The 230,686-nt window shown below is 61.7% G+C and carries 180 protein-coding genes, 2 tRNA genes, 1 pseudogene and 1 CRISPR repeat array (2 of these 184 only partly in view); of the genes and pseudogenes, 96 read left to right on the top strand and 87 right to left on the bottom strand.

Translation table 11 applies throughout. The features are described from left to right. The 3 genes from ACLIRY_RS11900 to ACLIRY_RS11890 form a co-directional block, all read left to right on the top strand. Positions 1-491, top strand: the 3' end of a protein-coding gene (locus ACLIRY_RS11900) for a DUF294 nucleotidyltransferase-like domain-containing protein (RefSeq protein ID WP_413205605.1). It extends 1,366 nt beyond the left edge of the window; 491 of the gene's 1,857 nt are visible here — the last part of the coding sequence; the start codon falls outside the window, past its left edge; it ends in the stop codon at positions 489-491. 2 nt (positions 492-493) lie between these two features. Continuing rightward, positions 494-1,432 (top strand): exonuclease domain-containing protein, encoded by a 939-nt coding sequence (locus ACLIRY_RS11895; protein WP_413205604.1) that lies wholly within the window; start codon positions 494-496, stop codon positions 1,430-1,432. Between the two features lie 267 nt (positions 1,433-1,699). Further along, positions 1,700-2,218: a hypothetical protein gene (locus tag ACLIRY_RS11890; RefSeq protein ID WP_413205603.1), complete on the top strand. Its 519-nt coding sequence runs from the start codon at positions 1,700-1,702 to the stop codon at positions 2,216-2,218. 63 nt (positions 2,219-2,281) lie between these two features. Here the strand turns inward: ACLIRY_RS11890 and mltG are convergent, their stop codons facing one another. From mltG to ACLIRY_RS11860, 6 genes are all read right to left on the bottom strand, one after another. Then, positions 2,282-3,277 (bottom strand): endolytic transglycosylase MltG, encoded by a 996-nt coding sequence (mltG, locus tag ACLIRY_RS11885; protein ID WP_413205602.1) that lies wholly within the window; start codon positions 3,275-3,277, stop codon positions 2,282-2,284. A 224-nt stretch (positions 3,278-3,501) separates the two neighbouring features. Next, the gene (gene fabF, locus ACLIRY_RS11880) at positions 3,502-4,758 is read right to left on the bottom strand and encodes a beta-ketoacyl-ACP synthase II (protein WP_413205601.1); all 1,257 of its coding nucleotides are present in this window, start codon (positions 4,756-4,758) and stop codon (positions 3,502-3,504) included. Between the two features lie 482 nt (positions 4,759-5,240). Next, positions 5,241-5,477, bottom strand: coding sequence for an acyl carrier protein (locus ACLIRY_RS11875; RefSeq protein WP_413205600.1), 237 nt, complete (start codon positions 5,475-5,477; stop codon positions 5,241-5,243). Positions 5,478-5,689: 212 nt separating this feature from the next. Then, positions 5,690-6,427, bottom strand: coding sequence for a 3-oxoacyl-[acyl-carrier-protein] reductase (fabG, locus tag ACLIRY_RS11870; RefSeq protein ID WP_413205599.1), 738 nt, complete (start codon positions 6,425-6,427; stop codon positions 5,690-5,692). A gap of 74 nt (positions 6,428-6,501) precedes the next feature. Next, positions 6,502-7,440, bottom strand: coding sequence for an ACP S-malonyltransferase (gene fabD, locus ACLIRY_RS11865; protein ID WP_413205598.1), 939 nt, complete (start codon positions 7,438-7,440; stop codon positions 6,502-6,504). A 164-nt stretch (positions 7,441-7,604) separates the two neighbouring features. Beyond that, positions 7,605-8,111 (bottom strand): hypothetical protein, encoded by a 507-nt coding sequence (locus ACLIRY_RS11860; RefSeq protein ID WP_413205597.1) that lies wholly within the window; start codon positions 8,109-8,111, stop codon positions 7,605-7,607. Positions 8,112-8,334: 223 nt separating this feature from the next. Here ACLIRY_RS11860 and rpsF point away from each other — a divergent pair, with 223 nt between their 5' ends. From rpsF to ACLIRY_RS11790, 14 genes are all read left to right on the top strand, one after another. Next, positions 8,335-8,802 carry a 30S ribosomal protein S6 gene (gene rpsF / locus ACLIRY_RS11855; RefSeq protein ID WP_413205596.1) on the top strand — a complete coding sequence of 156 codons (468 nt, stop codon included), beginning with the start codon at positions 8,335-8,337 and terminating at the stop codon, positions 8,800-8,802. Then, a complete protein-coding gene (rpsR, locus tag ACLIRY_RS11850) occupies positions 8,799-9,035 on the top strand; it encodes a 30S ribosomal protein S18 (RefSeq protein WP_413205595.1) in 237 nt (78 codons plus the stop codon). Before rpsF ends, rpsR begins: the two co-directional genes overlap by 4 nt. A gap of 219 nt (positions 9,036-9,254) precedes the next feature. Further along, positions 9,255-10,256 (top strand): hypothetical protein, encoded by a 1,002-nt coding sequence (locus ACLIRY_RS11845; protein ID WP_413205594.1) that lies wholly within the window; start codon positions 9,255-9,257, stop codon positions 10,254-10,256. 77 nt (positions 10,257-10,333) lie between these two features. After that, complete coding sequence (rplI, locus tag ACLIRY_RS11840) at positions 10,334-10,930, top strand: 50S ribosomal protein L9 (RefSeq protein ID WP_413205773.1); 597 nt, start codon at positions 10,334-10,336, stop codon at positions 10,928-10,930. A gap of 372 nt (positions 10,931-11,302) precedes the next feature. Continuing rightward, complete coding sequence (locus ACLIRY_RS11835; protein WP_413205772.1) at positions 11,303-12,775, top strand: replicative DNA helicase; 1,473 nt, start codon at positions 11,303-11,305, stop codon at positions 12,773-12,775. After that, positions 12,775-13,929, top strand: a complete 1,155-nt coding sequence (alr, locus tag ACLIRY_RS11830) for an alanine racemase (RefSeq protein WP_413205593.1) — start codon at positions 12,775-12,777, stop codon at positions 13,927-13,929. Before ACLIRY_RS11835 ends, alr begins: the two co-directional genes overlap by 1 nt. Beyond that, entirely contained in the window at positions 13,929-14,702 is a 774-nt protein-coding gene (locus ACLIRY_RS11825; RefSeq protein ID WP_413205771.1) for an MlaE family ABC transporter permease, read from the top strand. Before alr ends, ACLIRY_RS11825 begins: the two co-directional genes overlap by 1 nt. Next, positions 14,699-15,472 carry an ABC transporter ATP-binding protein gene (locus ACLIRY_RS11820; RefSeq protein WP_413205592.1) on the top strand — a complete coding sequence of 258 codons (774 nt, stop codon included), beginning with the start codon at positions 14,699-14,701 and terminating at the stop codon, positions 15,470-15,472. Before ACLIRY_RS11825 ends, ACLIRY_RS11820 begins: the two co-directional genes overlap by 4 nt. 14 nt (positions 15,473-15,486) lie before the next feature. Continuing rightward, complete coding sequence (locus ACLIRY_RS11815; protein WP_413205591.1) at positions 15,487-16,272, top strand: hypothetical protein; 786 nt, start codon at positions 15,487-15,489, stop codon at positions 16,270-16,272. 8 nt (positions 16,273-16,280) lie between these two features. Further along, on the top strand, positions 16,281-17,690 hold the full coding sequence (gene radA, locus ACLIRY_RS11810) for a DNA repair protein RadA (protein ID WP_413205590.1): 1,410 nt from the start codon (positions 16,281-16,283) through the stop codon (positions 17,688-17,690). Next, positions 17,691-18,401: a CvpA family protein gene (locus ACLIRY_RS11805; RefSeq protein WP_413205589.1), complete on the top strand. Its 711-nt coding sequence runs from the start codon at positions 17,691-17,693 to the stop codon at positions 18,399-18,401. Positions 18,402-18,454: 53 nt separating this feature from the next. Further along, complete coding sequence (gene purF / locus ACLIRY_RS11800) at positions 18,455-19,918, top strand: amidophosphoribosyltransferase (RefSeq protein WP_413205588.1); 1,464 nt, start codon at positions 18,455-18,457, stop codon at positions 19,916-19,918. A gap of 83 nt (positions 19,919-20,001) precedes the next feature. After that, positions 20,002-20,715, top strand: a complete 714-nt coding sequence (locus ACLIRY_RS11795) for an SDR family NAD(P)-dependent oxidoreductase (RefSeq protein WP_413205587.1) — start codon at positions 20,002-20,004, stop codon at positions 20,713-20,715. Positions 20,716-20,998: 283 nt separating this feature from the next. Next, the gene (locus tag ACLIRY_RS11790) at positions 20,999-22,918 is read left to right on the top strand and encodes a PhoX family protein (RefSeq protein WP_413205586.1); all 1,920 of its coding nucleotides are present in this window, start codon (positions 20,999-21,001) and stop codon (positions 22,916-22,918) included. A 331-nt stretch (positions 22,919-23,249) separates the two neighbouring features. Here ACLIRY_RS11790 and ACLIRY_RS11785 read toward each other — a convergent pair whose 3' ends face one another. Both ACLIRY_RS11785 and ACLIRY_RS11780 read right to left on the bottom strand, forming a co-directional pair. Then, positions 23,250-23,402 carry a DUF3096 domain-containing protein gene (locus tag ACLIRY_RS11785; protein ID WP_413205585.1) on the bottom strand — a complete coding sequence of 51 codons (153 nt, stop codon included), beginning with the start codon at positions 23,400-23,402 and terminating at the stop codon, positions 23,250-23,252. Between the two features lie 69 nt (positions 23,403-23,471). After that, positions 23,472-24,236, bottom strand: coding sequence for an SDR family NAD(P)-dependent oxidoreductase (locus ACLIRY_RS11780; RefSeq protein ID WP_413205584.1), 765 nt, complete (start codon positions 24,234-24,236; stop codon positions 23,472-23,474). A 139-nt stretch (positions 24,237-24,375) separates the two neighbouring features. Here ACLIRY_RS11780 and ACLIRY_RS11775 point away from each other — a divergent pair, with 139 nt between their 5' ends. Next, positions 24,376-25,266: a YicC/YloC family endoribonuclease gene (locus ACLIRY_RS11775; RefSeq protein ID WP_413205583.1), complete on the top strand. Its 891-nt coding sequence runs from the start codon at positions 24,376-24,378 to the stop codon at positions 25,264-25,266. A 10-nt stretch (positions 25,267-25,276) separates the two neighbouring features. Continuing rightward, the gene (gmk, locus tag ACLIRY_RS11770; RefSeq protein ID WP_413205582.1) at positions 25,277-25,969 is read left to right on the top strand and encodes a guanylate kinase; all 693 of its coding nucleotides are present in this window, start codon (positions 25,277-25,279) and stop codon (positions 25,967-25,969) included. Between the two features lie 185 nt (positions 25,970-26,154). Here gmk and rsmA read toward each other — a convergent pair whose 3' ends face one another. From rsmA to ACLIRY_RS11745, 5 genes are all read right to left on the bottom strand, one after another. Next, entirely contained in the window at positions 26,155-27,006 is an 852-nt protein-coding gene (gene rsmA, locus ACLIRY_RS11765) for a 16S rRNA (adenine(1518)-N(6)/adenine(1519)-N(6))-dimethyltransferase RsmA (RefSeq protein ID WP_413205581.1), read from the bottom strand. Further along, positions 27,003-28,058 (bottom strand): 4-hydroxythreonine-4-phosphate dehydrogenase PdxA, encoded by a 1,056-nt coding sequence (gene pdxA, locus ACLIRY_RS11760; RefSeq protein WP_413205580.1) that lies wholly within the window; start codon positions 28,056-28,058, stop codon positions 27,003-27,005. The genes rsmA and pdxA overlap by 4 nt, the downstream gene beginning before the upstream one ends. 13 nt (positions 28,059-28,071) lie before the next feature. Continuing rightward, entirely contained in the window at positions 28,072-29,403 is a 1,332-nt protein-coding gene (locus ACLIRY_RS11755) for a peptidylprolyl isomerase (RefSeq protein WP_413205579.1), read from the bottom strand. A gap of 13 nt (positions 29,404-29,416) precedes the next feature. Then, positions 29,417-32,038: an LPS-assembly protein LptD gene (locus ACLIRY_RS11750; RefSeq protein ID WP_413205578.1), complete on the bottom strand. Its 2,622-nt coding sequence runs from the start codon at positions 32,036-32,038 to the stop codon at positions 29,417-29,419. 415 nt (positions 32,039-32,453) lie between these two features. Then, entirely contained in the window at positions 32,454-34,238 is a 1,785-nt protein-coding gene (locus ACLIRY_RS11745; protein ID WP_413205577.1) for an acyl-CoA dehydrogenase, read from the bottom strand. A 577-nt stretch (positions 34,239-34,815) separates the two neighbouring features. Between ACLIRY_RS11745 and ACLIRY_RS11740 the strand changes: the two genes are divergently transcribed. After that, positions 34,816-35,319: a hypothetical protein gene (locus tag ACLIRY_RS11740; protein WP_413205576.1), complete on the top strand. Its 504-nt coding sequence runs from the start codon at positions 34,816-34,818 to the stop codon at positions 35,317-35,319. 309 nt (positions 35,320-35,628) lie between these two features. Here ACLIRY_RS11740 and glpK read toward each other — a convergent pair whose 3' ends face one another. From glpK to ACLIRY_RS11685, 11 genes are all read right to left on the bottom strand, one after another. Next, positions 35,629-37,119, bottom strand: coding sequence for a glycerol kinase GlpK (gene glpK, locus ACLIRY_RS11735; protein ID WP_413205575.1), 1,491 nt, complete (start codon positions 37,117-37,119; stop codon positions 35,629-35,631). 98 nt (positions 37,120-37,217) lie between these two features. After that, positions 37,218-38,915, bottom strand: a complete 1,698-nt coding sequence (locus tag ACLIRY_RS11730; protein WP_413205770.1) for an ABC transporter substrate-binding protein — start codon at positions 38,913-38,915, stop codon at positions 37,218-37,220. A gap of 159 nt (positions 38,916-39,074) precedes the next feature. Continuing rightward, the gene (locus ACLIRY_RS11725) at positions 39,075-39,353 is read right to left on the bottom strand and encodes a DUF2160 domain-containing protein (RefSeq protein ID WP_413205574.1); all 279 of its coding nucleotides are present in this window, start codon (positions 39,351-39,353) and stop codon (positions 39,075-39,077) included. A 22-nt stretch (positions 39,354-39,375) separates the two neighbouring features. Then, complete coding sequence (locus ACLIRY_RS11720; RefSeq protein WP_413205573.1) at positions 39,376-40,254, bottom strand: carbohydrate ABC transporter permease; 879 nt, start codon at positions 40,252-40,254, stop codon at positions 39,376-39,378. A 99-nt stretch (positions 40,255-40,353) separates the two neighbouring features. Next, a complete protein-coding gene (locus ACLIRY_RS11715) occupies positions 40,354-41,247 on the bottom strand; it encodes a carbohydrate ABC transporter permease (RefSeq protein WP_413205572.1) in 894 nt (297 codons plus the stop codon). A 2-nt stretch (positions 41,248-41,249) separates the two neighbouring features. Next, positions 41,250-42,332 carry an ABC transporter ATP-binding protein gene (locus ACLIRY_RS11710; RefSeq protein WP_413205571.1) on the bottom strand — a complete coding sequence of 361 codons (1,083 nt, stop codon included), beginning with the start codon at positions 42,330-42,332 and terminating at the stop codon, positions 41,250-41,252. Positions 42,333-42,352: 20 nt separating this feature from the next. Beyond that, positions 42,353-43,444: an ABC transporter ATP-binding protein gene (locus tag ACLIRY_RS11705; RefSeq protein WP_413205570.1), complete on the bottom strand. Its 1,092-nt coding sequence runs from the start codon at positions 43,442-43,444 to the stop codon at positions 42,353-42,355. A 121-nt stretch (positions 43,445-43,565) separates the two neighbouring features. Continuing rightward, positions 43,566-45,119: a glycerol-3-phosphate dehydrogenase gene (gene glpD / locus ACLIRY_RS11700; RefSeq protein WP_413205569.1), complete on the bottom strand. Its 1,554-nt coding sequence runs from the start codon at positions 45,117-45,119 to the stop codon at positions 43,566-43,568. Continuing rightward, positions 45,112-45,903 (bottom strand): DeoR/GlpR family DNA-binding transcription regulator, encoded by a 792-nt coding sequence (locus ACLIRY_RS11695; RefSeq protein ID WP_413205568.1) that lies wholly within the window; start codon positions 45,901-45,903, stop codon positions 45,112-45,114. The genes glpD and ACLIRY_RS11695 overlap by 8 nt, the downstream gene beginning before the upstream one ends. Positions 45,904-46,295: 392 nt before the next feature. Next, positions 46,296-47,306, bottom strand: coding sequence for an OmpA family protein (locus ACLIRY_RS11690; protein WP_413205567.1), 1,011 nt, complete (start codon positions 47,304-47,306; stop codon positions 46,296-46,298). A 273-nt stretch (positions 47,307-47,579) separates the two neighbouring features. Further along, a complete protein-coding gene (locus ACLIRY_RS11685; RefSeq protein WP_413205566.1) occupies positions 47,580-50,411 on the bottom strand; it encodes an ATP-binding protein in 2,832 nt (943 codons plus the stop codon). Positions 50,412-50,631: 220 nt separating this feature from the next. Between ACLIRY_RS11685 and ACLIRY_RS11680 the strand changes: the two genes are divergently transcribed. Beyond that, positions 50,632-51,711 (top strand): amino acid ABC transporter substrate-binding protein, encoded by a 1,080-nt coding sequence (locus tag ACLIRY_RS11680; RefSeq protein ID WP_413205565.1) that lies wholly within the window; start codon positions 50,632-50,634, stop codon positions 51,709-51,711. 500 nt (positions 51,712-52,211) lie between these two features. Next, on the top strand, positions 52,212-53,714 hold the full coding sequence (locus ACLIRY_RS11675; protein ID WP_413205564.1) for a PAS domain-containing methyl-accepting chemotaxis protein: 1,503 nt from the start codon (positions 52,212-52,214) through the stop codon (positions 53,712-53,714). A gap of 250 nt (positions 53,715-53,964) precedes the next feature. Here the strand turns inward: ACLIRY_RS11675 and ACLIRY_RS11670 are convergent, their stop codons facing one another. From ACLIRY_RS11670 to amrB, 6 genes are all read right to left on the bottom strand, one after another. Continuing rightward, positions 53,965-55,383 (bottom strand): FAD-binding oxidoreductase, encoded by a 1,419-nt coding sequence (locus ACLIRY_RS11670; protein WP_413205563.1) that lies wholly within the window; start codon positions 55,381-55,383, stop codon positions 53,965-53,967. A gap of 18 nt (positions 55,384-55,401) precedes the next feature. Continuing rightward, positions 55,402-56,205: a 3'(2'),5'-bisphosphate nucleotidase CysQ gene (cysQ, locus tag ACLIRY_RS11665; RefSeq protein ID WP_413205562.1), complete on the bottom strand. Its 804-nt coding sequence runs from the start codon at positions 56,203-56,205 to the stop codon at positions 55,402-55,404. Between the two features lie 23 nt (positions 56,206-56,228). Next, on the bottom strand, positions 56,229-58,547 hold the full coding sequence (locus ACLIRY_RS11660; RefSeq protein WP_413205561.1) for a xanthine dehydrogenase family protein molybdopterin-binding subunit: 2,319 nt from the start codon (positions 58,545-58,547) through the stop codon (positions 56,229-56,231). 110 nt (positions 58,548-58,657) lie between these two features. Beyond that, entirely contained in the window at positions 58,658-59,056 is a 399-nt protein-coding gene (locus tag ACLIRY_RS11655) for a hypothetical protein (RefSeq protein ID WP_413205560.1), read from the bottom strand. Beyond that, positions 59,053-59,763: an AmmeMemoRadiSam system protein A gene (gene amrA, locus ACLIRY_RS11650; RefSeq protein ID WP_413205559.1), complete on the bottom strand. Its 711-nt coding sequence runs from the start codon at positions 59,761-59,763 to the stop codon at positions 59,053-59,055. The genes ACLIRY_RS11655 and amrA overlap by 4 nt, the downstream gene beginning before the upstream one ends. A gap of 10 nt (positions 59,764-59,773) precedes the next feature. Continuing rightward, positions 59,774-60,682 (bottom strand): AmmeMemoRadiSam system protein B, encoded by a 909-nt coding sequence (amrB, locus tag ACLIRY_RS11645; protein ID WP_413205558.1) that lies wholly within the window; start codon positions 60,680-60,682, stop codon positions 59,774-59,776. Positions 60,683-60,803: 121 nt separating this feature from the next. Between amrB and amrS the strand changes: the two genes are divergently transcribed. The 4 genes from amrS to ACLIRY_RS11625 all read left to right on the top strand — a co-directional run bounded on the left by amrS (position 60,804) and on the right by ACLIRY_RS11625 (position 64,953). Then, the gene (amrS, locus tag ACLIRY_RS11640) at positions 60,804-61,928 is read left to right on the top strand and encodes an AmmeMemoRadiSam system radical SAM enzyme (protein WP_413205557.1); all 1,125 of its coding nucleotides are present in this window, start codon (positions 60,804-60,806) and stop codon (positions 61,926-61,928) included. Between the two features lie 261 nt (positions 61,929-62,189). Beyond that, positions 62,190-63,143, top strand: coding sequence for a type II CRISPR-associated endonuclease Cas1 (cas1, locus tag ACLIRY_RS11635; protein WP_413205556.1), 954 nt, complete (start codon positions 62,190-62,192; stop codon positions 63,141-63,143). Then, positions 63,121-63,438, top strand: coding sequence for a CRISPR-associated endonuclease Cas2 (gene cas2 / locus ACLIRY_RS11630; RefSeq protein WP_413205555.1), 318 nt, complete (start codon positions 63,121-63,123; stop codon positions 63,436-63,438). Before cas1 ends, cas2 begins: the two co-directional genes overlap by 23 nt. A 68-nt stretch (positions 63,439-63,506) precedes the next feature. Continuing rightward, a CRISPR array of direct repeats spans positions 63,507-64,004; the repeat unit is 35 nt; unit sequence CTCTAGCATGACCGTGTGGGACGGGGCCATGGAAC. A 316-nt stretch (positions 64,005-64,320) separates the two neighbouring features. Continuing rightward, positions 64,321-64,953 (top strand): hypothetical protein, encoded by a 633-nt coding sequence (locus tag ACLIRY_RS11625; RefSeq protein ID WP_413205554.1) that lies wholly within the window; start codon positions 64,321-64,323, stop codon positions 64,951-64,953. A gap of 61 nt (positions 64,954-65,014) precedes the next feature. Here ACLIRY_RS11625 and ACLIRY_RS11620 read toward each other — a convergent pair whose 3' ends face one another. Next, complete coding sequence (locus tag ACLIRY_RS11620) at positions 65,015-65,227, bottom strand: hypothetical protein (protein ID WP_413205553.1); 213 nt, start codon at positions 65,225-65,227, stop codon at positions 65,015-65,017. 177 nt (positions 65,228-65,404) lie between these two features. Then, complete coding sequence (gene cas9 / locus ACLIRY_RS11615; protein ID WP_413205552.1) at positions 65,405-68,893, bottom strand: type II CRISPR RNA-guided endonuclease Cas9; 3,489 nt, start codon at positions 68,891-68,893, stop codon at positions 65,405-65,407. Positions 68,894-69,452: 559 nt separating this feature from the next. Between cas9 and ACLIRY_RS11610 the strand changes: the two genes are divergently transcribed. The 8 genes from ACLIRY_RS11610 to ftsY all read left to right on the top strand — a co-directional run bounded on the left by ACLIRY_RS11610 (position 69,453) and on the right by ftsY (position 77,368). Next, entirely contained in the window at positions 69,453-70,964 is a 1,512-nt protein-coding gene (locus ACLIRY_RS11610) for a leucyl aminopeptidase (protein ID WP_413205551.1), read from the top strand. 7 nt (positions 70,965-70,971) lie between these two features. Next, complete coding sequence (locus ACLIRY_RS11605) at positions 70,972-71,511, top strand: NUDIX hydrolase (RefSeq protein WP_413205550.1); 540 nt, start codon at positions 70,972-70,974, stop codon at positions 71,509-71,511. Between the two features lie 66 nt (positions 71,512-71,577). Further along, positions 71,578-72,399, top strand: a complete 822-nt coding sequence (locus ACLIRY_RS11600) for a hypothetical protein (RefSeq protein ID WP_413205549.1) — start codon at positions 71,578-71,580, stop codon at positions 72,397-72,399. Between the two features lie 76 nt (positions 72,400-72,475). Further along, positions 72,476-72,943, top strand: a complete 468-nt coding sequence (gene queF, locus ACLIRY_RS11595) for a preQ(1) synthase (protein ID WP_413205548.1) — start codon at positions 72,476-72,478, stop codon at positions 72,941-72,943. 409 nt (positions 72,944-73,352) lie between these two features. Beyond that, positions 73,353-73,754, top strand: a complete 402-nt coding sequence (locus ACLIRY_RS11590) for a hypothetical protein (RefSeq protein ID WP_413205547.1) — start codon at positions 73,353-73,355, stop codon at positions 73,752-73,754. An 85-nt stretch (positions 73,755-73,839) separates the two neighbouring features. Beyond that, entirely contained in the window at positions 73,840-74,694 is an 855-nt protein-coding gene (dapF, locus tag ACLIRY_RS11585) for a diaminopimelate epimerase (RefSeq protein ID WP_413205546.1), read from the top strand. Next, the gene (mtaB, locus tag ACLIRY_RS11580) at positions 74,691-76,022 is read left to right on the top strand and encodes a tRNA (N(6)-L-threonylcarbamoyladenosine(37)-C(2))-methylthiotransferase MtaB (protein WP_413205545.1); all 1,332 of its coding nucleotides are present in this window, start codon (positions 74,691-74,693) and stop codon (positions 76,020-76,022) included. The genes dapF and mtaB overlap by 4 nt, the downstream gene beginning before the upstream one ends. Then, positions 76,019-77,368, top strand: a complete 1,350-nt coding sequence (gene ftsY / locus ACLIRY_RS11575) for a signal recognition particle-docking protein FtsY (RefSeq protein ID WP_413205544.1) — start codon at positions 76,019-76,021, stop codon at positions 77,366-77,368. Before mtaB ends, ftsY begins: the two co-directional genes overlap by 4 nt. A 504-nt stretch (positions 77,369-77,872) precedes the next feature. Here the strand turns inward: ftsY and ACLIRY_RS11570 are convergent. The 5 genes from ACLIRY_RS11570 to ACLIRY_RS11550 are packed head-to-tail and all read right to left on the bottom strand — an operon-like array spanning position 77,873 to position 83,844. Further along, the gene (locus ACLIRY_RS11570) at positions 77,873-79,183 is read right to left on the bottom strand and encodes an amidohydrolase family protein (RefSeq protein ID WP_413205543.1); all 1,311 of its coding nucleotides are present in this window, start codon (positions 79,181-79,183) and stop codon (positions 77,873-77,875) included. After that, positions 79,180-80,121: an ABC transporter permease gene (locus ACLIRY_RS11565; RefSeq protein ID WP_413205542.1), complete on the bottom strand. Its 942-nt coding sequence runs from the start codon at positions 80,119-80,121 to the stop codon at positions 79,180-79,182. Before ACLIRY_RS11565 ends, ACLIRY_RS11570 begins: the two co-directional genes overlap by 4 nt. 4 nt (positions 80,122-80,125) lie before the next feature. Next, positions 80,126-81,175 (bottom strand): ABC transporter permease, encoded by a 1,050-nt coding sequence (locus tag ACLIRY_RS11560; RefSeq protein WP_413205541.1) that lies wholly within the window; start codon positions 81,173-81,175, stop codon positions 80,126-80,128. A 15-nt stretch (positions 81,176-81,190) separates the two neighbouring features. Further along, positions 81,191-82,810 (bottom strand): ABC transporter ATP-binding protein, encoded by a 1,620-nt coding sequence (locus ACLIRY_RS11555; protein ID WP_413205540.1) that lies wholly within the window; start codon positions 82,808-82,810, stop codon positions 81,191-81,193. After that, positions 82,810-83,844, bottom strand: a complete 1,035-nt coding sequence (locus ACLIRY_RS11550) for a BMP family protein (protein WP_413205539.1) — start codon at positions 83,842-83,844, stop codon at positions 82,810-82,812. The genes ACLIRY_RS11555 and ACLIRY_RS11550 overlap by 1 nt, the downstream gene beginning before the upstream one ends. Positions 83,845-84,232: 388 nt before the next feature. On the opposite strand from ACLIRY_RS11550, the gene ACLIRY_RS11545 reads away from it, so the two are divergent. Further along, positions 84,233-85,621 carry an AAA family ATPase gene (locus tag ACLIRY_RS11545; protein WP_413205538.1) on the top strand — a complete coding sequence of 463 codons (1,389 nt, stop codon included), beginning with the start codon at positions 84,233-84,235 and terminating at the stop codon, positions 85,619-85,621. A gap of 5 nt (positions 85,622-85,626) precedes the next feature. Next, entirely contained in the window at positions 85,627-86,328 is a 702-nt protein-coding gene (locus tag ACLIRY_RS11540; RefSeq protein ID WP_413205537.1) for a retron system putative HNH endonuclease, read from the top strand. A gap of 251 nt (positions 86,329-86,579) precedes the next feature. Here ACLIRY_RS11540 and ACLIRY_RS11535 read toward each other — a convergent pair whose 3' ends face one another. From ACLIRY_RS11535 to serB, 3 genes are all read right to left on the bottom strand, one after another. Then, positions 86,580-88,238 carry a hypothetical protein gene (locus ACLIRY_RS11535; protein WP_413205536.1) on the bottom strand — a complete coding sequence of 553 codons (1,659 nt, stop codon included), beginning with the start codon at positions 88,236-88,238 and terminating at the stop codon, positions 86,580-86,582. A gap of 111 nt (positions 88,239-88,349) precedes the next feature. Beyond that, the gene (locus ACLIRY_RS11530) at positions 88,350-90,155 is read right to left on the bottom strand and encodes a PhoX family protein (protein WP_413205535.1); all 1,806 of its coding nucleotides are present in this window, start codon (positions 90,153-90,155) and stop codon (positions 88,350-88,352) included. A gap of 292 nt (positions 90,156-90,447) precedes the next feature. After that, on the bottom strand, positions 90,448-91,338 hold the full coding sequence (gene serB, locus ACLIRY_RS11525; RefSeq protein WP_413205534.1) for a phosphoserine phosphatase SerB: 891 nt from the start codon (positions 91,336-91,338) through the stop codon (positions 90,448-90,450). Between the two features lie 106 nt (positions 91,339-91,444). Between serB and miaA the strand changes: the two genes are divergently transcribed. From miaA to ACLIRY_RS11470, 11 genes are all read left to right on the top strand, one after another. Next, positions 91,445-92,410: a tRNA (adenosine(37)-N6)-dimethylallyltransferase MiaA gene (gene miaA / locus ACLIRY_RS11520; protein WP_413205533.1), complete on the top strand. Its 966-nt coding sequence runs from the start codon at positions 91,445-91,447 to the stop codon at positions 92,408-92,410. A 185-nt stretch (positions 92,411-92,595) separates the two neighbouring features. Continuing rightward, positions 92,596-94,356, top strand: coding sequence for an acetolactate synthase 3 large subunit (locus ACLIRY_RS11515; protein ID WP_413205532.1), 1,761 nt, complete (start codon positions 92,596-92,598; stop codon positions 94,354-94,356). 128 nt (positions 94,357-94,484) lie between these two features. Beyond that, complete coding sequence (gene ilvN / locus ACLIRY_RS11510) at positions 94,485-95,012, top strand: acetolactate synthase small subunit (protein WP_413205531.1); 528 nt, start codon at positions 94,485-94,487, stop codon at positions 95,010-95,012. Between the two features lie 233 nt (positions 95,013-95,245). Further along, entirely contained in the window at positions 95,246-96,265 is a 1,020-nt protein-coding gene (gene ilvC / locus ACLIRY_RS11505; RefSeq protein ID WP_413205530.1) for a ketol-acid reductoisomerase, read from the top strand. Positions 96,266-96,916: 651 nt separating this feature from the next. Beyond that, complete coding sequence (locus ACLIRY_RS11500; RefSeq protein WP_413205529.1) at positions 96,917-97,957, top strand: rod shape-determining protein; 1,041 nt, start codon at positions 96,917-96,919, stop codon at positions 97,955-97,957. Between the two features lie 505 nt (positions 97,958-98,462). Then, positions 98,463-99,323 (top strand): rod shape-determining protein MreC, encoded by an 861-nt coding sequence (gene mreC / locus ACLIRY_RS11495; RefSeq protein ID WP_413205528.1) that lies wholly within the window; start codon positions 98,463-98,465, stop codon positions 99,321-99,323. A gap of 144 nt (positions 99,324-99,467) precedes the next feature. Next, complete coding sequence (gene mreD / locus ACLIRY_RS11490) at positions 99,468-100,022, top strand: rod shape-determining protein MreD (protein WP_413205527.1); 555 nt, start codon at positions 99,468-99,470, stop codon at positions 100,020-100,022. After that, complete coding sequence (gene mrdA, locus ACLIRY_RS11485) at positions 100,023-102,095, top strand: penicillin-binding protein 2 (RefSeq protein ID WP_413205526.1); 2,073 nt, start codon at positions 100,023-100,025, stop codon at positions 102,093-102,095. After that, positions 102,092-103,255 carry a rod shape-determining protein RodA gene (rodA, locus tag ACLIRY_RS11480; RefSeq protein ID WP_413205525.1) on the top strand — a complete coding sequence of 388 codons (1,164 nt, stop codon included), beginning with the start codon at positions 102,092-102,094 and terminating at the stop codon, positions 103,253-103,255. Before mrdA ends, rodA begins: the two co-directional genes overlap by 4 nt. A 212-nt stretch (positions 103,256-103,467) precedes the next feature. Further along, positions 103,468-103,543, top strand: a tRNA-Lys gene (locus tag ACLIRY_RS11475). A 263-nt stretch (positions 103,544-103,806) separates the two neighbouring features. After that, positions 103,807-105,882, top strand: a complete 2,076-nt coding sequence (locus ACLIRY_RS11470; RefSeq protein ID WP_413205524.1) for a DEAD/DEAH box helicase — start codon at positions 103,807-103,809, stop codon at positions 105,880-105,882. A gap of 111 nt (positions 105,883-105,993) precedes the next feature. On the opposite strand, the gene ACLIRY_RS11465 is transcribed toward ACLIRY_RS11470, so the two are convergent. Continuing rightward, positions 105,994-106,818: a sulfite exporter TauE/SafE family protein gene (locus ACLIRY_RS11465; RefSeq protein WP_413205523.1), complete on the bottom strand. Its 825-nt coding sequence runs from the start codon at positions 106,816-106,818 to the stop codon at positions 105,994-105,996. Positions 106,819-107,210: 392 nt separating this feature from the next. Continuing rightward, positions 107,211-107,903, bottom strand: a complete 693-nt coding sequence (locus tag ACLIRY_RS11460; protein WP_413205522.1) for a hypothetical protein — start codon at positions 107,901-107,903, stop codon at positions 107,211-107,213. A 212-nt stretch (positions 107,904-108,115) separates the two neighbouring features. Between ACLIRY_RS11460 and ACLIRY_RS11455 the strand changes: the two genes are divergently transcribed. Further along, positions 108,116-108,982: a transposase gene (locus ACLIRY_RS11455; RefSeq protein WP_413205769.1), complete on the top strand. Its 867-nt coding sequence runs from the start codon at positions 108,116-108,118 to the stop codon at positions 108,980-108,982. A gap of 233 nt (positions 108,983-109,215) precedes the next feature. On the opposite strand, the gene ACLIRY_RS11450 is transcribed toward ACLIRY_RS11455, so the two are convergent. The 8 genes from ACLIRY_RS11450 to ACLIRY_RS11415 form a co-directional block, all read right to left on the bottom strand. Next, entirely contained in the window at positions 109,216-110,364 is a 1,149-nt protein-coding gene (locus tag ACLIRY_RS11450) for an iron-containing alcohol dehydrogenase (protein WP_413205521.1), read from the bottom strand. Further along, entirely contained in the window at positions 110,361-111,749 is a 1,389-nt protein-coding gene (locus ACLIRY_RS11445; protein ID WP_413205520.1) for an aldehyde dehydrogenase family protein, read from the bottom strand. The genes ACLIRY_RS11450 and ACLIRY_RS11445 overlap by 4 nt, the downstream gene beginning before the upstream one ends. Before the next feature lie 5 nt (positions 111,750-111,754). Beyond that, positions 111,755-113,122 carry a glutamine synthetase family protein gene (locus ACLIRY_RS11440; protein ID WP_413205519.1) on the bottom strand — a complete coding sequence of 456 codons (1,368 nt, stop codon included), beginning with the start codon at positions 113,120-113,122 and terminating at the stop codon, positions 111,755-111,757. Positions 113,123-113,302: 180 nt separating this feature from the next. After that, positions 113,303-114,355, bottom strand: a complete 1,053-nt coding sequence (locus tag ACLIRY_RS11435; protein ID WP_413205518.1) for a TRAP transporter substrate-binding protein — start codon at positions 114,353-114,355, stop codon at positions 113,303-113,305. 114 nt (positions 114,356-114,469) lie between these two features. Beyond that, positions 114,470-115,792 (bottom strand): TRAP transporter large permease, encoded by a 1,323-nt coding sequence (locus tag ACLIRY_RS11430; protein ID WP_413205517.1) that lies wholly within the window; start codon positions 115,790-115,792, stop codon positions 114,470-114,472. Further along, complete coding sequence (locus ACLIRY_RS11425) at positions 115,789-116,328, bottom strand: TRAP transporter small permease subunit (protein ID WP_413205516.1); 540 nt, start codon at positions 116,326-116,328, stop codon at positions 115,789-115,791. Before ACLIRY_RS11425 ends, ACLIRY_RS11430 begins: the two co-directional genes overlap by 4 nt. Beyond that, positions 116,321-117,124, bottom strand: coding sequence for an N-formylglutamate amidohydrolase (locus ACLIRY_RS11420; RefSeq protein WP_413205515.1), 804 nt, complete (start codon positions 117,122-117,124; stop codon positions 116,321-116,323). Before ACLIRY_RS11420 ends, ACLIRY_RS11425 begins: the two co-directional genes overlap by 8 nt. 13 nt (positions 117,125-117,137) lie before the next feature. Further along, positions 117,138-117,332 (bottom strand): hypothetical protein, encoded by a 195-nt coding sequence (locus tag ACLIRY_RS11415; RefSeq protein ID WP_413205514.1) that lies wholly within the window; start codon positions 117,330-117,332, stop codon positions 117,138-117,140. A 74-nt stretch (positions 117,333-117,406) separates the two neighbouring features. Between ACLIRY_RS11415 and ACLIRY_RS11410 the strand changes: the two genes are divergently transcribed. The 3 genes from ACLIRY_RS11410 (at position 117,407) to ACLIRY_RS11400 (ending at position 120,390) form a co-directional block, all read left to right on the top strand. Beyond that, positions 117,407-118,282, top strand: coding sequence for a MurR/RpiR family transcriptional regulator (locus ACLIRY_RS11410; RefSeq protein ID WP_413205513.1), 876 nt, complete (start codon positions 117,407-117,409; stop codon positions 118,280-118,282). Between the two features lie 242 nt (positions 118,283-118,524). Beyond that, complete coding sequence (locus tag ACLIRY_RS11405) at positions 118,525-119,856, top strand: anaerobic C4-dicarboxylate transporter (protein ID WP_413205512.1); 1,332 nt, start codon at positions 118,525-118,527, stop codon at positions 119,854-119,856. Positions 119,857-119,997: 141 nt separating this feature from the next. After that, on the top strand, positions 119,998-120,390 hold the full coding sequence (locus tag ACLIRY_RS11400) for a DUF983 domain-containing protein (protein WP_413205511.1): 393 nt from the start codon (positions 119,998-120,000) through the stop codon (positions 120,388-120,390). Positions 120,391-120,462: 72 nt separating this feature from the next. Here ACLIRY_RS11400 and ACLIRY_RS11395 read toward each other — a convergent pair whose 3' ends face one another. Both ACLIRY_RS11395 and ACLIRY_RS11390 read right to left on the bottom strand, forming a co-directional pair. Continuing rightward, positions 120,463-121,344: a universal stress protein gene (locus ACLIRY_RS11395; RefSeq protein ID WP_413205510.1), complete on the bottom strand. Its 882-nt coding sequence runs from the start codon at positions 121,342-121,344 to the stop codon at positions 120,463-120,465. A gap of 215 nt (positions 121,345-121,559) precedes the next feature. Then, the gene (locus ACLIRY_RS11390; RefSeq protein WP_413205509.1) at positions 121,560-123,101 is read right to left on the bottom strand and encodes an AAA family ATPase; all 1,542 of its coding nucleotides are present in this window, start codon (positions 123,099-123,101) and stop codon (positions 121,560-121,562) included. A gap of 393 nt (positions 123,102-123,494) precedes the next feature. Here ACLIRY_RS11390 and ACLIRY_RS11385 point away from each other — a divergent pair, with 393 nt between their 5' ends. Beyond that, positions 123,495-124,847: a tetratricopeptide repeat protein gene (locus ACLIRY_RS11385; RefSeq protein WP_413205508.1), complete on the top strand. Its 1,353-nt coding sequence runs from the start codon at positions 123,495-123,497 to the stop codon at positions 124,845-124,847. 154 nt (positions 124,848-125,001) lie between these two features. Here the strand turns inward: ACLIRY_RS11385 and ACLIRY_RS11380 are convergent, their stop codons facing one another. Together ACLIRY_RS11380 and ACLIRY_RS11375 are read right to left on the bottom strand one after the other, a co-directional pair. Further along, positions 125,002-128,226, bottom strand: a complete 3,225-nt coding sequence (locus ACLIRY_RS11380) for an efflux RND transporter permease subunit (RefSeq protein ID WP_413205507.1) — start codon at positions 128,224-128,226, stop codon at positions 125,002-125,004. After that, positions 128,223-129,356, bottom strand: coding sequence for an efflux RND transporter periplasmic adaptor subunit (locus ACLIRY_RS11375; protein ID WP_413205506.1), 1,134 nt, complete (start codon positions 129,354-129,356; stop codon positions 128,223-128,225). The genes ACLIRY_RS11380 and ACLIRY_RS11375 overlap by 4 nt, the downstream gene beginning before the upstream one ends. Positions 129,357-129,451: 95 nt before the next feature. Here ACLIRY_RS11375 and ACLIRY_RS11370 point away from each other — a divergent pair, with 95 nt between their 5' ends. The 3 genes from ACLIRY_RS11370 to ACLIRY_RS11360 are packed head-to-tail and all read left to right on the top strand — an operon-like array spanning position 129,452 to position 131,424. Then, on the top strand, positions 129,452-129,853 hold the full coding sequence (locus tag ACLIRY_RS11370) for an ArsR/SmtB family transcription factor (RefSeq protein ID WP_413205505.1): 402 nt from the start codon (positions 129,452-129,454) through the stop codon (positions 129,851-129,853). 15 nt (positions 129,854-129,868) lie between these two features. After that, the gene (locus ACLIRY_RS11365) at positions 129,869-131,164 is read left to right on the top strand and encodes an NAD(P)/FAD-dependent oxidoreductase (protein WP_413205504.1); all 1,296 of its coding nucleotides are present in this window, start codon (positions 129,869-129,871) and stop codon (positions 131,162-131,164) included. Between the two features lie 53 nt (positions 131,165-131,217). After that, positions 131,218-131,424: a DUF2892 domain-containing protein gene (locus ACLIRY_RS11360; RefSeq protein ID WP_413205503.1), complete on the top strand. Its 207-nt coding sequence runs from the start codon at positions 131,218-131,220 to the stop codon at positions 131,422-131,424. Between the two features lie 200 nt (positions 131,425-131,624). Here ACLIRY_RS11360 and ACLIRY_RS11355 read toward each other — a convergent pair whose 3' ends face one another. Further along, complete coding sequence (locus tag ACLIRY_RS11355) at positions 131,625-132,689, bottom strand: GNAT family N-acetyltransferase (protein WP_413205502.1); 1,065 nt, start codon at positions 132,687-132,689, stop codon at positions 131,625-131,627. A gap of 180 nt (positions 132,690-132,869) precedes the next feature. On the opposite strand from ACLIRY_RS11355, the gene ACLIRY_RS11350 reads away from it, so the two are divergent. Next, positions 132,870-134,090, top strand: a complete 1,221-nt coding sequence (locus ACLIRY_RS11350) for an MFS transporter (protein ID WP_413205501.1) — start codon at positions 132,870-132,872, stop codon at positions 134,088-134,090. A gap of 43 nt (positions 134,091-134,133) precedes the next feature. Here the strand turns inward: ACLIRY_RS11350 and ACLIRY_RS11345 are convergent, their stop codons facing one another. After that, positions 134,134-134,724, bottom strand: a complete 591-nt coding sequence (locus ACLIRY_RS11345; protein ID WP_413205500.1) for an SOS response-associated peptidase — start codon at positions 134,722-134,724, stop codon at positions 134,134-134,136. A gap of 147 nt (positions 134,725-134,871) precedes the next feature. On the opposite strand from ACLIRY_RS11345, the gene ACLIRY_RS11340 reads away from it, so the two are divergent. The 5 genes from ACLIRY_RS11340 to ACLIRY_RS11320 all read left to right on the top strand — a co-directional run bounded on the left by ACLIRY_RS11340 (position 134,872) and on the right by ACLIRY_RS11320 (position 143,672). Continuing rightward, positions 134,872-135,600 (top strand): SDR family NAD(P)-dependent oxidoreductase, encoded by a 729-nt coding sequence (locus ACLIRY_RS11340; protein ID WP_413205499.1) that lies wholly within the window; start codon positions 134,872-134,874, stop codon positions 135,598-135,600. Between the two features lie 32 nt (positions 135,601-135,632). After that, the gene (locus tag ACLIRY_RS11335; protein WP_413205498.1) at positions 135,633-136,754 is read left to right on the top strand and encodes a saccharopine dehydrogenase NADP-binding domain-containing protein; all 1,122 of its coding nucleotides are present in this window, start codon (positions 135,633-135,635) and stop codon (positions 136,752-136,754) included. 172 nt (positions 136,755-136,926) lie between these two features. Beyond that, positions 136,927-137,985 carry a helix-turn-helix domain-containing protein gene (locus ACLIRY_RS11330; protein ID WP_413205497.1) on the top strand — a complete coding sequence of 353 codons (1,059 nt, stop codon included), beginning with the start codon at positions 136,927-136,929 and terminating at the stop codon, positions 137,983-137,985. 219 nt (positions 137,986-138,204) lie between these two features. After that, the gene (locus ACLIRY_RS11325) at positions 138,205-141,831 is read left to right on the top strand and encodes a GLUG motif-containing protein (RefSeq protein WP_413205496.1); all 3,627 of its coding nucleotides are present in this window, start codon (positions 138,205-138,207) and stop codon (positions 141,829-141,831) included. Then, on the top strand, positions 141,828-143,672 hold the full coding sequence (locus ACLIRY_RS11320) for a ShlB/FhaC/HecB family hemolysin secretion/activation protein (RefSeq protein WP_413205495.1): 1,845 nt from the start codon (positions 141,828-141,830) through the stop codon (positions 143,670-143,672). The genes ACLIRY_RS11325 and ACLIRY_RS11320 overlap by 4 nt, the downstream gene beginning before the upstream one ends. A 317-nt stretch (positions 143,673-143,989) precedes the next feature. Here the strand turns inward: ACLIRY_RS11320 and ACLIRY_RS11315 are convergent, their stop codons facing one another. Next, complete coding sequence (locus ACLIRY_RS11315) at positions 143,990-145,234, bottom strand: MFS transporter (RefSeq protein ID WP_413205494.1); 1,245 nt, start codon at positions 145,232-145,234, stop codon at positions 143,990-143,992. Positions 145,235-145,310: 76 nt separating this feature from the next. Here ACLIRY_RS11315 and ACLIRY_RS11310 point away from each other — a divergent pair, with 76 nt between their 5' ends. Continuing rightward, a complete protein-coding gene (locus ACLIRY_RS11310) occupies positions 145,311-146,150 on the top strand; it encodes an AraC family transcriptional regulator (protein ID WP_413205493.1) in 840 nt (279 codons plus the stop codon). A 3-nt stretch (positions 146,151-146,153) separates the two neighbouring features. Here the strand turns inward: ACLIRY_RS11310 and ACLIRY_RS11305 are convergent, their stop codons facing one another. The 3 genes from ACLIRY_RS11305 to adh all read right to left on the bottom strand — a co-directional run bounded on the left by ACLIRY_RS11305 (position 146,154) and on the right by adh (position 149,608). Next, positions 146,154-146,534 carry a DUF779 domain-containing protein gene (locus tag ACLIRY_RS11305; protein ID WP_413205492.1) on the bottom strand — a complete coding sequence of 127 codons (381 nt, stop codon included), beginning with the start codon at positions 146,532-146,534 and terminating at the stop codon, positions 146,154-146,156. Positions 146,535-146,820: 286 nt separating this feature from the next. Continuing rightward, positions 146,821-147,972 carry an L-threonine dehydrogenase gene (yiaY, locus tag ACLIRY_RS11300; RefSeq protein ID WP_413205491.1) on the bottom strand — a complete coding sequence of 384 codons (1,152 nt, stop codon included), beginning with the start codon at positions 147,970-147,972 and terminating at the stop codon, positions 146,821-146,823. Positions 147,973-148,087: 115 nt separating this feature from the next. After that, a complete protein-coding gene (gene adh, locus ACLIRY_RS11295) occupies positions 148,088-149,608 on the bottom strand; it encodes an aldehyde dehydrogenase (RefSeq protein ID WP_413205490.1) in 1,521 nt (506 codons plus the stop codon). Between the two features lie 352 nt (positions 149,609-149,960). Here adh and ACLIRY_RS11290 point away from each other — a divergent pair, with 352 nt between their 5' ends. Next, positions 149,961-151,946, top strand: a complete 1,986-nt coding sequence (locus ACLIRY_RS11290; RefSeq protein WP_413205489.1) for a sigma-54-dependent Fis family transcriptional regulator — start codon at positions 149,961-149,963, stop codon at positions 151,944-151,946. Positions 151,947-151,992: 46 nt separating this feature from the next. Here the strand turns inward: ACLIRY_RS11290 and ACLIRY_RS11285 are convergent, their stop codons facing one another. From ACLIRY_RS11285 to ACLIRY_RS11275, 3 genes are all read right to left on the bottom strand, one after another. Next, positions 151,993-153,564: a GMC family oxidoreductase gene (locus ACLIRY_RS11285; RefSeq protein ID WP_413205488.1), complete on the bottom strand. Its 1,572-nt coding sequence runs from the start codon at positions 153,562-153,564 to the stop codon at positions 151,993-151,995. 4 nt (positions 153,565-153,568) lie between these two features. Beyond that, positions 153,569-154,198 carry a twin-arginine translocation signal domain-containing protein gene (locus tag ACLIRY_RS11280; protein ID WP_413205487.1) on the bottom strand — a complete coding sequence of 210 codons (630 nt, stop codon included), beginning with the start codon at positions 154,196-154,198 and terminating at the stop codon, positions 153,569-153,571. A 103-nt stretch (positions 154,199-154,301) separates the two neighbouring features. Continuing rightward, positions 154,302-154,697, bottom strand: coding sequence for a VOC family protein (locus tag ACLIRY_RS11275; RefSeq protein WP_413205486.1), 396 nt, complete (start codon positions 154,695-154,697; stop codon positions 154,302-154,304). Between the two features lie 396 nt (positions 154,698-155,093). Between ACLIRY_RS11275 and ACLIRY_RS11270 the strand changes: the two genes are divergently transcribed. After that, positions 155,094-157,148 carry a methyl-accepting chemotaxis protein gene (locus ACLIRY_RS11270; RefSeq protein WP_413205485.1) on the top strand — a complete coding sequence of 685 codons (2,055 nt, stop codon included), beginning with the start codon at positions 155,094-155,096 and terminating at the stop codon, positions 157,146-157,148. A gap of 530 nt (positions 157,149-157,678) precedes the next feature. Continuing rightward, entirely contained in the window at positions 157,679-158,119 is a 441-nt protein-coding gene (locus ACLIRY_RS11265; protein ID WP_413205484.1) for a helix-turn-helix domain-containing protein, read from the top strand. 370 nt (positions 158,120-158,489) lie between these two features. Here the strand turns inward: ACLIRY_RS11265 and ACLIRY_RS11260 are convergent, their stop codons facing one another. Together ACLIRY_RS11260 and rnd are read right to left on the bottom strand one after the other, a co-directional pair. Beyond that, positions 158,490-158,849 carry a ribbon-helix-helix domain-containing protein gene (locus ACLIRY_RS11260; protein ID WP_413205483.1) on the bottom strand — a complete coding sequence of 120 codons (360 nt, stop codon included), beginning with the start codon at positions 158,847-158,849 and terminating at the stop codon, positions 158,490-158,492. A gap of 148 nt (positions 158,850-158,997) precedes the next feature. Further along, positions 158,998-160,158 carry a ribonuclease D gene (gene rnd, locus ACLIRY_RS11255; RefSeq protein ID WP_413205482.1) on the bottom strand — a complete coding sequence of 387 codons (1,161 nt, stop codon included), beginning with the start codon at positions 160,156-160,158 and terminating at the stop codon, positions 158,998-159,000. 145 nt (positions 160,159-160,303) lie between these two features. Here rnd and aspS point away from each other — a divergent pair, with 145 nt between their 5' ends. Continuing rightward, entirely contained in the window at positions 160,304-162,115 is a 1,812-nt protein-coding gene (gene aspS, locus ACLIRY_RS11250; RefSeq protein WP_413205768.1) for an aspartate--tRNA ligase, read from the top strand. A gap of 302 nt (positions 162,116-162,417) precedes the next feature. On the opposite strand, the gene ACLIRY_RS11245 is transcribed toward aspS, so the two are convergent. Beyond that, positions 162,418-163,158 carry a ribonuclease T2 family protein gene (locus ACLIRY_RS11245; protein ID WP_413205481.1) on the bottom strand — a complete coding sequence of 247 codons (741 nt, stop codon included), beginning with the start codon at positions 163,156-163,158 and terminating at the stop codon, positions 162,418-162,420. A 256-nt stretch (positions 163,159-163,414) separates the two neighbouring features. After that, complete coding sequence (locus ACLIRY_RS11240; RefSeq protein WP_413205767.1) at positions 163,415-167,089, bottom strand: vitamin B12-dependent ribonucleotide reductase; 3,675 nt, start codon at positions 167,087-167,089, stop codon at positions 163,415-163,417. 639 nt (positions 167,090-167,728) lie between these two features. Here ACLIRY_RS11240 and ACLIRY_RS11235 point away from each other — a divergent pair. The 4 genes from ACLIRY_RS11235 to ACLIRY_RS11220 are packed head-to-tail and all read left to right on the top strand — an operon-like array spanning position 167,729 to position 169,879. Then, positions 167,729-168,082, top strand: coding sequence for an NADH:ubiquinone oxidoreductase subunit NDUFA12 (locus tag ACLIRY_RS11235; protein WP_413205480.1), 354 nt, complete (start codon positions 167,729-167,731; stop codon positions 168,080-168,082). Between the two features lie 33 nt (positions 168,083-168,115). Further along, positions 168,116-168,898 (top strand): MlaD family protein, encoded by a 783-nt coding sequence (locus ACLIRY_RS11230; protein WP_413205479.1) that lies wholly within the window; start codon positions 168,116-168,118, stop codon positions 168,896-168,898. Between the two features lie 19 nt (positions 168,899-168,917). Next, positions 168,918-169,376, top strand: a complete 459-nt coding sequence (locus tag ACLIRY_RS11225) for an outer membrane lipid asymmetry maintenance protein MlaD (protein ID WP_413205478.1) — start codon at positions 168,918-168,920, stop codon at positions 169,374-169,376. A gap of 35 nt (positions 169,377-169,411) precedes the next feature. After that, positions 169,412-169,879 (top strand): DUF2155 domain-containing protein, encoded by a 468-nt coding sequence (locus ACLIRY_RS11220; RefSeq protein ID WP_413205477.1) that lies wholly within the window; start codon positions 169,412-169,414, stop codon positions 169,877-169,879. 105 nt (positions 169,880-169,984) lie between these two features. Here the strand turns inward: ACLIRY_RS11220 and aat are convergent, their stop codons facing one another. The 3 genes from aat to ACLIRY_RS11205 all read right to left on the bottom strand — a co-directional run bounded on the left by aat (position 169,985) and on the right by ACLIRY_RS11205 (position 172,544). Then, positions 169,985-170,626, bottom strand: a complete 642-nt coding sequence (aat, locus tag ACLIRY_RS11215) for a leucyl/phenylalanyl-tRNA--protein transferase (protein WP_413205766.1) — start codon at positions 170,624-170,626, stop codon at positions 169,985-169,987. Positions 170,627-170,741: 115 nt separating this feature from the next. Continuing rightward, entirely contained in the window at positions 170,742-172,079 is a 1,338-nt protein-coding gene (accC, locus tag ACLIRY_RS11210; protein ID WP_413205476.1) for an acetyl-CoA carboxylase biotin carboxylase subunit, read from the bottom strand. Positions 172,080-172,097: 18 nt separating this feature from the next. Next, positions 172,098-172,544 (bottom strand): acetyl-CoA carboxylase biotin carboxyl carrier protein, encoded by a 447-nt coding sequence (locus ACLIRY_RS11205; protein ID WP_413205475.1) that lies wholly within the window; start codon positions 172,542-172,544, stop codon positions 172,098-172,100. Between the two features lie 171 nt (positions 172,545-172,715). Between ACLIRY_RS11205 and thiS the strand changes: the two are divergent. The 3 genes and pseudogenes from thiS to ACLIRY_RS11190 all read left to right on the top strand — a co-directional run. Further along, positions 172,716-173,195, top strand: a pseudogene (gene thiS / locus ACLIRY_RS11200) (sulfur carrier protein ThiS); the annotation flags it as partial. Positions 173,196-173,225: 30 nt separating this feature from the next. Beyond that, the gene (locus ACLIRY_RS11195) at positions 173,226-174,005 is read left to right on the top strand and encodes a thiazole synthase (protein ID WP_413205765.1); all 780 of its coding nucleotides are present in this window, start codon (positions 173,226-173,228) and stop codon (positions 174,003-174,005) included. Positions 174,006-174,316: 311 nt separating this feature from the next. Next, entirely contained in the window at positions 174,317-175,624 is a 1,308-nt protein-coding gene (locus tag ACLIRY_RS11190) for a flagellar hook protein FlgE (protein WP_413205474.1), read from the top strand. Between the two features lie 294 nt (positions 175,625-175,918). On the opposite strand, the gene ACLIRY_RS11185 is transcribed toward ACLIRY_RS11190, so the two are convergent. From ACLIRY_RS11185 to ACLIRY_RS11170, 4 genes are all read right to left on the bottom strand, one after another. Continuing rightward, positions 175,919-176,713 carry a DsbA family protein gene (locus ACLIRY_RS11185; RefSeq protein ID WP_413205473.1) on the bottom strand — a complete coding sequence of 265 codons (795 nt, stop codon included), beginning with the start codon at positions 176,711-176,713 and terminating at the stop codon, positions 175,919-175,921. Positions 176,714-176,970: 257 nt separating this feature from the next. Further along, the gene (locus ACLIRY_RS11180; protein ID WP_413205472.1) at positions 176,971-177,696 is read right to left on the bottom strand and encodes an LrgB family protein; all 726 of its coding nucleotides are present in this window, start codon (positions 177,694-177,696) and stop codon (positions 176,971-176,973) included. After that, positions 177,693-178,085: a CidA/LrgA family protein gene (locus tag ACLIRY_RS11175; protein ID WP_413205471.1), complete on the bottom strand. Its 393-nt coding sequence runs from the start codon at positions 178,083-178,085 to the stop codon at positions 177,693-177,695. Before ACLIRY_RS11175 ends, ACLIRY_RS11180 begins: the two co-directional genes overlap by 4 nt. A 4-nt stretch (positions 178,086-178,089) precedes the next feature. Then, on the bottom strand, positions 178,090-179,490 hold the full coding sequence (locus ACLIRY_RS11170) for a M48 family metalloprotease (protein WP_413205470.1): 1,401 nt from the start codon (positions 179,488-179,490) through the stop codon (positions 178,090-178,092). A gap of 145 nt (positions 179,491-179,635) precedes the next feature. On the opposite strand from ACLIRY_RS11170, the gene ACLIRY_RS11165 reads away from it, so the two are divergent. Continuing rightward, entirely contained in the window at positions 179,636-180,856 is a 1,221-nt protein-coding gene (locus ACLIRY_RS11165) for a gamma-glutamyltransferase (RefSeq protein WP_413205469.1), read from the top strand. Between the two features lie 274 nt (positions 180,857-181,130). Further along, complete coding sequence (locus tag ACLIRY_RS11160) at positions 181,131-182,303, top strand: pyridoxal phosphate-dependent aminotransferase (RefSeq protein ID WP_413205468.1); 1,173 nt, start codon at positions 181,131-181,133, stop codon at positions 182,301-182,303. A 3-nt stretch (positions 182,304-182,306) separates the two neighbouring features. On the opposite strand, the gene ACLIRY_RS11155 is transcribed toward ACLIRY_RS11160, so the two are convergent. Continuing rightward, the gene (locus tag ACLIRY_RS11155; RefSeq protein WP_413205467.1) at positions 182,307-183,074 is read right to left on the bottom strand and encodes a response regulator transcription factor; all 768 of its coding nucleotides are present in this window, start codon (positions 183,072-183,074) and stop codon (positions 182,307-182,309) included. Positions 183,075-183,250: 176 nt separating this feature from the next. Here ACLIRY_RS11155 and ACLIRY_RS11150 point away from each other — a divergent pair, with 176 nt between their 5' ends. After that, the gene (locus ACLIRY_RS11150) at positions 183,251-185,149 is read left to right on the top strand and encodes an ATP-binding protein (protein ID WP_413205466.1); all 1,899 of its coding nucleotides are present in this window, start codon (positions 183,251-183,253) and stop codon (positions 185,147-185,149) included. A gap of 258 nt (positions 185,150-185,407) precedes the next feature. On the opposite strand, the gene ACLIRY_RS11145 is transcribed toward ACLIRY_RS11150, so the two are convergent. Then, on the bottom strand, positions 185,408-187,978 hold the full coding sequence (locus tag ACLIRY_RS11145; protein ID WP_413205465.1) for an Rne/Rng family ribonuclease: 2,571 nt from the start codon (positions 187,976-187,978) through the stop codon (positions 185,408-185,410). A gap of 811 nt (positions 187,979-188,789) precedes the next feature. Between ACLIRY_RS11145 and ACLIRY_RS11140 the strand changes: the two genes are divergently transcribed. The 5 genes from ACLIRY_RS11140 (at position 188,790) to ACLIRY_RS11120 (ending at position 196,033) form a co-directional block, all read left to right on the top strand. Continuing rightward, positions 188,790-190,334, top strand: coding sequence for an N-acetylmuramoyl-L-alanine amidase (locus ACLIRY_RS11140; RefSeq protein WP_413205464.1), 1,545 nt, complete (start codon positions 188,790-188,792; stop codon positions 190,332-190,334). Positions 190,335-190,748: 414 nt separating this feature from the next. Further along, complete coding sequence (locus ACLIRY_RS11135; protein WP_413205463.1) at positions 190,749-193,253, top strand: penicillin-binding protein 1A; 2,505 nt, start codon at positions 190,749-190,751, stop codon at positions 193,251-193,253. A 318-nt stretch (positions 193,254-193,571) separates the two neighbouring features. After that, positions 193,572-194,694 (top strand): peptide chain release factor 2 gene (prfB, locus tag ACLIRY_RS11130; protein ID WP_413205462.1). Its coding sequence is split into 2 segments (ribosomal slippage): positions 193,572-193,640 and positions 193,642-194,694, totalling 1,122 coding nucleotides; the frame shifts between segments, so codons are not numbered across the junction. A 40-nt stretch (positions 194,695-194,734) separates the two neighbouring features. Next, a complete protein-coding gene (locus ACLIRY_RS11125; RefSeq protein ID WP_413205461.1) occupies positions 194,735-195,580 on the top strand; it encodes an alpha/beta hydrolase in 846 nt (281 codons plus the stop codon). A gap of 15 nt (positions 195,581-195,595) precedes the next feature. Further along, positions 195,596-196,033, top strand: coding sequence for a hypothetical protein (locus tag ACLIRY_RS11120; protein ID WP_413205460.1), 438 nt, complete (start codon positions 195,596-195,598; stop codon positions 196,031-196,033). 27 nt (positions 196,034-196,060) lie between these two features. Here the strand turns inward: ACLIRY_RS11120 and ACLIRY_RS11115 are convergent, their stop codons facing one another. The 4 genes from ACLIRY_RS11115 to ACLIRY_RS11100 all read right to left on the bottom strand — a co-directional run bounded on the left by ACLIRY_RS11115 (position 196,061) and on the right by ACLIRY_RS11100 (position 200,712). Then, positions 196,061-196,237 (bottom strand): hypothetical protein, encoded by a 177-nt coding sequence (locus ACLIRY_RS11115; RefSeq protein WP_413205459.1) that lies wholly within the window; start codon positions 196,235-196,237, stop codon positions 196,061-196,063. A 70-nt stretch (positions 196,238-196,307) separates the two neighbouring features. Continuing rightward, positions 196,308-197,141 (bottom strand): ferritin-like domain-containing protein, encoded by an 834-nt coding sequence (locus ACLIRY_RS11110; RefSeq protein WP_413205458.1) that lies wholly within the window; start codon positions 197,139-197,141, stop codon positions 196,308-196,310. Then, positions 197,138-197,623 (bottom strand): thioredoxin-dependent thiol peroxidase, encoded by a 486-nt coding sequence (gene bcp / locus ACLIRY_RS11105; protein WP_413205457.1) that lies wholly within the window; start codon positions 197,621-197,623, stop codon positions 197,138-197,140. Before bcp ends, ACLIRY_RS11110 begins: the two co-directional genes overlap by 4 nt. 17 nt (positions 197,624-197,640) lie before the next feature. Beyond that, entirely contained in the window at positions 197,641-200,712 is a 3,072-nt protein-coding gene (locus ACLIRY_RS11100; protein WP_413205456.1) for a bifunctional [glutamine synthetase] adenylyltransferase/[glutamine synthetase]-adenylyl-L-tyrosine phosphorylase, read from the bottom strand. A 128-nt stretch (positions 200,713-200,840) separates the two neighbouring features. Between ACLIRY_RS11100 and ACLIRY_RS11095 the strand changes: the two genes are divergently transcribed. The 3 genes from ACLIRY_RS11095 (at position 200,841) to ACLIRY_RS11085 (ending at position 207,196) form a co-directional block, all read left to right on the top strand. Further along, positions 200,841-204,164 carry an AsmA-like C-terminal domain-containing protein gene (locus tag ACLIRY_RS11095; protein WP_413205455.1) on the top strand — a complete coding sequence of 1,108 codons (3,324 nt, stop codon included), beginning with the start codon at positions 200,841-200,843 and terminating at the stop codon, positions 204,162-204,164. A 130-nt stretch (positions 204,165-204,294) separates the two neighbouring features. Further along, the gene (locus ACLIRY_RS11090; RefSeq protein WP_413205454.1) at positions 204,295-204,687 is read left to right on the top strand and encodes a NifB/NifX family molybdenum-iron cluster-binding protein; all 393 of its coding nucleotides are present in this window, start codon (positions 204,295-204,297) and stop codon (positions 204,685-204,687) included. A gap of 238 nt (positions 204,688-204,925) precedes the next feature. After that, positions 204,926-207,196, top strand: a complete 2,271-nt coding sequence (locus tag ACLIRY_RS11085) for an NADP-dependent malic enzyme (protein WP_413205453.1) — start codon at positions 204,926-204,928, stop codon at positions 207,194-207,196. 413 nt (positions 207,197-207,609) lie between these two features. On the opposite strand, the gene ACLIRY_RS11080 is transcribed toward ACLIRY_RS11085, so the two are convergent. From ACLIRY_RS11080 to tyrS, 4 genes are all read right to left on the bottom strand, one after another. Further along, positions 207,610-208,611 carry a substrate-binding domain-containing protein gene (locus tag ACLIRY_RS11080; protein ID WP_413205452.1) on the bottom strand — a complete coding sequence of 334 codons (1,002 nt, stop codon included), beginning with the start codon at positions 208,609-208,611 and terminating at the stop codon, positions 207,610-207,612. A 10-nt stretch (positions 208,612-208,621) separates the two neighbouring features. Continuing rightward, the gene (locus ACLIRY_RS11075; protein WP_413205451.1) at positions 208,622-210,118 is read right to left on the bottom strand and encodes an inorganic phosphate transporter; all 1,497 of its coding nucleotides are present in this window, start codon (positions 210,116-210,118) and stop codon (positions 208,622-208,624) included. A 126-nt stretch (positions 210,119-210,244) separates the two neighbouring features. Continuing rightward, positions 210,245-212,935, bottom strand: a complete 2,691-nt coding sequence (locus tag ACLIRY_RS11070; protein WP_413205450.1) for an ATP-binding protein — start codon at positions 212,933-212,935, stop codon at positions 210,245-210,247. A 117-nt stretch (positions 212,936-213,052) separates the two neighbouring features. Next, positions 213,053-214,303: a tyrosine--tRNA ligase gene (gene tyrS / locus ACLIRY_RS11065; protein ID WP_413205449.1), complete on the bottom strand. Its 1,251-nt coding sequence runs from the start codon at positions 214,301-214,303 to the stop codon at positions 213,053-213,055. A gap of 288 nt (positions 214,304-214,591) precedes the next feature. On the opposite strand from tyrS, the gene ACLIRY_RS11060 reads away from it, so the two are divergent. Continuing rightward, complete coding sequence (locus ACLIRY_RS11060) at positions 214,592-215,821, top strand: anhydro-N-acetylmuramic acid kinase (RefSeq protein WP_413205448.1); 1,230 nt, start codon at positions 214,592-214,594, stop codon at positions 215,819-215,821. Positions 215,822-215,933: 112 nt separating this feature from the next. Here the strand turns inward: ACLIRY_RS11060 and ACLIRY_RS11055 are convergent, their stop codons facing one another. After that, positions 215,934-216,599 carry an alpha/beta hydrolase gene (locus ACLIRY_RS11055; protein ID WP_413205447.1) on the bottom strand — a complete coding sequence of 222 codons (666 nt, stop codon included), beginning with the start codon at positions 216,597-216,599 and terminating at the stop codon, positions 215,934-215,936. 578 nt (positions 216,600-217,177) lie between these two features. Here ACLIRY_RS11055 and cysE point away from each other — a divergent pair. From cysE to ACLIRY_RS11010, 9 genes are all read left to right on the top strand, one after another. Continuing rightward, positions 217,178-217,999: a serine O-acetyltransferase gene (gene cysE / locus ACLIRY_RS11050; RefSeq protein ID WP_413205764.1), complete on the top strand. Its 822-nt coding sequence runs from the start codon at positions 217,178-217,180 to the stop codon at positions 217,997-217,999. 14 nt (positions 218,000-218,013) lie between these two features. Then, positions 218,014-218,481 (top strand): Rrf2 family transcriptional regulator, encoded by a 468-nt coding sequence (locus tag ACLIRY_RS11045; RefSeq protein ID WP_413205446.1) that lies wholly within the window; start codon positions 218,014-218,016, stop codon positions 218,479-218,481. A 107-nt stretch (positions 218,482-218,588) separates the two neighbouring features. Next, positions 218,589-219,719 carry a cysteine desulfurase family protein gene (locus ACLIRY_RS11040; RefSeq protein ID WP_413205445.1) on the top strand — a complete coding sequence of 377 codons (1,131 nt, stop codon included), beginning with the start codon at positions 218,589-218,591 and terminating at the stop codon, positions 219,717-219,719. Positions 219,720-219,895: 176 nt separating this feature from the next. After that, on the top strand, positions 219,896-220,375 hold the full coding sequence (locus ACLIRY_RS11035) for a DUF2975 domain-containing protein (protein WP_413205444.1): 480 nt from the start codon (positions 219,896-219,898) through the stop codon (positions 220,373-220,375). Then, the gene (locus ACLIRY_RS11030) at positions 220,375-220,611 is read left to right on the top strand and encodes a helix-turn-helix domain-containing protein (RefSeq protein WP_413205443.1); all 237 of its coding nucleotides are present in this window, start codon (positions 220,375-220,377) and stop codon (positions 220,609-220,611) included. Before ACLIRY_RS11035 ends, ACLIRY_RS11030 begins: the two co-directional genes overlap by 1 nt. 112 nt (positions 220,612-220,723) lie before the next feature. Beyond that, a complete protein-coding gene (locus ACLIRY_RS11025; protein ID WP_413205442.1) occupies positions 220,724-221,053 on the top strand; it encodes a ferredoxin family 2Fe-2S iron-sulfur cluster binding protein in 330 nt (109 codons plus the stop codon). A gap of 114 nt (positions 221,054-221,167) precedes the next feature. Continuing rightward, positions 221,168-221,866, top strand: a complete 699-nt coding sequence (tenA, locus tag ACLIRY_RS11020) for a thiaminase II (protein ID WP_413205441.1) — start codon at positions 221,168-221,170, stop codon at positions 221,864-221,866. A gap of 115 nt (positions 221,867-221,981) precedes the next feature. Next, entirely contained in the window at positions 221,982-223,103 is a 1,122-nt protein-coding gene (gene mnmA, locus ACLIRY_RS11015; protein ID WP_413205440.1) for a tRNA 2-thiouridine(34) synthase MnmA, read from the top strand. Between the two features lie 100 nt (positions 223,104-223,203). Beyond that, a tRNA-Met gene (locus tag ACLIRY_RS11010) sits at positions 223,204-223,280 on the top strand. Positions 223,281-223,508: 228 nt separating this feature from the next. Here the strand turns inward: ACLIRY_RS11010 and pyc are convergent. Together pyc and ACLIRY_RS11000 are read right to left on the bottom strand one after the other, a co-directional pair. Continuing rightward, the gene (pyc, locus tag ACLIRY_RS11005; protein WP_413205439.1) at positions 223,509-226,973 is read right to left on the bottom strand and encodes a pyruvate carboxylase; all 3,465 of its coding nucleotides are present in this window, start codon (positions 226,971-226,973) and stop codon (positions 223,509-223,511) included. A 134-nt stretch (positions 226,974-227,107) separates the two neighbouring features. After that, positions 227,108-228,958 carry an ABCB family ABC transporter ATP-binding protein/permease gene (locus ACLIRY_RS11000; protein WP_413205763.1) on the bottom strand — a complete coding sequence of 617 codons (1,851 nt, stop codon included), beginning with the start codon at positions 228,956-228,958 and terminating at the stop codon, positions 227,108-227,110. Between the two features lie 363 nt (positions 228,959-229,321). Between ACLIRY_RS11000 and ACLIRY_RS10995 the strand changes: the two genes are divergently transcribed. Further along, the gene (locus tag ACLIRY_RS10995) at positions 229,322-230,527 is read left to right on the top strand and encodes an NnrS family protein (protein ID WP_413205438.1); all 1,206 of its coding nucleotides are present in this window, start codon (positions 229,322-229,324) and stop codon (positions 230,525-230,527) included. Between the two features lies 1 nt (position 230,528). After that, a protein-coding gene (locus ACLIRY_RS10990; RefSeq protein ID WP_413205437.1) for a GNAT family N-acetyltransferase crosses the window boundary here: on the top strand, positions 230,529-230,686 show its 5' portion. It continues 349 nt past the right edge of the window; only the first 158 of its 507 coding nucleotides appear in the window; its start codon is at positions 230,529-230,531; its stop codon lies off the right edge, out of view.

The raw sequence follows: 230,686 nt of genomic DNA, 5'->3' as shown, positions 1-230,686 counted from the left end.
CTCTTCAAGACCTGGTTTTGGAAAAATGTCAGCAGAACAAGATTTTCCTGGCCTATATGGCCGGTAATGCCCTGACCCACCAACCACCCGTGGGGTTCTTCCGTAACTTCGTGCTGATCAGGGGAGGGGATCACAATCGGACCCTGGACATGAAGCACACCGGTGTCGTCCCGATCATCGATCTTGCTCGGGTCTATGCCCTTTCGGCCGGAGTGAAGGCGGTCAATACCCATGAGCGGTTGATGTTGGCCATGGAACGCAAGGCCATCAGCCAGGACGGTGCCATGGATCTGCGCGACGCCCTGGAATTCATCAGCCTGACCCGTCTGCGTCATCAGGCGCGGAAGATCCGCCTGGGCGAGAAGGCAGACAACTACCTGGAACCGGAGGCCCTTTCCAGCTTCGAGCGGTCGCACCTGAAGGATGCCTTTGGCGTGGTCAAGACCATGCAGGCGGCCATGTCCAATACCTATCAGGCGGGGCGGTTCTGACCATGACCCAGGAAAAGCCGCCGGAAGGGAGCCCTGCTGATGCCCCTTTCCCCGATGAGGGCCCACCCCGTAAGGGCGCCCCACCCCGTAAGGGCGCCCCACCCCACGAGGATACCTCACCCCATGAGGATACCTCACCCCATGAGGGCGCCCCGCCCCGCGAGGACGACTGGGAGGGGATCGAGGAAACCCGTCTGCGCACCGGCATGGTGGACAAGGCCTATGACAAATATGTCCACACCATGGAGCCCCTGTGGCGCCATGTCTTCGGCATCGACCTGCGCCGCTGGTGGTTGGGTATGCGGGCGCCCCATGGGCCGTTGAAGGAATACTATCGCAAGGATTATGGCACCCATGATCTGCCCTGGGATCGGGTGGAATTCCTGGCCATCGACCTGGAAGCCACCGGCCTGGATCCGGACCATGACGAGATCCTGTCCATTGGCTATGTACCGGTGATCAAAGGGCGTGTGAAGCTGTCCGAGGCCGGGTATCACCTGATCCGGCCCCACCGCCCGGTGCCGGAGGAAACGGCGGTGATCCACGGGATCCTGGATGGGCATCTGGAGAATGCGCCCAGTCTGGGCGAGGTTATGCCCCATGTGCTGAAGGCCATGGCAGGGCGGGTGCCCATTGCCCACCACGCGCGACTGGAGCGGTTTTTCCTCAGTCGGGCTTGCCGCCAACTTTATGGCAATCCCCTCGATATTCCCTTTGTCGATACCATGGTGCTGGAGCGCAAGGCCTTCGCGCGGAGCAATCGGGAGATCAAGCAGGGGGACCTGCGGCTGGCCCGGATCCGGGACCGTTATGGTTTGCCCCGCTATCGCGCCCATGATGCCCTGGTTGACGCCATTGGCACCGCTGAATTGATGCTTGTCCAGGCTTCGGCCCTGGAAGGCCGGAAGAAGGCCGTCCGAATGGGCGATCTACTGAGCTAGAGCGCAACGGGATCAGCTTGAGTCAAACTGGGCCACGATACACGACAGGGGGTGTTTTCCCATCACGGGGCTTTGCCCCGTCCCCCACTGGGGCCAAAAGCCCCCAGGCGCCGAGCTCTTATTTGTAAAAGAAAAATGGGGGTTTGGGGGCATTTGCCACCAAATGGGTTTGGGCAATCGCCCAAAAAATATAAGACATTGGCGTGTACCGTACGCGAAGTGACCTAACTTGATCTCGGAATACTCTAATTGGAGTGAGACCTTTCCATGTTGTTTGATCTGATTGTCGTTGCCTGCGTGGGTCTGGCGGCGGCGGGACTGCTGATGCTTGTGTTCCGAATCACCGGACGTAAGGCGCCCAAAACCCTGCTTCTTGTGACCGTCGGAGTGACGGTCATCCTTTTCAATTCCTGGAACCGATACACATGGGCGGATCGCATTGCCGCAGCCTTGCCGAAGGACGTGGCGGTGATCCAGCGCATTCCCTCGGAAAGTCCCTTTGAACCTTGGACCTACATCTTTCCCCAGGACTCGGGGTTGGTGATTTTTGATAAGCCGGAAACGCGCACCAATCCGGACTATCCCCAAAAGGTCTGGGTTCAACTTCTGTTGATCGGACGGGATGAACCGGAGCCCCTGAAACTGCAACGGATAGTCGATTGCGCTTCAAAAAGCTGGGCGAGTGTGGGCGAGGGAAACACTTTGGGAGAGGATGGTCTGCCCCCGGCCAGGGCCTGGAACAAGGGAGGCCAACCGGCCTATTTATTCGATGCGGTGTGTCAATAGACGGAAGATGTGGTGGGGCCTGTTCCTCAATGAAAGGAAACGGCGCGAAGCGCTTGCCTGAATCTACTGGCGGGAAGGCTGGGACTTCTGAACTTTCCGCCAAGCCCGGACATTGCGGTTGTGCTCATCCAGGGTCCGGGCGAAGGCGTGTCCTCCTGTGCCATCGGCGACGAAGTACAGGGCATCGGTGTCCGCCGGGTGTAGAACAGCAGCGATGGCGTCGGTTCCGGGGTTGCAAATGGGGGTGGCGGGAAGGCCGCCAATCCGATAGGTGTTCCAGGGGTGCTCTTTCCCCAGGTCCTTGCGGGTCAAGCCCCGCCCGAGGAGGCCGGTGCCCTCTGACAGGCCGTAGATAACCGTAGGGTCAGACTGTAGCGGCATGCCCTTGCGCAAGCGGTTGATGAAGACACCGGCCACCATGGGCCGCTCCGTGGCGACTCCCGTCTCCTTCTCAACCACAGAAGCCAGGATGAGGGCTTGTTCTTTGGTGGAAATCGGCAACCCTTCGGCCCGCCCTTCCCACAGACGGTCCAGGGTTTCGGTCATGGCTCTTTCCATGCGTCGAATCACCGAGTCCCGGGTGTCACCTTTCTGGAAGTTATAGGTTTCGGGGAGGAGGGCGCCCTCTGCAGGGGCTAAGGTGATGGGACCCTTGAGGCCCTCGACTCCGCGAATGATATCCAGGATGGTCGCGGTGGTCAGCCCCTCGGCCACAGTGAAGCGGCGCTGGACAACCGCGCCGGCCACGAGAAGATCCATGACTTGTGCGGGGCTTACACCCGGTTCGAACTGATATTCACCGGCCTTGAGCTGGCGTCCGGTCTTAGACAAGCGGACCCCAATTTTGAACACCAGCGGCTCGGCGATGATCCCTTCCTGGGCAAGGGTCTGGGCAATGGCGTCAACCCCGCTGCCCGGGGGAATCACAACGGTCCGTTCTTCGGCCAGCGGACCCTTGGCCCGGAATTCACCGGTCACATAGGCATAACCCATGAACCCGGCAAGCCCCAGGGTCGCAATGAAGAGGAGGAGGGCAAGAAAGGCGCGCAAGGTCGTCATGCTCCCCGTTTCGGCTTGACGGGATGCTCCCGGGGCGAAGCGGGGAGGGGCGGGTACCAGCCAACAGCCGCTATCCGGCCACTCCCTCCAACGCTTCTTGTTTTAGAGTATTCCGCGGCCAAGTTGGATCGCTTTGTGACCAAACTTGGCCTCGAAGATACTCTAAAACTTATGGAATGAGAGTGGAATGGGGCCAGCTTGTCCCAAGGTGATCCCATTTCACTCTAGGGTGCTTCCGCAATAATCAGGGAGGCGTTGGTGCCGCCAAACCCGAAGGAGTTGGACAGGGCGCGTTTGATCGGGCGCTCCTTGGCCACTAACGGTGCCAGATCGATATCGCAGCCGTCATCCGGATCATGCAGGTTCAAGGTCGGCGGAGCGAGATTGTTCTGGATCGCCAGGATAGAATAGATGGCTTCCACCGCGCCCGCAGCGCCCAGCAGGTGCCCGATGGCCGACTTGGTCGAGGACATGGTCAGCTTATAGGCATGATCACCAAACACCCGCTTCACGGCGTTCAGTTCAATGACGTCGCCCATGGTCGCCGTCCCGTGGGCATTGACATAATCAATGTCCTCCACGTTCAACTTGGCGTTCTTTAGGGCGGCCCTCATGGCCCGGGCTCCCCCGTTCCCATCCTCGGCCGGCGCCGTGATATGGTAGGCGTCCCCTGACATGCCATAGCCGACGATTTCTGCGTAGATCTTTGCGCCCCGGGCTTTGGCGTGCTCGTATTCCTCAAGCACCACAACGCCGGCGCCTTCTCCCATGACGAAGCCGTCGCGGCTGCGGTCATAGGGTCGGGATGCGGTTTCCGGGGTGTCGTTGAATTTGGTCGCCAGTGCGCGCGCGGCGGCAAACCCGGCGACGCCGATCCGACAGACAGCCGCCTCAGCGCCCCCGGCCACCATCACATCGGCGTCTCCGAACATGATCAGGCGGGAGGCATCGCCAATGGCATGGGCGCCTGTCGAGCAAGCGGTGACCACGGCATGGTTCGGGCCCTTAAACCCATAGCGGATGGACACATGACCGGAAACCAGGTTGATCAGCGCCGACGGAATGAAGAAGGGGCTGATCTTGCGGGGGCCGTTTTTTTCCAGATGCAGGGCGGTGTCTGCGATGGAGGGGAGACCGCCAATGCCGGATCCGATCATCACGCCCGTGCGTTCGAGGGCCTCTTCGTCCTCGGGCATCCAACCGGAATCTTCGACGGCTTCTTTGGCTGCAGCGAGGCCATAGACGATAAAATCGTCCATGCGGCGCCGCTCTTTGGGCGTAACCAGGGCGTCTGGATCAAACCCATTGGGTTGGTCCTTGCCGGGGATCAGTCCGGCCACCTGTGCGGCCAAGTCTGAAACCTCGAAGCGGTCAATCTTACGAATGCCGGAGCGGCTCTGGGTCAGTCCTTCCCAGTTGGCCTTCACCCCCAGTCCCAGGGGCGAAACCATTCCCAGCCCGGTGACGACAACTCGTCTCATGGCGTGCCTATGTCCCATTAATAGCGGCGGTCAAGTTTAAAGTGCCCGGTGACCGGCGGCAAAGCTTTTCAGCCAGCCGACCACCAGACAGTTCGTCAGCGCATTGTGCGCTCGATACCCTCTTTGAAGATGGTTCCAGAGGAAAGCGTCTCCACAAGACTGCATCGTGACCAGTCCGGAGGGGTGACACGATGGCGGAGACTGCCTCCCCCCATCGCCAACCCGATAGACCCGCGCCCCAAGGCGGGGTAGTCGGAAAATGGCCCAAACGGAACAGAAGGGATTTCGGGGGACGGCGCCAGAGCGGCCATCTCCCGACTTCTCCTGATCCACTGCAAGGCCGTCAACCTATCGGGATCACTGTCCATATAGGTTGCGGTCAATCCAAAACCCGGGAAGGAACGCTGGCCGAAACGAAGGGGTCTCCTTCGGGTCGATGAGGCCTGAAGACCGCTCCACGTCTCCTTCCCAAAGGCTTGGGATTATCCGTTGTTCGACTGGATGAAGTCGATGGCATCCTTGACGGTGAGGATTTTTTCGGCCGCATCGTCGGGGATTTCGCAGCCGAATTCTTCCTCGAACGCCATGACCAATTCCACGGTGTCCAGGCTATCGGCGCCCAGATCGTCGATGAAGCTGGCGTTTTCCGTCACCTTCGCTTCTTCGACACCCAGGTGCTCGACAACGATCTTCTTAACGCGGTCGGCGACGTCGCTCATTTTCGTCTAATCCTTGGAAGTCACTGTTTTTTGATGGATGCGGCGGTCGGCATGATCGCCACCTTGAAGAAGGATCGGCCTCCGCACGGAGCGCCTTGCCTAACACACTTGTTCTGGGAAGACCAGTGCAAGGGCGAGAGTGGAAGCACAAACATCCTGTTTCCGGCCCTCGCTGTCAAATCTTCCAGGAAATCCTGTTGGATTTCCATTACCTAGATCATGGCCATTCCACCGTTTACGTGCAGGGTTTGGCCGGTGATATAGGCGGCTTCCGCGCTGGACAGGTAGGTAACGGCAGAGGCAATGTCCTCCGGCGTGCCCATCCGGCCTGCGGGAATATGGGGCAGAATTGCGCTCTTCTGCTTATCGCTCAACTTGTCGGTCATGGCTGTCGCAACGAAGCCTGGCGCCACGCAATTGATCGTGATCCCACGTGTGGCGACCTCGGAGGCCATGGACTTGCTCATCCCGATTATCCCCGCCTTGGAGGCGGCGTAGTTCGCTTGCCCTGGATTGCCGGTGACGCCGACGATGGAGGTGATGTTGACGATTCGTCCCCAGCGGCGTTTCATCATCCCCTTGAGGACAGCGCGGCAAAGGCGGAAGGTCGCGGTCAGGTTTACGTCGATGACCTGGGACCACTCCTCGTCTTTCATGCGCATGGACAGCATGTCGCGGGTCAGTCCTGCGTTGTTCACCAGAATGTCAAGACCGCCCAGAGCGCTCTCGGCGGCTGGGATCAAGCCTTCGACGGCGTCGGGGTCTGACAGATTGCAGGTCAGGATGGAAGACTCGCCCGAAATTGTGGCCGCTGTCGTCTCCAAAGCGTCCTGTCGGGTGCCCGAGAGCGCCACGGCGGCGCCTTGGTCGGCCAGGGCTTTGGCGATGGCAGCGCCGATCCCGCCGGAGGCGCCGGTCACCAGAGCCTTTTTGCCGGTCAAATCGAACATCTTAAGATCCTTAAGCTCTTAGTAGATGGGTATATGGGGAATTGGATGTCTGGACAAGGGCGGTCAGGGGACGACTATACGTCCTTGGCGAAGGCTTCGACATCTGCAGGGCCCTGGATCGAGCGGGCGGTGAGGTCTTTGTGGATCCGTTTGGCCAGCCCGGCGAGGACCTTGCCCGACCCCAGTTCCACCAGTTCAGTGACCCCGTTTTCGGCCATATGCAGCACGCCTTCGCGCCACCGCACCGATCCGGTAACCTGTTCTACCAACAATTGGCGAATTTCCTCGGGGTCGGTGACCCGGGCGGCCCGCACGTTGGCCACCAGGGGAACCGACGGCACGCGAATGGTGACCTTGGAGAGTGCCTCCGCCATGACCTCGGCTGCGGGGGCCATCAGGGCACAATGGAAGGGGGCACTGACTGGCAGAAGCATGGCCCGCTTGCACCCCTTTCCTTTGGCGATTTCAATGGCCCGGTCGATGGCGGTCTTGCTTCCGCTGATCACCACTTGGCCCGGCGCGTTATCGTTCGCGGCCTCGCAGACATCGCCCTGGGCGGCTTCTTTGGCCACGGCTTGGGCGTCTTCCAGGCTCAGGCCCAACAGGGCGGCCATGGCGCCCTCACCGACGGGGACGGCTTTCTGCATGGCCTCGCCGCGGATACGCAGCAGGCGGGCCGTGTCGGCCAGCCCAAGGGAGCCGACGGCGGCCAGAGCCGAATATTCTCCCAGGGAGTGGCCTGCCACCATAATGGCCGTGTCGGCGACCTTTATGCCCGCGTGGTCCAGCACCCGCGCCACCGCCATGGAAACGGCCATCAGTGCAGGCTGGGCGTTCTGCGTCAGGGTCAGCTCTTCAAGCGGGCCATCGAACATGAGGGCTGACAGCTTCTGCGACAGGGCATCGTCGACCTCCTCAAAGACTTCGCGGGCCAGGGGGAAGGCTTCGGCTAGGGCTTGGCCCATGCCGACGGCCTGGGATCCCTGTCCGGGGAAGACGAATGCGCGAGTCATGGTGTGCTCCCGAAAAGCTGTGTCAAAAAGCCGCTGATTATTCTGATGCGCTGTCATCGGAGCGATCCGAATTTTCGCGCGTGGGCGGCTAGAAAGACGGTAAGGGAGCGGAATGTCAAGCCGGAGGCACCTAATTCAGCTGCCTCTCGGCAAGATCTGCCCGGTTATGCAGATTTTTTCTGTTCGCTCGCCTTTTCGCGGTGTTGGTTTCCAAGCGCGGTCTGGTCGGCTTCCTGCAGGACGCGCAGGATATCCTGATTGGGCGCCAGGGTGCTGGATAGAAAGGAGCCGGTCTTGCCGTCGTTTTGGCTCTCTTTCCCGTCGGCCCCATTGTTCTGTTCGTTGATGACGGAGTTGGCGGTCATCCGGCGCTGGATTTCCTGGGAAATGAGGGTTTCTATGGCTTTCCGTTCTTCCGGTGACATCTTTTCTAGGGCATCCTCATCCAGCCCCATGGCTTCGAGGATTTTGTCGCGCATTTCCTGTCTTTTCTGCTCCTGTAATTCCGCGACATAGGTGGAGAAGCCTTTTTCCTTGATGGTGGCGATGTCCGCCTTGCGTGCGGCCTCCTTAGCGGCACTGCGCTGGGCCGCCAGTGTCGCGGGGTCGGTGGTCGGTGCCCCTAAGGCCATGCCACCCAAGACGGCGGCTTGGGTTGAATCAGTCGGCATATTCTTCCTCCTTCTGGATGACACTGGGGGATGGGAAGCAAGGTTCGGGCCAAGGGAGGGTCGCAGTGGATTTCGGATTCGCTTGCGTCAAGCCGTTGGGTGTGTATAGTCCGCCCCTTCCAGAACCCTTGCCATCGATGACCCCATCGATCGGCTATGCCTTAGTTTCGTGATCTTTCGGATGACGGAACGGGGGAAGAGAAAAGCCATAAGGGACCACAAAATGGCCTTGTACGAATGCACGCTTATTGCGCGCCAGGACATCTCCAACGCCCAGGTTGATACCTTGGGTGATGAAGTGTCCGCCATGATTTCCGAGGGGGCCGGTTCGGTCACCAAGCGGGAATACTGGGGTTTGCGCACGCTCCACTTCCGGATTCAGAAAAACCGGAAAGGGCATTACCTGTTCCTGAATATCGATGCGCCGGCGCCTGCCATCCACGAGATGGAGCGGCGTTTGCGTCTGAACGAGGACGTCATCCGCTATATGACCGTTAAGGTCGATGAGCTGGAGGAAGCCCCCTCGGCGATGATGCAGAAAAACGATCGACCCGAGCGCGGCCCCCGTCGGGGTGGCGAACGGGGGGATCGCCCCGACCGTGGTGATCGCGGAGACCGGGGAGATCGCGGTGACCGGGCCCCTCGCGGTGACCGTGGCGACCGTCGTCCACAGCGTGAAGGAGGCGAATGATGCCCGCTCCCCGTCGTCCATTCTTCCGTCGTCGGAAGACCTGTCCGTTCTCCGGTGCCAACGCCCCGAAGATTGACTATAAGGACATCAAGCTGCTGCAACGGTTCATCTCCGAGCGTGGCAAGATCGTTCCCAGCCGTATCACTGCGGTGTCCGCAAAGAAGCAGCGTGAGCTGGCCCGCGCGATCAAGCGCGCCCGGTTCCTGTCTCTGCTTCCTTACGTGATGAAGTAAGACCGGACCGTCGACCCTGCTCCGCCCGTGTTCAAGGCGGGGTGGGGTCGACATCCTGTCTATCCCTTCCCCGATTCTCCTCCGCCCTGAAGGGCTCCTTCCCCAGGTATGTTGCGGGAGGGGTCGAAGGGGGGCTGGTGGAAGGCACGTCTCAAGTCACCCTCTTGCATTTCGGAATTGGGTCCGTTCCAGACCGGACCTGGGGAGAGAGAAGGTCCCATGACCCGGATCCCGCACCAGGCGATCCTCGCTGGTTTGGCGAGTGCCATGTTGTTTGCCTCGGTGCTTTATGTTCCGGTGCTTGGCTTGATGTTGATGCAGGCCTCGGTGATCCCCATCATGGTCAGCGGTTTGCGCTTCGGGGCCGTGGGGGCCTTGGTCGCCGGTTTGGCCGCGGGCGCAGCCACCCTGATCGTTCTTCCCTCGGCGATGCTTCCGACCTACGCTTGTCTGCAGTTGCTGCCCGCTTTGGTCGTCGCCCTTTTGGCGATGCGCCCTGTTCCGGGGCTTGGGCGGCCGCTCACCCCCCAGGATGGGCCGGACGCTTGGTACCCGCCAGGACATATCCTGGCTTGGCTGTCCGCTTCCGGTGTGCCGTTCCTGATCCTGTTTGCCCTGGGGTTGCCCGCTTACGCTGCGGCGATCCTCCCGTCTGATAGTGGCTTGCATGAAGACGGCGCGTTGAGGGATTTGGTGACGGAGGTCATGGCTGCCATGATTTCCGAGTTTTCCGCCAGCGCCGATCCGACGGTTCAGGCGGAGTTGTTGAAAAGTATTCCTGCCAATGTGCCAGGGACCTTCCTCGCTTATTGGTTGACGCTGGTGGCCGTTGGGGGAGTGGTTGCTCAATGGTGGGCGGCGCGGCGCGGTGTGGCGCGGCGGCCAACGCCGAACTACCGGACCCTTGCCTTGCCTGGGTGGCAGCCGGTTCTGTTCCTTGTTTTGGGCGTCGCGGGGGTGGTTCTGCCCGGTGATGTGGGCTATTTGGCGGCCAATGCCGCGATCATGCTGTCTGTACCGCTGGTCTTTCTTGGTCTCGTGTTGGTGCACGCGGCTGCACGAACCCTTCCCCAGCCCAAGATGGCGCTGGTTGGGTTCTACATCCTGTTTATCCTGGGATCGTCGGTGTCGCTTATTGCCCTGACGGTCGCTGGATTTGTGGAATTCGCCATAAAACGGCGAATTGTCGTTCCCGGACCACCGCGTTCGGGAGGGGCTTGAATTCGTAAACGATCTAAACCCTTGGGCAACGCCCAAGACCGGATAGGGTCCATAGGGACCCGGGAGACATGACGATGATGGAAGTGATTCTTCTCGAGCGGATCGAGAACCTTGGGTTTATGGGCGATGTGGTGAAGGTGAAGGACGGCTATGCCCGGAACTTCCTGCTGCCCCAGAGCAAGGCTCTGCGGAAGAGCAAGGCCAACATGGAGTACTTCGACTCCAAGAAGGTCGAGCTGGAAGCCATCAATCTGAAGCGCAAGGAAGAGGCCCAGGCCGTTGCCGTCAAGATGGAAGGCCTGAATCTGGTCATGATCCGTCAAGCCGGCGAGAGCGGTCAGCTCTATGGGTCGGTGACCGCCCGCGATATCACCGATGCCCTGAAGGAAGATGGGTTCACCGTCAGCCGTCAGCAGGTGCTGCTGAATCAGCCCATCAAGGAACTGGGTCGGTTCGACACTCGGGTCTCCCTGCATCCGGAAGTGGTGATCACCATCACCTGCGTGATCGCCCGTTCCGCCGCTGAGGCCGAAGCTGCCGCCGCCGCGCTGCTGGCGAGCACCGAAGAGGCGACGGTCGCCGAAGCCGAAGGGGGCGAGGAGCAGGTTGACGGAGTCGTGCACGAGGATGAGGAGGACCTTCCCTCCTACGAAGGCGACATCGACCAGGCTTAAGGGCCTAACGGTCGCCCGCCTGGGGGCCGTTGAAGATCAAGGACGGCGCGGTCTCCCCGGAGGGCGCGCCGTTTCCCTTTTTTATGGGAAATGTCCCGATGTCTTCAGGGAGGTTTTCCAACACCCCTTTCTGACTGATACACTCCCGCCATGACCGATACTCCCACGGACCCCCCCATGGATGATGGTGCCCTTCCTCCGCCGGATCAGCCCATTCCGGATTCGGCTTATGCCGATATGCCCGACCACGACATGTCGGAGGCCGGTTTTTCAGGGTATGAGATGTCGGGTACTGTTGAGCCGAGCCCCGTTGCAGTCGGCCAGGGGGCGTTGGGCCATGCGGAGTTGGGCCAGGGGGAGGATGGCGAACTGATGAGCACGCGCCAACCACCGGCCAATCTGGAGGCGGAGCAAGCCTTGCTGGGGGCCATTCTGACCAACAATCGGGTGTTGGAGAAGGTCAGCGACTTTCTGCGGGCCGATCATTTCTCCCATCCGGCCCATTCGACGATTTACGATGCCTGCCAGACCCTCGTGGAGCGGGGGCATCTGGCCAATCCAGTGACCTTGAAGCCCTATCTGGAGCACAAGGAGGAGCTGGCGGAGGTGGGGGGCGCCCGCTATCTGGCCCAGTTGGTCGATTCGGTGGTGACCATCATCAACGCCGAGGATTACGGCACCCTCATTCACGACCTGCATCTGCGGCGCGAGCTGATTGCCATGGGGACGGATCTGGTCAACGAGGCCTTCCAGGCGGAATTGGATAGCTCGGCGGTCCTTCAGATTGAAAACGCGGAAAAACGCCTGTTCGAACTGGCGACCACGGGACAGCAGGACGGTGGGCCGAAAACCTTCAAGGAATCGCTCATTGGCGCCATTAATTTGGCGGAACTGGCCCATAAGCGAGACGGCGAACTCTCGGGTGTTCCGACCATGCTGGCCGACCTCGACAAAAAGCTGGGTGGTTTGCACGACAGTGACCTTTTGATCCTGGCCGGGCGTCCGTCGATGGGTAAGACAGCGCTGGCCACCAACATCGCTTTTAACGCGGCCTCTTTTTTCCGGGAGAGGGCCCAGGAGGGAGAGCCCGCGAAATCCGTCGTCTTCTTCTCCCTGGAAATGTCATCCGAACAGTTGGCCACCCGTATTCTGTCCGAACAAGCCGAGGTGAACTCCCACCGTCTGCGGACCGGCGATTTGGCGAACGAAGATTTCGACAGGGTGCTTCAGACGGCCACGAACCTGCATTCGGTGCCGCTTTATATTGATGATACGCCCGCCCTGTCGGTCGGTGCCATGCGAACCCGGTGCCGTCGCTTGGCCCGGACCCACGGGGGGCGGGAAAATGGTCTGGGGCTGATCGTCATCGATTACCTGCAACTCCTTCAGGGCAATCCCGGCGAGCGGAGCGATAGCCGTGTGAACGAAGTCTCGGCCATCACCCGGGGCATGAAGGCTCTGGCCAAGGAATTGAACGTTCCCGTTCTGGCGCTGTCCCAGTTGTCCCGTCAGGTGGAACAGCGAGAAGACAAACGCCCCCAACTGTCCGATCTGCGTGAATCTGGGTCGATCGAGCAGGACGCCGACGTGGTGATGTTTGTCTATCGCGAGCAGTATTACCTGGAGCGCGTTGAGCCGTCCCAAAGGCCGGAAGAAACCCGGGAACGGTTCGATGAAAGACATGCTGCCTGGGTGGAGCGAAGCGAAAGGGCCCATAATAAAGCTGAGGTGATCGTCGCCAAGCAGCGTCACGGTCCGATCGGTATTGTCAGCCTGTTCTTCGACGGCAATTACACCCGCTTTGGCAATCTGCAGGGCGGCGAACCCCCACCCGAGGAGTATTGATGATCCCGGAACGCGCGACGGCAGCCCTCACCATTGACCTTGACGCCCTGGTTGGCAACTGGCGCAAGCTTCGTGCACGTATGGCACCGGAGCGAGCCTCTGGAATAGACTGCGCAGCGGTGCTGAAGGCCGATGCTTATGGCACGGGCGCCCGCCAGGCTTTGCCTGCCCTGGTGGAGGCCGGATGCCGGACCTTTTTCGTGGCCCAGGTGGACGAGGCGCTGACTCTGCTGGACCTGTTACCCGAGTCGGTACGGATCTTCGTTCTGTCCGGGCCGCCCCCGGGTGGGGCTGCGGAGATGGTGGCTCATGGCGTGATTCCCGTGCTCAACAGCCCCGATCAGATTGCCACCTGGGGCGAGGCCTGCAGTAAGGTGGGGCGTCGCCTTCCCTGTGCCCTCCATGTGGACACGGGCATGACCCGGTTGGGGCTATCCTGGAGAGAAACCCAAACCCTGATCCATGACCGCAGTCCCCTTGCGGCCATGGAGCCGGTCCTTCTGATGAGCCATCTGGCCTGCGCTGATGAGCCAAACCATCCCCTGAATGCCCAGCAGTTGGCGACCTTTCAGCAGGTATCCCGGGCCTTCCCCCAGCTTCCGGCGAGTCTCGCCAATTCCTCGGGCCTGTTTCTGGATCCGGCATTCCGCTTTGAGCTGGGGCGGCCCGGGATCGCCCTCTACGGAGGGAATCCGACCGCTGGTGCACCCAACCCCATGGGGCAAGTGGTTCGTCTGCAAGGGAAAATCCTGCAAATCCGCCAGATTGACACCCCATGCCCCGTTGGATATGGTGCGACCCATCATGCCGGAGCCGGGCGACGCTTGGCGACCGTGGGTGTGGGCTACGCGGATGGGTATCCGCGGGCTGCGGGCAACCGGAGCATGGGTCGTCTGGGGGGATGGCCGGTGCCCCTCGTCGGACGGGTTTCCATGGATTTGATCACCTTCGACGTGACGGACGCGCCGGAACGTTTGGCGCATCCGGGAGGATGGATCGAGTTGATCGGTCCAGGACATGGCGTGGATGACCTGGCCGACGAATGCGATGCCGTCGGCTATGAGATCCTGACCCGCCTTGGGTCACGGTATCCCCGGACCTACCTTTTCAATGGCGGGACCCAATCCAGTGCAGGGCAGGGGAACGCCCCATGATGGCGTTTCTGGCGGTCATCGGTCGGTTCTTCCTGACTTTCCTGCGTCATGTGGGCCGACTGTCCATTTTCACCGGAGCTGCGGTCAGTCACTGTTTTCGTCCTCCGCTCTATCCCCGGTTGATCTTCAAGCAGATGGTCGAGATCGGCTATTACTCCCTGCCGGTGGTTGGTTTGACGGGACTGTTCTCGGGCATGGTGCTGGCCCTGCAGAGCCACACCGGGTTTGCCCGGTTCTCCGCCGAGGGGGCCATCGCCACCGTGGTTGTTCTGTCCATCACCCGGGAGTTGGGGCCGGTGCTCGCCGGTCTCATGGTTGCCGGGCGGATTGGCGCGGCCATGGCGGCGGAAATCGGGACCATGAAGGTGACCGAACAGGTCGATGCTTTGACGACCTTGTCCACCAACCCGTTCAAGTATCTGGTGACACCCCGTTTGATCGCGGGGGTGATGATGTTGCCTCTTTTGGTTGTTGTTGCCGATATTCTAGGGGTTTTCGGCGGGTATCTGATCGGGACCTACAAGCTGGGCTTCAATCCAGGGAACTACATTGCCCGGACTTGGGAATTCCTGGAGCCCTTGGATGTGATCAGCGGTCTGTGCAAGGCTGCGGTCTTCGGCTTCCTGATTGTGCTCATGGGCTGCTACCATGGCTACTATTCCAAGGGTGGGGCCCAGGGGGTGGGCAAGGCGACCACCAACGCTGTGGTCAGTGCCTCCATCCTCATCCTGGTCTTCAACTACATCATCACCGAACTGTTCTTCGCCCAATGAGCAAGACGCCGAAAATCGAACTGCGCGGCCTGAAAAAGGCCTTCGGGACCAAGCAGGTGCTCAACGGGGTGGATTTGTCCGTCCAGTCTGGGGAATCTGTGGTGATCATCGGCGGGTCGGGGACGGGCAAGTCGGTGATGCTGAAATCCATCCTCGGCCTGATGCGACCTGACGCTGGCTCCATCTGCATTGATGGTCGGGAGACGATTGGCCAATTGGGGCGGGAGAAGGAGGAGATGCTCGCTCGGTTCGGCATGCTCTTCCAGGGCGCGGCCCTGTTCGACAGCTTGCCCGTTTGGGAAAACGTGGCCTTTGGCTTGATCCAAAGCGGCAGGGCCAAGCGCAAGTATGCGCGGGATATCGCCATCGAGACCTTGGGTAAGGTGGGCCTGAGCCCCGATGTGGCGGACCTGTCTCCGTCCGAATTATCGGGGGGCATGCAGAAGCGGGTGGGTCTGGCCCGGGCCATCGCCACCAATCCGGATGTGATTTTCTTCGACGAGCCCACGACCGGTCTGGATCCGATCATGGCCGACGTGATCAACGATCTGATCGTCAAATGCGTGCGGGAATTGGGTGCTACGGCCCTTTCGATTACCCATGACATGGCCAGCGCCAGCAAGATTGCCGATCGTATCGCCATGCTATACCAGGGCAAGGTGATCTGGGTGGGGCCGTCCGACCAAGTCTACAATTCGGGCAATCCCTACGTGGATCAATTCGTTCATGGCCGGGCCGAGGGACCGATCCAAATGACAGTGCGTGCCTGACATGAGTCTCCACCATGCGTAAGGGACCTTCCCCCATCCCCGGCTGGACGGTTGACAAGCTTCTGAAGGCCGACCTGTTCAGCAAAATCGAATTGGGCCGGGCGCCGGAATTGGGTGACCGTCCCGTTGTGCGACGGGACATTGGCCATTCCCGCTGGTGGGTTCGCCCTCTAGCCCTCTGGCTTGGCCGCAACGAAGGCAAGGCCCTCAAGCGCTTGGGTATGGTGGATTGGGCACCGGCCCTGTTGTCCGACAGTGGGGGCGACCTCTACCGGGCATGGATTGACGGCCACCCCATGTGGGATGCGCAACCCCGGGATCCGGCCTATTACGCCCAAGCTTTCCGTCTGTTGCGTAAGATCCATCGCTTGAACATTGCCCACAACGACTTGGCGAAGGAGCCGAATTGGTTGGTGCGTCCCGATGGGTCCCCGGCTTTGATTGATTTCCAGATCGCGAGCACGCACAAGGCGCGGAGTTGGTGGTTTCGCACCCTGGCGCGGGAGGACCTGCGGCATCTGCTTAAGCACAAGCGCAAATATTGCCCTGAGGCAATGACTGCCCGCGAATGGGCCATCGTCAAAAGCCCCTCTCCGGCCTCCCGCTTGTGGCGCAAATACTACAAGGGGCCCTACCTGTTCATCACCCGGAAAATCCTGCATTGGTCCGATCGGGAGGGGGCCCATGATCGCTCCTTTGTGGAGGCGGAGGCGCAGGGCAAGGCGGCTCGACGCCAGTTTGATGATGGCGGGACCGCGTCCCAGACGCCGACTTCGCCCAAAACACCGGATAGGACCTGAACCCGGCTATGGCTAAGCTGTCCCCCCGCTTTGTCTGCCAGTCCTGCGGTTCGGTCACCTCCCGCTGGATGGGGAAGTGTGAGGCCTGTGGCGAGTGGAATTCCATCCAGGAAGAGGCCCCAGCCGAAGCTTTACCCAAGGGGCAAACCGGGGGCAGGGGCGGGCGCAAGATCGAATTCGTTCCCATGAAGGGGGCTGCGGCCCCACCACCCCGTCTGCCCACGGGGTTAGCGGAACTCGACCGGGTGGCCGGAGGAGGGCTGGTTCCCGGGTCCGCCCTGCTGGTGGGCGGTGACCCAGGCATTGGTAAATCGACCATTCTGTTGCAAGCCACAGCAGGTCTGGCCCGGGGTGGCGCGAAATGCGTTTATATCTCCGGGGAAGAGGCGATTGATCAGGTGCGCCTGCGCGCCCTGCGGCTGGGGTTGGAGGAGGCTCCCGTCGCTCTGGCTTCGGCCACCAACGTGCGGGATATCATCGCCAGCCTGGATACGGGCGCGCCACCGGATGTGGTGGTTATCGACTCCATCCAGACCATGTACCTGGACACCATGGATTCCGCCCCGGGCTCGGTTGCCCAGGTGCGTGCGGGATCCCATGAGTTCATTCGCTTGGCCAAAAGGCGCGGCTTTGTCCTGTTCCTGGTGGGCCATGTGACCAAGGAGGGCCAAATGGCTGGCCCCCGGGTCATGGAGCATATGGTCGACGCCGTTCTCTACTTCGAAGGGGAGAGGGGACACCAGTTCCGCATTCTGCGGGCGGTAAAGAACCGATTCGGTGCGACGGACGAAATTGGTGTGTTCGCCATGTCCGACGCGGGGCTGACGGAGGTTCCCAACCCCTCGGCGCTTTTCCTGGCGGAACGGCGGGGCAATGTCACCGGATCCTGCGTTTTTGCCGGGATCGAGGGCACTCGCCCCATGCTCGTGGAAATTCAAGCCCTTGTGGCCCAGTCCGGCCTGGGCACCCCGCGGCGCGCGGTGGTTGGCTGGGACAGCGGACGCCTGTCCATGATCATGGCCGTGCTTGAGGCCCGGTGCGGCCTTGCCATGGGCGGAAATGACGTTTATTTGAACGTGGCCGGAGGGCTCCGGATCTCTGAACCTGCTGCAGATTTGGCCGTAGCCTCGGCCTTGATTTCCTCTTTCACCGGCATTCCCGCGCCGCCGGATATGGTGATCTTTGGGGAAATCGGTCTGTCGGGCGAGGTGCGCGCCGTCTCGCAAGGGGATTTACGGCTGAAGGAAGCCGCCAAGCTGGGCTTCGAACAGGCCCTGGTTCCCAACCGCCCCCGTGAAACGAAGGGGCGCAAAGGGAACACCCAGAAAGATGGCCTGCGAATGCGGGAAATTGGTCATCTTCAAGATCTGCTTACCCTGTTTGATGTCCCGAATGCGCAACCCTCGGAGGGGGAATAGATGGAAAGCTGGCCGGTCAATCCCGTGGATGCCCTGGTGTTGTTGATCCTGGTGATCTCTGCGGTGCTGGCCTTCTTTCGCGGACTCGTGCACGAACTTCTGTCGGTGCTTGCCTTGGCGGGGGCGATTCTTGTTGCCTATTTCGGTCTTCCTCTTCTCGGTCCGGTGTTTACGGACTTCGTTCCCAGTGCCCCCATGGCTGCGGACATCGGGGCGGTTGTTGTCCTTTTCCTCGTTTCTCTGCTGGTTTTTTCCATTCTCGCAACCCAAATCTACAAGCACATCCAAATGGCAACGCGGAATTCCCTGGATCGAACCCTTGGGTTTGCCTTTGGGCTCTTCCGGGGTGGGATGATCGTTATTGGACTGTATGCGGTGCTGGCATGGTTGCTTCCGGTGCAAGATCATCCGGATTGGATGCGACAGGCCAAGAGCATGCCTATGATCGAACGGGGCACGGCGACTGTCATGGCCATGCTGCCAGCGGCGTGGCGGGCGCAGGGACAGCGGCTGGAAGGCGACGCCCAGGCCACCAGAAAAGACGCAGAAGATCTGTTGAAGACAGGTCGGACCCTGAATGAGGTCCAAAAGGAATTCGAGCGCATGAACACCCCCCGGCCCGAGGCGCCGGATGCCCCCGCGAACAAGGTGCCCGGTTACGGCCAGGGTCAGCGCGAGGACATGAACCGCCTTATCGAGAGCACCCAGTAACCCTAGCCGCCGGGCGTCGTCCCCTTTCGGGCGCCCCACGGGAAACCGAGACAATGGCCCTGAGCGAAACCGACATCTCCACCAATCCCTTCGACGATGATAAACTGCAGGAGGAATGCGGCGTGTTCGGCGTTTTTGCCGACGCGGACTCCGCAGCCCATGCGGCGCTGGGACTGCATGCCCTGCAGCACCGGGGTCAGGAAGCTGCGGGCATCGTCACCTACGACGGTGCCCAGTTCCACTCCGTGAAGGGACCCGGCCATGTGTCGGAGAACTTTACCTCCGAGACGGTCATGTCCCAGCTTACGGGCGCCTCGGCCATCGGGCATGTGCGCTATTCCACCAGCGGCGGCACCGTGATGCGTAACATTCAGCCGTTGTTCGCAGAATTCGCTTTCGGCGGGCTGGCGATTGCCCATAACGGCAATCTGACCAACGCCATGACCCTGCGGGATAAGCTGGTCCACCGGGGATGCCTGTTCCAGTCGACCAGCGACACCGAGGTGATCATCCACCTGATCGCCATTTCCATCTGTTCTTCGGTGGAAGACCGTATGATCGACGCTTTGCGTCAGGTCCAAGGCGCGTATTCGATCGTGGCGCTGACCAACGACGCCCTGATCGGGGTGCGTGACCCCATGGGGATTCGTCCCCTGGTGCTGGGGCAGTTGGATGGCGCTTATCTCTTCGCGTCGGAAACCTGTGCGTTGGATATCATCGGTGCCGAGTATATTCGCGATGTGGAGCCGGGCGAGCTGATCGTCGTGGATCAATCGGGAATGCGCTCGATCCATCCGTTCCCCCGGACACCGTCTCACTTCTGCGTCTTCGAGTACATCTACTTCGCCCGTCCCGATAGCTTTGTGGAGGGACGGAGTGTGTATGATGTGCGCAAGGCCATCGGCAGCGAGCTGTCCCGGGAAAGCCATGTGGAAGCCGATGTGGTTGTTCCCGTTCCGGATTCGGGTGTGCCAAGTGCGCTCGGTTACGCCGCAGAAGCGGGTTTGCCCTTCGAATTTGGCATCATCCGGAACCACTATGTGGGCCGCACCTTCATCCAGCCGACGGATAAGACCCGTCATTTGGGGGTGAAGCGCAAGCACAATCCGAACCGTGGCCAGTTGGAAGGCAAAAGGGTGATTTTGGTGGATGATTCCATCGTTCGCGGGACCACCTCGACCAAGATCGTTGAGATGGTCCGTCAGGCCGGAGCGACGGAGGTGCATATGCGCATCGCCAGCCCTCCGACCAGTTGGCCCTGTTTCTACGGCATCGATACGCCAGAGCGGGACAAGCTGTTGGCGGCCAACCATTCGCTCGAGGAAATGGCCAAGCTTCTGGGTGTGGACAGTTTGGCTTTCATCAGTTTGGAGGGGCTGTACCGGGCTGCGGGCGTGGCCGTGCGGAATACGGAGCTGCCCCAGTTTTGTGACGCCTGCTTCTCGGGGTTCTATCCGTTGCAGAACGAAGACCGCCGCCGGGATCCGATCCGCCGCATGACTCTGTTGAACGATTAATCAGGACGTCGGCGGGGCCTGCGGGCCTCGCCGTTTCCTTCTTTTTCTTCCCTTTTAAGACTGATTTTCAGGAGAGAACCCCCATGGTCGGCCGCCTGCAAGACCGCATCTGTTTCATCACCGGTGCTTCCCGGGGAATCGGCCGGGCCGTGGCCAAGCTGTTTGCCGCCGAGGGGGCCCATGTGATCGCCATGGCTCGGACCAAGGGCGCGCTTGAGGAATTGGACGACGAAATCCAGGCAGACGGGGGCCTTCCTCCCACTTTGATCGCCGAGGATTTGAACAACTTTGATGCCCTCGATCAGATCGGCGCGGCCCTGTTTGATCGGTTCGGCAAGCTGGATGTTCTGGTGGCCAATGGCGGGCTCTTGGGGAGTCTCACGCCAATCAGTCATATTAAGCCGACGGAATGGGATCAGGTGATTGCCACCAACCTGACCGCAAACTATCGGCTGATCCGTTCCTTCGAGCCCCTGTTACGCCAGTCGGACGCCGGGCGGGCGATCTTCGTGACTTCGGGGGCGTCGGATGGGCGCCGACCCTATTGGGCGACCTATGGCATCACCAAAGGGGCCCTGGAGGTCATGGTCAAGACGTGGTCCCAGGAGATCCTGAAGACCAATATCAAGGCGAATTTGATCAATCCGGGCAAGACGGCAACAGGCATGCGCGCCCGTGCTTACCCTGGCGAAAATCCGGAAACCCTGTTAAAGCCCGAGGACATCGCGCCGACCTTCCTGGAACTGGCCGTTGCCGAATGCACCCGCCACGGAGAAGTGGTGAACGCGCAGGAGTGATGCCGGAAGTCGCATGTGGTGTTTTTTCAAGCTTGGACAAGGGGAGCGGCTCAGTTCGGAAGCAAGACTCCCCTTTAGTAACCCGAATTATTTAATAGAAAAAATTGTAAGTCTCTGATTTTTATGCTGTTCAATTGGCGTGGTCAGTCAATTGGGTCCGCATCATGAAAGCGCAATGGTAATGATCTTATAGTGTAACACTAAATCGCTACTGTCTGTCCGTATGGCAACCCCTCGTTCTGGCGGGTTGTTTTTCTCTTCCTGAATTTAGAGGACCTCGGACATGACTAGCTCCACTGGCACCACACGTCGTGCGATGCTTCGCATCCTGGCGGGAGCCCCTTGCCTTCCCATCCTGCAATCGACGGTCCTTTCCCTGGCGGGTGGCATGCCCGCCTGGGCGGCGTCTCCGAATAAGGCGCTCAAGTCGGTGGACTTCATTGGCATGGCGGCACCCGCTACGGCCAAGGATCAGGCTCTCACGACGGTTGGATCTAAACTGGTTGCCACCTACGACGACGGCGCCCAGCAGACTTTTGATCTGGGCCACACCCCGTTTTTTGTGACAGGCGATTCCGTGCCGGACGGCAAAGGGGGACAAGTCATCGCTGGCGGGTATTTGGACATCAACAACCAGCCGATCCACGACCCCTCGGCTCCGGATAAGCGGCAGTTTTTCTCCGATTGCCCCGATGGGAGCAGTCTGCTCAAGGTCGATGGCGCCAAGGTGCCGGGTGTCAAAGGAAATCCTTTATTCGCCGTGGTTCAATTCGAATACACCTCCCGTGCCTACGACGGTTCAGACATGTATGGCAAGCTGCCCTCTCCCATCGCCGTGCTGACCCTTGACCAAAACCCGGACACGGGCGAGCTGTCCCTCGTTCAATACCACCCGGTTGATACGAGCGGTGTGAACGGTTTGTGGATCACCTGTGGCGGCAGTCTGTCCCCTTGGAATACCCACCTGTCCAGCGAGGAATATGAACCCGACGCCACCAAGGCCAAAGACGACGACGAGTTCAAGGCGTTCAGCGCCAACCTGTTTGGCGATCCGGCCAAGGCCAATCCCTATCACTACGGCCATCTCCCGGAAGTCACTGTGAACACGGACGGAACCGGTTCGATCAAAAAGCACTATTGCCTTGGGCGCATTTCCCACGAGTTGGTACAGGTCATGCCGGACCAGCGGACCACCCTTATGGGCGATGACGCCACCAATGGCGGCTTGTTCATGTTCATCGCCGACAAGCCGGCCGATCTGTCTTCGGGGCGACTCTACGTTGCCAAGGTCACCCAGCAGGATGGGGTGGAGCTGGACAAGGGCGGACGCTTCGATCTGGATTGGGTCTTTCTGGGCGAGGCGACCAGTGATGAGATCATGGGGCTGGCCGACAGCCTGACCGCCGCTGATATTCTGGATGTCGCCCATGAGGATCCGAAGGACGCGTCCTTTACCAAGATCCGTCGCAGCGGCAAGGAAGAGTGGGTGAAAGTGAAGCCGGGCATGGAAAAGGCTGCTGCCTTTTTGGAAACCCACCGCTACGCCCCTTTGGCGGGCGGAACCTTGGCATTCACCAAAATGGAAGGGACCACGGTCAACGCCAAGGACAAGATCGGCTATTCGGCCATGTCTTACATCTACAAGTCCATGAGCGACGGGAAGAACCCCATTAAGGTGGATCAGATCAAGGCCGGTGCCGTCTACGCTTGGCCCATGGAAGGCGGGAAGACGGATACCGCCGGAAACGCCATTCCCAGCGATTGGGTCCCGGTCAGCCTGGCCGCCGTTCCTGCATTGGTCGGCCGCGATCTTGCTGAACCGGATGCGGTGGGGAATACCGCCGACGTGGACCGGATCGCCAACCCCGACAATATCAAGTTCTCGGAACGCTGGCGGACCCTCTTTATCGGTGAGGACAGCGGGATGCATGTGAACAACTTCCTGTGGGCCTATAACGTGGATACTCAGAAATTGTCCCGTATCCTGTCCTGCCCTGCTGGAGCCGAATCCACCGGTCTACACGCCGTGGATGACCTGAACGGCTTTTCCTATGTCATGAGCAATTTCCAGCACCCCGGCGATTGGGGGAAAGGACTCCATGATAAAGTGAAGGCCGAACTGGAGCCCTTGGAAAACGCGGCCTACCATGATCGCTTCGGCGGTGGTGTCGGATATATCCACGGTATCCCGAAAGCAGGCTGATCAATCGGGGGTGTCGCTGAAAGTCGATGCCCCCATTTCGGTGATACGGGATGAAGAGATGGGGGGACAGTCGTCGGGCGAATCGCGACCAATTCGGAACAGATTGCGACGACGATTTCTTTCTATGTTGGAGGCTGAGCGTATGTCGCGTGACGCATATTTCACGCGACATACTTTGATCGTTCATGGTGCTTATACCAAGGTGCGGTGAGTTTGACTCAGCGCACCTTGGAAGCGGCCAAGTGGCCGCCGCGCCTTATGGCGCGTAGAAGCCCGCCTGGCGTTTGAACGCAAGAAAAGCGGCGTGGGTTTCAACCCGCGCCGCTTGGTATTATAGGCCGGCGGCCAGACCCAGGATGCCCACCAGAATCAGATAGCCTGCCACGACATAGTTCAGCAGACGTGGCATGATGAGGATCAGAATCCCCGCGCCCAAGGCGATCAAGGGGGACAGAATGCTCATGTTCAGGGTGATGGTGGCCATGGTGTCCTGATCCTTTGTGATTGGAAATCACAGGGTCAATGCGGCTGAGGGGAGAAGGTTCCCCCGCCATTACCCCTTATGGGGCGTTTGCGCCAGAACGGGGTCCGCCAAGACGGTGGGCAGGGCTGAGAGCAACCAGGCGACAAAAGCCATGGGCCAGGGGAAGGCGATACGCCCCCGGTTGGCCGCCAAACCCCGGATCACCCGGCGGGCGGCCTCTTCTTCGCTCATCAGGAAGGGCATGGGGAAATCGTTGGCTTCGGTGATGGCTGAGCGGAAGAAGCCGGGCATGATCACATTGACCTCCACTCCCTCGGGCGCGAGCCGCAGGCGGGTGGCTTCCCCCCAAGCGCGGACCCAGGCCTTACTGGCGCAATAGGCCGGAGCCCCAGGGTAGCCCCTGTATCCGGCCAGGGAGGAAACCAGCGCCACCTGTCCCCGGCGGCGCTCCACAAAGCGGGGGAGGAGGGGCTCTGCGGTGTTGAGGACGCCGCTGACATTGACCTCCAGGATTCTGCGGCTCTGGTCTTCGCTTTCCCCCCCCTGTCCGGCCGATCCGGCGGAAATCCCTGCGTTGGCGACGACAAGATCAAGGGGGGCCTCCCCATCGGCCGCCAGAACCCAGGTGCGGGCGGCTTCCCGGTCGGTCACGTCTACGGAGGCAACCGACACCTCGGCCCCCTTGGTTTGGCAGGCAACCGCGACCGCTTCCAGCAGATCCAGGCGCCGGGCGCCCAGGACGAGGGAGACTCCCGGGGTGGCCATGCGGCGGGCCAGGGCGGCGCCTAAACCGGAGGAGGCACCGGTGATGAGGATTCGGCGGGGATTTTTCATGGGGCCAGTCTACTTCCGTGGCTGAGGAGGCGCCAAGGGATTACCAAGGTGACGTCATTTTGAGCTTGGGCAGGGCTTTCCCTTTGGTCGCTCCCGCGCGTATAAAGGCGCATTGCTCTATCCCCTTTTGGAGGTCTCCATGGCTCCCCGTAGCATGACCGGTTTCGCCCGCGCTCAAGGAACCCTAGGGTCCCACGCCTGGGCTTGGGAAGCCCGGAGCGTGAACGGCAAGGGGCTGGACCTGCGCCTGCGGATGCCGCCGGGCAGTGATGCCCTGGACCAACCCCTGCGTAAGGCAGTGGCCGAGCGATTCAAGCGCGGCAATATGACCGTCAACCTGAATGTGACCCGCGCGGATGCTGAACCGGCCTATCGTCTGAACGAGCCCCTGCTCCGCCAATTGGTCGCCCTGGCCGCCGATTGGAAAGTCGAGGGTGTGGATCCGGCCCGCATGGACGGCCTATTGGCCATGCGCGGTGTGCTGGAGCCCATGGCCGAGGACGACGAGGACGAGGCAACCAAGGCGGCGCGGGAGGCGGCCATGATCACCTCGCTGTTGGAAGCCTTGGATGGCCTCGCCGCAGCCCGGGCCGAGGAAGGCGCGCGGCTGACGGCCATTCTGTTGGGCCATCTGGATCGCCTGGAGAGCCTGCGGGCCGAAGCGGCAGCGGTAGAGGCCCTTCGGCCGGACGTGGTCAAGGAGCGGATGCGCCGCCAAATCGCGGACCTGCTGGAAACCACCCCTGATGCCCTGAATAGCGATCGTCTGGCCCAGGAACTGGCCCTGTTGGCCGTGAAGGGCGATATTCGTGAGGAGCTGGACCGCTTGGGCGCCCACCTGGACAGTGCTCGGGACATGCTGGGTCAGGGGGAACCTGTGGGCCGCCGCCTGGAATTCCTGTCTCAGGAATTGAACCGGGAGGCCAATACCTTGTGTTCCAAGTCTCAGGATGTGGCCTTGACCCAGATCGGTTTGGAGATCAAAGCCGTCATCGACCAGTTCCGCGAGCAGATCCTGAATATTGAATAGGCCCCAACCCATGCCCCAACCCGCTCTCACTACCGCTTCTTCCGTTTCTGGCGCTGGCGCGTCCGTAAAAGTGGAGATCCCCCGTCGGGGGCTGATGTTGGTCCTGTCTTCGCCTTCGGGTGCGGGCAAAAGCACCATCTCACGGGCCTTGCTGGCCGATGAGGATCGGCTGGACATGTCCGTCAGCGTAACCACCCGTCCACCCCGCCCCGGGGAGAAAGATGGCGTCCATTACCACTTCATTTCCGTGGAGGAGTACAAGGCCCTGGCCGACAACGATGGCCTGTTGGAGCACGCTCGGGTCTTCGATAATTTTTATGGGACTCCCCGGGATCCGGTGGAGACGGCTCTGCGGAGTGGCCGGGACATCCTGTTCGACATCGACTGGCAGGGCACCCAACAGGTGGCGGAAAAGGCTCAGAACGACCTGGTCTCTATTTTTATCCTCCCGCCAAACGTCGGCGAGTTGGAACGGCGACTGAAGGCCCGGGCCCAGGACAGCGACGAGGTGGTGGCCAAGCGCATGGCCAAGGCGCTCGACGAAATAAGCCACTATTCGGAATATGACTACATCATCGTTAACGATGATCTGGAGCGCTCCATCACCGAGGTGAAGGCTATCCTAAGGGCCGAACGATTGCGCCGCCACCGCCGGATCGGGCTGGCGGATTTCGTCAACAGGATGCGCCACGCAGAAGGGTGAGGGGGCAGCCCGGGCACCGCTTTTTGACCTGGGGTCAGGGGCCTTTCGGCCCCAGTGGGGGAACGGGGCAAAGCCCCGTGGCTGTGGAAACCACCCCCTGCCGTGTCCCGTGGATGCACAAATCAGGTAAGACGCTCTACTGAGCACCGGGTTTGGAAATGTGGTCCCCATACCCAAAGTCGGGGTCATCTGGCTCCATCAACGGCCCGCGCAAGGGCGGCGAAGCCCTCGACGGAGATGGTCTCTGCCCGGGCGGTGGGGTCTAGGCCCGCCGCAGCGCACAGGGCTTCGGCGTCACCCAGCGACTTCAAGCTGGCCCGCAACATTTTGCGCCTTTGGCCGAAAGCCGCAGCCGTGACCTTCTCCAGGGTTTCCATGCGCGCGGGAGCCAGGGGCTCGGGGCGGGGATCCAGGCGGACCACCGTGGAGGTCACCTTGGGCGGAGGGGTGAAGGCTCGCGGGTTCACCTCGAACTGGGGGCGAACCTCGGCCAACCATTGGGCGATCACCGACAACCGGCCATAGTGTTTGGTTCCCGGTTTGGCCGCGAGGCGGTCTACGACTTCCTTCTGGAACATCAAGACCAGACAGTCGAAGGCCTGGGGGGTCTTGAGCCAGCCGAGCAGCAGGGGAGTCGCCACATTATAGGGCAGATTGGCGACGATCTTCCGGGGCGCATCGCCCAGGGTGGCAGCGTCGATTTTCAAGGCATCGGCTTCGATGATCTCCAGGCGACCGGGGTAAGCTGCAGCGATCTGGGCGTGGATCCCCTGGCAGCGGGTGTCCCGTTCAATGGCGATGACCCTTTGAGCCCCTGCACCGAGCAGGGCGCGGGTCAAGCCACCGGGACCGGGACCGACCTCGATCACCGTGCCTTGGGTTAGATCGCCTGCAGCCCGGGCGATACGGCCTGTCAGGTTCAGGTCCAATAGGAAATTCTGGCCCAAGGATTTGCGGGCGTTCAGACCGTATTCAGCGATCACGTCTCGCAAAGGGGGGAGACCGTCGAAGGGTTTTTCTCCGAAGCTCTCGGTCATGCCCGGGCATCCGTTTGGGGCTGAGACCGGGCGCGGGCCATGGATCCGGCGAGTTGCAGGGCTGCCAGAATGCTGTCCTCCCGGGCCACCCCTTGGCCCGCGATATCGAAGGCCGTCCCGTGGTCTGGCGACGTGCGAATGAAGGGAAGGCCGAGGGTCGCGTTCACACCCCCGTGGAAATCGAGGGTCTTGATAGGGATGAGGACCTGGTCGTGATACATGCCGAGCGCCACATCATACCGTTCGCGGGCTTCGGTGTGGAATAGGGTGTCGGCGGGCAGGGGGCCCCGGGCGTCGATGCCGTCCTCTCTCAGGAGAGCAACAGCGGGGCCGATGAGGGTGGCATCTTCCGTTCCCATGCGACCTTGTTCCCCAGCATGGGGGTTCAAACCGGCCAGGGCCAGTCGCGGGGCGTCGATGCCGAAATCCCGGCGTAGGGCGGCGTCGGTGATGCGCGCGACTGTGAGAATACGCTCCAGGCTCAGGGTCTCGATGGCGCGACGAAGCGCCATATGGACGGTCACGGGAACAACGCGCAATTGGGGGCAAGCCAACATCATCACCGGTTCGTGGGGGGCGTCAGGCCAATGGCGGGCAGCCAACGCGCCCAGGAACTCGGTATGGCCGGGATGCGGGAAACCCGCGCTCTGGAGAACATGTTTGTTGATGGGCAGGGTGACCAGTCCCGCTGCGCCACCCTCAGCAACCAAGGCAACGGCGCGCTCGATGGAGTGCAGGATGGCTGGGGCGTTTTCCGGATCTCCCTGGCCTAAGCGGACCGGATTGGCCAGGGAGATGGGGAGAACGGGGAGGGCGCGGGGAAAAACCAACGGGGCCTGGGCCGGATCGTCCAGGACCTGAACGGGGCAGAGGGGGGCAAGCCAATCCGGATCCCCGATGACGAAAAAGGCTGGAATTGGCTCTTCGCCGGGGCGGCACTCTTCCCGGCGACACCAAGCTTTGGCCAGGACTTCCCCTCCGACACCCGCTGGATCCCCCATGGTTACGGCCAGGGGCAGAGTGGGGGCCAGGGCGCTTTGGGAGGAGGTCATGTTTGGGGCACGATCAGACACGGATGTCGATAATGGCCTGTTGGCGCAGGTCTCGCAAACGCCGTTGGGCGATTCCTTGGATCTTCTGTTCGATCAAACGCGCCCTCAAGGTCTCCTTGTCTGGCAGACCACCGCTGTTCTGTCCACAGACCATCAGATAGACTTCCGCTCCGTCCTGTTTGATCCCCGTGGAGGGCTTGCCGATGGGAAGACCGCGAATGGCCTGTTGACCGTTTACCGGAAGCAAATTCGGATCCACGTTACCCATGGGGCCGGAGGGGGAACCGACTTCTTGAGCCAGGGCGTTGAAGGCTTCGCAGGAATTGGTCTCCTGGATTTGGGACCTGATGGACTTGATGCGGCCTGCGGTGAGAGCCCGGCTCCCCCGGGTGGGAAGGACGATGCGGGAGAGGGCGATCGTCGGCGCAGCTTGGCCTCCCTTGGAGATCCGCTGCTCGCGTAGCAGGAGAATGTGATAACCGCCAAAGGTGCGAATAGGTTGGGACAGGTTGCCGGGGCTCATGGCACGCAGGGCCTGAAGAACCTCCTGGTCCACGTCGCCTGGCCCAACCCAACCCAGATCTCCGCCCCTTTGAGCACTCGCCCCGCGGGAAAACTGCTGGGCTAAGGCAGCAAAGTTCGCGCCCTGGCGCATCTGTTCGATCATGCGTTCGGCCGCCGTGTGGACTTCCTCGTCCTGGGCCGGAGAATCAACGGGCAGGAAGATGTCCGCCACCAAGTATTCGGGCTGTCCGATATTCCGCTGAAGTTCCCGCTCGTAGAGGGCGACTTCTTCGTCAGAGACCTTGACGCTACGGGCCATGCTGGTCTGGATGGCCTTAACCCAGGCCACTTCTGCGCGAATCTGGTGGATCAAACTGTTCCAGTCCAGCCCGGCCTTTTTAAAGGCGGCGCTCAAGCCACCGGGGGGCATCTTGTTGCGCTGTTCCAGGCGTTGGACACCGTCTGCGATGTCGTTATTGTCGATCGCGACATTGACCCGCTTGGCTTCTTGCAGCTTCAGGGCTTCGTCGATCAGAGTCCTTAGGATCTGGGGGGCCAGCCGCTTCCGAACCTCCGGCCGGTTGGGCAGGTTGGATGTGGCGATCACGATGTTCAGCCTGGCATCCAGATCATATTCGGAAATGGCGTCTTCGTTCACCACGGCTGCGATGCGCTGGGACTGGGCCAAGGCTGGGCCGGGGGGTAATCCGACCAATCCCACCAAGACCATGGCGAGGAGCGCGACAGAAGAGAGGACGCCGACCACCCATGATCGCCGACCTGCACGGTCCGATCGGATCGTCGCGTTGAATGGGCGTTTGGTGGGGGATAGGAGTGTCACGGGGAAGCCTCGATTAGTTGCTGTCGCTGGAACTGGAGAATAGGCCTGGCTTAAAGGAATAACTACCCAGGGTTTTCAGGGATAGATTGACCAGGAATGATGTGCCCGCCTCCTCTCCGAACTTACTCGTGTAGTCCCGCTTGAACAGGGTTTGGACCCGAAGACACTCATCTTCGTAATTCAGGGTAATACCTGTAGACACGGGTTCGTTCAAATTGATGCTGTACTTGTTGTAGCCGGAAGCACTCCAATATCGGCCGAAGCGACTGCTCAGCGAGCCGGTGATCTGATTCCGTTCCGAAATGGTGGTCCCCGTTGTCGTTTCCGTTTCTCTGGCAAAAAGATATTCCAGGGACCCTTTTATTAACGCTGTGCCAGCTGAAACGGTAAATTCGTGACGGTTTGGCAGAAGAGTGTCGATTTCCAATTGAGTGCTATAGGAGGTGGTGAGGTAGCTACCGTAATTATACTGTATCCTGCCAACAATGTCGGAGAGGTTGCCCTCCATGCCACTTCCCTGACCGAAGAGAGAAGGATCGCGGGTGAGACGGTATGTTTGGCCCACTTCGACTTCCACGTTTTGGTTGTCGTCGTCGTAGTAACCATATCGCATGGAATAGGAGGCCCATTGCCCCCCTTCGACTCTGTCGTACCCAGGCAACCGAGAGGGGTTGAACAGGTTCGTGACGTCTAGGTTGAAAGCCTGGCTCTCTTCGTTGGGGATCTCATCGGGATTGTTGTGGGGCATGGCCGTGAAGAACCCGACCTTGGGTTCGATAACTTGTCGGCTTTTCTGGGCGGCGCGCACCAGTGGGTAGCGCCAGATGATGTCGGCTTGCGGGACAAAGCGGGCCTGGCTGCCCGTATAACTGCTGCCATTGTCGAGGATGACATCCTCGGAGTTGTAAAAATCCCCTCGCAGAGAGGCGTTAAGCAGCCATTCGCTTCCAAGGCCATCCTCAATGGGTTGTTCGTAGCCAACGCGCCCAATCACGCGGTTCATGTTGGTGCCTTCCCCACGGCGGAGGACGGTACCATTAAGGTCGGCTTCCAGGTGTCCGTTCCACCACAGGGGGTCGGTTACCAGGTTGTAGTCCATCATGAATGGCACATAAGCTGTTTTATCCTGGATCAAGGGCTCGCTCACATCCTGGAAGTAGAAGCTTTCGGCCGAGAATGCACTTCGCCCTCGAGAGCCGCGAAGAAATAAGTTGTTGGTTAGGAAAGCAGCGTCATTCTGCGGGGTCAGTCCAGCTCGGAACAGGTAAACGGGGTCAGAAGTATAGGCGCTTTCGAAGCCAGCCCGCCATGTCTTGTCGAGGTCATAGGCGCCGCTGGATTCCTGATCAAATTGGAAATATCCGTCCTGGTCATAAGGTGCCATGGACCCACGTAACATTAGGGCTCCATTGTATAGGTTCCGGTTGTATGTGCCGTGGAGAAGGACGTTTTGCTTTTCGGAATATTGGGCCGCAACCAGGGAGTCCGCGTGGTCGTCCCAGACAATGTAATAGGGAACGTAAAGCGTGGTACCCAATTGCTCGGAAGAGCCAGGGGAAATGTTCATCAGGCCCGATCGGCGATAAACTGTCGGATCGGGTTGGCTGAGGTAGGGCGTGTAGAGGACCGGAATGCCAAAGACTTCAAGCCAAGCGTCGTGGTAAATGAGGTCTTTGGCCTGCTCGTCGTGGGTGATCCGCGCCGCTTTCAATTGCCAGACAGGGGCGGGTTGGCGGGGGCCTTCCCGCCGTCCTGTTATGGTGGGGAGGGGGGAGTCCGTACCACTACAGGAATTGCAGGCCGTGTAAACGCCCTTGGAGAATTCCTTGCGCTGGCTTGCTTCATCCCGCTCGCCATAGAGGGCGGCCATGCGAGCCCCATTGGTCATCAACATCTGAACCCCCCGGATGAACCCGCTTTTCAGGTCACCGGTCAATTCCACATACTGGGCAAAGGTGGTTTCACCATCAAGGGGGTTGGTGGACGTCACCGAAACATTGCCTGAGGCCGTGACCAAGTTTTGCACGGTATTGTAGGTGACAACGTCGGCGCGCAAAGTCTGCTCGCTACTGACCACGGACACATTGCCTCGGGCCGTGACGATCCCCAGGTCATCGTCCTGAGTCATTTCGTCGGCGCTGATCAGTGTGCGATCACCTGTGGATTGGGCCAGGTCGTCGTTCTGAAGATTGGCTGGTGCAGGGGGGGCCGGGGAGCCTGTGAGGCGCTCCGTCGTCGTCGGGGTAGTTCTTCCCTTTGCCGCAGTCCTTCCCTTTGCCGCAGTCCTTCCCTTTGCCTCTGTGGGGCCCAGGGAATTCAATTGGCTTAAATCATTGGTATCAATGGGCTGGAGGGTGATTGCTCCCGGCACCGGACTGGTCGTGTTTAAGCCCAGGTTTTGAAGGGGCGCCAACGTGGTCGTGGGCGAGGCCTGGGTCAGGGGGGTGTAGTTGGGTATCCCCGTGGGGCCGACCGATTGACCCTGAGCGGCAGCGCTGTCCAAGCCGCCGACCATGGGAAGGCCCGCACCGACGCCGACTGCGTTGTTTTGAACGGTTATGTTGGAGGGACTCTGGGCCCGTCCGGGATGGGGGGTCAGAGCGAATACAGCCAAGGCCAGCGCACTCACCGCCATGGGGCGGAACGAGCGAGGGAGGCGCAACCGGTTGGCGCGGTGAGAGGGCGGGGCACACGCCGGGTTTCGGTATGTGTCGTGTCCTGCTTTCCCAAACGTCATGGACGGTACAATGCTCCCCGGGATGGCGATACGGCGGCGGGATTATAGAAGCGGCTCGAGGCGGAATGCCATGGAAACATGAAGCTGGAAGCGGGGATTTTCTCACCGCTCCCATCCTTCACGTTTCTTCTACACCAAGCCGAAGGCGTCTTCTACACCAAGCCGGAGCGTTCCCTACACCAAGTGGGAGGCGTCTTCTAGGTCAATCCGCCTTAAATCGGAATCGATTTAAGGCGGATGAATTGATCTAAAATCTAGTGCTTGGAGTATCGCATGGACCGGAAAACTGGTTCCCGTTTTTCCGTTGGATGCTCTAAACCGGGGAGAGTGCGTCCTCGTCCAGGGCCATCAGGTCCTCCGCCCCGGCGCGGATGGCTGCAAGGTGGCCACCGGTCGCAGGAAGAAGCTGGCGCAGGAAGAAGCCGGCAACAGTCAGCCGTGCCGTGTCGTGGTTCGGATCTCCGGTTCCTGCCTTGGCGTTCAGGGCCAGTTTGCCGAGCAGCCAGCCCCCCGTGGCCAGACCCATAAGGTTCAGGAAGGGGGTGGCGGCAGACTGCATGTTCACTGGGTCGCTGTTTTCCAGGATCCAGGCCTGGGCGGCTTCCACGTCGTCCAGGGCGAGGCCAAACGCCTGGCCGAGATCGGGCAAGACCTGGGTCAGATCTGCCTGGGTGGTTCGCATCTCGGCGACCAGCTCCGACAGGGCTGTCCCTCTGTCTCGGATCAGCTTGCGGCCCACCAGATCGATGGCCTGGATGCCGTTGGTCCCCTCGTAGATGGCTGCGATGCGGGCGTCACGCAGGTATTGGGCGGCGCCCGTTTCTTCAATAAAGCCGAGGCCGCCGTGAACCTGGATGCCCAGGTTCGCTACTTGGATGCCCACATCGGTACTCCAGGCCTTGGCGATGGGGGTCAGCAATGCAGCCCGGGCTTCCGCTGTGGCCCGGACGGCCTCGTCCGGATGGGCCTTGGCTCTGTCGAATTCTGCGGCCGTCTGGAAGGTGATCAGTCGGGCCGCCTGGGTCAGGGCGCGCATGGTCATCAGCATGCGCCGCACATCGGGCATGTGGATGATGCTGACCGATACCTTCTCCCTTTTGGCGGGATCGGGGCCCTGGACGCGATCTTTGGCGTAGGAGACGGCAGCTTGGGTGGCCCGTTCGGCGATGCCAACGCCTTGCACGCCGACGGCGAGGCGGGCGTTGTTCATCATCGTGAACATATACTCGATCCCGCGATTTTCCTCGCCCACCAGATAGCCGATGGCTCCGCCCTTGTCACCGAAGGCCATGACACAGGTTGGGCTGGCATGGATTCCCAGCTTGTGTTCCAGGGAAACGACCCGCAGGTCGTTGGGGTCGCCCGGCTCTCCGGCCTCGTTCAGCAGGAATTTTGGCACAATGAACAGGGAGATCCCCTTGATCCCCTGGGGGGCATCGGGCAGGCGGGCGAGGACCATGTGCACGATGTTCGCGCTCATATCGTGGTCGCCATGGGTGATGAAGATCTTGCCGCCTTGAATACGGTAGATGCCTTCGCCCAGCTCGGGGGCCGCAGTGGCTTTGGTCCGGACGGCCGCCAGATCCGACCCCGCTTGGGGCTCGGTCAGGTTCATGGTGCCTGTCCACTCGCCGCTGATCAGTTTGGGGAGCCAAGTGCTTTTTTGCGCGTCGGAGCCATGGTGGGTCAACAGTTCAATGGAGCCCACGGTCAGCATGGGACAAAGCCCAAACGACATATTGGCTCCCTGCCACATTTCGAACAGGGCTGTGCCCAACAGCATGGGAAGGCCCTGACCGCCGAAATCGGGGTCAAAGGGAACGCCATTCCACCCCCCTTCAACGAATTGCTGGTAGGCCTGGGGGAAGCCGTCGGGGGTGGTGACGCGGCCGTCTTCGGTTATGCTACAACCCTGGCGGTCGCCCAGAGCGTTCAAGGGAGAGAGAACGCTGCCCGCCAGTTTGCCTGCTTCTTCGAGGATCGCTGCGACCATGTCGTCGCTGGCGTCTTCGTACCCCGGAAGAGAGGCGATATCGGCCATGCCGACCACGGATAGGGCGGCAGTCATGTCGGATACGGGGGCTCGGTAATCGGTCATGGATAGTCTCCCGGGGTGGGACGGCGCCGCCTTGGCCGACTGTTGAGGGCCGGGAAGGGAGAAAATGCCGCCCATATCTTGATTAAACATGTCTTGCTGACATGTCTTGTTTCATTCTTAAACTCTTCGAACTTAAACTCTTGGGGTTTTCATCCAGCCCCAGTCCATATGGAAGAGGGCGCGGCGGAAGGTGGCTTCGAAAAGAGAATGGAAGGGGTGATTGGCGAATCCAGGATGTCAAATGGAAGGGTGCCCAAACTTGACGGCTCACGCAACTGCGAAAGGCACAATGCTGATGTGGGAAAAGCCCCGATATCCCAAAAATATGGCGCTTTCCGAGTCCGGGATAAATTGAGGGCTGGCCAGAAAGCCGTTCGCGTGATAGGCAACGGGGAGAGACCTTGGTAGTAGGATGCCAGTCAAAGGTATTGGTCTAGGTCGTGACCGGAGCAGAAAAGCCATATTCCCGGAGACAGGGATGGCGAGGGAAGGCGAAAGTCGTCCACCGCTCCACGAATTTCCAAAGGCGGAGATCGGGCATGGCTCGGGTCTTCTTACATCGGGAGGATGTTTTCGCATGGTGACCCATCGCGCGAAAGGGAAAGGGGATCGTTGGATCCGGGGATTAGGTAAGGCCCTCGTGGGTTTGTCTCTGTTGGGATTCGCCGCGCCTTCCTTCGCCTGCAATCCGGACAAGGGCGTCCAGGCATTGAACGTGCGCACCCTGCAAAGCCATTTGATGGTGGCGGGCCTGTCCTGTGGTCAGTCGGCCGAATACAATCAGTTCGTTGGGCATTACCAAAAGGAACTGATCAACCACGGCAAAACTCTGAAAGCCTATTTCAATCGGAATTATGGCGGGGCCGGGCGGCGTGAGTTGAACGCCTATGTGACGCGCATGGCCAATGAGGCCTCACGCAGTTCCATGGTCAACCGTCGGGCCTTCTGTGATGAAAGCCGGGCCGTCTTCCAGACCCTGGGAACCCAGGAAAAAATTACCTTGGTGTCCTATATTCTGGAGGCCGCCCCCTTCGCCATTCGTCCTGAGGGTTGCCCCACCCGCACCGCCCAAAGGCCTTAAGACAAGAGCGGTTTAAGGTCGCTGAAACGCCGTACTCTGTCTGATTCACACCTCAGGACACGACAGTGTTTCGTCTTTTTTGGGCGAGTGCCCAAGCCCATTTGGGGGCGATGCCCCCAAACCCCCATTTTTCTACTATAAATAACAGCCTGGGGTCTGGGGCCTTTCGGCCAGTAAATGCTGGGGGTCTGGGGCCTTTCGGCCAGTAAATGCTGGGGCTCTGGGGCCTTTCGGCCCCAGTGGCGGACGGGGCAAAGCCCCGTGACGGAAGAGTACTGACTGTCGTGTACCGTGGATTTACAAATCAGGCTAATTGATGGCGCTCGACACCCGTTTAACCGCGCGCGCCCAGCCTGCCAGCTTGCGTTCCCGGTCCACCGCAGCAAGGCGCGGCTGGAAGAGCCGGTCGCGACGCCATTTGTTGGACAGACTGTCCAACCCCTCGAAGAGCCCCACCGTCAGTCCTGCCAAATAGGCCGCGCCCAGGGCTGTGGTTTCGATGACCTCGGGGCGCTCCACATCAACGCTGGTCACATCTGCTAAAAACTGACAGATCCAATCATTGACCACCATACCACCGTCCACCCGCAGGGAGAGAAGCGGGGTTCCGCTATCGGCGGCCATGGCGTCGAGGAGATCCCGGGTTTGATATCCCTGGGCCTCCAGAGCGGCGCGCACGATCTGCTCCAGCGAGGTATCCCGGGTCAGGCCGATGATGGCACCCCGCGCCGCGGGATCCCAATGGGGGGCGCCCAGGCCCGTGAAGGCGGGCACCATGTAGCATCCCCCCGTATCGGACACGGACCGGGCCAACTGTTCGGTTTCATTGGCCGAGGCAATCAGCCGCAAGCCATCCCGTAGCCATTGCACGGCCGCTCCGGCGACGAAAATGGATCCTTCCAGGGCGTAGCTGGTTCGGCCCTCCAGGCGGTAGGCGATGGTGGTCAGCAAGCGGTTCCGGCTGAGCCGGGGGGTCTCGCCGATGTTCATGAGGGCGAAGGCCCCGGTCCCATAGGTGGACTTCACCATGCCCGGCTCGAAACAGGCTTGTCCGATCACCGCCGCCTGCTGATCCCCGGCCACACCGGTAATGGGGATGCTGCTTCCGAAGAGGGCCGGATCCGTTTCGCCGAACCGGGCGGCGCTATCGAGAACCTCGGGCAGAATCGCTGCGGGGATATTGAACAGGGCCAGAAGGTCCTCGTCCCAGCGGTTCCGGTGGATATCGAACAGCTGTGTCCGCGAGGCGTTGGTGGCGTCCGTCACATGGACAGCGCCGTTGGTCAGCTTGAAGATGAGCCAGGAATCAACGGTTCCGAAGGCCAGATCCCCGGCGTCAGCGCGTTTTCGGATGTCCGGACCGGCGTTATCCAATAGCCAGGACAGCTTGGTGGAGGAGAAATAGGGGTCGATCAGCAACCCCGTGCGGTCGCGGATCAGGGCTTCGTGGTTTCCGGCGACCAGCTCCCGGCATTGGGCGGTTCCCCGCCGGTCCTGCCAGACGATGGCGTTATGGACGGGCTCTCCCGTTGCCCGGTCCCACAGCACCGCCGTTTCGCGTTGGTTGGTGATGCCGATGGCGGCGATGTCCTTTCCCGTCAATCCAGCCGAGGTGATGGCCTCCCGGCAGGTGGACAGGGTGTCGTGCCAGATGTCCATGGCATCGTGCTCGACCCAGCCGTCCTGGGGAAAGTGCTGGGGCAGTTCTTTCTGGGCGGAGGCAACCGCGTGGCCCTGGTCATTGAAAATGATGGCTCGCGAACTGGTGGTACCCTGATCGATGGCGAGGATATGGGGCATGGGACGTGCCTTTTCAGTTCAGTCGTGTCCCGGGCGGGACGCATGAAATGGGACCGGAGAAGGTGTCTCCGGTCCCAAAAATCGACAGGTCGAGTGGGCTACTTAACGTTGCCGTCCTTCCAGCTCTTGACCAGTTCGTCATAGTCCACGGTGATGCCCTGGGGCTTCTCGTTGGCGAGCTTGGGCTTGGGCGCACCCGGCTGGTCGAACCAGTATTGGGCGTCCCTGGGCTCGTTGAGCTTGGGACCGCAATCCCCTTGGATACCAGCGCGTTCGATGCGCTCCATCACATTGTCCTGCTGCTCGGCGAGGCTGTCCATGGCTTCCTGGGGCGTCTTGTCACCGGTCACGGCGTCGGCCACGTTCTGCCACCACAGTTGGGCGAGCTTGGGATAGTCGGGGACGTTGGTGCCGGTCGGCGTCCACTGCACCCGGGCCGGGCTTCGGTAGAATTCCACCAGACCACCCAGCATGGGCGCCCGCTCGGTAAAGGACGGATCCCGGATGTCGCTGTCGCGGATGGGCGTCAGGCCCACATGGGTCTTTTTGAGCGACACGGTTTTGGAAACCACGAACTGGGCGTAGAGCCAAGCGGCCTTGCGGCGTTCCACCGGAGTGGACTTCATCAGGGTCCAGGACCCGGTGTCCTGATAGCCGAGTTTCATGCCCTCTTCCCAATAGGGGCCATGGGGGGAGGGGGCCATCCGCCATTTGGGAGTGCCGTCGTCATTGACCACCGGGGTCCCTTTCTTGGCCATGTCGGCGGTGAAGGCGGTATACCAGAAGATTTGCTGGGCCACGTTGCCCTGGGCGGGAACGGGACCGGCTTCGGAGAAGGTCATGCCAGCGGCCTCGGGCGGCGCATAGGCCTTCAGCCAGTCAATGTATTTGGTCAGTGCGTAGACGGCCGCCGGGCCATTGGTGGCGCCACCCCGGGTGACCGAGGAGCCGACCGGACGGCAGCCTTCCACACGGATGCCCCATTCGTCGACGGGCAGGCCGTTGGGAATGCCCTTGTCCCCCTCGCCGGCCATGGACAGCCAAGCGTCGGTGAAGCGCCAGCCAAGGGAGGGATCTTTCTTCCCATAATCCATGTGGCCGTAGATGGGCTTGCCGTCGATTTCCTTGATGTCGTTGGTGAAGAAATCCGCGATATCCTGATAGGCGGACCAGTTCACCGGCACGCCCAGGTCATAGCCGTATTTGGCCTTGAACTTGGCTTTGATATCCGGGTCGGTGAACAGGTCGTAGCGGAACCAATACAGATTGGCGAATTGCTGGTCCGGCAATTGGTAGAGTTTGCCATCCGGACCGGTGGTGAAGCTCAACCCCATGAAGTCGTCGAGGTCGAGCATGGGGTCGGTGACGTCCTTGCCCTCGCCCGCCATCCAGTCGGAGAGCGGCACCACCTGCTGATAGCGGAAGTGGGTACCGATCAGGTCGGAGTCATTGATGTAGGCGTCATAGATGTTGCGGCCCGATTGCATTTGGGTCTGCAACTTCTCGATGACATCGCCTTCGCCGATCAGGTCGTGGGTGATTTTGATGCCGGTGATTTCGGAGAAGGCTTTGGCCAGGGTCTTGGATTCGTATTCATGGGTGGTGAGGGTTTCCGACACCACGTTGATTTCCATGCCCTTGAAGGGTTCGGCGGCCTTGATGAACCACTCCATTTCCTTCTTCTGGTCGTCCTTGGAGAGCGTCGAGGGTTGGAACTCGTCGTTGATCCATTTCTCGGCTGCCGCCATGTCGGCCCAAGCTGGGCTCGCCATGGCGAGAACCGCAGCCGAAGCCATGGCCATGAGAGCTGATTTATTCACGTTAATCCTCCCAATTCTTCCGCGCGCTACTTGGGTTTTCCGGCCGCGCGCGCTTTGTCGGCCGGGTCCGGGCCTGTCAGGGAAAGGGGGATACCGGCTTTCCTGAAGAGATAGGCCCCATTGAAAGAGGGGTCGTTACGCCCAGCGAAAAACGCAGGCGGCGTAGACGAGGGAAATGATGGAGGCCACCCAAAGGGGTGACCCGACCAGGCCCAACCAGGCCAAGTGGATGAAGGCACTTCCCAGAAGGGAAATGAACAACCGGTCTCCCCGCGTGGTCTTCAATCCCAGCACACCCACCCGGGCCACCGTGGGACAGCGGATTTCCAGCACGGTCATGGTGATCAGGGTTGCGGCAATGGCGATGAAGAACAGGGCGGTCGGCCAGGTCCAGGCCATCCAGTCGAGAGTCATGGTGCCGTTTCCTTCCGTTCGATCAGACGCGGCCCAGGGCGAAGCCCTTGGCGATGTGGTTGCGCACGAAGTAGATGACCAAGGCCCCGGGAATGATGGTCAGGATCCCCGCCGCAGCCAGCACGCCCCAGTCCAGGCCCGAAGCGGAGACCGTGCGGGTCATGGTGGCGGAAATGGGCTTGGCATCGACACTGGTCAGGGTGCGGGCCAGCAGCAGCTCCACCCAGGAGAACATGAAGCAGAAGAAGGCGGCGACACCGATACCCGGGGCAATCAAGGGCATGAAGATCCGCGTGAAAAAGCGCGGGAAGGAGTAGCCATCGATATAGGCGGTCTCGTCAATCTCCCGCGGTACGCCGCCCATGAAGCCTTCCAGGATCCACACGGCCAGGGGCACGTTGAACAGGCAATGGGCCAGGGCCACGGCCAGCGGCGTGTCAAACAGACCGATGGAGGAATAGAGCTGGAAGAAGGGCAGGGCGAAGACGGCGGGCGGGGCCATGCGGTTGGTCAGCAGCCAGAAGAACAGATGCTTGTCGCCCATGAACCGGTAGCGGGAGAAGGCATAGGCCGCAGGCAGGGCCACCGTCACGGAGATCAGCGTGTTCAGCACCACGTAAATGGTGGAATTCACATAGCCCATGTACCAGGCGGGATCGGTCAGGATTACCGCGAAATTGGCGAAGGTCGGATTGTCCGGAAACAGGTTGAAGGTGGACAGGATTTCCTGGTTGGTCTTCAACGCCATGGTCAGCAGCCAGTAAATGGGCAGCAGCAGGAAGACCAGATAGGCGACGATCACCAGGGCCTTGACCGGAAATCCCCGGCCTCGGGTGCGAAGTGTGGTCTCGGATGGGGTGCCCGTTGCGGCCCCCGTTGCGGGCGTGGTGTTGGTGGACATGGTCCGTTTCCCTTGGTTCCCTGGTACACAGTTCGGCCTGCGCGGTTTATCCGCGTCGTTCGGTATGGTGGCGGCGGTCGACGGAAAGGGGGGGAGGGCTTACTCCCCACCGCCGGTCTTTACATGCGTCTGCCCCTCGTCCTGTTTGGTCATGACCGTGTAGAACACCCAGGACATCAACAAAATGATCAGGAAGTAGATGAGCGACATGGCCGCCGCAGGACCCAGGTCGAACTGACCAATGGCCATTTTCACCAGATCAATCGACAGGAAGGTGGTCGAATTGCCCGGCCCACCTCCGGTCACGACGAAGGGCTCGGTATAGATCATGAAGCTGTCCATGAAGCGCAGCAGCACGGCGATCAACAGGACCCGGTCCATCTTGGGCAATTGGATATGGCGGAACACACTCCAGCGGGAGGCACCATCGATGCGTGCGGCCTGATAAAAGGCGTCGGGGATCGACTGGAGCCCGGCGTAGCACAGCAGGGCCACCAACGAGGTCCAATGCCAGACGTCCATGACCACCACCGTGATCCAGGCCGACAGGGGATCCTGGGTATAGTTGTAGTCGATCCCAAGGTTGTAGAGGACATGCCCCAACAGACCAATATCCACCCGCCCAAAGATCTGCCAGATGGTCCCCACCACGTTCCAGGGGATGAGCAAGGGCAGGGCCATCAGCACCAGACAGATTGGCACCCAGATGCCCTTGCGCGGCATGCAGAGGGCGACGGCGATACCCAAGGGAACTTCAATGGCCAGGATCAGGGCGGAGAACAGGATTTGGCGGATCAAGGCCTCGCCAAAGCGCTCGGAATGGAGCAGCTTTTCAAACCAATCGGTGCCCGCCCAGAAGAACTGGTTGTTTCCAAACGTATCCTGGAAGGCATAGTTCACCACCGTCATCAGCGGCAGAAGGGCACTGAAGGCGACCAACAGAAAAACCGGAAGGACCAGGAACCAGGCCTTATTGTTCAGGGGTTTATCCATGATCACAGGCTCCCTTCCACCAGATGGTCATTCACATAAAGATTGATCCGGCCCGGATCGATGGACAGGTGGGCGCGGTCCCCATCGAAGGCGGCGCTTTCCGGCGCCACCACCGCCATGGGGTGGCCCTCCAGGGTCACCCGGGCGATCTTGTAGCGGCCCACGTCCTCCATGGCCTGGATGGTCACCGGAACCCCGGTTCCGTCGGAGGCCAAACTCAGAAACTCGGGCCGAACGCCCAGTTCCACCTTGGCTCCGGCGGCGGGTGGGGCGTAGCCGCGGCCCAGGTCGAGGGCCAGACCGCCGACATGGGCGGTGCTGCCCTCCACTTGGCAGGGCAGGACGTTCATACCCGGAGAGCCAATGAAATAGCCGACAAAGGTGTGGGCCGGACGTTCGAACAGCTCTTCCGGCGTGCCCACCTGAACCACCTCACCGTCGTACATCACCACCACCTTGTCGGCGAAGGTCAGGGCTTCGGTCTGGTCATGGGTGACGTAGACCATGGTGAAGTCATAGCGGCGGTGAAGGTCCTTGAGCTGGCGCCGCAACACCCACTTCATGTGGGGGTCGATCACCGTGAGCGGCTCGTCGAACAGGATCGCCGCCGTGTCCTGGCGCACGAGACCGCGACCCAGGGAGATCTTTTGCTTGGCATCCGCTGTCAGGCCCCGCGCCTTGTGGTCGAGTTCTGCGGTCATGTGCAGGGCCTCGGCGATCTCGGCCACACGGGTTTTGATCTCGGCTTCGGGCACACCGCGATTGCGCAGGGGGAATTCCAGGTTCTGGCGGACGGTCATGGTGTCGTAGATCACCGGGAACTGGAAGACCTGGGCAATGTTGCGGTCTTCGGTGATGACCTGGGTCATATCCCGGCCATCAAAGAGCACCTGCCCCTGGGAGGGGACAAGCAGGCCGGACATGATGTTCAACAGGGTGGTCTTGCCGCAGCCCGAGGGTCCGAGCAGGGCGTAGGCCCCTCCGTCTTCCCAGGACAGGGTCATTTCCTTCAGGGCGTAATCGGCGCGGCGCGTCGGATTGCGAAAATAGGAGTGGGCGAGGTCGACAAGGTCGATGCGGGCCATGGCGGTCTATCCCTTCCGTTTCAAGCGGCTTCGGCGTGGTCGGGGACCACCACGAGTTGGTCCTGGGCGTCGAAAACGAAGCACCGGTCGGTGTTCACATGGACCGTCACCTCGGAGCCCGGCGCGGCTTGGGTCACGCCATGGCTCAGGGACACCCATTTCTGTCCCAGGACGTCCAGGTGGATGAAGCTCTCCGACCCGGTGATTTCCGCGACGGAGACCTGACCCCGGGCACTCAACACCCGGGATTCGGTCTGCGACGGGGTCAAGCCCAGCAGATGGGGGCGGAAGGCCAGGGTATAGGCGCCGTCCGGCAGGTTCGCCAAAGTCGCGCCAACGGGAACGGCGGTTCCGTCCGATGTTTGCACAGAGGGTCCCCGTTTGGTCACCGGCAGGCTGTTGAGCGGAGGGTCGGAGAAGGCCCGGGCCGTGCGCAGGTCCACGGGGCGGCGATAGACTTCCAGGGTGGGCCCGAACTGGGTGATGCGCCCCTCGTGCAGGGTCGCCGTATTGCCGCCCAGCAGCAGCGCTTCCTCCGGCTCGGTGGTGGCATAGACCAGGATGGCGCCGGAGGCGGCAAAGATGCGCGGCAGTTCAACCCGCAATTCCTCGCGCAGCTTGTAGTCCAAGTTGGCAAGCGGTTCGTCCAAGAGAACCAGATCCGCCTGTTTGACCAGGGCTCGGGCCAGGGCACAGCGTTGCTGCTGGCCGCCGGACAGGTGGAGGGGGGTGCGCTCCAGCATGGGGGCGAGGCGCAAGAGTTCCGCCGCTTCGCGGACGCGGCGGTCGATCTCCTCGCGGGGTAACCGGGCCACCCGCAGGGGCGAGGCGATGTTCTCGTACACGGTCAGTGTCGGATAATTGATGAACTGCTGGTAGACCATGGCGACGTCACGGTCGCGCACGCCGACGCCGGTCACATCCCGGTCGTCGATCAGAACCCGCCCGGAGGTGGGCGCGTCGAGGCCCGCCATGATCCGCATCAGGCTGGTCTTTCCCGATAGCGTGGGGCCGAGCAGGTTGTTGAGGGTTCCCCGCTCCAAAGACAGCGAAACGCCGCTCAGGTGGTCCTCCCCGCCAACACGCTTGCCGACGTTCTCAAGAGTCAGCATGAGACATTTCCTTGTGTTCCCTATTCCGTTCCAACCTCTGGATATTCAGAGGCGTATCCGACCCGCCGGTTGTCCAACGTTGTATCGGTCTGCGTTTTTGTTAGTGTCCGTAGCGGTCCGGTCAGGCCGCGCTATGGGCGATCCGGGGGGCGTTGTCTTTCATCCAGTCATCCAAATCGGCGATTTCGGCTTGGCTCATCCGCAGGCCCAGCTTGGTCCGACGCCAGACCACGTCTTCGGCGCGGCGGGCGAATTCCCGGCGAACCAAGTAGTTGACCTCCCGCTCGGTGAGCCCAGACCCGAAGGACCGGCCCATGTCTGCCGCGCTCCGCGCATCCCCCAACAATTCCCTTGCCCGGGTGCCGTACAGGCGGGTGAAGCGGCGGGCCTGGGACTCCTCTAGGAAGCGGTAGGACCAGCGCAATTGCGCCTCCAGGGCCGTCCGCCCATCCACGGGAAAGTTCCCTCCGGGCAGGGCCCGTCCTGCCGTCCAGGGGGCTCCCATATTGGGGAGGGTGGGGCGGATCTTCTCCAGGGCGGCTTCGGTCAGTTTGCGATATGTGGTAATTTTGCCACCGAAGACGGACAGCAGCAGGGGCGTTTCCCGGCCATCGCCATCGGTGGACAGCACATAGTCCCGGGTGGCCTGTTGGGCGCTGCTGGCCCCGTCGTCGTGCAGGGGCCGCACGCCCGAATAGCTCCACCGCAGGCTTTCGCGTGGTATCGGCGCCTTGAAATATCCACTGGCTGCGGCGAGCAAGTAATCGATCTCGTCGTCGGTGATCGCCACCGCAGCGGGATCCCCCTTGTAATCGACATCGGTGGTCCCGATGAGGGTGAAATCCTCCTCATAGGGAATGGCGAAGATGATCCGACCATCGGCATTCTGGAAAATGTAGCAGCGGTCGTGCTCAAACATGCGATCGACCACGATGTGACTGCCCTTGACCAGACGGATCCGCTCGCCGGAATTGGACCGGACAACGCCCGTCAATACCTCCTGGACCCAGGGTCCGGCGGCATTCACCAGAACACGGGCGCGCGCGGTTTCGCGCTCACCGCTTTCGTTTTCCAGGGTCACGGTCCAAGCCCCGTTCTCGCGGACGGCGGAGACACATTTGGTCCGCACCCGGATGTCGGCGCCCCGCTCCAAGGCATCCAGGGCGTTGAGGGACACCAGACGGCTGTCCTCTACCCAGCAATCCGAATATTCGAAGCCCTTGGTGAAGCGGGGATCGAGGGGCGCCCCCCTGGCATCGTTGGTCAGCGAAAGGATCTCGGTTCCGGGGAGGATCTTGCGACCGCCCAGGTGGTCATAAAGGAACAGGCCGAGCCTTAGGAACCAAAAGGGACGCAAGCCTTCATGGTGGGGCAGAACAAAGCGGAGGGGATGGATGATATGGGGCGCAGCCTGCAGCAGAACCTCCCGCTCCTTGAGGGCCTCGCGAACCAGCCGGAACTCGTAGTATTCCAGATAACGCAACCCTCCATGGATCAGCTTGGTGCTGGCGGAGCTGGTGCCTCCTGCGATATCGCCTTGCTCGCACAACAGGACGGAGAGACCCCGTCCGGCAGCATCCCGGGCAATGCCGCAACCATTGACACCACCACCAATGATCGCGATGTCGCGCATCTCGCCGGTCCCGGCTTCTCTTTTCGCCATGGTCTCAGTCATCTTTCCGCTCGCTTTCCTCTGGTCCCGTCTCATGGATGACGGTCCCGGCTTCCCGACAGAGGGTTCGGATCGCGTCGGAGGGCACGCTATCCGTGATAAAAACGTCCATCTGCGACAAATGGGCGACGCGAACGGGGGCGCGTCTTTCGAATTTTGAGGAATCCGAAACCAAAATGGTCCGCCGCGCGTTCGCCATAATCGCCTGGGTAATGCGGACCTCGCGATAATCGTAGTCCAGCAGAGAGCCATCCCCGTCGATGGCGCTGGCCCCAATCACTGCTGTGTCCACCTTGAACTGGTTGATCATATCCAAGGCGGCCTCGCCGACGATCCCGCCATCGGACTTCCGCAAGACCCCGCCCAGGATCACAACCTCGACGGCGGGAGCTGCCTGCAAGGTATTGGCCACGTTAATATTGTTGGTAATTGCGAGCAGATCGACCCGGCCCACCAACGCCCGGGCCACCGCTTCTGTCGTGGTGCCCAGATTGATGAAAAGCGAGCTGTTATCGGGAATCAGTTCGGCCGCAGCCAGACCGATCCGCTCCTTCGCCTCAGAGGCAACCAGCCGTCGCGCTTCGTAGCCAACATTGGCTGCACCCGTTCGCAGAAGTGCACCCCCGTGGGTGCGCGTCAGATCCTGGTTTTCGCAGAGCTCGTTCAAGTCCTTTCGGATAGTCTGTGGCGAAACAGAAAACCGCGCCGACAAATCCTCGACCATCACCCGCCCATGTTCCCGGGCTAGGGACAGAATTAGTTGTTTTCTGGGCGGCGTTGGGGACATTCGGAAGCTCTCTTCGGCGCGATAGGAACGCTTTACCCCCTTAGAATTCCCGTAGCGGACTTTCGTGTCAAACTAAATCTTTCTATATTGCAGTGCAATACGAAACTTTGCGTGTAAAAAGTGAACCTTTTCGGAGCCGACGATGCCCTTTGAGTGGATCCGGATTTGGTGCAATTTTGTTTGAATTGAATAGGTTGAAGGGGGGTGGGCCACCGGTTTGTGGGAGCTCTGCCTTTGTTTCGCTTCCCGCCGAGGTCGGAGGTTGGGCTCTTCTTTCTTTTCGAAGGGGGCCTTTGTGGGGCAAAAAAAAACGGGCGCCCGCAAGGGCGCCCGTTTCTCAGATACCGATTCTCTCCGCTACCAGCGATGATGGAGAGAAGGGAAGGAGGATCCTACTTCAGGACGATGACAACGCGACGGTTCTGCGGCTCACGCACGCCATCGGGGGTCGGGACCAGCGGGTCGGTTTCGCCCTTGGCGTAAACGGCAACGTCGCTGCGGGGGATACCATTCCGCTCCAACTCGGCCAGGACAGCATCGGCGCGACGCAGGGACAGACCCATGTTGTATTCGGCGGAACCGGAGCGGTCGGCGTGGCCGGTCACTTCGATCATGGAAGAGCCGGTGGCCTTGGCATTGGTGGCTGCCGTGCTGATGATGCCGCCGGCTTCCGGGGTGATGGCGGTGCTGTCGAAGTCGAAGAACACCAGGTAGGACTCGGGAACTTCGATCACCTGCTCCTCAACCACTTCCTCAACCGGAGGAGCGGGGGGTTTGGTGAAGGAATAGCGCAGGCCAGCCATGATGGTGTGGTTGTAGTAGGCGTCATAATCGACGTTGCCTGCTGAGGACGAGAAGTTCAGCGGGGTCGTGCCCAGGAAGCGGTAGTCGAGGGTCACGCCAACGTTTTCGGTGATGTTGTAGCCAACGCCTGCGATACCTTGGTAGGCGAAGGCGATGTCATCATCATTCACGCTGGTTCCGGTCGAGGGCTCGCGCATGTCGGCCATCACCCAGGACATACCGACGCCAGCACCGACATAGGGGAAGAAGTCCATGCCCAGCGGAATGTCGTAAATGGCATTGGCCATCACGCTGACGGAATTCAGGTCGCCGTTGGTGCCGAAGGCCCCGACGGAATCAACGCTGTTGGAGCGCCATGTGGTTTCCAATTCGACACGGGGCCCGCCGCCGAACGCGTAGCCGGCCGCCGCGCCAGCGGCGTAACCGACGTTGGTCTCCACATCGCCGGAGGCACCAGCGACGGAGGCCTTTTCATTCATATTGAAGTTCACGCCGCCCTGAATGGCGACGTAGGCGCCTTCCGGGGTCTGGGCCTGAGCCACGGCTGGCAGCAGGGCTGCAGCGCCGAGCAGGCAAGCGAGCTTAAAGGTATTGGTCATGGCAATCGTTTCCCATATGCCCAAAGAGATGAGATGCGGTGCCCCTTAGGAGGCGAAGCGGGAATGGTGGATCGTCCCCTCCATTACCCGACTGCCGCATTAATAGGAACAATTCGTCCCTAGCACTAAAAACGCAAGACTCGTCATTCGGTTCCGGAAACATTCTACAACCAACGTGGCTATGCGGCAACAGTGTGGCCCGGGTGTGCCACCTCGCCTTTCCTGATTGCCCCTTCGTCAGGGGGCATCCGCCGGTCAGGGGTATGGGTGTACTCAGGGCTGGGACGGGCTGGCAAGGGCTGTTGAGGCACGCATCGGGGCGATTCGCGGGATGGTGACGGTAAAGGTTGTGCCCACCTCGGGGGTGCTGTCAACGGTCACCCGTCCCCCCAGGGTGCGTGTGACCAGGTTGTAAACGATGTGCAATCCCAACCCTGATCCGCCCTGGCCCCTGCGGGTTGTGAAAAAGGGCTCGAACACCTGTTCGCGGATTTCCGGTGTCATACCCCGTCCCGTATCGGCCACAATCAGTTCCACTTGGTCGCCGGGAAGGCAGCGTGCTGCAACACGAAGGGTTCCGGCTTGGTCGGGAAGGAAGGCATGGGTCAGGGCGTTGAGCAGCAGATTGGTCAGGATCTGGGAAAGGGCACCGGGATAGCTGTCCATGATGGTGTCCGGCGGGAAGTCTGACGTCAGGGAATGGGGGCTTTTGCGCAGGCGTGGGCCCAGGCTGACCAAAACCTCATGGGCATATTGGGCCAGATCATAGCGTCGTCGCTCGTCGCTGGTCTGATCGACGGCGACTTGCTTGAAGCCCTGGATCAGCTCCGCAGCCCGGTTGGCGTTGGACAGCAACAGGTCTCCGGCTTCACCCATTGCATTCAGGTAGTCCAGAAAGCGGGATTTGCGCATTTCGCCTTTCTCGAACAGGGCACGAATGGCCTTGGATTCGTCGGCGATATGGGAGGCCGCCGTGACAGTGATCCCCACGGGGGTGTTGATTTCGTGGGCAACGCCTGCCACCAGTTGACCGAGGGCTGCCATTTTCTCGGCTTCCACCAAATTACGCTGGGCATCGCGCAGGTCCTGGAGGGCCTGTTCTGCGGCGTCTTTGGCCCGGGTCAATTCCGCACGAGAGCGTTCCCGCTCGGTGACATCCCGCACGCTCCAAACCCGCCCCGCGATCTCTCCGGCGACGCGGAAGGGGGCGCAATATCGTTCCAATTGGCGTCCATCGGCCATGCTGACCAAGTCGAATGCGACCAAGTCTCGATCCGCTTCCACCTGAAGGACGCGCTTCTCAAAGGCGGCGGGGTCGGTGGTTTTGGCCGAGACCTGATGCAGCCGCTCGTGTCGGGGAAGCGCCGTTGGGGGGGCTCCGGAAAAACCGAGGATCTGGAAATACTTCTTATTGGCGGAGATGACGCCGCCCGCCAAGTCCGAGACCATCAAGCCATCCGCGGTGGCTTCCTGTGCGGCGCCCAGCAGGGCGAGGAAACGTTCGCGCTCGGCCTCCGTTCGCTCGCGTTCTGATGTGTCGCGCAGGGTTACGACGTAGAGGCGCCTGTCGTCCCGAATGATTCCATCAACGGTCATTTCCGCTTGGATTGCCGGTCCGTTGGCTTTTTTGATGGTGACGGGCAGGGGCCGTTTGGAACGAGCTGCGTTCGACAACTGGGCTGGGGTAGCCGGAGAAAGATCCGTCCCGTTTGGCGCTTGTTGTGCACCATCTGCCGGGGTCCCCGTCGTTGAAGGCAGAGGGGAGCCGATCACTCGGGCCAGGGGAAGGCCAGCCAGACTCCGATCCGAGCCCAATAGCCGGTCGGTCGATCGGCTCGCTGATTGCACGATTCCTTCGGGATCGACCGTCAGGATCCCCTCGGGTACGGCATCGATGACCGCGCGCAGGTGATCTTCGCTGGCCTGCAAGGCCTTTTCTCGGCTCGTGATCTTGGCAACGAAAACCTTGAGGGCTTCGGCCATGTCGCCGATCTCGTCATCGACAAAGTCAGGTATGGGGCTGTGAACGCCAGAAGCGTGGGAGGCCATGGTTTTGCGCAAAACGGTCAGGCGACCGGATATGGTGCGGTCAACGAACAGGGCCAGGAACAGCGCCCCGAGCACCGAAAGCGCAGCGATGGCCATCAGGGCAAGACCTGTGTCGCGCAGTTCCTGGTCCAGTTCTTGGCTTGCGACATGCATCTGCTCGGTTATGGTCGTCGCCAGGGCGTTGGCGGAATAAACAAGGCGGTTGGCGTATTGCGTATAGGCGACCAGCAGGGCCTTGGCCCGGCGATTCGCCTCCGCTTCCTCAGCGCGGAGGGCGAAGAGGTTGTCCGCTTGGGTGCTTTCTCTTTCCAAGGTTTCGAGAATGGCCAGGGGTTCCGTCAAATCCTCGGTTCGGGACAAGGTCCTGAGGAGCCGTTCCGCAGAGGTCAGGGCCGATCGGTAGGTTCCTTCCACCTTTCGAAGGCGCATGCCCTGGGCCGAGGATAATTCAGCCAAAGCCACGTGGGCGGTTGCTGTAGCCAGCAGGGTGAACGTGATTGTCTCGTCCGCCGATCCTGACGGCTCGTCCGCCGGTTCCGACTTGGGTGTCATGTGCTCCCTGGCATGCGCAGCGTCCAGGTGGGTCCGCAGGTCATGAAGGGCGTCCCGGGTCCGTGCGGTCCGCGCGGCAAAAGCTTGGCCGCTGACAATTCGGGTTTCCACCCAGTGGTCCAAGGCGGTCAGGGCGTCGGCCATGTCCAATCTTTGGCCTTCAAGTGTATCCAGGAACGCCGGGTCGGCGAGCCGGGGGCGTAGGTTCGCCAAATGGGAATCAAGGGCGGTCAATTGGGAGGCCAACCGTTCGGCGGCGGATTGCCGTTCTGCCGAGCTTTCTGCCACGAGCAATTGGGGGGCCGCCGCTGCGACCGCCTGGGTTTGGTGGGCCAAGGCCTGGGCCATTTCCACCGTTGGCAGGTATTCGCCGAGCAGGATCCCCTGGGCACGCTCAACTGTGGAGAAGGCGCCCAAACCCATGGCGCTCGCCCCCACGGCGAATAAGGCCGCACAGCCGAAGCCCAAGAGAAGGCGCACGCGAACGCTGAACCGTCGTGTCACTCTGTCGTTACCATTTCGAGTTATCGGCTACGGAAGGATACGGCACTTGAAAGATCCAAGATAGCGGGCCAGGGCTCGAGCCAAAAGACTTTCCTGGAAACGGGGCCTTCGGTTGCCCGAATCCATGGGATCTTCTGAATGGATGATGCCTTCTCTCCGGGGGGGCAGGCATGGTACGTTTCGCTCGGTTGATTTGTTTTTCCTTGGGGGGGGAGTGTTTATGGGGCGCTTCGGGTCTGTTGGTCAGTTGTCCCTTGCTGCTCTCATCTCCCTGGGACTTCTTTGGGCCAATGGAATGGCATGGGCTCAAACCATCGCGGACGGGGATGCCCTGTCCGCTGGGATGACGGTTGAGGCCATCAAGGACCGGGGACTTTTGAAGTGCGGCGTGAATGTGGGGTTGGCCGGAATGAGTTCGGTCGATCCTCAAGGGAACTGGGTGGGGTTCGATGCAGACTTCTGTCGCGCCGTCGCCGCCGGGGTTCTGGGCGATGGGGAACTGGTGGAATTTGTGCCCTTGAGTGCCTCGGTCCGTTTACAGGCCCTGACCGAGGGGGCCGTCGATCTCCTTGCGCGGAATACCACATGGACCCTGAAACGCGACGCCGGCATGGGCCTGTCCTTTCCGGGGGTCAGTGTCTATGACGGCCAAGGGCTGCTGGTCTGGAACAGCACGCCCGGGGAGAAGGCCAAGGATCTGCCCGCTGGCACGCGGGTTTGCTTGCAAAGCAATACGACAACCGCTCGGAACATTGAGGATGTGATCAAGGCCCGTAATCTTCCCCTCGTTCCGGTTTTTCACAATAACTTGAATGACGCCCGCGCCGGGTTTTTTCAGATGGAATGTCAGGCCTATACGGGGGATCGGACGGCGCTGGCCTCTCTTGTCATGGCCGAGGCGCCTCGCGCCAGAGACATTCGCATCCTTCCCGATGTGTTGTCCAAGGAGCCCTTGGGGCCGGTGGTGCGGGAGGGGGATGACCGCTGGTTCGATATTGTACGCTGGACCCTGAACGCTTTGATCCAGGCGGAGGAATACGGCCTGACCCGGGCCAACGTGGATCAGGTTGCGGCCAAGGCCAGCAATCCCCCCCTGCGCCGCTTCCTGGGCGAAGACCCTGGGGTGGGCGCTTCCTTGGGGCTGGATGACCACTGGGTGCGGCGGGTCATTAGCCAAGTGGGATCCTATGGCGAGATTTTTCAGAAAAACCTGGGCGATGAGAGTCCGCTCCGACTGGACAGGGGGTTGAATAAGCTCTGGACCGAAGGAGGATTGCTCTATTCGCCGCCCTTCCTGTGAACGACAAGGAGTGCTGATCTCTGTGGTTTTCGATGGGGTCGCCCGTACGGTAGAACAAATCGGAAGCAGCCTGGGGTGGAGTCCCGCGACACTGTGCTCCAATACAAGGTCCTTAAGGCCTGTCTCGTGAGCCAAGTTTTCCACGATAGGCTCTGGCGTAGCGACGTTTGCCATCGGTGTCACCGGACAGGGCGCGGTGTCGTGAGTTCAGGCATCTCCTTTCCGAACTCGGGCCCTTTCCAAACTTGGGCTGAAGCCTTTCTCGATTCACCCTGAATGAAATCGGCTCTCGGCAACCGTCCCTGAAGGCGGATAGGTCTTTTGGTCTTTACAGTGGATCACAAAGGATGTACTCGTTCAGATCTGTGGTCGATGCCTGTATGGGCGGTTGGGCTGTAGGTGTGGTTCGCTTGGCAATGAATGCCCTGCATGGAATGTCAGGCCTTGGCCTATGGTCGTAGAGTAAAACACGCCTATCATCGGAGGTTATGAGTATGTTCATGTCTAAGCGCGGGGCGAAGGTCCAAGGTCAGGAAAGCGAACTGATTGCCTTGCTGAACGAATACGCTGGCGTTGGTCTTTGGGATGCCCAACTGGTGAATGGGGATCCGGCGCATCCGAACAGTATATGGCGTTGGTCTCCGGTTTTTAGGCGCCTTTTGGGCTTCGATGGACAGGATACAAGGGATTTTCCCGACCGCATGGAGTCCTGGTCTGACCGACTTCATCCCGAGGATGTGGACCCGACTTCCAGCGCCTTCCAAGCCTGCCTTGCGGATGTTTCGGGGCGAACGGGCTATGATGTGGTGTATCGTTTGCGGATGAAGAATGGCACCTATCGGTGGTTCCGTGCCGTTGGTGGCGTGGCACGCACACCCAGCGGTTTGGCCGAGCGGGCCTGTGGAGCCTTGATTGACGTTCACGAACAGCGCGAAGTCGAGGAGCGGCAGGCCTTGCTTGATGCCCATGCAGGTGTTGGGCTTTGGGATGCGCTTTTGTACGAAGGGGATGCCGCCCACGAGAAAAGCCAGTGGCGGTGGTCGCCGGAATTCAGGCGGCTCGTTGGGTTCGACAGCGAGGCGTCTTTTCCCGATCTTATGACCTCTTGGTCCGATCGGTTGCACCCGGAGGATGTGGACAACACCTTCGCCAAGTTCAGCGCCTGTATCAATGACAGGACCGGGAAGGTTGGCTATGACGTCAGCTATCGACTGAAGTGTCGCAATGGGGAATACCGTTGGTTTCGGGCCATCGGGGGTGTTTCCAGAAACGGGCAGGGTGTCGCTGAACGGGCTTGTGGGTCGCTGATCGACATTAATGATCAGGTCGTCGCCGAGCAGCATCAGGTTGCGGCCGAAGCCGAGCGGAAGTCGATGATCGAGAAAACCGCCGACGTCTTGGAAACCACGGTTTCCGCAGGCAACAGCCGGGTGGCAAGCAGTGCCGAAACGGTGGCCTCTGCTGCTGAGGAGCTTTCCGCCTCCATTAGCGGAATTTCCGAACAGGTGGAGATGACTGCAGCCCGTTCCCTGGACGCTGCCGAAGCCGTGTCGGCGACGGAAAGCACCATGACGGAGCTGTCCAGCGTGACGGAAAAAATCGGGTCAGTGGTGAAACTCATCAGTGATATCGCCTCCCAAACCAACCTATTGGCTTTGAACGCCACCATTGAGGCCGCTCGGGCCGGTGAGGAAGGGAAAGGCTTCGCCGTCGTCGCCAATGAGGTCAAGGTTCTGGCCAAGCAGACTGCGGACGCTACGGGCGATATCACCCTGCAAATCGACACGATTCAAAATACCACGCGGCAAGCGGTCACAGCCATTGGCAATGTTGGAGAATTGATCCAGCAACTTCGGGACATTTCTGGTCAAGTCTCCGGTGCTGTTGCGCAGCAGAATGAGGCCACGCGGGAAATAGCTCGGGAAATCGGCCAAGTGGTCGGGGATATCAATGACTTGTCGGGAACCATCAATGAGATGTCCTCCCGGTTACGGTCCAGCTAGATCACGTTGGACACGGGACAGTTAGGGGATGACTTTCCGTCACGGGGCTTTGCCCCGTCCCCCACTGGGGCTGTACGGGCCCAAACGATTATTTTTGGCCGAAAGGCCCCAGATTTCAAGAAGTTATTGGCCGTACGGCCCCAGGCCCCTATTTGTAAAAAAAAAGGGGGTTTGGGGGCATTTGCCCCCAAATGGGCTTGGGCAATCGCCCAAAAAGGACGAAACAGTGTCGTGCGCCGTCGGGCTCGGATCACGCAGTCGGTAGGATCTTCCCCGGATTGAAGGTATTCCGAGGATCCAGGGCGGCTTTGATCGCCCGCATCATATCCATCTCCACCGGCCCCTTGTGGCGGGCCAAGTCTTCGACCTTAAAGAGGCCGATGCCATGTTCAGCGCTGATGGATCCACCCATGGCGGTGGCGATGTCGTGGACGATCCGGTTCATTTCTGCCCAACGGTCCAGGAAGGCCCCAGTGTCCATGCCTTCGGGTTGGGTCAGGTTGAAGTGGATATTGCCATCCCCCAGATGGCCGAAGGGGCAGGGGCGAATCCCCGGCATGGCCCGGAGGACTGCGGCGCTGGCGGCCTCGATGAACGCGGGAACCTGGGCCGTGGGCACGGAGACATCATGTTTGATGGACCCGCCCAGGGGTTTTTGCGCGTCGGACAGGCATTCCCGTAAGGCCCAGAGCGAGGCGGCTTGGTCCTGGCTGGCTGCGACGGTGGCATCGGCAATGATCCCGCGCTCCAGGGCTTCGGCCAAGGTGGCCGTCAGGAGCTCGGTCAGGCCGCCATCAGCCCGGGCGGAGGTCATTTCCACCAGGGCGTACCAAGGGTGGGGCGCTTCCAGGGGATCCCGGCCGTCCGGCAGATGCGCAATGGCTGCCTCCAACCCCATACGGGGGAGAACCTCGAAGGCGGTCACCGTATCCCCGCCCCGTTCCCGGGCCAGCGCCAACAGATCCACCACTCTGGGCAGGGCGTCCAGAGCGCAGAAGGCCGTGGCCGTCTCGCGGGGGGCGGGGAAGAGCTTGAGAACAGCTCCGGTGATGATCCCCAGGGTTCCCTCGGCACCGATAAACAGGTGGCGCAGGGCGTAACCCGTATTGTCCTTTCCCAGGGCGCGCAAGCCATCCCAGATCCGCCCATCGGGCAGGACGACCTCCAGACCCAGGCAGAGGTCCCGGGCCGGGCCATAGCGCAAAACGCCGACACCGCCCGCGTTGGTCGACAAGACCCCTCCAATGCGACAGGAGCCTTCCGCTGCAAGGGAGAGGGGGAAAAGGCGACCCATATGGGTTGCAGCGCTTTGGACCTCTGCCAGGAGGCATCCGGCATCGCAGGTCAGGGTGAAGTTCAGGGGATCGATGGTGCGGATCCGGGTCATTCGATCCAGAGAGAGGACCAATTCCCCCTCTCCGGCAACGGCTCCCCCGACCAGTCCCGTATTCCCCCCCTGGGGCACGATGGCCACTCCGGCCTCGGCGCAGAGGCGCACGACGGCGGCGCAGGTTTCCGTCGTATCGGGGCGGGCGACGGCATGGGCCCGGCTGGTCAGCCGCCCCCGCTGTTCCTTGAGGTAGGGGGCAAGGTCCCCCCCCTCGGTCAGCAGTCCGCGTGGGCCAAGTCGGTGCGAGAGGGTCTCGAGGAGAGCGGAGGGAAGGGACAAGGAAAGGGCCTTTCCAGGTCAGGCTGCGACCGTCGATCCGGCGGGTAACCCTTGGGCGATGAAATGGGGGTTCAGGAAATCCGCCCGCTTGGCATAGGTCAGGGGGGCTCCGTCCAGGGTGGTGACGCTTCCCCCTGCGGAGAGCAGAAGCGCATGGGCCGCAGCCGTATCCCATTCGCAGGTGGGACCCAGCCGTGGATAGAGATCGGCGATCCCCTCGGCCAAGCGACAGAATTTGAGGCTGGAGCCCGCAGCGATCCGCTCCTTGACCGTATAGTCGGCCAGGAAGCGGTCCATGGCGTCGCCGGTCCCATGGCTGCGGCTGCCCAGGACGGTGATGCCCTCTTCCGGTGGAACGCGGCAGGAAATGGGGTGGTCGCTGCCATCGGCTTCGATCATCCGTGCCGTGCCCGGATCGGCGCCCAGGTAGGTGGTGCCCAATGCCGGACAATGGACGATGCCCAACACCGGAACCCGGTTCACGATGAGGCCGATGTTGACGGTGAACTCGCCGTTGCGCTTGACGAATTCCTTGGTGCCGTCGAGGGGGTCCACCAGCCAGAAAGGGGCGTCTCCGACGGTGGGAATGCGCCCTGCGGCGACGGATTCCTCGGCGACGATGGTGACATCCGGGGTCAGGGTCTTCAGCCCCTCCAGGATCACCGCTTCCCCTTTTTGATCGGCTTCGGTGACCGGGGAATTGTCCCCCTTGGTCTCGACGGCAAAGGGTGTGTTGTAGACCTCCATGATGACCTCCCCCGCCCGCAGCGCGATGGGCAGAAGGGCGGAAACCAGGGCGAGGCGGGAGGGGGCGTCATACATGGAAAGGGAGCGTCCTGTTTTGGTTAAGCCGATTGAGCGTCTTTGGCGTTTTGGATGGTCCGCCACAGGTCTGGCGGCGTGAGCGGCATGTCCAGACGCCTGACACCCAAGTCCCAAAGGGCATCGAAGGCGGCGTTGACCAGGGTTGGCGTGGCACCGATGGTCCCGGCCTCGCCCGCGCCCTTCACGCCCAGGGGGTTGGTCGTGCAGGGGATGTTGCGGGTGGAGAAGTCGAAGGCGGGGAAATCGTCGGCCCGGGCAATTGCGTAGTCCTGCAAGGTGCCGGTGAGCAACTGGGCCGTTTCCGGATCGTAGATCACCTTTTCCCGCAGGGCTTGGCCGATCCCCTGGACCGCTCCGCCAATCACCTGTCCCTTGAGCAGAACCGGGTTGAGGGTTACGCCGACGTCATCGACGATGGTGTAGCGGTCGATGCGCAGGTGTCCGGTTTCCGGGTCGATCTCCACTTCACAGATATGGCAGCCGTTGGGGAAGCTGCCCGTGTCCGGACGCCAAGTCCCCGCTGCGGTCAATTCTCCGTCCTTGGCGTGGGCGGCACGGGCCAGGTCGCTCCAGGTGACGGTTCGGTTGCCCGAGCGCATGCGGAAAATGCCGCCGTCCAGGGTGACGTCCCCTTCTTCGGTTTCCAGCAATTCCGCAGCGATGGGCAGGGCCTTGGCGATCAGGGCGTCGTTGGCCTTGTCGAGGGCCGCTCCGCCCACCGGGATGGAGCGGGATCCGCCGGTGCCGCCCCCGGTGGCGATGCGGTCGGTGTCTCCCTGGACGACGGTGATCCGCTCCGGTGGCAGACCAAGGGCATCGGCGGCCATCTGGGTATAGGCCGTTTCATGGCCCTGGCCGTTGGATTGGGTGCCGATCAGGATGGTTGCCCCACCCGTTTCGTCCATCACCAGGGTTGCGGTTTCCGGCGCGCCCCCGGCGCAGACCTCCACGTAGTAGGACAGACCCCGGCCCCGCAGCAGTCCTTTGGCGGCGCTGTCGGCCTTGCGTTTGTCAAACCCGTCCCAGTCAGCGCGCGCCAGCGCCGTGTCGAGGACGGCAGAGAATTCACCGCTGTCGTAGACCTTTCCGCCCGCCGTCTTGTAGGGCATGGCTTCGGGCGGGATGAAGTTGCGGCGGCGGATTTCTGCGGGGGTCAGGCCCAGTTCCCGGGCGACCTTGTCTGTCAGTCGCTCGATCACATAGGCTGCCTCGGGCCGTCCGGCGCCCCGGTAGGCGTCCGTGGGTGCGGTATTGGTCATGACTCCGCGCACCCGGGCATGCATGGTGGGAATGTCATAGACGCCCGGCAGCATGCCCGTGCCCGCAGCGGTGGGGATAAAGGCGCCGAAGTGGCTGACATAGGCGCCCATGTTGGCCAGCGTATCCACCCGCAGCGCCAGATAGCGGCCATCGGCGTCCAGGGCCAGTTCGGCTCGAGTCAGGTGGTCGCGGCCATGGACGTCCGCCTGGAAACTCTCGGAGCGATCCGCCGCCCATTTCACCGGTCTTTGGGTGACCATGGCCCCGAGCAGCACCAGGACATGCTCGGGGTAGAGGAAGATTTTCATGCCGAAGCCACCGCCCACGTCGGGGCAGAGGACATGCAGCTTGTCGGTGGGAATGTTCAGCACTTTCCCGGCGATAATATCGCGGAGGCCATGGGCCCCTTGACTACAGGTCGTCAGTTCCAGTCGTCCGGTTTCGTCCACGCGGGCTTGGGCGGCCCGGCCTTCGATGGAGGTCGGGGCGATCCGGCCATTGACCAATTCGATGGAGACCACCCGGGCGGCTTCGGCGAAGGCGGCGTCCGTCGCCTCCCGCTCGCCCATTTCCCAGTCGTAGAGGATATTGCCCGGGGCTTCGGTTTCCCAGAGGACCGGGGCGCCCTCGGCGGTGGCGGCGGTCAGATCGCCCACGGCGTCGAGGGAGTCGAACTCGATCTCGATCAGTTCCAGGGCATCTCGGGCGGCGTTGGGGGTCTCGGCGATGACCGCGACGATGGGTTGACCGACGTAGCGCACGCGCCCCCGGGCAAGGGCCGGGCGGGGCGGGATAGCCATGGGGGAGCCGTCGGAACTGGTCACCATGAAGCCCACGGGCAGGTCGGCGATCTTCTGCGCGGTCAGGTCCGCTTCCGTCAGCACGGCAATGACGCCGGGGGCGGTGCGGGCCTCCGTCACGTCCAGCGCGGTGATCTCCGCATGGGCGTGGGGGCTGCGGAGCACGGCCAAATGGGCCGAGTTCGGATAAGTGATGTCGTCGGTGTAACGGCCCTGGCCGGTGAGGAACCGTTGGTCCTCCACCCGACGCATGGCTTGTCCGGCGCCGAAACGTCCCATAGTCAATGATCCCTGGTGATGAATAACGATGTGGTGTGGGCAGAAAAGCCCTGGCCCTTAGGTAAGCCCCCTTGGCCTTTTCGGCAATGGGGAGGAGGTTTTTCCCAAGGTCAATCCTGGCATTTGCGATAGCGTCGGCTGGTGTTGGATTTCAGATTGGTCTTGCGCAGGGTGCTGCCCGAAACGGTCAGGACCGAGTCATACCCGGGGGTGGGAAACAGGTGGCGCACCTTGAACAGCACCCGATAGGAGCGGGGATTGGAATAGGCGAAGGACCCGCGGGCAAAGCCCCAACTGCCATCGGGCTTGCTCCAGCGGTACCCGCCGTTGGAGAAGATCAACAGCTCCAAGCCATGTCCTTTACATTGGCCGTTGACGCTCCAGGTGCCTTTCAGGGTTGGGGGAACGTCGCTGGTCCAGTCGATGTCCTGGGCCCAGGCGGAGGGGGATAAAGTCCCAAAGAAGGTGACCAGGACGGCGAGGGCAAGAAAGACGGATCCGGGTCTCATGACGGCTTTTCCTTCTGGCTTTCCTTCGGGCCGGTCCCCTCTCCGACCATTTGGGGGAGGGGGATGGGCCAGTGGTCGGCGGTGGCGCAGCGGGCTTCGAACCGTTCGACCCGGACGCTGTCGGACCAATGGTCCAGGGGCAGTCCGGCCTTTTGCTTCAAATGGGCGAGGAAGGCCGGAGCACTGGGCAGGCTCTCCCAAACCTGGGGCAGGAAAAGCCCCCGTCGCCCCGCGTCCATGAAAATCAACCCGTCCACCCCCGGTCGCATTTGCGACAACAGGTCCTTTTGATCGGTAAAGGTCATGGGAACCGGCGTGGTCAACACCGAGACGGAGAGGGCCAGATCGGGCAACTCCTCCACCGTGACCGGGGGAAACCGGGGGTCGCGGCGGGCTGCGGCCCAGGCATTGGCGGCCACGTCCAGGGCGAGGGGGCGACTGGCGCCCACCGATCCGATGCAGCCGCGCAACTGTCCGTCCTTGGTCAGGGTGACGAAGGACGCGCCCTGTGCCCGCAGGGGGCCGGGTTGGGAGGCCAGATCCGGAGGGGTGGGCGCGCCCTCCACCAGCCCTTCGGTGATGGCCTCCGCCGCCAGGGCGATCAGGGTCTCCCCATGGTCCCGGGTCGCCAGGATCAGGGGGTTGGTTTTAACTTCGACCTCACGCGCCTGTGTGTCCTGGGGGGAGTCCTTATCCGTTGGAGTCATGGCGCCTTCCTTATGCATGGGGGTTTGAGCCTTCCCATAGACACCAGGAGCCATAGCCGACCACCCGGTCTCGGTTGCCTGCGGTGTCTCCCGAGTTACGCAGGTCGATGCGTTCGATGGACAGGCCCCGGGTGCGGGCCAGGGTCAGCAGGCCCGACAGGGGCACATGGCCGCAGGCTTCATGGGGGCCGAGGGCGGAGTCATCCAACCGGTCTATGGCCGTTGCGGTTTCGGCGTCCTTGGTCTGGCAGGAGGCATAATCCAAATAGTGGCTCAGGTCCGTGCTGATGACGATCAGGGTTTCCGGCCCGCCCCACAGGCGGTCCAGGGCCTCGGCTACCACGCTGGCCCGGGCCTGGCCGCAGACGATGGGCACCAGGGAGACGTCTCCCAAGACCCGCTTCAGGAAGGGCAGGTGGACCTCCAGGGCATGTTCGGCGGCATGGGCCTGATCCAGGCGGCCGACGGCGGGCATGCCGTCCAGTCGGGCCATCCACTCCCGGTCCACGGGCAGGGGACCCAGGGGCGTGTCGTAGGCGTCCAGGTCACAGGCGGCAAGCCCGCCAAAGCCGACCCGGTGGGAGGGACCCAGAAGGACCACCCGGGTGATGGTTCCGGCGAAAGGCGCCAGCGACGCATAGGCCCGGGCTGCGGTCAGGCCGGAATAGATATAGCCCGCATGGGGCACGATCAGCGCCTTGGGGGGAGAGGCGGATTGTGGAGGGCTTTGGTCCCCACTCTGGTCCTCCCTCTGGCCCTCCCTCTGGCCCTCCCTCTGGGACGCCTCGCCCAGCAGGCTGTCCAGGTCCCGCAGCAGGGTTGCCGGGTCCTTGGGGTAGAACAGCCCGGCGACGGCGGTCGGGCGGATGGCGGGGCCGGTATCGGAGGGTCCGGGGCTTGTGGGAACGCCTGTGATCATGGGTTCACTCCGCTACGTCTTTGAATGGAAAGACGGATAGATTACCCTACCACAAAGCCCGCCCTGCGTTTCAATTGTTTGAGCAAGCCGTGGGTGGATCCTGTTCAGGAAGGACCCTGCCATGACGGAGACCTGTCCCCCCTCCCCACCCCGCTTTCCCTTCGGCGCTCCGGCCCATCAGGTGCCGGGACGCTATTGGCATGCCCTGGGGGACGGGCGGGTTCAATGCGATCTCTGTCCGCGCCTGTGCAAGATCCACCCGGGTCAACGGGGGCTCTGCTTCCTGCGGGCCAATGATGGGGTGGGGATGGTGCTGACCTCCTACGGGCGGTCCAGCGGCTTTTGCATCGATCCGGTGGAGAAAAAACCGCTCGCCCACTTCCTGCCGGGCACGCCGATCCTCTCCTTCGGGTCGGCGGGCTGCAATCTGACCTGCAAGTTCTGCCAGAACTGGGATATCTCCAAGGCCCGCGCCGTGGACCGCCTGAACGGCGAGGCCACGCCCGAGATGATCGCCGAGGCCGCCGTCCAATTGGGCTGCCGTTCCGTTGCCTTCACCTATAACGATCCGGTGATCATGCTGGAATACGCCGTCGACGTGGCCAAGGCCTGCCACGCCCGGGGCATCCGGACCGTGGCGGTCACCGCAGGCTATATCATGCCCGAAGCCCGGGCCGAGTTCTTCGCCCATATGGACGCCGCCAATGTGGACCTGAAAGCCTTCACGGAGGGCTTCTACCACGAGTTGGCCACGGCCCACCTGGAGCCGGTGCTCGACAGCCTGCGCTATCTGGTCCACGACACCACCTGCTGGGTGGAGATCACCACCCTGCTGATCCCCGGCAAGAACGATGGAGAGGCCGAACTGACGGCCCTGTCCCACTGGGTGGCGACGGAACTGGGAACAGAGGTGCCCATCCACTTCTCCGCCTTTCACCCGGACTACAAAATGCGCGACCTTCCGGCCACACCGCCGGACACGCTGCGGCGGGCGCGACAGATCGCCATGGCTGCGGGGCTGCGCCATGTCTATGTGGGCAATGTGCACGACCGGGAGGCCGACAGCACCTATTGCACCGGCTGCGGCGCCCGGGTGATCGAGCGGGATTGGTACCAACTGGGCGCCTATGGCCTGGACGACAGAGGCCAGTGCCAGAGCTGTGGCACCCCCATGGCGGGGATCTTCGACGGGCCGCCAGGGACCTGGGGCCGGAAGCGCCAGCAGATCAGGCTTTCTATGACCTGACGGCGGCGCTGATCCCGGTTTTCAGATTGGAATGATCAGGGCGGACAAACGCCAGGGATCGGACAGCGCCGAAAGCTTCGGCCCGTCCGATCCCCGCGTTGTGAGTTGAGCGTATTCGCTCCAACTGTCGCTTTCGCTTTATTCCATGGATATCCCGAAAGGCGAAAACTTCCGGGAGTACCGTCCCACACGGTCATGGTAGAGTGAAAGCAGAGTAGCATGCCCCTGGAACTTGTAAAGGGGGAAAGGTGTAAAGGGGGCATGACGAAAATGGCCGTGATTGAAATCGCGAGCCGGGGGACGGTGGTCTCGGTCCGGGATCGTCTGCTCGCAATTGGTGACGCCCGCTTGCATGTGGACGACATCGATCTGGTGATCGTCCAGGTGCCCGCCGTCACCTTGACCGGGGATGCGCTGGCTTTGTTGGGGCGGGCCGGGATCGATGTGGTGATCTGCGACGACCGCCGAAAGCCGCTGTCCACCCTGGTGCCCGTCTGCGGCTCCGCCATTGTGTCTGCCCGCCTGCTTCGGCTACAGGCGGCCATGATCCCGCGGAGGAGGGCGGCGCTGTGGCGGGGGCTGGTCCGGGCGAAGATTACCGAACAGGCCCGGGTGCTCGATACCATTGATGGCGCGCTCTCCTCCCCCCGGGCGGCCCGCCTGCGCAAATTGGCCGAAGGGGTGGAGGCGGGGGATCCGGAGAATCTGGAGGCCCAGGCCGCGCGCCTGTATTGGCCTGCGCTGATGGGAGCGGCCTTCCGCCGCCATGGCGGCAGCGAGGCGGACACCATGCTGGACTTTGGCTATGCGGTGCTGCGCGCGGTCGTGGCCCGGCGGCTGCATGGGGCGGGGCTCCACCGGTCGCTGGGGCTCCACCACGACAACGCCGAGAACGACGGCAATTTGGCTGACGACTTGATCGAGCCCTTTAGGCCAGCGGTGGACCGCCTCGTCCTGGCCCTGGTGAACCGAAGGGGAGGGGAGGAGGCCATGAGCCTGGATCCGAAAATCCGAACGGCCCTGGCGGAGGTCACCGATTGGCCGGTGTACATGGGGGGCGAATGGATCCGCCTGCGCACGGCGGTGGCGCGGGTGGCCCTGTCCCTGCGTGCGGTGGTCGAGGGTGGCCCGGCCAGGCTGGACCTGCCCGAGAAAATAGGGAGTGTGGAGGATGCCAGAAGGATGGCGGAAGATGTGGGTATTGGTATTTTATGATCTGCCCGTCGTGAAAAAGGACCAGAGGCGCGCCGCGACGCGCTTCCACAAGTTCCTGGTCGGCGATGGGTTTGAACGGATGCACTACTCCATATACGCCCGCTATTGCGGGTCCCTGGAGCGGGCAGAAACCTATGAGCGACGGGTCGAGCAAGCCCTTCCCAGCGTCGGGCATGTGAACCTGCTAAAGCTGACGGATCGGCAGATGACCAACATGCGCAAATGGGTCCGCGGCGATTATCGAGCCGCCGAAAGTGCAGAGTTCATGCCGCCAGAGCAGTATAGATTGTTCTGATGACCACGAACCGTGCACGGAAAAACACCGATATCTCCTTTGGAATCAAGGTGATATCGGTGTCTCCACTCTAGCATGACCGTGTGGGACGGGGCCATGGAACCGCTGGCGTCAATCGCCGCAGAGGCTGCGCACTCTAGCATGACCGTGTGGGACGGGGCCATGGAACCCAGCCGCAGGAGATCATATCAACTCCGCAAACTCTAGCATGACCGTGTGGGACGGGGCCATGGAACATTCCATACGATCTTACCGTGGAAAAGTCGACTCTAGCATGACCGTGTGGGACGGGGCCATGGAACTCAGCAGATCCTCGCCCGCAGCCTCGCAAAACTCTAGCATGACCGTGTGGGACGGGGCCATGGAACTCCGGCTGGCGTTGATCAGAATTGCGACGACCTCTAGCATGACCGTGTGGGACGGGGCCATGGAACAATCCAGGGGAAAGGCACCTGCTACCCCTCACTCTAGCATGACCGTGTGGGACGGGGCCATGGAACCCTCAGGCAGACTTTCCCGCTCCTCGGGGCACTCTACCATGACCGAGTGGGACGGAGCCATGGAACCACAAACGCCCTCCTAACCCCTGCTACACAAGAGTTTAACATTTCCCGCTCTTGGGCTTGCATGCGCATGGCCTATCAGATGTCGTGAAGGCGTCCGAGGACCGAAAAGGAAAACCGAGTCACGTTGAGTTTGCGAAGGATTGCTCCACTGCTAAGGTGATATCCCTGATCGCCCGTCAAATGAACGGCGGGGTGGCTTAATTGGGCGAAGCGGACGTTCGCTCTGACAGGGCGTTGGGCCTAGGTCGTGAGCGGCTAATAGAGGTGATGCGCACAAATGGGGTTCAATGTTTCCTACATGGCAAGTCGGCATACTATGGCAAAGCTTGCCGAGATATATCGGGTCGAGTTGGGGCAAGAAGCAACGAACATTGATCAGTGCGGAGAAAACTGGATTGCGGAACTGTCTAACGGTTGGTCGATTTGGTGGGTGGAAGAGCCGGAGGGCTTCAATCTGCAAAAGCTTAATCCCCACTTGGCTTGTCAAAATGGCGAGGCTGCTTACACTGTATCGATTGCTGAATTTTGCATGCATGCGAGCTTTGCCAAGTACACTGCGACTTCCAAAAGATGGAGCGTTGTGCATCACGGGGACGAGTACGCAGAACATATCAAAACCACAGGCAAGCCGCCAAAAATCTTTGATACGCTGTGTGATGAGTTGCTTGAAAAACAGAGGAACCAGACAGTTGCACCGGTCGCTGAAAAGCCTGCTTCGACTGAATTGCAGGCTATTGCGAACAAGCTGGGAGGCACAATGGCCCCGTTCGGTGGTGCTAAAGCAGATTTCGTTTTCGATCTGCCAGTGAGACTAGGGGAACACTTTTTCGGTTTCCGCTATGATCGTGAACCAGTGCCGGGAGCAGTCGTTCGTTGCGCTGAGGTTCTTGGTCCCCAAACCGCTCCAACTCCCAAAGCGCCGCTGTGGCGAAGGATAGTAGGGCTTTAGGTGCCTAGAACATCTCTTAGCCAGCCTAGCCAAAGCTGATCAATTAACCGAGTGCGTTCATTCAGATCATCTTTGCGAATGGCAGCACCATGACCGTGTGACGCGGGGCTGAATTGCCGTTCTCGAGTTTCGAGAAGCGCGATTCTAGGTCGTAAGTATGACCGGCCATCAAGGTTAGGATATGGGGGATGCCATCTATCCGGGTGCCGACATCACCCTGCACCTTCCCCATTTCCTGGAGGAGGTGGTGGGCGTGATTGTCCGGAGCATCCATTTTTGGTTTCAGGTCACTGATGCGTTTGTATGGGCCTGGATAAGGTGCAGGGGGAAAAATGACACATGTGATGATGGTTTCGTGTGGGACTTGGCCATGGAACCACAAACGTCCTCCTAACCCCTGCTAAACAAGAGTGTAGCATCTCCCGTCTTGGGCTTCCATGCGCTTGGCCAATCAGTCCCGGCGAAGACGTCCGAGGAGCGATATGGAAAACCGTGTCACGTTGAGTTTGCGCAGGATTTCCCCGCTGTTGAGGCAATATCCTTGATCGCCTGTCAGATTAACGGTGGGATGGCTTAATTGCGCGAAGATCGCGTTCGCTCGTCCCGTTCCGATGCGGGCGGGCCAGAGATAAAGCCGTCCGTCGACCACCATCTTTTTCACGACAAACAGTTTGTCACCTTGCGCTTCGGGTAACAGAACAAGATCGCCGCGGCGCAAACACATGATCAAATGCCCTCTATTTTCCTCCTTCTTTGCATGGCCGCTGGCCGCTACGGTTGAAATCATATCGAAACGGGTGCGGACGCGGGCTTCCCACTTCACGCCGCCTTTCCCATCCGGCACCTCCCACACCTCGTAAACCGCATTGCCCTGGGTGCGGACTGCGGCCTTGGCGTTCCCCCGGAAGGGCGTGATCAAGCCGCCGCCGTCTCCGTCCTCGGCCACGGACCCCGCCAGAACCGTATTGCCGGTCATGCCCCGGGGGCCGAAGCTTGTGTGGCGGGCCACGGCCATGCAGGACTCCGCCAGTTTTTCTTCCGGATGGGTTGCCTGGCGCTGGTCGAGCAGGGCTTGGAAGCGCTCTCGCATGCGGTCCGAGGCGAAGGAGGCCAGGACCTTCTCCACCTTTTCGGCGGGCAGGGATTTGCCGTTGGGATCCAGGAACAGGGCGCGGACGGATTTCCGCTGGACCAGCGTGGTTCCCTCTGGTCGTCGCCGCACACCGAAGACCGTTGCGGCGTGCAGGGCACCGCCTTCGCGGTGGGCGGGACGGAGGGAGGGCCAGACGTGCTCCCACTGGCGGATGACTTGGGCACGGAAGCCCGGATAGGGCTCCGGAACATTGGTGCGGTCGTCGTCTTCGCTGATCCGTCTTTGGGCATTGGCGGTATTGACCCGCTGGACCACGCTTCGGGTTGTCATGGCGATGACGGCGGCGTCGATATAGTGGTGCCGGTGGTCCGCCCGGTTCTTGCCTCCGCCGGGCAGGCTGTAGAGGGCCACGCGGAGAGCATCATGCAAGCCTGCGTCCTTCACCTCCGTCCGGCCCAGGGCGGTCAGGGTGTCATTCACCAGCCCCTTGACCGCCTTCTGGACATGGGCCGGTTCCAGGCCGTCGAGGAAGCGTTTGGCCGCTTCGGGATCCTCCAGGGCCTCCCTTGGGGCGGGCAGCAGGTCGCGGGGGGAGGGGCCGGGGAACAGGTCCCAATGTTTCCGCAGGAGCCCGGTCAGGCGGCCCGGGGTGCAGACCACGCCGCTGGGCTCGACGGTCACCAGCTCCAGATAGCGCTTGGCCACCCGGGCGATATAGCCGGTGTCGGTGAGCTGGCGGTTGAGGAAGCCCTCTTCACTGTCGTCCTGCCCCGCGGCCATGCGGGTGGCCTTTTCGCCCGCCTGTTCGGAGAAACGCCAGTCCAGGTCGATCCGCACATCCCGGTCCAGGTCGGCAAGCCAGCGGTCCTTTTCCTGCTCCCAGGTGCCTTGGTCATGGAAGGCCTCCCACGGGGTGCGCTTGCCCTTGGCCTTGTTCGCGCCGGCCTCGCACAGGACCTTGTTGGACAGGCTGTCCCGTCCGCCCCGGCCCAGGGGGATGACATGGTCGATGTCATAGGTTTCGGTGAGCAGGGCGGACATTTCGATCCGGTGGAAGGTATAGGGGCATTGGAACCTTTGGCGTTTGGCCAGCCGGTAGCGTGTCCTCCGCTCCCGCGCATTGGCGGCCCATTGGCCCTGTTTGCGCAGCTCCGTGTCGATGGCGGCGTTTTCCCGCTCCCGGTCGGCTTGCTCGAACACCAGTTTTTTGCGCTCCTCCGCTCCGGCCTTGAGTTCCCTTGTGGTTTCCAGGGTGACGCGGATCAGGTTGGGGCCATGGCGGTGGAGCAGGGCATTGACGACCTTGCACACCTCGTTGAGGGCGATATGGACGGAGATATTCATCACCCGCCCATAGAACCGCTCCAACCCCGCCTGGACCTCCTGATGGTCCGGAGGCAGCAGGTCGGCCTTGTCGTGGGAGCCGCCCAGTCCCACGTCGGGCAGGGCTTCGGCGTAATAGGGCAGGCGGTCCAGGCGCTCGGCCCGGGGGCGGTGGGAATGGTGGACGCCCAGGGCTTTGAGGATGGCCTCGTCCGTGCGCACCCCGGCGACCAGTTCCGCCGTGATCAGCCGGGCAGCCTTGGCCGACAGGTTGGCCCGTCCCGTGGGCAGTTCGAACTGGATGGCATCGGCCAGGGTCTCCGCCTCTTCCGGGTCGGTCACGCCTAGAGCGATAATACTGGCCATCAGCGCCGGGCGGTCCCGCCGGGCCTCCCATAGGGTGGTGAAGGCGGCGTCCCGCTCCTCCGTCGTCCAGTTCTCCCAGCCGGGGATGGGGGAGAGCAGGGCGTTGGTATGGTCGCCCTCGGCCTTGCGGGAGGCGGATTTTCCACCCTGCTTCTCCTCGATGGTGAATTTTGCCCCACGCTTCAGGCCCATGGCCTTGCGCAGCTTGGGCCAGTCGAGGAAGCGAACCTCGGTGAGGGCCTCCAGTCCGGCGGCGAATTCGTCCTCGGTCAGGGGGCGGGACTCGTCGGGATAGGGGAGTTTGACGCGGAGGTTGGCCAGGGTTTGGCGGACAATGAAGGCCTGGATGGAGGGCAGGGCGCGGGGGGCGCGGCGCTCTCCCTCCAGGAACTCGCAGGGGCCTTCTTCCTTGGTGCGCAGGGGGCGTTGGTCGAGGACCAGGGCGGCCACCCGGGGCCAATCCAGTTCGGGGAAATGGGGGGCTTGGGCGGCGCGGATCCTGTTGAATTCCTCGGCCACCAGGGCGCGGGTGGGGGCGAACACGCCGTCGTCGAGGTTGTAGCGCATGCGGGTGGGTCGCCCGGCGACCATGTCTCCGGCGAGCAGGGCGCCGACGGTGGGGGCGTTTGCCTCGGCCATGCGTGCGCGCAATTGCTTTTCCGCGTTCAGCCAGAATCCGGCCTCGTCATCGGCCTTGGGTTTGCCCTTGGCGGCTTCTGCGGCCTTGCACTCAATGCGGTTGCTGCGAAACCCCCGGTGCTTGGCCATGTGAAACAGAACGGCCCAGAGGTCTTCACCGGTCAAGGCTCGCTCCAGGGCCTGGGCGCGCAGGGGGAGGGCCTTTTGCAAGGTGGCCTCCGTGGGGGCGCTTAGGCCGCCCGCCGCCAGGGTCTTGGCAAGCTGCTCCTTGCGCCAGCGCCAGGCCCGGGGTTGGCGCCGGGCGCGGCGGAACATCCCCCGGTCCCGTTGGTTCGATGTATGCTCCTTGGGGTCCCGCCCGCTGTCGAAGAGGCGGACGCCGCCGCCCAACAGGCGGCGCTTGCTTTCAGTGTCTGGCCAAGCGAAGGCCGCCCAGCCGATGCTGTCACTGCCTAAATCCAGGCCGAGGATCCAAGGAGTTGTCGTTTGCGGGACGGGGGAGGTTTGAGATGTCTGCATCGATGGCCACTTCCGCGCCCTTGGGGCTGAGTTTCAGAAAGAGGAGTACGGCACCATGGAGCCGGAGAATTTTGAATAGTATGCAGCTTTTAGAGGAAAAGCGAATGCTGATACGGAGTTGTGCCTGCCACATGGATTTGGTACCTTTCTCTTGTGAGAAATTGGGGAAAAGGGGTTTGGAGAACGTTTAGTGGAGAGAGGATTTTTCTTCCTCACAAAACAGAAGCCTGATTCGAGGGTCCTTAACGTCAACAGATCAATAATAGCTCACAGAGGTACGATATTTGGTCGTGTGCGTCTCTGTCAATGAGTATTATTAAAAATAAACTTTTTAGTTTTTTTATGCGCCTAGAGATTGATGCGTTGCCAAGGAGGGAAGGCGAGATGTTCCTCCCTCCCCAATTGCCTTGAGCCCTTTCCCTTCCTAAATTTGACAGTCACGGTATCATCGCAGACCGAAACCCCTCGCCGGATCCGATCCCGGGTCCGCGCGTCCTTTAGACCGGATCCATGCTCGGATCCGTGCCCCAATAGAAATGTCCTGGAGGACCTCCGACCCATGAAACTCTCCTTCGCCAAGCTCGCCCAGCCCAAGTCCGGCGCCCTCGTCCTGGGCGTGACCGAAGGGGGGGCGCTTGGCCCCCTGGGACAGGAGATCGATACCGCTGCCCAGGGTGCCCTGTCCCGTGCCATCGCCGCCGACAGCCGCTTCAAGGGCAAGGCCGGACAGAGCCTGTCCCTTCCCGCGCCGCTGGTGGACTCCAAGATCACCTCTGTGATCCTTGCCGGTCTGGGCAACGCCGAGGAAATCAAGGCGGCCTCCTTGGAGGCCTTCGGCGGAACCGCCCAGGCCATTCTGGCGGGCACCGGGGACACCGATGGCGCCATCGCCCTGGACCTCACCCTGGGCGAGGACCAGCCCTCCGCCGAGGAGGCCGCGGCCCGGATCGCCATGGGCGCCAAGCTGCGGGCCTACCGCTTCGACAAGTACCGCACCACCGAGAAGAAGGAAGACAAGCCCGCCCTGAAGAAGCTGGCCGTTCTGGCCGCCGACACCGACGCCGCCAAGGAGGCCTTCGCGCCGCTTAATGCCGTGGCCGAAGGGGTGATCTTTACCCGGAATCTGGTCAGCGAACCGGCCAACGTCCTCTACCCCGAAACCTTCGCCAAGGCCTGCGAAGAGCTGACGGAGCTGGGGGTCGAAGTGGACGTCCTGGGCGAGAAGGAGATGCGCAAGCTCGGCATGGGCGCCCTGTTGGGTGTCGCCATGGGCAGCGCCAAGGAGCCCAAGCTGGTCGTCATGTCCTGGAACGGGGGCAAGAAGTCCGAGAAGCCGGTGGCCTTCATTGGCAAGGGCGTCTGCTTTGATTCCGGTGGCATCTCCATCAAGCCCGCGGGCGGTATGGAGGACATGAAATGGGACATGGGCGGCGCCGGTGTGGTCGCCGGTCTGATGAAGGCCCTGGCCGGTCGCAAGGCGAAGGTTAATGTCGTCGGCCTCTGTGGGCTGGTGGAGAACATGCCCAGCGGCACGGCCCAGCGCCCGGGCGATGTGGTGACCTCCATGTCCGGCCAGACCATCGAGGTGATCAATACCGATGCCGAGGGGCGGCTGGTCCTCTGTGACGTGCTGCACTATTGCAACGAGCGCTTCAAGCCCAAGCAGATGGTCGATCTGGCCACCCTGACCGGTGCGATCATCATTGCTTTGGGCAGCGACCACGCGGGTCTGTTCTCCAACAGCGACGCCCTGGCCGAGGGGATCACCAAGGCCGGTCTGGCCACGGGGGAAAAGGTCTGGCGTCTGCCGTTGAACGACAGCTACGACAAGCAGATCAATTCCGACATCGCCGACATGAAGAACACCGGCTCGCGTGAGGGCGGCTCGATCACGGCGGCCCAGTTCCTGCAACGCTTTGTCGGCAAGACCGATTGGGCCCATATCGATATCGCCGGGGTGACCTGGAGCAAGAAGGACAGCGCCACCGTGCCCAAGGGCGGCTCCGGCTTTGGCGTGCGGCTGCTTGATACCTACGTCGCCGAGACCTTTGAGACCTCCGACGACAAATAGGAAGCGGGTGCCCACCCCCTACGAGGGACCGGTCGGCCCCACCGTCCGGTCCCGTTTCGTCGCCGTCTACCCCTTCGCCCGGGTGGACGGCAGCGACCGCATGTTGATGCTGCGCCGGGCGGTCGGAGCCTTCGCGGGGCATTGGTACATGGTGACCGGCACCATCGAACCGGGCGAGCGCGCCTGGGAAGCGGCCCTGCGGGAACTGCGGGAGGAAACGGGTCTCGTCGCCCGGGAGCTCTGGTCTGCGGATTTTACCGACGCCTTTTATAACCCCGCCGATGAATGTATCGAGATGGTGGCCACCTTCGTCGCCAAGGTGGGAGAGGATCCCCTGGTCACGCTGAATGGGGAGGCCCCTCCGGTCACTCTGAACGGCGAGGCAGACGCCCATGAATGGTGCTTCCTGCCCGAGGTGCTGGCCCGCATGCCCTTCGCCGGACATAAGCGCGCCCTGGCCGAGGTCTGGCCCCGCTTCCTGGACGGCACCCCTCCACCCTGGCTGCGGATCCCCCTGCCCGAAGGGTGCCCCCTGCCCGAAGGTTGACGGAAGGGCGCTCCGGGGTCACCTTGTCGGCGACCAGAGCAAAGACATTATGTGGAGTGAGTGTTCATGGGGTTTTTTCGGCCGTTTGGCTTGTCCCTCGCCTTGTCCCTGGCTTGTGCATTTGGTGGCTCGGCCTGGGCGGCGGTGCCCACGCCTTCGCCCCATGCGCCTGCGGCTTCGGTGACGCCGCTGTCCGGTCCGGTGACCATCGGTGATGCGACGGTGACGGATGCCCCCCGGCTGGTCCAGTCGCGCACCCAGTACGAACAGGGTGGGAACAAGGGAGAGATGGAAATCCGCTTCTCCAGCTTCGTGACCAAGACCGTGGAGGGGAACCGGGTGACCCTGACGGTGAAGGGCGATGACTTCTCCATGGACATGCCGGGCGCGGCCAAACCGCCCGAGGAAGACATCCGTGCCATGATCTCCAAGGTGGAGGCCAAGGCCGTGATCGACCGGGCCAAGGGGGCCACGACGGTCTCCGTAACCGGCGGGACTGGCCCCACCGCTGCGAGTGTGGAGAAATTCGCCCAGGTGCTGGCCAAGGGCATGTTTGGCGGTCAGACCCTCAGCCAAGGGCAAGAGGTGCTGTCCTACAATACCGAGGACCTGGGCACCGGCGCGGGCACGGGCTTGACCATGGCTGTCAAGGGCCATGTGGCTGGCGGCGCCTCGGGCGGGGGTCGGGATTACGTGGTCATCTCCGGCGAGGGGCCGGCCTTGGCCCAGGGGCACCAAATCGGAGCCGTGTCCTTCGTCTCCTATGTCGATCGGTTGACGGGATTGCCGGCCTGGACCCATACGACGTTGACCATGGATATTCCCGACACCCAGAACCCCATGAAAATGGACATGGAACAGACCGACGAAGTCATGATCCTGGAGTAGGGATGGGGTCTCGTCGGCCCCCGGACCGGGGGACGGAAGGTGGGGCCCGGAGCGGGCCACGGAAAAAGGAAGCACCATGTCCTCGGATAGCATCTACGCCAACCTGACCCAGCTTGGCGGCAAGACAGAGCTTCCGGCCTCGCCCGAGGCGGCGGAGCTGGAAAAAGTGCCCAACCCGCAGGCGGGGACGCCCTATTGCGTGCGCTTTACGGCGCCTGAGTTCACGTCGCTTTGCCCGATCACCGGCCAGCCGGATTTCGCCCATCTGGTCATCGACTATGTCCCCGGGGATTGGCTGGTGGAGAGCAAATCCCTCAAGCTCTACCTGGGGGCCTTCCGCAATCATGGGGCTTTCCACGAGGATTGCACGGTCTCCATCGGCAAGCGGCTGGTGGACCTGCTCGCCCCGCAGTGGCTGCGCATCGGCGGCTACTGGTACCCCCGGGGCGGTATGCCCATCGACGTTTTCTATCAAACCGGCGAGGCCCCAAAGGCGGTCTGGATTCCCGATCAGGGTGTGCCGGGCTATCGGGGTCGGGGGTAGGCTGACGGGGGGGGCTGTTTCTCCTCGTTTACCATTGCGCGTGGCGCCCAGTCTGGGTGCTCCGATACATTGCCTGTTGTTCGATTGTTATGTTAATATCAAATAATGTCGAGTGATCGGAACCAGACAGTCAATTCGGCTTGACACCACGGAGTTTGGACAATGATTGGAATCTTTGGGTTGGAATCCCTAGCTCTCACGATTTCCATCGTGTCGGTCGCCGCATCCCTTCTTATTCCCATTGGGAGGGCCATCTTATCTCGGTCTCGGGGAAACTTTGAAATGACACTTAAGATCGGGGATCAACAGTTCCGCTTTCACGATTTCCAGACTATGTCGGAAAGCGATACCAAGGAAATTATTTCGGCATTAAAGCAAAACAAAGCTCCCATGTGATCGGAAATTTCGAGTGCAGTCCGATCAATTGAATAGGGAAAACACAGGTAACCCACGACGGAGCGGGACTGCGTCAATCGCCGCTGGAGGCGGCGGCGGTGGCATTGTTGTTTACCTTATCAACACATATGCAGCGCCCGATCTGAAAGAACTTCTAATGTATTTTGCTCCGGTAACCGCTATAGGAATCAGCACTGTCTACAGCTATCTTCTGAAAAGTGGAAAGGGCTCTCTCAACAACTGGACAATTCGGCGAGAGCTGAACAAAGCGAGAGCACATTTGAACCACATCGAAGGCAGGCCAGGGTCTTCCGAAGATCTGAAGAGCAAGGCTCGCCAAAAAGTCGAAGCTCTCGAACTTACGGTGATGAACATCCATACGAAACGCGTCGAAGTCATCATCAAGGATGAGTGAGGACTGAGCGTTCCATACACAGTAAATCCTCTCGTGACGGCGCTAGAGTGAACTTTTCTCCATTTTCCTTGAAGCAACCAACCCCATGAGTTTAACCGGCAGGCCATTCCTGAAAATGCACGGCCTGGGCAACGATTTTATCGTGATCGATGCCCGGACCCATCCGCTTGAGCTGACGGAAGCGGCGGTGCGGGCGGCGGCCAATCGCCGCTCCGGTCCCGGGTGCGATCAGTTCATCACCCTGTTGCCCCCGACCGGAGGCGGCACTGCGACCATGGGTATCCGCAACAGTGACGGCGGCGTCGTGGAGAGCTGCGGCAATGCGGCCCGCTGCGTGGGGCGTCTGTTGCTGGAGGAGAGCGGCGGCGATCGGGTCCGCATCGATACGCTGGGCGGCCCGATCGAGGCCTTTCGCGTGCCCGGCAAGGACCTGGGCGAGGCCATCACCGTGGACATGGGGCCTGCCCGGCTGAACTGGGCGGATTTGCCGCTGTCCGGTCCCGTGGAGACCCTGGAGCTGGACCTGTCCGTTGGCCCTCTGTCGGGACCCTGCGCTGTGTCCGTCGGCAACCCCCATGCGGTGTTTTTTGTCGAGGATGCCGAGGCCGTGGATCTGACCACATGGGGTCCCCAGGTCGAGCACCATCCCCTGTTCCCCAAGCGGGTCAACGTGGAAGTCATCAACCGCCTGGATGCGGATCACATCCGCATGCGCGTCTGGGAGCGGGGCGTGGGCATTACCCAGGCTTGCGGCACCGGTGCCTGTGCCGTGCTGGTCGCTGCGGTCCGCCGTGGCCTGATCACTGGCCGAGAGGCCGTGGTCGAGTTGGACGGGGGGCCCCTGCACATTGCTTGGCGGGAAAGCGACAACCGAATCCTGATGACCGGCTCGGCCACCCTGGCCTACCGCGGTGTGCTGGAGGAGGGGGGCTGGCAATGAGCACCCCTGCCGAGCAAAGCGCCGGGACGGCTCCCGATGGAGCTCCCGAAGCAAACGGGCTGCGGATCATCACCTTTGGATGCCGCCTCAACACCTACGAGTCCGAGGTCATGCGCGATCAGGCTACCCAAGCCGGTCTGACGAACGCCATCATTGTCAATACCTGCGCTGTGACCAAGGAAGCAGAACGTCAGGCCCGCCAGACCATCCGCCGCTTGCGCCGGGAAAACCCGGAGGCCAAGGTCATCGTCACCGGCTGCGGCGCCCAGATCGACCCCCAGGCCTGGGGGGCCATGCCCGAGGTGGACAGGGTGCTGGGCAACGAGGAAAAGCTCAAGGCGGAGAGCTACGGGTCGATGGGGGCGATGGGGGATGCCTTCTCTATCGGTGAACCGGCCAAGATTTTGGTCGAAGACATCATGACCGTAACCGAAACCGCCGGTCACCTGATCGGTGGGTTCGAGGGGCGGGCCCGGGCCTTTGTCCAGGTCCAGCAGGGCTGCGATCACCGCTGTACCTTCTGCATCATCCCCTTTGGCCGGGGCAACAGCCGCTCCGTTCCCATGGGACAGATTACCGAACAGGTCCGCGCCCTGGTGGCCAATGGCTATGGGGAAGTGGTCCTGACCGGCGTGGACATCACCGCCTATGGCCCCGATCTGCCCGGGGCGCCGACCTTGGGCCAGATGGTCCGTCGTCTGCTGGCCGCCGTGCCGGAACTCCCTCGCCTGCGCCTGTCCAGCCTGGATCCGGTGGAAGTGGACGAGGATCTGTTCGCCCTGATCGCCAGGGAGCCCCGCCTGCTGCCCCATATGCACCTGTCCGTTCAGGCGGGCGCTGACATGATCCTGAAGCGCATGAAGCGCCGCCACCTGCGCGACGACGTCATCGCACTCGCCAAGCGTCTGCGGGAGCTGCGCCCTGACATGGCGCTGGGCGCGGATATCATCGTTGGCTTCCCAACGGAGACGGAAGCGCAGTTCCAGGATACCCTGGATCTGGTCGACCAAGCCGGGCTGACCCATCTGCATGTCTTCCCCTATAGTTCCCGTCCGGGGACCCCTGCGGCGCGGATGCCCCAATTGGACAAGGCGACGATCAAGGATCGGGCCAAGCGCCTGCGGGACAAGGGAGAGGCGGTCCTGGCCGCCCATATGGCCCATCGGGTCGGCCAATTGGACCGGGTATTGATTGAAAAGCCGGGCGAGGGCCATGACGAGGGCTTCTTGCCCGTGCGCGTGCCCCCGGACTACCCTGCGGGCCAGATTCTTCCTGTCCGGTTGTTGGCCGGGGATGGCACCCATTTGATTGGAGAACCGGTTTCGTGAGCGAACGCGATAAGGAAAAGAAGGGCTTCTGGTCCCGGATCATCGGCCCGACCACCTTCGAACAACCCAAGCGCGTCCCTGAACCGCCCACCGTTTCTCCTTCCGGGCCGGAAGGCGAGCCCAAGGTCGTTTCGCCGGAAGGCGAGCCCAAGGTCGTTTCGCCGGAAGGCGAGCCCAAGGTCGTTTCGCCGGAAGGCGAGCCCGAGGTCGTTTCGTCGGAAGGCGAGCCCAAGGTCGTTTCGCCGGAAGGCGAGCCCGAAGTCGTTTCGCCGGTACTTGTTCCCGAGCCAGAGCCCGAACCCGCTTCCCTTCCCGATCCAATTCCGGACCCTGAGCCCGCCCCCGAGCCCGTTTCCGAGCAGGAGGAAGAGGCGGAGGCGATCGCCGAGGCTCCGTTCGAGGGGGGCCAGTCCGAGGACGGCGCTCCAAAAAAGGAAGGCTTCTTCGCTCGGCTGCGGGCAGGTTTGGCCCGCTCTTCCTCGCGCCTTGTTGGCGGGATCATGGGGCTGTTCACCCAACGCAAGCTGGATGACGCCGCTCTGGAGGAACTGGAAGACCTGCTGATCACCGCCGATCTGGGTGTTGATACGGCGATGAAGCTGACCCAGTCGCTGGCCAAGGAGCGGTTCGGCAAGGACGTGACCGGAGACGAGGTTCGGGTCCATTTCGCCCAGGATATCGCCGAGATCCTGACGCCTGTTGCGCGGCCCATGCCCATAGACCCGGCCAACCGCCCCCATGTGGTGCTGGTGGTGGGCGTCAACGGATCGGGTAAGACCACGACCATTGGAAAGATCGCCAATCAGTTGAAGAAAGAGGGCAAGACGGTGTTGCTTGCGGCGGGCGATACCTTCCGTGCCGCAGCGGTGGAACAGCTCAAGGTCTGGGGCGAGCGGACAGGCTGCCCGGTGATTTCCCGGGATACCGGGGCGGACGCCGCCGGTCTTGCCTATGACGCCCTGCAACAGGCCCGGGCCGAGAAGTACGATGTCCTTCTCATCGACACGGCGGGGCGCCTGCACAACAAGGCCGAGTTGATGGACGAGTTGAAGAAGGTCGTTCGGGTGATCAAGAAGCTGGAGCCCGAGGCTCCCCACGTCTGCCTCCAGGTCCTCGACGCCACGGTGGGCCAGAATGCGCATCAGCAGGTGAAGGTCTTCCAGGAGATGACGAACGTGTCCGGTCTGGTGATGACCAAGCTGGACGGGACGGCCAAGGGCGGTGTCGTGGTGGCGCTGGCCGACAAGTTCGGTCTACCGGTCCACTACGTGGGTGTCGGCGAGGGGATCGATGACCTTCGCCCCTTTGACGCCAAGGATTTCGCCAACGGTCTGATGGGGCTGTAACGGTTGCAGGGGGCTGACAACGGGACGGGACATGAGGCGTGCCGCTCCCCATCATCCGTTGGGAGGCAGCGGCCTGTCCAGATCCTCTGGCTCTCGGTTTTTCGGGGCCAAAGTGCAGAGTTCACGGGGAATTCAGTGGAAAAATGGGCCAGAATGTCACGAACTTTGCACGAAAACCCCCCTATATCTCCTTTGAAAACAAGGGGATATAGGGGTCTCCAACTCTACCATGACCGTGTGGGACGGGGCCATGGAACTTATTAAATGGTCATTAACAAGTCAACGGGACTCTACCATGACCGTGTGGGACGGGGCCATGGAACCGGGGGGCGCAGTGAAAACGACCGCGCCGCACTCTACCATGACCGTGTGGGACGGGGCCATGGACCGTGTTTTTGGCGCCAAGAAGGGGTGATTTTTTACCGCATGTGAAACGCGGAGCTGTTCTTTCATCCCCTGGTTCCCAAATGAATGGGGCCCCGGGGCCTCAGGCCGCCAGTTTCGTCAAAGAATGGGGGGGAGCGGGGCAGAGCCTCGCCGTCGGTTCACAGAGCCGGGACGGCCCGGCAGGGCAAGGGTCGTATCCCTCCGGTCCCGCCGCGCCACAATGGCACCCTTGGACAGGACCAGCAGTCGATCCGGACGCAGGCGGATGGCTTCGATGGGATCTGCGGCGTCCAGCACCACCAAACTCGCCCGTTTGCCCGGGGACAGCCCCAGATCTGTCAAACCGAGCATCGCTGCGGGGGTGGTCGTTGCCATGTCGAAGCCCCGGCGCATGGCTGCGGGGCTTGTCATCTGGGCCACATGCAGTCCCATGAACGCCACGTCGAGCATGTCTGCCGTCCCCAGGGGATACCAGGGGTCGAGCACACAGTCCTGTCCCCAGGCCACCCGGATGCCCTGGGCGAGCATCTCTGGCACCCGGGTCATGCCCCGGCGCTTGGGGTAGCTGTCATGGCGCCCCTGGATGGTGATGTTGATCAGTGGATTGGCCACGGCGGAGACCTGAGCTTCGGCCATCAGGGGCAGCAGCTTGGAAACATAATAATTGTCCATGGAATGCATGGAGGTCAGATGGGACCCCGTCACCCGGCCCTGTAACCCGAGGCGCTGGGTCTCGTAGGTCAACTGCTCAATGTGGCGGGAGAGGGGATCGTCGGTCTCGTCGCAATGCATATCGACCAACAGGCCCCGCTCCGCCGCGATCTCGCAGAGCTCGGTGACGGAGCGGCGTCCGTCCTCCATGGTGCGTTCGAAATGGGGGATGCCGCCGACCACGTCGACGCCCATGTCCAGCGCCTGCAGGGTGGTCTTCCTGGCCTTGGGCGCCCGGTAAAAGCCATCCTGGGGGAAGGCGACCAGTTGCAGGTCGAGGTAGGGTTTGACCCGCTTCTGGGCTTCCAGAAGGGCGCGGACGCCGACCATGGCCTGGTCGTCGCTGGTGTCCACATGGCTGCGGATGGCCAGCAGTCCCATGGAAACGGCCCAGTCGCAATAGGTCAGGGCGCGGTCCAACACTGCCTCTTCGGTCAACAGGGGCTTGAGCTCACCCCAAAGGGCGATGCCCTCCAGCAGGGTACCCGAGGTGTTGATGCGCGGAAGTCCCTGGGTCAGGGTGGCGTCCATGTGAAAATGGGGATCGACGAAGGGCGGTGCGACCAGATTGCCGGAGATATCGATGATCTCGCCCACCGTTTCCGGATCTGCGGGGATCTTCGGCTCGATGGCCGCGATCCGGTCGCCCTGGATGGCGATGTCGGCGGTTTGACCGTTGGGCAGGGTGCCGCCCGTGAGGAGGATGTCGAAGCTCATCGTTCGCCCTTTTGGTAAGGTGCCATCAACGCCTTGGGATAGCTGGCCCGCCGGGCCACGACAACCAGGGCCAGGATCGACAGGACGTAGGGAAGCATCAGGAAGACCTGATAGGGGATGACGCCTCCGGTCACCTGTTGCAGGCGCACTTGATAGGCGTCGAAGGCGGCGAAAAGGACAGCCCCCAGCAGCGCCTTGCCCGGCCTCCAGGAGCCGAAGACCACCAGGGCGATGCAGACCCAGCCGCGCCCGTTGATCATCTCGAAGAAGAAGGAGTTGAAGGCGCTCATGGTCAGGAAGGCACCGCCCACGGCCATGAAAGCCGATCCGACGGCGACCGCGCCCATGCGGATGGCGGTGACACTGATGCCCTGGGCTTCCACGGCTGCCGGGTTCTCGCCAACGGCCCGCAGGGCAATGCCGACCGGCGTGCGATAGAGAACCCAGGCAACGGCTGCGACCAGACCGAAGGCCAGATAGGTCAGCGGTGTTTGGTTGAACAGGGCCTGTCCCACAAGGGGGATATCGGACAGGATGGGGATCGGCAGGGGCTGAAAAGGCTCGATCTTCGGCGGAGAGGTCACCTCGGGCAGGGCCAGACGGTAGGTGAAATAGGTGAGGCTCGTGGCCAGCAGGGTGATGCCGATGCCGGTGACATGTTGCGACAGCCCGAGTGGCACGGTGAGAAGACCATGTAACAGGCCGAAGACCATGCCCGCCAGCGCAGCGACGGCGACGCCAAGCCAGAGGTCTCCGCCCAGATAGACCGTGAGCCAGCCGGTGAAGGCGCCCACGGTCATGATCCCCTCGATGCCGAGATTGAGCACGCCCGCCCGCTCGCAGATCAGCTCGCCCATGGTGGCGAAGATCAGCGGCGAGGCGATGCGGATCGCCGCCAGCCAGAAACTGCCCGTCAGCAGGATATCAAGTGCGTCCATGGGGCTATCTCCACCGGATCCGGAATCGGGTCAGCATGATCGCCGTCACCATGGTGAGCAGGGAGGTGGCGACCATGACCTGGGCGATGTAACTCGGGACGCCCGCCGTGCGGCTCATGGCGTCGGCGCCGACGAAGATCCCGGCAACGAAAATGGCCGAGATCACCACACCGAGTGGATTCAGCAGGGCCAACATGGCCACGACGATGCCCGTGTAGCCATAGCCCGGCGAGAGGTCGAGGGTCAGGTTGCCCTTCAGCCCGGCGACTTCGGAAAATCCCGCCAGCGCGGCGAGACCACCGGAGAGCAGGGCGGTTTTCATCAGGACAGGATTGACGGGGATCCCGGCGAAACGGGCGGCCTCCCGATTGTTGCCCACGGCCCGCATCTCGTAACCGAGCGCGGTTTTCTTAAGGATCACCCATAGGGCCAGCGCACAGGCAAGCGCGATGCCGAAGCCCCAATGCAACCGCTTGCCGTGGATGATCCGGGGGAGCTTGGCCTCGCTGATCAGGCTGGCGGATTTGGGCCAGCCCAGCCCCATGGGATCCTTCAGGGGACCCTCCAGCAGCATGGAGACGAACAACAGGACGATGAAATTCAGCAGCAGGGTGGTAACGACCTCGTCCACCCCGAAGCGGGTTTTCAGCACCGCCGGACCCAACAGCAGCAGGGCGCCCGCGACCATGGCACAGAGGGCGATCAGGGGGATCAGAAGGGGGCCGGGCAGGGGCAGGGCTCCGGTCCCGAGGACGGCGGTCACCACCCCTCCGATATAGAGCTGGGCTTCGGCGCCGATATTCCACAGCTTGGCATGGAAGGCGACAGCCACCGCCAGCCCGGTGAAGATCAGCGGTGTGGCCCGGGTCAAAGTCTCCAGCAGGGCGAACTGGGATCCTGCCGCGCCCTTGGCGACCAGCCAGAACACGTTGAAGGGCGAGGCTCCGGCGAAGAGCACCAGGACCGAGGCAATCACCAAGGTCGCCAGGATTGCTCCCGCAGGATACAGCAGGGTCATGGCCAACCCTGGTGCCGGTTTGGGTTCAAGCCGCATGGGAGGTACCCCTTTTCATATCTCACGGCAGTCCGCTTCGCGGACACCTCCGATGGGGCGGGCTTCGCCCGGCACCCGGTCGGGTGCTTGGCCCGTTTCCGGTCCATTCTCTGAAAAACCATGTCCGGCCATGCGCTCGCCAATGTCGCGGGGGCTCAGCTCGCCCCGTTTCGTGGCGGGGGAGAGGCGGCCTTTGGAGATGACGATAATCCGGTCTGACAGGGCCAAGACTTCGTCCAGATCCTCGGAAATCAGCAGGATCGCCGCGCCTCGGTTGCGGGCTTCCAGCAGTCGGGCATGGACATAGGCCACGGCCCCCACATCCAGGCCCCGGGTGGGTTGGCTGGCGAGGATCACCTGCGGATCTCCGTCGAAGGCCCGGCCCAGGATGAGTTTTTGCATGTTCCCGCCGGACAGCAGGCGCACCGGCGCGCTGGGGGAGGGGCATTTCACGTCATAGTTCCGGATGATCGTCCGGGCGAAGTCTTCCGCCGCCTTCCAGTCGAGAAAACCCCGGCGGTTGAAGCGCGGCGAGCGGTAGCTTTCGGAAATGACGTTCTCGATGGCGGTCATATCGCCGATCATGCCCGTGGCATGTCGGTCCTCAGGAATACGGCCGATGCGGTGGGCCAGCGCGGTCCGTGCGGTCCAGTCGCCCATCTCCTCGCCGCGAATGCGGATGGTGCCCGAGACGGGTTTGAGGGTGCCAGCCAACAGGGCGGCCAGGGCGGCCTGGCCGTTGCCGGAGACACCGGCCAAGCCGGTGATCTCGCCCTCTCGCAAGCTGAGGTCGACATGATCCAGGGGCGCCCCTCCGGCCCGTCCAGCGGTGCAAACACCGGACAGCTCGATGACGGTTTCCCCAGGGGCATGGTCGATCACCGTCGGTTCGGCGATGTCATCGCCCACCATCAGGGCGGCAAGCTCACCCCGGTCCGTCTCCGCCGTCCGCCGTTCCCCGGCCAGCTTGCCGGACCGGAGGACGAGGACCCGGTCGCTGGCGGCCATGACCTCGTGCAGCTTGTGGGAGATGAAAATGATGGAGAGTCCCTTGTCGACCAGCTTTTTCAGGGTGCGGAACAGGGCCTCGGTTTCCAGCGGTGTCAGCACCGCCGTGGGTTCGTCGAGGATCAGGATCCGGGCGTCCCGATACAGGGCCTTGAGGATCTCCACCCGCTGGCGTTCGCCGACGGAGAGGTCCGAGACCAGGGCGTCCGGATGGACTTCCAGACCGAAATCCCGGGACAGGGCTTCAACGCGGGCCAGGGCGCGCCGCCGGTCGAAGCGCAGAGAAAACAGGCTTTGGGTGCCCAGCGCGATATTCTCCAGCACGGTCATCTGGTCGGCCAGGGTGAAATGCTGGTGGACCATGCCGATGCCTGCGGCGAGCGCCGCCTTAGGTTCGCCCGGGGGCAGGCGTTGGCCAAAGGCTTCCACATATCCTTCGTCGGCCACGTAATGGCCGAATAGGATATTCATCAGGGTGGTCTTGCCGGCGCCATTCTCGCCAAGCAGGGCGATGACTTCGCCCTTGTTCAGGGTGATGGAAATGGAGTCATTGGCGACCAGCGGACCGAATCGTTTGGTGACGCCGACGAGGCGGAGAACCGCCCCGTCGTCCATCGTTGCCGTCATTAGCTGGACTTCGGCTCTGCGTCGTCGATCTCGACGACAAATGAGCCGTCCATGATCGCCGCTTGCTTCTCGGCCACCAGTTTCATGGCGGTTTCGGGCACTTTCCCCTCGAAGGTGCCGAGCGGTGCCAGCGAGCAGCCGCCTTCCTTCATGAAGGAATAGATGCCGTAGTCCTCGGCCTTGAAGGTTCCCGCCTTGACCTTGGCAATGGCCGCGTCCAGGGTCGGCTCGAAGTGCCATAGGGCGGAGGCGACAACGGTCTCCGGATATTCGGACTGGGTGTCGATCACATTGCCAACGGCCAGAATGCCCTTTTCCTTGGCGGCGTCGGAGACGCCAAACCGCTCGGCATAGAGCAGGTCCGCTCCAGCTTCGATTTGGGCGAAGGCCGTTTCCTTGGCCTTGGGGGGGTCGAACCAGGATCCGATAAAGGCCACCTGGAAGGTGGCGTCGGGCGCGGTTTCCCGCACACCGGCCATGAAGGCGTTCATCAGGCGGTTGACTTCAGGAATGGGGAAACCACCGACCATACCGATGTTCTTCGACTTGGTCATCGCCCCGGCGATGATGCCAGACAGGTAGGAGGCATCCTGGATATAGTTGTCGAAGACGGCGAAATTCGGGTTGTCTTCCGACGGTTTGAAGGACGACCCAAGCAGGAAGGCCTTGTCGGGATAGTCTGCGGCCACCTGGCGGGCCGCATCTTCGACGGCGAAGGCCTCGCCGATGATCAGATCATATCCGGCCTCGGCATATTCCCGCATGACCCGCTCGTAGTCGCCATTCGCGGTGTTTTCCGAGAAGACATATTCGATTTCGCCGCGCTCCTGGGCGGCGTTGGCGGCGATATGAAGGCGGCTCACCCACTGCTGCTCCACGGGAACAGTGTAGACGGCGGCCACTTTGAGCGGGACCTGGGCCTGCGCGCGCCCCGTCAGACCCGGCAGGGTCAGGGCTGCGGCGCCCAGGGCGGTCGCACGCAACAGGGATCGGCGGGAAATGGAGAGGGCGGGGCCGGTCTGACGAAACGCCATGGGGGGAACTCCTGGTTTGAGTGTCTTTGTGATGAATTTGCCCAAACTTTAGGCGCGCACAAAAGTTGATCAATTGGTCAAATCCTACGGTCGGATTCCCAAACGAGCAAGAGGCAAGAAAAAAGAAACGGAATCGTATCAATGTGAGGGGTAAGCACTGGGGTGGTGCTTGCACATAAGGAAAACGGAAGGCAAGCTGGACAAATGCGGTGTCCGGATGGCGTCGGCGTTGGATTTGCGCAATTTTGAATTTTAATTACACCTCAATATGTGGTTTTATTGGTAATTCATGAATGGTCATCAAGAAAAGCCGATGTACATCTTGGTAACATGAGCGCCCATCTTTGAATATCAAAACAGGCATGCTGCCGAAATGGAGCCCAAGGCGATGCATCTTACAAAGATTAGCATATCAAATTACCGTTGTTTCGATTCTCTAGAGATTGATTTTGATCGGCACCTAACCGTTTTGGTGGCGCCTAACGGGCAAGGGAAGACCACCGTACTGGACGCATTGCGCGTTGCTGTCTGGCCGTTTGTAAAAGGTTTCGATCTTGGTAGTCAGACGGGAAAAGGGGCGACAATCCAGATTCCCGATGTGCGTCTGGCGAAGCTGAAGGGCGGCAACATGGAGCCCCAGGTTCCCAGCCGTATCGAAGCTGTCGGTGCTTGGGACGCCCCCGAGACGCGTCAATGGGTTCAAACCCGCGAACGGGTTAAACGCGGGACAAACACCTCGGGAGATGCGCCGACCAAGGAGTTGACCCGGTGGGCGGGGAGCTTGGAGCGGCGTGCGCGCGGTGGAGACCCTGAGGTAATCTTGCCTCTTGTCACCTATCTCGGGACCTCGCGGCTGTGGTTTCAAGGGCGTTTCACCTCGAATGCCAAGGAGGTGTCGTTGGGCAATGAAGACTACTCACGGACCTCGGGTTATCTGAATTGCCTTTCCTATTCTTCCAGCTTCCCCGCTTTTAAGGAGTGGTATGGGTGGGTGTACCGTAGCTATCGTGAAGAACAAATCCAGACGCTGGAAAGCAACGGTGCGCTGAGCGAAGAGGGTGAGCGGTTCAAAAAAATCATTGCCGTGATTAAGGACGCGGTCGATGCTTTAGTTGAAGACGCCACCGGGTGGCATGATCTGGAATACAGCTCCAGCCAAAACCAACAACTCATTATGCGGCATGGCGAATTCGGCACAATTCCGGTTGATATGTTGAGCGATGGGATGCGCAATGCCATCGCAATGGTGGCAGATCTCGCCTTCCGTATGGCCAAGCTAAATCCCCACCTGGGAAAGGAGGCGCGTCAGACGCCTGGAATCGCTTTGATCGACGAGGTGGACATGTTCCTTCACCCGTCGTGGCAACAGAGAATCCTACCGTCGCTGCGCAAGGCCTTTCCGAACGTTCAGTTCATCGTCAGTACCCATAGTCCGCAAGTCTTGACCACGGTTGGCCGGGATAATATTCGGCTTCTTGGACAGCGCTTGGACGGGACGTGGCATGCGCCAAAGCCGGAACAGGAAATTATAGGGGTCGAAAGCGCCGTCGCTCTCAATGATATTATGCATGTCAACCCGATTCCGCCTGTGGAGGAGGCAGATTGGTTGGCCAAATATACCGTCATGATCGAGTCCGGAAGCCACGAATCCAATGAAGGAAAGGAACTCCGCAGGATTCTCGAAAGGGTTTACGGGCCCCGCCATCCTTTGATCCTGGATGTCGACAGATTGATTCGCTTCCAGGCAATGAAACTTAAGAACCGCAGTGGGGAGTGACGCGGATGCATAAGCTGGATCGAGCTCGGGTGGCTGCTCCCGCATGTCTGAGTAACTATGATTACGAAACTCAAACCTGGGATGATTTCGGAAGCGATTGCAAGAAAGAGCTTCGCAAGCAACTTGGTTCCATGCAGGGGCGCCGCGTTCCGGGCTCGGAAGATCACGTTATTAACTTGCGTTGTGCCTATTGCGAAGAGGAAATATTTTCCAGGGAGGGCAGCCGACATGGGCATATCGAGCATTTCCGCAGGAAGAATCCAGTGTGTGGCTTTCCCCAATTGACCTTCTCGTGGGAAAATCTCTTTTTATCATGTGACTCGCAGGACCATTGTGGTCACTTCAAGGACAGTAAGGGGGCGTCTGTCTACAATCCCGATTCTCTGATTAAGCCTGATGAGACGGATCCCGATGACCTTTTGTTCTTTCATTCCAATGGCATTGTTCGTCCTCGGGAAGGGCTGACAGGCGACGACCAAAATCGAGCGAACGAAACCATCAATACCTTTAATTTGAACGAGCCCGCGCTGAAAGGAAAGCGTGCCAAGGCGGTTGGGTCCTATCTAAAACGCGTGAAAAGCGATTTGGAGGAGATTGCTTCCTGGAATGAGAAGGATCGGCAAGACTTTTTCCGGCAGGAAATAGAAGAAACGTGTTGGGACTCTTTCGCTACAACGATCCGGCACTTTTTCCAGCGTGCTGGCTGATCCCGTTTCACTTCCATTCTATAAGTTTTAGAGTCTCTTCGAGGCTAAGTTTGGTCGCGAAGCACAGGACACGACAGTGTCTCGTCTTTTTTTGGGCGATTGCCCAAGCCCATTTGGGGGAAAATGCCCCCAAACCCCCCTTTTTTTCCAGTCACGGGGCAAAGCCCCTCGACTGGAAAACACTCCCTATCGTGTAGGGTGGTCGCGAAGCGTCCCAACTTGATCTCGGAGCACTCTAGTCGACTGGAGACTCACCACTCCGGACCGTGGACGGGCTCCTTGATGCCGGTTTCCGTTTCGGTGGCTACGGTGGCGTAGACCGTTTCACCTACCGGTGCCAGATTGGCGTCCCGGCCCTTCTCGAAGTCCTGGTCTTCCACGATTACCCGATAGGCTTTGTTGAGCGCCCGGGCCCGCTCTGCGCTGGGCATCAACAGCAGGGAAATGTCGCTGTGGAGGGCCTCGATCCGGTCGGCCTTGAGGGTTCCATCGTCGTTCAGGAAGCGCTCCATAGCCTCGGTATTGGCGCGGAACTCGTCGGCCGCGTGGTTCTGTTCCAGGTAAGTGGTGTATTCATACTGGCCGTCGGTGCGCTTGGGCTCGGGGACGCCCGCCAGCCCTTTTTCGGCCCAGTGGTACCAACCGCCGCGCCAGGAGTCCGCAGGCAGGCGGCGGGTGAAGGAGAAGACGCTGTCCGTGGTTGCCCCCAAACCGCCGTGGCAGGCCGTGCAAAAGGCCGTTTCCTCGTAGGTCTGGGGTCGCAGGGCACCCGCGCTATCCTCGATGAAGGCTGACAGAACCCAACCCTGACCATTGGGGATACCCCGTTCGGCGTCGCCAAACAGGTCGCGCAGGCGGTCGGGGAAGTCGCTCTTTTCCTTGGCTTCGGCCAGGATCCCCGATTGCAGGTCGGAATAGGTTTGCCACTTGGTTTTGACCATGTGGCGCAGCTCCTTCATGCGCGGGGCCATACCCGTGGCGCCGGTCGCGTCCACGGAGATATAACGGACGCTGTGCAGAAACTCTGTGCCCTCGGGGTAGAGCCCTCCGGCGAGGTGGAGGGTCCCCTCGGCCAGGGCGGCCTGTCCGGCGCCCACATAGGTCATGGTCTTCCCGGCCAGGGGGTCCCAGTCGAAGGCGATGTGGTTGGCCTCGCCCAGGGTCCCGTCCCTGTCCAGGTCGACCCCCCAGCGGCTCTCATCCACCGGCGCGGTCAGCGCAACGTCGGCCTGGCGGGTGATGGCTTCGACGATGGCCAGGTTCAGGGCGTAGGTCTCCCGGTCCAGGGCGCCGGAGGCATCCCGGCGCAGGACATCGGGCAGGCGGATCATGACGTCGTCCGTTGATCCGTTGGTGGGCCAGAAGGTGCCGGGGAAGGGGGCATAGGCAAAAACCCGCCAGCCGCTTTCCTCGCCCTGTGGGCCGATGTCGAAGCCCGCGTCGTCGAAGTGGAGATAGGCATCGGGGACATAGCCGCCCCATTGGCCGTCGCCGTTCTCGTCCCAGGCGGCAGGGACCTGAGCGAGGGTTTTGGCCAGAAGGGGGGAGCCTGTGGCATCGTGATAGTTGTCGGTGGCCACCCAAGCGTCGATGGCGGTGTCGGAGATGGCCGCGTTGCGCGCCCGTCGGTCCTCGAACAGATTGGACCAATGGTTGGTCTCGGCCGGTCCGGCGAAGTCGTAGGACAGTTGCAGGTCCCGGTCGTTCACGTAGTTGGGGGGCGTGCTCGACTGGTGGCAGGTGAAGCAGGGGTTGTGGATTTCCCCCGCAGCGTCGACGGTTTTGGTGTAGCACTGGGGCGGGATATAGGGGACAGGGTTTTCCAGGTCGTGGGTCAGGGTTCCGGCCAGGGCCGATCCGGCGGCGAGCAAGGCCGGAGCCAGTCCGGAGGTGATGATGATCCCGCGCATGATGCGTCTTCCTTTGCCTATAAAATCGGGGCGGTATCGGAGGTTTGTTCCGATGCCGCCCCGACCCGAAGAATGGCCCGGGAGGATAATCCTCCCGGGTGCGGAGAAGTGTTACTTTTTCAAGGAAGGAAAGGGACCGATGTAGCCCGTGTAGGCCCGCGCGTCGGCGGGATCAGCCAGCTTGTCCTCGTCGGACTCCCCATAGGGGTGCTGGATGACGCTCATCAGGTAGCCATGGCCATTGACGTCCGGATACCAGTAGGGGGAGGTGGTCTCGGAGCCGTAGGGGGTGGTCTCGATGCGGGTCAGGTCGCCGGATTTGACGTCGTAGGACCAGATGAAGTCGTTCTGGTGGCCCGAGCCGGTGTCTTCACCGATGATCAGGGTGTTGTAACCGGGCAGGTAGGTCAGGTTGTCCGGGTTGGCCAGGCCGTCCACGTCGCACTTCATACCGGCATAGGGGCCGTCCTCATACTTGTGCGGGATGCCAGCGATCAGGGATGCGGTTTTGGAAGCCACATAGTCGGAGCCGATGGCCTTGTCCGCGCCGATGTCAAAGGCGAAGACGGCGCCGCAGGCGTTGGCGGGCAGTTTGATGTCGTTATGGCCGCCCAGGTCGTACTTGTCGTTGGGCTTGCCACCCTTGGCAAAGTCTTCCATGCCCCGCTCCACTGCGGAGAAGGAGACGTAGAGCTTGGAGTCTTCCGGGTTGAAGGTGATGCCCTCTTCCTTCCGGATTTCCGTCGTGGCGCCCATGTAGGAGGCGTAGCGGCGGGTTTCCATGCGGGAGGCGGCCAGTTCCATGCCGGGCTTCAGCTTCAGGCATTCGGCGCCGTCTTCGGTGTTGATCGCGGTGAAGCCGTCGGGGCAGGTGCCTCCCTCGGCCATGTCGGCGGTCTCGAAAATGTCGGCGAAGGTGATCTTGTCGTCGATCAACTTGCGCACATCGGCGTCGGTGCCATGGCCCAGGTCAACCCAGGACACGTCGGCGGCGCCGCCATTGTCGGCGCTGGTCTGGGTCCACTTCATGGCGTAGAGCGTACCGGCAGAGAGATCGCCCGGTTTGTCGGCCACGAACAGGAAGAACCCGACGTTGGTGCCGTCATCGGACATGTAGACAGTCTTCTGATCCGGCATCACATAGGCCAGTTCCAGCGCCTTGCGGCCCATGGCGTAATGCTTGACCGGGGTGCCGGTGCCCGTGGCCGGATCAACGGTGATCTCGGTGGTGTAGCCGTAGGCGTAGGGGTTGAAGACCGAACGGAAGTCTTCGAGGGAGGCGTCCTTGGCCTCGGACATCACGCCGAAGTAGTTGGTCATCGGCTTGTAATAGCCGTCAATGTCTTCCATCGTCTTGGCTTCAAGGACGGCGCGGGCGTTGGGGGGGTATTCCTCGCCACCCAGATGGGTCATCCAGGGGGTCACGGACCCGGCGCAGGGCACCCACAGGCCACCGACGGCGGAGAAATCCACGGGTTTGGTCGACAGGGCGGTCAGCACGCCATTGGCGTCCTGGGTCAGCTCGGTCACGTACATGGCGCCGGGGCGGGATTCGAAATGGCTGACGCTGAACAGCTTGCCATCGATCTGCAGCAGGGAATTGAAGTCGTTGTCGACGGAAATATGCTCGGATCCGTCGGCATTCTTCACGGGCTTGCCGTCCTTGTCGGTCAACAGACCGAAGGTGCCGTCACCGATCTTGTCGCCGCTGCGGGCGATGACATGGTAGGACAGCTTGTGCTTGGTGCCGTCGATGGTGACAGAGGGGGATACGCGAACCGCGCGCTTTTCGGCGTCGGTGGTCGGAACGGACACTGGCTCGAACTTCAACGTGGGCTCGGCATGGGCCGCACCGGCGGCGGCGAGAATCGGCAGAATGATCGGTAGAGCGGTCAGCGCGCGGAAATGACGTGTCACGGTTGGTCCCCTTGGGTGGTGGCGAATGGCGTGTCGGGGCCGCAGAACGATCGTCCCTGGCGCCGAAACACGGCACTAACACCACGGTCCTCGGCTCCATTCCAGTGACCGTTTCGTTGCATTAAAGGGGTTACTATAATTCCGAAGTGGTTCGAAGGCGTGCCCGACAAAGTCGGTTATGTCCCTTTGGCGACTTTCTTGAACAGGGCCTTCTTTGACCCGCAAATCGGGCAGATCCAATCGTCATGACATTTTCGGGACCTTTGGGGGGACTCCCAAAGGGAGGGGGCGCTCAGGCGAAGTCGGCCCGCCCGTACCCTTGGATGTACAGAAGCGCTGTCAGGTCGCCGTGGTTGACTTGAACCCGGGCCTGGGCGGCGACCACCGGTTTGGCATGGAAGGCCACCCCCAGACCTGCCGCCATGAGCATGGGCAGATCATTGGCCCCGTCGCCGATGGCGGCGCAGGCGCCCATGGACAGGCCCAGGCGGGAGGCTTCGGCGGTCAGGGTCTCCAGCTTGGTGGCCTTGTCTACGATGGGGGACAGCACCTGTCCGGTCATTTTCCCGTCGATGATCTCCAGCCGGTTGGCCACAGTGCCATGGAACCCGCAATCTGCAGCCACCTTCTCGGTGAAGAAGGTGAAGCCGCCGGAGACCAGAAGGCAATGGGCGCCGTTCGCCACCATGGTGCGCAGGGCGGTTTCCGCTCCCGGGGTCAGTCTGGTGGCGGCGTAGGTCTCTTCCAGTGCGGACATGGGCAGTCCGGCGAGCATGCCGACACGCTCGCGCAGGGCCTCCTCAAAGTCCAACTCGCCGTTCATGGCCCGGGCGGTGATGGCGGCGATCTTGTCCTTGAGACCGGCATGCTCAGCCAAGTCGTCCAGGGTTTCACTGGTGACAATGGTGCTGTCCATATCGGCGATCAGCAGCATTTTCCGGCGGCCTTCCGCCGGTTGAGCCACCACATCGAAGGGGGCACCGTTTAGGGCATGGCGGGCAGCGGCTTCTGCCTGATCCAAGTCCAGCGCGGTTACGGGGATGTCAGCGGCGATTCCGTCATCCAGCCATCTCGGCTTGGCGGTCTCCCCACCCAGGGCGTCCAGGGCTGCGCGGACCGTGGTCAGATGGGCCTCTGTCAGGCCGCCCGTCTCCGGGCTGGTCAGGATGGTTACGACGTCCATGTGTATCCCCAGTAAGTGTCCCACTTTGATGCCGCCTTGGTAGCCTCTTCCTCCGCGACGGGCAAGGTGGATACCGTTGTGCGGCAACCGGCGCTATCATGGCCCCATGACATATTCCGTTTCTTCCCCCCTGCTCGTCATCGTCGGTCCCACGGCCTCTGGCAAATCGGCCCTGGCCCTGGAGGTCGCGCGCCGTTGGACCGGCACGGTCATCAACGCTGATTCCATGCAAATCTACCGGGACATGCCCCGGTTGACGGCCCGCCCCACGCCGGAGGACGAAGCCCAGGTGCCCCATGCCCTATACGGTATCCTAGACGGGGCGGAGGTCTGTTCCGTCGGACGTTGGCTCGATCTGGCCCGCGCCGCCGTGGAGGAGGTGCGGACGCAAGGACGTCTGCCCATCCTTTGTGGTGGCACGGGACTTTACCTGCGGGCCGCCCTGGAGGGCTTGGCCGCCGTTCCCGCCGTGCCCGACAGCGCCCGAATCGAGGCCCGGAGGCTGCTTGCCGAAGAGGGGGCTAGCGCTCTGCATGCCCGGCTAAGGGCGGTTGATCCGGAAATGGCGGCGCGACTGCGGCCCTCCGATGGCCAGCGGCTGGCCCGGGCCTACGAGGTGGTCATGGGGACCGGACGGTCCTTGTCCGACTGGTGGGACGAGCCGGTGACCACGCCGCCGATTCCCGGAAAGGCGGGCGTGATTCTGGTCGATCCCCCCCGGGACGCCGTGCGGGAGGCCTGCGATGCCCGCATGGAAGCCATGATCGCCGAAGGCGTGTTGACGGAGGTGGCAGGCTTCCTGGAGAGAGGATTGGCCCCGGACTTACCCCTTTCCCGGGCGGTGGGGCTCCCGGAATTGGCCGCCGTGTTGCTTGGGGAAATGTCGCTGGATCAAGGTCTTGCCCGTGCCCAGGCCGCGACGCGGCAATACGCCAAGCGGCAGGCAACTTGGGTGCGGCATCAACTTTCCGCCGATCTGATTCTGTCTGAACGGGTGTCTGCGCAACTTTCGGAAAGTTCGAGGGTTCTGATTGATAATTTCCTTGAAGCCTTTTTGTTGACCCGGGCCTAAAGGTGGGACTAGTCTGCCGACCCTTTCGCCCCAATTGGGTGCGAAGGGTCGCTCGCCCGTGTGGGGAGGGCCGGGAGACCGGTGTCCACTCCGACAAAAGGGGGGCATCCCCCGCGCGGTGATCCCGTCGACGAACGCTCCAAAACGAGAAAGATGAGCGTTCCTGAACGCAAACAGGTGTGAAGATGGCTGACCAAATGAAGTCCGGTGCCGAGATCGTCCTGAAGGCTCTTGCCGATCAGGGCGTGGAAGTAATTTTTGGCTATCCGGGCGGCTCGGTACTTCCGCTGTATGACGAGATCTTCAAGCAGAACCAAATCCGCCACGTTTTGGTGCGTCACGAGCAAGCCGCCGTCCATGCCGCCGAGGGCTATGCCCGGTCCACCGGCAAGGTCGGCTGTGTTCTGGTCACCAGCGGTCCCGGTGCGACCAACGCGGTGACCGGTTTGACCGATGCCATGCTGGATTCGATTCCCATTGTCTGCCTGACCGGTCAGGTGGCCACCCATCTGATTGGCAATGATGCCTTTCAGGAGGCCGATACCACTGGCATTACCCGCCAGTGCACCAAGCACAATTATCTGGTGAAGAAGAGCGAGAATTTGGCGCGTGTGGTCCACGAGGCCTTCCAGGTTGCCTCCTCGGGCCGTCCGGGTCCGGTGGTCGTTGACCTGCCCAAGGACATCCTGATCAAGGACGCCCCCTATATGGCGCCCAATCAGGTTAAACACAAAAGCTACAAGCCCCAGGTGAAGGGGGATATCAAGGCGATCGAACAGGCCGTCGAGATCATTGCCAAGGCCAAGCGGCCGATTTTCTACTGTGGTGGTGGGGTCATCAACTCCGGCAGTCAGGCAAGCCAGTTGCTGACCCAGTTCGTCAGAATGACGGGCTACCCCATCACTCTGACTTTGATGGGCCTGGGGGCCTATCCGGCCAGCGACCCCCAGTTCCTGGGTATGCTGGGCATGCATGGGACCTACGAGGCCAATCTGGCCATGTATGACTGCGACGTGATGGTGGCGATCGGCGCCCGTTTCGATGACCGGGTGACCGGTAAATTGTCGGAGTTCTCGCCCAATTCCACCAAGATCCAGATCGATATCGACCCCAGTTCGGTCAATAAGAACGTGGCCGTTGACCTCTCCGTTATCGGTGATGTTGGCCATGTGCTGGAGGATATGATCAAGATTTGGAAGGCCAAGCAGGCCCGGGTCGATCGGGAAGCCCTGAAGGTCTGGTGGGATCAGATTGACGAATGGCGGGGTCGCGATTGTCTGGCCTACGAGCCGTCCGACACGATCATCAAGCCGCAATATGCCATCCAGCGCTTGTACGAGCTGACCAAGGACCGGGATACCTATATCACCACCGAGGTTGGCCAGCACCAGATGTGGGCGGCGCAATACTATGGCTTCGAAAAACCCAACCGTTGGATGACCTCCGGCGGTCTGGGGACCATGGGATATGGCTTCCCTTCGTCCATCGGCGTGCAGATGGCCCATCCCGACGCCCTGGTGGTGGACATCTCCGGCGAGGCGTCCTTCATGATGAACATGCAGGAAATCGCCACCGCCGTGCAGTACCGCCTGCCGGTCAAGGTGTTCATTCTGAACAACATGTACATGGGCATGGTGCGCCAATGGCAGGAATTGTTGCACGGCGGTCGGTACTCTGAAAGCTATTCGGAGGCCCTGCCCGATTTCGTGAAGCTGGCCGAGGCCTTCGGCGCGGTGGGTCTGCGGGCCAGCAAGCCCGCAGAGGTGGACGATGTGATCAATGAGATGATCGCGGTGAAGGGGCCGGTGCTGATTGATATGCTCGTGGACCAGTCGGAGAACTGCTTCCCCATGATCCCCTCGGGCGCCCCCCACAATAAGATGATTCTGGGGCCGGCGGACAAGGAGGCCAACGCGATCTCCAAGGAGGGCGCGATTCTCGTTTAATCGGGTCTCCCGGGCGGTCTTAACACCGTCCGGCTCGTCTTATTTCAAAAAATATAGTAACGAGGGGCGCTCCCTCGGCCCGGCGACCGTCCGGGGCCGGGGTGCGTCCCGAACTGGAGGGTAGAACCGTGGCGAATGGCAACACGGCGCAAGAACCGGGGATCGAGTTTCACACGATCGCCGTCCTCGTCGACAATGAATCCGGTGTTTTGGCCCGGGTGACCGGCCTGTTTTCCGGCCGGGGCTACAACATCGAAAGTCTCACCGTAGCCGAGGTGGACGACCAGGAACACCTGTCGCGCATCACCGTCGTGACAAGTGGGACACCGATGGTCATCGAGCAGATCAAGGCACAGCTGGGCCGATTGGTGCCGGTCAACAAGGTCTCTGACCTGACCGTCGAAGGCCCCCATGTATCCCGGGAATTGGCCCTGGTGAAAGTGGCCGGGACCGGTGAGAAGCGGGTTGAAAGTCTGCGTATCGCCGATATCTTTCGCGCCAATGTGGTCGACAGCACCAATGACTCCTTCATCTTCGAAATCGTTGGCAAGACCGATAAGCTGAACGCTTTCATTGGATTGATGGAACCCCTGGGGCTTGTGGATGTTGCGCGTACCGGTGTGGCGGCCATCGCCCGGGGAAGTAACGCGCTTTGATTGCGAGCGTTTGAATTCCGGGGGATTGGAGTGCTTTCGAGATGAAGTTGGGCCAAGAAGGGGCCCAAACTGATCTCGGAGCCCTCCAGGTCTTGGATTGGAAATTGCCGAAGTCCGGTTTTTCAAGGATCCGGGCCGGTTTTCGGCGGGATTGTGACGGCGAGACAAGCGAGGATCCAGGGGGTCCCCCGGTCCGGGCTTTCCCTCGCGACGGTAAACAAAAGGAACTGACAATGCGTGTGTATTACGACCGTGACGCCGATGTGAATCTGATCAAGGGCAAGAAGGTCGCCATCGTGGGCTATGGCTCCCAGGGTCATGCCCATGTGCTGAACCTGCGCGATTCCGGCGTCAAGGAGGTCTGTGTGGCCCTGCGCGCCGGATCCCCCTCGGCCAAGAAGGCCGAAGGCGAGGGCTTGGCCGTCAAGACCCCTGCCGAGGCTGCCGCCTGGGCCGATGTGGTCATGATGCTGACCCCCGATGAGCTGCAGGCCGACATCTATCGCGACGAATTGGCCGCGAACATGAAGGAAGGGGCCGCGCTCGCCTTCGCCCATGGCCTGAACGTCCACTTCAACTTGATCGAGCCCCGGGCCGACCTGGACGTTTTCATGATCGCCCCCAAGGGTCCCGGTCATACCGTGCGCAGCGAATATCAGCGTGGCGGCGGTGTGCCCTGCCTGGTGGCCGTGGCCCAGGATTCCAGCGGAAACGCCAAGGAAATCGCCCTGTCCTACGCCTGCGCCGTGGGCGGTGGCCGGTCCGGCATCATCGAGACCAGCTTCAAGGAAGAGTGCGAAACCGATCTGTTCGGTGAGCAGGCTGTTCTTTGCGGTGGCCTGACCGCCCTGATCAAGGCTGGCTTCGAGACCCTGACCGAGGCTGGCTATGCCCCGGAAATGGCCTACTTCGAGTGCCTGCACGAAGTGAAGCTGATCGTCGACCTGATGTATGAAGGCGGCATGGCCAACATGCGCTATTCCATCTCCAACACGGCGGAATACGGCGACTACGTCACCGGACCCCGCATGGTGACCTCGGAGACCAAGGCTGAGATGAAGCGGGTTCTGGAGGATATCCAGTCCGGTCGTTTCGTGCGCGACTGGATGTTGGAGTGCAAGGCCGGACAGCCCTCCTTCAAGGCAACCCGTCGCCGCGAGGCCGAGCATTCGATCGAGGAAGTGGGAGGCCGTCTGCGCGCCATGATGCCCTGGATCGCTGCCAACCGTCTGGTGGACAAAGAAAAGAACTAATCCCTTTCCAGATGAATGGAGGGTTTGGACCCGGGGGTTGCAAGGCTCCCGGGTCCTTGTGCGATGGGGGCCGTTACGCTGTCGGCCCACTCTGGTGTCAGCGGCCTGGACGAAAAGCCGGAGAAAGTCCGGTTCCAACGCTCTTGGTCGTTGACAAGCAGGGGTGTTCAAAGCTTCATTGTCGAACTTCGCACCCGCCACGCGGTGCCGAGCCACAAAATTTCCAGTGGACGGGTGGCGTCGAGGCCTTCCAGGTTTTTTGGACTCTGGCACCTGGGTCCGGGTTTTGAACGCAAATGGTCGGGGGCACTCCCAGCAGTTACGGTTGGTCGATCCGCTCGGGTCCGTACCGGATGGGTGGGAATCGATTTATTGCATTCAATGGTCGAGGCAGAGGTCGGGGCAGGGCCTTCCACGGTTGGAGTGGTCCTAAAGGGTTTGGTGAAGTGGTTTGAATGGGTATGGGCGCCAGGTGGTGTTGGGGTGATCCAGTTGGCGTTTGTTTACCGGGAAAGGGTGACCTTCCCCGGGCTCCTGTTCAAGGGGCCGTAGCTCTTTGAACTCTATCGAAAAGTCGCGTGGCGCGTGATTGGAAAACCGGTTTCCTCTTTTCCCCGCACCGCGCTGGGCATCAAGGGCGAGCAAGCAACAATGTTTTCTAGAATGACCGGCCTGCTTTCGGCGGACATGGCCATCGACCTCGGTACAGCGAATACGCTGGTCTATGTCAAGGGCCGTGGGATCGTCCTCAACGAGCCCTCCGTTGTGGCCATCGCCGATGTAAAGGGCAAGAAGCAGGTTTTGGCCGTGGGCGACGAGGCCAAACAGATGCTGGGCCGGACCCCGGGCTACATCCAGGCTATCCGTCCGCTGCGAGATGGCGTTATCGCCGATTTCGAGGTGGCGGAGGAAATGATCAAACATTTCATCCGCAAGGTGCACAATCGTCGCAGCTTCGCCAGCCCCATGGTGATTATCTGTGTGCCTTCCGGCTCCACGGCCGTCGAGCGCCGAGCGATCCAGGAATCCGCTGAAGCAGCGGGCGCTCGCCGGGTTTTCCTGATTGAGGAACCCATGGCTGCGGCCATTGGGGCCGGGCTGCCCGTGACGGAGCCCACCGGCTCCATGGTCGTCGACATTGGTGGTGGGACCACCGAAGTGGCCGTTCTCTCCCTGGGGGGCATCGTCTACGCGCGCTCCGTCCGGGTGGGGGGTGACAAGATGGATGAAGCCATCATCGCCTATATTCGGCGAAACCATAACCTGTTGGTCGGAGAAGGTTTCGCAGAGCGGATCAAGAAGGAAATCGGCTGCGCCTGCCCGCCTGAGGACGGGACCAACAGGACCATGGAGATCAAGGGCCGGGATCTGATGAATGGTGTCCCCAAGGAGCTGATCATCAGCGAGGCTCAGATCGCCGAGAGCTTGGCAGAGCCGGTGAGTGCGATCATCGAGGCCGTCAAGGTTGCCTTGGAGCACACGGCCCCTGAATTGGCTGCAGATATCGTCGACAAGGGCATTGTTCTGACCGGTGGCGGCGCCTTGTTGCAGAACCTGGACTACACCCTGCGTCTTTCCACCGGCCTGCCCGTATCCATTGCCGACGACCCCCTATCCTGTGTCGCCATGGGAACGGGGCGAGCCTTGGAGGAAATGAAGCGTCTGCGCAACGTGCTCGCAACGGCCTATTGAGTCACATTGCGCTCAGTTACATCGCGCTCAGTCACATGCGATCCAATGCAGGGTTTTGGCGTGGATCTAAGGCGTTGGATCGTATTGTCACGTCTCCGTGCCACCGGTAGGAAAGCTGGTGCCTCCTGTCCTGCAGATCGTTTAGGAGTCTGTCGTGATCAAGCTGGCCCACGTCTCACTGAAACTGTTGTTTGGGTGCCACCTGGGCTAACTTGGCTGCGTTGATATTCTAAAACCTCTTCCGCGAGCGTGTTTCCGAGAAAGAATGGCCGCATCTGGCTCACATTTATTGCCTGCGACACTGTCATGGGCGGAGCCCCGGAAACGGCGTAAAGGTGACGGCGTGCTTTCCTTGTTCGACTCGGCGTGAGCCAATGGCCGATAATATGCTTGCCCTTTTCCGTTTTTCCCCGTTTCTTAAACCGTCTTTTACGATATTTGGTAAGGATAGGGGGAAGATTGGCTCGGTGTATTGATGGGAACTGGCGTTGAGGGAGAGCTTTTCGTGAAGCAACCGACAGGACCCTCCTCGCGCTTAAGCGCGCTTGGGGCCTTTGTACAGAAATCGGCTTTCTTGTTGCTGGCCGCTGTGGCATTCGCTTTCATGCTGTTGGGTAAGGCGGATACGGTGCTGGTCGAGCGGGTGCGGGCGGCCGTCATTGATGCTGCGGCCCCGGTTCTGGAGTTCATGTCCACACCGGCGGAAAACGTCGCTGCGGTTTTTGACACGTTCCGGGAATTGGCGGCGATCCGGGCCGAAAATGAACGGCTGGAGCAGGAAAATTCCCGTTTGATGCGATGGCAGACGGCGGCCCGCCATCTGGAGGCGGAAAACGAAGCCCTCCGCGCACAACTCGGCTATGTTCCAGAGCCCAAAGCCAGCTACATCACCGCTCGGGTGGTTGCCGATACGGGGGGCACCTTCGCCCGTTCCCTGGTCGTGTTGGCCGGAACCAAGGACGGAGTTCGCAAAGGACAGGCTGTCATTTCCGGCGAAGGTTTGGTGGGAACCGTGGCCGAGGCGGGGCGACGGGCGTCGCGTGTCCTTCTGCTGAGCGACATCAACAGTCGGATCCCCGTTCTTCTGGAAGAAAGCCGTGTCCGTGCCATTATGGCGGGTGATAACGAAGATCGGCCCCAATTGCGCTTCCAAAAGCAGCGGGCTGCGGTTTCCCCCGGAGACCGGGTGGTGACGAGCGGGGACGCCCGGGTGTTCCCACCGGGGATTCCGATCGGCGTGGTGGCCAGCGTGGATGAAAAAGGCGGCATCCGGGTCGATCTGTTCGTTGAGCAGGAGCGTTTAGAGGTGGTGCGTGTGGCCAATTTCGGCCTGAACGGTATCCTGCCCGAAGACGCTGGGAACTAGATCACGATGGAAATAGGTCTGTCCGACCGAATTTCATCGTGATCTAAATCATATGGTTCGTGTGGAATGAGAATGGAAAACCGGTTTCCCCTGTTCATTCCGCAACTCATGGACCCCTTCCTTGGGGGGTGATAGGGAAGACCCATGGCGCGACGCAGCGGCTTGAATGGCGGATATGATCCCCTGCGGCCCACCATTTGGCAAAGGCTGGATGTGGTCCTCCGTCGGCTGGTACCCGGCGGTTTGACCCTTGTTCTTTTGTTGATGAGTGTTGCGCCCTCCCGCCTTCCCGGTTTCGTCCATATCGCCCCTATGATTGCCCTAATCAGCGTCTATTACTGGGCTGTTTCTCGACCCGACGTGATGGGGTATGGCACGGCTTTCCTGTTGGGCATGATCGAAGATAGCCTGACGGGGGCTCCTCTGGGCGTGGGGGCTCTGGTGCTTTTGCTGACTCAGGTGGTCGTTGCCAGTCAGTACAAGTTTTTCCTGGGTAAGCCCTTCATGGTGAGTTGGTGGGCTTTCTCGCTGGTGGCTGCGGGAGCTGCGTTGGTTAAATGGCTGGCTGTCTCGGCGATTTATGGGACTTTTGTGGATATGACAGCCTTGTTTTTCAGTTACCTCTTCACGCTGACGGTCTATCCCCCCTTCGCTTGGTTGTTCGGGAGGGTTCAGGCCATGTTCTTCCGGGAGATCTAGATGAAACAGCGTGACGGAGACCGGGCGAAGATGTTCACCCGCCGGGCGGCAGTGCTCGGTGGATTCCAGGCCACCCTGGTGGGAGCTCTGGTGGCGCGTATGTATTACCTGCAGGTCGTCGAATCTGATCGCTATAAAACTCTGGCGGAGGAAAACCGCTTCAACCTGCGTCTCCTGCCTCCCCCAAGGGGGGAGATTGTTGATCGGTTCGGTGTTCCCCTGGCCGTGAATCGGCAAAACTACCGGGTCAGCATCATAGGAGAGGACATTCTGCGCCATGTCCGCTCGGCGGCAGAGCGGGAGGCTGCGGTGGCCCATACGCTGGATGCCTTGGGCCGTATTGCTTCCTTGTCCGAATATGACCGCGCTCGGGTACAGCGGGAATTGAAGCGGCGCCGAAGCTTCGTTCCCGTGACCATTCGCGAAAATCTGACTTGGGAGGAAATGGCCTCCATTCAGGTCAATAAGCTTGACCTGCCGGGTATTACCATCGACGAGGGACTGACCCGCTTTTATCCCTATGAGGAGAAGGCCGCTCACCTGTTGGGCTATGTGTCCAGCGTATCCGAGGAAGAGTTGGGGGATGATCCCCTTCTGGAACTTCCGGGGTTCCGCATCGGCAAGCAGGGGATCGAAAAGGTCTATGATCTGGCCTTGCGAGGCCATGGGGGGACCAGTCAGGTAGAGGTGAACGCCCTTGGGCGGGTGATCGATGAGCAGACCACCGAGGAGGCCCGCCCCGGAGCGGAAGTGCCTTTGACCATCGACATGCGCCTGCAGGATTTCGCCTCCCGACGGCTATCGGGGGAAAGCGCCTCGGCGGTGGTGATCGACATCCACACGGGCGAAATTCTGGCCATGGCCTCCATGCCGGCCTTCGATCCCAATGCCTTTACCCGAGGCCTGTCCAATAATGAGTGGAAGGACTTGGTCCGCAATCCACGGTCGCCCCTGACCAATAAGGCTATCTCTGGTCAGTACTCCCCGGGATCGACTTTCAAGATGGTTGTCGCCCTTGCGGGGCTGGAAAGCGGTGTTATTCAGGAAAATCAGACGGTCTTCTGCCCCGGTCATACCGAACTGGGGGGACACCGCTTCCATTGCTGGAAGCGCGGGGGGCACGGCACCATGAACCTGGAAAACGCCCTGGCCCAATCCTGTGATGTCTATTTTTACGAAGTCGCCAAGCGTTGCGGCATTGATCGCATTTCGGACATGGCGAAGCGGTTCGGTGTGGGCGAAATTCTCAATGTGGGCCTTCCCGGAGAACGTCCCGGCTTGATGCCCAGCCGGGCCTGGAAGGCAGCGACCTTGGGAGAGAGCTGGCACCAGGGCGAAACCTTGGTGGCGGGGATCGGCCAGGGCTATGTGCTGTCGACACCCTTGCAATTGGCGGTGATGGCAGCCCGCATTGCCAACGGGGGACTCCAGGTGCAGCCGATCCTGTCTCGTATGGCGCCCTCACCGAGCGAACAGGGCTTTTTGGACGCCAACGCAGCGGGTCTGCAAGGAGCAGAGCCGCCGCCCAGCATTGGTGTGTCCAAGGCCCATCTGGATGCCGTGCGACGGGGGATGTTCGCGGTGTCGAATGGTCCCCGGGGAACAGCAAGACGCCATGGTATTCACGTTGAGGGCTGGCGACTGTCAGGCAAGACGGGAACCACCCAAGTGCGACGCATTACCATGCGAGAACGGGAGACGGGCATTCGTCGCGAGGATCAATTGCCCTGGGAACTGCGCAACCATGCGCTCTTCGTATGTTATGCACCGGAGGCTTCGCCTCGCTATGCCCTTTCCGTTTGTGTGGAGCATGGGGGCGGTGGCTCCAGTGCGGCAGCTCCCGTAGCCCGGGATATCATGCTTGAAACCCTGCGCCTGGACCCTGCTCGCAAGCGCCCGGGGGAGGAACCCCGCATTGAGGACCTTGAACCGGAGCTGCGGGCCCTGTTGGAGGAAGCCCACGCCACGGCTGATATGGTTTCTCAACCCTATGGTCCTCCGCTCCCTCCCGATTTTCTTGACGATGACGACGAGACAACCATTCCCCCGATTGGGGAGGGGACTCCCCTATGATGCTGGGCAATGAATTCACAAGCGCGCGCCTGCGTCGGGGCGAGATGTCCCTGGGAGAGAAGCTGTGGCAGGTGAGTTGGTCTCTGGTCCTGGTGATCCTGGTGGTTGGCAGCATTGGCTTAGGAATGCTGTATTCTGCAGCCAACGGCTCCTGGGACCCCTGGGCCAGCCGTCAGGCCACGCGGTTTGCCGTCGGTATCGCGCTGATGTTGGCCGTAGCCCTGACCGACATTCGTTTCTGGATGCGTTATGCCTATGCTTTTTACGGGGTGATGTTGGTTCTTCTGGTGGCGGTGGAGATCAAGGGCACCATCGGTATGGGAGCCCAACGTTGGATTGACCTGGGCTTTTTCCAGCTCCAACCATCTGAGTTGATGAAGTTGGCCTTGGTGCTGGCGCTGGCCCGCTATTTCCATGGTGCGGATCTGGAGGATGCCCGGCGCATGTCCTTCCTGATACCACCGGTTCTGCTCGTCCTAGTGCCCTTCGGCCTGGTGTTGCGTCAGCCGGATCTGGGCACGGCGCTGATGCTTGCGGCGGGGTCGGGAGCCATAGCCTGGTTGGTCGGAGTCCGCCTCTGGATTTTCGGATTGCTTCTGGGGGGGGGGCTGGCGGCTATACCTGTTGCTTGGCAATTTTTGCATGGCTATCAGAAGAACCGGGTCTTGACCTTTCTGAACCCGGAGCGTGACCCTCTGGGGGCAGGATATCATATCCTGCAGTCCAAGATTGCTTTGGGCTCGGGGGGGATGTTCGGAAAGGGCTTCATGGCAGGCACACAGGCTCATTTGAACTTCTTGCCGGAGAAGCAGACCGACTTCATCTTCACCATGATGGCCGAGGAGTTCGGCATGGTGGGGGGCTTGGTTCTCCTGTCCCTTTATGTGGTTTTGATCATCTATGGGTTCGCCATCACCTTCCGCTGTCGCCACCAATTTGGGCGTTTGGTGGCCATGGGGGTAACGATGACCTTCTTCCTGTATGTCTTCATTAACATCGCTATGGTGATGGGTTTGATTCCGGTTGTGGGGGTTCCCTTGCCGCTGATCAGCTACGGCGGCACGGCCATGCTCACCCTGCTTTTGGGCTTTGGGCTGCTGCTTTGTGTCTTTGTACACCGGGATATTCAGATGGGACGTCGGGGCAGTTACGACGATTGATGGATCGATGTTCGAATGGGGTGGGGCTGGGCTCCGTCTTGTCGGGGCGATGAACATGAGGCTTTTGAGGGGTCAGAGAAAATTTCGTCGGTGATGTGAAAAAAGGGCTTCACAAGTCGAAAGCTCAGGGTTATAAACCGGCCTCCCGACGACGAGAGGCTCACACGAACCACTCAGGCGGGACCCGGAACGGATCCTTCCGAACCACCCCGGGGCGTATAGCTCAGTTGGTAGAGCAGCTGACTCTTAATCAGCGGGTCCAAGGTTCGAGTCCTTGTGCGCCCACCAATTCGATCAAGGGGTTGCGAGAGATGTCGCAACCCCTTTTTCGTTGCCGATCCCTCGCTTGGTAGCGCCTGAGTATCGGTGTTCGCAGGGAATGCTCTAAATCAAATCACGAGAGCATGATGTGCTCACGTGCGACATAACGCGCGGATTTAAGGCTTATGGCCTTGTGCGACCCCGATTTCCGATAAGACGCCGTTACGAACCGAGGGCTTGTTTTTTCGGGAACCTCTCTCTGATCCTCTGTTGTCAAAGTAACGCCCGCCATGGACCTCCTGTCCACCACAGATCCTTTCGCCCGTGCCCTTGCAGAGCGGGGCTACACTGACCTCACCGCCGTGCAATCGGCGGTCATCGACCCCGAGACCCTGGGACGCGACCTTTTGGTCTCGGCGCAAACAGGTTCGGGTAAGACTGTCGCCTATGGTCTGGCGATCACCGACACCCTGCTGGCTGGTGCTGAACGCTTCGACGAGGCTGACGCACCGCTGGCTCTGATTATCGCCCCCACCCGTGAATTGGCGCTCCAGGTCCATGATGAGTTGGCTTGGCTCTATCGTCAGGCAGGGGCTACGGTGGTGGCCTGCGTTGGTGGCATGGATCCGCGCGCCGAGGCCCGCGCCCTGGCTCGCGGCGCTCATATCGTTGTCGGCACCCCTGGCCGTCTGCGTGATCACCTGGAGCGGGGCGCCCTGCGCTCCGAGGCCATGCGGGTCGTGGTGCTGGATGAGGCCGACGAGATGCTCGATCTCGGCTTTTCCGAGGATATCGATTTCCTCCTCGACACGACCCCCGTCGGGCGTCGCACCCTCTTGTTTTCCGCGACACTGCCGCCCGCGATCCTCAAGCTTGCCGCCCGTTATCAGAAAGATGCCATGCGCATCGCCCTGACAGGCGGGGCGTCGGGACATGCCGATATCGAGCACCGGGTGGTCCGGGTTGCCCCCACCGATATCGAACATACGGTGGTTAACTTATTGCGCTATGTCGATGCGCCGACCTCCATGGTTTTCTGCGCCACCCGCGAGTCCGTGCGCCATCTGCAAGCCAGCCTGATGGAGCGCGGCTTTGGCGTGGTGGCCCTGTCGGGTGAGCTGAGCCAGGGCGAGCGGAACCATGCCCTTCAGGCTCTGCGCGACGGTCGGGCGCGGGTTTGTGTCGCCACAGATGTGGCGGCCCGGGGCATCGACCTGCCGAGCCTCGATCTGGTTATTCATGCCGAATTGCCGCGTACCGCCCAAACCCTTCAGCACCGCTCCGGCCGCACGGGCCGCGCCGGGCGCAAGGGGGTCAGTGTGATGCTGGCGCCAGTATCCCGGCGCCGTCGGGTCCAAGGGTTGCTTGCAGAGGCGGGAATTTCCGTGGAATGGACCGCTGCCCCGACCATCGAGGATGTCCGGGACATGGATCGTCAGCGCCTGCTGACCCACCCGGCGCTGACGGAGGTCCCTTCGGATGAGGAGCGCTCCATCGTACAGGCTCTTTTGGCTGAACGCCCGGCCGAGGATTTGGCTCTGGCCCTGGTGCGTCTCTACAGCGCTCAGCTTCCCTCTGCCGAGGAAGTCTTTGATCCGGGCGAGCCACCGCCGCGCGTCGAGCGGAGTGAGCGCCGGGAGCGTGGGGACCGCTCCGAGCGGTCGGACCGCCCCCCTCGCGCCAATCCACGGGATCTGGGGCCGACGGTGTGGTTTCGCCTGAACATCGGGCGGGAAAAGAACGCCGATCCGCGCTGGTTGATTCCCTTGATCTGCCGTCAGGGACGCATCGCCAAGACCGAGATTGGCGAGATCCGTATCCAACCACGCGACACCGTCTTTGAGGTCGCTGGCAGCGTCTCCGAGCATTTCCAAGAGGCCTTGAGGCAGACACCGCGCCCCGAGGGACGCATTGATCTCCTGGGCGATACGCCGCCTGCCAGGGTTCCGGCCTCTAAGGGTCCTGCCTCCAAGGACGATGCCGCCGCGGCACCCCGCCGACCGCGCGCGGAGGGTCGGCCGCAGGGTCGCGGGAAAGAAGAGAGCCCCTCTCCGGCATGGAACACGGCTCGCGCCGCCGCTATGGAGGCCGAGGCTGCCAGCGCTCCGCCGCATCAGCCGGAGCAGACCCGCCAGCCCCGTCCGGAGCGCAAGCCGCGTTTTGCCGAGAACCGCGTCCATAAGACAGAGGGGCGCAAACAGGACGCAGGCCAACCGGAAGCGCGGAAGCCAGAAGCACGCAAGAAGGATGCGGGCGAGAAAGGCAAGGGCTGGGCCAAGGCAAAGCCGACCGCTACGAAGCCTTGGGGCAAGAGCAAAAGCCCGATGGCCGGGAAATCGAGCAAGAGCAAGAAGCGCAAGGGGTAAACGTCCGGATCCCTGGGGGCGTCTGATGGGGACTCTTGTCAAGCGACCCCACCTTATCCAAACACCGGGTCCCCCTGTCCCAGCCGGGCCCCCCTATCCCAGCCGGGCCCTCTATCCCAAGAGGACCCGGCGGAGCATATTGAGAGCAACCAGGATCAGAAAGGCACCGAATACGCGTTTGAGGGGTTTCGGATCCAGTGCATGGGCCAATTTGACGCCAAGGGGCGCGGTCAACAGGGTCATGGCGATGATCACGGCGAAGGCCGGTAGGTTGATTGCTCCGACCGTATAGGGGGGGCGCGAGGCCGCCTCGACCGGGAGGAACAGGAACCCGATCGCCGAGGGCACGGCGATGAGGACGCCAAAGCCCGCAGCGGTGGCGACGGCCCGGTGGATCGGGACGTTATGCAGGCTCATGAATGGAACGCCGAAGCTGCCGCCGCCAATCCCCATCAGAACGGACAGGAACCCCATCACCGGAGAATACAGGTGGCGGAGGACACCCCGGGGCATGTCCTCGGCGAGGCGCCAATGGCCCCGGCCCAGGAGCATGTATAGGCCGATGGCGAGCGCGAGGCATCCGAACACCATCTGCAGGGTGGCGGAGCGCAGGGCGGAGGCCACCAGGACCCCCAGGATTGCACCCAGGACGATGCCCGGCGCCCAGCCCTTCAGCACGTCCCAATCCACCGCTCCCTTGCGGTGATGGGCGAGAACGGAGCGCACCGAAGTCACGATAATGGTTGCGAGGGATGTCGCGAGGCAGACCTGCATTACCTGGGGACCGTCGTAGCCGAGGGTCTGGAAGGCGAAGAAAAACGCTGGAACAAGAACGATGCCACCTCCCACGCCGAGAAGGCCGGCAAGAACCCCGGCAAAGGCTCCAATCGCTGCCATGGCAACAAACAATTCAATCAGGAGCGTGGGAGTTTGCATCGAATGGTCTCGTCCGTTGTGGCCAGGGCCCTGGCGCCCTCCCGGTCAGGATGGGCGGACATGGCTCATGCGTTTGATGGGGCCTGTGGGGGGCTTCCTCTCCCCTTATGACAGGTTTCAATCCGTCACTTGGATAGCCTATCGGAGATCTGTTGGAAAAGGGTGATGTTCGCTCTGTCGTTTGTACCGCTGTCCGGGATCGCTCGGGGTAAACGGCAGTGGCTCGTGTTTTTTGGCCTGGGGTCTGGGGCCTTTCGGCCCCAGTGGGGGACGGGGCAAAGCCCCGTGACGGGAAAACACCCCCTGTCGTGTACCATGGGGGGGTATCGATCACGTCATCGGCCTTGGTAGGGGGCTTATGGCTCTGCCAGTGGCGTGAGCAGACCGGTCCCTTATGGGATATCCCGGACCGGGGGGATGGGAGCAGGGAGAAGGTTTGGCGGGAGCGGGGGCTGTTCGGGCTTGGGAACCAATGAGGCCCCACCGTAGAGAAGGCCGGCCGCCAGCAACCAACTGCCGATGATACGCAGGGCGATGTCGAACCAGGGCCGGTGAAAGGCCGCGACCGTCAAAGCAACAGCGGCGATAATCCAGACCGCAGCGAGACCGCCGAAGGATGCACTCCAGTCCAAGGCCCGCGCCGGTGCCAAATACTGGATGGCAAGGGCCATGGAGCCCCCCAATACCGCCGCTGCGAGGAGGGTCAAGAGAGGCCGGGTCGCCCTTGGGGAGAGGAGCGCCAAACCTGCTGCGAGAAGAGAGAGGGGGCCCAACAAGGGGAACCCCCCGGATCGACCCGGGAGTGCATCCAAAACGTGGAAAAGGGCGGAGGAGCTGTGGCTTCCGGCAATGAGCCCGCCAACGAGCAGCAGGCCGCTGCCAATACGGCAAGGGAGGCCGACAAGGGCCAAGGCTCCGCCCAGACCGATGAGGGGCAACAGGCGTACCGGGGCCAACCCTTCGCTCAGAAGCCACAAAGGAACGGCAGCCAAATGGGTTTGGGGCGCGAAGCGAGCCCATCCGACCGCAGCCAGGGCGAAGACCAGCATCACCGGTCCCAGCAGGTTTGTGATGGTCAAGCGCATGTCACCTCTGTTCGCAGGAGGGGGCGGTTCTAGAGTATTCCGAGTCCAAGTTGGGCCACTTCTTGGCCCAACTTGGACTCGAAGGCACTCTAAAATCTATACAATGATAGTGAAACGGGTCCAGCCTGACTCAGGCTGATCCCCTTTCCCCCTAGCAGACAGTCGGATTTCCCCCCGTTCCGATATTATCAAACATTGCAAAAGTATGAGAAATCAACCGCAATCGACTATTCCTGCTGCCGCCCAGTCTGAGCGATTGGGTCCCGGAGGACGATTTGGCCCATTTCGTGATCGCGGCTATGGACCGGGTGAGCTCGGATGCTTTCAAGATCAGCCATCGGGCCGTTGGCCAGCCGCGCTATCATCCCCGGATGATGCTGGGGATTCTGATTTACGGCTCTGCGAACGGATTTTTCTCCTCGCGTCGCCTGGAATGGGCGATCTATCGGGATCTTGGTGTGCGTTTGGTGGCCGCAGACCGCCACCCCGATCATGATACAATCGCCACCTTCCGGCGGGAGAACAGGACAGCCTTCGAGGCCGCGTTCCTGGAGGTCCTTTTGATGGCGAAGGAGTCCGGGGTCCTGAAGCTCGGTACGGTGTCGATCGACGGGACCAAGAGTGACGCCAACGCGTCGAAGATCCGGTCCTTGCGCTACGACCGGGCCTTGGTATTAATCGTCGCGACGAATGTGGCCATGGCCACGACGCCGAGTGATCAGCCGGTTTTCGTGGAGACGATTACGGCGATTGAGGCTTTGAAGGCTAAGGATATTGACCCATTGGTCGCGATTTCGGCCACGCAACCGCATCGGCCCTATGATTTTCGACCACCGCCCGAGAGGGACAAGCCAGAGCGCGCGATCAAGGAGCCTTGGAGGATTGAGATGAAAGAGAAGCTGAAGACGACGGAGGGACGAAAAATGTACAAGCTGCGCAAACAGACCGTCGAACCCGTCTTTGGCATCATCAAATCGGTTCTCGGTTTCCGTGCCTTCAGGCTCCGCTGCCTGGACCTGGAGAAGGTCAAAAGCAAATGGGCCCTCATCGCGCTGGCCTACAACTGTAAGAGCCAATAACTGTAAGAGAATGACGAAGCTCAGCATGGTCTGGAGGGGGGCACCGCGCCCCTTGCCCCCCTCCAGACCATGCCGACAGCAAAGCCCCAGAAAAAATGCTCAGACACACAGCTAGAGTGAAACTGGATTAGCTTGAGTCAAGCTGGCCCCGTTTCCCTCTCATTCGATAAGTTTTAGAGTCTCTTCGAGATCAAGTTGGGTCGCGAAGCGACCCAACTTGATCTCGGAATACTCTAAGCCAGCAGCTCCTCATAGAGGGCACGGGCGGTGGCTGGGGTCAGCTCCAGGGGGTTGCCTCCGGCGCAGGGGTCGACGGCGGCCATTTCTGCCATCTGGTCGATCTTGTCCATGCCAACGCCCAGAGCCTTCAAGTTTGAGGGAATGCCAACGGATTCCCTCAGGGCCAAGACGGCCTCCACAAAGCCGTCGAAGCCACCGGACAGACCCAGGTAGGCGCCCGCAGCGGCCAGTTTGTCCTCCACCGCCGGGCGGTTGAAGCGCAACACGGGGGCCATGGCTGCCGCGTTGGTGGTGCCGTGGTGGGTGTTGTACAGGGCGCCAACGGGGTGGGAGAGGGCGTGGATGCCGCCCAGACCCTTTTGGAAGGCGACCGCCCCCATGGCGGCGGCACTCATCATATGGGCACGGGCTTCGATGTCCCCGCCGTCCTTATAGGCTTTCGGCAGGAATTCATAGGCCAGCCGCATGCCCTCCAGGGCGATGCCCTGGGACATGGGGTGGTAGAAGGGGCTGCTATAGGCCTCCAGGCAATGGATGAAGGCATCCATGCCTGTGCCTGCCGTGATGGCGGGCGGCATGCCGACGGTCAACTCCGGATCGCAGATCACGATGGAGGGAAGAATCTTCGGATGGAAGATGATTTTTTTCACGTGGCTTTCGGAGTTGGTCAGCACGCCTGCGCGGCCCACTTCCGATCCGGTGCCCGCCGTGGTGGGCACAGCGATGATCGGGGCAATGGCCGAGGCGTCGGCCCGGGTCCACCAGTCGCCGATATCCTCGAAATCCCAGACCGGGCGAGTCTGACCGGCCATGAAGGCCACCAACTTGGCCAGATCCAGGCCAGAGCCGCCCCCGAAGGCGATCACGCCATCGTGGCCGCCAGCCTGATAGACGGCGATGCCAGCGGCCAGGTTATGCTCCGTTGGGTTGGGGTCGACCTCGGAGAACAGACCCCGGCCCAAACCGGCCTCTTCCATCAGGTCGAGGGTCGCGGTGGTGATGGGCAGGTTCGCCAACCCCTTGTCGGTGATCAGCAGGGGCTTTTTGGTCCCGCAGGCGGAGCAGGCCTCGGCGAGTTCCTTGATGCGTCCGGCGCCAAAGCGGATCGCGGTGGGGTAGGACCAGTTGGCGGTCGGGCTCATTTCGTCACCTTTTTGAGATGGTAGGACTTGGGACGGGTCAGGTTGTGGTAGCCGATCTCGGACAGGCCACCGCCTCGGCCCGTGTCCTTGCAACCGGTCCAGCAAAGGGCCGGATCCAGGTAATCAGCCCGGTTCATGAACACGGTGCCGGTCTCGATCTGGGCTCCCAGGGCCGCGGCACGCGTGGCGTCCTTGGTCCAAAGCGAGGCGGTCAGGCCATAGGCGCAGTCGTTCATCAGAGCCAGCGCTTCCTCGTCGCCGGAGACGCGCATGATGCCGACGACGGGGCCGAAGCTTTCGTCGCGCATGACCCGCATCTCGTGGGTCACGTCCACCAGGATCTGGGGCATCAGATAGGCGCCGCCGTCATCCTCGGGGAAAAGGGCCGGGTCGATCAGGGCCTTGGCGCCCTGGGCCAGCGCTTCGGCCGTTTGGGCGCGGACTTCCTTGGCGAAGCGCACATTGGCCATGGGACCCAGGGTGGTCTCCGGATCCAGCGGATTGCCAAGCTTGTAGCCTTGCACCAGGGCCACGGCCTTTTCCACGAAGGCATCGTAGAGGGAGTCAACCACATAGATGCGCTCGATCCCGCAACAGCATTGGCCCGAGTTGAACATGGCTGCGTCGAGCAGGGTCGCCACGGCGGCGTCCAGGTCGGCGTCTTCCATCACATAGCCGGGATCCTTGCCGCCCAACTCCAGCCCGAGGCCGGTGAAGGTGCCCGCCGCCGCGCGCTCGATGGCCGCGCCGCCACCGACGGATCCGGTGAAGTTGATGAAGTTGAAGGCCCGGTCCTTAATCAGAGCCTCGGTGGTGGCATGGTCGAGGAACAGGTTGGTGAACAGATCCTCGGGCAGGCCCGCCTCGGTGAAGGCGCGCACCATACGTTCACCGACCAGCAGGGTTTGGGTGGCATGTTTGATGACCACCGCATTGCCCGCGATCAGGGCCGGGGCGACGGTGTTGATGGCCGTCAGGTAGGGGTAGTTCCAGGGCGCGATGATGAAAACCACCCCATGGGGTTCGCGCTCAATCCGCCGTTCGAAGCTGTCGGAGGTCTCGTAGACCATGGGCGCGAGTGCGCTTTCGGCGATCTTGGCCATGTGGCTGGCGCGCTCGTTGACGCCGCCGAATTCGCCGCCGTAGCGGGTCGGACGGCCCATCATATGGGCCAGTTCGGGGACGACCTCGGTGGTCATCTCCCCCAGACGGGCGACGCCCTTGAGCACCAGGTCGACGCGCTCGGATAGGGGGCGCTTGGCCCAGAGTTTCCCGGCGGTCCGGGCTTTGGCGATGGCCTCCCTGGCCAGGTCCGCGGTGGCAACGGGACGCTCCGCGTAAACGGACCCGTCAATGGGGGAGATACACTTCAATACGGATGACATTCCAGTCAGGCCCTTTCAAAGCCGCGCATGACTTCCCAATCTGTGACCCGGCGGTCCATTTCTGTCTGTTCCCACCGGGCGGCGTGGACATAGTGGTCCACGACGTCGTCGCCAAGGGCCGCACGCATCAGGCTCGACCCGTCCAGGCGGTCGGCTGCGGCGCGCAGGGTACCGGGGATCTCCCGGACATCCTGACCCTTGTAGGCATCCCCCTTGAACTCCGGTTCGAGGGGCAGTTCATTTTCGATTCCATCCAGTCCCGCAGCGATCAGGGCTGCGGAGGCCAGATAGGGGTTGAGGTCGGCGCCGCCGATCCGGCATTCCACGCGCACAGCCTTGCTGTCGGCGCCGCAGACCCGGAAACCGGCGGTGCGGTTGTCCATGGACCAGATAGCCTTGGTCGGCGCGAAGGTCCCCGCCGAGAACCGCTTGTAACTGTTGATATAGGGGGCGAGGAACACCGTCAGCTCTTCGGCATGGGCCAATTGTCCGGCCAGGAAATGTTCCATCATCTTGGACATGCCGTGGGGGCGGTCCGGATCGAAGAACAGCGGAGTTCCGTCCAGGCTCCAGAGAGACTGGTGCAGGTGGGACGAATTGCCCGCCGCCTTGTCGGACCATTTGGCCATGAAGGACAGGGCGCGACCCTTGGACCAGGCGATTTCCTTGCAGCCGTTCTTGATCAGCACATGGCGGTCGGCCATGGTCAGGGCATCGGCGTAGCGGACGTTGATTTCCTCCTGACCGGCGCTGGCCTCGCCCTTGGAGTTCTCCACAGGGATATCCGCGCCGTTGAGGCCATTGCGGATGGCCCGCATCACATCCTCTTCCTTGCTGGTCTGGAAGATGTGGTAGTCCTCGTTATAGCCACTGATCGTGGTCATGCCCCGGTAACCCATGTGGCGCAGGTCTTCGAAGCTTTCCTCGAACAGGAAAAACTCCAACTCGCTGGCCATCATCGCCTTCAGGCCCATGGCTTCCAGGCGGGCGACCTGTTTTTTGAGGATGGCGCGGGGGGAATGGGGCACGTCGGCATGGGTGTGGTGGTCGAGCACGTCGCAGAGCACCAGGGCGGTCCCCTCCAGCCAGGGAATCCGCCGCAGGGTGCCGAGGTCGGCTTTCATGATGTAGTCGCCGTAGCCCTTTTCCCAACTGGTGGCCTTGTAGCCGTCGACGGTTTCCATCTCCATGTCGGTGGCCAGCAGGTAGTTGCAGGAATGCGTTTCCTTCCACCCGCTGTCCAGGAAGAAATCCACATGGAACCGCTTGCCCATCAGGCGGCCCTGCATGTCGACAAGGACCACAAGGACGGTGTCGATGTCGCCCGTGCTCGCGGCGGTCTGGAGGTCCTCTAGCGTCAATTTTCCTGGCATGGCGTTCTTCCCATGGGTTGCCTCAGGTCGTTGCCTCGGGTCTTCGAGCTTTACTCTGTAACCAAGCACCGCCCCACCCGACGCAAGGGGCGGATGGGGCGGGCGGACAGGCTCGGGACTGGTCCCCTTCCTTTGGAGGCAGGGGGAGCGGGGGGACCAGCCTCGTGATCAAATCGCAGATCAACCGTAGCGGTACGGAGGACCAGCTTTTTGCATCAGCGCCGAGTAGTCGCGCAGAATTTTGACAATTTTAGCGCTGCGTTCGGATTCCTGGGCGACTTCATCCCAGAACTCGTGGGCGGCGTCTTCCACCTTCTTCCAGTCGGCATCGGGCAGGGTCGTCAGCTTCAGTTTGGAGCCGTTGACACGCAGGTCGGCTTCGCCGCCCCAATACCACCATTGGCGATGGTAATGGCTGCTGTCCATGCACAGCTTGAAGAGGGTTTGCAGGTGCGCGGGGACGGCGTTCCACTTCTCGGTATTGGCGAAGTAGGAGCCGATCCAGGCGCCGGAGATATTGTTGGTCAGGAAGTAGTCGCAGACGTCAGCCCAGCCAACGGTGTAATCCTCGGTGATGCCCGACCAGCAGACGCCATCGAGTTCACCGGTCTGGATGGCAACCGGTACGTCTTCGTAGGGCAGGGTCACCGGCACCACGCCGAAGCGGGACATGAACCGACCGGCGGTGGGGAAGGTGTAAACCCGCTTGCCCTTCAGGTCGTCCAGGGTGTTGATCGGTTGCTTGGTGGCGAAGTGGCAGGGGTCCCAGGATCCGGCGGACAACCAGGTGACGTTCTCGACCTCGCCATAGGCCTCCTGCCAGATTTCCTTCAGGCCGTACTGTTCGAACAGCACGGGCACGTCCAGGCTGTAGCGGGTGCCGAAGGGGAAATAGCCACCGAAGACGGACACATCCACCGGCGCAGCCATGGAGTCATCGTCGGATTGCACGGCGTCGATCACACCGTTCTGCATGGCGCGGAACAGCTCTCCGGTGGGGACGAGCTGGTCGGCGTAATACAGCTCGATCTCCATCTGGCCGTCGGCCACTTCGTTGAATTTGTCGATGGAGGATTTAATGACATATTCGCCAAGCGCGGCACCGGCATAGGTCTGCAAACGCCATTTGATCGGCGCCTGGGCGCGGACAATGGCCGGAGCGGACAGCGAGGCGGCGCCCACAACGGCGGAGGCCACGCCCGCCTTTTTGATAAAATCCCGTCTGTTGGTCATATCACGAAACCCTTCCCTGGTTGAACAATCGGTCAGTGGTATTCTCGGACCGGAATGCGTCCGGTACTGTACTCCCCTCAAGGTGGAGAGGTGCGTCTGGGGCGACCCGGGGATCTATTTTGCGTAGAAATGCTGGGGCAGCCACAGGGCAATTTCGGGGAATGAGGTCACAAGGGCCAGGGCGGCGACCATCACCACAACGAAGGGGATGATCGATCGGTAGATATCCACCAGGGTGATTTCCGGTGGCGCCATGGCCCGCATGAGGAACAGGTTGTAGCCGAAGGGCGGAGTCATATAAGCGATCTGGCAAGTGATGGTGTAAAGCACGCCATACCAGACCAGATCGAAGCCCAAGGCCCCGACCAGCGGAATATACAGGGGGGCGACGATCACCAGCATGGCCGTGTCGTCCAGGAAGGTTCCCATGATCAGATAGGAGAGCTGCATCAGGATCAGCACCTCCCAGGGGGACAGCCCCAGGTCGTCGACGAACAGCCCCTCGATGGATTTCACCGCTCCCAGGCCGTCGAAAACTGCGCCGAAGCAGAGGGCGGCCAGGATGATCCACATGAACATGCAGGAAATGGCCAGTGTCTTGCGCAGGGTGTCTTCGACGACCTTCTTGGTCAGCCTCCGCTTCAACAGGGCTGCAACCATGGCCGAAAGCGCGCCCACTGCAGAGCTTTCCACCAGACTGGTGATGCCCATCAGGAACAGCCCGGTCATGCAGAAGAAAATCGCGAGCGGGATGATACCCGCCTTCAGCAGGGCCAATTTTTCGCCCAGGGGAACATTCCGCTCTTCCTTGGAGAGGGCCGGTCCCAATTCCGGCTGAAGCTTGCACCGGACGACCACATAGAGGATGAACATCCCCGCCATCAGCAGGCCCGGGAACACCCCGGCGAGCCAGAGTTGTCCAACGGGCTGGCGGGCGATCATGCCGTAGAGCACCAGAACCACCGAGGGGGGCACCAGAATGCCAAGCGAACTGCCTGCCTGAATCACTCCGGTAACCATGATCTTGTCATAGCCCCGACGCAGCAGTTCGGGCAGGGCGATGGAGGCCCCGATGGCCATACCCGCCACCGACAGGCCATTCATGGCGGAGATCACGACCATCAGGATAATCGTGCCGATGGCCAGACCACCGTGCAGCGGCCCCATCCACACATGGAACATCTTGTAGAGGTCTTCGGCGATGCCCGATTCCGAAAGCATGTAGCCCATGAAAACGAACAGCGGCAGGGTCAGCAGGGGGTACCATTTCATCAGCTTCATGGCAGCGCTGAAGCTCAGTTCCACCCCGCCATCGCCCCAGAGCAGCAGGGCCGCAGCCGCGCCGACAACGCCGATGGCGGCGAAGACCCGCTGACCGGTCAGCATCATGACCATCAGCGAGGCGAACATGAGAAGGGCGATCATCTCGTAACTCATTGTTCGCGCTCTTCCTCGGTCAGGCCGTCATGGATCTCGATCCCCCGCAGCCGGGCCACGTCGGTGATCAGGATGGCGATGGATTGCAGCAGGGTCATCAGGATGCCGAAGGTCATGATGATCTTGATCGGCGCCATATAGGGACGCCAGGCGGAATAGCTGCGTTCGCCGTATTCCAGGGCGTAGGTGGTGCTGGAAATGGCGCCATAGAGCAGCAGGGCAAGGTAGAAAATCAGGAACAGGACCGTAAAGGCATCCACCCAGGTCCGCGTATGGGGGCGCCAGTTGCCATAGACCAGATCCATCCGCACATGGGCGCCCATTTGCAGGGAGTAGGCCCCACCCAGCAGGAAGTAGCCGACCATCAGGAACTGGGAGACTTCCAGGGACCAGAGGGGGGGGATGAAGAAGGTCTTGGTGAAGGAGGCATAGAGCAGGATCCCCATCATCACGAAGATCCCGAGCATGACGACCCGCCCGATGGTCCGGTTGATCTTATTGACCACCCGGACATAGGCGATCAGGACGCTAGGCATGGGCGCCTCCCCAGGGTTCGGGTGTAACGGTGGACAGGGCTGATCGCAGTCCCTCGGCCAGCCAGGCGGCCATGGTGCTCCGGTCGCCCGGCGTGGTCAGCAAATCGTTGCGGATTTCGATCATCATATTCAGCAGACCCCGGGAGATGCCGTGTTCCCGCAGGGTATGGGTCACGCCATCGACAGGGGCATAGGGCTCATTGCGGCGGACGTCGAAGCCGCCGGTTTCCCCATGCGCAAGGAAGCCATCGGCCAGTCGGGTGTCGCTGTCGTGGAGCACCCCGACCTGAACCTGTCGGGGGACTCCGTTGTATACAGGGGTGAAGGAGTGGATGGTGACCAGGACCACGGGCCGCCCGTCCCGGGCCCGGTGATCCAAGGTCTCTTGCAAGCAGGTCTGGAAGGGCCGGTAGACCCGCTCGACCCGCTCCGCCCGTTCGGTGGGGCCCAGAGTGGCATTGCCGGGGATGTGCCAGGCTTCGCTGACAGCGGGCATGGCCGAGTCCGACTCCGGCGGCCGGTTCACATCGTACACCAAGCGGGAGACCCGGGCGGCGACAAGGGTTGCATCCAGGATTTCAGAGAGGGTCACGGCCAAGTCCCGGGCGCCGGGGTCCCAGGCGATATGGCTGGTCAGGGCGTCGTCGGCTAACCCGAGGGATCCGAACTCGGGCGGGATGTGGTTGGAGGCATGTTCGCAGACCAAAAGGATGGGGGAGCGCCCCAGGGGATTGACGATCTCCACCGCCCCCGAAGTCCGGTCCCGCTCCATCCGTTGTCCTGCCACCAAGGCCATGCGCCCCATCCCCTCAGCCCGGTTTCCCGAGTGTCGATCCGTAAAAATCGAGTATCAGCTTTTCACAAAATTGGAGCGGCGCAAACCCATTTTGAAAATATTTCTTCACAGCGGGAATTTTTGGCGCATCCTTTTCAGAGTGATCCGCTTGGTTGAAGGCGAAAAACTCCGGGGCCTGCGTTGGGACCCGGTGACGGTCGGTCCGCATGGGATGGGGGATCGCTTGTTTGCCGAGGGATCCAAGGGCCTTGGAAATGAAACATTGGTATCGGGGAGGGCTGAATGGCTGAGGTGGAAGGCCAGACTGTGGCCGAGCGGATTCGCGCGCGGTTTGACGACCTGACCCGGGCCGAGCGGCAGTTGGCCAATACGATCCTGGAGAATTATCCGGTGTCGGGCCTGGGCAGTATCACGGTGGTGGCGGAGGCCTCGGGTGTGTCGACTCCGACGGTGGCGCGCATGGCCAGGAAGTTGGGCTTCGCGGGCTTTCCTGATCTGCAAGGAGCCCTGAGGGGAGAGCTGGAGGCGACCATTTCCAGCCCCATTTCCAAGCATGACCGCTGGGCGGAAAACGCGCCGGATACACACATCCTGAACCGCTTTGCCGATGTGGTGATGGAGAATATGCGCCAATCCCTGCGCAACATCGGCACCGAGACCTTCGATTCCGTGGCGCGCATGCTCACCGACCCCGACCGCGCTATCCATGCGGTGGGGGGGCGCATTTCCCGCTCCCTGGCGGATTATTTCTATACGCATATGCAGGTGATCCGGGGCGGTGTAACCCTGGTGGCGCCCAATTCCAATACCTGGCCCCATTACGTGTTGAACATGAAGCCCGGTGATGTCCTGGTGGCCTTCGACGTGCGGCGCTACGAACATGACATTATCCGGCTGGCGGAGATGGCCACGGGACGGGGGGTGGATGTGGTCTTGTTCACCGACCAGTGGGGCTCTCCGGCGGCAAAATATGCCAAACATGCCTTTCATGCCCGCATCGAGGCGCCCTCGGCCTGGGACAGCTCGGCGGTCACGCTGTTCCTGTTGGAAGCGTTGATCGCCGCCGTCCAGAACGCCAGGTGGAGCGAAACCCGCGATCGGATGAAGGACCTGGAGGACCTGTTTGACCAGACGAAGCTGTTCCGCAAGTTCGTCTAGAGCGGTATGAGGAAAAGTGGGTACCGGTTTTCCGTCCTCATTCCGCTCCAACCATATGATTGAGATCACGACGAAATCAGGTCGGATAGACCTGATTTCGTCGTGATCTAAGGGCGAAGTCGATGTCACCTTGCTTCGTTGATCATCGGAGTATCATGGCTTTGGACCCATCGAATGGGATAGGGTTGCATGCGCGGCCCGGTTGCTGGGGCCGTTCGATGACGATGTGACGGGGGAAGGTCATGATTTGGATTGAATTGGCGATTACGCTTCTTGCGCTGTATCTGGGCGCGCGGATCGGTGGTCTGGGGATGGGCATCACTGGAGGGCTGGGGGTGGCCGTCCTGTGTTTTGGTTTCGGGTTGTCCCCGGGAAGCGCACCGATTTCGGTGATGTTGATCATTCTGGCTGCCGTCTCGGCCGCGTCGGCCCTGGAAGCGGCCCGGGGGATGGAATGGTTGGTGCAGTTGTCGGAACGGTTGCTGCGGCGCTATCCCAAGGCGGTGACCTTCCTGGGGCCCCTGGTCACCTATGGCATGACGCTGTCGGTGGGGACGGGACATACGGTTTATGTGATTCAACCGATCATCGCCGATGTGGCCCGGAAGACGGGCATCCGGCCGGAGCGGCCCTTGGCTGCATCCTCCGTTGCCTCCCAATTGGGGATCACGGCCAGCCCTCTGTCCGCAGCGATTGCCTGGTTGGTGACGTCCTTCGAGGATCGGGGGATCCCCTATACCCTGGGCGATATTCTGACGGTGACGGTTCTTTCGACCCTCTGCGGCCTGCTGGCGGCGGCAACCCTGCAGACCTTTGTGGGCAAGGACCTGGACAAGGATCCGGAATACCTGCGGCGCATGGCTGATCCCAAGCTGAGGGCGGAAATCGAAGGCCATGATGCGTCCCTGTTGGGGCGGGAACTGCCCGCTGCGGCGAAGCGGTCTGTGGGGATCTTTTTCCTGGGGCTGCTATGCATCGTGTTCTTGGGCATGGTCCCCGAGGCCCGGCCCGTGGCCGATGCCGCAACCGGCAAAGTCGTCGGCATGGGCTCGATTATTCAGATGTCCCTGTTGAGTACCGCTGCGGCGATTGTTCTGCTGTGTCAGGTCGACGCCAAAGCGATGGTGGCCGGTCCAGTGTTCAAGGCGGGCATGTCCGCTGTCGTCGCCATTTTCGGTATTGCCTGGCTGGCCGATACCTTCGTCACGAATAACCTGGAGATCATCAAGCCCGCCATTGAAGAGATGGTCACTCAATATCAGTGGCTGTTCGCCTTTGCCTTTTTCCTGGTCTCCATCATCGTCAACAGTCAGGCCGCCACGGCGCGGATGCTCGGGCCCCTGGCGTTTCAGCTTGGGGTGGCTCCGGCCACGCTGATCGGGATTTATCCGTCAATCTATGCCTATTACTTCATCCCCAATTATCCGAGTGATCTGGCGACGGTGAACTTTGATCGGACGGGGACGACACGGATTGGCAAATACCTTCTGAACCACAGTTTTATGTTGCCCGGTTTGATTTGCACCTGGGTATCGGTGGGCGTGGGGTTGTTGTTGGCGTCTCTGATTCTCTAGAGTGAAATGGGATCAGCTTGGAACAAGCTGGCCCCATTTCACTCTCATTCTATAGCTTTTAGAGTGCCTTCGAGGCCAAGTTGGGCCAAGAAATGGCCCAACTTGATCTCGAAGGCACTCTAGCACCAAGGGACTGTAAGCATGAGTGAGGTCATTTCCCCGTTTCGGGCGGGGCTACGGGGGCGTTGTCCCCGTTGTGGCGAAGGGCGGGTGTTCACGGGGTTCCTGACACTCCGTCCGTCTTGCGACCACTGTGGCCTCGACTATTCCTTCGCCAGTGATACAGCGGATGGTCCGGCTTTTGTTGTCATGCTTCTCGCGTGCTTTTTGGCTGTGGGTTTTGCCCTCTGGCTCGAACTGGCCTATCAGGCCCCCTATTGGGTGCATTTGGTAACGACCCTGCCCCTGATCCTGTTGACCAGCGTGCTTCCCCTGCGCCCCGTGAAGGGACTGATGGTTGCTATCCAGTACCACTATCAGGCGGGGGAGGGGCGTGTTGCCACTGATCTGGGCCAAAAGGATCCAAGCGAGTAGGCATACAGATAAAGGCCGGTCACGATATCCCCGCGACCGGCCCCTTCTCATAATCCGTGATCGGATGCCGACCTAATGGGACAGCAGCACCGGGAACTCGGCGTTGGACAGGATGTGCCGGGTCACACCGCCCAGGATGAGCTGGCGCAGGCGGGAGTGGGTATAGGCCCCCATCACCAGGAGGTCGGCGTTCATGGACCCACAGGCCCGGATGATGGCTTCTCCGGCCTTAGTGCCCGGTCCGGCGCGTAGAACCTCTACATCTGCTTTCACACCGTGCCAAGCCAAGTGGGTTTCCAACTCATGGGCGGTGGCGTCGGCGGCGTCATCGTTGTCGTCGGCTTCGGCGATCAGCACCGTGACTTTTTCTGCTGCGATCAGGAAAGGCATGGCCCCCAGGACCGCACGGGCGGCTTCGGCGCTGCCATTCCAGGCAATGGCCACACGGCTGCCCACGGTCGGGGACACCTGCGGCGGTGCGACCAGGACAGGACGGCCGCTTTCCAGCAGCGCGGCATTCAGGGTCAGCAGCGACGGGGGCTCGCCGTTGGGGCCGGGGCGGCCGAGGACCAAAAGGTCTGCCACACGCCCACGCAAGGCCACCTGTTCGGGTTCCGGACCGGTGGTCTCATTCCAGGTGGCTGTGGCCGAGCCATCCCCCGGCGGGGTACCGCCTTGGGCAACGGACATGTCGGCGGTAACCTTGTCGAACAGGGCCTTGGCCTTGTCAGCGCGGTCTCTTGCATCTTTTTCCGCCGCTTCGACCATGTCCTCGACCAGGGCACCGGCCATGGCCTCGCCGACGTAGGGAACAGCGGCAGCGGCGTCGATCATCACATGGAAGCCCTCGACATGGCAGCCGTGGACCTTGGAGATGGTCAGGGCAATGCGCAGTGGGGACTCCCCCGTGGTCTCGTCGCCAATAACGGAGAGTATGGTCTTGATTCCGGACATGGCGGATCCTCCTTGGGGGGACAAAGGGCAGGGTGGCGGGCGGAAAAGGGAGGTGCCGGTTTCCCGCTTAACCCGGGAGGGTCAGTCGCCGCCTCCCGGGATAACCACCTTTTATAAAAGGAATTATGCCCCTTGTTGCCTTCGGGATAAACTGGAATCGCGGACTTTTTATCGCTTTTCATTTCCAGCTATGAAAAGCCCCGGTTACCCGGTGTTCAGGTGTTTGCCAGACCGAGAGCGGCGAGGCCTTGAACCAAGGTTTCCTTCTTGGGACCGGAGGAGTCGACCCGGTGCCAGGTGACCGCGCCCAGGTCGAAATTCTCCTGCTCGGCCCGGATTTCCAAGGTCACGTCGGAGGGATTGCGGACCCGGGTTTCAATCCGCTTCATGGCCACCTCGACCGGGGTATGGACCCAGAGTCCCGTGAAGGGGACGCCGGCCTCGGCGGCCAGGGCTTCGGCCTGTTCCCGTTCCTGCTGGCGGGCGTGGACCCCATCAAGGATGACCGAATGACCGGCGGCCAATGCGGCCTTGGCCTCGTCTTTCAGGGTCGCATAGACCTTGGCATGGATTTCCGGCGTATAGCCCTCGGGTCCCAGCTTTTCATAGGGCTGCTTCCCCATGATGCGCTTGCGCAGAACGTCGGTGCGCAGAACCAGGGCGCCGGGCGCGGCACCGAAATGGCAGGCCAGTTCCCGGGCGAGGCGGGATTTTCCGCTGCCCGACAGTCCGCCCACCGCAGCCATGCGCGGTGCGGGCGGGGACAGGTACGCGAGGCTGAGGGCCAGATAGGCTTTGCCCTCCTCGATCTCCCGGGCGGCGTCCGAAGGGTCGCTTTGTCCACTTGCGGCGGTGGCATGGACGAAGGCGCGGATCATCGCCCGCATGGCCAGGAAAAGGGGGAGGACGGACAGGCCCTGGGTGTCCCCGGCGTATTCCATGTAATGGTTGAAGGTGATGGCCGCGAGACGCCGTTGCCCCCGGTAGTCCAGATCCATCAACAGGAAGGCCAGATCGTAGAGGACGTCGATGGTCACGAACAGGTCGTTGAAATCGATGGCGTCGAACAGGGTGGGCTTGCCGTCCCACAAAAGGATATTGCGTAAATGCAGGTCGCCATGGCAGCGCCTGACCTTGCCCTCTGCGGCCCGTTTGGCGAGGGCCGGTTTGGCCTGCTCCAGCGCTGTGCGAATGGCCTGCTCCACGGCGTCGGCCTGCTCACGCCCCAGGATGTCGGCGTTTTCGGCCAGGGAGGCGAGGGAGTTGTCGACGATGGCTACGAAATTCCGTCCATCGTCCCCCTCGATAACCGGGGCGCTGTTGTGACTGGCCATCACGGATTCGGCCAAGTCGCACATCTGATGGCGGTCGAGCTGTCCCCGGGAGAGCATACGGTCGAATAGGGACCCCTGCTTGAAACGACGCATGGCGACGGCGTAGTCCACGGGCTCGCCCTTACCATCCACGGCCAGGGATCCGTCGGCCTCTCTGGTGATGGGAAGCACGCCCAGATACAGGCCCGGCGCGGTGGGGCCGTTGATCTCGACCTCGCGCGCGCAGCAGGCTTTCCGGGCGGCCAGGGTCGTGTGATCCAGATAGGGCAGGGCGACCGCCCGCTTCAACTTGAGGACACGGTCGCCGCACAGGAAGAGGGCGGAGACATGGGTGTGGATTTGCTCGACCCGCTTTCCGGGGTGGCCATGGGCCTTGCCGGTGGAGAGGAAGGCGTAGACGTCGCGTTGGGAATCTGGGGTCATTGGTCTCGGGCCGCTTGGGCGGCATTGGGGTGGTGCCCTTGGGGGCATGCTTGGGGAAACGGATCAAGGAGGATCGCACGGTAAAGGGGCGGGAGGGAAGGGGTCTCGGTTGCGGTGCGGTCCTTTCCGAGGTCCGGGGCATACGCCCGTGCGTTCAACGGCCAGAAGGACTGCAAGCCTGACGGTTTTCAGGGGAAGCTGCATGGGGGGCGACTTTCCTTGATCCATCATGACCGCGATGTCGATCTCTCCTGAGGCAAGGCGTCCTGGAAGTGTGTCGCTGGGGAAAACTGGTCCCATACAATTTAGAAATCTGGGTCTTCCGGTCACGATTTTTCACACTTAACCTGACGCGAGCTTCCATCAAAAGGTCGATTTCAAAAGGGATTGAAAATGATCACAGATGCACAAGGTTTGTCGGTCACCGGGGCAGCTGCAAGCGTTGATGCACTGAATCAGGCCATAACCGAATATTATGCGTGGAAAGGCGATCCTGTTGCGGTGCTTCAGAGTGCCGCGCATGCTGATCCTGCCTTCTCGCTCGGTCACAGTGCGACGGCGTCCCTGCTGATGTTGTCGGGTTTCACAGGAGACAATACAGCCGTGACCGAAGCCATGGTCGCCGCAGACCGCACGGTTGCTGAAGGCACACCGCGCGAGCGCATGCACTTGGCCGCAGCCCGGGCGATGTCTGTTGGGGAAATGTATGGTGCGGCTGCCATTTGGGAAGAGATTCTGATTGACCATCCGCGCGATGCGCTGGCACTGCGTTTTGCCCATGACATGTATTTTTATCTGGGGGAGTCCCAATCCATCCGCGATTCAATCGCCCGGGTGCTGCCCCAGTGGAGTTCATCGGACCCCGCCTATGGCTTTGTCCTTGGCCAATATGCATTCGGACTGGAAGAGACCGGAGACTTGGCAAAGGCCGAAGCATTTGGCCGCCGTGCGATCGAGATCAATCCAGAGGATGGCTGGGCTGTCCATGCCATAGCCCATGTGCTTGAGACGCAATGTCGACAGGAAGAAGGAATTGTATTCCTGGAGGAATCCCAGCCCCATTGGGGAAAGGCCCATGCGCTGGCCGTCCACAATGGATGGCATCTGGGGCTATATCTTCTTGAGCAAGGCCGGATTGATGAGGTTCTGGCGGCCTATGACACCTATATAGCGACGAAAATTGCAGGCGACGCGCTCCTTGATCTGGTGGATGCCGCGTCCATGTTGTGGCGTGTGGAACTTGCAGGCGGCTCGGTCGGGGACCGTTGGGAGGTTTTGACCAGCCAATGGATGCTGCATGTCGACGACCATGTCCTGGCCTTCAACGATTTGCATCTGGCTTTTTGTGTATCCAGAAGCAAGGATCCCGACCATATCGCCCGCCTGCGCGCCGCCTTGGATCGCTACGAAAGAGATGGAATGGGTGACAATCACCGTATCACAAGGGAAGTTGGGCGGCGCATCATCGATGGCATCCTGGCCTTTGCGACCGGCGACTATGCGCAAGCCGTCGATCTGTTGTTGCCAGTCCGCTACCAAGCGGTTCGCATCGGCGGGAGTCATGCCCAGCGCGATGTGCTGGCGCAGACATTGATCATTGCAGCCGAACGCTCTGGCCGTCGCAAGCTGGAGCGCGCATTGCTGACGGAACGCTATGCCATTCGCCCGACAGAAACGACAAAGGGGCAGCTGCAAAAGGTCGAAAACTGGATTGCGGCCCAGGAAAACCCTCCAGGTTCACGCTAATTATACACCGTTTCCTCGAAAAGCCGGAAAACCTGCTTCGCAGTTTCTGGGCTCTGCCCAAACCCGCAAAGGGTCGCGGGAAGATACTCTAACCGCCAGGCCCACCCGACTCCCCGGGTCTGGTCGACCTGGCCCAGGGAGAGAGAGGAGGGACTCACTCCTCTCCGTCATCGCGCAGCCACACATAAATCGCTGGGATCACCAACAGGGTGAGTGCCGTGGACGAGGCCAGTCCGAAAACCAGGGAGATCGCCAAACCCTGGAAAATCGGATCGGCCAGGATGAAGGCCGCGCCGATCATCGCTGCCACTGCCGTCAAAAAGATCGGCTTGAAGCGGATCGCCCCCGCATCCAACAGGGCCTCGCGCAGAGTTCCCCCCAGGGCGCGGCGATGGTTGATGAAGTCCACCAGCAGGATCGAGTTGCGCACGATAATCCCCGCCAGCGCGATAAACCCGATCATCGAGGTTGCCGAGAAGGGGGCCCCGAACATCCAATGGCCAAGAACGATGCCGATCAAGGTCAGTGGCACCGGGATCAGGATCACCAGGGGCACCTTGAAGCTGCCGAACTGGCCGACAACCAGCAGGTAGATGCCCAGGATCGCCACCATGAAGGCCGCCCCCATGTCCCGGAAGGTCACATAGGTGATCTCCCATTCCCCATCCCACAGCAGCGTGGGGTGGCTTTCGTCCAGGGGTTGGCCGTGGTAGGAAATTTTCGGCGCATCCAGGGTGCCCCAGTCCAGGGCCGCGATTTTGTCCTCCACGGCGAACATGCCGTAGATGGGCGCCTCGAAGTCCCCGGCCAGATCGGCCATGACCATCTCTGCGAAATGGCCGTCGCGCCGGAACACGGTGCGGGAGCTGTCTTCATAGGACACCTTCACCACGTCTCCCAGTTCGACGATGCCATTGGCCCCGGGGATGGGGGTGGCGAGCAGGCGCTCGCCGGGGGTCAGGTCCGACTTGGGCAGGCGGATGGCGATCTCCACCGGGTTGGCCCCATGGCCCCGGTGGGAATAGCCGACGCTCACCCCACCCAAAAGGGCCTGGATGGTGTCGTGCACAGCCTCCTGTTCCACCCCATGGTACTCCAGGGCTTCCTGGTCGATGGCAATGCGCAGGCGTTGGCTCGGTTGACCCGCGCTGTCGTCCACGTCGACGATGAAGGGAACCTCCTTGAAGATCTCCTTCACCTTGTCGGCCACCGCCAGACGGGTTTTTGCATCCGGGCCGTAGATCTCCGCCAGCAGGGTTGCGAGCACCGGGGGACCGGGGGGGACTTCCACCACCTTCAGGCTGGTGCCTTCGGGCAGGGAGAGACCCGACAGACGCGCCCTTGCGTCCAGGGCGATGTCGTGGCTGTCCCGGTTCCGCTCGCCCTTGGGGGCGAGGTTGATTTGCAGGTCGCCCATTTCCGGACTGGACCGCAGGTAGTAGTGGCGGACCAGGCCATTGAAGTTGAAGGGGCCCGCCGTGCCCGCATGGGCCTGGATGTCGGTGACCTCCGGCAGCTCCACCAGCCGCGCGGCGGCGGCGAGCAGCACCCGTTCGGTTTCCTCTAACGAGGTCCCCTCGGGCAGGTCGGCGATGACCTGCATCTCCGACTTGTTGTCGAAGGGCAGAAGCTTCACCGTGACATGTTTGGTGTAGAACAGGCCACAGACCGCAATGGTGGCAACGCCCACGGTCAGAAGGAAGACCTTGGAGCGTGTCCGCCCCGTCAGCAGGGGGGTGGCGATCCTGCGGTAGAAGGCCCCCATGCGGCCTTCGTGCTCGGAATGGCTTGGGGGAGTCCCGGCAGCGAGATCGCGCTCGATCTTGCGGCCCGAAACCCGGTAGAGCAGCCAGGGCGTCAGGATCACCGCGACAAAGAAGGAAAAGATCATCGCTGCCGAGGCATTGGCCGGAATGGGGCTCATATAGGGACCCATCAGGCCAGAGACGAACATCATGGGCAGCAGGGCCGCAACGATGGTCAGGGTGGCGATGATGGTGGGGTTGCCCACCTCGGCCACGCCCTCAATGGCTTTCTGTAGAACCGTGCGATCATCCTTCATGCCCCAATGGCGGGCGATGTTCTCGACGATGACAATGGCGTCATCCACCAGGATGCCGATGGAGAAAATCAACGCGAACAGGCTCACCCGGTTGATGGTGTAGCCCATCAGCCAACTGGCAAAGAGGGTCAACAGGATGGTGGTCGGGATGACCACGGCCACCACGATCCCCTCCCGCCAGCCGATGGCGAAGGTGATCAGGATAACGATGGACACCGTCGCAAGGCCCAGGTGAAACAGCAGTTCGTTGGCTTTCTCCAGGGCGGTTTCGCCATAGTTCCGGGTGACTTCCACCGCGACACCGGGGGGGATCAGGTCGCCGCGCAGGGTGTCCAGCCGGGCCAGCACCGCGTCGGCCACGTCGACCGCGTTGGCACCCTTGCGCTTGGCCAGGGCGATGGAAACGGCGGGGCGGACCTTGGGGCCAGCGTCTGTCTTTCCTTCCGTTCCGGCCTCGTCCTTGCTCACCTGCCAGACCCGGCTTTCCACGGGCTGGGCGCCGACGATCACGGTGGCCACGTCCTTCACATAGACCGGACGGCCATCCACGGCGGTGATCAGCAACAGGCCGATATCGGGCACCCCCTCCAGGGTTTGGCCCGCCACGACGGGGATGGAGGCGTTGTTCTGGCGCAGCCGTCCGATCATATAGGAGCGGTTGGCGTTTTCGATCTTGTCGACAAGCTGGTTGAGGGTGATCCCCATGGCCGCAAGCCGCTCCGGATCGGGCTCCACGCGGATCTGGTCCGGGGCGCCCCCGACCAGGAAGGTCAGGCCGATGTTGTCCACCTTGATCAGCTCGGGCAGCAGTTCGTCGGCCACCCCATGGAGGGTGTTTTGGTCCCAACGGTCCGCGTCCGGCCCTTCGCCATAGAGGGTGAGGACGAGAATGGGCACGTCATTGATCCCCCGCCCGACGATCAGCGGTTCGGGGATGCCAATGGGCAGGGCGTCGATATTGGCGCGGATGGTGTCATGGACACGCAGCATGGCCACGTCCTCGTCCGTGCCCACGTCGAAGCGGGCCGTGACGGTCACATGGTCGTCGACGGTTTGGGAGTAGACATGCTCCACATTGTCGATGCCCTTGACGATGTCTTCGAGCGGCTTGGTCACCAGCTCCACCGCGTCCACGGCCTTCAGGCCGTTGGCGCTGACCATGATGTCCACCATCGGCACGGAGATCTGCGGCTCCTCCTCGCGCGGCAGGGCCGAGAGGGCGATTAACCCGACAGCCAAGGAGGCCAGAAGGAGCAAGGGAGTCAGGGGGGCGTTGATGAAGGCTTTGGTGATGCTTCCGGAGATCCCGAGTTTCATTGGATCTCTCCCGCCTTCGGCAGGGGAGCCTCTCCCGCCTCAGCCGGAGCGGTCGCCGTCTGGATGGTGCCGGGCGGGACGAGCACATCACCGGCCTGGAGACCGGACAGGACCTCCACCCCGTCGGGCCGGGCCGGGCCGGTCTGCACCACCACCGGGGTCCCGTTCTGCAGGGTGGCGTAGGTCAGGCCGTGGCGGTTCTCCAGGTAGGCGGCGGGGACCAGGATGGTTTCCCGGGCGCCGGTGGCCACATGGACCAGGGTGCGCTCGCCCACGAAGTAGTCGCCCAGACCGGCGACTTCCACATCGGCGACCACCCGGCCCGCGTCCAGCTTGGGATAGACCTGGACCACGCGACCCTTGGTCCAACCGCCGGTTTCCGACGCGCCCAGGCCCCGGGGGCCAACCTCTACGCTGTCGCCGACCTTGATGAAACGGGCATGGCGCTCGGGCAGCCGCATGCGCAGGATGTAGGTGTCACTGGCGATGGTGGCGATGGACTCTCCGGCCATGATCACCGCGCCGTCCGTGGCCGTCACCTCCAGCACCCGACCCGCGCCGGGGGAGAGGATGGCGCCCTCCGCCACCTGCTGGGCCAGTACGGCGCGTTCCTTGTCCAGGGCTTCCAGATTCTGTTTCAGCACTTGGACCCGGGTGTCCGCCGCATCCAACTGGGCCTGGGCCACGACCCCCTGCTTGCGCAGCTTGCTGGTCCGGCCCAGGTCCACTTGGGCCTGATCCAGTTCCGCCGTCATGGAGCGCATGCGCGCGTCCACGCCCTGCATTTGCAGGATCAGCTTCTGGTCCCCCACCACGGCGAGCTTCTGCTCTGCCGTGACCGAGTCGCCTTCGTCCACGGAGAGCTCGCCCACCGTGCCGCCAATCCGCGCCCGGGCCAGGAGGATATCGGTGCTTTCCACCGTGGCGAAAACCGCTTTGCGGTCGGGCAGGGTGACCCGCTCCACGGTTAGGGGACCGGACGCCGTCTCCGCCGACCAAGCCGAGGTGGATAGGGTCGCGAATGCCGTTCCGGCTAGCAAAAGTGCGCCAAACAGCGTCGGAACCATCACGCCCATGAACGCGATCCGGGCGTCTCCCGTCAGTCCCTTGTTTCTTGTCGCGTTGGTCACGGCTGTCTCCCCTCGTATGTCTCGAACCCGTTACATCAGGTTCTTCGAATAAACGTCATTGACATATAATATAAGTAAATACTAAATTAGCAACCATGAAAGTCACGGAACTTCATCGGGTCGCTGGAAAGGCGGCCGCCCTTCTTAAGGCGCTCGGTCATGATCGCCGTCTGATGATTGTCTGTGAATTGGCGAGCGGTGAACGGACCGTTGGGGAACTGGAAAAGGTGGTGGGATTAAGCCAATCGGCCCTGTCTCAGCATCTGGCGCGCCTCCGCAAGGAAGGGATCGTGACCACCCGCAGGGAAGCGCATTTTATTCACTATGCCCTTGCCAATGAAGAGGCCCAAAGGATCGTCGAGGTCCTGGCCGGTCTGTATTGCCCCGGATCGAAAGCGGACCTGGAAGCCGCCGGTTCGGACCAAGGCCAAGGATCACCGGGGGAACAGGCCCCGGAGATCCAATCAACAATGGTGGAACAGGTGAAAACCGTCTAAGGGAGGAAATGGGTCATGGCCCATGTGGTGATCATTGGCGCAGGCATCGGTGGCATGCCGATGGCCTATGAAGTCCGGGAAGAGCTGCGCCCGGAAGATACCGTTACGGTGATATCGAACAGTCCAACATTTCATTTCGTGCCGTCCAACCCCTGGGTGGCGGTCAATTGGCGCAGCCGCGACGATATCGAGATCGACGTGGAAAAATATCTGAAGCGCAAGAAGATTGGTTTCTCTTCCCTGGGCGTCAAACGGGTCTATCCCACGGAGAATCGGGTGGAACTGGGCGATGGGTCCAGCATGACTTACGACTATCTGGTGATTGCCACCGGTCCCCAACTGGCTTTCGACGAGGTACCTGGTTTGGGACCCCATGGCGGCTTCACCCAGTCCGTCTGCCATGTTGACCATGCGGCCAAATCGGCCGAAGCCTGGGAGGCCTTTTGCGCTGATCCCGGCCCGGTGGTCGTCGGCGCAGTCCAGGGGGCCTCCTGCTTCGGTCCGGCCTACGAATTCGCCATGATCATGGATGCGGACCTGCGCAAGCGGAAAATCCGGGACCAAGTACCCATGACCTACGTGACACCCGAACCCTACATTGGCCATCTGGGCCTGGGCGGCGTCGGGGATTCAAAAGGCATGATTGAGTCCATCATGCGCAGTCGCCACATCAAATGGATCTGCAACGCCAAGGTGGAAAAGGTCGAGGACGGCCTGATGCACGTCATCGAATGCGACGAGGACGGCAAGGAGAAGAAGCGCCACGAACTGCCCTTCAAGCATTCCATGATGCTGCCCGCCTTCCGGGGCATCGACGCCGTGCGCGACGTGGAGGGATTGGTGAACCCCCGGGGTTTCATTCTGGCTGACAAGCACCAGCGCAACCCCAACCACAAGAATGTGTTCTCGGTCGGCGTCTGCGTTGCCATCCCACCGGTGGAGGCCACCCCCGTTCCCGTCGGCACACCCAAGACCGGCTATATGATCGAGTCCATGGTGACCGCCACGGCGCATAATATCCGTTCGCTGATTGATGGGCAGGAGCCGGACCGCGAAGCCACGTGGAATGCGATCTGCCTCGCCGACTTCGGCGATGGGGGCGCGGCCTTTGTTGCCTTGCCGCAGATTCCGCCCCGGAACACCAATTGGTTCGGCGAAGGCAAATGGGTCCATCTGGCCAAGGTGGCCTTCGAGAAGTACTTCATTCGCAAGATCAAAAAGGGCGTCTCGGAACCTATCTATGAGCGCTACGTCCTGAAAACCCTGGGGATCGTCAAGTTGAAAGACAAGCTGAAGATCCCTGCCGAATAAACCCACCGGGCGGGGGAAGGGATCCTCCGCCCCGCATGCATTGGAGTCTGCGCATGTCCATCGACCGTGTCGTTTTCGCCTTCGCCGGGATCGTCATCCTGGTTACCCTCGCGCTTGCCCATTTCGCCGGTCTACCCTGGGTGCTCTGGATCACCGCCTTCGTTGGGTTGAACATGCTCCAGGCCGCGTTTACTGGATTCTGTCCGTTGGCGATCATCCTGAAGAAAGTCGGTATCAAACCGGGTTGTGCGTTTAACTAATACCCAGGTGCGGTGAGTTTGACTCACCGCACCTTGGAAGCGGCCAAGTGGCCGCCGCGCCTTATGGCGGGTAAAAGCCCGCCTGGCGTTTGAACGCAAGAAAAGCGGCGTGGGTTTCAACCCGCGTCGCTTGGTATAACTCGGGGCTCCGCCCCGAACCCCGCCGGGGAGGCGCGGCCTCCCCGGACCCCGCGAGGCTGTTACAGCGGTTTTTGCATTTTGTAGTTCGTGAGAAAGACACCCTCCCTTTCGACGCTTTGCTCCGTGACAACCTCCCAGCCTTGGCGCTCGAAGAAGGGTTTGGATACCTTGCTGGCTTCGGTGGTCAGGATTTGAATGCCAAGGGCGCGGGCTTGGTCCTCGACGGCCCAGTAAAGCCGCGTGCCGATTCCCTGCCCGGCCATGGACGGCAGAACAAAGGCCAGGTCGACGAGGCCCGTCTCGTCCACCGTCATGAACCCCACAGGCTCGCCGTTCCGTTCGGCCAGGAAGCCCATCCCCTCCTCCAGGCGGTCGCGCCAGGCTTCGGGATCCACCGTTTCTCCCCCCCAGACACGTCGTTGCTCGAAGGTATAGTGGTCCCGTGCTCCCTCATGGACCGCGCAAAAGAAGATGCGTGCCACATGGCCCCTGTCGTCGGGCGTGAGGGGGCGCAGGTCAAGGGTTGGGTCGGCCTCACCGGAAGAGCTGTCCTGGATCAGACGGGGGGCAAGGCGCGCCAGAAAAGCCCGCATGTCGAAGGGCGCGCTGTCCTCATCCGCGGCGGATCCCAGCATCAGATCAGCCAACTGAGGAACCGCTGCGGGCCAGGCCGCGATCCCAATGAGTGTAAAGAGTAGGGCCGCAGTCTCCCGGTTGGCGGGTCGCCCCATGGCCCTGGAAAACAGGTCCAGTTTTTTGCCGTAGAGGGCACGTCTTTCCGCTTCCGCCGGTATGTGATCCGGTGCCTCGAAGCCAAGTCCTTCCCAAAGGAGCAGGCGCAGGAGGCCGGGGTCCCTCGGATGGGCGTCGTATAGGCGTTCCATATAGGCCCCGATCTCCGCCGTGGGCGGGCCAACGGCGTCGGCGTGGCCGCGCAGGGTATCGGCCAGGACCGCCTCGAACAGCTTTTCCTTGCTTTGGAAGTATCCGTAGATGCGCTCCTTGTTCACCCCCGCCCGTTCGGCGATGCGGTTGACCCGGGCGCCAGCGGGACCGACACGGCTGAATTCCTCCCTTGCGGCCTCCAAAAGGCGAGTCCGCGTGCTGTCTGGGTCGCGAGTCATCCGTCGGTCCTTTTCCCTGGTTCATCGATCCTCATCCCGGAGGGGGTACTCCAGAAAGAAGATCCTTTAACAGGGCTTTTCCGCAAACACCAGCCTTGCCAACCATTTGGTTGGCGTGATAGTCGCTTATCTTTCCAACCAAATGGTTGGCTGGAAAGTGAGCTTCAGGGAGTCTCCGCCATGAATGGCATCCATGCCGAAAAGCGCATTTCCCTACTTGTTCTGATGGCGTTGGCCAGTACGGTGATCGTCGGTCAGATGTACACCGTGTTGGGTTTGTTTGAGGACTTGGCCCGGTCCTTTGGCGAGCCGGTCACGGCCATGCTTTGGGCCTCGACGGCTTTTGGCCTTCCCTACGCTGTCGGAAGTCTGATCTCAGGTCCCTTGTCGGATCGCTATGGTCCCCGCCGGGTGATTGTCCCCGGACTGCTTTTGACGGCGCTGGCCACCGCTCTGGTGGGAATGGCGCCCACTTATGGGAGTCTCATTGCGGCGAGGGGCATTCAAGGGATCGGCGCGGCTTTTCTGGTTCCTCCGCTCCTGTCCTACGTCAATGAGAGCATCCCGGAAAGGAGCCGCCCCCAGTTCTATACGGTCATCATCGGGGCGGCTTTCAGCTCGGCGATCATCATGCAGGTTGGCGCCCGGATGGTGGCTGATGTTCAGGGATGGCGAGCGGTTTTTCTGCTCGGTAGTGTTCTGATTCTCGGTTTCTCTGTTCTGTTGTGGCGGAGCCTGGCGGCGTCGACTTCACCGCGGGGAGGGAGTCTGGCGGACGTATTTCTGTCCCTGCCCGGTTTTTTGACCCGGCCCCGGTTCCTCGCATTCTACTTTGCGGCGTTGACGCTGCTGAGTGGCTTCGTTGCCATTTTCACCGCCTTGGTGCTGGCTGGGCCGCCGGGGTTGGCCGGACATCCGGAGCGCCTTCTGGCCCTGAAAATCATGGCTCTGCCTGGCATGCTTGCCGTGCCCCTGGCGTCGCATTGGGTGGGGCGGATTCCTTCGCGGGTTCGCATGGTCGGCGGCTTGGCTGCGTCGGCGACGGCGGCTTTGGGAATCGCCCTGGTTGGAGTGGGAGAGGGAGTGGGAGAGGGAGTGGGAGTGGGATTGGTGGCCGGGTTATTGTCGGTTTTCGCTGCGGGGCTTCTGCTTGCTTCGCCGGCCCTGATTCAGAACATTGGCATGCAGGCGCGTGACCGGGCCGGGGCGGCCACGGCGCTTTACGCCTTCGCCGTTTTCCTGGGCGCCAGCCTGGGACCCCAATTGGCCTGGGCCTTCCGCCCCTTGGGGTTCGCGGGTATTCTCGGGGCGGTCGCCACCCTGCTTTTTGTGGGGGCCACCGCCGCTTTTTTGGCGTCGAGGCCTCCGCGAGAGGCGTTGAAGCCGGTTGAAGCTGCGTAACCCGGTTTCGGGACCGGTCTTCGCGTCGGATTCAAGACGGTTGTCAGAACAGGGATGCCTGCCGAGGCGGTGAAGGCTGGTCCTCTACCACCTTCAGGGCGCCCCTGTAGGGCATCAGGTCCAAGGCCGCCGCCGAGAAATCCAGACTCATGTCCAGCCACCGGGCCTCGGCTTCCGGTCCGGCGAGCAGGACGGGCATCCGGGAATGCACAGGGGCCACGCTGGGGGCTGGGGCGCAGGTGATCACCGTGAACAGTGCCCGGTCTGGATCGGCCAGCCCCGCCAAGGCGAAGGGGCCGTCCTCGGGCGGAGCGATGCGGGTCTTGAAACGGGTTGCTCCCTCCTTGCGCCATTCATACCAGCCGTCCACGGGCACCAGACAGCGGAAGGGGAGGAGGGGGCGGAAGGTGGCTTTCTCCTCCAGGCTTTCGGCCCGGGCGTTGATCAGAGGTTTGGGATCCCAATCCACCGTCAGGCCCCAGCGGAACATTCGGGCCTTGCGGTCGGGCGCAATGATCGGCGCGGCGTCTGTCGGACGCACCTCGCCTTTTCGGATCACTTCCGGCGGGACGGTCAGGCCGAACCGTTCGACAAGGCGGATAGTGGAACTGGTCAAGTCATAGCGTGCACACATGAGGACAAATTGCCTCGGGGTTCGTCCCGGGGCAAGGCCCCTTTGAAACCGGCCGGGGCAAGGCCCCTTTGAAACGGGGCGCGAAGATGCTACCTGAGAGGAAGGCCCTGTCGGTTCAACCCTCTCGCCCCTGGGACGAAGTCTTCCATGAAAACCGTTGTCATTACCGGCGCCAGCCGGGGTATCGGCCATGCCACCGCCGTGCGCTTCCTGGCAGAAGGTTGGCGCGTCATCACCTGCGCCCGGGCCGATGTGCCTGCGGAGTGCAAGCTGGACCGCAACTGGACCGCCCATTTTCCCGTCGACCTGTCCGATCCCACGGCCATTGAGGGCTTCACCAAGCAGGTCATCGACCACCTGGATGGGGATCCCCTCCATGCCTTGGTCAACAATGCCGGCGTTTCCCCGAAAACCTCTTTCAAGGAGCGGTTGGGGGTTCTGAATGGATCCCTCGACCGGTGGCGGGAGGTGTTCGAGCTGAATTTCTTCGCTCCCCTGCGGCTCGCCCGGGCCTTCGCCACCCCCCTGGGCAAAAGCAAGGGGGCCATCGTCAATATCACCTCCATTGCCGGGCATTATGTCCATCCCTTTGCCGGATCGGCCTATTCCACCAGCAAGGCCGCCCTGTCCGGTTTGACCCGCGAGATGGCGGCGGAATTCGCCAATCTGGGGGTGCGTGTCAACGCCGTGGCACCGGGGGAAATCAAGACCGGTATGCTCGCTCCGGAATATGAGGCCCTGATCCCCCGCATCCCCTTGGACCGCATGGGTGTTCCCGAGGACGTGGCGTCCTGCGTTTTCCGCCTCTGCACCGAGGAGTTCGGTTATGTGACCGGCACGGAGGTCTACATCACCGGGGGCCAGCACCTGTTATGAGGGCGCAGGACACCGAAGCGGGGGAGACCGCCATGCCTCCGCGTGAGGACCTGTTCGACCCTCGGCCCATCGCCCTGGTGGGGGCCGGACGGTTGGGGGGCCAAACCGCGAGTCTCATCTCGGAGCTGACCGGTGCACCGCTCCGGGTGATTGACAGGGACCCCGCCGCCTTGGACCGGCTCCGCGATCGCTTGCCCGAGGCGGAGCTGGTGACAGCCGATCTGTCCACAGCCAACGGGGCGGCCCATGCCTTGGAGGGGGCGCGTCTGGTGGTGCTGACCGTCGGCCCAGAGTCCATTCCTGCGGTTGCCTTGGCTCAGGCGGCTCTGCGGGTGGGGGCCCATTTCCTAGACGCCCAATTCAGTCTGCCGCTCAAGCTCAAAGGCTTGGCCGAGCTGTCGAACCGGGTGGCTGACGCCAATCTGACCTTCATCACGGATGGTGGCGCCCGGCCCGGGCTGGCGGCCCTGATGGGGCGTTGGGCCGCTGCCCGCATGGACCGGGTGGAGCGCCTGACCGTTGCCCTGGCCCTGTCGGCGGGGGAGGATCTGTCGAGTGTGGGTGTGGACAGGGTCCGGGAGCATTTGTTGCTCGCCCGTAAGGGCAATCCCAGAACCCTGTCGGAACGGCGATGGAGCAGGCTCCAGTCCCGCTATTTTCCGATCTTCCGCCTTCCCGAGCCCTTTGCCAGGCGGGTGGGCTATCCGGTGTTCCTCGGGGAATTGCGAGGGTTGCGCGACCGTCTGCCCGTCCTCCAGGACTGCGGCTTTTACCTGTGCGGTTTTGGCCCCTGGGCCGATTATTGGGCCGTCCCCATTGCCCAGCTCCTGGATAAAGTCGGTGCCCGGAGCCTGTCTGAAGCCCTGCTGGCCCGTGCCCTGACTCAACCGGGCCGTCATACGGGGATCCTGGTGGCGCTGGAGGCAGAAGGATCCCGAGATGGCTGGTCCACCAAGGGAACCCTGACCCTCTCCCACGGCGACCCGGACCACCTGCCGGCCGCCTGTCTGGCCGCCTGCGTTGCCCAGATCCTGGACCCCGGGGCGGACCGGGGTGTCCAGCATCAGGGCCTGTTTTGTGACCCGGACCGCTTCCTTGCCGACCTCGCGACCCTGGGGGTCGCTGCGGATCAGGCCTGGGATCGCTTGGGATGACTGGATGGGGGAGTACTGCTGCCGGAGCGCTGGTTTCCATTGTCTGATACCTGAGAATAACGGTATCATTTGATCCTGCGTGACATGACCTTGGTTCAGGGGCGGTCACAGTGGTCAAACCCGTGGGGCCTACACTTGGCCTTCCCGATGTCCAGGAGGAGGGGGACACCGCATGGATACAGGGCTGCAAAGGTCCCCATCAGACATCGCCATGACCCATTTCGACACATCACGGCTGGACCCGCTGGACCGCTATGATGCCTGGCGGGAGAATATGGGAGTCCTCTTTGATCTGTCTGTACCGGGGGAGGGACAGGGGAAGGCGATCGATGCCCAGATCCAGGCCTGTAACCTGGGGACCGTCGTTTTTGGGATCACCCGGTCCGAGGGGCAAACCTTTCAAAGGGATGCGCGTCGCGTTGCCCGGGACGGTATGGACCATATCCTGGTCCAGCTGTTTCTGGCGGGCGGAGGCATCTGCCAGGGTGACCAGACGATCACCTCTGGAGATATGTTGGTCATCGACCTGGACCAATCCCATGCCATGACCACCACAGACTTCCAAAACCTCACTTTGGTCCTTCCCCGTGACCTGAATCCCCCCCTGTCGGATCGGCTCTCAACCCTTCACGGCAAGCGGCTTTCTGTTGAAAACACGATGGTGCGCTTCCTTGGCGAGCATATCCTGGCCTTGTGGCGCCATGTTCCGATGATGGAACCGGTTCAGGCTCGCGGAGCGATGGGAGCCACCCTCGACCTTATACGCAATGGGCTGCTGCTGAACCGGCCCATTGCGGGGGAAGAGGCATCCCCCCAGGTTTCGGCGGCGCTTGGGAAATCCATCTGCCGGTTCATTGACAAGCACCTTGCGGAACCTTTGACGCCGGACAGTCTGGCGGAGAGGTTTCATATCTCCAGATCCCAGATCTACCGCATTTTCGCACCCTACGGTGGCATTGCTCGGTATGTCGGGGAGCGCCGCATGCGCCGCGCCATGCGTCTGTTGATGGACCCCACGTTCGACCACATGGGGGTCGGGGCCATCGGCTTTGCCTGCGGGTTTTCCAGCGAGTCCCAGTTCAGCCGGGCGTTTCGCAAGCAGGTCGGTGCCTCTCCCAGTCAGATCCGAATCGAGACGAGGGACGCAGCCACCTGGGAAAACCGGCTGGCCAGTTTCGAAGAAAGCACGGGGCCGGAATTCGCCAGTTGGATCCGGGATCTCGGGACCTAATTCCGTCCCCCCTGTGTCGCGGTCTTGGGTGGGGTTTTCGATATCCCCATAATCCCTGGAGACGCCAGGACAAAGGATTTTGGACACCCGGCCAAGGATCTCTGTTTTGTGCCCCGGTACACTCCCGGGATGACAACACAACCATCCAATGGGCCGATCCGGCCTCGCCATCAGGGTCTTACCCGCGTCCATTGCCCTCGGATCGCGACGAGCCCCCGCATGGCCCGCTCCCTGTTCCCTTCCGCCTGTCAGCCCCGCTTTCGCCAGCGTATGAAACGGGGGACCGCTCTGCTCGCCTGTCTGGCGGTCATGCCGGGGCTTTGGCTTCTTTTGGGGGGAGGATCACCGGCCCGTGCCCAAAGCCTGCCGGAGGGAGGCCAGGTCCGCGCGGGCGATGTGGTTATCCGGAGCCCCTCTGGCAGCACCCTGGTCATTGATCAAAAGTCCGCGCGGGGGATTGTCGGATGGAACAGCTTTTCCATCGGCCAGGGTAAGACCGTCCAGTTCAATAACGGCTCCGGCGCCACTTTAAACCGGGTAACGGGGCACGTTCCCTCCCGCCTTGATGGCTCCCTCAACGCGACGGGGTCGGTCTACCTGGTCAATCCTGCGGGCATTGCCGTTGGGCCCACGGGCCAGATCTCCACCGGCGGCTCTTTCGTCGCCTCAACCCTGGATGTTCCAGACGCCGATTTCCTGGACGGCGGCGATATGACGGTTGCCGGATCTTCGACGGCGACGGTGATCAACGCGGGATCCATCGGGTCGCTGGGGGGGGATGTCATGCTCATCGGCCGGGCGGTGGAAAATCGGGGCAAGCTGTCCGCGCCCAACGGGACGGTTGGTTTAGGCGCCGGATATGAGGTGTTGATCAGTGATACCGCCGTGAATGGCGGAACGTTGCTGGTCAAGGTCGGTGGGGCGGATACGGAGGCCACGAACAGAGGCCGCATTGCTGCGGCGACCGCCGAGCTGCGTGCCAATGGGGGCAACGTCTACGCCCTTGCTGGCAATACGGACGGCCTCATCGATGCCAGTGGCGTGGCCACGAAGGGGGGGCGACTCTTTCTGACGTCGGGCGAGGGGGGACGCACCACCGTTGCGGGGACCCTCACGGCCAGGAAGGGGGACGGCACGGGCGGCGCTGTGGTTGTCACCGGTGAGACCGTGGCTCTGACCGATACCGCCTTCCTCGACGCCAGCGGTACGTCAGGTGGTACCATTCTGGTGGGCGGCGATTACCAGGGTGGGGGGAAGGCCAGCACCAAGACACTGGCTGTGACGGTGGCGAGGGCCAAGACCACAACGGTGGCGGCTGGCGCCAGGTTGACCGCCGATGGCACGGTTGGGGCAGGCGGTGACGTGGTCGTCTGGTCCGATGAAAAGACCTCCTTTGAGGGCCGTATTTCCGCCCGAGGGGCAGGGGACGGCGATGGAGGCTTGGCGGAGGTGTCGGGCAAGGCGGCCCTCGACTACCGGGGGGTCACGGATCTGCGGGCGGAGAAGGGGAAGACGGGCACCCTGTTGCTCGATCCCCATAACCTGACCATCACCAACGACGCTGACAGCGGAACGACGGGCACCACGGCGACCGGGGACGATAGCAAACTCAATGTCTCTACCCTGACCACGGCCCTCTCGGGGGCTAATGTGACGGTATCGACCGGGGCCACGGGAAGCCAGGACGGAAACCTCACGGTGGCCAGTGCGATCTCTTGGGATCAGGATACGACCCTGACCCTCCAGGCCGGTGGGGATATTGTCCTCAATGCCGGTCTCACGGCGACGGGCGCCAATGCCGGGTTGGTGCTGGAATATGGGGTGGGCAAGGACTACAGCATCGGCAGCGGGGCTTCGGTTACCCTGTCGGGTGCGAATGCGACCCTGCAAATCGGCCCCACGGGTGGATTGGTCGCCTACACCCTGGTCCACTCTATGGCGGACTTTCAAAGTAAAGTCTATCCCGCCGCATCAGGGCATCATGCCTTGGCGGTGGATTTGGATGCGACAGGGACCAAATATACCAACGCCCTCGTCCCGACCACTCTCAATGGAACCTTTGCCGGGCTCGGGCACACACTCTCTAATCTGTGGATTGATGCCCCATCGACCTATGGAGTTGGTGTGTTTGGAGCGGGAGGCAGTACTTCGGTTCTCCGCGACTTCAGGCTCGTCGGTGGGATTGTAACGGGAGGTGGCTCTGTCGGTGCGGTCGTGGGAAGTTCCTATGGGGTGGTCAAAAACGTTCATGCGACCGCTCAGGTAAAAGGGGTCGGTTCCGTCGGTGGTCTCTTCGGAAGTGGAGGAGGGTCAATCGAAAACGTCTCTTTCTCTGGATCCGTCGAAGGGAGCTTGCAATACGTCGGGGGGGTGATCGGGAACTTTACCGGTGGCGCGATCAATAATGCCCATTCAGCCGCTATGGTGAATGGGGCGGGCTATGTCGGGGGACTCGTTGGGTACAGCAGTGGCAATATCAGTAACGCCTATGCAACCGGTTCCGTGATAGGGACGAATGATTATCTCGGAGGGCTTGTCGGATACAGTTTGAGCGGTGATATCAATAACGTCTATGCCACCGGAACCGTTTCAGGGGGGGGGACTGCAGGCACAGTCGTTGCCGTCGGTGGACTTGTCGGAGGCAATCGGGCTTCGATTACCAACGCTTATGCGACTGGAGGTGTCAGTAGCGCCCATTATGTCGGTGGATTTGCCGGCTGGAACGCTGGCACCGTCACGAACGCCTATGCGACCGGTGGGGTGCAGGGCAATGACGCCGTCGGAGGGTTCGTCGGGTGGAACGGCAGTGGGGGGAATCTGACGAACGTCTATGCCACGGGGACAGCGACCGGCAACGAGGCCTCGGTTGGAGGATTGGTCGGAAACAGAGAGGGCACGGTTACGGCATCCTTCTGGGACAAGACGACCAGCGGTCTCACGACGGGGGTCGGAACGGGCAGCACGACGGGGGTTGCGGGGCTGACGACGACCCAGTTCCAGGACGGCACCACCTTCAAGACGGCGGCTACAGGATGGGACTTTGATACCGCTTGGGCGCCATCGAGCGCGGGGTATTATCCCGAACTCTATGCCCTGGCTCCAATCCTCTGGGTCAAGACCTTCACGGCCAGTGGCACTGCGGGGACGTCCACGGCGCAGGTCACCGCTGTAACCACGTCCGCAGGGGGGCCGGGATCCTATGTCTTTGGGGCCGTTGGCGATAGCTTGGACGTCACGGGGCAAACGGTGACCACCTCCACTCCCCTGACCGGAGGAACGCAGACCCCGACCCTGACCACGGTCAACGGCACCAAGACCAGCGCCTTAGGGAGGGTCTATCGCGTTTTGTATGGTACGGCCTCTGTGTCGGCGCCCACACCAACGCCCACACCAACGCCCACACCGACCCCCACACCGACCCCCACACCGGAGCCGACACCGACCCCCACACCGGGGCCGACAGCCACACCCACACCGGGGCCGACAGCCACACCCACACCGGAGCCGACACCGACCCCCACACCGGAGCCGACACCGACCCCCACACCAGGGTCGACGCCCTCACCAGCACCGACATCCACAGGAACGCCCACACCGACACCCGCATTGACGACCCCCACATTGGCCCTTTCTTCGCCGCCTATCAGAGCATCCGAAGCGGGTCTCGTTTTCACCGAGGGGGTGGGGCTGGGATCGGGGGGTGGTTCCTTCGGCGTGCCTTCGGCGGGCGGGTCTTCTCCGGTTCCCACACCGGCGGGCTTCATTCCGTCCGAATTTAACACCCAGCCTCCCGTCGAAAACCGGCAGGTCGGTGCTTTTCTTCGCTTCAAGGAAGCCGATCAATGATGGGTCCCGGTCGTACCTCCTCCCTTTGGCTGTTTCTTCTGGGCCTCGGTCTTCTTCCTCTTTCGTCTGCCTGGGCCCAAACTGCCCTTGAACGGTCGCCACCACCGGCCGCCCAGGATACCGGCGGCGGTCTTCATTTGGGGGAGATGCCGGACATCACCGGTGAAGACGCCACCCCCTTGGGTGTCACCCTATCGGGGGTCCGCTTCCTCATCGGCCTGGATGTTCCGATCGGCGATAGCCCGCCCATGGGGGTCACCCTGTCTGGTGAGCCCCATGTCGCGGTCGCCGAGCTGACCGAGGCGGTTAGCCCCTTCCTTGGCGGACCCCTGTCACGGCAAGTGCTGTCCGAGATTGAGGCCGCCGTGTCCAAGGTCTACCGTCGGGCCGGCCGTCCCTTCCTCTCTGTTACGACACCGCCCCAGGACATCACTTCGGGCGTTGTGCGTCTGCGTCTGGTACACTTTCGTACCGGAGAGGTCCGGGTTGAAGGGAACGGCAAATCCCCGATGTCCGCGTCTGACGCCTCCCTGACTGGTCGGGTGCGCGTCCCCGCAGGGGCGCCCATCGACGCCAATCAGATCGCCGAGGATCTGGAGTGGCTCAACCGTTTTCCCTTCCGTCGGGTGGACGGTGTCTTCGAGCCGGGGTCCCAGCCTGGGTTATCTGATCTGACCCTGGATGTGAGCCGCGAGATGCCCGTTTCCGCCTTTGCCGGATGGTCCAACACCGGAACCAAGACGACGGACCAGAATCGGTATTTCCTGGGCGCGCTGGTTGGCGTCGAGGCGTTGAACGACCTGACCCTGTCCTATCAGATGACGGCAAGCGGCGATGTCTTTATCGATCCGGCTTCCATCACCCTGCCGGACGACGACAGGCCATCCTATCTGAGTCACGCCGGGCGGATCACCCTGCCGACCTTCGATCGCCAAGCCATCGAAATCAGCCCCAGTTTCGTTGCGACCAGCCAGGATGCTTTCGACGGCCTGTTCACCTTTAAAAATACGGCTTTCGAATTGCCCGTGGCCTATCGGTCGGCCCTGTCCAATATTTTTCCCGATCGGGCTGGATGGGGGGATGTTCGTATCGGGGTCGCGCCCAAATGGTTGCAGCGGGAAACGGATTATCTTGGGACCACTGTGGCCAAGGGATCCGCCCAGGTCTTTGACCTCAGTCTGGGGTGGTCCGGCCGATGGACCGATGGCACTGGCGGATCGACGGAAATCGACCTTCGGGTGGTCGGCAACCCGGGTGGGCTCCTCAAGGACAACACGGACGCCGCCTGGAGCACCTATTCCAATGGCCGCGTGACAAGCGCACAATACGCCTATGGCTTTGGTGCGGTGAAACGGTCCACGCCCCTCGATCGGTTTGGTGGGCCAAGCGGGTTCACTTTGAAAACCGACGGTCAGGCCCAGATCGCGGGACAGGCTCTGCCCGATACCGAGCAGATGAGCCTTGGCGGGTATTACGCGACCCGAGGTTTTAGTCTGGACGATGGGTCCTTCGACACGGGTTTTGTTCTGCGCGATGAACTGAGGGCGCCGACCTTCTCACCTTTGGCCCTGGCCGGTGTGACGGATCTGCCCGGAGTGGGGGCCATCCGCGATGTCCTGTCCCCCTACGCCTTTCTAGACCTGAGTTATGGCCATAAATTCAATGTGGATAAAGCCACAGTCGACGCCAACGCCACCCTTCTGGGGGTCGGCGGGGGGCTGGACTATGCTCTGTCCAATCGCCTCCAGGCGGGCGCCTTTCTTGGTGTCGCGCTCACCGACGGCCCGGACACCAGGCGCGGGAACCTCTCGGCCCAAGCGCGGCTGACGCTGTTCTTCTGAGGCCGACTTTTTCTAAAACGAGAGTCGTCTGAGATCACGTTGGGCCGCAGTCGCGGACCAACTTGGCCTCGCAGCGCCTCTCATACCAAGCGGCGCGGGTTGAAAGCCACGCCGCTTTTCTTGCGTTCAAACGCCAGGCGGGCTTTTGCGCGCCATAAGGCGCGGCGGCCACTTGGCCGCTTCCAAGGTGCGGTGAGGCAAACTCACCGCACCTTGGTATACCATTTCCAGTTTCACTCTAAGTGCCTGGGGTCTGGGGCCTTTCGGCCCCAGTGGGGGACGGGGCGAAGCGCCGTGACTGGCCCCCTCCGGTCGCGTCACTCCCCAGCAGGTGCGGGGGCGGTGGCAGGAATGGGGCGGATCAAAACCGTTTCCCGCCCCGGTTCTGGATGGTTGGGCACCAGCCGGGCCAGAACCAGGGAGAGGCAGGCCATGCCCGCACCCGTCAGGAAGACCGCGCTGGGATTGGTCAGCCAGATGATGCCGAAGAGCGCCGGGATGATCACTGCGGCGATGTGATTGATGGTGAAGCTCATGCCGGAGGAGGAGGCGATATCCTCTGGCGAGGCGATCTTCTGGAAATAGGCGCGGATGGCGATGGCCATGGCGAACAGCAGGTGGTCGACCACATAGAGACCGCCCGCCACCCAGGAATTGTCCACCACCGCATAGGCCAGGAAGATGCCGATCAGGCCTGTATATTCAAAGGTCAAGGCCTTGCGCTCGCCCCAATGGCCGATGGCCTTGCCGATCTTGCCGGCGAACAGCATGTTGATCACTTGGTTGACCACGAACAGCAGGGTGATCTCGGACGCAGAGAAGCCGAACTTCTCCACCATCATGAATCCGGCGAAGACCGTGAAGATCTGGCGGCGGGCACCGCCCATGAAAACCAGGGCGTAATAGAGCCAATACCGCTTGCGCAGGAACAGCCGCTTGTTCTGCACCGTCGCCTGGGGAAAGCGGGGGAAGACCCGCCAGGCGACCAGGGCGAAAACAACGGTCAAGCCACCACCGAAGGCATAGACCCAGGCGTAGTCCACCTTGAGGACTTCCAGCATTAACCAAACCACGGCGAAGGCCGCGATGCCCGAGGTTGCCCGCGCCGCGATCTGCTTGCCCATGGCTGCGGCTGCCCTCTCCTTGCCGATCCATTGCAGGGTCAGGGACTGTTGGAGCGTCTCTTGGTAGTGGAAACCGATGCTCATCAGCACCGTCGTCAGGTAGAGCCCGAGGACGGAGGGGAACAGACCCGTGATGGCGGTGCCCACCCCCAGAAGGCAGAGGCTGGTCAGGAGCAGGGTCTGTTCTCGACAGAGCAGCAGCACGAAGACGACGCTAAAGGCCAGAAAGCCCGGGATTTCACGGATGGATTGAAGCAGACCCATGTTTTCGCCGGTGAAGGCGGCCCGTTCGATGGCAAAGTTGTTGAGGAGGGCTTGCCAAGTTGAAAAAGCCACCGGCATGGCCGCCGCAGACAGCAGCAGGAAGGCCTCGGGACCCCGGGGATCCAGTCCTTCCCGAAAGCGACTCAGAAAAGTAAAGGGGGAAAGGCGGGCCATGACGACCTCCAAACAGGAAGATTGCGAACGAGTTGCGCTTAAAATAAGGTGATCTTTTTCGCCTGTCTCACGGCATATGGACAATGGATATCGGAAAACGGACATCGTCGAGGACCTGGAGGCGGGACTGGCACCCGGTGCTGACGTGACGCGTCACTTTCCGACGCCTCGACGGGACATCCTCACTCGGGTGGTGGATTGGGCGCATGGGACCCATATCCACCCCCACTCCCATGAGTGGTGGCAATTGGTCTATTCCGAAAGCGGGGTGATTTCCGTTGAAACGGAAGAGGAGACCTGGGTAGTTCCCCCGGACCGGGCCGTCTGGGTTCCGGCGGGGGTGGTGCATCAGGTGCGCGCCCCCAAAGGAGGACGGAACCGCAGCCTCTACATCACCAGCGCGGCGGCCTGCCGCTGGGGATTGCCAGAGCAGTGCCGGGTGGTGGCTATCCCTCCCCTGGTCCGTGAATTGATCTTGGAATTCGGCCACCTACCGGAGGAATACGACGAGGACGGGCCGGATGGTCGCTTGGCGCATGTGATCCTGGACCGACTGGCCTGTTTGGAGGAGGTGCCCTTGAACCTGCCGTGGCCCAAGGACGGTCGCGCCCTGGCCGTGGCGCGGGGACTGGAGGCGGACCCGGCGGACAACCGTCCCTTGGAGGTTTGGGCGGGTGAGGCGGGCGCTTCGGCCCGGACGCTCGCCCGGCTGTTCCAACGGGACTGTGGCCTGACCTTCGGCCAATGGCGGCAGCGGCTCCGGCTGCTTGCGGCCCTGGAGCGTTTGGGGGCGGGGGCGTCGGTGACAGAGGTTGCCCTGGACCTGGGCTATGACTCGACCAGTGCCTTCATCGCGATGTTCCGCGCGGCCTTGGGTGTGACGCCGGGAGCCTATGTCCGTTTGAATGGGCGGTGAGGATTAGGGGGCGTCCTGGGCTTCCAGGGCTGCACTCTCGGCGTCGGTGAAAATTCGGGAGCGGGTGAGGAAGCGGACGCCTCGGCTGTTCTCCAGGGAGAACATGCCACCCCGGCCTTCTACCACATCGATGATCAGTTGGGTGTGCCGCCAATACTCGAACTGGGCGCGACCGATGTAGAAGGGGTGGCCGCCGATCTCTCCCAGGAACACGTCCTGGTCGCCGATGATCAGGTCATCCCGGGGATAGCACATGGGTGAGGAGCCGTCACAGCAGCCCCCGGACTGGTGAAACAGAATCGGGCCGGTTTCGGCCACAAGGGTTTCGATGAGCGCAAGGGCGGCGGGCGTTGCCGTGACGCGAAGGGGCGGGGAAGCGGTCATGGGCAAAACCTCGCGAAAGCCTGTGGGGAGGGAAGAGACGGCCCTTTCCTCCCAGGAAGGCTGTGGGAGGAAGGGCCGCCCTCGGACCGCCGCGGGCCAATGGGCCGAAGCCCGCAACGGGAGAGTCAGCGGCTTCCTGGCACTGTCCAGGGAGCCGCCCAGGGTTAGGGTAAAACTGGATCAGCTCGAGTCAAATTGGCCCAGTTTCACTCTCATTCTATAGATTTTAGAGTGTCTTCGAGGCCAAGCCTGGTCGCAAAGCGACCCAACTTGATCTTGGAATACTCTAGGCCGCAGACCGGAAGATCGCTTCGATATCCGTCTGATTGGCCCGGCGCGGGTTGGTCAGTCCGCAGGCGTCCTTCATCGCATTGGCTGCCAGGGTCGGGATGTCGCTGTCCTTCAGGCCCAATTCCGTCAATCCGGCGGGGATGCCAATATCCGACGACAGGGTCCGAATTGCGGCGATGGCGGCTTGCGCTCCTTCGTCGTCGGACAGGCCGGAGACATCCTTGCCCATGGCCGCGGCCACCTCCTTTAGACGGGCGGCGCTGCTCGGCGAGTTGTAGGCCTCGACATGGGGCAACAGAACAGCGTTGCAGACGCCATGCGGCAGGTCATAGAAGCCACCCAACTGATGGGCCATGGCATGGACATATCCTAAAGAGGCGTTGTTGAACGCCATGCCGGCGAGGAATTGGGCATAGGCCATGGCGTCCCGTGCTGCGAGGTCGTCGCCATGGACGACGGCTTGGCGCAGATGGGTCGCGACGAGGCTGATTGCCTTCAAGGCGCAGGCGTCGGTGATCGGCGTCGCGGCCGTGGAGACATAGGCCTCGACGGCGTGGGTCAGCGCGTCCATGCCCGTGGCAGCGGTCAGGGCCGGAGGTTTGCCCAACATCAATTCGGGGTCATTGACCGACAGGATGGGGGTGACGTGCCAATCCACCACGGCCATTTTCACATGGCGGGTCTCGTCGGTGATGATGCAAAAGCGCGTCATCTCGCTGGCCGTTCCGGCGGTGGTGTTGATCGCCATCATCGGCATTTGGGGGCGGGGAGATTGGTCCACGCCTTCGTAATCGGCAATGGAGCCCCCATTGGTGGCGCAGAGGGCGATCCCCTTGGCGCAGTCATGGGACGATCCACCGCCGACGGAGACGACAAGGTCGCATCCCTTGGACTGCAGAAGCGCCAAGCCCGTTTCGACATTGCCCGTCGTCGGATTGGGATGGGTGCCATCGAAAACCGTGGAGGCGAGGCCGATCTCGGTCATCAGGCCGGTGACTTTCTCGACAATGCCACTTCGGACGACACCCGGATCGGTCACGATCAGAGCATGGGTAAAGCCCTGGCCGCCGATATGGTTGATGGCGTTCCGAAGGCATCCCGGCCCCATTAGATTAACAGAGGGAATGTAAAATGCAGTCTGTGTCATGGTTCCATACCTGGTTTTATTGGCCAGCCTGCTTGGCCCAGCTTGCCTAGCCTGATTTTCTTGGACTGAGTATGAAGAAAGGGGACAATTATAGTCCCCTTCCGGTCTGACGGATTTAAAAGAAGCCCAAGGCTTTTCCAGAGTAGGAAACCAGCAGGTTCTTGGTTTGCTGGTAGTGGTCCAACATCATGGAGTGGGTTTCGCGCCCGATACCGGACTGCTTGTAGCCACCGAAGGCCGCATGGGCCGGATAGGCGTGGTAGCAGTTGGTCCAGACCCGACCGGCGTGAATGGCCCGACCGAAGCGGTAGCAGGTATCGGCGCTGCGGCTCCACACGCCCGCGCCCAGTCCATAAAGGGTGTCGTTGGCGATATGCAGGGCCTCGTCATTGTCCTTGAAGGTGGCGACGGAGACCACGGGGCCGAAGATTTCTTCCTGGAAGATGCGCATTTTGTTGTTGCCGTGGAACACCGTGGGCTTCACGTAGAAGCCGCCGGCAAGGTCACCGCCCTGAACGTTGCGCTCGCCACCGATCAGCAATTCGGCGCCTTCCTGCTTGCCGATGTCGATGTAGGAGAGGATCTTCTCCATCTGCTCGCTGGAGGCCTGGGCCCCGATCATGGTTCTCGGATCCAGCGGGTTCCCCTGGACGATGGCCGCGACACGGGCCAGGGCCTTTTCCATGAACTTGTCGTAGATGGACTCGTGGATCAGGGCGCGGGAGGGGCAGGTGCAGACCTCACCCTGGTTCAGGGCGAACATCACGAAGCCCTCGATCGCCTTGTCGAGGAAGTCGTCGTCCTCGGCCATCACGTCGGCAAAGAAGATGTTCGGGGATTTGCCGCCCAGCTCCAGGGTCACCGGGATCAGGTTCTGGCTGGCGTACTGCATGATCAGGCGGCCGGTGGTGGTCTCACCGGTGAAGGCGATTTTGGCAATGCGAGGGCTCGAAGCCAGGGGCTTGCCCGCTTCCAGGCCGAAGCCGTTGACGATGTTCAACACACCCTTGGGCAGCAGGTCACCGATCAATTCAGCCAGAACCAGGATGGAGGCGGGGGTCTGTTCTGCGGGTTTCAGCACCACGCAGTTTCCGGCGGCCAGGGCGGGAGCCAGCTTCCACACGGCCATCAGGATCGGGAAGTTCCAGGGAATGATCTGGCCGACGACGCCCAGGGGTTCGTGGAAGTGATAGGCCACGGTGTCCTGGTCGATCTGCGACAGGGTGCCTTCCTGGGCGCGGATGCAGCCCGCGAAATAACGGAAATGGTCGATGGCCAGCGGCATGTCGGCGGCCATGGTCTCGCGGATCGGCTTGCCGTTGTCCCAGGTCTCGGCCCGGGCGAGCAGCTCAATGTTGTCTTCCATGCGCTGGGCGATGGCGTTCAGGATATTGGCGCGCTCTGCCGGGGAGGTATGGCCCCAGGCATCCTTGGCGGCATGAGCGGCGTCCAGGGCCAGCTCGATGTCGGCGGCCTTGGAGCGGGGGATGGAACAGATCACCTTGCCGGTGATCGGCGAGGTGTTGTCGAAATAGGTGCCGTCCTTGGGGGCAATCCATTCGCCATTGATGAAGTTGCCGTACTGGGCGGCGAAGGGCGCGGACTGAAGGGTCGACAGATCGACGGGCTTGTTCATGGAAGGGGACTCCCTGGGGCTTTCTTGTTGAAACCAGGTCTCACTGTTTCGTTGAGACGGGACATCAAAACGCAAGTCTCGTGCCAGTCTCGATCTGGGGCGAACCGGCGTGGATCGATCCCCCTCCGTCCTTCGGGTTAAGTCTTTGAAAATCATAGTGCGCAAGGAAATTGCGGCAGTGCAGTAGAAGTGGGTTGATAATTACCGAAATCTGGACAGGCTTTCGGCTTCCGTGGCAGAGTGTCGCCAGGACCGACAGAGGGCGCGCGACAGCTGTCGCGGAAAGCGACAGGCGCGCGACATCTCGAAAAAAGAACAGGGTCCTGAAGAAGCCTAGGGGAGGATTTCGCCCATGGACGTCCGTGTTTCGGTCAGCCTGGAACGCGCCCGCCGTTTGTTCCTGGACCGCGGCGCGCTGCCACCGGACCTGGAGGGTACGCCCATTGCCCGGTCCTGGCGGCGCTGCGCCGATATGGGATTGGACCTGACGGCCGCGCCGCAGGTGGCGGCGTTGACGGAACGGGAAATGGCCCGGCAAGCGGAGCGCTATGAGCGCCTGCGCCGGGCCAGTCGGGCGGAAATGGAGCTGTTGCGGGGGGAAGCGGCGCGCTCCGGTGGCGTGGCCCTGCTGTCCGATGCCGATGGGCTTATTCTGGAGGCCAGCGGGGCGGAGCACTTCCAGCGCAAGGCCGCGCGGGTGTCCCTGCGCCCCGGGGTCTCCTGGAATGAGGCCCATCTGGGCACCAATGCCATCGGTACGGCCCTGGCCGAAGGGCGGGCGGTGGAGGTGCGCGGGGCGGAACACTATTTCGCGCCCCATGCCTTCTTGACCTGTTCGGCGATGCCCATCCTGGGTCCCGATGGGCGGGCGCTGGGGATCCTGGACCTATCGGCACGCGCCGGAGCGCCGGGGGAAGGGGGAGCGAGCCATGCCATGGGGCTGGTGGGGCTGGCCGTTTCCCAGATTGAGCACCGCCTGTTCGAGGGCGAGTTCCCCCATTGTGAAGTCCTGCGCCTCCACGGCTCTCCGGACCTGCTTGGAACCCATCGGGAAGGGATCCTGGTGTTCGAGGGCGACCGCCTGCGGGCGGCCAACCGCCATGCCCTGGGGCTTCTGGATCTCTCCTGGGATGCCCTGAACCGCTCGCGTTGGGAAGACCTGTTTGAGGGGCCGTTGGGGGCCTGGGGGCGGGATGGGAGCGGCGGTCCCCGGGACCATCAGGGACGCTCCTTCCATGCCCGCCTCGATCGCCCCCAGGATCGCCTGCAGTCTCGCCCCCAGGATCGATTCGGGGGAGCCCGCTCCCCGGTCTTGCCCGGCGTCCGCTTTCCACAAGGAGGAACGCCGGAGCCCTATCTGACGCCCGCCACCCGGGCGGATTTGGAGCGAGCCTGCCGCTTGATTGATGCCGATGTTCCGGTGTTCGTCCGGGGCGAGACGGGGGCGGGCAAGGAGGTCTTTGCCCGCCGTCTGCACGCCCTGTCGGCGCGGGGGAGCCAGTCCTTTGTGGCGGTCAACTGCGCAGCCCTGCCCGAAAGCCTGATCGAAAGCGAGCTGTTTGGATATGAGGAGGGGGCCTTCACCGGCGCCCGCCGCAAGGGCCATAAGGGGCTGCTGCGGGAGGCCGATGGCGGCGTGTTGTTCCTGGATGAGATCGGCGATATGCCCATCGAGCATCAGGCCCGGCTGCTCCGTGTCCTGCAGGAGCGCGAGGTGACCCCCCTGGGGGGGAGCCGCCGCATTCCCGTGGATATCGCGCTGATCTGCGCCAGCCATAGGGACCTGGAAACCCTGGTGGCGGAGGGGCGGTTCCGCCAGGATCTGTTCTTCCGAATCGCCCAGTTCACGGTCACCCTGCCGCCCCTGCGCAGCCTGCCCAACCGGGAGGAGATGGTTCAAGCCCTGTGGAAGGATATCGGCGGGAGCCGGGGGATCACCCTGGAGCCCGGGAGCATTGCTCTTTTGGCGGCCCATTCCTGGCCAGGGAATTTTCGCCAGCTCACCTCCGCCCTGAAGGTGTTGGCGGCCCTGGCTGACCCGGGGCAATGCCTGACCCCGGAAAACCTGCCCGAGGGCGTTTTGGGGCGAGAAGAGGCGGTGACCGCTCCCCCTGCGGCGACGGAACCACCGGCTGTTCGACCCGCCAAGGGGGCCGGATCCGGGGCAGGATCAGGATGGGAGCCAGGGCGGGGAGATGCCTCCCTGGACAGCCTGACGCGGGAGGCCATGCGCGCCGCGCTGGAGGCCTGTAACGGGAATGTGTCCAAGGCCGCGCGGCGGCTGGGTGTGCATCGCTCCACCCTCTACCGTCGCCTTTCGGAGGCAGAGAGAGGGTGACGGGCCGGGACCCGCAGGGGTCCCGGCTGTCCTTCCGAACGGGCGGTCACAGGGTCTTTTGGCCCATGCGTTCGGCGATGTGGTCTGCCTGACGGATGGCCAGGGCAACGATGGTCAGCGTCGGGTTTTCCGCCGCACCGGAGGTGAACTGGCTGCCGTCGGAGACGAACAGGTTGGGGATGTCGTGGGTCTGCCCCCAGCGGTTCACCACCCCGTCCTGGGCCTTCTCGCTCATGCGGTTGGTGCCCAGGTTATGGGTCGACGGATAGGGCGGCGTGGGGAAGGTCCGCAGCGCGCCCACGGCGTCATAGAGAGCCGCCCCTTGCGTATAGGCGTGGTTGCGCATGGCCAGGTCGTTGGCGTGGTCGTCGTAGTTCACATTGGGAATGGGCAAGCCGAACTGGTCCACTTCCGTCGGGTGGAGGGTGATGGCGTTGCTTTCCTGGGGCATATCCTCGCCGACGATCCACATGCCGGCCATGTTGGCGTAATCGTCCATCGCCGAGGAGAAGCTCCGCCCCCAGGATTGGGGATCAAGGAACGCCGCCATGAAGGGAACACCCAGGGAGAGGGTTTCGAACTCGTAGCCGCCGACGAACCCCCGGGAGGGATCAAACCGGGCCTCGTCCTGGATGATCCCGGCCATGGTCGTGCCCCGGTACATGTGCACGGGCTTCTCGAAGACGCCATAGACGCTGCCCGTCATGTGGCGCATGTAGTTCCGCCCCACCTGACCGGAGGAATTGGCCAGCCCGTTGGGGAATTGTGTGCTGGCGGAGTTGAGCAGCAGCCGGGGGCTTTCGATGGAATTGCCCGCGACGCAGACCACCCGGGCCTTCTGCAGGTGTTGGTTGCCGTCCTTGTCGGCGTAGAGCACGCCGGTCACCTTGCCTTTGGCGTCGTGCTCGATGCGCAGCACCTGCGCGTTGGGGCGGACCTCCAGCTTGCCTGTCTCCTCTCCCTTGGGGATTTCGGCGTAGAGGGTGGACCATTTGGCGCCCGATTTGCAGCCCTGGAAGCAGAAGCCGATCTGTTGGCAGGATCCCCGGTCGTCCCGGGGTTGGGAATTGATGGCCATGCGCCCCGTGTGGCACTCCTTGTACCCCAGTTTGTCTGCTCCGGCCTTCATGACCTTGAAGTTATTGTTGCCGGGCAGGCCGGGAATGCCGTTGGTGCGGGTGACACCCATCTTGAATTCGGCTTTTTCGTAATAGGGCTCCATCTCCTTCAAGGTGATGGGCCAATCGAGCAGGTTGGCCCCCTCCACGGTGCCATAGGTGGTGGCGGTCTTGAATTCATGCTCCTGGAAGCGCAAGGAGGCACCGGCCCAATGGATGGTGGAGCCACCCACGGCTTTGACGATCCAGGCGGGAAGGTTGGGGAAATCCTTCGAGACCCGCCAGGTACCCGAGGTGGTCCGCTTGTCGAGCCAGGAGATCTTGCCGAAGCTCTCCCATTCGTCGTTGACGAAATCCTCAATCTCATAGCGGGATCCGGCTTCGAGAATCACCGTGTCGATGCCCTTCAGGGCCAGTTCCGTCCCGAGAGTGCCACCCCCGGCACCCGAGCCGATGATGACGACCACGCTGTCGTCGTTCAAATCATATGGCGCGCCCATGGTCTTACACCCAATCCAGATCGTTGAAACCGCGGTCGATATACCCACCCTTGTCGGCAGACGATCCCTCGTAGCCAAGGATCTTCCAGACGTCATGGTTGTTGTAGATCGAGACCACCAGGTCGGAGCGGATCGCCTGGAAGAAGGGGCTGTCGGCGATGGCACGGAGGATCGACAGGCGATCCGCTTCCCAGCCCACACGGTCGTAACTCTTGACCCCGAAGCCATCCTTGGCCCGGGCGTTGAGGGTGACCACGCCGTCTTCGAGAAGGTTGCGGAAGGCGTCGTCGGAGGCGGCCTTGGCGTCGTATCCGGCGACCGCCTGGGCGTAGATGGCGTCGGGAAACTGGTCGTGGGGGTAGGTGTCTCGGGTCATCTGGATCAGAACCCGTGCCGTTTCCGGCTTCAGGGTTTTGGGTGCGAATGCCCAGGCTCCGTTGGGGGCCGAGATCAGACCACCGGCCAGGGTCATGGCGACCAGTCCGGCCGTGGCGGCGCTTCCCCGAAGGAAACTGCGGCGGGATAGGGGCACGTGCCCCTTGGGACGAGAAAGGGGCACGTGCCCCTTGGGACGAGAAAGGGGCGCTTGCCCCTTGGGACGAGAAAGGGGCGAGCGCCCCATGGAATGGGTCATTGGATGGTCTCCCTGTGGGTGGCCCCTTTTTGAATGGGGCTTTTTTTGTCGTCGGGATCCGCCGGGGTTGGTCCCCGGTCGGATCGGATGGGACGGCTATCCCTTATTGGTAGCGTCCGTGTCTCCAGAGGACCTCGATTTTGTAGCCGTCGGGGTCCTGGATGAAAAAGAACTTGGCCATCAGGGCATTGTCCCGATGGAACTCCTTGATGGGCGTGGGGGTCAGGCCGTTGGCAATCATCCGCGCGTGCTCGGCCTCCAGGTCGTCCACCGCCACGGCGACATGGCCATAGCCGGTACCATGGGTATAGGGCTCGGTTTGGTCGTGGTTGATGGTCAGCTCGATTTCGAAGTCGGCCTCGGCATTGCGGAGGTAGACCAGGGTGAAGCCGTCGAAGGGAAAGCGATCGGCGATCTCCAGGCCGAAAGCGGTCCGGTAGAAAGCAACGGAGCGGTCCTCGTCCAGGACCCGGATCATGGTGTGGATGGCTTTCGCCACGGGCTGGTTCCTTCTTGCCAACGGAAGTGGGCGACCCTCCAAGGTCGATCAGCGATAGTCGACACCCAGGGTAGGGCGTTCTCCGGTGCCCGTGGTGGCAATATGTTACTACGTCGACAGTCTCTTCACCTTGCGGTCCCTCGGTTTCTTCGTCGCGCAATCATTAACCAAAAGGGTGGGGGATTTATCCTAAAGTCTAGATATCATCCTTCTCCTACCTCGGAGATAGTGGCATATTGTCTAAGTATGTTGCTGTCCTGCTCTCCATACCTATGGGGCCTAATGCATAGGCATGGAGACCGGGGTGGCTGGGTTTGCTTCTGCCTCGGGACCAAGAAAACGTAAAAACAGACCCACCGTCAAAAGGAGGGCCGGATAAAAGAAAGGGACGCATTTATGGGTGATTCGACCAAAGTCGAGGGCCGAAAGGCCGGGGTTGGCATCCGCGAAAAAATTTTCGGTGGGTTTGCCGTGGTTCTGTCGTTGTTGGTGGGGTTGGCGGGGGTGGGCCTTTACGGCTTCTCGCAGGTTTCAGAACAGGTGGTGGCAAGTGGCAAGACCATGCGTGCGGTAACGTCCGTTCGGGAAATCGATCGGCTGGTCCAGGATATCGACCGAACGGTCCGGGAATATAGCGTGACCGGAGACGACGCCCTGATCGCTGTCATTGGCGAAACGCACGATCGTCTGTCGAAAGCGGTTGCTGCGGCCGAGGCCCGAGCCGAGGAGGAGGCACGTCTGGCGCCGGAGTCCGCTGGCGCTAAGGATGCTCTGACGGAGATCCAGTCCCTTCTGACGGCCTATTTCGCGGCCTTCGACAAGGTGACCAAAGGCAAAGCAGAGACCCGTCGGTTGGTCACAGAAGAGTTCTTCCCAGACGGCGAGGACATCACAAAGCGTTTGGAATCGGCTTCGGGCGCAGCCATGGCCAGTGATTCGAACGCCACGGCTCTTGCGGGGCGGCTTCTGCAACGCTTTCAGACGGTCCGTTTGCTCGGGGAACGGGCTGTCGGGAGCACCCGCTATGACGAGGCCGCCGAGGGCGCTGTCCAGACCTGGCTGAAGCGCCTGGAGTCGGGCCGTTCGGCTTTCGAGAAGAGAGCCACAGAGTCCATTGTCGGCGTGGCGGCCCTCTCCCAGGACATAAAGGCCTATGTGGACCTGTTCCGGCGGATTGAGGCGCTGTCCAAGGAGACAACCGAGACAATGGATGGGGATATGCAGACAGCGCGGCAATCCATTATGGCCGCATTGGATGGGCTTGCTGGGCGCAGTACCGAAACCCAATTCGCGCGTCAGGGGAAGGTCGTCACCTTCGTCGGTCGCATGCAGGATATCCAATTGGTCGTTGCTGCCATCGGTGTCATTTTCGGTGTGCTGGTGGCTTGGGGCATTGGTGGGAGTGTGTCCCGCGGGATTGGTCGCATGACAGAGGCGATGTTGGCTCTTGCCAGGGGCGCGCGGGAGGTCGAGATTCCCTTCGCCCAACGCCGGGATGAACTTGGTGCCATGGCCGGGGCGCTGGAGGTTTTCAAGCGCACGGCGGAGGAAGCGGAGCGTCTGGCCGTCGAGGATCGGGCGCGAGCAGAACAGCGGGAGGCCGTCCGTCAGCGGGTGGACCGGGAAATCTCCACATTTGATTCCCGGATGACCGGGTCCCTGGGTCACTTGACCGAGGCGTCTTCAACCCTGCGTGACGTGGCCGACCAGATCAACCTGTCGGTCGACAGCACCAACAGGCTGGTGGGGCAGGCGACGGCGACATCGGAGATGGAGTTGGATAATGTCCAATCCGTCGCTGCCGCCGCAGAGGAATTGGCTGCCTCCATCAATGAAATCACCCGCCAAGTGGAGATGTCCACGGAGGTGACGGCCCAGGCCGTAAACGATGCGGGGCATGCCAGCGACGAGATGGAGAAGCTGCGCGATGCGGCCGGGCGGATCGGAGAGATCACCTCGGTGATCACCGGTATTGCCGAACAGACCAACCTTCTGGCCCTCAACGCCACCATTGAGGCGGCACGGGCCGGGGAGGCGGGCAAGGGGTTTGCCGTCGTGGCGGGGGAAGTGAAATCCCTGGCCACGGAAACGGCCCGGGCGACGGAGGACATCGCCCAGCAGGTCGGGGCGATTCAGGCTACCACCGAGCAGGCGGTTTCTGCCATTGCCGCCATTTTGGATCTGGTGCGGAAAATCGATTCCTTTGTGTCCGGAATCGCCTCGGCGGTGACCGAGCAATCGGCGACCACCAGCGATATTGCCCGCAATGTCAGCGGGGCGACCGAAGGGGCCAAATCTGTGGTGGCGGCGATGACCCAGGTCCGCAGCGCCGCAGCGGAGACGCTGCGGGTCGCAGAACGTTTGATGTCCACATCCTCGGCCCTGAGCGACGGCGACCAGGCAATCCGCCAGGACATGGCACAGTTCATGGACAGCATTCGAGTTGCATAAGGGGCGGAAGGGCGCCTTTCTCCAAGCGGAGCACTCTAAAATCTATAGAATGAGAGTGAAGCGGGATCAGCTTGACTCAAGATGATCCCGTTTCACTCCAGCCGTCATCCCCGTGCAGGCGCCAAGCGCCCGGGTGGGAAAGCCGCAGGGCCAAGGATCCATAAAATCCGGACCGCTGATCTCTTGATGGTAGATCACACGCCACCGTTCGCGGTACACTCTCGATTGTGTCCACCTCAGCGATGGGCAAAGCGGCGTTGGGGGTGGTTGCAGCCACCCCCAACGCCTAACCGCAACCCTGCTTACACTAGGAAAGAGAGCAAGGTCATGGCTAACGCCTGTTATATCCCATTGTCCGCCGTTTCCACAAATTCGTCCTGCTTGCGGGGCGAACCTGGGGGCGCGCTGGCCGGGGGCTGAGGGAGGACGCCGGGCGGGCCGGGTTATCCGGTGGCCTGTTTCCCCATGTCCCCGCTCTGACCCGGTTCGTTTCGGCGGTTCTCCCCGGCCTCCGGTCGGATGTTCCGACCATGGAAAACAGCACCCTTTCCCCGAAGGCGGGAGGGGGGCGCGATGCTGCGCCCACGCCCGTTGATATCAGTGTTGGACGCCGCTTGCGTTGGCTGCGGCGGTCCAGGGGCCTCTCCACAAGGGAGCTTGCCGATCATGTTGGCTTCTCCGGTGCTCAGCTTATGAAATACGAGCTGGGGACCAATCGAATCAGCGCGAGCCGCCTTTATGGCTTGGCCTGTGCCCTTGGCGTGACGCCCTCCTTTTTCTTCGAGGACCTGCCGCCTCCCACGGGCGAGCCGATCCCGGAGGGGGCGGAGATGATGACCCACCCCCTGACCTGGGAGATGCTGAGGGCTTTCGAGGGGATCCGGTCTTCCGCGCAGAAGCAAGCGGCCTATGCGCTTTTGCTCAGCATGGCGGCCTGTTTCGACGCGCCCATCGAGAAAGTCATGCGGTAACGTCAAAGGGGTCCGTCATGGCCGTGAAAACGCCAAGGGGGGCCGTTTCTCTGTGCCGCTCCGACGTTCAAGAATAGGGTGTTTTTATTCGTCATCCCCGCGGACGCGGGGATCCAGGGTTGATTTCGGTGGTGTCGGTGACGGGCGCTCCTGTTGCGTCAACCGCTTCCGTCCCCTGTCCCCACCCTGGATGCCCGTTTTCACGGGCATGACGAAATAAAAATCATCAGCCCTAAATAAAAGATATGTGCATCCCTTAGCGCGTCCGCGGGAATGACGGTTTTGGGGCATGCTCGGACTTTTTCCGCAGTCTGCTACACGTCCGATCGGAGAAACGGCAGCGCCCGGACGGTCTGAGCCCGGGGCCCGCTTACCCGATTGCCATTGCGGCGCCCTTCGCCATTGCCAGCGCCGTGGGTTGGGCCGCCGGATTGCCTCGCGGCACGGAAACGGCGCGGTTTCCCTGTTCATGGGTCTGATCCATGTAGATCAGGCAGCAGCAGCGCAGCATGGACGTGAAGTTGCGCGCCTCCCCATGGGTGGCGATCACTTCATCATGGAGCTTGGCGATGAACCGGGCGACGCTGCTTCCGTCCTTTTCGGCGATTTCTTCCAGGATCCGCCAGAAGACGCGTTCCAGCTGGATTGAGGTGGAAAAGCCGCCCATGCGCACCGAACGGCGCTCGGGCTCATAGTTGGACGTGGGTTGTCCGGCGAAGATTTGGCACATGGGTCGTCCCCCAAAATGTTTGTTTCTTTTGTCCCCTCACCCGGTGTCTTGGGGCAAAGGGGATATTAAAAGTAACAAGTGGAGGCGGCGCGGTCTTGGGAAAAGAGCGACTTTAGGCGAAGGGAGACCTTGCTCCCCTCTCTTTTTATCACTCTCCCAGGGGGATCATACGCAGGCCCAGGCCATCCTCGGTCAGGGCAATGGCCAGATTGCCATGTTTCAGGCGCAGGGCGTCGGCGCCGAATAGCTCTCGACGCCAGCCCTCCAGGGCTGCGACCTGGGCGTTGTCGTCCGCGGCGATCAGTTCCAGGTCGCTCATATTGGCCACCAGCTTCTGAGCCACGCCCTCCTGCTCGCATTTCATTTTGAGCAGCACCCTCAGAAGGTCCACCACGGGACCCAACCCCTGGGGCAGGTCGTCCTTTTTGGGTGGTTGGGGCAGCTCCCTGTCCGAGAGGGATTGGGCCGTCTTGACGGCAGCAATGATCCCCTGACCCATGGAGCCATCGGCCATACCCTTGGATACGCTGCGCAACTGGGATAGCGCTTCGGGAGTGGTCGGGGCGCTGGCGGCGATTTCTAACAAGCCTTCGTCCCGGATGATCCGGTTGCGGGGCAGGTCCCGCTCCTGCGCGGTGCGCTCCCGCCAAGCGGCCAGTTCGCGCAGCATGCCCAGGAATTTGCTGGACCGGGACCGGGCCTTGATGCGCAGCCAAGCCTCTTCCGGTTCGACAATATAACTGGACGGCGTGGTCAGGATGTCCATTTCCTGGGCCAGCCAGCTTTCCCGCCCGCTTTGCGCCAGCATGGCTGCGAGGCTTTCGTAGACGATTCGCAGGTGGGTGACATCGCCGAGCGCGTACTTCACCTGCTTGTCGTTCAGGGGGCGGCGGGACCAATCGGTGAACCGCATGGACTTGTCGATGCGGGCCTTGGTCAGCTTGGTCACCAGGGTCTCATAACCCGCAGAATCACCGAAGCCGCAGACCATGGCCGCCACCTGGGTGTCGAACAGGGGCTTGGGCAGCTTGCCGGATTCGTGCAGGAAGATCTCCAGATCCTGCCGGGCGGCGTGGAAGACCTTGAGGATGCTCTCATCGGCCATCAGGTCATAAAGGGGCGCCAGATCGATTCCCGGGGCAAGGGGGTCGATGCAGCGGGCTTCCTCGGTCCCCCCCACCTGGATGAGGCAGAGCACGGGCCAATAGGTCTTCTCGCGCATGAATTCGGTGTCCACCGTGATGAAGGTTTCTCCCTTCAGGCGGTCACAAAAGGCGGCGAGATCCTGAGTGTTTGAAATCAATGGCATCCCACGCGTATAGCCTTAGCCGCTGCTTCGGGCAAGCGCCACGATGGGGGTGGCTTGACAAATCCGCCCCCAGGGTGTCCTTTCCGACGGAAATCTGTACATGATCATGTACGGAGCCGATCACCCACGCCAGGAATACGCCACCATGCACCGTTACCGTAGCCACACCTGCGACCAGCCGCGTCCCGAGCATGTGGGCCAGACCCTGCGCCTGTCAGGCTGGATCCACCGCAAGCGCGACCACGGCAACCTGTTGTTCGTCGACCTGCGCGACCATTACGGCCTGACCCAGGTGGTCTGCGACGTGTCCAGCGAGGTTTTCAAGACCCTGGAAAGCGCCCGGGTGGAAAGCGTCGTTGCCGTGACCGGCGAGGTGATCGCCCGCACCGCCGAAACCGTGAACCCGAACCTGCCGACCGGTGCGGTCGAGCTGCGCGCGGTCGAGGTCGAAGTGCTCTCCACCGCCGAGGTTCTGCCGATGATGGTGGCCGGGGATCAGGAGTTCCCCGAGGAAATGCGTCTGGCCTACCGTTTCCTCGACCTGCGGCGGGAGAAGGTGCATGCCAATATGGTGTTGCGCTCCAAGGTGATTTCCTTCCTGCGTCAGTCGATGATCGACCAGGGCTTCCTGGAGTACCAGACGCCAATTCTGACCGCGTCGAGCCCCGAGGGGGCCCGCGACTTCCTGGTCCCCTCACGCCTGCATCCGGGCCAGTTCTACGCCCTGCCCCAGGCGCCACAGCAGTTCAAACAGCTGCTGATGGTCAGTGGCTTTGACAAGTACTTCCAGATCGCCCCCTGCTTCCGCGACGAGGACGGCCGCGCCGACCGCAGCCCCGGTGAGTTCTATCAGCTCGATTTCGAGATGAGCTTCGTCACCCAGGACGATGTGTTCAACGCCATCGAGCCGGTCTTGCGCAATTGCTTCAAGACCTTCGGCAATGGCAAGGCCGTGACCGAGGGACCTTTCCCGCGCATTCCCTATGACGAGTCCATGCTGAAATACGGCTCGGACAAGCCGGACCTGCGCAACCCGCTGATCATCGCCGATGTCTCTGAGCACTTCGCCGGGGGCGGCTTCGGTCTCTTTGCCAAGCAGGTGGAGAAGGGCAATGCGGTTCGCGCCATTCCCGCGCCGGGCGCCGCGAGCCGCCCGCGTGGCTGGTACGACAAGCTCAACGAATGGGCCCGCGAGAACGGGGCCGGCGGTCTGGGCTATATCATCTTCGACGAGGCCGGTCCCAAGGGGCCCATCGCCAAGAACCTGGAAGCCGACCGGGTGGAAGCCATCCGCGTTGCCCTGGACCTGAAAGCCGGGGACAGCGTCTTCTTCGCCTGCGACAAGGCGCTCAAGGCCGCCAAGTTCGCCGGTCTGGTCCGCGAGCGGGTCTGCGATGACCTGGGCCTGCGCGAGGAAGGGGTGTTCAAGTTCTGCTGGACCGTCGATTTCCCCATGTACGAGATGAACGAGGACACCGGGCAGATCGACTTCAGCCACAACCCCTTCTCCATGCCCCAGGGCGAGATGGAAGCGCTGGAGACCATGGATCCGCTCGACATCAAGGCCTTCCAGTACGACATCGTCTGCAACGGCGTGGAGCTGTCCTCCGGTGCCATCCGGAACCACCGTCCGGAGATCATGTACAAGGCCTTCGAGATCGCAGGTTACAGCAAGGAGGTCGTGGAGGATAAGTTCGGCGGTATGCTCCGCGCCTTCAAATACGGTGCCCCGCCCCACGGGGGATCTGCCCCGGGTGTTGACCGCATCGTCATGCTGCTGGCCGACGAACCCAACATCCGCGAGGTGATCCTGTTCCCCATGAACGGTCAGGCCCAGGATCTGTTGATGCATGCCCCCAACACCGTGTCTGACAAGCAGCTTAAGGAGTTGCACATCAAGCTCGACCTGCCCAAGAAGGCTTTGAAGGTCGACACCGGAGAGAAGACAGAGGGTTGATGCCCTGTTGGGGTCTTATCCCAAGCGGCGCGGGGTGAAACCCACGCCGCCGGAAAAGTGGGGACCAGTTTTCACGGTATACGACAGTGTCTTGTCTGTTTTGGGCGATTGCCCAAGCCCATTTGGGGGCGATGCCCCCAAACCCCCATTTTTCTTTTAAAAATAACAGTCTGGGGTCTGGGGCCTTTCGGCCCCATTCTCGCCAAAGAGGGGGGGGACGGGGCAAAGCCCCGTGACGGGAAAACACCGACTGTCGTGTCCCGTGAGCGGATTGCCGCAATCGACACTCTTTGGTCAGACTCCTATTGAAGTCCAGTGGGATCCAGGATCCCGGCCTTGCATGTCGACTTTTGCGGGCGCGCAGACCTGAGAAGGTCTCCCAGGTCTGCGCCCGGGGTGATGAGGCCCCGTAAAGAGAGTTTGATCTCGCGGATCAAGGTCCGATCGCCATCCCGTAGGCAGGTCACCTGAACCCGCGCGCCCGTATCCGGGCCAAAGGCCTGATCAAAGCGCTTGCGAATGGCGTCCGTGGAAACGCTCCGCCCGAGGGACTCGGAGAGGAAGGTTCCGACCAGGGAACCGTTGACCGCGTCCGTGAGCGCGAGGGCATCCTGGATGTATTCCTCTGCGCCGCCCTTGGCATTGTAACAGGTACCATGTTTGATCCACTCGTGGCGGTCCAACTGGCTGGCGACGCCGGGCATGGCGGCGTCCAGGCGGGCTTGGGTTTCGGTGGAGAGGGGCGGGACGGGGAGGTGCTTCCAGTCCCCGGCCTTATCTCGCTTGATGTCCTTCGCCGATACGCCGCAATAGACGCGATCGCGGGGCTGCGGCCAAAGGCCGTGGAGGGACAGGCGTTGGCTCGCCTCCGGATGACCGCCCCGATTGAGACCTCGACATTCCCTGGTCTCGGGTTTGGTTTCGCAGAAGGTGGGCTGCCAACTCAGGGCGAGGAGGTTGTCCGTCGACTCCGCCTGTCTTGTTCCGGCGGCCATGGCGTGAAGCGGCAGGGTCAGGACGAGCAACAGCAGGGCGCGGCGCATGGGGGACTCCTCAGAGAGACATGCAATGGTCAGAAAACAGCAAGAAAAAAAGGGGGACCGGGGCATCGCCCCGGCGGGGTTCGGGCGGGAGCCCGTTTTGTTTTCCCTATCACCTTCAGGTGACCGGGCAGGCGACCGGGCAGGAAAAGCAAAAAAGGACCGCCCCGCGGAGCGATCCTTTTTCTGAGCACAGGCGCGCGGGGGAGGGGCGACCGGACAAGCCCCCTTCTCCCCCGCGGCGGGTTTGGCGAACGGCTTAGGAACAGCCGCTCGTCCCCCCGCATGTGTCGCACTTCATGCAGGTGCCATTCCGCACCAGCGTGAAGTTGCCGCATTCGTCGCAGCTGTCCCCTTCGTAGCCCTTCATGCGGGCTTCCCGGATTCGGGACATCTTATCGTCGCTCTCTCCCATGATATCCGTGGTCACGGTCACGGTTTCCTTGGCGTGGGTATGGACATGTCCATGGCCGTCGGTGCCCGTGGACCTTGCCGTTTCGCGGGTCAAGGAATGGGCCACGGCCTCCTTCACCTTGCTCCGTTGCTTCTGCTTGAGCACATAGAGGTTCGACCGCACATACCCGGCGCTGACGGTCTGGGTCAGCAGGTCGCCTTCCCAGTCGTCTTCCAGATCGCCTTCCTCATGGCCGTCGCCCAGGGTATCGGGGGTCAGGTCCTCGGGTTCCACATGGGCCAGATCGTTGCGGCCCAGGTAGCTGATGGCTACCTCACGGAACAGGTAATCCAGGATGGAGGTCGCCATCTTGATGGTCTGGTTGCCTTCGACCATGCCCTGGGGTTCGAAGCGGGTGAAGGTGAAGGCCTCCACATATTCTTCCAGGGGTACGCCGTATTGCAGACCGATGGAAACGGCGATGGCGAAGTTGTTCATCAGGCTGCGGAAGGCGGCGCCCTCCTTGTGCATGTCGATGAAGATTTCGCCCAGGCGGCCGTCCTCATATTCACCGGTGCGCAGGTAGACCTTGTGGCCACCGACGATGGCTTTCTGCGTATAGCCCTTGCGGCGGTCGGGCATGCGATCGCGCTTGGCGACGACCCGCTCGACGATCCGCTCGGCCAGAACCTCGGCCTTGGCCGACAGGGCCTTACCGGCGGTGGCTTCTTCCAGGGTGTCCTCGTCCTCCACGCCGTCCAGCAGCGAGGCGGTGAGGGGCTGGGAGAGCTTGGACCCGTCGCGGTAGAGGGCATTGGCCTTCAACCCCAGCTGCCAGGAGGCCATATAGGCATCCTTGCAGTCCTCGACACTGGCATCGTTGGGCATGTTGATGGTCTTGGAAATCGCCCCGGAGATGAAGGGCTGGGCCGCAGCCATCATGTGGATGTGGCTGGAGACCGACAGGGACCGCGTGCCCAGGCGCCCGCAGGGGCTGGCGCAATCGAAGACCGGCAGATGCTCGTCCTTCAGGCCCGGCGCCCCTTCGAGGGTCATGGCGCCGCAGACGAAGGTGTTGGCCGCTTCGATCTCCGCTTTGGTAAAGCCGATGGCCGCGAGCAGGTCGAAGTTCATGTCGTTGAGCTGCTCGGACTTCAGGCGCAGGGTGTTGACGCAGAAGTCTTCGCCCAAATTCCACTTGTTGAAGACAAAGCGGATGTCGAAGGCGCTGGACAGCCCGTCTTCCACCTGACGGAGAACCTCTGGGGTGAAGCCCTTGGCCGTCAGGGTGGCATGGTTAATGCCGGGAGCGCCCCTCAGGGTGGCATGGCCGACCGCATAGCGGATGATCGACTCGATCGCGTCCACATCATAGCCCAGGGTGGTCAGAGCCTGAGGGACCATGCGGTTAATGATCTTGAAGTAGCCGCCTCCGGCCAGCTTCTTGAATTTCACCAGGGCGAAGTCTGGCTCGATACCCGTTGTGTCGCAGTCCATGACCAGACCGATGGTACCCGTGGGGGCGATCACGGAAACCTGGGCGTTGCGGTACCCATGGACCTGCCCCAGCTCCAGGGCCTTGTCCCAGGCGCGTTGGGCGGTTTCGATCAGATCTTCCTGGGGGCAGTTGTCGATGTCCAGGGGGACCGGAGCGATGGACAGCCCCTCGTACCCCTTGGCGCGGCCCTGAGACGCCCGGCGGTGGTTGCGGATGACCCGCAGCATGGATTCGGTGTTCTCGGCGTAGCCGGGGAAGGCGCCCATCTGCTCGGCCATTTCGGCACTGGTGGCATAGGCCGTGCCGGTCATGATGGCACTGATCGCACCGCAAAGCGCCCGGCCTTGCTCGCTGTCGTAGGACAGGCCGTTGGCCATCAGCAGGCCACCGATGTTGGCATAGCCCAGGCCCAGGGTCCGGAACTTGAAGGACCGCTCGGCGATTTCCTTGGACGGGAACTGGGCCATCAGCACGGAGATCTCCAGCACCACCGTCCACAGGCGGCAGGCGTGCTCGAAGGCCTGGGCGTCGAAAGTCCCGTCCCCGTTGCGGAAGGTCAGCAGGTTCAGCGAGGCCAGATTACAGGCCGTGTCATCGAGGAACATATATTCGGAACAGGGGTTCGACGCATTGATTCGGCCCGAGGTCGGGCAGGTGTGCCAGTCGTTGATGGTCGTGTCGAACTGCAGCCCAGGGTCCGCAGAGGCCCAAGCGGCCACGGCGATCTCGTCCCATAGATCGCGGGCCTTGACGGTGCGGGTCTTGGGAGTCGTGCGGTGTTTCAGGGTCCAATCGGCGTTTTCCAGGACCGCCTTCAGGAAGGTGTCGGTGACCCGGACCGAGTTATTGGAGTTCTGACCGGACACGGTCATATAGGCTTCCGAATCCCAATCGGTGTCGAAGGTCTCGAAGTCCACGCCGGTGTAGCCCTGGCGGGCGAGCTGGATAACCCGCTGGATGTAGTTTTCCGGGATCATCACCTTGCGCCCGGCGATGATGGCCTTCTTGAGGTTTTTGTTCACCTTGGGATCGAACCGCGAGCCATCATCGGCACCATCCCAGTCCTTGGTGGCTTCCATGACCTTGGTCAGATGTTCGGAACACAGCTTGGAGCCAGCGACCAGGGCCGCGACTTTACGCTCTTCCTTGGCCTTCCAGCCGATGAATTCCTCGATATCCGGGTGGTCGATGTCGCAGATGACCATCTTGGCCGCCCGACGGGTGGTGCCACCCGACTTGATGGCGCCCGCAGCCCGGTCGCCAATCTTCAGGAAGCTCATCAGCCCAGAGGACTTCCCGCCACCGGACAGAGGTTCCCCGCCTGCCCGCAGGCTGGAGAAATTGGTCCCGGTGCCGGAGCCATATTTGAACAGTCGGGCTTCCCGGACCCAGAGGTCCATGATGCCGCCCTCGTTCACCAGATCGTCGGAGATCGACTGGATGAAACAGGCATGGGGCTGGGGGTGTTCATAGGCACTGGTGGAGCGGACCAATTCGCCGGTTTTGAAGTCGACGTAATAGTGCCCCTGGCCCGGTCCGTCGATTCCATAGGCCCAATGCAGGCCCGTGTTGAACCACTGCGGGGAGTTCGGTGCTCCCATCTGGCTGGCGAGCATATGGCGCATTTCGTCAAAGAAGGCCCGCGCGTCGCTTTCGCCATCGAAATAGCCGCCCTTCCAGCCCCAATAGGTCCAGGTGCCCGCCATCCGGTCGAAGACCTGGCGGCTGTCGCTTTCCCCGGTGAACCGCTCGGTCTTCGGCAGGGCTTCCAGGGCGTCGATATCGGCTTCCATGCGCCACAGCCACTCGGGCACATTGGATTCGGCGACGGGCTTCAGGCGCGCCGGAACACCGGCCTTGCGGAAGTATTTCTGGGCCAGCACATCCGTGGCCACTTGGCTCCAGGCCATGGGAACCGCCACATTGGCGGCCTGAAACACCACCGAGCCATCGGGGTTCCGAATTTCGCTGGTCGCCTCGCGAAATTCGATGGCGGCATAGGGATCGGTGCCGTCGGTGGTGAAGTGCCGCTCAATACGCATCTGCTTGGTCCTCGCCTTAGTCAAGTGGTGGCCCCCTCCCAGGGAAAAGAAAGGGGGGCTCCGGCAGGAAAACGCCGGTCAAACGGATCCTGCCACCCGATGTCCGGTCTGGTGGCAGGGGCCGCAATGGGAACGGTGTCCACATGCATCCCTTTTGAGGTGGAGCTGGAAACCGTCTAACGGGGCCGGAGGCGTGCTCCGGCGGGAATCTTGGGGTTTTGAGCGCTGTGCGCCCACCTATCCCTGGTATGGAGTGGTCCAAACCTTAGGGTTGTCACCTTTCGGATTGGGCGCCACCAGATGTTGATCGGCGCCCTCAAGGTGTCGCTAGATTATGTGTCCTGAGCTGTCACAGCAACGCCTTTTTTGTGTCGTGCAGCAAGATTCTGTTACAATATGTTGTGGACAGGGACGAGGTGTCGTGTTCCATGTCCCAGAGGCTATCGGACTGGACGAACGCCTTGCGTTGCGCCATAGTGCGGCCCGCTCCCGAACCCGACTCCTTGGCTTTCTGCGATGGGGTGGATTTGGGAAAAATTTTACGGAAACCGGGCCTTTTGGGGAGCGTGATCAACGCTTCCGGAGGGTCCTCGGATGATGACCCGCGAGGGATACTCGCGTGTTTAGGAGCCTGACGCGATGAGCATCGGTACCCGGCTGTTGACCATGATGAACGGCGAATTCGTGGGCGAAGATGCCCATGGAAACAAGTACTACCAGGAACGTAAAAAGCGCTTGTCCAATCCCCTGTACCGGCGCAAGCGCTGGGTGATGTACAAGGGCAAGGTCGAGGGCTCAAAGGTTCCGGCTGAATGGCATGCCTGGCTCCACTACACCAATGACAAGCCCCTGGATGCCCGGAGTAAGGCTTGGGAACAGCCCCATAAACCGAATCTGACCGGGACTCTGGGCGCCTATGTGCCCAAGGGTGACGAACGGGCCGGGGGGCATCGATCTGCCTCCACAGGTGATTACCAAGCTTGGCGTCCGTAAACACCGGAACGGAAGGGGATCGGTGGGAGGCTCATGGTAATCGCGCGAGCGTTCAAGGAAGGGGTGCACGGCGATCGGGCGGAAACGCTGATCGGAGCCGTGGTGGTGCTTGTGGGAGTCGCGATCATGGCTGCGACCTCCATCAACCGCCATGACACGGGCGCTCCCGAAGGAGCCTATCAGGTGGACGCCGTTTTTAACCGCGCCGATGGAATCGGCGTGGGGTCAGAAGTGCGTGTGGCAGGCATCCCCGTGGGTCGGGTGGTGCGCCATACCTTGGACGATCAATATCGGGCGGTGGTGACCATGCGCATGGATCTAGGGGGAGCGGAGTTGTCTGACGACGCCGCTGCCAAGATCCAGACCGATGGCCTGCTGGGCTCCAAATACATAGAGGTGGTCACAGCGGGTGGCGGGTATGGAACAATTCCCTCAGGTGAGCGTCTCGACTATACGCAGGACTCGGTGATCATCGAGGACCTGTTGTCGAAGATCGTGGCCATGGCCAAGGTCAAAAGGGGGTTGGATCCGAATATACCGGCCAGCGAGCAGGAGATGCCCCGGCCGCAGTCGATCCTGGACGCGCCATCGAAGGCGACCCCGTCGGCTGACGAACCACCTGCTTGCGATTGTGAACCTTCCCCGCCGGTGAACCTGTTCGCCCCTTGGGCTCCTGGGGTGAACGGAAAAGACGGGTCAGTGGATGGGGCGCCAATGGACGGGGAGTCTGTGGATGGGGGGCGGAAATCGGAGGGCGATTCCCTTAATTCATCCTCTTCTCCAGCCTCACCCGCTTCTCCCCTGACCAACCCTTAGACCGGCGAGGATTCGAATTTTGGGACGCAATCCGATCGAAACGATCATGGGCGCGGTGGTGCTCATCGTCGCTGCCCTGTTCCTGGTCTTTGCCTATAATACCGCAGATCTGAAACCCTTGACGGGCTATCCGGTGGAGGCCATTTTCCTGAAGGTTGGTGGTCTGGATACGGGCAGCGATGTCCGCATCAACGGGGTGAAAGTTGGCAGTGTCACGGCTCAGAAGCTGGATACCACCACCTATGAAGCGGTGGTCGATCTGACCATCAGTTCTGAAATCAAGGTGCCTGAGGACAGCCGGGTGGCCATTGTCAGTGACGGTCTTCTGGGTGGGAAATATGTCCGCCTTGAGCCGGGTGAATCGAAAACCATGATCGCTGCAGGTGGCCGCTTGACCCGGACCCAGGACTTCCAGTCCATGGAAGAGCTGGTGGGTGAAATTATCTTCCTGGCCACCCAACCCCCAGCGGGCTCGTGAGAGGTCCCATGACGTTTTTCCGGATTCGTTCCTTCATGACCCCAGCCAGGGTTTCAGCCCTTTCCCTGGCGGGTCTGATCGCCATCGCTCCGTTATCCGCTGGGGCTGAGGATATCCATGCCCAGACGGCCATTTTGGGCTGGCTCGACAAAATCACAGCCCGGGTCGGCGAAGCAAAGGTGACCGTGGGCCAGGAATGGCGGCTGGGATCCCTGTCGATCGTGGTCCGTTCCTGTATCCGACGGGTCCCGCCCGATGATCCAGAAAGCGGCGCCTTCCTGGATATCTCTGAATTGACTGACGGACAGGCCCCGCGCGAGGTCTTTCGGGGGTGGATGTATGCGTCCAGTCCGTCCCTGTCGGCGATGGATCACGGCGTTTATGATGTCTGGGTGTTGAAATGCGAGATTCCCTCGGACCTGGAAACGGGGGAGGGGGGCGCCCCGGGTGCCGATGCTGCTCCCGTGGAGCCGGTCGATCCAGGAGCCCCGCCGCTGGATTAGGGGGGAATGAGGAAAAATGAGCACCGGTTTTCCGTGCTCATTCCGTTCTAACCATATGATCCAATGAGGGGGGCTTTGAGGCAGGGTGGCGGACCTCTTCGCCTTCTACCACCCCACCTTGTGGTCCAGTTCAGCCAGCACATCGGGGGGCTCAACCAAGAAATTCCCGTGCACCTTCAGGGCTTCCGAGAGGCGCCGCTGGTAGTCGTAGCGGGGAATTTCCAGGGCGCCCAGGCTGCACAGATGCTTGGTTGTAAACTGGGTGTCCAGCAGACGGAACCCGCCCTTTTTCAGGCGGGCCACCAGATGGCAGGCGGCGACCTTGGAGGCATTGTCCCGTCGGGAAAACATGCTTTCACCGAAAAATGCTCCGCCTAAGGCCAGGCCGTAGAGCCCGCCGACAAGCTGGTCTCCGTCCCAGCATTCAACGCTATGGGCCAATCCAAGATCGAAGAGATCGGTGAAAAGCTGCTCTATTTCCGGATTGATCCAGGTTTCTTCCCGACCTGGAACGGGTGCGGCGCATTGTTTGATCACCTCCACAAAGGCCCGGTCGATGGAGACGTCGTACAGACCGCGTCTTAAGACCTTGCGCATACTGCGGGACACATGCAAGCCGTCCAGGGGCAGAATCCCCCGATTTTCCGGATCGATCCAATAGAGGCGAGGATCATCATGGGACTTGGCCATGGGGAACACCCCGCTGGCATAAGCGCGGACTACGATTTCCGGCGTGATGGAAATCACCCCTTGCTCTCCCTCGAGACCACATCCAGACCCATTACAGGGCATGGAGTCGATATTCATCAAGATTTTTTTTGGTTTCCGGGGGAGGAGCGTCCCCCGGAAACGGAGACCGACATCAGTCGGTCACATGGTTTTCCAACCAACGGATGTCGTAGGAGCCGTCGATAAAGGTCTGGGTTCTGACCAGTTTCCGGTGGAGGGGCAGGGTGGTTTTGATCCCTTCGATGACGAACTCATCCAGGGCACGGCGCAGACGCATCAGGCATTCATTGCGGTTGGCCCCGTGGACGATCAGCTTGGCCACCATGCTGTCATAGTGGGGCGGCACCATCACGCCCTGGTACAGGCCGCTGTCCACCCGTACACCCATGCCACCGGGCTGGTGGAAGTCGGTCACCCGACCTGGGGAGGGGGCGAAGGTTTCCGGATCCTCGGCATTCACCCGGCATTCGATGGCATGCCCCTCGAAGCGGATGTCCTTTTGGGAATAGCCCAGGGGGGCGCCCGACGCGATGCGGATCTGTTCGCGGACCAGGTCCAGGCCGGTGATCATTTCCGTCACCGGATGTTCCACCTGCAAACGGGTGTTCATTTCGATGAAGTAGAATTCCCCGTTTTCGTAGAGAAACTCCATGGTTCCGGCGTTGTAGTAGCCTAGATTCTCCACAGCCTTGCGGGCAATTTCGCCGATCCGCTCGCGGGCTTCGTCGTTCAGGGCGGGGGAGCGGGCCTCCTCCAAGACCTTCTGGTGCTTCCGCTGCAAGGAACAATCGCGCTCGCCCAGATGGACCGCACCGCCATGGGTGTCGCCCAGAACCTGCACCTCGATATGGCGTGGGTTCTGGAGGTATTTCTCCATATAGACCTCGCCGTTACCGAAGGCGGCGAGTGCCTCGGTTCGGGCGGTGCGGTAGGCTTCCAGGAGGTCGTCGTCGGAGGTGGCCACCTTCATACCGCGCCCGCCGCCGCCTGCGGTGGCTTTGAAGAGCACGGGATAGCCAAATTCGGTGGCGAGACGTTGGGCTTCTTCTTCCGTCTCCACTGCGCCAGCCGAACCGGGGACGCAGGGCAAGCCCGCGTCCAGGGCCGCCTGTTTGGCAGTGATCTTGTCTCCCATCAAACGGATGTGTTTGGGGGAAGGGCCGATGAAGGCGAAGCCGTGATCCACCACCATCTCGGCGAAATCGGCATTTTCCGATAGGAAGCCGTATCCGGGGTGAATGGCGTCGGCATGGGTAATGGTCGCTGCAGACAGGATCGCGGCCTTGGACAGGTAGCTGTCCCGGGCCGAGGGGGGGCCAATGCAGACGGATTCGTCGGCCAGCCGTACGTGCATGGCTTCCGCATCGGCTGTGGAGTGGACCGCGACGGTCTTGATGCCCATCTCCCGGCAAGCCCGGTGGATGCGCAGCGCGATCTCGCCCCGATTGGCGATAAGGATTTTTTCGAACATGGGGCGGAGGCGCTCCCTTTACTCGATGATGACGAGGGGCTCGCCGTATTCCACCGGCGTCGCATCGTCCACGAGAATGGCCGAGACCGTGCCAGCCTTGGGGGCGCGCACGGGGTTGAAGGTCTTCATGGCTTCGATCAGGACCAATGTCTGTCCCTCGGCCACGGTGTCACCGACTTTGATGAAAGCGGCGGCGCCCGGTTCGTTGGAATGGTAAACCACGCCCACCATGGGGGCCTTGACCGCACCGGGATGGTCGGAGGGGTCCGCCGATGCGACAGGAGCCGCAGTCACCGGGGCAGCCGGGGGCGCTGGAGCCGCCGCAGGCGCTGTGACAGCGGTCATCTGCTTGGCCACGCGGACCCGCACGGATCCGCTTTCATACTCGATTTCACTGAGGCCGGTATCGTGCAGCAGATCGGCGAGGGCGCGGATCGCCTCGCTATCGATGGTGGTCTTCGCCATGGTCTCGGTTCACTCCGCGATTGTCTGGCTGGTTGGGGGCGGTGAAGTGAAACGGAGGGATAGAGCCCTTTTCCGTTCGCTCCTCGCCGGAGGCATGGTCCGTATGTCCCTCCCGGTCGGGCATCCGGTCCGGACCCGGCAAAGGCCGGTTCTGGATTGGGTAAAACCGTTATGCGGGGGGATAACACGGTTGGTCATGAGAATCCCTGCGCGTCGCTACAAAAAACCGGACGCGTTGGAGAGGGTTATACCATGCCTTCACGCCCCCGCAACAACCCTGGGAACATGATGGCCATGCGATTGACGGGAAAAGGGGGATTTCTTGGGGAAAGGTTGAAAGCCTGCGCCCTCCGCCCCATACTCACGGCGATCCGGAAGGGACGTTTGACAACGGCGACCCGGACGGGGCGTTTCAGAATTCTTACGCAAAATTCTTACGCAAACTTTGGCACGGAACACCAACCCATGCAGGTTATCATCAATGGCGAGGCCCGGGACCTCGCAGCCGCCCGAACCGTTGAAGGACTGCTGTCCGATCTGGGGCTCGATTCCCGCAAGGTGGCCGTTGAGCGGAACCGTGAAATCGTTCCCAAAACCCAATACGCCGAGATCTCTCTGGGCGAAGGGGATCAGTTGGAAATCGTGCATTTCATTGGAGGCGGAGACCTCGAGACCACTCAGGTGGTGGCCGGAGAGGACGGCTTTACTGTCGCAGACAGGACCTTCACGTCTCGCTTGTTGGTGGGAACCGGCAAATACAAGGACTTCGAGGAAACGGCCCTGGCCATCGAGGCCAGCGGAGCGGAAATTGTCACGGTCGCCGTTCGCCGGGTCAATGTCAGCGATCCCAGCCAACCCATGCTTGTCGATTACGTGGATCCCAAGAAATATACCTACCTGCCCAATACGGCAGGCTGTTTTACAGCCGATGATGCCGTGCGGACCCTGCGTCTGGCGCGGGAAGCCGGAGGGTGGGATCTGGTGAAGCTGGAGGTTCTTGGCGATCAGAAAACCCTGTATCCCAACATGGCCGAGACCCTGATCGCGGCAGAGGCCCTGGTCAAAGACGGTTTCAAGGTCATGGTCTATTGCGCGGACGATCCCATTGCCGCCAAACGGCTGGAGGACATGGGCTGCGTGGCGATCATGCCCTTAGGCTCTCTGATCGGCTCCGGTCTGGGGATCATCAATCCTTACACCATCCGCCTGATCAAGGAAGCGGTGAGCGTTCCGGTGTTGGTGGACGCGGGCGTGGGGGCACCCTCGGAGGCCGCAGCGGCCATGGAACTGGGATGCGACGGTGTGTTGATGAACAGCGCCATTGCCCAGGCCAAGGATCCGATCCGCATGGCTCGGGCCATGAAGCGGGCCGTTGAAGCCGGGCGCGAGGGTTATTTGGCCGGGCGCATGCCCCGCAAGCTCTATGCCGATCCATCCTCCCCCCTTGGCGGACTGATCTGATCCCAGTTGGCGGGGATGAATTTACCGGGAGGGGCGGCAAAATTTGCCGCCCTTTTTTCTGTTTTTTCCGGTCACGGGCCGGGACAACAGAGGGAGGGGCGACCGAAGATGTCTTGTCACTCCTTTCAAAAAACAGATTTAAATTCAATTGGTTGGTGCTGAATTTGACGTGGAGTCCCCCTCGGGGAAGAGGATGTGTCAGCGGTCGGGATATTGGCGCGAATTGTGCATTATTCTGGTGACATTTTGTTTTTTCCGCGCGCCCTGGATCGAGAGTGTCCAGAGAGGTGGGGGATTTTGGGAGACCGGTGATGAGCCTTATGGGTGCCTTCACGAACAGTTCCATGGCGATGACTGCCCAATCGCATGCGCTGGGACAGATTTCCACGAACGTGACCAACGTGAACACTGCTGGCTACAGGCAGGTGGACACCAACTTCAAGACTCTGCTGTCGGAAACGACGGCCCGCTTCGATTTTTTTGGGACCAAGCCGGTGGATTATCGCCGGGTTTCCGGGCAAGGAGCCGTCCTGCAGACGGGGCGGGATATGGATTTGGCCATCGGCGGTACCGGTCTGTTCATGGTTAATCCCCAATTGGATGGGTCTGGTGAAACGCTCTACACCCGGGCGGGGGACTTCCAAGCCCGTCAGGATGAGGCAAGCGGGGATTCCTATTTAACCACTTCGGGAGGGTATTACCTGATGGGGTGGGCGGCTGATGAGGCCGCTGTTCAGGCCGGGACAGAGCCCTTCCCTGTCAACGATCCTGCAACGGGTAGCGTTACCGGAGGCGCAGGCTTGGTTCCCATAAAGGTCAATTCGCTGCAGGTCGCTGACGGAAAGGCCACCTCTTCGGTCGAGGTTCGGGCCAATCTCGATGCGGACGCCAGCACGACCCAGACTTTGGGGATCAACGTTTGGGGCCCTCAATATTCCGAGACCAAACCCGATGGCACCACGACGAACACTTGGCCCCGCCAATCCATTAAAATGCAGTTTCAGCCGGATCCGGCCAACCAGAACACCTGGACCTTGTCGTTGACCGATGCCAATGGCAACACCGGAACGGCCTCGCCCAGTACTTTGGTCTTTGATGGCGGAGGGAGGTTGACCAATCCCCCTGACGGTATGCTGACCTTCGACATGACCTATGCGAACGGAACGACCGGATCCTTCACTGTTGATATGAGTGAGGTGACGCAATACGGCGGCCAGACGCGGATGGATGAAACGACGGCCAACGGCTATCCCGAAGGATCGTTGTCCAGCACGAGCTTTGATGAGACAGGGGTGCTAAGCGGCAGGTACACCAATGGCACAACCCGCCCTCTCTTCAAGCTGGCTATGGCTGATTTCACGGCCGTCGATAATTTGGAGGCGAAGTCTGGAACCCTTTTTGCGGCCAGTGACTACGCGGGAGATCGGCGTATTCTGTCCGCTTCGGATACCTTAAGTGGGGGCGTGCGCTTGACTCCAGGGGCCTTGGAGCAATCGACGACGGATTTGACCGACCAGTTCAGCCGGATGATTACCACTCAGACCGCCTATTCATCTGCAGCCAATGTGTTCCGCACAGCTGATGAGATGAGCCAGACGGCGGCGGGGCTGAAACGATAGAGACCCCTGTGGGGTAACGGACCTGGGGCACTGGGATCTCTAACGATCTGATTGGGATCACGGTACAGGACAGTGTCTTATGTTTTTTGGGCGATTGCCCAAGCCCATTTGGGGGCCAATGCCCCCAAACCCCCCTTTTTTCTTTTCAAAGGAACAGCCCGGGTGTCTGGGGCCTTTCGGCCAGTAACTGTCCGGTGTCTGGGGCCTTTCGGCCCCAGTGGGGAACGGGGCAAAGCCCCATGACGGGAAAACATCCCCTGTCGTGTACGGTGGCTTGTGATGGGGTGTGGAGCCTTACTTTCCGGCCCGGGCTTTTTTCACCAGGGCGGTCAAAGTATCCGGCCCCATGGCGCCGGGGATGAGTTGGTCGCCAATGATGAAGGCTGGCGTGCCGCTGATGCCCAGGGCCTGGGCAAGCTGGAAGGACCGGGCGATCTTGGCGTCGACGTCCTCGGATGTCATGTCCTTTTTCATCTTCTCCGCGTCCAGGCCTTGGTCCTTGGCGAGCTTGGCGAGTACCTCCTCGGTGATCTTGCCCTTATGGGCCATCAAGGCCTTGTGATAGGGCTCGTATTTCGCTTCGTCCTGTAGGGCCACGGCAAGGGCTGCCCGGGCGCCCAGAACCGAGTCCGGACCGAGGATCGGGTACTCCATGACGTGCAGTTTGATCTTTCCGTCCGTCTTGATGGTGTCCCACAGGACCGGAAAGACGCGCTTGCAATAGCCACAGTTGTAGTCGGAAAATTCAACCACAGTCACGTCGCCTTTGGCATTTCCCAGGGTTGGCAAGTCCTTGGGATCGGTGAGCATGGGTCCCAATTGCTTGATCATCGATGCCTGATTGGCCTTTTCTGCGGCGTCTTCTTTGGCTTTTAGGGCCTGGAACGCCTCTTTGAGGATTTCCGGGTTGGCAATCAGATGCTCACGGATCAGGTCTTTCACCGCCTCGGTCTGCTCGGGGGTGAGGGGATCCGCAGCCACTGCGGGAGTCGCCAGGGAGCCCATGGACAGAACCCCGAGGGACAGCGCCATGGCCGAGGCCAGGGCGCCCCGGCGGAGGGAAACGGACGCGGAACGAAGCAGGCGCATGGGATCATAATCCTCGTGATATCTAGAGCATCGAGCGGAAAAGTGGGCACCGGCTTTCCGGTCCACTCGATGTTCAACTTATTGAATCCAGATCAAATTACCCGCCCTGAATCGATTCCGATTTAGGGCGGTTTGATCTAAACGGAGAGGCCACCCGAGTCAGGCGGATAAACGTGGCGGAAGTGTGCGTGATCAACTGCTCCGGGGCAAGGGCGGGGCGCTCTGATCGCGGGAATTTGATGGGCCATGCTCCCCCTTCAGGTTAACACGGCTACCAGAACGGCAACGACCACGGTCGTGACCAGCCCGTTCAGCCCCATGCCGATCCCGGCGAAGGCTCCGGCGATGGGGTGGACCTGGAAGGCCCGGGCCGTACCGATGCCATGGGCCGCCAAACCGGCGGCGAACCCCCGGGCCTGATAGTCGCGAATACCCAAGCGGTCCATCAGGGGCGTAACAAGAATGGCTCCCAGGATGCCCGTCAGGATGACCAGGGCAGCGGTCAACCGGGGCAGGCCACCAATGCTTTCGCTGATGCCCATGGCGATGGGGCTGGTGACCGATTTCGGCGCCAGCGAGAGAACGACCTCCGGCGAAGCCCCCATCAGTTTCCCCAGGATCATGGCCGAGGCTGCCGCGACGATGGAACCGACGACCAGCGCCGCTGTCATGGGGATCAGTACCCTGCGGACCCGGCCCAGGTTCTCGAACAGGGGCACGGCCAGGGCGACTGTGGCCGGACCCAACAGAAAGTGGATGAACTGGGCGCCTTCGAAATAGTGCTCGTAGGAGGTCTTGGTGGCCCAAAGCAGGGCGATGATCAGGCCCACGGCGATGGCCACAGGGTTGACCAAGGGTGCCCCTCTGGCTTTCACGTGAAGGGCATGACCCACAAGATAGGCCATAAGGGTCACCCAGAGCCAGAACAGGGGCGTGGTGTTCAGGTAGACCCAGAGGTCCGTCAAGGGATCGGCACCGGTCATGGGAGGGGGCTCCCGCTCTCTTGTGGATCCTCGCGGGTCACTTGGTCGAGTCCCATGGCCTTAGCCACCACTCGAAACGTCACGGCAGTGGCCACCAGGGCCAGCAGGGTGCTACCCACGACGGCGACGGAAATGGCGAGCCATTGCTCGGATAGACGCTGGAGGTGCAGGACGATACCGGCGCCGGCAGGAACGAACAACAGGGACAGGTGGGACAGGAGGCCCCGGGCGGTCTGGGGCAAGGCTTGTGGGGTGAACCGACCCCAGGTCAGCCAGATCAGAAGCAGGACCATGCCAGCCACGGGACCGGGAATGGGAAGGTGAGTCAGGCGGGCAGCCAGTTCCCCCAGAAGTTGGCAGAGGAACAGGGCAGCCATGGCGGCGGGCATGATCCTAGTTTTCCTTGTCCTTGAGGCGCTCGGCTTCGGCGATCAGATCCTGCAGGCGCAGGGCGTCCCGTGACCCTTTGGGGATGCGTCCTTCGGCCCGGTGGGCATGGGCCAGTGCCTCCCGGGGGTTGCCCTGGGCCATGGCCATTTCGGCCAGAGCCAAGGTCGCCATGCCCTCGTTGCCCAGTTTCCCTTCGGCTTTGGCCAATTGCTTCCAGGCAAAGGGATTGTTCGGCTCCAGGTTCAGGGCTGCCTTCAGGTTGGTGCGTGCTTTCTCCAGGTTCGACCGATCGCCCAATTCCACCTGGGCATGGGCCAGGGAGACCAGGATCAGGGGTTCGGTCGGGGCGAGGCGGACGGCCTTTTCGTAGGAGGCGACACCTTCGGCGAGGCGTTGGTTTTCGACCAGCATCTGGCCGCGCAACTCTTCGAAGTAGGGGTCTTGGGGGCGGTCGGCGATGAGGCCGTCGATCATGGGGAGGGCCCGTCCCAGGTCCGATCGGCGGAAATAGGCAATGGCATGGGCATAGCGACCGGCAATGGACCGGTCCGTAGCCGGGTATTTGGTCATGGTGCTGACCCCGGGCTTCAGGTAAGCCAGCAATTTCGCCTGGACCCGTTCGAAGGCCTCGACCTCCGCCGCAGGGGGAGGAACGTCCGAATAGGGCGATTTGGCCACATGGTTGGCCAAAGCGCTCACGCGGTCCCGAGTCAAGGGGTGGGTGCGCACATAGGGGTCCTGACTGCTTGAAATCAGGGCTTCCTGATCGCCCAACTCCTCGAAAAAGCGCAGCAATCCTTTGGAGGATTGGTGGGTGGCGTCGAGTGCCCGCATCGCGAAGGAGTCGGCACTGTTCTCCTGGGTCCGGCTGAAGGCCAGAAGGTTGCGTTGGGCCGCGTGCTGGGCGCCGAGCATGACCGCCCCGGCCACATCTCCCCGGCCCGAGGCCGCCCCTGCCGCCGCTCCGGCGAGCATGCCGAGCATGCTATACATAAAGGTCTGATCCAGCTTGTCCTGCAGGTGGATCAGGTGGCCCCCAGCCAAGTGGCCGATTTCGTGGGCGATCACGCCCTTCAATTCGTTTGGGCCGCGGGACTTGAGGATTGTGCCCGTATTGATGAAGATGCGGTTGCCCGTGGTAGCGAAGGCATTGATGGCGTCGTCGTTGATCAAGCGGATGGTAATGACCCGATCTCCAATCCCCGCTGCCCTGGAGAGTGGCGCGGCGATCATACCAATGGTATTTTCAATTTCCGCGTCGCGGATCAGGGACATCCCTCTCGCCCAAACGGGTGCCGTCGACAGCCCCAGGACGGTGGCCATCACCAGTCCGACCCTAAGACAAGTCAGCACCCCGCCGGTGACCACGGTTCCGGTAAGGCGGATAGCAACGAGGAAGCGCATGCGTTTCACCAGGTTTCAGAGGGCCTCCTTGCGGATGGTCCCATTCGAGAAAATACGCCAGACGACACGGGCATCCTGTCAAGCTAGGGGGGGGAGCGGCTCGCGTCAACGCGGTCAATCGAATACCGCTGGCGGGCGCATCGGATTGGCGGCGCTTGCGACAGCCTCGCTCCTCCTGGTTGGCGGTTGCGCCGACGACCTGCAGGTGGGGACCATTGGATATGTAGAAGGATTCTCCGGCGTCATTGCGGCCGACGAACCCCAGGCGGTGCTCGTCGGACGGGATGTGCTCAGTGCCGGAGGACTGGCCTTTGACGCCGCCGTTGCCATGGGCTTCACTTTGGCCGTAACCCTGCCGTCCTCTGCCGGGCTTGGGGGCGGGGGGATCTGCCTGTCCTATGATGCGGAGGCGGATGCGGTCCAAGCCCTGGAATTCCTGCCCAACGCATCGACCCTGCCCGGACCCAAGGGATCCATGGCCGTGCCCGCACTCGCCCGGGGCCTCTTTGCTTTGCATGCCCGGTCCGGGTCCCTGCGCTGGGAAACGCTGGTGGCGCCAGCGGAAAATCTGGCGCGCTTTGGCTTTCCTGCCTCCCGGGCTCTGGTTCAACGGATGGCCGACTTCCCCCGGGGACCGGATACGGCGGCCAGTTCCTTTGCGGCGGGTCTGGTCGAAGGGCAAAAGATTGCTCTGCATAATCTGGCCGGATCCCTGGGCCGCATTCGCCAAAGGGGGCCAGGCGAAATGCATGACGGGACGATGGCCCGGGAGATGGTCGAGGCCGCAAGCATGGCCGGTTTCGGTCTGACCCTGCAGGATCTGCGGAATGAACTGCCGCGGGAGGACCGATCCAAAGTGCGGGAAGAAGGCTATCAGGAGGTTCATACTTTTGGAGCTCCGAACCTGGGCAGCCCCTCCGTTGAATCCGCTCCCGGTTCCACAGGTTATGTGGTCGCCGACAGCCTGGGCAATGGTGTCGCCTGTGTTCTGAGCATGGGGCGGCCCTTTGGCACCGGGATCGAGATGCCCAACCAGGGCTTCCTGATCTCGCCGCCCCCTGCCGTCGGGGGAAGCGGGGAGGCCTTAGCCACTTTGCTCAAAGTGAACCGCAATGTGCATGCCTTCCATCTTGGGATTGCTGCTGGTGGGCGGGGGGCGTCTGGGATTGTCGAGGCTTTGAGCGCGGCGATTTTGGCGGCCGGTGAGGGCACGCCGCTCCAATCGGTGGTGAACAATCAGGCGGTGGCGGCTCCGGCGCGGGTCAATGTGGCGTCCTGCCCCGGCGGCATTCCCCGAAATCCGGAAACCTGCGCCGCTGCGGTGGATCCCCGGGGGGCCGGATACGGGTTGCGCGCCGGTAAGTAGGGGCTTTTTGTCCCAAGGGTACGCGGCGGTCTATACACCGTTTCCTCGAACATCCGGAAAACCTGCTTCGCAGTTTTTGGGCTCTGCCCAAACCCGCAAAGGGTCACGGACCCTTTGATCCCAAAAGAGGGCTCTGGGGCCTCAGGCTGTTATTTTTAAAAGAAAAATGGGGGTTTGGGGGCATCGCCCCCAAAGGGGTTTGGGCACTCGCCCAAAAAAGACGAGACACCGCCGCGTTTCGAGTTTTTGTTTCTTCCGTTCGGGATCGTTTCCAATGGCATTGAAAGTCGCTCGCCGGGGGCAGGTGCCCCCCTTTATCGTCATGGATGTCATGCGCGCCGCTGCGGAGCGGGAGGCCGGAGGGGCCGACGTTCTGCACTTGGAAGTGGGGCAGCCCTCCACGGGATTGCCGGATCTTTGCCGGGCTGAGGTCGCCGATCGGGTTCGTGCGGACACTTTGGGGTATACGGTGGCCCTTGGCCTGCCGGAATTGCGGCAGGCGATCGCCCGGGACTATCAGGTGACCCAGGGGATGGAGGTGGATCCGGCTCGCATTGTCGTAACCACCGGATCAAGCAGTGGCTTCATCCTGGCCTTTTTGAGCGCCTTCGACATCGGCGACCGGGTGGCACTGGCGGCGCCCGGTTATCCCGCCTACCGCCACATTCTGTCCTCTTTGGGGTGCGAGCCGGTGATTCTGCCGACGGGGCCGGAAACCCGATATCAGCCGACGGTCGCCGTTCTGGAGGCCTATCAGGAGATGGAGGGGCAGGGCTTGGATGGGTTGATCGTTGCCAGTCCCGCGAACCCGACAGGGACGATCATGCCCGCGGAGGAGCTGCGCGCCTTGGTCGACTACTGCGGGAAAAGGGGGATCCGTCTGATTTCAGACGAAATCTACCACGGGATCACCTATGGCATGGATGCGGTCAGCACGGCGGGCATGGCTGACCACCCCATCGTGGTCAACAGCTTCTCCAAGTATTTTTGCATGACGGGCTGGCGCCTCGGCTGGCTGGTCATGCCGCCCGATATGATCCGCGCTGCGGAATGCCTGGCGCAGAATCTTTTCATCAATGCCCCGACCGTGTCCCAGTATGCGGGGATCTCTGCCCTGCGCCATCGAGCGTCTTTCCAGGACAACATTACCCGCTATACCCGAAACCGGGAGGTTCTGGTCCGGGAGTTACCCAAGGCCGGGTTCCGAGAATTCGCCCCCGCTGACGGCGCGTTCTATCTTTATGCTGACGTGGGGCATCTGACCAACGACAGCTTGGGTTTCTGTGGGCGCATGTTGACCGAAACCGGCGTGGCGGCAACCCCAGGACTGGATTTTGACGCGGACCGGGGCGGGCGGTTTTGTCGGTTCAGTTTCTGTGGATCCACGGAGGCTGTGGAAGAGGCCGCGCGACGTCTCGCCGTTTGGCTCGATGGTGCCGGGGCCTGAGGCTCAGACCCCGGTGAAGACGTAGCCCTCGCCATAGACGGAAGTCAGCGGGAGGGGGGTGCCGGTTTGGCTTTCCACTTTGCGGCGCAAGCGTCGGGCCAATGTGTCCAGGTTGCGTCGATTGGTCTCCGTGTCCGGCTTGTCCATGGCCTTGAGCAGGCTGGAGCGGTCGATGGGGCGGCCTCGACTTTCGATCAGAGGTTTCAGGAAGCCCCGTTCGGCCAAAGTCAGGGGAGCTTGGCGGCCCCCGGGGGTCTCCAGGGTCCAGGTGTGCAAGTCCAGAGTCCAGGTTCCTGAAGAAGACGTCGGACCTCCCCTCTCTTTCCCTGGAGCCTGAGACGCGGTGCGGCGGAGGCCTGCACGGCGCAAGACACTCCGCATGGCGGTTTCGATCAGATCCAGGCTGGAGGTTTTGGGCAGAAAAGCATCGGCTCCGGATTGCAATCCGGCCATATGGTGTTCCCCGTCTCCCAGGCAGGTCAGCATCAAGACGGGGACATCGCTGGTTTCGCGCAGGGTGCGGACGGCTTGCAGACCTGTCTGTCCCGGAAGCATCAGATCCAGAACGATAATCTCTGGCCGGAGCCCGCCGTCAAGCATGGCGCGCATGGTTTCAGCGCTATCCGCAGCGTCGCAACGGAATCCCTTATTCCTCAAAAAGTCGGCAAGATCGGCCCGGAGACCTGAGTCATCGTCGACGACAAGGACATGGATGTTGGCGGTTTCACCCTGTTCGCGATGCGAATTTTCCATACTATCGGCGGACGGCAAGACGTTTCTCCTGACGTGAGGCTGTGTTCTAATGAGACGATCATAGGTCTGTATTGCTTGGATATAGTATCTTGTTTGGGCGGGAAGTTTCAATGTGTCGGAGGGGGATATTTGTCGGCCTCATGGCTGTACTGATTGCATGTATCGGGATCTCTCGGTATGGGGGTGGATTGGCGATGGCCTCGGCGAAAGAGCTGAGAGAAGCGCATGCTGTCATTTCCCTCGACGATAGAGCGGCCCTGTCCAAGCTTGAGGATCATTGGGAGATCCAGTTGGACCCGAGCAAGGTCCTGACCTTTGAGGACATGACCGACTCCGGGCACCGAGACGGGTTCAGGAGACCCCCCTGGACGGGGTCGTTGGGCTATCAGGATGCGGCCCTGTGGGTGCGGTTCACCGTTCGGCGGCCTTTTGGGGTGGGGGATGACTGGCTGTTGGTGTTGGGGGTGCCCTTTCTGACAGAGATACAGGTCTATGGCCCCGTTGCAGGAGGGCGCGCCGTTCTGGGGAGTTCCGTACCGCTGCGCGAACGCCCTCTTCGAATAACCAAGCAGGCTGTGCCCCTGATCCTGAAAGAAGGGGAATCCGCCAAAGTGTATCTAAGGATCTGGACCCATGGCGTACTGAATGTCTCTGGCGCGATCCTTCCCCAGACCGAAGCGATGGAAACCTTTGAACTTCAGACCTTTCTGAACGGTCTGTTTCTGGGCGCCCTGCTTCTGGCAACATTGGTCAATATCGCCGTTGGACTGTGGACGCGGGATGGGACCGTCTTGGTTTACGCAGCTTATCTGACCACGTTGTTTGGCCTATTTCTTGGATCAACGGGCGTGATTTCGGTGCTTTTTCCCACTTTGGGTGCGCTCTTTCCGTCAATGCTTGTTGCTGGTTGTGCCCTGGCCGGGATTCCTGCGGTATTGATGCTCTGGGCGCGGATCTTCCGGTTTTGGAGCTGGAATCGCCCCCTTTCGGTGCTCTACGGGGGCGTTTCCCTGGGAGCTCTTGCCGTGATCGGAACCCTGGGAAGCTCATGGTATGGCCGCCTTGCTCCCCCATACTTTCTTCTGACGTTGGGCGTCATCTTTATCGGTTTTGCGGTGACCATACGGGCCCGTTGGAAGGGCCATGGGCCGGATGAAGATTGGTGGTTCATTGCTGCCTTGGCTTTCCTTGTCCTGTCTGTCTTGGCTTTGCTCTTGACGAATATTGGGTTCCTCCCGGCAACAATGGTGACGACGAACGCCTATTTGATCGGTGCGGTGCTTCACGCCATTTTGGTCAATGTTGGATTGGCGGGACGGTTAAGGAAATTCGCCTTGGCTCACTCCAAGGCCGAACAGCGGGCCCTTTACGAGAGACGGAAGGGAGAGGAACAGCGGCAGTTCATTGCCATGTTGGTCCATGAGTTCCGCTCTCCTCTGGCGTCCATAGACCGGGCGGCCCAAATGATTGAGGTTAAGAAGGAGGGGGAGAACGGACCTTCGGTCGAACGGCTCGGCAGGATCCGTCGGCTTGTCGACCGTCTGTCGGTTTTGGTGGATTCTTTCCTGGCGTCCGAAGCCTTGGAACACGGGGGCGTTTCCCTGGATCGGCGGGAGGAAGGGGTTCTGCAGATGTTGCAGGATTTGGCCAATGGACTGGTGGAGGGAGACGGGAGCGCGGCGGGAGTATCCAATCGGCTGACTCTGGCTGTGAACCCAAAAACGCTGACCTGGGAGCTGGATCGGGAAATGGCGATGACCGCCATTGGAAATATTATCAGTAATGCCTTGAAGTATTCCGGACAGGAGCGAGTCGTGGTGGAGGCCTTCATCGATTCCCGGGATAACCTGCGGGTGACAGTGACTGATCGGGGACCGGGATTGAGCCTGGAGGACCGGGAGCGCATGGGGGACCTTTACTACCGGGGGTCTGCCGCCAGCGGCATCCGCGGCACGGGGCTTGGTTTGACCATCACCCGCAAGGTCATGGCTGCCCATGGGGGGGATATGATGTTTCAAGCGGCGCCTGAGGGTGGGACACGGGTCGTCCTCACCTTTCCTCCTGTGCTATCGGATGAGGAGTTGTTTTCCTGACCGTTGCACTCCTGGGTGCGGTACAGGACAGTTGGTGTTTTCCCGTCACGGCGTCCCCCCCCCCTCTTTGGCGAGACTGGGCCAGTAAGGCCCCAGACCTTATAAAAGGGAAATGGGGGTTTGGGGGCATTTGCCCCCAAATGGGCTTGGGCACTCGCCCAAAAAACACGAGACACTGTCGTGTGCCGTTCTGGATATGAAAAGAAAAAGGGCTGGAGTTCACCAGCCCTTTTCCTGTTTTTACGTGCGAAATCCCAATCAGGAGGAGATCAGCTTTGACCACCAACCAGTGCGGCGGGGTTTGTCTGTTTCGTCCAGCATCGGAGAATCCGCCTCCTGTGGGGTGGCGCTTTCCTGTTCCGGGGTTGGTTCCGGCTGCTCTTCCGTCACCGTTTCCGGTTCTGTCGTCGCCGTGCCAGCGCTGTCCGACTCCGTGTCTGTGGCTTCTTCCTCCGCCTCGGTGACGTCCTGCGCGGTTTCCCCGGTGACCCCTTCAGCAGAAGAGATCACCGTGTCTGCGGCTTCTTCCTCGGCCGTTGTCTCAGGTTCGGGCGGCGAGGTGACGTCTTCCGAGGGAAGCGGATTCCTGCTCACCGGTGTGATTGGGCCGATGGTGGGCTCTCTTTCGGCCATGGTGGGCTCGCTTTCGCTAGCCTGGATAGCGTCCCCGTTGTTGGACTGAGTGGTCTTGTCCCCTGCCTCTGAGGAGGGATCATTCGAGGCGGACAGGTCATCCCGACTGGTCCGACCCCGGTTCCGGCGACGGCGGCGACGGCGGCGATTGGCTCCATCCCCGTCACCGTCACTTTCCCCATCATCCTGGCCTTCGGAGCTGTCAGTCTCGCTTGTGCTCTCGCCCGATTGGCTCTCGCCCGATTGGCTCTCGGATGAGTCGGTCTCGTCGTCGGACTCGTCGCTGTCCTCAGTCGAGGAGGTCTGATCCTGTCCTTCCTCCGTGGCTTCGGCGCTGTCGTTCTCCCTACGGCCACGGCGGCGGCGGCGGCGGCGGCGCTTGCGTCCTGCCCCATCCGTGTCGTCGTCATTGGTGCCCTCGAGGCTTGTCGAGGAGGTCTCGGTTTGGCCGTTGGAGGTTTGGGGATCGTCCTCCTCCCCATCTTCGTCGTCTTCCAGGTCCTCGGTCACCACAGGGGGATCATCGGGATACCTGGGGGGGGCTGCTGCGGCTTCCACTGGACCGTCGTCCCGGCGGTTCTCTGCCTTCACGCGGTCCATGCGATAGTCGGGGACGATCAGGCTGTCGTCACCCAACAGGACGACGTTGAAATCATAACGGTCCTCAATGGCAGATAGAATGGCCCGTTTGTGGTTAAGGATATAGAGTGCCACAGAGGTCGCCATCGCGACTGTGACTTCGCAGGAGCGGCGGCGGACGCCTTCTTCCTCGATCACCCGCAGCATGTAGACGGCCGTGGATTCAATGGAGCGCACCGACCCGGTTCCATGGCAATGGGGGCAGGGCAGGAAGCTGGTCTCCATCAGGCTGGGACGTAGACGCTGGCGGGACAGCTCCATCAGGCCGAAGTGGCTGATGCGGCCCAATTGGATCCGCGCCCGGTCATTGCGCAGGGCGTCCTTCATGCGCCGCTCCACATTGAGATTGGAGCGGCTGTCATCCATGTCGATGAAGTCGATGACGATCAGCCCGGACAGGTCGCGCAGACGCAATTGCCGCGCGATCTCGTCGGCGGCCTCCAGGTTTGTCTTGTAGGCCGTTTCTTCAATATTGCGTTCACGGGTCGAGCGGCCGGAGTTGACATCGATGGCCACCAGGGCCTCGGTCTGGTTGATCACGATATAGCCGCCAGACTTCAACTGGGCAATGGGGCTATGCATGGCATCCATCTGGCTTTCCACCTGATATCGGTGGAACAGCGGCATAATCTCGTCCTTGTAAGGCTGCACCTTCTTGGCGTGGGAAGGTGTCAGCATCTTCATGAAATCCTTGGCGGTGCGATATCCCATATCGCCTTCCACCAGGATTTCTTCGATATCCCGGGAATAGATGTCACGGATGGCCCGCTTGATCAGGCTGCCTTCCTCGTGAATCAGGCAGGGGGCCCGACTTTCCAGGGTCGTTGTACGGATGTTGTCCCAGGTCCGCATGAGGTAATCATGGTCGCGTTTGATCTCCGCCTTGGAGCGCTCGCTGCCCGCAGTCCGCAGGATGACGGCGCTGCCCCTGGGTCCGGACAATTCGCCCATGATGGTCTTCAGGCGCTTGCGGTCCGCAGCGTTGGTGATCTTGCGGGACACACCACCACCCCGGGTGGTGTTGGGCATGAAAACGCAATACCGACCGGCGAGGGACAGGTAGGTGGTCAGAGCCGCGCCCTTATTGCCGCGTTCCTCTTTCACCACCTGGATCAACAGGATCTGGCGTCGTTTAATGACCTCCTGGATCTTGTAGGATCGGATATTGCGGGACCGGGATCGGTGGGAGGGTTGATTGTCCTCTGCCTCGTCGCCACCAAGGGTTTCAACGTTGTCACCGTCTCCATCGTCGTCATCCTCGGCCGCAGCTTGGGCTTGCTCCTCGGCGATGAGCTTTTCGCGGTCGGCCACGGGAATCTGGTAGTAGTCGGGGTGAATCTCGTTAAAGGCAAGAAATCCATGACGGTTTCCACCATAGTCCACGAATGCCGCCTGAAGAGAGGGCTCAACGCGAACTACCTTGGCGAGATATATGTTTCCTTTTAGCTGTTTTTTTGTAGACGTCTCGACGTCAAATTCTTCAAGACGGGTACCGTCGAGAACCACGACCCGAGTTTCCTCTGGGTGGTTCGCATCGATGAGCATGCGTTTGGTCATTCGGAAGGCTTCTCCGCGGAGTCGGCCAGCCCTGTCGCGAGGGCATGGGCGACCGGTCGATCAGGGGTGATCGGCGGATCTTGGACACGGGGAAAGGTTGGCGGGCGAACGGAGTAGGATAGGCCGTGTCTGGCGCTTTCCTTTTGGAAAGCTGGTCACCGGACGCAACCGGAACCATCTCGGGGGATCCCGACGGGCACGCGGTGGCACTGGGTGACCGCAGAGCGCGGTCGCCTGATTGAATATGTTCACAAGGGACCGGAAAATACATTATCCAGTAATCCAGGATGCCTAACCTGTCCGGCGCGGTTTGGATCCGGCCGTCAAGAAAATTGTTGCGTCGCAAAACCAGTTGTCGGGTCCCGGATTTGGCGCGCCGCCGTAAAAAGGGTTGACCCTTCCACGCCTTTCGGCTTCGCCGCCTCCTAAAGCCTCCCACCGGACCAGGAACCAGCAGGGAACTCTGTCCCATGGTTTTCCCACTCCTAAGGGATCTTCCGGCCCGGTCACGGACCCTGTCCCGGCTGTTTGCACGGGATTTGGGCTGGACCCTCCAACGGAATCTCACAGAAGACGATACAGTTGGGTCAATCCTTCTACAACTGAATCTTTTCCGTTCCTTTGGGGCATATTCAAATCGAAAGCGGAAGGCATCGAGGATTAAGGGTTGAAAATCATGCCCTAACGAGGCTTTCTTGCATCAAATTCTTGCCACAGGATAGCGGGTCGCCTATACCAGAGTGACAGCATTCATTCGAAGATCAAGCATGGGGGCACGCGGCCACCAATGAGGCGTAACTGGCGAAGCGGCATGAACAGGCGAACGCTGGTGTCCGGGGCGGCATCCCTGGCCCTGGCTGCCGGGCTGTTTGCGCCAAGGGTTGCCCGGGCTGCCGCACGGATTGACGGCCTGCGGTTTGGTGACCACGGGACCTCGACCCGCTTTGTCGTGGATTTGAGCGATCGGGTCCGTTGGCGGCTGTTTACCCTGGCAGCGCCCTATCGGCTTGTTCTGGATATTCCGGAGGGGCGTTTTGGCGGTTCGATCGCTCCATCCGGCTTGGGGCTGATTGAGGCGGCGCGCCACGGCATGGCCGATGGCGACACCGCCCGTGTGGTGCTTGATCTGTCCGGCCCCGTTGTCGTGGACAAGGACTTTCTTCTGGAACCCCAGGATGGTCAGGGATGGCGGTTGGTCGTCGATCTTGCGCCGACCTCCGAAGGGGCGTTCATGGCCTCCGTTGGCCTGCCGACGGGACTGGATGTTCCCAATACAATCACGCCTGCGCCCTCGACCCGGGCGGTTGCCCAGGCTCCCGCCCCGGTGACCGGCGGATATCAGGACAGGGTGCCCGCGCCCATTGCTGCGGTTCCCCAAAGCGCCCCGGCAACGGGAGCCCCATTGGATTTGCGGAATACGCCGGTATCCGGGACCGGTGGGAGGAGGGGGCTTCCCGGCCCCGGTCAACAGGTCGCCAGTCTAGAGCCGCAGGACATGGGGGCCGCCGTGGATGGTGACCCTTCCGGAGTAGGGGTGGCGTCTGCGGCGATGGGCATGCCGATCGTATCGCGGTTGGGGATTGTGCGGGTCGGCTTGGCCGATGGAAGGGTCGTTCCCGTCCCCATGGAGAAACCCACCCCCCGCTATGCCGCGCCGCGCAAGCCGGTGATTGTTCTGGATCCCGGTCACGGGGGACGGGATCCCGGGGCCATCGGGTTGACGGGTGTCCATGAAAAGGACATCACCCTGAATATGGGACGGGATTTGCGCAAAGCCTTGGAAGCCACGGGGCGCTATAAGGTGGTCATGACCCGTGATCGGGATACGGCGATCCGCCTGCGTGAACGGGTGGCCCGGGGCCGCCATGCCGGGGCGGATCTGTTCATTTCCCTGCATGCCGATGCCTTGCGCGATCCGGGTGTGCGGGGTCTGTCGGTCTATACCCTGTCGGAGAATGCTTCGGATGACGAGGCTGCCCAGTTGGCAGAGCGGGAGAATAAGGCGGACATCCTGTTGGGGATGGATCTGTCCCACGAAACGCCGGATGTGGCCAATATCCTGATCGACCTGGCCCAACGGGAAACCAAAAACAAGTCCGTGCGGTTCGCCAATGCGCTGATTTCCCAGTTGCCGCCGGATGTCAAGAAATTGGGCAAAACGCGCCGCTATGCAGGCTTCGCCGTGCTCAAGGCGCCTGATGTCCCTTCTGTGCTTGTGGAGATGGGATTCGTCTCCAATCGGACGGATGAAAAGCTCTTGCGCACCAGTGGGTACCGGGCGAAGCTGGCCGCCGCTCTGGTCCGGAGCATTGATGATTTTTTCGCTCCCCAGCAGCAGCGGGCTTGGCGTCCCTAAGGGGCGCCGGGATCCTCGGCGGATCCGGTTTTATGGGATAAACTCCGGCGAATTCGGTCTCAGTGAGTGTGGTCTCGGCAAAGACGGGATGTGGGATTGCGTCCGAGAGTGAAACTGGATCAGCTTGAGTCACGCTGGCCTGGTTTTACTCTGATCTTATAAATTTTAGAGTGCCTTCGAGATCAAGTTGGGCCAAGAAATGGTCCAACTCGATCTCGAAGGCATTCTAGGGTGAAGGTCATTGGATCGCCATGATCCTGGGCCAAGGTTGCTACGTCGGGGACGGGGCGTCTGCGGCGGCGCGGCCTGTCTGGCCCGTCAGAATCAACGGACTCGGTGAGCATGCGAATCGGCGAACCTGCCAAAAGGAAGTGACACCGTGCTTGAAGGGGTGGTTATGTGGGTCGTGGACCGATGATAAAAATACTGGTGTCGCTGGTCATGATGACCATGGTGGGTGGGGCTGGTGGCGCCACTTACCTTTATGACAAATACGGGGATGATCTTCCCGATTACACGGCTCTGGCCAATTACGCTCCGGCCATCACCACTCGGGTATTGGCCGGTGACGGGCGTTTGATGGCGGAATATGCCATCGAACAGCGGGTCTATGTGCCGATTGCTGCGATCCCTCAAAGGGTGCGCAATGCCTTCCTGTCCGCCGAGGACAAATCCTTCTACACCCATCCGGGAGTCGATTTCGTCGGCCTTTTTCGGGCGATTCTGACCAACCTGAAGAACTACGGGTCCGGTCGGCGCCCCGTCGGCGCATCGACCATTACCCAGCAGGTGGCGAAGAACTTTTTGCTTACAAGCGAAGTCTCGATCGAGCGGAAGATCAAGGAGGCCATTCTGGCCTTCCGGATCGAGGACGCTTTCACCAAGGACCACATTCTCGAACTCTATTTGAACGAGATCTATCTGGGTTTCGGGTCCTATGGCGTGGCCGCTGCGGCTTTGAACTACTTCAACAAGGGTCTGGATGAACTGACCATTGGCGAGACCGCCTTCCTGGCTGCTTTGCCCAAGGCGCCGAACAATTACAACCCCATCAAGAAGCCCGAGGCCGCCAAGGCCCGGCGCGATTGGGTGGTCGATCGCATGCTCGAAGACGGGCATATCACGGCGGAAGAGGCCGAGGCGGCCAAGGCTGAGCCGATCACCGTGCACAAGCGGGGCGAGGCCCAGGTGGTCCACAACGCCGAATTCTTCTCCGAGGAAGTGCGTCGCCAACTCAGTGCCCAATATGGCGAGGAAGCTCTGTACAAGGGGGGGATGTATGTGCGGACAACGCTGGATCCCCGGCTGCAGAACCTTGCGACGAAGGCCTTGCGTGATGGGCTTATCGCCTATGATCGCCGCCATGGCTGGCGGGGACCGGTCACTTCCATCGGTGCGGTTGAGAACTGGAAGACCCTGCTGCCGGATATCGCCACACCTGAGGGTGCGCCCGAGGATTGGCGGCTGGCGGTGATCTTGCGCCTGGACAAGGGCGAGGCCAAGGTGGGGACCGCAGACGGGTATGGCGGCTCCATTCCCATGAAGGAAATGAGCTGGGCGCGCCGCTGGATCGAGGGGCAACGGTTCGGCAATGCGCCCAAGAGGCCTTCGGATGTCCTGGAGGTCGGGGATGTGGTCCTGGTGGAGCCGGTGCTGAAGGACGACAAGGGCAAGGACTTGCCTGCGGGGACTTACGCGCTGCGCCAGATGCCGGATATTGAGGGTGCTCTTGTTGCCATGGATCCCCATACGGGCCGCGTATTGGCCATGGTCGGCGGGTTCTCCCCCAAGCGCAGTGAATTCAACCGGGCGACACAGGCCAAACGCCAGCCCGGGTCTGCCTTTAAGCCCTTCGTCTATCTGGCGGCCTTGGATCACGGGTACACCCCGGCCACCATCATTCTGGATGCGCCCTTTGTCTACGATCCGGGCCCAGGTCAACCCTTATGGAAGCCGAAGAACTATTCGGGTCGGTTTTATGGGCCCTCGACCCTGCGCATGGGTATTGAGAAATCCCGGAACCTCATGACCGTGCGTCTGGCGAACGCGGTTGGCATGGATGTGGTCGCTGAGTATGCGGAGAAGTTCGGAGTGGTCAAAACCATGCCCCGGTTCCTGGCGGCGTCCTTGGGGGCGGTGGAAACTACGGTCATGGACCTGACGACAGCCTATGCGATGCTGGTCAACGGCGGGCGACGGATTGAGCCCACCCTGTTGGACCGTATCCAAGACCGGACGGGCAAGACCATCTACCGTCACGATCACCGGGAATGCGATGCCTGCGAGGCCGTCCAATGGACGGGCCAAGGGTTGCCTAGTATTCCCGATGATCGGGAAATCATGACCGACCCCCTGTCCGCATATCAGATGGTGTCTATTCTGCAAGGTGTGGTGCAGCGGGGCACGGGGACTCGGGTTCAGGCCGTGGGCAAAACGGTTGCAGGCAAGACGGGAACATCCAACGACAGTCTTGATACCTGGTTTATGGGGTTCTCGCCGGATCTGGTCTGTGGTGTGTTCGTCGGCTTCGACGTCCCGCGCACCCTGGGCAACCACGAGGCGGGATCCACGGCGGCGGCACCCATTTTCACCGCCTTCATGAAGGAAGCTCTGGCCGATAAACCCGACATCCCCTTCCGGGCGCCCGACGGCATCAAGTTTGTGCGGATTGACCGGCTGACGGGCCAGCGCAGCTCCAGCACGGAAAACTCGATTATGGAGGCCTTCAAGCCGGGGACTGTCCCTTCTGTGGCCTCTGCCTCCTATGTGATCGATGGGTCTGCGGTTCCCATGGGGGATTTCGGAAGCTTCCAGCAGAGCGGAGATCCCGCAACGGGCGCCTTCTCCTCACCTGCTGGAGGCGCCCCCTTCCAACCCAGTGGCGGTGGTGCGGCGCCAAGCGCGGGCGGATTGTATTAAGGTCCCGTGCATAAATGAGGACCCTGGGCGAGAAAGTAGCGCTCAGGGTCTTGGTCGGATGCGGAAACGCTCTTTTGCCGTTACGGGGCAAAAAAATGGGGGTTTGGGGGCATCGGCCCCAAAATGGGTTTGGGCGATAGCCCAAAAAGGCACGAGACACTGTCATGTCCTATGACAAGGAACCACTCGGGCGGACGGGCGCGGGGTGAGCGAAGTCACCGGATTGGCTGCCAGTCATTTCCCCGTCTGGACAGGAGGCGTCGAGTGGGGCACTTTACGCGACCCTATTACCCCGAAACATGGGAAGGACGACACGCGATGCGCGCGGAATGTCAAACCCTGGTCGATGAGATCAAGCAGTCCATGGCACTGCTGAGGAGGCATCTTTGACTGGGATAACGCCCTTAGACGCCTGGACGAACTGAACGCCCTGTCCGAGGATCCAAACCTCTGGAACAACGCCGAGAAAGCCCAAAAGCTGATGCGCGAACGCACGCATCTGGAAGGCTCGATCAACGGCTATCGGGCCCTCGCAACCGAGATGGAAGACGCTATCGGTCTGATCGAGCTGGGCGAGGAAGAGGACGATACGGAAACCGTGGATGAAGGCGAGGCCCTGCTGAAGACCATCGCTGCCACGGCGCGGAAGCGGGAATTGGAAAGCCTGCTGTCGGGCGAGGCCGATAGCAATGATGCCTATCTGGAGGTGCACGCCGGTGCCGGTGGGACTGAAGCCCAGGACTGGGCCCAGATCCTGTTGCGGATGTATAGCCGATGGGCGGAAGCGCACGGCTATAAGGTGGAGTACCTGGAAGAAAGCGAAGGCGAAGAAGCCGGTATCAAGTCGGTGACCGTCAAGGTGACCGGACACAATGCCTATGGCTGGTTGAAAACCGAAAGCGGTGTGCATCGGTTGGTGCGGATCAGTCCGTTCGACAGTTCTGCCAGGCGGCACACCAGCTTTTCCTCGGTCTGGGTCTACCCTGTGATCGACGATGCCATCGAGATCGACATTCAGGAGAAGGATTGTCGGATCGACACATATCGGGCCTCGGGAGCCGGTGGTCAGCACGTGAACCGGACCGATAGCGCCGTGCGCATTACCCACATTCCTACCGGGGTGGTGGTGCAATGCCAATCGGAACGCTCCCAGCACCAGAACCGAGCCCATTGCTGGAACATGTTGAAGGCGCGGTTGTACGAACGGGAATTGAGGCTGCGTGAGGAAAAGGCCCAGGCCCTGGAAGACACCAAAAGCGATATCGGTTGGGGGCATCAGATTCGGTCCTACGTCCTGCAGCCCTATCAGATGGTCAAGGACCTGCGGACGGCGGTGGAGACCTCCGACACTCAGGGGGTTCTCGACGGGGATCTGGATGCGTTTATGGCCGCGTCTCTGGCGTCCAAGATCAGTGGAGCGGACGAGCAGGGCGCGGCGTGATGGTCAGGCCTGTTCTGGGTGGCTCCGAGGACCAGGGCCGATGAGTGCGGTCCTGGTCAAAGGAGTCCTATGGGGCGCTCTGGGGCTCGGGCTCCTTTGGCTTGTTCTGGCCGCTTTCATGTACTTTTTTCAACGGAAGTTGCAGTACAGCCCCCCACCGGGCCCCTTGCCAAGCCCGGAAGAGGCTGGTCTGCCAGAGGTCTCGCCCGTGACCCTTCGCACGGAAGATGGCCTGGATCTGGTTGCTTGGTACCGGGCGGCTTCAGCGGGGGCGCCCACGGTTATTCTCTTCCATGGCAATGCCGGGCATCTCGGTGACCGGGCGACCAAAGCACGCTTTTTCCTGGATGCTGGATTGGGGGTGCTTCTGGTGGAATGGCGGGGTTTCGCGGGAAATCCTGGCAATCCGTCGGAGGCGGGTCTGCTGGCCGATGGTCGGGCGGCGCTCTCCTTCTTGCGGAGCCAGGGCCTGTCGCCCGACCACTGGGTGTTTTATGGGGAAAGTCTCGGCTCCGGCGTGGCTTTCCAGCTGGCCGCAGAGGAACCGGGCCCCGTCGCTATTGTAACCGAGGGGGCCTTTACAAGTGCGGTTGACGTGGGGAGTCGCCGATACCCGCTGTTTCCCGTCCGGTTGCTGATGAGGGATCGTTTCTCGTCCCTGGATATTTTGCCAAGTTTGTCCATGCCGCTTCTTGTTCTTCATGGACAACAGGATAAAGTGGTTCCTCCAGACATGGGGAAGCGCCTCGCTGAGGTCTTCCCGGGTCCCGTGGAGACCTTCTTTCCAAGCGAGGGGAGGCATGTGGACCTGTTCGACCATGGGGCCGGCCCCATCATGGAGGCGTTTTTGAAGCGTTATGTACCGATGGGGAGGCCGAACCGATAAAGGGGGGAGAAAGGCATGACCGTTGAAATGCGTCGTCTGGTCTTCTCGGACGCTGAGGTGATTCAGGCTATCAATGAAGGGTTGAAGGTGGAGTGGTCCAAAATCCAGGTGGAAATGGACAGGCGCCGGTCCATGGGTAAGGTGGAAAGCCTGGATGGTGGGGGAACAGTGCTCTCTTTGGCCATGACCTGTGATGATCCTCTGGACTTTAAGGCCAAGATCAAATCCCAAAGGGGGGCGATCACGGAACGGGAGTTTTCCTCGACCGAGATGATACGCCTGTTGATCGCCCATTGTCGGATCCACAAGATCCCCCTGGCCCGGGTGGCCAAGAAAGCCCTGCGTAAGGCTAAGGTTGGCTACGCCCTGGACCTGACCATCCGGAAATGGTCCACGGACGCCCCAGACGGTGAGGGGGGAGTGATTGTGTCTAGAGTGCCCCGAGATCCTTAGAATGAGAGTGAAATGGCGATCAAGAGATCAATCTTTGCTGTCGCGTAGGGGATAGGTGGCCACATCAACTGCCGTTTCCACCACGGTGCCGGTGACATCAACGGCGGTGCCGACCACCGCCATGGGAACCTCGACAACGGCGCAGGCCGAGAGCAAAAGCGCACCGACCAAAGTGGTGGGCAGGAAAACGGCGATCGCGCGCATGTCGTGGACTCCGGATAGGGCTGGTGTTCGGGCACTCTAGAATCGAAGAGGTTAACGGCACCTTACCAGATTATACCCCTTGGGCGAGCGGCTCGTACCAGTCCCGGGGGAAACCCGCCTCGGTCCTGGCATCGTGGTTGAAGGGGGGCTTGAGCCCGCCCGGATAATAGGTTGCCAGTTGAGCGCAAAAGGCCTTTGCGGGATCCAGCCCCCGTCTGTCGCAGAGCCAGGAGAACCAGCGGGCCCCCGCCGCGACGTGTCGGATTTCGTCATGGTAGATGGTGGAGAGGATGGCGATCAAATCCGGATCGGTTCCGACCCGTTGCATGCGGTCCAAGGTCGCCGGAGTGGTATCCAGGCCCCGGGCCTCGTGGGTGAGCGGGACGATGGCCAACCGGGCCAGCAGGTCATGGGCGGTCTTCTCCGCCGCCTGCCATAGGCCGTCATGGGCGGGCAGGTCGCCATAGCGGGCCCCCAAGCGCCCCAAATAGTCCGAGAGAAGTTCGAAATGCAGGGCTTCGTCTACGGCTACGGCGATCCAGTCGCGAAGAAAGGCTTCGGGCGGATCCTCTCCGGGGTAGCGGGCGACGATGTCCCAGGCCAGATCGATGGCGTTCAATTCGATATGGCAGACGGCATGGATCAGCCCCACCAGGTTTTTCGGTCCGGTGGAGCGGCGGGGCATCTTGGAGGGCGGCAGCAATTCGGGCCGGAGGGGGCGGGCAGGCCGGTCGGGTGGCATGACCTGTGCCTCACCCTCCAGACGAAGGGGGCGGTCCGCCCAGGCCGCCGCAACGGTGCGGGTGAGGGCGACCTTCTCGACCGGGTCGGCTGTGGTCAGGATGGCGCAGGCCCCTTCGGCGAGGGACGCCTGCGCACCGTCTTGGGGAGGGATGGGGCTCAAGGCCGAGAGTCCAGATCCTTGGCGGCTTCGAGAACAGCTTCCACATGGCCTTTGACGCGAACCTTGCGCCAGACCTGGGCGATTGTTCCATCCTTATCGATGAGAAAGGTGCTCCGTTCGATGCCCATGTATTCCCGACCGTAGTTCTTCTTGAGCACCCAGACTCCATAGGCTTCACAGCAGGTGCCTTCGGTATCGCTGACGAGGGTGAAGGTCAGCTCCTGCTTGGCTTTAAAATTGTCGTGGCTTTTGACGCTGTCCTTGGAGACGCCGACAATTTCCATCCCCAGGGCGGCGAAGTCGTCCGTCCGATCGCGAAAGTCCTGGGCCTCGGTGGTGCAGCCCGGGGTGCTGTCCTTGGGGTAGAAATAGAGCACCACGGCCTTATCCCGGGGAAAGGACAGGGACAGGGTCTCTCCGCCGTCTGTGGGCAGGGTGAAGCCGGGGGCGGTATCGCCGACATCGGGGGCGGTGGTGGTCATCGGTTGGGATCTCCCACTTATTCAGGTGTGTCGTCAGCTGTCTTGTCAGGCCTTTGGGATCCGTCGGACCCAGTGGAAGCCTCTGTCTCGGCCTCTGCTTCCGCTCGGGCTTTGGCCTCTGCGGCAGCGGCTTTGGCCTCTGCTGCGGCTTCGCCGACGATCTTGTCGAACAGCGCTCGGGTCCGGGCGGCGTCGGCCTCCATTTGGGTCTTCAGGGCCTCGAAGTCACCCTGTCCCATGGATTTGGCGAGTTTTGTCCGGAGACCCGGCGTCAGGTCCTCTTCCCGGGGTTGCCCGGCGATGGAATGGCGCAGGGTCGCCTGAAGCCCGAGGTTGCGCCGGTGCTGCTGGCGCAGGAATCCGGCATCGGTGGGGTCCAGGTACCCAGCTTCGGCCAGGCGGGCCAGGGCGTCCACGGTTTCAGCCGACAGAACGCCGGGGGTGTCATGGGCATGGCGGAGCTGCAAATATTGGGCGATGAAATCCACGTCCACAAGGCCGCCTCGGGTCAGCTTGACGTCCCAGGGGCTGGCCGGGGGTTTGTCCCGGTCCATGCGCGCGCGCATGTCCGCAACATCAATGGCCAGTTTGCCCGGATCCCTGGGCTTGGCGAGGGTGGCCCGGATGACTCCCTCGATCCGGGCCTGAAGCTCGGGTGGGCCTGTGATCACCCGGGCCCGGGTCAAGGCCTGATGCTCCCAGGTCCAGGCGGCTTCTGACTGATAACGGCGAAAGGCTTCCAGGCTGGTTGCCAGCGGTCCCTTGTTGCCCGAGGGGCGCAGGCGCATGTCGACTTCGTACAGGGCCCCCTCGGCGGTCAGGGCGGTGATGGCGTTGATGATGCGCTGGGTCAGGCGAATGTAATAGGCGGTCACCGCCAGGGGGCGGTCGCCGGTGGAGCCTTCGCTATCGGGCGGGGTGTCGTACACGACGATCAGGTCCAGGTCTGACGTGGCGGTCATTTCCCGGCTGCCCAGTTTGCCGAGCGCGATCACTGCCACGGACCCATCGGGGATCTCGCCGTGGTGGGTGGCAAATTCTGCCTCCACCTGGGGCACCAGACGGGACAGGGCGAGGTCGGCCACGTCCGATAGACTTTGCCCGGCTTGCTCCGGTCCCAGCATCCCGCGGAGGGCCAATAGGCCGATGACAAAGCGCAGATCGTTGGCCCACCGGCGCACCAGATCCAAGGTGTCTTCGAACACGACCGCGTCGGCCATCAGGGAGTCCAGGCTTTGGGCCATGTCGTGGCGGCTGGGGGCGGCGTCGAAGAAACCGGGAGTCAGAACCGCATCCATCAGCTTGGGGTTGCGGGCCAAATGTTCGGAAAGGCGCGGGGCATCTCCCATGATCTCCGCCAGCAGGTCCAGCAGGTCTGGATTGCTCTGGAACAGGGTGAAAAGCTGCACCCCCGTTGGCAGTTTTTTCAAAAATGAATCGAAACGGTTCAGCGCGGTGTCTGGCTGGGCGGTGTGGGAGAGGTGGTCGAGCAGGGTGGGGACCAGCTCTGTCAGGCGCTCTCGCGCCCGGTTCGAGCGGGTGGCGTTATAGCGGCCATGCTGCCAGCCCCGGATGGTGGCAGAAACACCCTCCGGGTTCTTGAAGCCCATGGTTTTCAGCGTCTCGATGGTTTCCGGATCGTCTTCGCCTCCGGTGAAGACCAGATTGCCTTCGCAGGACAGACTGGGGGAATCCTCGAACAGGTGGGCGTAATGGCGTTCCACGGTTTCCAGGGCGCGGGTGACGGTGCGGGCCAGGGCCGCAGAGTCCGGTTCTCCCATGAACAGGGCGAGCAGGGTCAGGCGATCCGGATCCTTGGGCAGGGTCTGGGTCTGTTCGTCGTCGATCATTTGCAGGCGGTGTTCCAGGGTCCGCAGGTAGCGGTAGGCCTGGGCCATTTCGGATGCGGTTTCAGGTGGGACCAACCCGGCCCGGACCAGATCGACCAGGGCCTGAAGGGTGCGTTTTGAGCGCAGGCGGGGATCCCGCCCCCCCCAGATGAGTTGCTGGGTCTGGGCGAAGAACTCGATTTCCCGGATGCCACCCCGGCCCAGCTTGATGTTATGGCCGATCACACCCACCCGGGCGCCACCCTTGGCGGCGTGGATCTGCCGCTTGATCGAATGAATGTCCTGGATGGCGTTGAAATCCAGGTACTTCCGCCAGACGAAGGGACGCAGATGGGTCAGCAGGGCCTCGGCGGCGACATCGTCTCCGCCAACGGGGCGGGCCTTGATCATGGCCGCCCGCTCCCAATTCTGCCCCATGGTCTCGTAATAGATTTCGGCGGCTTCGGTGGAGATGGCCACGGCGGTGGAGCCCGGGTCCGGGCGGAGGCGCAGGTCCGTTCTGAAAACGTAACCATCCGCCGTGCGCTCTTCCATGATCCGCACCAGATCGCGGACCAGGGCGATGTAGCATTCCTTGAGGCTCCGTTTGCCCCGGTAGTCGCCCTTTTCGGCATCGTAAAAAACGATCAGATCGATGTCGGAAGAATAATTAAGCTCCCGCCCACCCAGTTTTCCCATGCCGAGTACGAAAAAGCCGCTGTTCCGCTCCGGATCGTCCGGGTGGCGGAGGACAAGGTCGCCGCTGTCGTGCCGGGCGCGCAACAGATGAGCCACGGCCAGACGCAGGGTGCCTTCGGCCAGATCGGAGAGGGCTTCGGTGACCTGCTCGACGGTCCAGACCTTGGCAATGTCGGCCAGCGCGATGGTCAGCGCAGCGCGGCGTTTGGCGATGCGCAGGACGCGCATCAAAGTGGTCTGGTTCGGCGCTGCGCGGCTCTCCCTTTGCGCCTCGCCCATTAACTGGGCGAAGGCCATGTCGGGACCCGTGCGGGCAAGGCGGGAGAGGAACTGGGGCTCCTTCAATAGGGCTGCGGACAGATAGGGGCTATTGCCGAAAACAGCCGACAGGAGGGCTTTTCCGTCTGGGTCTTCCAGGAAGGCGCGGGCGAAGTCCGCCGTCTCCGGGGTGTCCTGGTTTGCGGCGATGTCCCGCCAGCGGCCCAAGCCCAAATTGAGCCGATCCGAGTCCGCAGGCAGGGGAAGGGGACAATTCCGTCCCGGAAAAATGAACTCCTGCATTTCCTCACCGTTGTTTTCACGGCACACTGTGCCATAGGACGGGGTCCGTCAAGGACGGTGGTCCCCTTCTGAAACGCGCGATGGCAGAAGCCTGGGGGAGGAGGGATCTTCCTTCAAGGGATAAGCTCGTGTCCTGGTACAACAAGGAAATCCATTTGGTTCATGGCGGTGTACGGTATCTTTTCCGAGTCATCGGGTCGGTGGCCCTGTTGGTGCTCGCCGCATGCGCTTTTTTGGCTTGGCGGTTGGAACAGGGCCCCCTGTTTCTGGACTTTCTGACCCCGCAGATCGAAGATGCCCTGAATCGGGCCGGTCTTCCCGTACATTTGCGGGTGGGGGGGACCGAAGTGACCTGGGCAGGGTGGGAGCGGGCCCTGGATGTCCGCGCCATCGACGTCAGTCTGGAAACCCCGGATGGGGCCATGATTTCCGAAGTTCCGGAGATCTCCATATCCGTCTCGGGAGCGTCCCTGATCAAAGGGGAGCTGATTGTTCACTCCCTTGAGATCCTGCGTCCTTCTCTGACCCTGGTTCGCCTGCCCGATGGACGCGTCTCCTTCGGTGGAGATCCTGTGCCCTTGCCACTGGCGTTGCCGGGGATCGAACCAAAGTCCGGCGCTAGCTCTGAACCAGAGGCCCCATCCCCATCTCTCTCCTCACCCTCTGAGGACATCCTGGATCTTGTCGTGACGTTGGATTGGATCGCTGAGGTTCTCTCCCAGCAGACCGGCGGGACGGTAGCGGAGGTTCGGTTGACCGATGCATCGGTCACAGTTGAGGACATGGTGCTGGGCGCGCGGCTGCTTTTCCCCCGGGTCAACGCGATGCTGTCCTCCCGGGGGACCCGTTTGACCATGACCATGGGGGCTCATCTGGCGCTGCCAGAGGCCCGACCCCGGTTCGATATTGCATTGACCCATGAGCGGGGAGCCGCCGAGGCTCAGGCGATCCTGAGTTTTTCCGGCCTTGATCCCAGGCAGGTGGCCAAGGTTGTGCCGGGGATGTCCGACAATGGGATGATTGATGCCTCCCTGTCCGGCAGAGTAACGGGAACCCTGGATCTGGCCGCCCTGACCGGCGAGGACCCCCGGCAGGGCGTCAAGGGGCTGGACTTTGAGCTGACTGCGCGGGATGCCTATCTGACCCTGCCTGCCGCAGCGAGGACCACTTACCACATGGCCGAGGTTGTCCTGGCAGGGCATGCCGGGGCCGCTTTGTCTGATGTGTCTTTGGACCAACTCTCCATCGACCTGGGGGATGCGGTGATTGAGGGCTCGGCAGAAGGCCATGGCCTGTTCGGCGCGCCCAGTCTACGGATGACCACCAGCCTCGTTGGCTTGAATGTGGAGGATTTGAAGCGTTATTGGCCCCGGGACGTGGCCGATGGCGCCCGCGAATGGATCGCCCAGAACCTGTCTGAGGGAACCATCCAGCAGGCGGATTTCCAATTCGACTTCCAGGGAGCCTCCCTGAGCGATCTGGACATCAAAGGCATGCGGGGATATGCGCTGGTTGATGACATGGCCGTGGACTACCGGGCACCCCTGCCCCCCCTGGACCATGTCACCGGCGAGATCACCTTTGGACTGGACGGCATCGGCATTGATGTGGAGGCCGGTCGGATCCGGGGATACGAGGATCTGGAGGTGGTCTCCGGCTCCGTGAACTTCGTCGACTTTTCCAAACCGGTCCAGCGTGCCGAGATCATGGTCAAAGCAGCGGGATCCCTGGCCAGCGTTCTGGCGGTGATTGACCATGATCCCTTGAATTACGCCAGGGTGGTGGGCATCGAACCGGCCAAGGCCATCGGGTCGGTGACGACGGATCTGGCCTTTGACTTCCCCTTGCTGAAAGACCTGAGCTTCGAACAGGTCGACGTGACCGTTGCGGCACAGTTGCAGGATGCGGGGCTGGCGGATTTGGTTTTCGGTCATGATCTGGAGAAGGGGCGCCTGACCCTGAATCTGACCAAGGCGGGTATGGATGTGTCCGGGACGGCCCTGGTGTCGAAGGTCCCTGCGGCCTTGACCTGGCGGGAGAATTTCGCCGATGCGGATTTCCAGTCCAAGTACCAGGTCAAGACAACCCTGGACGATGCCCAGCGGGCGGTGTTCGACCTGGATACGGCCCTGTTCCAGCCCCCCTATATGACTGGTCCGGCCGGTGTGGATTTGGTCTATACCCGCTATTCCGGGGGACGGGATGAATTGACAGCCACCCTTGATCTTGCGGGCGTGGCCATGGCGCTGGATCTGATGGATTGGAGCAAGCCCGCCGGTGTGCCGGGGCAGGCCAAGCTGAAGGGGTATTTTTCCAAGACTGACGCTGCGATCGATTTTACCGCAGATGTTGATCCCGGCTTGAAGGCCGTCGGGACAGTCCGTCTCGATCCCAAGACCGGTGCCGCAGAGCGGCTGGCTCTCTCCACCCTTTCGATGGATAAGAGCTGGGTGAAGGGAGAAATGGTCTTCGGGGGGGCACAGGGGGTGGAAGTTCGGGTGGACGATGGCGTGCTCGACCTGCGTCCGATGCTGAAGAGGCGGAAGAAAGACAAAGAGGCCCGCCTTGCCGGAGATCCCGCAGTCTCGGAGTCACGGGACAATGACTCAATGCCCCCCCTGATCCTGGATATGACTCTGCGTGAGGTTTGGCTGGGGGATACGACGGTTTTGGAGAATCTGGTTGGCCGGATGGATCGCGATGCGGTTCTCTGGCGCCATATTTTTGTGGATACCGGGCTGCGCGATGGCCCGCCCTTGGCCCTGCGCCTGGGTCCGGCCCTGGAGGGACGGGAAGGGCGGGAGTTCAGCCTGACCGCGGGGGATGCGGGAAGCCTGTTGCGTGCTGTAGGGGCGTTGGATACGATTGATGGGGGGGCGCTGGCCGTCAGCGGGCGGTTGGACGATCAGGGAACCGCCACAGGGCAGGCGGTGGTGTCCTCTTTCCACCTGAAGGATGCTCCGGTCCTCGCCCAGGTGCTGTCCTTTGCGGGGCTGACCGGGATCCTCGACGTTTTGGGTGGGAATGGCATTTCCTTTACCGAATTCAATATGCCTTTTGTTTACACGGACCCGGCTTTGCACTTCACGGATGCCCGGGCCTATGGCAATGCCCTGGGGCTTACGGCTTCGGGGGTCTTGAACCTGGACACCATGAATGTTGACATGGAAGGAACGCTGGTTCCCGCTTACGCCATCAACAGCCTTTTGGGCCACATTCCGGTTCTGGGCGACATTATTCTGGGCGGCAAGGGGCAGGGGTTGTTCGGAGTGAATTACTCGGTTCGAGGGAGCATCGAAGACCCCCGGATCTTGGTTAATCCGCTTTCGGCCCTGACACCGGGCTTCCTGCGGGGCATTTTCGGTATTTTTGACCGACCTGAGCAGACGGCCCCTGAGCAGACGGCCCCTGAGCAGACGGCCACGGAAAAGGTCCGCCCCGGCGATGGCTGACGTCAGGGCAGGACATGAACCCGAAGGCCCTGCGGCCGCTCCCCTTTTCCCGCCCCGGATCCAGGTTTATAAGGGAAAGGGAGGGATCGGGGGATTCCTGGGGAAGCAGAGGACAGAAGGGGAGTCCGCCATGCGTTATGCCGTTGCCACCGACAAGGACTATGCCACGGTTTCCGGTCACGCAGGCCAAAGTCGCCGCTGGCTGGTCTACGATATGGAGCCGGGTGCGGATGCCGCGCCCCAGGAGGTCCGGCGGGTCGAGCTGGAGAAGCTGCAGGTGTTCCACCATTTCAAGGACGACGGTCCCCACCCGCTGGAAGATGTCCAGGTGGTTATCGCCGCCAATTCTGGCGAGGGGTTTGTCCGGCGGATGCAAAAACGCGGCGTGGACGCGGTGATGACTGCGGAACGCGACCCCGTCAAGGCCGTGTCTGACCATGCCGCCGCACATCTCTCCCCGGCCAAACCTCGGCCCATCATGGGGTTGGTCTGCAAGGTTAGGGATCTGTTCAGCGAGCATTAGGTTGGTGTAATTTAAGGAGCGGGAATGTTTTTTTTAATCTCTCTCAGCACCAATCCTTTTCCCATAATGCAAGAATAGACGTGAATTCCGACTCCCTACACAGGGGCGGACGTCTTATGCTGTGGACCCTCATAGAGACCGGGGAGAAAACCGGCCTATCACACCAGGACGGCAAACAAGCCGCCGGTAATAATAGACGCACGACCGCACGCACGATATCCGAGAGGAAACAGACTCTATGCCCCAGTCGTTCGATGACCGCGCCTTGGCCTATCATGCTGAGCCGCGGCCCGGTAAACTTCAGATCACGCCGACCAAACCGCTGGCTACCCAGCGCGACCTGTCCCTGGCCTATTCGCCGGGTGTGGCAGCGGCCTCCCGCGCCATCGCTGCGGATCCCAACGAGGCGGCACGCCTTACCATCCGGGGCAATCTGGTGGCGGTTGTCACCAATGGCTCTGCGGTGCTGGGCCTGGGCAACATTGGCCCCCTGGCAGCCAAGCCGGTGATGGAGGGCAAGGCGGTCCTGTTCAAGAAGTTCGCCGACATAGACGTCTTCGACATCGAGATCAAATCCGACGATCCGGACCACATGGTGGAGGTCATTGCCGCTCTGGAGCCCACCTTCGGCGGCATCAACCTGGAAGACATCAAAGCCCCCGAATGTTTTATCGTCGAGAAGAAGCTGCGGGAGCGCATGAACATCCCCGTCTTCCATGATGACCAACATGGTACGGCCATTGTCGTCTCCGCCGCCATTCTCAATGGGCTGCGGCTGGTGGGCAAATCCATGGAGGAGATCCGGATCGTTTCCACCGGCGGCGGGGCTGCGGGTATTGCCTGCCTGAACCTGCTCTGCGCCATGGGCGTGAAGAAGGAAAACATCGTTCTCGTGGACCATCTGGGCGTTATCCACCAGGGCCGGAACGAGGAGATGACGGCGGAGAAGAAGGACTATGCGACGGCGCAGGCCTGTCGCACCCTGAAGGAAGCCATGGTGGGCGCTGATGTCTTCCTTGGCCTGTCCGCGCCGAATATCGTCAACGAGGAGATGGTCGGGTCAATGGCCGACAAGCCAATGATCCTCGCGCTTGCTAATCCGACGCCGGAGGCCGACCCGGAGATGGTGCGGCGGCGGCGGCCCGATGCGATCATGGCCACGGGGCGGTCGGACTACCCCAATCAGGTGAACAACGTCCTCTGCTTCCCCTTCCTGTTCCGCGGAGCTCTGGATGTGGGCGCCTCGGCAATCACCGAGGAAATGAAGATGGCCTGTGTGCGGGCCATCGCCGATTTGGCCCATCGGGAAGGGTCGGACGTGGTCTCTGCAGCCTATGGGGGGCAGCAGAATGTCTTCGGTCCCGATTACCTGATTCCCAAGCCCTTCGATCCGCGGTTGATCGCCGAGGTCGCTCCCGCCGTGGCCCAGGCGGCCATGGATTGTGGCGTGGCCTCCCGCCCCATCGCCGATATGGAAGTCTACCGGGAGAAGTTGAACCAGTTCGTCTTCCGCTCCGGCCTGATCATGAAGCCCATCGTCGAGGCAGCCCAGCGCAACACGCCGCCCAAGCGCGTGGTCTTCGCCGAGGGCGAACAGGAAAGCGTGCTCTACGCCATCAAGGCGATCAAGGACGAGCGGTTGGCCCAGCCCATCCTGGTGGGGCGTCCCAGTGTCATCGATATGCGCCTGAAAAAGCTGGGTCTCCCCTTGCGTGCCGGGGACGACTTCGAGGTGGTCAATCCCGAGGATGACACCCGCTACCAGGAGTTCTGGTCCGCCTACCACCACAAAATGGAGCGCCGGGGCGTGTCTCCGGATGCGGCGCGTACGGTAATGCGCACCAATACCACGGCGATTGCCTCAATGATGGTGGACCTGGGCTATGCCGACGCCATGCTCTGCGGGACCTATGGCCATTACCAATGGCACTTGCGTCATGTGAAGGACATTATTGGTCTTGCCCCCGGGGTGCGCGATGTTTCAGCCTTGTCCCTGCTGATCACGGAAAAGGGCTCGTTGTTCATGGCCGACACCTATGTCAGCCAGGACCCCAACGCCGAGGACATTGTCGAGATGTCCATGCTGGCCGTGGAGCAGATCCGGCGCTTCGGCATAGAGCCCAAGGTTGCCTTGCTCTCCCATGCCAATTTCGGTGATTCCGAGGCTCCGTCGGCCCAGAAAATGCGCAAGGCTCTGGCCCTGCTGCGGGCTGAATACCCGGAGTTGGAAGCCGAGGGTGAGATGCACGCCGATGCGGCCCTGAACGAGGAGATTCGCCTGCGGATCTTCCCAAACAGTCGCCTGAAGGGAGCGGCGAATTTGCTGGTCATGCCAAATTTGGACGCCTCCAACATCGCCTTTACCATGACCAAGGTGATGGCCGATGGTCTGGCGGTTGGCCCCTTGCTTCTGGGCTGCGCCAAGCCGGTGCATATCCTGTCGCCGTCCGCTTCGGCGAGGGGGATTTTCAACATGTGTGCCATCGCAGCGGTGCAGGCGGGCGATTAGAGTGATCTTAGTGAAATGGGATCAGCTTGGAACAAGCAGGCCCATTTCACTCTCATTGTATAGATTTTAGAGTGTCTTCGAGGCCAAGTTGGGCCAAGAAGTGGCCAAACTTGATCTCGGAGCACTCTAACTAGGGTGTGGAAAAACTCATTTGTCGACATTTCCGCGTGCGGGGGAATGTCGAGTATTCTTTAACTTTGGAGCGGCATAGACACAGTGCACGACAGTGACTCGTCTTTTTTGGGCGATTGCCCAAGCCCATTTGGGGGCTAATGCCCCCAAATCCCCATTTTTCTTTTACAAATATGCCCCCGAGGGCTGGGGCCTTTCGGCCAATAATCCCTGGGGTCTGGGGCCTTTCGGCCCCAGTCTCGCCAAAGAGGGGGAGGACGGGGCAAAGCCCCGTGAGATGTTTACCAATCCGCCGGAATAAGCCCCAGGAAGGTCAGGTAACCCTCTGGTCCAATGGCTTCTTTGCTGGTGAATTGTTTGACGAATTGCGCCATGCCGGGCACCAGGGGCAGGTGGGCTTTCTTGATGTACAGGTACAGGGAGCGGGTCAAGGGGTAGGTTCCCGTCGCGATGGTTTCCGGCGTCGGAAGGACGCCCTCCAGGGAGACGGCAGAGAGCAGATGTTCGTTCCGCGCCAGGGTGGAGTATCCGATGAAGCCCAAGGCCTTGGGGTCGTTGACGAGCCGTCGGACCAGCATTTCATCATCCTCGCCCGCTTCCACATAAGCGGAGTCTTCACGGAAATGACGGCAGAGGGCGGTTTGCTTGTCCGAGGGGAGGTCCCGGGCCATGGGGAAGGATCGGCAACCCGGCTCCATCACAATATCAGCCAGGACGTCCCGGGTGCCGGAGGTCGGCGGGGGACCATAGACTTTGATGGGCAAGGCGGGCAAGTGAGGGGATACATCCGACCACAGGGCATTGGGGTTGGCCACGGCCTTCCAGTCCTGGGGAATATGGTCGGCCAGGGCCAGCCACAGCTCCCGCCGGGTCAGGTTGCCGAAATTGGTGTTCCAAGAGCGGGCTAGAACGATGGCTCCCCGGCCCAGAAAGACCTCCTGGATGTCGGTGACCTCGTTATTGGTGCAGAGGGTACGCTCTTCCTCGGTGATGGGGCGGGACGCGGTGACCACGTCCGGTGTCTCCAACCCAATCCCTGCGCAGAACTGGGCAAAGCCACCGCCCGTTCCCGTGGCTTCCACCAGGGGAGCCTTGAAGTCGGACATGCGCGAAACCCGCTCGGCCACGGCAGTGGCGAGGGGGAAGACGGAGGAGGAGCCGACGATCAAGGCCTGATCCCGTACCGACGCCTCCGCCCGGAGGGGGCTCTCCGCCACCAGAGCCACCAAGAAAAGGGCAAGGGCGGTGGTGGTGGCGGTTCTGATCGTGCTGCGTGGGATCATGGGCAGGGGCTCACTCTGGAAACTGGGACAGCAGAAGATATAACCCAGCCGATAGCAGGGCCGCCATCGGAACCGTGACGATCCAGGCCGCAGCGATGGTCGACATATGCTGTCGCCGCACCAAGCGCCGCTTTTCCAGTTTGCGGGCAAGGGCCGGATGGGTATCCGGGCGGACTTTGCCTGCCGCCCGGGCCAGGGCAAGAACCGGTGTGCGGTTGACAAGATATTCCCGCAAGAAGCCAACGCCGAAGATTGCCCCCACGGCAATATGGGTGGAACTGACCGGCAGGCCCAGCCAGGAGGCAGCCAAAACGGTGATGGCCGCAGAGAGGGCGACGCAGAACGCCCTGGCTTGGTCCAGCTTGGTGATCTTCTCGCCCACGGTTCGGATCAGCTTGGGGCCGAAAAGGAACAGGCCTGCGGAAATACCCGCAGCGCCCACCACCAGGATCCAGGGCGGCAAGACGACCGCAGAGGACACGCCACCCCCGTTCAGGGCATTGACGATGGCGGCCAGGGGGCCGACGGCGTTGGCGACGTCATTGGCCCCATGGGCGAAGGACAACAGGGCAGAGGAAAAGATCAAGGCATGGGTGAACAATCCACTCACGGCCTTGCGCCGGTTTTCCAGACCGATGGTCTTGCGTCGGATGACGGGCCGCATCAAGGCCCAGGTGCCGAAGAAAAGAGCCAAACCGATAAAGGGAGGCACCCAAGGGGCGGGCTTGAAGATATGCTTCAGTCCCTTGGTGACCAGGTACATGCCAAAGGCGCCAGCCATGACGCCCATCAACAGGGGAATCCATTTGCGGGCCGCCGTGACGCGGTCCTCCTGGAACAGAATGGCCCGCTTTACGAAGTACAGAATCATCGCAGCGACGATGCCGCCCAGGATCGGAGAAATCACCCAGCTTGCGGCGATGGCACCCATGGTCGGCCAGCTGACCACGCCGAAACCCGCTGCGGCTATTCCTCCGCCCATGACCCCGCCGACAATGGCATGGGTGGTGGATACCGGGGCGTTCAAGATAGTGGCGAGGTTGATCCAAAGGGCTGCGGCCAACAGAGCGGAAATCATAATCCGGGTGAATGTGGTCGGGTCGGCAACCATGGCCGGATCAATGATCCCCTTGGAGATGGTCGAGACCACGTCGCCCCCGGCCAGGATCGCACCCGCCGCCTCGCAGGTGGCGGCGATCAACAGAGCCCCCGCCATGGTCAGGGCGCGGGATCCGACTGCGGGCCCCATGTTGTTGGCGACGTCATTGGCGCCGATGTTCAGGGCCATATAGCTGCCGACCACAGCCGAAAGGATCAGGTAGCTGCGCCCGGGACTTTCCCCGAATGTGGTCGCGGTAAAGACCCAGACCAATCCCAGGAACAGGACGCCCAGACCCAGGCCGATGGCCGGACGTCCCGTGACGGTGAGGGCAGATTCAATGGCGGAGAACCGTTTGAGATCCTTATGGAGCTTCTTCAGGTTCGGGGGGGTGGGATCGGCGGACATGGACTCCTCAACGTGGCTCGCGGTTCGGATGGCGGTGCGCCGCGCGGGCAGTCTTGGGAGACTCTGTCATAAAAGTGAAGCAAAAATGCAAACAAGATGTAATATTTTGGGTGGCCTGGAACGGGATCAGGGAGAGTCAGATACTTCTTTTTGACTTCTATTGGTATGTTTCGCCAAGGCTTCGGTCAATCTGGCTCGGGTCACGGGTTTGGACAGATAGCCATCCATGCCGCTGAGCATGGCAGCCTCCACATCGCTTTTGGTGGCATTTGCCGTCATGGCCACGATGGGCAGGCGTGCCGCAGGGCCGGATTTCAGCCGAATCTGGCGGGTGGCCTCGTACCCGTCCATTTCCGGCATTTGTACATCCATGAAAACGATATCGAAGATTTTTTGGTCAAGGATAGTGACGGCTTCCTGTCCATTGAATACGCAAGTGACCCGGTGGCCAAGCTTTCCAAGCAATCCTTCGGCGACTTGCCGGTTGATCTCGTTGTCTTCGACGACCAGGACATCCAGGGTGGTTGGTTGATCGACCAGGTTTTCAGCGATCTCCTTCCGCGATTCACTGCGCGCCTCCTCCAGTTGTAATTCGAACCAAAAGAGGCTTCCTGCCCCGGGCCAGCTGTCAAAGCCCATCTCCCCGCCCATGAGGGTGACAAGGCGCTTGCAGATGGCCAAACCGAGGCCGCTGCCGCCATATCGGCGGGCGGTGGAGGGGGAGGCTTGGGAAAAATTTTGGAACAACCGGTCGTGGTCGGTTTGGGCAATGCCGATTCCCGTGTCTTGAACCTCGAATCGGTACCGATCGGCGTCCTGTCGGATCAGCCGCAAGGTCACTGACCCCGTATTGGTAAATTTTACCCCATTGCTGGCCAGGTTCAACAGGACTTGGCGCAAACGCCCTTCGTCGCCCATAACCTGGGGCAGGGGGGCAGCGGGCAAGACCTGCAAGACGTTGACACCTTTTTCCCTCGCTTTTCCGTCCAATAGGCTGCGGACGCTGTCCACGAGGGTGGCGGGGTTGAAGGCCAATCGCTCCAGCTCCAGGCGCCCGGCCTCTATCTTGGAAAGGTCCAGGATATCATTGATGATTGCCAAAAGGGCCAGGGCAGACTCCGTAATGGTCTTGGCATATTTTGTCTGAGCTCGGTCCAGGGGGGTATCCAGGAGCAATTCGGCCATGCCGATGACCCCGTTCAGGGGGGTGCGCAATTCATGGCTCATGGTCGCCAGGAAGTCGGTCTTCGCCTGATTGGCCGTTTCCGCCAATTCTATGGCTCCGCGCAGCTCTTGCTCCCGCTTGATCTGGTCGGAAATGTCCCGCATGACTGCCGTGAAAAGCCGTTGACCCCGCTCATCCGTCCCGCCAACTTCGCTGATGGCCAGGGACATGGGGAAGCGGGACCCGTCCTTTCGACGCGCGTCCACTTGGCGGCTCCTATTCATGATCTCCGATGTTCCAAGTGACAGATATCGGGTGAGATGTTTTGGATGGTTGGCCACGTCCTCTCCGGTCATGAGAATGGTGACGGGCTGGCCTATAATTTCTGCTTCCGTGTATCCAAAGATCTCCTGGGCTGCGAGGTTGAAGGTCTCGATTCGGCCCGTTTGGTCGATGACGATCAAACCGTCCACCATGGTGTCGATGATGCTGCTCAGGCGGGCTTCTTTGGAGGTTAAATCCTTGGTGCGGCTGCGGATCACGTCCTCAAGGGATTCATTGAGGGAGCGCAGCTCCCGTTCCGCCCGGACCTGGGCCGTGACGTCAGAGGCATAGATGTTGACGTAGCCCCCAAGCGGGACGGGAACTGCTTGAATGGTGTGGATCCTCTGTCCAAAGGCGGCTTCCGAGCTCCGGATTGTGCCTCCCGCAGCGGTGGAGCCCACCAAGTCAGTGATAATCCGGTTGGGCAGCCCGGCTTCGTCCAGGAAGCCCTTCTGCTCGCGGGCCGCGTCGTTGGCATAGAGGAGTGTGCCGTCGAAACGGCATCGCATCACGGGGTTCGGGTTTTCTCCGGGAAAACGGGCCAGCGCTTCGACTTCCGCCATGCTGGCCGTGACCCGGTCACGGGTGTCTTCCACGGCCCGGAAAACGTCGCCTAACTCGTCATTCCGGAGGAGGTGTCGCGGCGGGACGTTCACTCTCTTCCCTGGGCCGTCACCCCCAGTCTCCCCCGCAGTCCCCCCCGCAGTCCCCCCCCCAGTCCCATTGGGGCGCAAATCGCCCAGCACTTGGCGCAGGTCCATCAAGGGCAAGAGGACCAGGCGACCGATCACGGTCATGGTCACCAAGGTAACGAAGGCGGCGATGAGGACAATCATCCCAACCATGCGCCCCACATAGGCCTGCATGGCCGCCGGGATCTCCCCTGCGTCCAGGCGCAGGATAAGGAGACGGGGTGGATCCGGGGTTTCGCGTAAGGCTATGGCCAGATCGATGCGACCCAACGTCCCCAATCCAATCCGTCTGATCCCCGGCTTGGTCATGATTGAGGGTGGGTCACCCGCGATAGCCAGGGGCTTGCCGTTCAGGGCCAGTGCGGCGCCAAGAATGTGATTGCTTTCCACAAGCGCGGCGAGGCGGGGGTGCCAGTCGATGATGTCGGAAAGCGGCAGAGCGATGGCCGTTTTCCCCAGGGCTTCGCCCAGGGACACCAATTCTGAAACCATATCCTTTTCCCGGCTGAGATAGGACGGGACAAGCATGAGGATCTCAATGAAAACCATACCCATAAAGACGGCCAGGGTCAGCCTTCTGCTTAGGGTGGAGCGCAGGCCCTGCGCGAAACTGTTCTTTAGGGTTGATTGCACCATGATTCTCCGGCTTTTCGTCCTGCCGACCGGGAAGGCAGAGGCAACTATAGCACTCTCGCCGGGGGAATCATGGGGTCAATCAATGGTACTGCCGGAACGACAATGGCTTTCTTGCCCCTATATCGGCTTGACCATGGCATGGCGCTTCTTGCCTGCGCTCAGTTTGATGGCGCCATCTTTCAGGTTGGCTTCCGTCAACGAGAGGGTGGGGTCGGTTACGATGTCGTCGTTGACCTTCGCTCCCTTTTCGGCGACGAGTCGTTTGACATCCTTGCCGCTCTTGGCCAAGCCCGTCGCCCGCATCATGTCCACCAGCGACAGGCCAGCCTTCAAGTCGGCCAGGGAAACCTCCACGGTGGGCAGGTCCCCTCCGGCGCCGCCCTGTTCGAACACGGTCTTTGCCGTCTCGGCCGCGGCCAGGGCGGCCGCTTCCCCATGGGCAAGGCTGGTGGCCAAATGGGCGAGGATCTTTTTCGCTTCGTTGATTTCCGAGCCGCCCAGGGCTTCCAGGCGAGCCACTTCATCCAGGGGTATCTCGGTGAACAGGCGCAGGAAGCGGCCCACATCGGCGTCTTCGGTATTGCGCCAGAACTGCCAGTAGTCGTAGGCGGACAAACGGTCGGCATTCAGCCAGACGGCGCCCTGGGCGGTCTTGCCCATCTTGGCGCCCGATGCCGTGGTGATCAGCGGGCTGGTCAGGCCGAAAACCTCAATGCTCTCCACCCGGCGGGCCAGTTCAACACCGTTGACGATATTGCCCCACTGGTCAGAGCCGCCCATCTGTAGGCGGACCCCGTTGCGCCGGGCCAGTTCCATGAAGTCATAGGCCTGGAGGATCATGTAGTTGAATTCCAGGAACGACAGCGATTGCTCCCGGTCCAGGCGCAGTTTGACGGAATCGAAGCTGAGCATCCGGTTAATCGAGAAATGCTGGCCGATATCCCGCAGGAAGGGGATATAGGCCAAACCGTCGAGCCAATCGGCATTATTGACCATACGTGCGTCGGTCGGCCCTTCGCCAAAGGTGATGAACCGGTCGAAGACCTTGCGGATACCTGCCATGTTCTCGGCGATGGTCTCGTCGGTCATGAGTTGGCGCGCCTCGTCCCGGAAGGAGGGATCGCCAATGCGCGAGGTGCCGCCACCCATCAGAACAACCGGCTGGTGCCCCGTTTTTTGGAACCACCGTAGCAACATGATTTGGATCAGGCTGCCCACATGGAGGCTGTTGGCGGTGCAGTCGAAGCCGATGTAAGCGGAAACGGGGTCCTTGGACAGAAGGCCGTCCAGAGCCTCCAGGTCGGTGCACTGGTGAATGAAGCCGCGGTCCCGAATGACCGTGAGGAAGTCTGACTTGAGCGCGGTCATGGGTCGCTCCGCTCCTTATCTTGGCCCGGTGGGCCTTTGTGTCTTGCCCATACGGGCCTCTGTGAAACGCGCCATCCACGCCAATCCAGAGGGAGACCGAATTCGAACCGATCTGTCCCAAGATGACTTGCGCGAAGGGGGGCTCGTTTAGCACACTGCCGAGTAAGGAACAATTCCCCGTACTTCTCGATGGGGGGCTTTCTGTTTCCGGCCTTGGTCTTCGGTTCGGCTTTGACCAGGATCTCGCGCTCCCGAAAAGTGTGGAACACATTGCAAAGGACGATGCCCATGCCTCAGACCGTCACCCGAGATGTGCGCGATAGCACAGGTCCCATTTGGGCCTTGGGTTTGATGAGTGGCACGAGTATGGACGGGGTCGATGCCGCATTCGTGCGCACCGATGGCGAAGTCATTGTCGAGACTGGCCCTGCTTTGACGCTTCCCTATGAGTCCGAAACCCGCGAGGCCATTCGGCGTCTGCTCGGGACGCCGCCGGGGCGCTCCCGGGGCGCGGTGGCGACCCTGGAACATAATCTGACCCTCGCGCATTTGCGGGCCATCGACCTGTTGCGCCAACAGGCTCCCATGACGCCAGAGGTGATTGGTTTCCATGGCCATACCCTTTGGCATGATCCCGCCAACCGGGTCACGGTTCAGATCGGCGATGGCGCCCTGTTGGCTGCGATGACGGGGGTCCCCGTAGTCAATGATTTTCGTTCCCGGGACGTGGCGCAGGGTGGACAGGGCGCACCGCTGGCTCCGGCCTGCCATGCGGCCTTGGTGCAAGGACTCCCAAAGGATGCGTCGGGCGATCCGGTTGGAGAGCGGGGACTGGCCGTGCTCAATCTGGGGGGGGTGGGCAATGTCACCTGGGTCCCCTCCCGCGTCGGTGCGGGGGCGAACCAGCCGCCTGTGGCCTTCGATACGGGGCCGGGGAATGCCCTGATCGATGACTGGGTTGAAGCCCGCTTGGGCCAGCCCATGGACAAGGACGGGGCGCTGGCAGCCCAGGGGACCGTTGATCCCGTGGTTCTTGCAGCTTTGCTCGATCATCCCTATTTCCGCCAGCCCGCACCCAAATCCTTGGATCGGGACGCTTTTTCCCTGGAGCCCCTGGCCGGTTTGTCCGATGCCGATGGCGCGGCCACGCTGGTGGCCTTCACCGCTGAAAGCGTCGCCCGGTCCCTTGTCTGGTTTCCCGATGGGCCGCGCCGCTGGCTCGTCTGCGGCGGCGGGCGTCGCAATCCGGTCCTGATGGCCGCCTTGGAAAAGAGCTTGAACGCGGCGATGACAGAGTCGAAGGAGGCCGCGGTCGGGAAGGTCGTTACTGTTGCCCCTGTGGAGACCGTGGGGTGGGATGGAGACGCTTTGGAAGCCCAGGCCTTTGGGCTGCTGGCCGTCCGGTCTTTACGCAACCTGCCGCTCAGCTGGCCCACCACCACGGGCTGTCCTGCGCCCATGACAGGGGGGGTGTTCTGGGCGCCGCCTGTGGGGAGCGAGGCTGTCGCAGGTCCCTGATCAACTGCGAGGTTTCCGGTTCTCGCGTGCTTTGGAAACGAAAACACCCCCGCCAGGACGACGGGGGTGTTGAGACGGACCTGCGCATTGGTGGGATCCGCTTTGACGGCGCTTACAGGGCGTTATTCGGGACGGGAGCTGGTCCGACGGCACGTGCCAAATATCGATCGACTTCCCTGGCAAGGATGGGAAGGTGATCGCCGAAATAGTGGTTGGCGCCGGGCACCACCTTGAAATCGACGGTGATGTTCTTCTGTTGGGCCAGTTTGGTCGCCAGTTTCGCTACAGAAGCCTCCGGCACCATGTCGTCTTTGTCTCCGTGCAGGATGATCCCGGAGGAGGGGCAAGGCGCGAGGAAGGTGAAGTCATGGCTGTTGGCCGGAGGCGCGACGGAAATGAACCCCGAGATCTCGGGGCGACGCATCAGCAGCTGCATGGAAATCCAGGCGCCAAAGGAAAATCCGGCAACCCAGCATTCCGGGGCGCTGCTGTTCACGCCCTGCATCCAGTCCAGGGCGCTGGCCGCATCGGACAGTTCTCCCTGGCCATTGTCGAAGACGCCTTGAGAGCGTCCGACACCACGGAAGTTGAAGCGCATGACCGAAAACCCTCGCCGGGCGAAGGTATGGTACAAGGCGTAGACTACCTTGTTGTTCATGGTTCCGCCCTGCTGCGGGTGGGGGTGCAGGATCAGCGCGATCGGAGCGTTGGCCAGCTTACCGTGCGTGTAGCGGCCTTCGAGGCGGCCCTCGGGGCCGTTAAAGATTATTTCTGGCATGTTGTCGTTTTTTTGGTCTATTCCAATGGACGGGGCGGGACGGGGCAGATGTCTGTCCCGGAGAAGGCATGAGGGCGAACCGCCCGGGAAACCAGTCCGCGTAACTCACATGAAACTGCACCTTAGTTCCTTTTGTCCTAGGGTATGCCCTAGGTCCTTTTGTCCTAGGGTATGTCCTGGGCGCGGTTCCGCCAATCCGATCTTCCGGATGGCGAAGGGTTCAGTCAGGGGCAAGCGCATGGTTCTCCAGGCACACTGTGACGTAGTCAATAACCGACAAGGCCAAATGATGCAGTTGCCAATGCACCCGGAGTTCAGTTCTAACATCAACTCTAATCGATCCAAAATTCGGCTGAAGCCTAGGTTTGGGTCGAAGCACTCGACGACGGATCCCCCCTAGATGGGGAGGGATTCCGTGGGAACAATACCCTTTGTCACAGGGCGGTTACCCTCCGGGAAAATGTGGCGTGATAGCCCGATGGCCTCTCTGGCTATTCTTGACCGATTTCCTCGGGCACCATATATTCTAATTCAGTCCGGTCATTTGTGACCGGGATAAACCAGACGGAGCGATCGTCATTCCCTCGAACGGCCGCGCCAATTCACCTTCATGCCCCGACCTATCGGAAGGGGTTCATGATCATAGCATGAGCAGGCCAATGGTTTTCAAGAGATTAAGGGAAGATATCGACGCCATCATGCACCGCGATCCGGCGGCACGGTCGCGATTTGAAGTTTTGCTGTGCTATCCGGGGCTCCATGCCTTGCTTGCCTACCGGTTGTCCAATGTTCTGTGGAAGCGGCGCTGGTTTACGGCTGCAAGGGTGGTGAGCCACTTTGCCAAAGTGTTTACGGGGGTGGAGATTCACCCCGGGGCCACGATCGGACGCCGGTTCTTTATCGACCATGCCACGGGCGTGGTGATCGGTGAAACGGCGGAAGTCGGCCATGACGTGACGCTGTACCAGGGTGTGACCCTTGGGGGAACCTCCCTGCATATGGGCAAGCGCCACCCGACCTTGGAAGACGGCGTGATTGTGGGGGCGGGTGCTCAGGTCCTTGGTCCTTTGACCGTGGGCGCGGGGGCGCGTATCGGCGCCAACGCTGTTGTGATCTCAGACGTGCCGGCCGGGGCCACCATGGTTGGGATTCCGGCGCGGATCGCCGGGCGGGCCAAGAAGTCGGTGGAAGAGAGCTTTTGCAGTTATGGCATGCCCGAAGGGCTGCCCGATCCCATTGCCAATCTGTTGAATGGGATGATGGATGAGATGCGCCGCCTGAATGCTCGTGTTGTTGAGCTTGAGGGGCGGGCGAATGATGGCGGGGACAGTGTCGGCGACGGTGCTTCGCCCCGATTGGTTGAAGACACCGCGCGGGATGACGCGCGGTATAACGTCTGAGAGGATCCGAAGTCATGAGGCTCAGCACCAAGGGACGATACGCCGTGATGGCCATGGCCGATCTGGCCGCCCATTCCCTGGGGAAGCCTGTCGCCCTGGCCGATATTGCCGATCGCCAGGAAATTTCACTGTCCTACTTGGAACAGCTGTTTGGACGGTTGCGCAAGGGCGGTCTGGTCAAAAGCGTGCGGGGTCCCGGTGGGGGGTATCTGCTGTCTCGTGAAGCGGGGGAGATGCGGATTTCCGACATTATTCTGGCTGTGGACGAACCGATCCAGACCACCCGCTGTTCCCCTGGATCGCCGGCGGGCTGTCACAACAACAAGGGCCGGTGCATGACTCACGACCTGTGGGAAGAGCTGGCCAACCAGATCTATCTCTACCTCAGTAGCGTGTCGCTGGAAGATGTGACGGAACGCCGGGTTCTGGGCACCAGCGGTCTGATCGGCCTTCCCGGAGTCGAGAGTTCTGCGGCCCAGTAAGTCCGGACTTCAATCCATTTGGCGTTTCGTCAGCTCGGAACATAGATCAAGGCCCGGCTCCCAATGGCGCCGGGCCTTGCCTTTCCCTCCTTTTCTCCGTCGAGCTCATGGCATATTTGGACCATAACGCGTCTTCGCCCCTCCGGCCTGCCGTGGTCGATGCGGTGGGGGAGGCGCTTCGACTCCATGGAAACCCCTCAAGCATTCACCAGGATGGTCGTCGCTGTCGCGCAGCCATGGAGGATGCCCGGGACAGGATCGCGGCCCTGGTGGACGGGCGATCCGAAGCCGTCATCTTGACAAGCGGCGGCACCGAGGCCAATGCCCTCGGGCTTCTCGGCCCCGGAGGGCTTGGCGTGGGAACAGGGGGCGGGGACAGGGCCCGGCGGGTGATCGTCGGTGCGACGGAACATCCCTGTATCCTCAAAGCCGCCCCCAACGCGGCAACCATTGCCGTTGATCACCGGGGTGTGGTTGACCTGGACCATCTGGAGTCCCTTCTGGCCAGAGAGTCCGCGCCCGCAGTGGTGGGGGTGATGCTGGCGAACAATGAGACCGGGGTGCTCCAACCCGTTTCGATGGTGGCGGATCTGTGCCGGCGGCATGGCGCCTGGTTCCATTGTGACGCGGTCCAGGGGCCGGGTCGGCTGGCGGTCTCTCTGGAGAATATCGGCTGTGACAGCCTGGCCCTCTCTGGCCACAAGCTGGGTGCACCGGCGGGCGTCGGGGCCTTGGTCCTGGCCCCAGGTCGGGAGGTTGCGCCCATCCTGCGGGGGGGCGGGCAGGAGCGGGGACGTCGGGCCGGGACGGAGAATGTGTTGGGCACCGTTGGCTTCGGTGTCGCCTGTGCCCTTGTCCGGGAGGAGGGGAGTGGAGAAGCTGCCCGCTGTGCCATCCTAAGGGACCGATTGGAAAGCCAATTGCGGGCCCGTTTTCCGGCACTGGTGGTCCATGGGGAAGGCGTGGACCGGTTGCCCAACACAAGCTGTTTGGGACTGCCGGGCCTGGAGGCCCAAAGGGTTCTCATGGCCTTGGACCTGAAGGGCGTGCGGATCGGGGCAGGAAGTGCCTGTTCCAGTGGATCCCTGGCGCCCTCGCCGGTGCTTCTGGCCATGGGACTCGGTAAGGCCACCGCCAAGGAGGCTATTCGTGTGAGTCTGGGCTGGTCCACGACGGAAGCGGACGTGGATCGATTTCTGGACGGCTTTAGCGCCGTCGCAACGCGGGCGATGGTCTGACGGTTGACAGTGGGTGGCGATGGGGTTTAGCGATTAAAATTTATCGATAAACAGTAAGTTTTTGCTGTTTTATCCGGAATTATGGAGTATGAAGGACTCTCCTTTGGCTCTTTCATTTCGGAGAAATCGCTATGCCGCTTTTGGTTCCTACCCGTGTCCAGTGGATCTGTCGGGGGATGAGTGTCGCCTCCTGGGCTCTGGCCCTGGGGCTTCCCGTGTTTGCTGCTTGGGGTGTGACGGACCCCTTGGCTCTTATGGGGGTCACCTATCCGGAGGAGGGGGCTTCCTCGTTATTCCAGCAAGCTGTCGCTGCTGTCCTCCTGGCTGCTCCGGTGACCGTCGTCGGATTTGGTCTGGTTCGCATGGCCTGGCTTTTCAATGACCAAGCCGCTGGCTTGGTCTTCACCCGGGAGAATGCCAACCGTATTCGCACCTTCGGGCTTTGCCTGTTTCTTGGGGCGCTTTTGACTCCGCTGGCCCACACCTTGGCGGTTCTGGCCCTCACAATTGGCTTTCCGGTGGGAAGCCGCCTGCTTCAGGTCAGCTTGACCTCAAGGGATTTCATTTTGCTTTCCTTGGGGGGTGGCATGGCGGTGCTGGGCTGGGTGATGGGAGAAGCCAGCCGGTTGGCCGAAGACATGGATGGGATCGTCTGATGGAAGAGTTGAGTGCGGATGGGCGGAGCGGTCGGATTGTCGTTCGCCTGGATGTCATGATGGCGCGGCGCAAGATGAGGGGGCGGGATCTGGCCGAACATGTGGGGATCACGGAACAGAACCTGTCCCTTCTGAAGTCGGGGAAGGTGAAGGGTGTCCGATTCGAAACACTGGCAAAATTATGTGAGGCTTTGAACTGTCAGCCGGGGGATTTGCTGGAATTGGAAGCGGAATAGTGGGAGATTTTGATCTGAACGGTCGCTCTCCCTTGCCCCATGCGGCTTAGGGCGCTATATCGCCGGTCAACTTATCTGTTCCTTGCCCGGAAGTCCCTGGAGAAGAACCCCCATGCCCAAGGTCACGTTTATTGCCGCCGATGGTTCCCGTCAGGACGTGGAGGTGGCCGTCGGATTGTCCGTCCTGGAGGCCGCCCACGCCAATGGTGTGGACTTGGAAGGCGCCTGCGAAGGCTCCTTGGCCTGTTCGACCTGTCATGTGGTGGTCGAGCCCGAGTGGTACGACAAGCTTCCCGAAGCGGAGGAGGAAGAGGAAGATATGTTGGACATGGCCTTTGGCTTGACCCGGACCTCTCGGCTGGGCTGCCAGTTGATCATGACCGAAGCGCTGGATGGCCTGACCCTGCGCCTGCCGACGGAAAGTCGCGACAGCCGCGACTGAGCCATTGGATCTTCGAGCTTTCCCCTTGGCAGCAAGGGAAAAGCTCCCATGGTGGACTGGGGCGCGCAAGCCCTATAGGTTTCCGGTTTCTTCTACCTGAGATCGGAGATCCCCATGAAGCGCTATCCCGGTGACGCCGTTTCGGGCCTGGCTCCGGCGGACAGCTTGTTCGCCCGCTTGCGGACTGCCTGTCGCAAGGAGTGGGACGGCTATGTGGCCCACTCCTTTGTTCAGCGTTTGGGCGACGGGTCCTTGCGGGAGGACTGCTTTCGCCACTATCTGGGCCAGGACTACCTGTTTTTGATCCATTTCGCCCGGGCCTACGCCCTGGCTGCCTATAAGTCCGAAGGGCTGGACAACCTGCGGGCTGCGGGCATGGGCATGGCGGCCATCCTGGACGAGATGGGCCTGCATGTGAAGCTCTGCCAGGGGTGGGGCATCAATGCCAAGGAACTGGAATCCCTGCCCGAGGCCAAGGCAACCATGGCCTATACCCGCTATGTGCTGGAGAAGGGCCTGTCTGGAGATCTGCTGGACCTGCATGTGGCCTTGGCGCCTTGCGTCGTTGGCTATGCGGAGATCGGTCTCGCGTTGAAGGACAAGGCGACGGACGATCATCCCTATGCCCAATGGATCCGGGAATATGCGGGGGAGGGCTACCAAGAGGTGGCGCGGACGTCCGTTCACACCCTGGATCGACTTTTGTCCGAGCGGGCGGGTCCGGGGCGGATGGAGTCCCTGATTCGAACCTTCCGGCAAGCGACGATCCTGGAAGCGGATTTCTGGCAGATGGGATTGGACCTGGCGGATTAACCTGGAAGTGTCCCCCCCCACTTGCCATTGAGGAGGGGTTCGGGGAGGCCCGGCCTCCCCGAATGGGTCTGGGCGAGAGCCCAGCTGGCCGAAGGCCAAGAGAGGATGAGAGATCATGACGACTAAAGGTCCCGTCGTCGTCGCCATGTCCGGCGGCGTAGACAGCTCTGTGACGGCGGCCCTGTTAAAGGAACAGGGCCAGGAGGTCATTGGCCTGACCATGCGCCTCTACGACCACGGCAAGCCGCTGGGGGCGGGGGCCCGGACCTGCTGTGCGGGCCAGGATATCCACGATGCGAAACGGGTGGCCGACCGAATCGGCATTCCCCACTACGTGCTGGATTACGAAAGCCGCTTTCAGGAAGACGTGATGGAGCCTTTTGCGGACTCCTACGCAAAAGGGGAAACCCCAATCCCCTGCGTGCTGTGCAATCAGACGGTCAAGTTCCGGGATCTTTTGGGGGCGGCGCTCGACTTGGGGGGCTCGGCCCTGGCGACGGGGCACTATGTCCAGCGCGTGGACGGAGCCGATGGGCCGGAGTTGCACCGGGGCGCCGATCCGAATCGCGACCAGAGTTACTTCCTTTTCGCCACGACCAAGGGGCAGTTGGGTCAACTGCTGTTCCCCCTGGGGGGCATGGCGAGCAAGGACGAGACCCGGGCGATTGCCCGGCGTCTGGGGTTGGCGGTGAGCGACAAACCCGACAGCCAGGACATCTGCTTCGTGCCCAACGGGGATTATGCCTCGGTGGTGGAGAAGTTGCGTCCGGGGGCGGCGGACCCGGGAGAGATCGTCGACCTGGAGGGCAAGGTTCTGGGCAGCCACCGGGGGCTGATCCATTACACGGTGGGCCAGCGTCGGGGACTGGGCATTGGTGGGGCAGGGGATCCCCTGTATGTGGTGCGCCTGGAGCCGGAAACCCATCGTCTGGTGGTGGGGCCGCATGAGGCCCTGGGACGGAGGGTGATCACCGTCCATGGGGTGAACTGGCTGGGTGCGGGCGAAGGCCCGGCCGCGGAGGGGACGCCTGCAGAGATCAAGATCCGCCATGCGGCACCGGCGGTTTCGGGGCGGGTGTTTCCGGACGAACGGCCAGGTTGGGCGCGGGTGGAACTGGTCGGAGCGGCCTTTGGTGTGGCTCCTGGGCAGGCTGCCGTGTTTTATGGAGACGGCGGGGAAAAGGGCGGGTCGGGCCGGGTTCTCGGCGGTGGTTGGATCAGCCGGGAGGGGTGTTGAAGAGAAATTTTGAAAAGCGTGTTTGATGTGCTTGACAAGGTCGGGCCATCCCTTTAAATACGCGGCTCCGGCGGGATGAAACGCCCCGGTCGGACAGAATGGCGGAGTAGCTCAGCCGGTTAGAGCAGCGGAATCATAATCCGCGTGTCGGGGGTTCGAGTCCCTCCTCCGCTACCAAATTCGAGTAATGAAAACAACGCCTTACCCCTCGGGTAGGGCGTTTTTTCTTGGGCCGACGCATGGCACACGCCCCTTGCCGCCAGCCCATCGACCCAGGCCAACAACGTCAAACCCCTTAAAGTATCAAGCGGAAAAGTGGGAGGGTTTGGGAGGCCCCTCGGGCCTCCCAATCAGGGGTGCGGGGGCGGAAGCCCCCACCTGTGTTCCTGCTCCTGCCCCCGGCAATCAGCCCCCATAAACCAGTAGCAGGTCCTTCGCCTCCACCTGGGACCCGGCGGAGACGACAACGCGCTCCACCACACCATCCCGGTCGGCGGCAATCCCCGTTTCCATCTTCATGGCCTCGATGGTCAACAGGATATCCCCGGCCTTTACCACCTGCCCCGCAGACACTGCCACGCTGGACACCAGCCCCGGCATCGGCGCGGCCACATGGGCGGCGTTGTTGGGGTCGGCCTTCTCGTGGCTGGCCACGGTGCTCGTCACCGCCCGATTGGGCACGCGGACGTTGCGTGGCTGGCCGTTCAGTTCGAAGAACACCTTGGCCATGCCCTCCTCGTCCGTCTCGCCAATAGCCTGGAGGCGCAGCACCAGGGACTTGCCCGGCTCGATTTCAATGGCCGTCTCCTGGCCCGGCTTCATGCCATAGAAGAAGACCGGTGTGGCCAGAACCGCTACTGGACCGTTCTCCCCCTGCTGCTTGGCGTAGTCGAGGAACACCTTGGGGTACATCAGGTAGGATTGGAATTCCTCGTCGCTGAGGGGCCGCTCGGCCTTGTCCTCGGCCTCCTTGCGCAGGGCGTCGAGGTCGGCTGCAGGAACCGAGGCGCCGGGCCGGTCGGCAAAGGGCGCCTCGCCACGTAGGACCTTCTTTTGCAGCGCCTCCGGGAAACCGCCGGGCGGGCGCCCCAGTTCGCCGCGCATCAGGCCGACGACGCTATCGGGGAAGCTGATCTCCTTGGCCGGATCCTCCACGTCATCCCGGGACAACCCCGCACCAACCATATAAAGGGCCATGTCACCCACCACCTTGGAGCTGGGGGTGACCTTGACGATATCGCCGAACATCTGGTTCACATCGGCATAGGTCCGGGCAACCTCGTGCCAGCGGGTTTCCAGGCCCATGGAGCGGGCCTGTTCCTTCAGGTTGGTGAACTGACCGCCCGGCATTTCATGGAGATAGACCTCCGAAGCGCCCGACCGCAGATCGCTTTCGAAGGCCGTATACTGGCGGCGCACGGCCTCCCAATAGTCACTGACCTGTCGAATGATGGCTGGTTCCAGGCCCGTGTCCCGCTCGCCAAACCGCAGGGCCTCGACGATCGAGCCCAGGCAGGGCTGGCTGGTCAGGCCCGAAAGGCTGTCCATGGCCGCATCGACCGCATCGGCCCCTGCCTCCACCGCCGCAAGCACGCTGGCCGCCGAAAGGCCGCTGGTATCATGGGTGTGGAAGTGGACGGGCAGGCCTGTTTCTTCCTTGATGGCCTTGACCAGGGCCTTGGCGGCTGCGGGTTTGCACAGGCCCGCCATATCCTTGATGCCGAGAATATGAGTCCCGGCCTTCTGCAAATCCTTGGCCATGGAGACATAGTACTTCAGGTCGTATTTGGCCCGGTCGGGGTCGTGGATGTCGCCGGTGTAGCAAACCACGGCTTCGAGCAGCTTATCCGTCTCCAACACCGCATCCATGGAGACGCGCATGTTCTCCACCCAGTTCAGGGAGTCAAAGACGCGGAAGACATCCACTCCGGCCTCTGCGGCCTTCAGGGTAAAGGCCCGGACCACATTATCGGGATAGACCGTATAGCCCACGCCGTTGGAGCCGCGCAGGAGCATCTGGAACAGCAGGTTGGGCACGCGCTTGCGCAGTTCCGCCAGACGCTCCCATGGGCATTCCTTCAGGAAGCGCATGGCCACATCGAAGGTCGCGCCCCCCCAGCACTCCAGGCTGAACAACTGGGGCAGGTTGCGGGCGTAGACATCGGCCACCTGGATCATGTCATGGGACCGCATGCGGGTCGCCAGCAGCGATTGGTGGGCGTCGCGGAAGGTGGTGTCGGTGATCAATGCCCGCTTCTGGTCGAGCATCCATTGGGCAAAGCCCTTGGGACCCAACTCGGTCAGCAGCTGCTTGGTGCCCCTGGGCGGCTCCTGGGCGAGGACCATCGGCACCCGGGGCGCCGGACCGGCGGGCGGCAGGGGGCGGTTCTTGACCTCAGGGTTGCCGTTCACCGAGACGTCGGCGATGAAGCGCAACAGCTTGGTCGCCCGGTCCTGCCGCTTGGTGAAGTGGAACAGTTCCGGCGTCTGGTCGATGAAGCGGGTGGTGTAACTGGCGTCCTGGAACTTCGGATGGTTGATCAGGTTGCCAACGAAGGCCAGGTTGGTGGCCACACCCCGAATGCGGAATTCGCGCAGGGCGCGGTCCAGGCGGGCGATGGCTTCCTTGGGCGTCGGTGCCCAGGCCGTCACCTTCTCCAACAGGCTGTCGTAATAGCGGGTAATGACGGCACCCGAATAGGCTGTGCCGCCATCCAGCCGAATGCCGAAGCCTGTGGCCCCGCGATAGGCGGTGATGCGGCCATAGTCCGGGATGAAGTTGGCCTCCGGATCCTCGGTGGTGACCCGGCATTGGATGGCGTGGCCGGACAGGGTGATATCCGCCTGGGCGGGGACACCGGTTTCATCAACGTTGCCGATATGACCGCCTTCGCAGATCTTGATCTGCGCCTTGACGATATCAATACCGGTAACCTCCTCGGTTACCGTATGCTCCACCTGAATGCGGGGATTCACCTCGATGAAATGGAAGGCGCCGGTGTCGGCGTCCATCAGAAACTCGGTGGTACCCGCACAGGAATAGCCCGCCGCCCGGGCCAAACGCAGGGCCGCACCGCAGACCTCGTCCCGCTGTTCCTGGGTCAGATAGGGGGCGGGGGCGCGCTCGACGACTTTCTGGTTACGCCGCTGGACGGAGCAATCCCGCTCGAACAGATGGACGATATTGCCGTAGGTGTCACCGAGGATCTGGACTTCCACATGGCGGGCGTGGACCACCAGTTTCTCCAGATAGACCTCGCCGTTGCCGAAGGCCGCCTCTGCTTCCCGCTGCCCGGCCATCACCTGGCGTTCCAACTCCTCGGGGCCGTTGATCACCCGCATACCGCGACCCCCGCCGCCCCAGGACGCTTTCAGCATCACCGGATAGCCCACAGCCTCGGCCAATTTGGCGACCTCGGCCATGTCCTGGGTGGGCAGGGGGCCCGTGGCGGGCATAACGGGGACATCGGCCTTCACGGCCATCTCTCGGGCGGAAACCTTGTTGCCCAGGGAGCGCATGACTTCCGGCAAGGGACCGATAAAGATCAAACCGGCCTTGGCGCAGGCCTCGGCGAATTCCGGGTTTTCCGACAGGAAGCCGTAGCCCGGATGGATGGCATCGGCACCGCATTGCTTGGCGATACGCAGGACCTCATCCACTGACAGATAGGCGCGCACCGGCCCCATTCCCGTGCCGATCAGATAGCTTTCGTCGGCCTTGAACCGGTGGAGAGACAGCTTGTCCTCCTCCGTATACAGGGCCACGGTGCGGATCCCCAATTCGTTGGCCGCGCGGAAGACGCGGATGGCGATCTCGCCCCGGTTCGCCACCAGGATTTTCTTGATCTTGCGGTCGGTCGGCTGAGTCATGCACCCTATTCCTCTTGTTTCACTCTTATTGCGCAGTGCGGAGTAGATTAAGCGTGACCTTGGGGAATGCAAGTTTCCTGATCGCCCCTTCGCAGGGATGCCAAACCGCTCGCTCCCCCCATAACGATCCGAATTTATGGCATATGCCGCGATTCCACATCCGTATCGGGATCCCGGACGGTTTCCTCCAGGCGATGTTCCAACCGGGTCGCCTCCTGCTGCTTGTGCCACAGGGTGGCATAGCGCCCCTCGGCGGCGAGCAACCCGGTGTGGGTGCCCTGTTCCACCACCTTGCCCCCATCAAGCACAACAATCTTGTTGGCATGGATCACCGTCGAGAGACGGTGGGCAATGATCAGGGTTGTCCGCCCCGTCGACACCCGGGCCAACGCGGCCTGGATGTCCTTCTCCGTATGGCTGTCGAGCTGGCTTGTGGCCTCATCAAAGATCAGGATCCCCGGGTCCTTGAGAATGGTCCGGGCGATGGCCACCCGCTGCTTCTCCCCACCCGAGAGCTTCAACCCGCGCTCCCCCACCTTGGAGGCATAGCCCTCTGGTAGCCCCATGACGAAATCGTGGATGGAGGCCAGCTTGGCGGCTCGCTCCACCTCCTCCCAAGGGGCATCGGGGCGACCATAGGCGATGTTATAGCCGATGGAATCGTTGAACAGGACCGTATCCTGAGGAACAACCCCGATGGCCCGGCGCAGGCTGTCCTGGGTGACGGTGCGGATGTCCTGGCCGTCGATGGTCACCCGGCCCCCGGTCACCTCGTAGAAGCGGAAGAGCAGCCGGGCGATGGTGCTTTTCCCCGCCCCCGAGGAGCCGACGATGGCCAGAGTCTCGCCCGCTGGAACCTCCAGGGTCACGCCCTTCAAGACCTCCCGGTCGGCGCCATAACCGAAGTGGACATCCTCGAACCGCACGGTGCCGCCGGATAGGGCCAGGGCCGACGCGTTGGGCCCATCGGCGATCTCTGGGGCCGTATCACCCAGGTTGAACATAATCTCCATATCGACAATGGACTGCTTGATCTCCCGATAGACCATCCCCAGGAAATTCAAAGGCAGAAAAATCTGGATCAGATAGGTATTCACCAGGACGAAATCACCCGGCGTCATGGTGCCTTTGACGATGCCATGGCCTGCCATGGCCATCATGATCACCAGCCCAATGGTGATCGTCGCCCCCTGCCCAATGTTGAGCAGAGAAAGCGAGGCATGGGACTTTACCGCCGCGTTCTCATAGGCGGTGAGTGCCCTGTCGAAGCGGCTGGCCTCGTGAGCCTCGTTGCCGAAATACTTGACCGTCTCGTAGTTGATCAGGCTGTCGATGGCCTTGGTATTGGCTTCCGCATCATGGGTGTTCATGGTCCGCCGGAAACTCAGGCGCCATTCCGTAATGCCGAAGGTCCAGGCCAGATAGGCCGCGATGGTCACCATCACCACCAGAGGATAGGTCCAATCGAACAGGGACCAGAGGATCCCCGCCACCATGACCAGCTCGATAAGCGCCGGACCGGCCCGGAAGACGAAGAGGCGCAGGATCACCTCGATCCCCCGCGTCCCCCGCTCAATCACGCGGGAGAGCCCCCCCGTCTGGCGGTCCATGTGGAAGCGCATGGACAGGGCATGCAGATGCCGGAAGGTCCGCAGGCCCACCACATGCATGGCCCGCTCCACCACCCGGGCAAAGATCAGGTCGCGCAATTCGTTGAACAGCAGGTTCCCCACCCGCGCCAGACCATAGGCCAGGATCACTCCCAGCGGCAGGGCGACCAGGGTCGCGGGCAGGGACAAAGCGTCGACGGCGTCCTTATAAAACAAAGGCACCCAGACGTTGGAGACCTTCGCCGCGATCAACAGACCGATGGCGAGCAGGACCCGAAGCTTCAGCCCCGGTTCGTTCCGGGGCCAAAGGTGGGGCAGCAGACGTCCAATAATACGCCAATCCTTGCTCACCCCCTCCGGTGTGGGGGGCGGCATTTCGGTGGGGTGTTTTCTCAAAACGGGGGGCTTTCAGTGGGACTATGGGCACCCAAGATTTGGGGCGCCTGTCCGTCCAGCGCAAGCAACCCGTTCCCCAGGGCAATCGGCTGAACCCGTTTGCCCTGCTTTTTCCCCAACCCTCAAACGCCGGGCGCCGTCTTCGACGGCTTGGCTTACGCTCCACTGACGTTTCGCGGGGCCTCAATGGCCCAGTCGCCCGCTAAAAGCGGGCTTCGCCTAATGACCATGCCCCATTCCACCGACTGGACAAGAGCACTGGATCAGGCGTAGGACAGGGGGATCCCCCAATCATGCAAATTGGGCGCATCATTTGTGCCGCCCCATGACCGGAGTACCCCCATGGCCGACACATCGCTGTCTGACTCCGCCCCCATTGAGGCATGCTTGGCCCGCGTTCCCTTGCTTGACATGGGGCTGCGGCCCTTTTTCCTGGGAGCGGCCCTTTGGGCGATTCTGCCCATGCTGCTGTGGCTGCCCTATTGGATGGGGGTCATCGATCTGCCCACGGCCTTCGCCCCCTTGGACTGGCATGTCCATGAAATGCTGTTCGGCTATGCCAGCGCAGCATTGGCCGGGTTCCTGCTGACCGCCGTCCCCAGTTGGACCGGAGAGCCCCCCGTCCGAGGCGGCGCCCTGCTGGGGCTGGCCGCCGTCTGGTTGCTGGGCCGGATCACGGTCCTGACCTCCGAGATGCTCTCGCCCCTGGTCGCCGCCGTAATCGACGTGTCTTTCCCCCTGCTGCTCGCCCTGTGGACGGCCAAGGCCTGCCTTAGCGCAGGCAAGAAGAAGAACCTGGTGGTGGCCCTGCTGGTCCTACTGCTGGCCGTGGCCTCGGCCCTGCACCATGCCGCCCCTCTGGGGTTGGGGGATCTGTCGGAACAGGCGCGCGCCCTGGCCCTCGGGATCTTCGCCCTGATGATCGGGCTGGTCGGCGGCCGTGTGACGCCGAACTTCACCCGCAATTGGCTCAAAAGCCGGAACATGATCCCGCTTCCGCCCGAATTCGGCAGGGTGGACAAGGGCGCAATGGCCCTGCTGGCCGCCACGGTCGCCGCCTGGGTCCTGCTCCCATCGGACAACGCGGTGACCGGCCTGCTGGCTCTGGCTGCGGGTATTCTCCACCTGATCCGCCTCAGCCGTTGGCGGGGCCTCGCAACCCTGTCGGATCCGCTGATGGCAGTCCTCCATCTGGGGTACCTCTGGCTGCCCATCGGCCTGCTCCTACTCGGCGCGGCGCAACTGGGCTGGGTGCCTGCCGCCGCCGCCTCCCACGCCCTGGGAGGCGGCGCCTTCGCCATCATGATCCTGGGCGTCATGTCCCGGGCCACCCTGGGCCACACGGGGAGGCCCCTGAAGGTGGGCCTCGGAACGATGATCATGTATGCGCTGGCCCTCGCCTCGGTGATCTTGCGCGTGCTGGCTGCCCTCATTCCCGAACTGGGCATTCCTGTCTTGCATGGGGCCGCCGGTCTGTGGATTCTGGCGCATCTGTTCTTTCTCGCCATCTACGGCCCCATGCTCCTGAAACCGAGAGTGGACCTCTGACATGACCGCGACCGTCCGTCCCTATGACCTGGAACGGGACCGCGACGCCGTTCCGGCCCTGATCCTGACCATCCAGACCGGCGAGTTCGGTATTCCCATCACGCTGGCCGATCAACCGGATCTGCTCGACGTGCCCGGCACCTATTTCCAGGGCAAGGG

It is taken from the genome of Rhodospirillum sp. A1_3_36 (assembly GCF_047263945.1).
In the GTDB taxonomy this organism is placed as follows: domain Bacteria; phylum Pseudomonadota; class Alphaproteobacteria; order Rhodospirillales; family Rhodospirillaceae; genus Rhodospirillum.
Note: the sequence above shows the minus strand (reverse complement) of the source record. Positions and strands in the feature narration are given on the sequence as shown.

Excerpts from the sequence above, each read along its gene's own strand:
- fabD (WP_413205598.1), bottom strand. The coding sequence starts at position 7,440 with ATGACTCGCGCATTCGTCTTCCCCGGACAGGGATCCCAGGCCGTCGGC.
- ACLIRY_RS11655 (WP_413205560.1), bottom strand. The coding sequence starts at position 59,056 with ATGAGACCCGGATCCGTCTTTCTTGCCCTCGCCGTCCTGGTCACCTTC.
- ACLIRY_RS11845 (WP_413205594.1), top strand. The coding sequence starts at position 9,255 with ATGACCCGGATCCCGCACCAGGCGATCCTCGCTGGTTTGGCGAGTGCC.
- ACLIRY_RS11450 (WP_413205521.1), bottom strand. The coding sequence starts at position 110,364 with ATGAGCCCGACCGCCAACTGGTCCTACCCCACCGCGATCCGCTTTGGC.
- ACLIRY_RS11660 (WP_413205561.1), bottom strand. The coding sequence starts at position 58,547 with ATGGGACGTTTCGGCGCCGGACAAGCCATGCGTCGGGTGGAGGACCAA.
- ACLIRY_RS11540 (WP_413205537.1), top strand. The coding sequence starts at position 85,627 with ATGCATAAGCTGGATCGAGCTCGGGTGGCTGCTCCCGCATGTCTGAGT.
- rplI (WP_413205773.1), top strand. The coding sequence starts at position 10,334 with ATGGAAGTGATTCTTCTCGAGCGGATCGAGAACCTTGGGTTTATGGGC.
- cas2 (WP_413205555.1), top strand. The coding sequence starts at position 63,121 with ATGTGGGTATTGGTATTTTATGATCTGCCCGTCGTGAAAAAGGACCAG.
- ACLIRY_RS11515 (WP_413205532.1), top strand. The coding sequence starts at position 92,596 with ATGGCTGACCAAATGAAGTCCGGTGCCGAGATCGTCCTGAAGGCTCTT.
- ACLIRY_RS11085 (WP_413205453.1), top strand. The coding sequence starts at position 204,926 with ATGCCCCAGTCGTTCGATGACCGCGCCTTGGCCTATCATGCTGAGCCG.
- serB (WP_413205534.1), bottom strand. The coding sequence starts at position 91,338 with ATGGACGTCGTAACCATCCTGACCAGCCCGGAGACGGGCGGCCTGACA.
- ACLIRY_RS11725 (WP_413205574.1), bottom strand. The coding sequence starts at position 39,353 with ATGACTCTCGACTGGATGGCCTGGACCTGGCCGACCGCCCTGTTCTTC.
- mtaB (WP_413205545.1), top strand. The coding sequence starts at position 74,691 with ATGAGCACCCCTGCCGAGCAAAGCGCCGGGACGGCTCCCGATGGAGCT.
- accC (WP_413205476.1), bottom strand. The coding sequence starts at position 172,079 with ATGTTCGAAAAAATCCTTATCGCCAATCGGGGCGAGATCGCGCTGCGC.
- cysQ (WP_413205562.1), bottom strand. The coding sequence starts at position 56,205 with ATGTATGACGCCCCCTCCCGCCTCGCCCTGGTTTCCGCCCTTCTGCCC.
- aspS (WP_413205768.1), top strand. The coding sequence starts at position 160,304 with ATGCACCGTTACCGTAGCCACACCTGCGACCAGCCGCGTCCCGAGCAT.
- ACLIRY_RS11435 (WP_413205518.1), bottom strand. The coding sequence starts at position 114,355 with ATGACCAACAGACGGGATTTTATCAAAAAGGCGGGCGTGGCCTCCGCC.
- ACLIRY_RS11790 (WP_413205586.1), top strand. The coding sequence starts at position 20,999 with ATGACTAGCTCCACTGGCACCACACGTCGTGCGATGCTTCGCATCCTG.
- ACLIRY_RS11145 (WP_413205465.1), bottom strand. The coding sequence starts at position 187,978 with ATGACCAAACGCATGCTCATCGATGCGAACCACCCAGAGGAAACTCGG.
- ACLIRY_RS11690 (WP_413205567.1), bottom strand. The coding sequence starts at position 47,306 with ATGACCAATACCTTTAAGCTCGCTTGCCTGCTCGGCGCTGCAGCCCTG.
- gmk (WP_413205582.1), top strand. The coding sequence starts at position 25,277 with ATGCCCCAACCCGCTCTCACTACCGCTTCTTCCGTTTCTGGCGCTGGC.
- fabG (WP_413205599.1), bottom strand. The coding sequence starts at position 6,427 with ATGTTCGATTTGACCGGCAAAAAGGCTCTGGTGACCGGCGCCTCCGGC.
- ACLIRY_RS11150 (WP_413205466.1), top strand. The coding sequence starts at position 183,251 with ATGGCCTCGGCGAAAGAGCTGAGAGAAGCGCATGCTGTCATTTCCCTC.
- ACLIRY_RS11190 (WP_413205474.1), top strand. The coding sequence starts at position 174,317 with ATGAGCCTTATGGGTGCCTTCACGAACAGTTCCATGGCGATGACTGCC.
- ACLIRY_RS11500 (WP_413205529.1), top strand. The coding sequence starts at position 96,917 with ATGTTTTCTAGAATGACCGGCCTGCTTTCGGCGGACATGGCCATCGAC.
- ACLIRY_RS11445 (WP_413205520.1), bottom strand. The coding sequence starts at position 111,749 with ATGTCATCCGTATTGAAGTGTATCTCCCCCATTGACGGGTCCGTTTAC.
- ACLIRY_RS11795 (WP_413205587.1), top strand. The coding sequence starts at position 20,002 with ATGGTCGGCCGCCTGCAAGACCGCATCTGTTTCATCACCGGTGCTTCC.
- ACLIRY_RS11290 (WP_413205489.1), top strand. The coding sequence starts at position 149,961 with ATGGACGTCCGTGTTTCGGTCAGCCTGGAACGCGCCCGCCGTTTGTTC.
- ACLIRY_RS11260 (WP_413205483.1), bottom strand. The coding sequence starts at position 158,849 with ATGTGCCAAATCTTCGCCGGACAACCCACGTCCAACTATGAGCCCGAG.
- ACLIRY_RS11430 (WP_413205517.1), bottom strand. The coding sequence starts at position 115,792 with ATGAGTTACGAGATGATCGCCCTTCTCATGTTCGCCTCGCTGATGGTC.
- ACLIRY_RS11100 (WP_413205456.1), bottom strand. The coding sequence starts at position 200,712 with ATGCAGGAGTTCATTTTTCCGGGACGGAATTGTCCCCTTCCCCTGCCT.
- ACLIRY_RS11560 (WP_413205541.1), bottom strand. The coding sequence starts at position 81,175 with ATGCGGCTTGAACCCAAACCGGCACCAGGGTTGGCCATGACCCTGCTG.
- ACLIRY_RS11675 (WP_413205564.1), top strand. The coding sequence starts at position 52,212 with ATGTCTAAGCGCGGGGCGAAGGTCCAAGGTCAGGAAAGCGAACTGATT.
- ACLIRY_RS11270 (WP_413205485.1), top strand. The coding sequence starts at position 155,094 with ATGGGTGATTCGACCAAAGTCGAGGGCCGAAAGGCCGGGGTTGGCATC.
- ACLIRY_RS11395 (WP_413205510.1), bottom strand. The coding sequence starts at position 121,344 with ATGTCCGGAATCAAGACCATACTCTCCGTTATTGGCGACGAGACCACG.
- ACLIRY_RS11120 (WP_413205460.1), top strand. The coding sequence starts at position 195,596 with ATGACCGTTGAAATGCGTCGTCTGGTCTTCTCGGACGCTGAGGTGATT.
- alr (WP_413205593.1), top strand. The coding sequence starts at position 12,775 with ATGATCCCGGAACGCGCGACGGCAGCCCTCACCATTGACCTTGACGCC.
- ACLIRY_RS11000 (WP_413205763.1), bottom strand. The coding sequence starts at position 228,958 with ATGCCGCCCCCCACACCGGAGGGGGTGAGCAAGGATTGGCGTATTATT.
- ACLIRY_RS11545 (WP_413205538.1), top strand. The coding sequence starts at position 84,233 with ATGCATCTTACAAAGATTAGCATATCAAATTACCGTTGTTTCGATTCT.
- ACLIRY_RS11705 (WP_413205570.1), bottom strand. The coding sequence starts at position 43,444 with ATGCTGACTCTTGAGAACGTCGGCAAGCGTGTTGGCGGGGAGGACCAC.
- ACLIRY_RS11610 (WP_413205551.1), top strand. The coding sequence starts at position 69,453 with ATGAAACTCTCCTTCGCCAAGCTCGCCCAGCCCAAGTCCGGCGCCCTC.
- ACLIRY_RS11805 (WP_413205589.1), top strand. The coding sequence starts at position 17,691 with ATGGAAAGCTGGCCGGTCAATCCCGTGGATGCCCTGGTGTTGTTGATC.
- ACLIRY_RS11330 (WP_413205497.1), top strand. The coding sequence starts at position 136,927 with ATGGATACAGGGCTGCAAAGGTCCCCATCAGACATCGCCATGACCCAT.
- ACLIRY_RS11160 (WP_413205468.1), top strand. The coding sequence starts at position 181,131 with ATGGCATTGAAAGTCGCTCGCCGGGGGCAGGTGCCCCCCTTTATCGTC.
- ACLIRY_RS11720 (WP_413205573.1), bottom strand. The coding sequence starts at position 40,254 with ATGTCCACCAACACCACGCCCGCAACGGGGGCCGCAACGGGCACCCCA.
- ACLIRY_RS11380 (WP_413205507.1), bottom strand. The coding sequence starts at position 128,226 with ATGAAACTCGGGATCTCCGGAAGCATCACCAAAGCCTTCATCAACGCC.
- fabF (WP_413205601.1), bottom strand. The coding sequence starts at position 4,758 with ATGAGACGAGTTGTCGTCACCGGGCTGGGAATGGTTTCGCCCCTGGGA.
- ACLIRY_RS11350 (WP_413205501.1), top strand. The coding sequence starts at position 132,870 with ATGAATGGCATCCATGCCGAAAAGCGCATTTCCCTACTTGTTCTGATG.
- rnd (WP_413205482.1), bottom strand. The coding sequence starts at position 160,158 with ATGCCATTGATTTCAAACACTCAGGATCTCGCCGCCTTTTGTGACCGC.
- ACLIRY_RS11600 (WP_413205549.1), top strand. The coding sequence starts at position 71,578 with ATGGGGTTTTTTCGGCCGTTTGGCTTGTCCCTCGCCTTGTCCCTGGCT.
- ACLIRY_RS11070 (WP_413205450.1), bottom strand. The coding sequence starts at position 212,935 with ATGGTGCAATCAACCCTAAAGAACAGTTTCGCGCAGGGCCTGCGCTCC.
- ACLIRY_RS11620 (WP_413205553.1), bottom strand. The coding sequence starts at position 65,227 with ATGGATGCTCCGGACAATCACGCCCACCACCTCCTCCAGGAAATGGGG.
- ACLIRY_RS11625 (WP_413205554.1), top strand. The coding sequence starts at position 64,321 with ATGGCAAAGCTTGCCGAGATATATCGGGTCGAGTTGGGGCAAGAAGCA.
- ACLIRY_RS11265 (WP_413205484.1), top strand. The coding sequence starts at position 157,679 with ATGGAAAACAGCACCCTTTCCCCGAAGGCGGGAGGGGGGCGCGATGCT.
- ACLIRY_RS11780 (WP_413205584.1), bottom strand. The coding sequence starts at position 24,236 with ATGAAAAATCCCCGCCGAATCCTCATCACCGGTGCCTCCTCCGGTTTA.
- radA (WP_413205590.1), top strand. The coding sequence starts at position 16,281 with ATGGCTAAGCTGTCCCCCCGCTTTGTCTGCCAGTCCTGCGGTTCGGTC.
- ACLIRY_RS11550 (WP_413205539.1), bottom strand. The coding sequence starts at position 83,844 with ATGGCGTTTCGTCAGACCGGCCCCGCCCTCTCCATTTCCCGCCGATCC.
- ACLIRY_RS11785 (WP_413205585.1), bottom strand. The coding sequence starts at position 23,402 with ATGGCCACCATCACCCTGAACATGAGCATTCTGTCCCCCTTGATCGCC.
- amrB (WP_413205558.1), bottom strand. The coding sequence starts at position 60,682 with ATGATCACAGGCGTTCCCACAAGCCCCGGACCCTCCGATACCGGCCCC.
- ACLIRY_RS11405 (WP_413205512.1), top strand. The coding sequence starts at position 118,525 with ATGATTTGGATTGAATTGGCGATTACGCTTCTTGCGCTGTATCTGGGC.
- ACLIRY_RS11240 (WP_413205767.1), bottom strand. The coding sequence starts at position 167,089 with ATGCGTATTGAGCGGCACTTCACCACCGACGGCACCGATCCCTATGCC.
- ACLIRY_RS10995 (WP_413205438.1), top strand. The coding sequence starts at position 229,322 with ATGGCCGACACATCGCTGTCTGACTCCGCCCCCATTGAGGCATGCTTG.
- pdxA (WP_413205580.1), bottom strand. The coding sequence starts at position 28,058 with ATGACCTCCTCCCAAAGCGCCCTGGCCCCCACTCTGCCCCTGGCCGTA.
- cas1 (WP_413205556.1), top strand. The coding sequence starts at position 62,190 with ATGACGAAAATGGCCGTGATTGAAATCGCGAGCCGGGGGACGGTGGTC.
- ACLIRY_RS11175 (WP_413205471.1), bottom strand. The coding sequence starts at position 178,085 with ATGCCCGCCGCCATGGCTGCCCTGTTCCTCTGCCAACTTCTGGGGGAA.
- ACLIRY_RS11710 (WP_413205571.1), bottom strand. The coding sequence starts at position 42,332 with ATGGCCCGCATCGACCTTGTCGACCTCGCCCACTCCTATTTTCGCAAT.
- purF (WP_413205588.1), top strand. The coding sequence starts at position 18,455 with ATGGCCCTGAGCGAAACCGACATCTCCACCAATCCCTTCGACGATGAT.
- ACLIRY_RS11715 (WP_413205572.1), bottom strand. The coding sequence starts at position 41,247 with ATGGATAAACCCCTGAACAATAAGGCCTGGTTCCTGGTCCTTCCGGTT.
- rpsR (WP_413205595.1), top strand. The coding sequence starts at position 8,799 with ATGATGCCCGCTCCCCGTCGTCCATTCTTCCGTCGTCGGAAGACCTGT.
- rodA (WP_413205525.1), top strand. The coding sequence starts at position 102,092 with ATGATGCTGGGCAATGAATTCACAAGCGCGCGCCTGCGTCGGGGCGAG.
- ACLIRY_RS11730 (WP_413205770.1), bottom strand. The coding sequence starts at position 38,915 with ATGGCTTCGGCTGCGGTTCTCGCCATGGCGAGCCCAGCTTGGGCCGAC.
- ACLIRY_RS11030 (WP_413205443.1), top strand. The coding sequence starts at position 220,375 with ATGGAAGAGTTGAGTGCGGATGGGCGGAGCGGTCGGATTGTCGTTCGC.
- ACLIRY_RS11680 (WP_413205565.1), top strand. The coding sequence starts at position 50,632 with ATGGGGCGCTTCGGGTCTGTTGGTCAGTTGTCCCTTGCTGCTCTCATC.
- ACLIRY_RS11895 (WP_413205604.1), top strand. The coding sequence starts at position 494 with ATGACCCAGGAAAAGCCGCCGGAAGGGAGCCCTGCTGATGCCCCTTTC.
- ACLIRY_RS11385 (WP_413205508.1), top strand. The coding sequence starts at position 123,495 with ATGATCACAGATGCACAAGGTTTGTCGGTCACCGGGGCAGCTGCAAGC.
- ACLIRY_RS11740 (WP_413205576.1), top strand. The coding sequence starts at position 34,816 with ATGGTGACCCATCGCGCGAAAGGGAAAGGGGATCGTTGGATCCGGGGA.
- ACLIRY_RS11205 (WP_413205475.1), bottom strand. The coding sequence starts at position 172,544 with ATGGCGAAGACCACCATCGATAGCGAGGCGATCCGCGCCCTCGCCGAT.
- tenA (WP_413205441.1), top strand. The coding sequence starts at position 221,168 with ATGAAGCGCTATCCCGGTGACGCCGTTTCGGGCCTGGCTCCGGCGGAC.
- ACLIRY_RS11355 (WP_413205502.1), bottom strand. The coding sequence starts at position 132,689 with ATGACTCGCGACCCAGACAGCACGCGGACTCGCCTTTTGGAGGCCGCA.
- bcp (WP_413205457.1), bottom strand. The coding sequence starts at position 197,623 with ATGACCACCACCGCCCCCGATGTCGGCGATACCGCCCCCGGCTTCACC.
- ACLIRY_RS11080 (WP_413205452.1), bottom strand. The coding sequence starts at position 208,611 with ATGATCCCACGCAGCACGATCAGAACCGCCACCACCACCGCCCTTGCC.
- ACLIRY_RS11750 (WP_413205578.1), bottom strand. The coding sequence starts at position 32,038 with ATGGCGGTGAGTGCGCTGGCCTTGGCTGTATTCGCTCTGACCCCCCAT.
- ACLIRY_RS11820 (WP_413205592.1), top strand. The coding sequence starts at position 14,699 with ATGAGCAAGACGCCGAAAATCGAACTGCGCGGCCTGAAAAAGGCCTTC.
- mrdA (WP_413205526.1), top strand. The coding sequence starts at position 100,023 with ATGAAACAGCGTGACGGAGACCGGGCGAAGATGTTCACCCGCCGGGCG.
- ACLIRY_RS11325 (WP_413205496.1), top strand. The coding sequence starts at position 138,205 with ATGGCCCGCTCCCTGTTCCCTTCCGCCTGTCAGCCCCGCTTTCGCCAG.
- ACLIRY_RS11465 (WP_413205523.1), bottom strand. The coding sequence starts at position 106,818 with ATGCAAACTCCCACGCTCCTGATTGAATTGTTTGTTGCCATGGCAGCG.
- ACLIRY_RS11570 (WP_413205543.1), bottom strand. The coding sequence starts at position 79,183 with ATGAGCTTCGACATCCTCCTCACGGGCGGCACCCTGCCCAACGGTCAA.
- ACLIRY_RS11460 (WP_413205522.1), bottom strand. The coding sequence starts at position 107,903 with ATGCGCTTGACCATCACAAACCTGCTGGGACCGGTGATGCTGGTCTTC.
- ACLIRY_RS11890 (WP_413205603.1), top strand. The coding sequence starts at position 1,700 with ATGTTGTTTGATCTGATTGTCGTTGCCTGCGTGGGTCTGGCGGCGGCG.
- ACLIRY_RS11125 (WP_413205461.1), top strand. The coding sequence starts at position 194,735 with ATGAGTGCGGTCCTGGTCAAAGGAGTCCTATGGGGCGCTCTGGGGCTC.
- ACLIRY_RS11825 (WP_413205771.1), top strand. The coding sequence starts at position 13,929 with ATGGCGTTTCTGGCGGTCATCGGTCGGTTCTTCCTGACTTTCCTGCGT.
- glpK (WP_413205575.1), bottom strand. The coding sequence starts at position 37,119 with ATGCCCCATATCCTCGCCATCGATCAGGGTACCACCAGTTCGCGAGCC.
- ACLIRY_RS11035 (WP_413205444.1), top strand. The coding sequence starts at position 219,896 with ATGAGTGTCGCCTCCTGGGCTCTGGCCCTGGGGCTTCCCGTGTTTGCT.
- ACLIRY_RS11420 (WP_413205515.1), bottom strand. The coding sequence starts at position 117,124 with ATGGCCTTGGTGGCAGGACAACGGATGGAGCGGGACCGGACTTCGGGG.
- glpD (WP_413205569.1), bottom strand. The coding sequence starts at position 45,119 with ATGACTGAGACCATGGCGAAAAGAGAAGCCGGGACCGGCGAGATGCGC.
- ACLIRY_RS11815 (WP_413205591.1), top strand. The coding sequence starts at position 15,487 with ATGCGTAAGGGACCTTCCCCCATCCCCGGCTGGACGGTTGACAAGCTT.
- amrA (WP_413205559.1), bottom strand. The coding sequence starts at position 59,763 with ATGACTCCAACGGATAAGGACTCCCCCCAGGACACACAGGCGCGTGAG.
- ACLIRY_RS11185 (WP_413205473.1), bottom strand. The coding sequence starts at position 176,713 with ATGCGCCTGCTTCGTTCCGCGTCCGTTTCCCTCCGCCGGGGCGCCCTG.
- ACLIRY_RS11400 (WP_413205511.1), top strand. The coding sequence starts at position 119,998 with ATGAGTGAGGTCATTTCCCCGTTTCGGGCGGGGCTACGGGGGCGTTGT.
- ACLIRY_RS11135 (WP_413205463.1), top strand. The coding sequence starts at position 190,749 with ATGATAAAAATACTGGTGTCGCTGGTCATGATGACCATGGTGGGTGGG.
- ACLIRY_RS11440 (WP_413205519.1), bottom strand. The coding sequence starts at position 113,122 with ATGCCAGGAAAATTGACGCTAGAGGACCTCCAGACCGCCGCGAGCACG.
- ACLIRY_RS11555 (WP_413205540.1), bottom strand. The coding sequence starts at position 82,810 with ATGACGGCAACGATGGACGACGGGGCGGTTCTCCGCCTCGTCGGCGTC.
- ACLIRY_RS11370 (WP_413205505.1), top strand. The coding sequence starts at position 129,452 with ATGAAAGTCACGGAACTTCATCGGGTCGCTGGAAAGGCGGCCGCCCTT.
- ACLIRY_RS11245 (WP_413205481.1), bottom strand. The coding sequence starts at position 163,158 with ATGCGCCGCGCCCTGCTGTTGCTCGTCCTGACCCTGCCGCTTCACGCC.
- ACLIRY_RS11235 (WP_413205480.1), top strand. The coding sequence starts at position 167,729 with ATGAGCATCGGTACCCGGCTGTTGACCATGATGAACGGCGAATTCGTG.
- mnmA (WP_413205440.1), top strand. The coding sequence starts at position 221,982 with ATGACGACTAAAGGTCCCGTCGTCGTCGCCATGTCCGGCGGCGTAGAC.
- ACLIRY_RS11045 (WP_413205446.1), top strand. The coding sequence starts at position 218,014 with ATGAGGCTCAGCACCAAGGGACGATACGCCGTGATGGCCATGGCCGAT.
- ACLIRY_RS11470 (WP_413205524.1), top strand. The coding sequence starts at position 103,807 with ATGGACCTCCTGTCCACCACAGATCCTTTCGCCCGTGCCCTTGCAGAG.
- ACLIRY_RS11220 (WP_413205477.1), top strand. The coding sequence starts at position 169,412 with ATGACCCCAGCCAGGGTTTCAGCCCTTTCCCTGGCGGGTCTGATCGCC.
- miaA (WP_413205533.1), top strand. The coding sequence starts at position 91,445 with ATGACATATTCCGTTTCTTCCCCCCTGCTCGTCATCGTCGGTCCCACG.
- ACLIRY_RS11090 (WP_413205454.1), top strand. The coding sequence starts at position 204,295 with ATGCGTTATGCCGTTGCCACCGACAAGGACTATGCCACGGTTTCCGGT.
- rsmA (WP_413205581.1), bottom strand. The coding sequence starts at position 27,006 with ATGACCGAGAGCTTCGGAGAAAAACCCTTCGACGGTCTCCCCCCTTTG.
- ACLIRY_RS11140 (WP_413205464.1), top strand. The coding sequence starts at position 188,790 with ATGAACAGGCGAACGCTGGTGTCCGGGGCGGCATCCCTGGCCCTGGCT.
- ACLIRY_RS11425 (WP_413205516.1), bottom strand. The coding sequence starts at position 116,328 with ATGCCTAGCGTCCTGATCGCCTATGTCCGGGTGGTCAATAAGATCAAC.
- dapF (WP_413205546.1), top strand. The coding sequence starts at position 73,840 with ATGAGTTTAACCGGCAGGCCATTCCTGAAAATGCACGGCCTGGGCAAC.
- ilvC (WP_413205530.1), top strand. The coding sequence starts at position 95,246 with ATGCGTGTGTATTACGACCGTGACGCCGATGTGAATCTGATCAAGGGC.
- ACLIRY_RS11695 (WP_413205568.1), bottom strand. The coding sequence starts at position 45,903 with ATGTCCCCAACGCCGCCCAGAAAACAACTAATTCTGTCCCTAGCCCGG.
- pyc (WP_413205439.1), bottom strand. The coding sequence starts at position 226,973 with ATGACTCAGCCGACCGACCGCAAGATCAAGAAAATCCTGGTGGCGAAC.
- ACLIRY_RS11230 (WP_413205479.1), top strand. The coding sequence starts at position 168,116 with ATGGTAATCGCGCGAGCGTTCAAGGAAGGGGTGCACGGCGATCGGGCG.
- mreD (WP_413205527.1), top strand. The coding sequence starts at position 99,468 with ATGGCGCGACGCAGCGGCTTGAATGGCGGATATGATCCCCTGCGGCCC.
- ACLIRY_RS11040 (WP_413205445.1), top strand. The coding sequence starts at position 218,589 with ATGGCATATTTGGACCATAACGCGTCTTCGCCCCTCCGGCCTGCCGTG.
- ACLIRY_RS11075 (WP_413205451.1), bottom strand. The coding sequence starts at position 210,118 with ATGTCCGCCGATCCCACCCCCCCGAACCTGAAGAAGCTCCATAAGGAT.
- ACLIRY_RS11305 (WP_413205492.1), bottom strand. The coding sequence starts at position 146,534 with ATGACCGCTTCCCCGCCCCTTCGCGTCACGGCAACGCCCGCCGCCCTT.
- ACLIRY_RS11835 (WP_413205772.1), top strand. The coding sequence starts at position 11,303 with ATGAGCACGCGCCAACCACCGGCCAATCTGGAGGCGGAGCAAGCCTTG.
- ACLIRY_RS11410 (WP_413205513.1), top strand. The coding sequence starts at position 117,407 with ATGGCTGAGGTGGAAGGCCAGACTGTGGCCGAGCGGATTCGCGCGCGG.
- ACLIRY_RS11280 (WP_413205487.1), bottom strand. The coding sequence starts at position 154,198 with ATGACCCATTCCATGGGGCGCTCGCCCCTTTCTCGTCCCAAGGGGCAA.
- cas9 (WP_413205552.1), bottom strand. The coding sequence starts at position 68,893 with ATGCAGACATCTCAAACCTCCCCCGTCCCGCAAACGACAACTCCTTGG.
- amrS (WP_413205557.1), top strand. The coding sequence starts at position 60,804 with ATGACGGAGACCTGTCCCCCCTCCCCACCCCGCTTTCCCTTCGGCGCT.
- ACLIRY_RS11345 (WP_413205500.1), bottom strand. The coding sequence starts at position 134,724 with ATGTGTGCACGCTATGACTTGACCAGTTCCACTATCCGCCTTGTCGAA.
- ACLIRY_RS11875 (WP_413205600.1), bottom strand. The coding sequence starts at position 5,477 with ATGAGCGACGTCGCCGACCGCGTTAAGAAGATCGTTGTCGAGCACCTG.
- ACLIRY_RS11335 (WP_413205498.1), top strand. The coding sequence starts at position 135,633 with ATGCCTCCGCGTGAGGACCTGTTCGACCCTCGGCCCATCGCCCTGGTG.
- yiaY (WP_413205491.1), bottom strand. The coding sequence starts at position 147,972 with ATGACACAGACTGCATTTTACATTCCCTCTGTTAATCTAATGGGGCCG.
- ACLIRY_RS11310 (WP_413205493.1), top strand. The coding sequence starts at position 145,311 with ATGGACAATGGATATCGGAAAACGGACATCGTCGAGGACCTGGAGGCG.
- ACLIRY_RS11115 (WP_413205459.1), bottom strand. The coding sequence starts at position 196,237 with ATGCGCGCGATCGCCGTTTTCCTGCCCACCACTTTGGTCGGTGCGCTT.
- ACLIRY_RS11060 (WP_413205448.1), top strand. The coding sequence starts at position 214,592 with ATGCCTCAGACCGTCACCCGAGATGTGCGCGATAGCACAGGTCCCATT.
- ACLIRY_RS11285 (WP_413205488.1), bottom strand. The coding sequence starts at position 153,564 with ATGGGCGCGCCATATGATTTGAACGACGACAGCGTGGTCGTCATCATC.
- ACLIRY_RS11860 (WP_413205597.1), bottom strand. The coding sequence starts at position 8,111 with ATGCCGACTGATTCAACCCAAGCCGCCGTCTTGGGTGGCATGGCCTTA.
- ACLIRY_RS11315 (WP_413205494.1), bottom strand. The coding sequence starts at position 145,234 with ATGGCCCGCCTTTCCCCCTTTACTTTTCTGAGTCGCTTTCGGGAAGGA.
- ACLIRY_RS11360 (WP_413205503.1), top strand. The coding sequence starts at position 131,218 with ATGTCCATCGACCGTGTCGTTTTCGCCTTCGCCGGGATCGTCATCCTG.
- ACLIRY_RS11415 (WP_413205514.1), bottom strand. The coding sequence starts at position 117,332 with ATGCGGACCGACCGTCACCGGGTCCCAACGCAGGCCCCGGAGTTTTTC.
- ACLIRY_RS11535 (WP_413205536.1), bottom strand. The coding sequence starts at position 88,238 with ATGCGCGGGATCATCATCACCTCCGGACTGGCTCCGGCCTTGCTCGCC.
- ACLIRY_RS11390 (WP_413205509.1), bottom strand. The coding sequence starts at position 123,101 with ATGACCCCAGATTCCCAACGCGACGTCTACGCCTTCCTCTCCACCGGC.
- ACLIRY_RS11180 (WP_413205472.1), bottom strand. The coding sequence starts at position 177,696 with ATGACCGGTGCCGATCCCTTGACGGACCTCTGGGTCTACCTGAACACC.
- ACLIRY_RS11025 (WP_413205442.1), top strand. The coding sequence starts at position 220,724 with ATGCCCAAGGTCACGTTTATTGCCGCCGATGGTTCCCGTCAGGACGTG.
- ACLIRY_RS11365 (WP_413205504.1), top strand. The coding sequence starts at position 129,869 with ATGGCCCATGTGGTGATCATTGGCGCAGGCATCGGTGGCATGCCGATG.
- rpsF (WP_413205596.1), top strand. The coding sequence starts at position 8,335 with ATGGCCTTGTACGAATGCACGCTTATTGCGCGCCAGGACATCTCCAAC.
- ACLIRY_RS11055 (WP_413205447.1), bottom strand. The coding sequence starts at position 216,599 with ATGCCAGAAATAATCTTTAACGGCCCCGAGGGCCGCCTCGAAGGCCGC.
- ACLIRY_RS11320 (WP_413205495.1), top strand. The coding sequence starts at position 141,828 with ATGATGGGTCCCGGTCGTACCTCCTCCCTTTGGCTGTTTCTTCTGGGC.
- ACLIRY_RS11565 (WP_413205542.1), bottom strand. The coding sequence starts at position 80,121 with ATGGACGCACTTGATATCCTGCTGACGGGCAGTTTCTGGCTGGCGGCG.
- mltG (WP_413205602.1), bottom strand. The coding sequence starts at position 3,277 with ATGACGACCTTGCGCGCCTTTCTTGCCCTCCTCCTCTTCATTGCGACC.
- ACLIRY_RS11745 (WP_413205577.1), bottom strand. The coding sequence starts at position 34,238 with ATGACCGATTACCGAGCCCCCGTATCCGACATGACTGCCGCCCTATCC.
- ACLIRY_RS11170 (WP_413205470.1), bottom strand. The coding sequence starts at position 179,490 with ATGCGCTTCCTCGTTGCTATCCGCCTTACCGGAACCGTGGTCACCGGC.
- ACLIRY_RS11775 (WP_413205583.1), top strand. The coding sequence starts at position 24,376 with ATGGCTCCCCGTAGCATGACCGGTTTCGCCCGCGCTCAAGGAACCCTA.
- tyrS (WP_413205449.1), bottom strand. The coding sequence starts at position 214,303 with ATGACCGCGCTCAAGTCAGACTTCCTCACGGTCATTCGGGACCGCGGC.
- ACLIRY_RS11340 (WP_413205499.1), top strand. The coding sequence starts at position 134,872 with ATGAAAACCGTTGTCATTACCGGCGCCAGCCGGGGTATCGGCCATGCC.
- queF (WP_413205548.1), top strand. The coding sequence starts at position 72,476 with ATGTCCTCGGATAGCATCTACGCCAACCTGACCCAGCTTGGCGGCAAG.
- adh (WP_413205490.1), bottom strand. The coding sequence starts at position 149,608 with ATGAACAAGCCCGTCGATCTGTCGACCCTTCAGTCCGCGCCCTTCGCC.